The sequence below is a fragment of the Clostridium tertium genome (assembly GCF_902652255.1).
GTDB lineage: Bacteria > Bacillota > Clostridia > Clostridiales > Clostridiaceae > Clostridium > Clostridium tertium_A.
Genome location: NZ_CACRTO010000008.1, coordinates 115343 through 328211, shown reverse-complemented (window position 1 = coordinate 328211; position 212869 = coordinate 115343). Strand labels below are relative to the sequence as shown.

The window sequence follows — 212869 nt, the reverse complement described above, 5'->3', positions numbered from 1 at the left end:
TAACTCTTTTGAAAAGGCGAATAACCTAATTTACTTATTTATCTTTCACTATAACTTTATTAGACCACATGGATCATTAAATAACTGTACTCCAGCAGAAGTTGCCGGCTTCGCTAGCGATAGCTTTGCTAAAAATTCTTGGTTTTCAGCTGCTTAATTAAACTTAACACCTTTATTTAACCTGCAAAAATCAATTTTATTGCAGGCTTGTTTGACATGCAATAAAATATTCAAACTTATATAATTTTCAAAGAGCAAGCAATTCTATGAAAAATAAAGCTATCTTTTCATATCAGCTTAACAGATTCAAATTTCAATATAATTTTCCATAATAGCACAGTTAATTATAACAAATATAGTAAGCAATTGGCTAATAACTCCTAATTTATTATATTATCCTTGTATTAATTCCAAACATATGCTATGGTAGATATTACGCGTAAAAACATACTTGGCCATCGAAAAGAGGTATTTATAATGAATTTTATGGATACTAAGGTATCTTCAAAATTGCATACTATAATAAAATCGGAAATACTACCATGTACATTGTTGTTAATGGCAACAATCATATCTTTAATTATTGCAAACACACCATTTAAAGATTTATACAATTATTTATTTAATGATATTAATATATTTTTTAATATGAATCTAAATACATTCATTAATGATTTTTTAATGGCTGTATTTTTTTTAGTTGTTGGTTGTGAAATAGAAAAAGAAATTGTTAGTGGAAGCTTATCACAAATTAAAAAAGCAGCCTTCCCTATTGTAGCTGCCCTTGGTGGAATTGTAGTTCCTGCCACAATCTATTTCTTATTAAATAGAAATAGTGAATTTTTAAGTGGTTTAGGTATACCTATTTCTACTGATATTGCATTTTCACTTGGTGCTTTTATGATATTTAAGAATAAATTAAATGATTCATCAAAAATCTTCTTGCTTACTGTAGCAATTGTTGATGATTTAATTGCAATCATTATAATAGGACTTTTTTATTCTAATGGAATATCATTTTTACCATTATTAATTGCTACAGGTATATTTGTGCTATTACTAACATTAAATAAGGTTGATAAAACTCATAATCTAGTTCCATATTTTATTTTAGGATTATTTTTATGGTTTTTCATATATATTAGTGGAATAAACCCAACAATAAGTGGTGTATTATTAGCAATTGCTTTGCCAATTAATAGATCCACTATATCAAGGAAAAGGAGTGCATTAGAAAGAACTGAGAATGCACTTTCACCTTATGCAAATTTAATAATATTACCCTTATTTGCATTATCCAATACCGCCATAACTCTTAGTGTAAATGAATTTCCAAAAGGTTCCCTTGCTGTAGCACTAGGAATAATACTTGGCTTAGTTATTGGAAAACCATTAGGGATTATGTTATCCACATCAATAGGTACAAAATTAAACTTAATTGAAAAGCCAAATGATATTTCTTGGAGCAACTTGTATTCTGTTGGAATGCTCGCTGGTATTGGCTTCACTATGTCCATATTTGTTTCTGAAATTGCATTTGCATCAAATTTACAAATGTTGAACTTAGCTAAAGTTTCAATTTTACTATCTGCAATGATTACATGCTTAATAGCTGCCATAGCTATTAATTACAATATTAGCTTTTTTAGCATCCTAACCAAGGCAAAGAAATTAGTAAAAGTTTCTTAAATAAATTAGATAGATTATCTAAAAAAGAGTTAGCATTACACTAACTCTTTTTAGATTAATTGTACTATTTTTTATCTAATCCGCACATCAATCTTCTTAATAATATCACTTCATATTCTCAAAAGTTCTACCTGATTAATTTTCCATTTATTTCAACTTCATATGTAATATCTTTATTATTACAGGAGGATTTATTTTTATGAAGCAACCAAAAAGGGTTATTATTATAGTTTTATTACTCTCTATAGCAACAACACTATATTTCTATATTCCTACTAGAATTACTCCTAAACAGAAGTTATCCCTAGATGATATAAAAATTAAAGTTCATCTACAAGTAATAACAGGCCCTCTATATTATTTAAAGTATGATAAAGATAAACTTTGGAGCACCATAAAAGATTCTTACCCGGATGCTAATCCAAAATATATAAAAATTACAGGTAACACCCCTAACTTTGCTGTAAATGATCCTGTTTCACTAGGAGACTTCTATGTATATGGACATGTTATTGGAACCTATAATGACCCTACTGAAGGTGAAATTCCACTGTTTAATGTGAAGTATTCTGATGCACGTCTTGAACCAATATTTAGAGACGATACATTTATAGGTAAATCCTCAACACTTACTTTTCTTATTTTACTTCTTCCTATTGTAACTTTAGTTTTATTAATACTATTTATCCCTATCCTTTTCAAAGAATATAATCGAGTAGGAGGTAGATAATTATTTTTATCTACCGACCTCTCACACCACCGTGCATACCGGCCTGGTACACGGCGGTTCTTTAAGTTTAATGAATTTTAATATATTGACGCGTTAGGCTTTTCAAGCCTAGTTCGTTAAAGAATTGATTTGTTAGTATAGTATTTAATATAACAATATTTGCTACTCGCCAGTATCCTTTACGGGTATTGGCGAATTTTATTGCTTGATAGTGACTTAATCCTAATTTCTTAAAGTTTTTATATTTTGTTTTAACCTTTTTCCATTGTTTCCATATACACATTCTTAATCTTTGTCTTATCCATTTATCCAATTGCTGAACAATGCCTTTGCATTTTGCTATGCCGTAATAATTGATCCATCCAATATTAATTTGATTCAATTTAATTATTCTTTGTTCTAAAGTCATCGGCTTCGACCTAGATAGTATTTCTCTAATTTTATCCTTATATCGTTTTAATAATTGTTTAGATATAGTAGGGCAGGCTTTCCCAAAAGATAGTATTATTGTAAATCCTAGAAACTTTCTTTTCCACGGTCTCTCTACTGCACTTTTACTTCTATTTACTTTTAATTTCAATTTACCTTCTATGAAATTTGTTACATTCTCCATAACTCTTTCTCTAGCTCTCTTACTCTTAACGTAAATATTGCAATCGTCAGCGTAGCGACAGAATTTATGTCCTCTTTTTCCTAGTTCCTTATCTAATTCATCTAGCATTATATTAGATAGAAGTGGACTTAATGGACCACCTTGAGGGGTTCCTTCATCATTTGTAATTACTATTCCGTTAATCATTATTCCAGATTGAAGATATTTTCTTATTAGCATCAATACTCTCTTATCTTTTATATTCCTTGAAAGTTTATACATAAGTATATCGTGGTTAACTTTATCAAAGAATTTCTCTAGGTCTATATCTACGCCCCATCTATAACCTTCATTAATATAAGTTTCTACTTTTTGTATAGCATCTTTCGCCCTTCTTCGAGGACGGAAACCGAAACTATTTTCTAAAAAGTTCTCGTCATAAATATAATTTAACTCTTGAGCAATTGCTTGTTGAATAAACCTATCCAAAACTGTTGGTATTCCTAATAATCTGGTTCCACCACTAAGCTTTGGTACTTCAACTCTTCTAACTGGCATTGGTTTATACTCATTATATTAGAATACTTTCTTTTATTGATAACCAATTATCTTTAAGAAATTGTCTAAGTTCATAGACTATCATTCCATCGACTCCATGGCTACCTTTATTTGAAATTACTCTTTTCATTGCTAGAAGTAAGTTTCCTCTTGTTAATATTCTTGTTAATATTCTTTCTAATGATCCATATTCAAATTCACTTGTTTCTCTATTTGAAGTTGCCGAGAATCCTCCATGCACTCTTTGCTTATCTTCAAGTTCCACTCTATTTTTAGCACTAGAGCCTAAATATTTAGTTTTCTGCAATCTTTGATTATTCTGCGAAACTTTCAAATTTCAAAACCTACTTAAAGTTCAGTCCTTCATCCGCTATCGCGATTAGCGGAGTTACTATGACCTCTGCTGACTTCTGATAGTTCAGCTATATATCTCTATACAGGTTATTGCTTTAGAAATTCATCTTTATTAGCAATGTATCTATCAGCCCTCCCCAGGTAAGAACAACAACCTTCATCTCATATATCTGCCACGTTTACTCCTAAAGTTTTGGGTAGTGTTAGACTTTATTTTGATTTGCAAACTTGTCCGACCTTAGTAAGCCTTATATGTAGTTCGTATCCCTCAGACCAAGATTTTGCCTCCGAATTCCTTCAGATTTCACTTCACAATGGACACCCTTGTCATTGGCTAGTGGTTCCCACTACCAAGCCCACAATAGACTTTCACCGTCAAGTTGTTGCCCATGCTGGGCACACAAAAAAGATGACTCCTGTTCAATACAGAAATCATCTTCTTTGTGCATAACACTCTTTTTTTATAATGTCCTTGACATAGGTGTCAGAATAAAAAGCTTGTTCTTTTTATTCTAGATGCTTATCATTTACCTTATATAAAATAATATTTTATAAATATTTACATATATTTATACCTTTATCATCAGGAATAATTCTTATCCTTATACTTACACCACTATTAATAACTTTTTTAATATATCACATTCTTCAGTATATGCTGATATATTTTTGTATAAATGAGCCCAATCTTTTCTAGTGCTTATCCCCCCAATAATTATCTCTCCAAGCTTAATACTAAGTTCTATTAATTTATATATAGTAAATGGATTTTTAACTAAAATCATTAATCTCTTACTATCATCTATACATATGTATTCTATAGCTTCGCTTATATTACATCTATGAATTTTTATTCCTGTAGGAACTGCCGCCTTAAATATTACTTTAAGAAACTCATCTTTATAAACATTATCGTCTACTATTATTATTTCATTACACTTAGTGTGCTTAACCCAAGCTGTCATAACTTGTCCATGAATTAATCTATCATCAACTCTAGTTAACAAGATATGTTTCATATATATTACCTCTTTATTTTCTATTGCTCATTTCTTTAAAAAGCTCTTTTATACCATTTTTCCCTATATCCATAACATATTCTGAAAGATCTTCTAAATTCATATTATCTCTACAAGTTAATGCTTCAATTAACATAGGTAAATTCACTCCTGAAATTGATTTATAATCATGCCCTTTCAGCTCAGCATTATTTACTACTGTGGAGTTGAAAGGAGTAGCACAATATAAATCAGAAAATACTAAAACTCCGTCTCCGCCATCAAGTTCAATAATACAATCTAAAACCTTTTTATTAAAATCATCGATACTATCACCATGATATAAACCTAATGTAGTAAACTTTTCTAGCTTACCAACTATAAGTTCAGTGCTATTTTTTATACCCTCAGCAAAATCTCCATGTGTTACTAATAAAATTCCTATCATTATTTTCCCCTTTCTTTAATTCAAATAAATTATTTCAACTGCTATAAGGGAAAGCTGTCCATACAGACAGCTAAGCCTATGTTAAAATACAATTAACTAATTTTCTTCTTCACTATATATAGCCTTACAAATAGTAATTTCTCTACTATATATTTTATCAAATAGATCCTTTAAATTTTTTAATCCAGATTTATGAGTTATTAAATCTGCTACTTCTAATATTCCTTCATCAATCATATCTACAGTATATCTCCATTCATTAATTGGAGAATTTAAATAGTAAGAATTCCACACTCCTGTTAATACAATTTCTTTTCTTAAAATGTCACTATGGTTTGAAAGCTTTATATTTGTATCTTGATGAGGATTCCCTAATAAAGATATTCTTCCAAAAGTTTTAACACACTCGATAGCTGTATTTAATCCACCTGAACTACCAGTTCCTTCAATAACTAAATCAGCTCCACGCCCACCTGTAAGTTCTTTTACTATTTTAGGACAATCTTCTTTAATGGAGTTAATTACTTTAAACCCTCTATCCTTAGCAAAGTCAACTTTAATATCAGAGATATCTACTAAAACAACTTGTTTTGCACCAAATATCTTCGCCCATCTTCCCATCATAATGCCTATTGGTCCTGCACCAAGAATTACTATTGTTTCTCCTGCTTTTAAGTCACCTTTTCTAATAGCATGTTGGGCAACTGTTGCTGGTTCTACTAGAGATAATTCTTCTTTAGATACATCCGGATTATTTGAAAATATTAAATGCCATTTAGATGGAACTAAACAATATTCAGCAAACCCCCCATCACTTCTTGAACCTAAATAATTATAATTGCTACATTGTGCATAGTTTCCAGTTTTACAACTATCACATTCCATACAAGGTATTAAGGGAAATATAGCTGCTGTTTTTCCTAATAATTCTTTATTATCTTCCTTTCCAACTTCTACTACTGTTCCAGAAAACTCATGTCCAGTTATTACTGGATAAACTCTAGTTCCAAGCTCATAAACTCTAGGAATATCAGAACCACAAATTCCACAAGCTCCAACCTTTACTAATATTTCATCACCCTTTGGAATAGGTTTTTCTACATCATCGTAAGTAAACTTATTTATTTCATGTAATCTCATTGCTTTCATAAATATATACTCCTTATTCTACTACTATAACTTTCTTAAATTATGTTTTTTAGATCCACTACTCTTTCAGCTGGAATAATTTGAATTTTAACTTCTATACCTTTATTAATAAAATCTTTTAGTACATTACGTTCATCCTCTGTAGCTGATATATTTTTAAATAATGTCTTTCGACCATTATTCATTCCCATACCTCCTATATTAATTGAAGATAAAGGTATATTATTATCTACTAAAGTTTTGTATGCGTATGGGGATTTAGCAAGCATTATAGTTGGTACAGCTAATCCTTTATTAAGTGTTTCTACTGCTTTTTCTTCACTTAAAACTTCAACTTCTACTCCACTTGGTGCTGCTAATTCTAATACACTAATCATAAATTCATCCTTTGCAGCTTTATTATCTACAATTATTATTTTTTTTGCAGGCATAACCTTCATCCATGCAGTCATAACTTGTCCGTGTATAAGTCTATCATCTATTCTAGCTAATAATAAATTTTCCATTATAATCATCCCTTCACAATTCATAATTCCCCTATATTTCTACTTTTTCTATATTTTTAATGTATTTATAATACTCTTCTTCAAATGTATCTATCGATTTCATTATGCTTGATGTTCCAACTACAAAACCGTTTGCACCAGCCTTACGCATAATTTCACTATTTTCAAATGTAGTATTTCCATCTACAAAAACATCTATATTTCTTCCATTCACTAATTCAACTATTCTTCTGATTTTTTCTGGTGCATTAGGTACCATCTTTTGGCCTGCAAATCCAGGATTTACAGTCATAAGTGTTACATAATCAATAAGATCAATAGATTCTTCAATAAAGCTAATTGGAGTCCCTGGATTAATAACTAATCCTGCTAAGCAGCCCTTATCCTTTATTGATTGTAATAGTCTATATGGTTGAGCAGTTGTCTCTGGATGAAATGATATTCGATCCCCACTTTGAACATTATAATACTCGATGTAGTCTTCAGGATTATATGCCATAAAATGTAAATCAACTGGTAAGTTTGATAATCTCTTTATATCTTTATATACTGTAGTTCCCAACATAACATTTTTCACATAATGTCCATCCATAATATCAAAATGAATTGAGTCTAATTTTACTTTTTCAAAAAGCTCTATATAAGGTTTATACTCTTCAACCTTACAACACATAATTGATGGTGAAATCTTTATTTCCATTTCTATCATTCCTTTCAAATATAATTAGTACGATTAGTGTTCTTATTATTTAATGATTAAATTACTTTATATTAAGCTGGTACTGATAAAATTCCTAATAATGATGTTGCTATACCTACTACAAATAGAATTGCAATTATATAAGTAGGTTTCATTTTATTTGCTACAAGTTTCCAAACCCCTAGTGTTGCTACTAATGGTAATAGTCCTGGTAAAAGTGAATCTAAAACTGATTGCATATTTACTGCTACTTCACCAACTTTGAAGTTTATTGGAGTAAATATTCCTACTCTTGTTGCCGCCATATTACCTACAACCATTAATCCAATTATGCTAAATACCTCAGTAATCCTATTTAAGGTTCCAGCCCTTAAGAATTTTAATATTGCTGTTTTACCTTGCTTATATCCCATCATGTACATGTTATACCCCATAGTAAGCATAATTACTTTATAAAGGACTTCAAAAATTATAGGTCCCATTATATTTCCTGCTAAAGCTAAACTACAAGATATACCTGCTAATATAGGATAAACTATTCCTTGAGATACCGTATCTCCAATACCAGCCATTGGTCCCATTAATCCTGTTCTAACTGAATTAATGTCTTCTGCTGTAATCTCCTCTCCATTAGCTGCTTGTTCCTCCATAGATGCTGCAATCCCATGTATAACTGTCCCTATATATGATGGTTCAGTATTAAAAAACACCATATATTTTTTTAGTGCCTCAACTTGTTCTTCCTTTGTCTTATAAAGCCTACGAACAATAGGTACCATTGCATTTGTAGCTCCAAGGGCTTGTAATCTTTCGTAGTTGTAGCATGTTTCACTTGAATATCCTAAAAACCAATGTTTAACTAAATCTGATTTTCTTAATTTAACTTCTCTATTTTTTCCTTTAACAGCTTGTTTTTCTTGTACTTCTTGCATTATTTAAACCTCCCCTTCAGTCTCTATATTCTTATTTGTAAATAAGTACATTAATACTCCTATAGTAGCAGCAAATATTGTAATAGCCATTATGTCTAGCTTTAAATATATTGTTAAGAAATAACCGATAAAGAAAAATGCTATTAACTTTCTCTTTCCTAAGTAGCTTAATAGCATTGCTATTCCTAGAGCTGGCATCAATGCTCCAACTACCTTTAAAGCATCAATTAAGCTTTGTGGAATTGAAGATAACATGTTAGTAGCGAATTCTCCACCAAAGTAAACTAATATAAATGCTGGTACACCATATAAAATTGCACTTAAAATTCCAGATGGTACATAATTCATTACTCTTAATCCTGTTATATTTCCTTCTTCTAGGTATTTATCTGCCTTATGAATCCAAAAACTATTTAATGTCATATAAGCTTGATTGATTAAGATACCTAATAAGCTAAATGGTACTGCAAAAGTTGGTGCTAAACTTGGTTCAGCTCCTGAAATTAATGTTAATGCTGTTCCAAAAACTCCTGCTGCCATTAAGTTTCCTGGCATGGTTCCTCCTGCTGTAATCCATCCTAAGTAAGTAAGCTGAATATATGCAGCTGCTTGCATACCTTTTACAGGTTCTCCCATACATACCGCTACTAAAAACCCTACCCAAATTGGATATAACCAAGTTCTTGTAACGGTGTGGCTTACCCACCACTGACTTAATGTTGCAATAATTGCAACTAAAATTGCTGAAAATAACATAAAAAATTACACCCCTTTTATTTTTCTATTATTAAAAATTAAGTTAAAATATTAATTAATTCTTATACCATTTATATAAGCAATTATAATGCCAGAACCATATGAAAATGTGTGCTATAAAATGATAATTAAGTTTAAACATTTGTAAATGTACTGATTTACTTACTTTATAAAAATCAATTTATATATTCAATCTCTAAAACAATCCTCTTAAATCCAAGATTTTTGTAATTGTTTACAATCTGTGCTTTTTTATAATCTGTGCTTACTACTGTGCTATATATTCTGTGCTTTTACTATGCCAATAAAAATCCACTAGTTAAACTAGTGATTTTCCTTTTGCGGGCATAGCCTTGCTCCCAAAGCAACGTCCTCAAGACGTAAAACGGTCTGCCACGTGCACTATTCCATTAGTTACCCTTAAAAGGATCATCTATATCAAATGCTAATTGATCGCTTGCTTGATCTTCTTTTAACTGATTTGCTATATATTCTTTTATTATTTTTGTATTCTTTCCAACTGTATCAACATAATATCCTCTTCACCAAAAACTTCTGTTCCTATACTTAAATCTCGCATTTCCCCACTTTTCATATATCATCTGATTACTTTTTCCTTTTAAAAATCCCATAAATCCTGATACAGACATTTTCGGCGGTATTTCTATTAGCATATGTACATGATCTATGCATACCTCTGTTTCTAATATATTTATATCCTTCCATTCACATAAATTCCTCAATATTGCACCTATTTCAAGTCTTCTTGCACCATAAAAGGCATTTCTTCTATACTTCGGAGCAAATAACATGTGGTATTTGCAACACCATTTCGTATATGATAAACTATGTATGTCATTCATGACAATTCCTTCCTTGCATTTTTATTTGCAGTTGGCAGACCGCAATATAATTATACAATGGAGGCTTTTCATTATCTCTCCACTAAAGCTTATTGGGACCCTCGGACAATCCGAGGGTTTTTATTTAACAATAAAAAAAGGTTACCATTTAAGTAACCTTAGCAACTATTTCAAATAATTACGAATATCATATTCTTTTTCAGTAGAAACAATTTGAATTTTAACATCTATACCCCTCTTGATAAAATCTTTAAAAATTTCCACTTCCTCATCTGTAGCTGAAATATTTCTAAACAAGGTTTTTCTTCCATAATTCAAGCCCATACCCCCAACATTTACTTTATCAAATTCTAGTCCATTATTAATTAAATTATTTATGACAATTGGAGTTTTTACTAAAACAATTGTAGAAACTAAAAGTTCTTTTTTAAGTTCATTAACACCATCTTTCTCTGAGTAAATATCAATTTCTACGCCAGTTGGTGCCGCCATTTCTACAATTAATTTCATAAACATATCATGTACTAGTCTATCATCTATAATAATTATCCTTTTGGCTTTAGTCATTTTTACCCAACTCATAATAACTTGGCCATGAATAAACCGATCATCTATTCTCAATAGAGATAAATTTTTCATCTCTATCACCTCGCTTCTTCAATATGAATATCAAGTAACTCTACTATATATGTTAATTCGCTATCAGGTATAGTTATTCCAAATGAATTTTCGATATCTTGAAAAGAGCTTTTTACTAATTCAAATAAATTAGCTTTGCTATCTTTAACTTTTCTAAAATTTTTATACTCTAAAGCACCATTTTTTATAACTCTCTCAAGCATGCTTAAACAATGAAATAAAAACTTTACAGTTAGTCCATCATTTTGAATTATATTTAATTTGTCAGTAATATTATTTAATATTTCATTTAAAAGATTATATGCTTTTTTAGTATTTAAGAAAGTTGTTGTTTGTTCCAATGCATCTAAAAATTTATCTTCATTTACACATAATAAAGAGTTATAAGAATTATTCTTTTCTGTATTAAATTTAATTTCAATATCATCTTTTGAATTAGATACACTTTTACCTATATATTGACTCATACTATTAACTTCTTTTATCAATGTATTCAAATTCACATTAGGCATCATAGCCTTCCTAGTAGCCTCTATAACCATAGGAGTGCTAACCATCTTAACTACTCCTGTAATAATCCCAGTATTATCTGTTATCATTTGCGAAAAAGTAGTTAATGAACCCATATCTACAAGCAACAATACTCCTCTTCCATTGTCCATTTCTTTCACTTTATCAAGAACCCTTTCAAAAGTACTTTGAACACTTTCTTCTAATGACATATCTATAGCTTTAGCATGATTAACGCCTAAAAGTTCATTCGCTACATTGGCCATACTAGTTGCAGTGCTTTCTCCATGAGCTATAACTAATACCCCTATATAATCTTCCTTCTTAGTTTCTTTAACAGCTGCTAGAAAAATTGAAATTATTATAGCTTCTTCATTTGGAATAACTATATTTAGGCTTTCCTCTAGTCTCTCTTTTATTCTTTGAGAGATAATATATTCATTACTTTTTTTATCAAACTTTATATCAGAATTATATTTTTGAGTGCCACTTTTAAGCTTTCCAATTAAAGTTTCTACATGTAAAGCTAAACTATAAACAATCTTTTTATCTACTTCAAATTCTAAATACCCCTTAAACTCTTCAAATATATCTTCTATAGAGTCTAAAATATCTTTAGATACGATTTTAGCTATTAAATCTTCCTTGTGGTCACTATATTTATTTTTATTTCTATTTATATTTTTACTAAAATAATTCTCTATCTCTAAAGCAATTTCATTTTTTATTAAGTCTACAGATTTTCCTTGAACGAAATATTCTCTTGATTTTTTTAATATATTTTCATAGAAGTCTCCTTCTGTCTTATATGAACTATCTAAAAGAATATTTTCCAATTCATTATCATCATTCTCATTAATAGTAACTTCACTAATAGCATTAATAATAAAAATATTATTTAAATCATCTCTTTTACTATCTAAAGTGAATATTATATCTTTAAATCTGCTAGATATTTGAGGTAAATCTATAAATACATGATTCCCATTATTAATAACTGTTTCAGCAAAAGCATTGGCTGATATTAATTTAATATCATTTTTTAACTGACCAATATTCCCAGGACAATCATAAATTAAAAGTAACTTTATAACCTCAGCAGATATTGTTAATGGAAGTTTTATTTTTTTAGCTTCTACAGTAAAAAAATCTAATACAAGCTTTAATCTATCATTTAAACTTCTATCAACTAAGTTTGGTAAATTAATTACACAAGGTATTCTTCTTAAAAATGTGTTTAAAATACTTTTATTAACATCTTCTGTAGTAGCTGCTATTATTAATATATTTGCCTTATGGTTACTTTCTGACTCTCCAAGTCTTCTAAAACTTCCTCTATCTATTAATGAGAATAACATTTCTTGTCCCTCAGGAGGAAGTCTATGTACTTCATCTAAAAACAATATTCCTCCATTAGCAGAATCTACAAGTCCTTTTTTATCTTTATCTGCACCTGTAAAAGCTCCCTTAACGTGTCCAAATAAATGGGATAATAACAATTGTGGATTGCCAGCATAATCAGCACAATTAAAAAGTATATACGGTGAATTTTCTTTTAATGTTCCAACCTCTATAGAGTATTTATACATAATTTCTGCAAAAGTAGTTTTTCCTACTCCCGTTGGCCCTAAAAGTAATGTATGTAGCCCATTGGGAGGATATAATATTGCTGCCTTTGCTTGATTTACTTGCTTTTTTAAACTATCATCCCAACCTATAATTTCATTAAAAATCTCATCTCTATTATTTATAATACTGTGAGGTTCTTTACTTTCATCTATAATCTCCTTATTTAAATCCTCAATATTAGATTCTATTGAAGGTTTATTATCTAATAATTTTATTAAGCTATTACTATTTGGAAATATATTCTTATGTAAATTAATATTATACATTTCCTCTAGACCCCTTTTATCCAAATATAATACTGGCTTCCCCATTACTTTGATTATTCTATTATCTCTTACCAAATTATTCAATTCTCTACTTACTCCAGTTCTATGAATATTAAGAAAATCAGATATATACGTAGAATCAAATCCTAAAACACCTATATTAAAATTAATTGATTTAGTTAGATCTTTTAAGCAGAGATATACCCTTTCTTTTCTATTGCCCTCCTTAGTAATTCCATTCCTACTCATTTAATCTCTCCTCCATTTTTACCCAATATCAATATAAAAAGCAAGCAATATCTATACTCTAAATTATAATACAAATCTTTTATACCTAGTAGTAACAATATTCTATATTTGTTAAATTCCAACTAAATTACTAATTCATTGTAATCTCTTAAATAGTCCTTTAGCTTAATTAAAATTTGGTTTATTCCCTGTCTAATATTAACTTCCATATTTAAAACCAACAGTGGTTCATGTAAGGAAAGTCTTAAAAGTAACCAACCTTTTTCTTTCGTGCAATTGATTTTTATTCCATCATAATTGTTTTCATCTATTTCCCATCCATCAATTTCCATGGAAAATTTCTTAAGATTATCTATTACCTTACTACCATAACTTCTATAATCTTGATTTTTTATCTTTATCCTTACTTCTTTAGTTTCTACTGGATGCTCTAATTCTTTTATTAATAATGTAATGTCTTTTCCTTCCTTAAAAAGCTTTGCTACCTCAATTAGTATCTTAACTATTAAATAAGCACCATCATCTAAAAAATAGTTTTCTTTTAGGGCTGCATGTCCTGATGTCTCAATAGCTAAAGGGCAATTTTGCCCTAATTCATTTATTCTCTTTGCTTCATTTATTACATTCTTATATCCCCTTTTATATCTATGATGAACTCCCCCTAAGTCCTCTATAAACTTTTTTACCCCTGAAGATGTTATTGAATCTGTAACTATAACAGAACCTTTATTTTTCTCAAGAACTATTGCCGAAATCAACGCAATTAATGAATTCTTATTTATTTCATCTCCATTCTTACTAACTATTGCTGCTCTATCTACATCTGTATCAAATATTATTCCCATATCAGCTTTATAGTTTAACACTGCATTCTTTATTGAGTTCATTGCTTCATCATTTTCTGGATTAGGAATATGATTAGGGAAGCTTCCATCAGGATTTAGAAATTGACTTCCATCTATATTTGCTCCAAGATCTTTTAATACTTTATTAGCAAAAAAACCTCCTGATCCATTTCCTGCATCTACCAAAATTTTAATTCCTTCTAATGGTCTATAAAAATTTTCATTAGAATTCACTTCATTTCTTACTTTATTAATTAATATATTTGAATAATCCTCTAATAAATTTACTTTATTAACTCTCCCCTTATTTCTCTCTTCTTCTTTTTCTTTAAGAGATAAATTTATTATTTCCTCAATATCACTTTTTTCACAGCTTCCATCACAAGTAAAAAACTTAAATCCATTATAATAATATGGAAGGTGACTTGCAGTAATCATAATAGCTCCATTGCATTTATACTTATCTAAAATTGTTGTCATAAACATAGATGGCGTAGTAGCTATTCCACAATCATAAACTTCTACTCCATTATTAACTAAAGTATTTATTAATTCTGACTTTAAAGTAGGTCCTGAAACTCTTGAATCCATTCCAATAGCTATCTTTATACTCTTACTTTCATTTGTTTTACTTTTAAGCCAATTTAAAAATCCCTGCCCCAATAGTGAAGCTGTATCACAAGTTAAATTTTTCTTAAATTCATTAGTTTCAATTGATATACCTCTTATATCAGTCCCACTTACTAATTTATATAAAGATTTTTTTATATCTATTTTACTTATCATAAAAACTCCCCCTTATAACTAAATTATTTTATTACTCTAAATTAGCATGATATTTCCAAAGATTAGACATATTAATATTTTTTTCTCTAATTATCATAAGTGCTATTGTATCTCCTAAAAGTAATAAACTTTGTTCAAATAAACTAGTCATTGGCTGAATTGAGCTAACTTCATTATTTAAATTTAATTTTGTACTTACAGGGATTCTTACAAAATAATCTCTAAATTCTTTTATTGAACTATTAGGATTTGCTCCTATATGAACAACTGTAGCATTAAATTTTTTAGCTTTCTTTGCTATATTTAACGGAAAAATAGTTTCTCCACTTCCTGATCCAACTATTAATAAGTCTTTATCTGTAATAGCTGGCTCTGTAATTTGTCCAACAACAACAGTATTTATTCCTAAATGCGCCAATCTTTTAGCTATAGCTTCAAGTGATAAAAGAACCCTACCTACACCAACAAAAAAAATTTTATCAGCTTTTTTAATTTGATTTACTAACTCTTCTACCTCATTAGAATCTACCTTACTTAAGGTAACTCTTAATTCATTAATTATTTCCTTAGTTACATTGTTAAAATTACTCATATTTTAATCCTCCATATAATTAAACTTAATTTTATTCATAATCAATTATTAATATGTTGTACATTTGCTTATATAACCTTGTTTATGCCTATATAAATTATATTAATGCAAAAAAATAATAAAGTAAAGATTATTATTGCATGTTTAAGCATTTTATTAATTGATTTTACTTGCAAACACTTTCTGTTTTTTTCGAAGTGTGCTATCATATATTAGATATAAAATATTAGATTGGAATGATGATTAATGTTAAAAGAAGAACGTCAACAAGAAATTCTTAGAATTATAAATTCAGAACTGAAAGTAATAGCTAGTGATTTAAGTCAACGTCTATCTGTTTCAGAAGATACTATAAGAAGAGATCTAAAAGATTTAGATAATCAGGGACTTATAAGAAGAGTTCATAGTGGTGCCCTTAGAGTTGGGCCTCCTGTAGTTGACTTTTCTACTAGAGAAAATATTTATAATGAAATAAAAGTAAAGCTAGCTCAAAAAGCTTTGCCTTTTATAAAAGATAATCAAGTTTTATTAATAGATGGTGGTACTACAAATCTATGCCTAGTTAAGCTCCTACCAATAAATTTAAAAGCAACGATAATCACAAATAGTCCTCCAATTGCTATTGCCTTAGTTAATCATAAAGATGTGGACGTTATTATGTTAGGAGGGACTCTTTATAAAGAATCTATGATCAATCTTGGAATAGATACAGTGGACTCTCTTTCATCTATGCGAGTAGATTTATATATAATGGGAATACATAATATAGATTCACAAATTGGCGTAAGTGTTCCTACACTTTCAGAATGCCTAGTAAAAAGAAGGATGGTTGATATTTCCACAGAAATTATAGGATTAGTAACTTCTAATAAGTTAGGAACTGTTTCTAATCAAATTATTTGCCCACCACAAGATTTAAATTATATAATAACTAATTCCATAGAACCAGAAATTAAAAATATATATTTAGATCAAGGTGTTATAGTTATTGATTAATTATAAAGAATACCAGTAACTTAATAATATCAACGGGTTCGGTTTTGAGGTGCAAAACTTAAAATCACATCAAATTTCATATTAAAATTCACACAACTCTAAAGTTAATGTTTACCACACTTTAGAGTTGTTTTTTATGAAAAACACATATAAATTCACAAGCAAATTCGCACTGTTAATAAATTTATATGTGCTTTTACGTGTGAAAAAAGAAGTTTTACAAAGGATAAATGGATTTTTTTTGAAAATAGTGTTATTATAATATCAGATAAATATTTCGTAATTGTATTATAGAACTAATACGAACTAGAAAAGGTCGGGCTTATGATATGCTCCCTTTATGGTAGACAGTTAAAATAATAAAACTGTAACTATATAGGGAGCATTTTATTATGGGAAGAAAAACAAAAGTATCACCTGAAATAAAAATTAAAGTTGTTAAAGAGTTTTTGGCAGGAAGAACAACAATTTCAACTATAGCATATAATTTGCAAGTTGACACTTCCATGATCGAAAACTGGATTGGTAAGTATAAAAACTTTGGTAGTTATGGTTTAGCTATTAAAAATACAAATGTTAAATACTCTACCGATATTAAATTGCAAGCAGTAACTTCATACCTTTCAGGAGAAGGATCACTAAGAGAACTTTGTATAAAATATAATATTTCATCTATGAGTATTCTTAAAGGATGGATTAAACAGTATAATAGTCATAAGAAATTTAAATCTCAGAATAAAAAAGGAGATAAGATTATGACTAACGGAAGAAAAACAACTTATGAAGAAAGAATTGAAATAGTTTCATTTTGTATTACTAACGCTAACGACTATAATTTAACTGCTAATAAATATAAAGTTTCCTTTCAACAAGTTTATACTTGGATAAAAAAATACAATAAAGATGGATATAACGCGCTAGTCGATAGACGCGGTAAAAATAAATCCTTTGAGGAGTTAACTAAATCAGAAAAATTCTCTGCACAATTAAAGCTTTTAGAAGCAGAAAATAGACGTTTAAAAATGAAGAATGATTTCTTAAAAAAATTAGAAGAGATAGAAAGGAGGTAGATAAATACACTATTTCATCTACAAATAAGTATATTGCAATTAAAGAGTTACATAAATTAGGGTATTCAATATCTGAACTATGTAAATGTGCTGAAGTCGGACGTGCTTCTTATTATAAGTGGTTAAATCGTTCCGCAACTGAAAGAGATAAAGAAAATAAAGTTATTTTAGATGAAATTATTAAATTATACTCAGAAGTTAAAGGGATTTATGGCTATCGCCGTATAACGTTAAATATAAATAGCATACTAAATTCAAACTATAATCATAAGCGTATATACAGGCTTATGAAATCTGTAAAACTTACTGCTGTTATTAGGAGAAAAAAGAAAAGATATATTCAAAGTACTCCGCAAATTACAGCTGAAAATATATTAAATAGAGAGTTTGTAGCTGATAATCCAAATGAAAAATGGCTAACAGATGTTACTGAGTTTAAGTTAACTAACGGAAGCAAAGCTTATTTAAGTGCAATACTAGATTTCTGAGATAACAGTATTATTTCGTATGTATTAGGTAAGTCTAACAATAATAAATTAGTTTTTAACACCTTAGACAAAGCTGTTGAAGCGAATCCGACCGCAATGCCACTATTCCATAGTGATCGCGGATTCCAGGATACATGTAAAACATTCAAGAACAAACTAAATAAAATTAATGCAGTGCAAAGTATGTCTAGGGTAGGTAGATGTATTGATAATAGACCTATGGAGGCTTTTTGGGATACTTTAAAATCAAAAATGTACTATCTAAGAAAGTTTTCAACCTTTGAAGACCTTGAACAAGCTATTGATGGATATATAAAATTTTATAATACAAAAAGATTACAAAAGAAACTAAAAGGTATGGCTCCTATTGACTATAGAAGGCACACCTTAGTAGCATAATTTTATATTATTTACCCTATCTACTTGACAGGAGGCGGTTCATTATGCTCGACCTTTGTTTTTGTGATTTTACTGTGAATCCTGATGTAAAAGTGCCTGTGATTTTTATTGTGAAAAACTTTTTTGCACTTCAAAAGCGAACTCGTTGTAATAATATTCTCCCTTCAAAGTAGCCAGATTAAAAATAAAAATCTGATAATAGAAAGGGAGTATTTATATGTCTAAGATATCTAAATATACGACAGAAGAAAAGTATAAAATGTTAATTGATTACTATCATTTTAAATCTATTAATTAAAAGCAAATTTCTTCAAGCTAATTTTTACAGAAGTTAAAGCAGATTGTACTACCTTTAATATATTGTGTGAAAATAAAGAGACTATAAACACTACTCTACTTATAATAAATATATTATAATCAATAGCCTGTCCAAGATAAATTTGATATCCATGAATAGCTGAAATTGATATTACTGCTATTATTAATATCTTAGATGCAATCCATGCTATTAAATTAATAGCCTTAGAGTCTGTCAATATTTTTGTGTAAACTTTAGAAAATTTAGTTTTATTTTAAAGGTTGGAGAGGTTAATATAACACCCAACCTTTATTTTTCTTTAATTGATAAATTTTACATAATAATCTGTACTTTAATAAGAGTTAGACTAAATATTTTTTAGAATAACTGGTCGTCTAAACGACCTTCGAAGAAGATTGATAGTTGAGCTAAAATTTGAGCCCATCCTCATATTGATTGGGTCCATTTCTTTGTTATATCAACGGTAGCAAGATATAAAATCTTCATTAATGATTCATCATTCGGAAATATAGATTTAGTTTTAGTAACTTTTCTCAGTTGACGCTTATAACTTTCCATTGCGTTAGTTGTATATATTATTTTTCTAATCTCTGGTAGATATTTAAAGAATGTGGATAACTCATTCCAGTTATTTCTCCAAGACCTTACTGCTATTAAGTATTTTTCTCCCCATTTTTCTTCTAATCTATCTAATTCTGCTAATGCTACCTCCTCAGTAGAAGCGGTATAAACTAGCTTTAAATCTGCATTGAAAGCTTTTAAATCCTTATAAGATAAGTATTTACTTGAATTTCTTATTTGATGAATAATACATCTTTGAATTTCAGTGTTCGGATAAACAGCTCTAATGGCTTCATTAAACCTTACTAACCCATCAACTGAAGCAATTAGTATATCTTTTACTCCTCTATTTTTTAACTCATTCAGAACAAGCAACCAATATTTTGATGACTCTGATGCTCCTATCCATATACCAAGAACATCTTTTTTTCCTTCAATATTTACTCCAATCGCAGCGTAGGCTGCTTTCGAAACAACGGTGTTATCTTTTCTCACTTTAAAGTGAATAGCATCCATAAATACTATAGGATATACTGTTTCCAACGGACGGCTTTGCCATTCTCTAATCATTGGAATTACTTTATCTGTTATATTAGAAACTAATGTTGCTGATATGTCCATTACGTATATTTCATTTACTTGTGATGCTATATCTCTTGTAGTCATTCCCTTAGCATACATCCCAATTATTGAGCTTTCTAAATGTGAAACATCAGTTTGATGTTTTTTTACTATTTCAGGCTCAAAAGAACCTTCTCTATCTCTTGGAACATCTAAGTCGAAGTAGCCCTCCAAATAAGTCTTTTAAAACATTTTGAATATCTTCAGCTGTTTTAATATTGGGATCCTTTGCTAATATTTTTATTAATTCTTCCTTTGAAAATGACATAGTCTGTGTTCCCTCCATAATTGATAATTGATAATTTATTATATCATTTTCTTAAGTTTACACAGACTATTTTACACTCTCTAGTAAGAGTTTCTTAAATAAATTAGTAGATTAACCTAAAAACAGTTAGTATCACACTAACTCTTTTTAGGATTAATTATACTATTTTATTTGTCCAATCCATTATAAATTTATTACAAATCACAACTATTCAAACTTGTACCAACTCTCAATCATTTAACTTAATATTATTTCATAAATAAGACTATCATCCCATTGTCCATTTAGATATATATACTTATTATATATTCCAACCTTTCTAAATCCACTAGATTCTAATACTATTTGAGATGCTATGTTTTCTATAGCTGTCCCTGCTTCTATTCTATGAAGTTTGTGAATATTCAATGCTTCTCCTAAAACAAGTTCTACTGCCGTCTTCCCATAACCTCTTCCATTATGATCTTTCGCTATTCTATAACCCAACTCGGCCTTATTCATATTTCCCCTGATAATATCGACAAGATTTATTCTTCCTACAATTTCATCATTATTATCCTTTATTAAATACATATAATGTATTCCCTGCTCCTGCTCTTTAATTAATTCCTTTAGTATTTCTTTAAAGTTATTTTCATCATAATATTCATCGCCTCTAGGTATACAACTCTCTTCAAAAAAGCTTCTATTATCAATTTCAAACTTTAATAAATCCTGTCCATCCTTTTTATTAATTGGTATTATTCTTATACTCATATTATCAATAAGCCCCTTTTTAAATCTATTATATTTACTTAATTATATCAAAAAAGAGTTAGCAGCAACACTAACCCTTCCAAAATTTCACTATACAACTTTTGTAGTCCAATCCTCACAGTTCCATATTTCAGTTACAACATCTCTATAGAATTCTGGTTCATGGGATACTAGTAATATAGAACCCTTGTATTCTTTTAAGGCTCTCTTTAATTCATCTTTAGCATCTACATCTAAGTGGTTTGTAGGTTCGTCTAGGATTAGTATATTAGTTTCAGTGTTTAATATCTTACATAGTCTAACCTTTGCAGCTTCTCCACCTGATAAAACCATTATCTTTGATTCTAATTGTTTAGTTGTTAATCCACATTTAGCTAGAGCTGCTCTTATTTCGTATTGAGTTTTACTTGGGAACTCTTGCCATACTTCTTCTATACAAGTGTTAGTATTTTTATCTCTATCTTCTTGTTCAAAGTAACCTATATGTTGATAGTCTCCTAAATATACTTCTCCACTTAAAGGTTGTATCTTTCCAAGTAAGCTTTTTAATAATGTAGTTTTTCCAAGTCCATTAGCTCCAACTAAGGCTATCTTTTGTCCTCTTTCCATATAAAGATTTAGAGGTTTCGTAAGTGGTGAATCATATCCTATTACTAAATCCTTAGTTTCAAATATAGTTTTTCCTGAAGTTCTTGCTGGTTTAAAGTTAAACTCTGGTTTTGGTTTTTCCTTAGAAAGCTCAATAATATCCATCTTATCTAACTTCTTTTGTCTAGACTTAGCCATATTTGCAGTTGCTACATTAGCCTTATTTCTTGCAACGAAATCTTCTAATCTAGCTATTTCTTTTTGTTGCTTTTCATAAGCTGCTTCTAATCTCTTTTTATTTTCTTCATATAATCTCTTAAACTCATAATAGTCACCAACATATCTAGTTAGTTTTCTTTCCTCAACATGATATATTAAATTAACTACTGAATTTAAAAATGGTATATCGTGTGATATTAATATAAATGCATTTTCATAATTTTGAAGATATCTCTTAAGCCATACTATATGTTCTTCATCTAAATAGTTAGTAGGCTCATCTAAAAGTAATATATCTGGATTTTGAAGTAATAGCTTACCTAATAGTATCTTTGTTCTTTGTCCACCTGATAAATCATCAACATCTCTATCTAGTCCTAAATCTAAAAGACCTAGCCCCTTAGCTACTTCTTCAACCTTTGCATCTATTATATAAAAACCATTATGATCTAAAAGGTCTTGAATTACAGCAGTTCTTTCAAGCATCTTTTCTAATTCTTCTGGAGTACAATCACCCATTTTTTCATATAAAGAATTCATTTCAGTTTCTAAATCAAATAAATATTTAAAAGCATCTCTTAATGCATCTCTTATGCTTTGCCCTTTTTCTAAAGCAGCATGTTGATCCATATAACCAACTCTAACATTGTTAGACCATAGAACCTTACCTTCATCTGGCATGAGTTTATTAGTTACTATATTCATAAATGTTGATTTTCCTTCTCCATTAGCACCAATTAAACCAACATGTTCCCCCTTTAATAATCTAAAGGATACATCTTCAAATATTGCTCTATCTCCAAAGCCATGACTCATATCTTTAACTGTTAATACGCTCATTAATTATCCTCCCGTGTACATCTATTTAAAATAATTATTATCTTAATTAAAAGTTCTTAGTACATAAAAATAAGGCATGATTAATATCATACCTTAAATATTATAAACGATATTCATAGAAAATAAATAGATTTTTTAAACTATTTTAGTAATCATATTCCTTAGTATTTTCACATAATAAAATTTTTAATGAATTATCATCTAAAACCTTTTTATATGAACATAAGAAATCATTTAATTCAACATCAGTTAAATCTATTTTTCCTGCACTAGTTAAGATAACTTTGTTTTCATCTGTTAAAATATTTAAATTATTTTTTTCATTATTAATAAAATAAGTATTTGTAGTTGAAACCTTAATTCTATCTTTATACTTTTCTTGAAAACTCATGTTTTTTCTTATTTTTTCAATATCTTCGGCACCAGGAATTACATTATTTAAACCTAATGAATTAATTTGTTCTTCAATAGCTGAAGCATCAAAACCATATCTTTCCATAAGCTTAGTTTGCATTTTTAAAAACTTATCTTGAGATATATTGTTTTCTTCCATATACTCATTTACCTTCTTTGTGAAATCTGCCATATTTAATTTTCCAGAAGTCATGTCGTAATACAAGTTATACATATATGCTTCAAACTTATCTATATCTTTATCATTTACTCTATTTTTTAATTCATTAAAATCAATAATTCTATCCATAATATTACCAACTCCATATCTTAAAATAGTTGTTATTCATATTATACTATTATTATTACCTAGAATCTATTAACTTAATGTAATATTAATATTTTCTTAATGGAATTATTTATTAATCAGCATAAACATTCATCCATACTTCTTCATATAATTTTAACTTATCTTGTGGTAAGTATGTGTAAACTTCACATTTATCCATTACTTCCTTAGGCATATAAGCCCCTTTATTATTTCTTACTTCTTCAGGTTGTTCTTCCATAGCAAGTTTATTTGGAGTAGTATATCCTATTTCTTCAGCTATCTTATAAGCATTATCTTTTCCACTTACAAAGTTTATAAACTTTTCAGCAGTTTCTTTATCTTTAGCAGTTGTAGGAATAGCCCATGAATCTAACCAATAATCAGCACCTTCTTTAGGTATAATGTATTCTAAGTTATCATATTCATCAGCTAAGTTTAAGCCTTCTCCAGACCATATCATTGCAACTGCTGCTTCTCCGTTTCTCATAATGTCCATTACATTATCAGCACCTTTAGTTAATATTAATTCTTTTTGCTTTAATAATGCATTTTCAATCTCTTTTAATTCTTTTTCATCAGTAGTATTTAATGAATATCCTAAATACTTAGCAGCCGCTCCAATTGAATCTCTCATAGAATCTAGAATAAATATTTGTTTCTTATACTTTTCATTCCAAAGTATATCCCAGCTATCAACTTCTTCATCTACTAAATCTTTATTATAAACTATACCTATAGTTCCATTCATATAAGGAACTGTGTAATCATTATTTGGATCATAGGCTTTCCCCATATCATTTTCATTCATTTCTTTTAAGTTAGGTATATTGTCTTTATTAATCTTTTGAAGTAATCCCTCTTGAATCATTCTATCAGCCATATGATCTGCAACTAATACAGCATCCCAATCAGTTTTTCCTGAGGTTACTTCCATGTACATAGTTTCCATTTCATCAAAAGTCTTATAATTAACTTTTACATTGTACTCTTCTTCAAATTCTTTAATTAGTCCATCCGCAATATTTTCTCCATAGTTTAAAACATTTATAGTCTTCTTATCAGACTTGCCACATCCAGCAAATAAACTAACAGCTATAACTAAACATCCAAGCATAGCAAAAAGCTTAATTGATTTTTTCATTTATATCTTCCTTTCATGTGTAATTGTTATTATGCAATAATAATTATAAAGTGTATTTAATATATTGCAAGTAAAATATCCCCATATCATTATATATTTAAATACAGATTTATACAAAATAATTCCCCTAAATTATTTATAGTCTATAAACTCAAATTTAATAACAACTATAATAAAAAAGTTTGCTTTTAAATAATTAAAAAGAGACTGTATAGACAGCCTCTTTCTAAACCTCAACTAACTTAATAGTTACACCTTTTAAATTCTCTAATTCTTCTTTTAACTTATTAATTTCTTCTTTTTCATCATTCATTAAATTTAGTACTATTAATCCTGAGTTTGAACAAGAAGTTTTAGTAGCTTCATGTAACCCTAATCTAGTATGTATTATACATCCGTATTTTGTTAGTATTTCTTGTACTGTCGGTGCTGTCGAAACCCTTGGTTCTAATTTAATAATCATAATTTTGAACATAAACATTCCTCCGTAACCTTTTCCATACTTTACTATAATATACATCTTTTTTATTTTTAAATCAATATTTTATTTTTTTATTGTATTAAGAACATCTGTTCGGTATAATGTAATTAATATATAAAGAAGGTGATAATATGGATATAAAAGAAAAGCTTAATATTCTTTCTGCAGCTGCTAAATATGATGTTTCATGCTCTTCTTCTTCATCTAAAAGAAAAGCTATGAAAGGTGGACTTGGCAATGCAGAGAGCAGTGGTATTTGTCATAGTTTTGCAGCAGATGGAAGATGTATTTCTCTATTAAAAATTCTTCTAACTAATTATTGCATTTATAATTGCAAGTATTGTGTTAATGCTTCTAGTAAAGATGTTAAAAGGGCAGCCTTTACTCCAGAAGAAGTAGTTTCATTAACTATAAATTTTTATAAAAGAAATTACATTGAAGGCTTGTTTTTAAGCTCAGCTATATTTAAAAATCCTAATTACACTATGGAGTTGTTATTAAAGGTTGTAAAAAAATTAAGAATAGAAGAAAATTTTCATGGTTACATACATTTAAAAGCAATTCCAGGAGCTGATGAAAGTTTAATTAAAGAAGCTGGTAAGTATGTTGATAGAATGAGTGTAAATATTGAACTTCCTTCAGCTTCAAGCTTGAAACTTTTAGCCCCCCAAAAAACTAAAGAAAATATTTTAGCTCCAATGGGAATTATAAAAAATTCAATAATTGAGCATAAAGATTTAAAGAAAAATATAAAATCGACTCCTCTTTTTGTGCCTGGAGGTCAAAGCACGCAGCTAATAGTGGGTGCTACTCCTGAAAGTGATTTTAAAATCTTAAACCTTTCAGAAAACTTATATAATAAATATAACTTAAAAAGAGTTTACTATTCCGCTTATGTTCCAGTAGTTAAAAATGAAAAAGTTCTACCTGATATTACCCATCCCCCTTTAGTTAGGGAACATAGACTATATCAAGCAGATTGGCTTTTAAGATTTTATGGTTTTAAAGCTAAAGAATTATTAAAAAGTGAAGAAGATAACTTTGATTTAGATTTTGATCCTAAAACTTCTTGGGCATTAAATAATATAAATAACTTCCCTATGGAAGTTAATAGAGCATCTTATGATGAATTACTTAGAATACCTGGAATTGGAGTTCGTTCAGCTAGAAAAATAATGATGGCAAGAAGGGTCCACTCCCTTTCCTTTGAAGATTTAAAGAAAATAGGTGTTGTTTTAAAAAGAGCAAAATACTTCTTAACTTGCAGAGGAAAATATTATGGAGATGTAGACTTTGATGACGAGAAGATTAAAAATAGGCTCCTCTATATAGATAAACCTAAATTAGATAATGATACATCTCAGCAGTTATCTTTCTTTGATACAAACTATACAACTAATAAAAATAATATTCTTTTACCTGAAAGTAATAATAGAATATTACTTCCTGAAGCTAAAAACATTATTTTACCTAATGATAAATTTACATCTATTACAGGTGAGATATAAGGGGTGATTAAATGATAAAATTAATTTTCGATGATTCTTTTGAAGGATTTCTAACAGCTATTTATGATGCTTTTTATTCTAAAGAAGAAATTACTTATATCGGTGTTGAAGATAATAGTGATTTAGATATGCTTACTAGAAAAATATATATAGAAACTGATATAAATAAATATAGAAAAGTTAAAGATGCTATTGTATGTAAAATAGATCCTCTTGCTTTAAATAAAATTTATACACTGTACTTATCTAGCTACACCAATAAAGGTTTACTATGTTACAAATATTTGAAATTAGGATTTAAATATGGATCTGATATACATAAACACCTATATTTAAATGAAGTTAAAGATGTAAATTTAATAGAAAGAAGAGTTACTTATGAAGTCCATAGATTTACAGGGTTTGTACGTTTCTCAATTATAAATAAAAAATTTTTATATGCTTCAATTGAACCTGATCACAATATATTAGAGTTGCTTTCACCACATTTTGCAGATAGATTTAATAATGAATATTGGATCATACATGATGTAAAAAGAAATATTGCATCAATATATAATAAAGTTTCCTGGGAAATAACTGAAATGAATGATGACATGTATGCATACTTAAAAAGTCATAATGATGAATTTGAAGACTTATGGAGAAGTTATTTTAAATCTACTACTATTAAAGAACGTTTAAATCCAAAGCTTCAAAGAAAATCTATGCCAAAGCGCTATTGGAAGAATCTAACTGAAATGCAAGAATAAATATAAAATGCGAAGATAACTGCAAAAATAAATATAATATGCTTCATAATATAATGGCTGCAAAAAGAGACATTGAATGCTTAGTGAAGTTGATTAAAACGATAACTGAACTTAGTATAAAAGTTCATCTGCCTAATCTTGCCTTAAGTAGATGAACCTATTGAAAATTTATCACATTAATGATATGTATTAAATTTAGAATTATATTATAAAATATTTTAAAATCAGAAAGTTAATACATATCATTATGTTATTTTTACATTTTACTTAATAAATTCCATACTCCAATTGAAGTAGCCTGTTTCTTCATTTCTTTCATATTTAAAATATGCACTAAAAGTATTTCCCTTTTTACTTTTAAGATTTCTGAATCCTACTTTACCATTTTTAAGTAATAACTGCACCATCTCTTTAGATACTGATTTTCCAAAGGAAGCTATATACTTATCATCTTTCCAAATAGTATATTTACACCCATTTTTCCAGTTAGTACATCCAAAACTTTTTTCGCCTTCAACTACTGGATTACCACATATAGGGCATTTCCCTACTTCCTCTAAGCCTTCTGGCACTTCTACCTTAAACTTATGTAAAAGCGAGTCATCATTCTTTATTTTTTCTACAGAATTCTTAGTGAAATCGTAAATAAGATTTAAAAAGTCAACCTTTTGGTATTTACCTTTTTCTATATCTGATAATGTTTTTTCTAGTCTACCTGTATATTCTAAATCTAAAAGTTCCTTAGCCGGGAAGATTTCTACTATTGTTCTTCCCAGTTCAGTTGTAATTAAACTTTTACCTTTAGTTTGAATATATCCAATATCTTTAAGTCTTTTAATAGTTTCTGCCCTTGTTGCAGGAGTCCCTATACTAAACCCACTTAATATTGCATTCATCATTTCTTCAGTATTAGTTTCATCATCTGAATTTTCGTCTTTATCTTCTTTTTCTTTCTTAAAGTTTTTCCCACATGTTTCCATAACTCTTAAAAGAGTTTTTTCTGTATGATGTTTAGGTGGTTTCTTCGTAACTTTATTAACTTTGCTACCAGTAATCTCAATATTTTCACCTTTTTCTACTAATGGTAAAATAGTATCCTTAGTATCAATCTTTTCAACTACTCTCCAGCCTTTAATAATTTCAACTCTCCCCTTAGCTATAAATTCCCCTGGTACCTTCTCATCATTAACTTTTATTGTTATTTTAGTTTCTTCAAATTCAGCAACAGGCATAAATTGCATTATAAATCTATTCTTTATAGCATTATATACATTTTGCTCATCAATGCTTAGACCTTTTGGTATAACATATGTTGGGGTTATGGCACTATGGCTTTCTACCTTAGAATTATCAAAAACCCTTTTTGATTTTACAAACTTAATTTGATTTTCATAAGGTAATCCCTTTTTTATATTTTCTAATACTTTTCTTGCTTTACCCTCTAAACTTTCTTCTAATACAGTACTAGCAGTTCTCGGATAAGTAATGAATTTCTTTTCATAAAGACCTTGAGCAACTTTTAACACTTTATCTGAAGTCCAGCCTTTATATTTACTAGTAATGTATCCTTGTAAGTTAGATAAATTAAATAGAGGCTGCGGATATTCCCTTTTCTTTTCTATTTCCTTATCAACTACTACACCACTTTTGCCAGCTAAAAGTTTACTTATCGCATCTAGATATTCTTTTTTCTCAAACTTTTCACTAGAATTTTCGTAATAAAGGGTTTCAAATTCAATATTATCCTTAGTTTTAAAATTAGTTGATAGCTTATAATAAGAGCTAGCTTCGAAATTTTCTATTTCCTTATCTCTATCATAAATAATCTTTAATGTTGGTAATAATACTCTTCCAATATTAATAACTTTTCTATCTTTTCCAGTTCCACCATAACGTAATGTAGCAACTGAAGTTAAATTAATACCTATTACCCAATCTGCTAACTGCCTTCCAATACCAGCATCTTGCAAAGGCTTCATTTCAGAATTAAGTTTTAAATTTGCCATTCCCTTTTTTACTTCTTCTTCTGTCCATTCATTAAGAAGTATTCTATATATTGGTTTGCTTACATTAAAATGAATAAATAACTCATCTGAAATAACTTGCCCTTCTCTATCATAATCCGTTGCAGATATTATTCCATCCACATCTTCTCTATCTATAAGGCTCTTGATTAATTTGATTTGTTTTTCTGCACCTTTATCTACTATATTTCTATTGTAACCATCACATTTAATCTTATATTTAAATTCATTAGGTATAAATGGAAACTTTTCCATTCTCCAACCTACCATATTCTCATCGTAATCTTTTGCATCAAATAATTGTAATAGATGACCAAATGCCCAAGTAACTAGATATTCATCCCCATCATAATATCCATCTTTTCTATTTTTTATTTTAAGAGCATCTGCAATATTTTTAGCAACAGATGGCTTTTCAGCAATTATTACTTTTTTCATTTATATCTCCTACTTTTTTAAATAAAAAAGCTCTTGCACAAAAAAATTTAAGTCAATTTTGTACAACAGCCCTATTTTTACTTTCAATAACCATAGAATATTTATGGGCTTTAAAATTATAACATAATATAATTTCATAACAACCCTTACAATTATACTATACTTTTCTTTACATTTCATTATAAAACCATATAAAATAGTTTAAAAAGCTTATAAACACAATCCATGCTATATAAGGAATTAATAATGCAGAGGAAAGTTTATCCACCCTAAAAAACTTATAAAAAGTTATTAAAACCGCTACTAATAATATTATTAACCAAATAAATGATAACCCATATAATCTAAAAGTGAAAAAAAGAAATGGCCAAATAAAATTAATACATAGTTGTATAAAATAAGTAAAGTACGCTCCCTTATCATCTACACCACTTTTATTCCTTATATAAATTCTATACGCTGAAACACCCATTAAAATATATATAATTCCATATCCTATTGGGAAAATTATTACCATTTCTTTTACTAATATTCCCTTAAGAGATCTATATGTATCTAATGCATTCCTATTTATATATCCTATTAGTATTATTGCCAATATAGGAATCATTATATTTATTAGTAAAGGAATTATCTTATTAATTCTTTTGAATTCTTTCTTCACAGCATATTTTTTATTTTTTTTTAGCACTGATTTCATAACACTACTCCCTATTAAAATGATAATTAAGGATATTTTGCCTAGCAAAATTTAAGTTTAAAATAAAAAATGAATAAATAAAGAAATGAAAGAATTTAAATAGTTTTGCAAAGCAAAACTTCATCTATTAATAAAAATATTTTCTAAAAATCTTTAAAGATTTTATACAACATTTTCATTATTTAATCCCTTAATTCTTTCATTCTTTAATTACTGGAAAGGTAATTCTTATTTTAAAATCCCCAAGGATTTTTTCCTTAATTCTTACCTCTTCTCTCTTAACTCTTAACTTTATTCATTCCTAACTATTTTACTTTACAAAATCCACAACTTATTTATATGCTTAAAACTATAGTGTTATGTTAAAAATAAATATCTGAAAATTCTATATCTACCTTTTCTTCAAGAGGATTTATTTTTAAACCTACTGTTGGTATAATATCTTCATCTTCTATGCTTTCATCATAAGGAAATACTATTTTAAAAGTGTTTCCATATTTTACGCCTGTGCTAATACTTATTTCTCCATTATGGTTTTTAACTAGTCCTTTTGTTAAAAACAATCCAAGTCCACTACCTTCTGAAGGTCTATTTAATGAAGAGTTAACCTTAGTAAACTTCTCAAAGATATCTTTTCTCTTATCTTCTGGAATAGCTTCTGCATCATTAACTACTTTAATAACTATACTACTGTAATCTTTAATATTTACAGTTACATAAATATGTCCATTATCTTTACCATACTTTAATGAATTAGATAAAATATTTAACATTATCCTCTCGATTTGTCCCTTATCACATAAGAATTTTATTTCTTCTCTCTCAGGATCAAAAATCAAATTTATATTCCTAAGTTTCATATAATAATCACATGCTAAAACTATATTTTCAATTATTTCTACAACATTATAAATCTTCTTATCCACCTCTAAGAACCCTTCATTTAGCTTATTACTATCTATAAAATTACTTATAGTTCTTATGAGTCTTAGGCAGTTTTGCTTTATAATCTCATTGTTCTTATTGATTTTACTAATCTCATTGTTTTTTAAATATATATCATTTAGCTGTAGTGCTGAATAAATTACATTTATAGGTGTTCTAAGCTCATGAGAAATATTTGAGTAAAATTCTTCTTTTATATTTTCATCTTTAATCTTCTTTTCAATATTAACTATCTCTTTTCTCTTTTTAATAATATCTGTAATATCATTAAATACTAATAGCTTTTTATTGCCATAAATCTTTACTAAATATATTTCTAAGTTTCTTTTTTCACCATTTTCATCTGTAATAACAATTTCTGTTGTAAAGTCTTCTATTTCATCATCTTTAGAATGATATTCCCCTGTTATTCTACTAATTATTGTACTTAATTCCATTAACTCATTTCTTGGATACCTAGATGGATCTCGTTCATAATAACATTCATCATTATAATTAGAATAAGTTAAAAAATTATTTTCAAATAGTAAAAGTCCCTTAGAAAAAGCCTGCACTACATCATAATATCTTTTTTCACTTTTTTCTATAAGAAGGTTTAACTCTAATAATTCCTTTTCCCTTCTTTTTAAGGCTTTATTTAAATTTCTTTTAGTCTCTTTAGCCTTATTTAGACTTTCATAAGCATTTGAAAATGCATTATATAACAATATTTCTTCAAATTTATCATATATTAAGAAGTACATTATAATCTTTGATAATCCTATTAAATATGTTAAATCTATATTTAAAACTCTAGATAAATAAACAAATAAGCTACTAAGTACTATTAATAGTCCATTTATCAATATCCAAATTTTATCTTTCTTGTAATTATACTTATTATATAAGGCTATAATTATAACATATAATAGTATTATTATAACTTCACTAATGAATAATATAAAATAATCACTATATGCTTCAGATATAAGTACTAATGCTTTATTTCCCCCTTTTATCCCAAAATAAATAAAAGGTGTAGTGGATAAAAAGAAAATAGATTGCCATAAAGGTGATTTCCCTTTCTCATAAAAAAATATACTAAGCATTATATTCATAAGTTCTCTTATATTTATAACCTGACTATAGAATAATATTATTAAAATATCATTAATACCAGTATAGAATTCTATATCTATAAACCTAACTAAAGCTATGAAAACACTTCCAATCCCAATATGCTTTAATATTCCTAAATCTTTATTTCCAATCTTTATCATACTAATAATAAATATCATAACTGCTATAGCAAAACATATAATTTTTACTATAAACATATACTCACTTCTCAGTTTAAATACCATACTTAATATTGTTAATATGATAATCATAGGAACAAAAATATTAGAAACAGAACCCTTATATCTATAACTAACCTTCTCACTAGTCATCTTCAATTAAGCACCCTTCCCCTTATTAAAACTAATTCTAAAGGTAGTTCCTTTACCTTCTTCACTCTTAATTTCAACATTACCATTTTGCGCTTTTATTAAATTATATACTACATATAATCCAACTCCAGAGCCATTAGGATTATATGTTTTTGCTCTTTCTTCCATCTCATATTTATTAAATGCCTTCTTTACAAACTCTTCACTCATTCCTTCTCCATTATCCCCTATCTCAATTATTACTAAGTCTAATTCAGCCTTAATTCTTGTAAATATAGTTCCACCTTCTTTAGTAAATTTTATAGAATTTGAAACTAAATTCAGAATAACTCTTTGCATCATTTCTGTATCAAAATAAGTGTAAATCTCCTCTTCTTCTGTATCAAACAAAAGATTTATACCGCTATTTTTGATATATGTATTTAAAGAAATTAAGTAATCTTCTATAAATACAACAATATTGTCATATATTAAATTAGCTTCTAAATTTGAAGAATCTATCTTACTAATATCGATTAAGTTATTAGTAAACTTTGTTAAGATAAAACAATTTTCCTTACTTATTTCATTATAAAAACCTAGTTTATCTAAATCATTATTATCTATTAATATCCTTTCTAATTGGATAGCAGAGTAAATTATGTTAACTGGAATTTTCAAGTCATGAGATATATTTGATAGAAAGTTCTTCTTTATTTCTTCTTTCATTTTAATACTCTCTAACTCTTCTCTCATATCTCTTAACCTTATTTCCTCATTTAAATCCTTTAGTAATAATATAAATTCATTTTCTTCAGAATTTAGTCCTAAAAATCTTCCTTCAAATTGTTTACCATTTATTTTAATAGTGGTAGAATACGATACTTTTCTATTTTGGCTAAACTTTGATAATGTTTCCTTTGTACTTGAGCTAAGATCTATATAGCTATCAATTCTTCTGTTAACTACTCTTCTTAAATTCTTTTCTCCAATAGAATTTAAAAAGTTTAAATTACAATATGAAATTCTAAGATTTTGATTAACTATTACAATTGGATGAGGTAAGCTGCTAAGAAAGCTTTTATATAATAGTTGCTTGTCCTTTATTTTTTTATAAGCTACTTCCAATTTGTAATTATTTTTTATTATTTTATTATTTATTTCCTCTAAATACTTACTTGTATTTACAGTTTCCTTAAATATAAAGTTATAATTTTCTTTTGTAATATTAAAAATTATAGAAGCTAAAATAGCTATAAAAATTATTATCATTAAAATATCAATTAATTCTATAACAATATATATATTAAAAAAGTTTGAAAATAACCTAACAAAGAAGCTCAATGCAGCTAAATTCAAATTAAGCTTTAATAAATCTATCTTACCCTCAATTTCAACCCCAGATTTATATATATATTTATATGATTTAAAAATAAGTGCTAATGAAGACAATATATATATTATTTCCAAAGCTATATATTCATATTTATTATTAATACATACTAAAAAACTGAATATAACTAATAATAATACATATTCAAAATAAATAATTTTACTATTAGCTTCACTTACCCTATATTTTGCTATTATAAAATACATAATAATTAAGTTGTTGTATTTTAGGGTATTAAAACTTAAGAAACCAATCTCATTTATGAAAACTTTCAAATCTCTAAAATAATATTCTGGAGTAATAAAGATAATTATCACAACCATTGTAATAAATAATATCAGCTGTAATAAGCCATAAATCTCTTTCTTAGTAAGACTTTTTAAATGCATTGAGAACATGATTAATATCATACAAATTATCAAACTTAAAAGTCCAACAATATCATAAACTATTAATGTATATCTAAAGGACATAAGTTCAAATATGCAATAAGCAATTAAACTATATAAAACAGAAATTAATAATTTTTTTGGAGTCATATAATAAATTTCTTCCCTAAAAGTATTATAGTCCAACTTAATTCTCCTCACTCTTTATATTTACTACATAATTTTACATCATTTCCTATTATATGTGAATATGCAAAAAAATTTTATATTAATATAAAAAAGGGCTGTCTCACAAACAGCCCAAATTAAGAATTAAGAATTAAAAATTAAAAATGAAGAATTATTGATGTAATTCTTCATTCTTAATTTTTCATTGTGCACAGCACCCATAATATTTTATCTATTTATCCAGTTTAATATATCCTCTATTACTTCATCCTTATTCACTTCATTTAACATTTCATGTCTACCATCCTTATATAACTTATAATCTAAATCTTTAACTCCTAAGTTTTTATAAGTATTATATAAATTCTTAATTCCTTCTCCAAAATATCCTACTGGATCCCTATCACCAGCAAAAATATATATTGGAATATTAACTTTTTTTACCTTCTCCAAATTTTCGTATTTATGTATATCATGAATTCCTTTAATTAAGTAATAGTAAAACTCTGAAGGATATACAAAACCACAAAAATCATCTTCAATATACTTCATAACTTCCTTTTCATCGCTACAAAGCCAATCAAAGTCAGTATTAGAGTTTTTAACACTACTATTAAATCCTCCAAAAGAAAGCTTGTCCATTAAATTACTTCTATTTTCTCGTCCTCTTATTATATTTTCTAATTTTGATACTAAAATACCCGCTTTAGTATATGATTTCTGTTTACCATTAGTACCAGATAAAATTAAAGCATCTATAGTATCACCATATTCCTGTAAATATCTTTGACTTAAAAACGATCCCATACTATGTCCAAAAAGAACTATAGGTAACCCTTCATTTTCATTACTTATTATTTCATTAACTTTTCTTATATCATCTAACATTATATAGAAGCTATCACCTTCTTTAAAAAAGCCTAAACTAGATTTATCTAAAGAGCTATTTCCATGTCCACAATGATCATGACCATATACTATATATCCCTCTTCCACTAACTTTTCTGCAAAATAATCATATCTACCTACCCACTCAGACATTCCATGGACTATTTGCACAACTCCTTTAGGATTTTTTATATCTTTGCCCCATTTATAATATGAAATATCTGAGCCAATACTATTTTTAAAGATATATCTTTCCATATCACTCATCTCCTATAAATATCTTAAGTATAATTATTTTTATTATAATTATTACTTTTCTAATTAATCTTGTCAATTTTCATTTACTTCAGCATCTATTCTACATATGTAATGACCCTTCTATAATTAACCTTATCAATTTTCTATATTTAATAAATTCTTATAATATCATTATTCTTTCAAATAAAAAGTTATGATATACTATTCATAGTTAAAATCAAAAATTATTACAATACTTGTTTATATAATTAAATAATTGTAAATAATATTTGATAAGTATATTAAGGTGGTGAATGATATTAGTATTAAATCTATAATAAGCATATTAGCTTCAAAAATAACAATTTTTCTCACAAAAACAATACTAAAAGGGGGAACTACCTTCCCTGGAAAAGTAGCCTTAAAAATAGATAGAAATATTCTAAAGAGAGTATCTCAAGGCTATAAAGTTGTTTTAGTTACTGGTACTAATGGAAAGACAACAACAACAAGTATGATTTACAACATAGTAAAGGAGGATGGTAAAAAGGTAATTACAAATAATACAGGAGCAAATTTATTCCCTGGTATAGTTACTACTTTTATAGATAACTACAAATTCTTTAGTAAAACTGAAGATGCCTATGCCATCATAGAAGTAGACGAAGCAAACTTAAAATATATAACAAAATATATAACTCCAGAAATAATTACTGTAACTAATCTTTTTAGAGATCAGTTAGATAGATATGGAGAAGTATATACTACCTTAAATAAGATATTAGAAGGAATTACTTTAACTAAAGATACAACATTAGTCCTAAATGGTGATGAATCTTTATTAGGTAATTTAGAACTACCAAATAAAACTGTATTTTATGGTTTTAACGCAAAAATAAATAAAGATACTAAAATAGATGTTAATGCAGATGCTAAGTTCTGTAAATTCTGTAAGTCTCCATATGAATATAATCATATTACATATAACCATCTTGGAGATTTTTACTGTACAGGCTGTGGTTTTAAAAGAGCTGAATTAAAATATGCAGTAAATGAAATTTTAGATCTATCACCTGATAGTTCTACTGTAAAAATTAATAATCTAGATATACGAGTTAGTCAATCTGGTATTTATAACATCTATAATGCTCTTTGTGCTTTTTCAATTTCAAAAGAGCTTGGTATTAAAGATACATCAATAGTTAAATCTTTAGAAAACCAAGATTCTAGTTTTGGTAGACAAGAAGCCTTAAATATAGATGGAAAAGAAGTAAAGATAATCCTAGTTAAAAATCCAGCTGGATATAATCAAGCATTAGATACATTATGCTTAAATAAAGAAAATTTTTCTTGCGCATTTCTTTTAAATGATAATTATGCTGATGGTACTGATGTTTCATGGATTTGGGATGTAGACTTTGAAAAACTACATACCTTAAATATAGATGAAGTCTTTATTTCTGGACTTAGATGCTATGATATGGCAGTTAGACTTAAGATTGCAGGCTTAAAAGAAGATAAATTTATTATTGAAGAAGAATTTGAAAATTTAACATCTAAAATAAAAGATAGTAATAATAATAAAATATATATATTAGCTACTTATACTGCAATGATAAATTATAGAAAACACCTTTATTCTAAAGGATATATAAAGAAATTATGGTAAGAAAGGAGAAATAATTATGGAACTTAATATTTGTCACCTTTATCCTGACTTACTTAATGTATATGGTGATGTTGGAAATATATTAATATTAAAACATAGAGCTGAAGCAAGAGGTATAAAGGTAAATATAATTAACACTTCATTAAATGATGAGTTTGATGTAGAAAACACTGATATTCTTTTCTTTGGTGGTGGTCAAGACTATGAACAATCAATAGTCTCAGATGACTTAAAAAATAACAAAAAAGAGAAATTAAAAGAATATGTAGAATCTAATAAGGTAGTAATAGCTATTTGTGGTGGTTATCAGCTTTTAGGTAATTATTATATTGCTCCAAATGGTGAGAGAATTGAAGGTCTTGGTATATTAGATATACATACTGATGGTGGTGAAACTAGATTTATTGGAAATACAATAATTCATAATGAAGAATTCAATGAAACTTATGTAGGTTTTGAAAATCATTCTGGAAGAACTTATATAAATGGATTAAATCCACTTGGAAAATGTATAACTGGATATGGTAATAATGGTGAAGATGGATATGAAGGATGTATTTATAAAAACACTTTCTGCAGCTATTTCCATGGATCCCTTTTATCAAAAAATCCTGAACTAGCTGATAGATTCTTATCTATAGCTTTAAATAATAAATATGAAAATGTTGTTCTTGAACCTCTAGATGATACATTAGAGTTAAAGGCAAAAGATTCTATGATGAAAAGATTACAAAATAAATAATAGTATTTTAAGCAATATTAGGACTAATTACATAAAATTAATCCTAATATTGCTTTTCTATTTATTTAAAACATTTATACTTTTTAGATAATCTATTTCATAATCCTGTATTTCATTAAGTGATTTAAATTCATATCCTCTGTCCTTATATATATCTATTATTTCTTGAAGAGCTTCATATGTAGTACTCTTTCCACCTAAATCATGCATTAAAACTACTTCAACATCATATAAGCACCCTTCATCTCTTATTCTAGATACTAGGTAATCTTTTGATATATCATAGCTTTCAGAATCTCCAGAATCTATTGTCCAATCCAAGTAATTAATTTCTTTATTTAGAAGGTTGGTTTTAATCTTTTCTAATGTATCAATTTCACAATAAGTATTATCAGCACCACCTGGTAACCTTACAAAGTTCATTTTCTTATTTCCTATTACTTTTTGAATGCTTCTAGTGCAATTCTCTAAATCATTAAAATAAGAGTCTTCACTTTTGTATAGAGAACTATAATCATGATAATTACAGTGTGGCATTATAGCCATGTTATTGTCATCTAAATCTTTTAAAATATATGGATAGATACTTACATAATCTCCAACTACAAAGAATGTCCCCTTTATGTTATTGGCATTTAATATATTTATAATTTCTTTAGTAACTTTTACTGAAGGTCCATCGTCAAATGTTAAGTACACTGTTTTTTTAGTAGCTGTTGTATATAGTGCTGATACATGGATAGAATTAAAGCTAATAAAAATAAAAAAAGACACTAAGAAAATAATATTTTTTTTTATAGTAACCACCTCCTATGATATTTTAGTATGTACAATTAATAAAAATATATTAGATGTAATTTAAACCACTTAACAACTCATCTGTTTATTGTTATTATTAGATATAGATGTTATACTTTAAGATATGTAAAAAAATAAACCTTAAGAAATGGGGAGATGAACTTGAAAGTAAAAAAACTAATAAAAACGCTAGCACTTGCTCTTTCTGTTTCATTATTAGCACCCTTAGCTAATAACGTTAGTGCAATAGAGGCAACTACTACAGCACCAGAAATACTTGGTGAATCCGCTATTACAATGGATGCAAAGACTGGAGAAATTATTTACTCTAAGAACGCAGATGTTAAGCTTTCACCTGCTAGTACAACTAAATTAATGACAGCTTTACTGTTTGCAGAAAACAAATCAAAAGCAGACATGCTAACCTTTTCTGAAAATGTTCTAAAGGTTACAGAAACATCATTAAATAATTATACTAATATTAAACCTGGTGATAAAATCTCTGCTGAAGATACTATGAAAGCAGTACTAATATTCTCAGCTAATGATACAGCTTATTTAATGGCTGAATCTGTAGGTGGAACTGTAGATAATTTTGTTGCTATGATGAATAATAAAGCTAAGGAACTTGGACTTACAGATACTGTTTTTCAAAATCCATCTGGTTTAGAAATTGACCCTTTAAATCCTAGTAACACAGAAGTTAATGAAACTACTGCTTATGATTTAGCTAAAATAGCAGTTGCTGCCTTCCAAAATGAGTGGGTAAGAGAGATTATTTCTCCAAGCAATGCTAAGACTTCTATTAGTATAAATGGTGCACCTATTATACTAGAAACTAGAAATAAAAATCTAGGCAAGAATGGTAACATAGGTGGAAAAACAGGTACTGAGGATTTAGCTGGCCATTGCTTTGTAGGCTTTTATGAAAAAGATGGAAGAGATCTTGTAACAGTAGTATTAAAATCTGAATACGGTGCAACTGGGCTTCATGTATTTGAAGATACAGAAAAAATAGCTAATTACAGTTATGCAGCTGAAAAAGAAACCTTCAAAAAGGCCGGTGAAGAAGTAAGTTCAGTTGATTTACCTTATAAAACATTTAAATTCTTTGGTGCTGAAAAAGAAATCACTGCCCCAATTACATTAAATGAAGATGTTGAATATTATAAAAATGATTTTAATGATTCAAAGGCAACTATTACATATAATAATGATAATAAAGATGCTTGGAGTTTAAGTGGAAATAAAGAAGTAACATTAACTTATAGTACTCCTGGATATTCAATGGATGTTAAAGGTACAATAAATCTTTCTAAAATGGATATAATTAAAGCTAATCTTTCTTTATATATATTATCAATAGTAATTGTACTTGTAATAATAATTCTTCTAATACTAGTTATTAAATTAATTAATACTAATAAAAGAAGAAGGAGAAGAAGATATTATTAAACAATAAATAGTTTAATACTTAGGTGGATTATCAAAGGGACTGTATTATGGCAGTATCTTTGACTCCACCTCTTTTATATTAATTAGAACTGAGGTAATAAAATGAAAAAACAAAATTTTAAGGGAAGCGTAATGCTTAACCCAACTCCTGTAGTAGTAGTAACATGTAAAAACTCTGAAGATAAAATAAATGCTTTTACTGTTGGATGGATTAGTACTGTATGTACTAAGGAACCAATAATAGCTATGGGGGTAAGACCTGAAAGACTTTCTTATGACTATATAAAAGAGAGCCAAGAATGTGTAATTAACCTTCCATCTAGAGATATGGTTAAGTTTGTTGATTACTGTGGCGTAGTATCTGGTAGAAAAATAGATAAGATTAAACATTTTGGTTACAAGCTAAATGAAGGTGTTTCAATTTCTACTCCATCTATAGATTTAGCACCAGTAGCACTTGAATGTAAAGTGAAAAGTGTAACTCCACTTGGAACTCATGATTTATTTTTATTAGATGTTTTAAATGTTAAAGTATCTGAGGATATTATAGATGACAAAGGTAAAATATGTTTCAATAAAGCAAACTTAATTTGCTACAATCATGGAGAATATTTTGGTTTAAACGCAAAACCTCTAGGTTCTTTCGGATACTCAATCAAAAAGAAGAAAAAATCATATAATAAAAATAAGAAGTAATTTATTAACATTCATTCTTCCATTGGCTTCCTTGACATTAGAATGAAATGTTACTATACTCAATAATGTTAAAGTAAATTAATTCGGGGGATTATTCTATGTTTATATTAACTTATAATATTAAATTTAAAGAACTAGATTCAAAAATAGAATTATTAAATATTAATGATATTTATAATGTTTTTTATGAAAGTCCTTTAGAAATCACTACTGATGAATATGGTTATGGATATTTAGAAAAAGAAGTGAATGATATAGATATAAAAGTTGCCTATGATGAAGATAAGTCATCACTTAATATTTTTATAGAAAAAGTAAATTCTATCCTAGATTCTACTTGTATATCTATTGAAGAAGTAAATAATAGCTATGAGGAATATGATTTTCCAGATGTTCATATAAATGATGAATGGATGTTATCATCATCTACTGATGCTAAAAAAGATAAATCTAAAAACATTATTTCATTTCGTCCTCAAGGAGCTTTTGGTACTGGACTTCATGAAACTACACAAGATCTTTTAAATATTATTTTATCTAAAATTGATTTGACTAATAAAAAGGTATTAGATATAGGTACTGGTTCTGGCATATTGTCTATAGCTTCTTCTATTGCAGGTGCTTCAAAAGTAACAGCTATTGATATAAGGGATGTTAGAGATGAAGTTATGTTAAATTCTGAATTAAATGGCCTTTACAATATAGAGGTTTTAATAGGAAATGCATTAAATAATGAAGTTAATATTAATGATAAATTCCAATGGATATTTATTAATATCGGCGGAGAAGAAACCGAATTATTTATGAATTTTATAAAGGATCATCTAGATGAAGGCGGAAACTTACTAGTATCTGGTCTTGTTGAATGGAGCTTTAATAAAGTAAAAGATATTGTTGAAAATAACGGATTCACTTTACAAGATAAATATCAAAGCAATGAGTGGATTACTGCTATATTTCATCAATAATATAGATTATAAAATAACTAAAAATGGGTCTATCCTTACTGATAGACCCATTTAATATTAATAAAACATGGAGCTGTCGCACAAACAGTTCAAATTAAGAATTAAAAATTAAAAATGAAGAATTATTGATGTAAATCTTACAGAATTACTAAAGTAATTTTCTTTTCAAAACTCCGTCAGGAATTTTTTCATTAATTCTTCATTATTCATTCTTAATTTTCCATTGTGCTTCAGCACCCTCTACTTATTATATAAGTATTTGTAAATATTATAATTAGCTTTTACCTTATCTACATATTTTTTTGTTTCTGGAAATGGTATGTAACTTAAAGTTTCTCCATCCTCTGAATACTCTTCATGACTTAGCCATTTGTTCACATTTCCACTACCTCCATTATAGGCAGCAAGAACTAAATCTAAGTCTTCATCAAATTCATTTTCCAAATTCTCTAAATACCAGCATCCCATTTTAATGTTTAACTCAGGATCAAATAGCATAGATGGCATAAAATAATTAATTTCTAGTTCTTTAGCTATCCATTCACCTGTGTTATCCATAATTTGCATCAAACCTTTTGCATCCTTCTTAGACACTGCTTCTTTATTAAAATTACTTTCTGTTTTTATAACAGCTAAAACAAGATAAGGATCTAAATCATATTCCTCACTATACTTATTTATATATTCCTCATATGGGTAAGGGTATACGTACTTTTTCATTGCAAATATAAATGCAAAATAAGCTACAAGTAGTACAATTAAAACAGTTAATATACGCTTAAATTTCATTATTTTCTCCTTACTTACTTATAACATTTAAAAAATCCATTACCTTATCTACTTGACCTTTAGTTTTTAGTAGATCTCCATTATTGTCTATAATAATATGGGCATAATCTTTCTTTCTATCTAAGGAAATTTGTGAGTTTAACCTATTAATTGCTTCATCTCTAGTTAACCTATCTCTATTTCTTACTCTAATTATTTGAGTATTATTATCTACCCAAACAACTATTATATAGTCCATATTTAAATGAAGATTATTTTCTATTAAGGTTGGAGCATCAAGAACAATTAATTTTTCTCCTGCTTTTTCATGCTTTTCTATTTCTTTAAATATTTCATCTTTTATATATGGGATAATTATCTCCTCATACTTTTTCCTTTGCTTAGGAAACCTAAAAATGTGATTTCCAAATTCTCTTCTTCTAAATTCACCTCTCCAGTCGAAAAATCCAGAACCAAATTCAATTTTTATCTTATCTAATATCTCTGGATATTTTTTAAGAACCTCTCTTGATATAGTATCTGCATCAATGACAACAAACCCATTATCACAGAGCATTTTAGTTACTGTACTTTTTCCTGACCCTATTCCTCCTGTTAACCCTACTTTAATCATTAAGTTAAGCCCCCTTACTTAGCCTCATACCATGTTTTACCTAAATTAATATCAACTTCTAGAGGCACTGATACTTTTAAAACATTTTCCATTTCTTCCTTAACTAAAGCCTTTACCTCTTCTAACTCATCTTTTTTTACATTTAAGATTAATTCATCATGTACTTGTAAAATAATCTTACTTTTTAATGATTTTTCTTTTATCTTGTTATATACATTTACCATAGCTAGTTTAATAATATCTGCCGCACTTCCTTGAATTGGAGCATTCATAGCAAGTCTTTCCCCAAGAGCTTTTACAATCTTATTAGAAGCCTTAATTTCAGGTATAAATCTTCTTCTATTTAAAATAGTTAAAACATATCCCTTTTCTTTAGCTTCTTCAATTAAACTATCTAAGTATCCTTTAATCTTTGGATATCTATCAAAGTATATTTCCATATATTCTGATGCTTCTTTTTTAGTAATGTGTAAATCTTGTGATAAGCTAAAATCACTTATTCCATAAACTATACCAAAGTTAACAGCCTTTGCTCTACTTCTCATTAATGAAGTTACTTCTTCAACTGGAACTCTAAATACTTCTGAAGCTGTTTTCCTATGAATATCACTATGTTCCTTAAAAGCACTTATCATATTTTCATCTTTTGACATTTCAGCTAAAACTCTTAATTCTATTTGAGAATAGTCACAAGATAATAGTATATCTTCTTCATTATCAGGAATAAATACTTTTCTAATTTCTCTTCCCATTTCATACTTTATAGGTATATTTTGAAGATTTGGTTCTGTGCTTGATAATCTTCCTGTAGTTGTAACTGTTTGGTTGAATGTAGAATGAATCTTACCATCAACATCTATTACATTCTTTAATCCTTCTACGTAAGTAGAATTAAGCTTAGTTATTTGTCTGTAATAAGTAATTTTAGGTACTATCTCATGCTTATCTTGAAGCTTTTCTAATACTTCAGCATTAGTTGAATATCCTGTTTTAGTCTTTTTAATAACTGGCAAATCTAACTTTTCAAAAAGAATTTTCCCTAATTGCTTTGGAGAATTTATATTAAATTCCTCTTCAGCTAAGTCAAATATTTCTTTCTCTGTAGTTATAATTTCTTCCTTAAACTTAGCTGCTAATTCATCCAGCATTTCTTTATTAACTTTAAATCCTAAAGATTCCATAGAAGATAAAACATATATTAATGGATGCTCAACTTTGTAATACAATTCTTCCATATCTTCTTCTTCGATTTTTTCTTTAAAGTAACTATAAACATCTTTTAGCTTATAATTAAGCTTTCCTTCTAATGTTATATCTTCACCTTTTACATCTTCACATAAGTATTCATTCACTAATGTTAATAAGTCATAAGAACTTCTTGCTGAATTAATTAAATAAGCTGCAATTGCTGTATCAAATATAAAATCTTTAATTTCAATATTTAACTTATTTAAAATTGTAATCAATGATTTTCCATTATGGATAACTTTTTTCAAGTTTTCCTTTTCCATAATGTTTTTTAGTCCCTTAACTGCTTCTTCTCCCATAGATGATAACATATTATTAAAATCTATATAATATGTTAGATCCTTTGACGTAATATATAATTTATCTAATGTTATTTCAGAGTATCTTTCACCATTAGCAACTTCATATGTAATATAACATATGTCTTCTAACTTATTAGATAATTCTAAAAATGCATCTGCATCAGTAACACTTTCAAAGTTAAAATCTTCATCTTTTTCTGCTATTTCTTCACTTCCTTTACTCACTGGAAGCTTATCAATCATTGATTTCATTTGAAGCTTAAAGAAAAATCTCTTTAGTTCTTCATAATTATAATTATCTTGGCTCTTTATTTCATCTAAATCAAATTCTATAGGAGCTTCTGTAATTATAGTAGCTAGTTTTTTACTGAATATAGCTAATTCCCTATTATTCTCTAAGTTTTCTTTTAACTTCTTTCCACTAATATTATCTATATTATTTAATACTTCTTCAATAGAACCATAAGTTTGAATTAATTTATAAGCAGTTTTTTCTCCAACACCTGGTACTCCCGGAATATTGTCAGATTTATCCCCCATAAGACCTTTTACATCTATAAATTGAGTTGGTGTAACTCCAAATTCTTCAATAAAAGTATTATAATTATATACTGCTGTTTCAGTAACTCCTTTTTTAGTTATAACAACATTTATATTATTAGATGCTAATTGAAGCGCATCCCTATCTCCAGTTACTATAAATACTTCAATATCATTTTTTTCTGCAAATTTAGCTAAGGAACCAATAATATCATCTGCTTCATATCCATCCATTTCATATCTTGTAATAGATAATAAATTTAGAAGTTCCTTAGTTAGTGGAAATTGTTCTGCAAGCTCTTCAGGCATCTTCTTTCTACCTGCTTTATACTCTTCATACTCTTTATGTCTAAAAGTTGGTCCCTTTTTATCAAAAGCTGCAACTACGTAATCTGGTCTTAATTCTTCTTTCATTTTAAAAAGCATATTAGCAAATCCATAAACTGCATTTGTATGAACTCCATCTGTAGTAGTTAATTCTGGAATTGCGTAAAAAGCTCTATTTAAAAGAGAATTCGAATCTAAAATTAATAATCTTTCCATTTTTATCCTCCAAATTAAGGTGCTAGTTCCTTAAAGCTATTTTTATTATAAATTATACTATTAAAAACATAATAAATCATTACTTTTTAATTAATATACAGTTTAAAAAATGCTTAAGTCTAGTTCTTCAGATAGATCCTTTATAAGTTGCAGACCAGCAATACTATTGCCTTTCTCATCTAGTGAAGGTCCATAAATACCAATTCCATATTTTCTTGGAACAGTTGCTATAATACCTCCCCCTACTCCAGACTTTGCAGGTATTCCAACATTAACAGCAAATTCTCCTGATGCATCATACATTCCACATGTAACCATTATAGACTTTACTATTCTACATACTTCTTTAGGAATAACTTTTTCATTATTCCATGGTAATATTCCATCATTAGCAAGAACCACTCCAAATCTTGCTAAATCTCTTGCATCTAATTCGATTGAACACTGCTTAAAGTATAGGTCTAATATTTCTTCAACATCTCCATCTAGTACCCCTGTACTTTTCATAAAGTATGCTAAAGCTCTATTTCTACTTCCAGTTTCTTTCTCTGATAAATAAACTCTTTCATTTACACATATTTCACTATTATTAGTTACTATTTTTAAGAAGTCTAATATCTTTTTTAATCTTTCTTCTACATTCCTTCCATCAATCAAGGATGAAGTCATAATAGCTCCAGCATTTATCATAGGGTTATAAGGTTTTCCTGAATCACTAGCTTCTAAATTAACTATAGAGTTAAATCCCATTCCTGTAGGTTCAACATCTACCTTTTTAAAAACATTATGTCTTCCATTATCTTTAATCGCTAAAATTAAAGACACTACTTTAGAAATACTTTGTATAGTAAATTTTTTATTATAATCTCCAGAAAAATATTCATTCCCTCTAGTATCAACTATATATATTCCAAGATCATTAGGATCAGCTTCTAATAATGCAGGAATATATGCTGCTAATTTTCCTTCTTTTCCATATTTTTTGTTATTATCTACTAATGTATTAAGTAAATTAAACATAACTCACCTCTTATCCTTCGTTTTATGTACAATATATTATATTAATTATTATTCTTCTAAACAAGAATAAATAATCAATTAGTCTAGACTATTTTTCTATATTGTGCAAAAATAAACATATAGAAATTAAATTATATATATTCTTTCAATTTAGATAATTTACTTATAAAGTATTTTTAATCTATAATTTTATAAAACTATACATATAGATTATTGATTGAAAAATATATATGATAGCGTGGAGGTAATAATATGGACAATAAAATGTTAGATAAATACGCTTATCTTTCTGTTAAAAAGGGAGTTAATTTACAAAAAGGTCAGGTTCTTTTAATTAATTCTCCTGTGGAATGTACAGATTTTGCAAGAGCTATAGCTGAAGTGGCTTATAAAGAAGGTGCTAAAGATGTAGTTGTTCACTATGGTGATCAAAAGTTACAAAGGCTAAAATTAGAATATGCTTCTATAGAAACATTACAAGATGTACCTAACTGGGTTTCTGAGTCATATAATTCTTATGCAAGAGAAGGTTGCGCAGTTATATCAATATCAGCACAAGATCCTGATGCTTATAAAGGAATTCCAGCTGATAAAATATCAACTTTCCAAAAATACAGACAAATAGCTTTAAATGAATATTATAATTATTCTATGTCAAATAAAATTCGTTGGACTGTAGTATCAGTTCCTACAGATGCTTGGGCTTTAAAAGTATTTAATAATTCAAATTCTGAAGAAGCTGTAAAAAAATTATGGGATGTTATATTTAAAGTAGTAAGATTAGATAAAGAGGATCCAATTAAAGCTTGGGATGAACATAATTCTAATATAGATAAAACTTTAGAGTTTTTAAATACTAATAAATTCACTAAACTACACTATACTAATTCAATTGGAACAGATTTAACTATTGAATTACCAGAAGATCATATTTGGCTTGGTGGCGCTGAGAAATCTGTTGATGGATTAGAATTCAACGCTAATATGCCAACAGAAGAAGTCTTTACTCTTCCTAAGAGAAATGGAGTAAATGGTACTGTTTCATCTTCAAAGCCATTAATCTATGGTGGTAATTTAATAAATGACTTTACTCTAACATTTAAAGATGGTAAAGTAGTTGATTTTACTGCTAAAGAAGGATATGAAACATTAAAAGAATTATTATCTAGTGATGAAGGTGCTAGCTACTTAGGAGAAGTTGCATTAGTCCCTTATGATTCACCAATATCTAATTCTAATATAATTTTCTATAATACATTATTTGATGAAAATGCTGCATGCCATCTTGCTTTTGGTAAAGCATATCCTACTTGTATTGAAAATGGTGAAAAAATGCCTGCTAAAGAATTATTTGATAAGGGCGCAAATAATTCTATAATTCATGTAGATTTTATGATAGGCACTAAGGATTTAAATATTATCGGATTTAATAAAGATAATGAAGAAATTCAAATCTTTAAAGATGGTAACTTTACCTTTTAGTATCTTATAAAAATATTATTGCTTATAATAAAAAAGGGCTGTCACAGGCAACCCTTTTTATTATGTTCAATTTTATATATCCTAAGCTTAGTTTTCAGTTTCGACTTCTTCAACGGCCATTTCTTCTTCAGCATCAAGCTCTAAAGCTGATTTACCATCTCTTCTTTCTAATTCTGCTTCTAAAGCTTCTTTTATTCCGTTAGCTTTATTTTTAAGTTTCTTCTTAGCACCAAACTTTTCTAATATAAGTGTTATAGAAGATGAAAATCCCTTCATCTCTTGAATTTCAAAAATCTTCAATTCTGTAGAATTTGGTCCTAACTCAGTAAATTCATATCTTGATATATACTTATCTTCTTCAATAGTATTAGTAACTTCGTAAAGCTTGTTTTTCTCATATTCAGTTACTGTAGTAGTCATTTCTATTTTTTTCTTTGCTACATATTTTATAGTTCTTGTATAGCTTGTATCCTTCGGATTTTTATTATTGAATTTAGGGATTTCTCTCTTATTTAAATCTATAAAAACTTTAAAAACCCTCTCTATAGGATAATTTATACTTATACTTATGTTATAACTGCTCATCTAAAGTCCCCCTTGAAATTTATACTCTATTCTATTATTACATCTTTTGCTAAAAATATCTATACCTTTTCATTTGAATATTATGAAGTTATTTAAAATTTACAAAATAGTAAAAAAAGTTAATCTATAAAAGATTTCTATAAAAAAATAAAAGGATATAGAATCCTTTTATTTTTTTATTAATTATCTTCTTTTCTTGGTTTATTTTTCCCTAATTTTCTAGACTCTTTTGAATATCCTACTTCATCTGCTGTCTCAACTTGCATCTTTCTAACTTCTGCTCTAGTCTTTTGACCTGCTTTTTTATTTTTCTTTGAATTCTTGTTATTTTTATGAGCCATTAAAACACCTCCACATATAGTCTTAATATATAAGGTGCTTTTTATTCTAGGAAAAAAGTAGTTATAAACTACTTAATTATTATAAATTCTTTCTAATCTAACTCTAATTTGCTTAATAAAATCAGCAGAATTAGTTACTGTAATATTTTCTATGTTTGATAATAATGCTAAATCCTTTGTCATAAATCCTTCATTAATAGTTTGCAGAGAAGCTTTTTCTAAGTTATCAGCAAATTCTACTAAATCACTAATATTATCTAATTCTCCTCTTTTTCTTAATGCACCAGACCATGCAAAAATAGTAGCTATTGAATTAGTTGAAGTCTCTTTACCTTCTAAGTGATTATAATAATGCCTTTGCACTGTTCCATGAGCAGCTTCATATTCATAGTATCCATCAGGAGAAACTAAAACTGAAGTCATCATAGCTAATGATCCGAAAGCTGTTGCAATCATATCACTCATTACATCACCATCATAATTTTTGCAAGCCCAAATATATCCACCATTAGATTTTACTACTCTAGCTATAGCATCATCTATTAAAGTATAGAAGTATTCTATATTCAACTCTTCAAACTTATCCTTGTACTCATTATCGTATATTTCTTGGAATATATCCTTAAAAGTATGATCATACTTCTTAGAAATAGTATCCTTTGTTGAGAACCATAGATCTTGCTTTGTATCTACTGCAAAGTTAAAACAACTTCTTGCAAAGCTCTCAATAGATTTATTTAAATTATGCATTCCAAGAACTACTCCATCACCTTTAAAATCATGGATAAGTTCTCTTTGTTCTTCACCACTCTCACTAGTAAATACTAATTCAGCTTTTCCTTTGCCTTCAATTTTCATTTCAACGTCTTTATATACATCTCCATAGGCATGTCTAGCAATAGTTATTGGTTCTTCCCATGTTCTAACATAAGGTTTAATAGAATCTACTATAATTGGTGCTCTAAAAACAGTACCATCTAAAATTGATCTAATAGTTCCATTAGGACTTTTCCACATTTCTTTTAAGTTATATTCCTTAACTCTTGCTGCATTAGGCGTAATAGTTGCACACTTTACACCAACTCCATATTTCTTTATTGCTTCTGCTGCTAAAACAGTAACACTATCATCAGTTTCATTTCTATATTCTAAACCTAAGTCATAATATTCTGTTTTTAAATCAATAAATGGATTTAACAATTCATCCTTAATCATAACCCAAAGGATTCTTGTCATTTCATCTCCATCCATTTCAACTAATGGTGTATTCATTGTTATTTTTTTCATTCTTAGCCCCCCAATATATAAATTTTTACAAATTAATTATAACTTATAAATTAAGGTTTTACAATTATAGATGAAATTGACATATAAATATTTATTTAAAATGAATATTAAATTCAAATTAGAATAATATTGAAATCAAAATTATAGCAATTGTTATTTGGCATATACCAACTAATCCACCATAAAGCATACCTCTTGGTCCCTCTTTAACTAATTCTTCAAACTTAACTCTCATTCCAATGCCAGCTAAAGCAATAATCTCAAAATTACTACTTACCCATTTAAATGCTTTTGATACTACATCAGGTATAATTCCTATAGTATATAAGATACATACTGCAAAGAATCCATAAATAAACCATGGAATTTTTATTTTCTTTAGATTTTTTATGAATTTACTTTCTGCCTTGCCATCATTAGTTTTAATTTCTTTTCTTATGTCCTTAATTTCTTTATCATTATTAATCTTTTCGAAAATAATTACAACTGCAACAATCATTATTATTCTGATTATTTTAAAAATGGTTGCTAAATTAACTACATCTTCTGATATAAATTTAGCTGATCCTATAACTTGCCCAACTGATTGTAACGTACCCCCAATCATTGCTGAAGAGTGTAATACATCATTGTTATATAATGCCATTGTAATGAGAGGGAGTAGTATCATAAGAATAGTTCCAGTAACATTTACAATAGTAATTGACATTACCTTATCATCATCTTCTGCCTTTATAACTGGAGCTGTTGCACCAATAGCTGAAGATCCACAAACTGAATTTCCAGCTGCCATAAGTAGTGAAAATTTCCTATTAAACTTAAGCTTTTTCCCTATATAAATAGTTGCTATAATGGTTAAAGTCATTTGAATAATAATAAATATTAATCCATTAAATCCAAGACCTAAAATTTGCCCAAGATTTAAATTAGCTCCCATAAGAACAATTGAGTAATTCAGTAAATCTTTTTCTGCAAACTTAGTACCTTCATTATAACTTTTATCTTTAAAAAGAGTATTTCCAAGAAGTATTCCAATAAATATAGCAAAGGTTGCTGCCCCAACCTTTTCAAATATTCCTCCTAAGTACTCAGATAAAATTCCAATAATAAGACAAACCAATAGTCCTTTCCAAATGCTTTTTAAATTTTTCAAAGTCTCACCTCAATATCTATAATTTTGTCTAAACTTATTATAGATATTATGCATCAAAAAGCAAAATACTATTATTTTATAATAATAATAACCTATTACCTATATGTTATTATTTCGGGAATATTCTATAAACTTCTTCATATTATTAGAAATGAATTTATCCTTATGTATAATTAGATATAAATCTCTCTCAATTTTCCCTTCCTTTAATCTAAAGCTAAATAACTTACCTAGCTCTATTCTATCTTCTACAACCCTATAAGATAAACATCCGACTCCCAAATTAGCCTCCACTGTCTTTTTAATAGCTTCGGTACTTCCAAGCTCTAGAAATTTATTAAACTTAATCTTATTCTTTCTTAAAAAAAGTTCTGTATGCTCCCTTGTTCCACTTCCCTCTTCTCTCATAATAATCTTTTGATTTTCTAATTGTTCTCCTTTAATTGAATCATAGTTTTTAAGTTCATTGGCATCACCACATATAAAAACTAATTCATCTTTCCAGGCTGTTTCCTTAATTATTTCATCTGAAGAAATTTCACCTTCTACAAAAGCAAAGTCTACTTTATTTTCAAGTATCAATCTTTCAATAGTCTTAGTATTTTCAATAATTAAAGAAATATCTATATTTTTAAAACTTGCTGAAAACTCCTTAATTATTTCAGGCAATATATATATTCCAATTGTTGTACTAGCTCCTATTACAATTTTTCCTCCTGAATTTATAGAACAATCTTTTACTGTCTTTACTCCTTCATCATACAAGTTTAATATTCTTCTCGTATAATTTAGAAATATTTCCCCTTCATGAGTTAAGAATAACTTTTTACCTATTCTATCAAATAATTTTACATTTAATTCTTGCTCAAGCTCATTAATACTTTGACTAATGGATGGCTGACTTATATACATATTTTTTGCCACCTTCGTCATATTTAAATGTATTGCAGTTTCATAAAATATTTTTAGTTTTCTAAAGTTCATGCTTATCCCCTCTTACAAGAAAACTCAGCCTAGGCATATATATTAGGCCTAGGCTGAGTCTTTATATCAAATTTATTTATCAACATCTTCATAATCAACATCAATAACGTCACCAGCAGAATCATCAACACCATTTGTTATATCATTATTATATGATGTCTCGTATTCTTTTGTATAACTACCTGTTGAACTACTATTATCTTTTCTAAAATAATTTCTTATTTTGAAAAATAAATATAAAACTAGTAGTACCGGAAATAAAAGAAATAAAAGTTTAAAAGCTAAAGCTGCAACTATTCCTATTAAAAGTATTCCACCTACAATATACAACCAAGTTTTGATTTTATCACTCATATTTATACCTCTTTGTTTTAATAATATTATTGTACTCTGCCTTGAAATTATTATACCATAAGTAAAATTCCTTTTCAAGAAGAGATATTTATTATTTCTTTAAAAGGTTAAATATACTATTTAACACAAAACTCTTTAGATGCTTTACTTAAAATATTACACTCTTAAAATCATTACTATTACCAGAACAAATAAAATTTAAAGTTAATTAAAAAAATAGTTTTATAATTAAATTTTGATATAAAACAATCTAGCTTATTATTTTAAAAGCAATTATTAACCAATCTATAAATCCTCCATATAAGATAATTGTGATACTAACTACTATTAATACAATTCTATAGCTAAATACACTATACTTATCTTTCCACTGATCTATAAAGGATAATTCCTTCACGCCTCTTTTCTTTAATATTAAGAGAGCTCCCAAAATCATTCCTAATGCTCCAATTAGCAGTAAAGCACTTCTTACATTTTGTAACGATTGCCTCCAATTAACATTTGGTACTAATAATGAAATTATTCCAACTACTAAAATAATTCCTAAAGATATAATGCTTCCCCAAATAATGCATTTAATTAAATCTTTTATTACTTCAATAAATTTTTCCATACGTTTATCTCCTAAAATCTAATTAGTATAAATGACATGCCACAAAATGTCCTTTTTCTATTTCCTTAAATTCTGGTTCTTCAGTTTTACATATTTCCATACACTTACTGCATCTACCTTGGAATTTACATCCCTTAGGAGTATTTATTGGACTAGGTACATCTCCTTCTAACATAATCCTACTTCTGTTCTCTTCTATATCCGGATCTGCTATAGGAATAGCTGACATTAATGCTTCTGTATATGGATGTTTAGGATTATTAAATAATACTTCTGATTCAGCTAGTTCAACCATACTACCTAAATACATAACTGCTACTCTATCTGAAATATGCTTAACCATAGATAAGTCATGGGCAATAAAAAGGTAAGTCAACCCTAATTCATTTTGCAATTTAATTAATAAGTTAGCAATTTGCGCTTGAATTGATACATCTAGTGCTGATATAGGTTCATCACATAATATAAACTTTGGCTCTACAGCTAAGGCTCTAGCTATACCTATTCTCTGTCTTTGTCCACCTGAAAACTCATGAACAAATCTATTTGCATGTTCTTTGTTTAATCCTACATGCTCAAGCAACTCATAAACCCTTTTATCTTTATCTGCTTTTGATTTAGCTAACCCATGAATATCTATTCCTTCTGATATAATATCAGCAACAGTCATTCTTGGATTTAATGATGCATATGGATCTTGGAATATTATTTGGACTTCCTTATTAAACTGCTTTTTTTCTTTTCCCTTTAATCCGTCTATTGCCTTTCCATTATATAAGATTTCCCCATCTGTCTTATCATATAAACCAATAACAGTTCTTCCACAAGTAGTCTTACCACATCCTGATTCTCCAACTAAACCTAAAGTCTCTCCCTCTTTAATGGCAAAGGAAACATCATCTACTGCTTTTAGAATATCTTTATTTCCAATTTTGAAATATTTTTTTAAATTTTTTACTTCTAAAATTACATTATCTCCATTAGCCATTTTTTCTTTCCTCCATAATTTCTTCTAATATCTCCTCAGGTAGCTCTTCACTATATAACCAGCATTTCGCTTTATGTATATCCCCAAATGAATACTCCTTTGGCTCCTCCTCTAAACAAATATTCATGCAATACTTACAACGCGCTGCAAATGCACAGCCTTTTGGTGGTGCAATTAAGTCAGGAGGTGTCCCCTTTATTGTATCTAGTAATTGTTTCCCTTTCCAACCTAGTTTAGGAACTGAGTTCAAAAGTGCCCAAGTATATGGATGTTTAGGATTATAGAATATTTCTCTCTTTTCACCACTTTCTATAATCTGTCCAGCATACATTACTGCAATTTTATCTGCCATTCCTGCAACTACTCCAAAGTCATGGGTAATTAATATTACTGCTGTATTTAATCTATCTTTTAGCTCATTAATTAATTCAAGTATTTGAGCTTGAATTGTAACATCAAGTGCAGTTGTAGGTTCATCTGCTATTAAAATTTTAGGCTCACAAGCAACAGCAATAGCTATCATAACCCTTTGTCTCATTCCACCTGAAAATTGATGTGGATATTGATCTATTCTTTCTTTAGCATTTGGAATTCCTACAGATTCAAGTATTTTAATAGCTTCTTCTCGTGCAGACTTTTTATCCATACTTCTATGAGCTACTAAATTTTCTATTATTTGCTTACCAACCTTCATAGTTGGATTAAGAGATGTAAGCGCATCTTGGAATATCATTGCACATTCTCCACCTCTAAATTCTCTAATTCTTTTCTTATCATAGCCTAATATATCTTCACCATTAAAAAATATCTTACTACCATCTTTAATTTCACCTTGTGGTCCTAATATTAAAGACATAATAGCTCTAGCAGTTACACTTTTCCCGCATCCTGATTCTCCTACTATAGCTAGTACTTCTCCTCTTGCAACATCAAAAGATACTCCTCTAACTGATTGCACCTCTCCTGCATAAGTATGATAAGATACTTTTAAATCTTTAACATCTAAAATTGATTCATTATTATTAATTAACTTTTCCATACCTTATATACCTCCTATTGCCTTAATTTTGGATCTAGAGCATCCCTTAAACCATCACCTAAAACATTAAATGAAAGAATTAATAAACATAAAATTACTGTAGGGAATAATAATTGATAAGGATAAAAGGCCATAGCTTGTTGTCCTGCTGATAATAATGACCCTAAACTAAAGACTGGAATATTTAATCCAAGTCCTAAGAATGAAAGTATTGTCTCTGAAACAATTACACTTGGAATTGTTGATGCAACATCTAATATTATGAGTCCAATTGTATTTGGTAATAAATGCTTTAATATTATTCTAAGTGGAGATGCCCCTAAAGCTTCCGCTGCTAAAACATACTCACTTTCCCTTAACTGAAGAATTTGTCCTCTTATCATTCTAGCAGTACTTGTCCATGCAGTTAAACATAAAGCTAACATCAATTGGAAATATCCATTTCCTAAAACAACTAGGATTAATAATGTGATTATTAAATATGGAATACTGTTTAACACTTCAACAATTCTCATCATTACTTCATCTACTACTCCACCTATATATGCTGCTATACCACCATATAAACATCCAATTACTATAACTATTATAGTTGCAATAATAGCTATGCTAATAGAGATTCTTGTTCCTATCCAAACCCTTGTAAACAAATCTCTTCCCATAGCATCTGTTCCCCACCAAAATTCACCGCTTGGGGATAAGTTTTTCTTTTGAGTTACAACTGTTTGATAATCTAAATCTCTAACAATTGGAGCAAATATAGCTAATAAAATAATTGCTATTAATACAAATAAGGCTCCCATTGCAACAGGATTCTTCTTAAGTCTTCTCCAAGCATCCTTCCAATAACTAATATTGGGTCTTACAACTAAGTCACTATCTAATGTAGAAGAATCTACAAAATCAAATCTTTTATCTTTTAAAGTCTTCATAAATCCTCACCTCAACTTACTTCACTAATCTTATTCGTGGATCTACTATTGTATAAAGTATATCTGTAATAAATATTGTTATTAAATAAATTAATGCATATAACAATGTTAATCCCATAAGTATCGGAATATCCCTATCATTAGAAGCCTGAATAAAATATTGTCCAGCTCCTGGAATTGCAAAAACCCGCTCTATAAAGAAGGATCCAGAAATTACCCCTGATATTGCTACTGGCAATACTGTAATTATTGGAATTAAGGAGTTTCTAAGAACATGTCTTTTAACTATAGTAACTTCTGATAAACCTTTTGATCTTGCTGTAAGTGTATAATCTTGATTTATACTATCTAACATGCTAGTTTTCATTAATCTTGCATAATAGGCTAAATATGTTCCAGCCCCTGCTAAAGTTGGCAATATAGTGTACTTCCACCCTCCAAACCAAATATCTGCACCTTTTGGCCAACCTATTATAGGTAAATTAAATAATGTCCCCTTAGCTAAATACTTTTGCAATAGTAATGATAGTACCAGAGAAGGTACCGATGCAAGTATCATTGCTCCCACCAAAATGGTATAATCTATAATCTTCCCTCTTTTCATAGCAGCTACAATTCCTAAAAGAACTCCTAATGTTACTCCTACTGCTATTTGTTGTATTCCAAGCCTTGCTGATACTGGCATTTTCTTCTCAACAATACTTGAAATAGTATCTCCAGCATGAACTAATGACTCCCCGAACTCACCTTTTACAATATAATTTTTTAAAGTAATAAAGTATCTTTCAACTACTGGCTTATCATAGCCATATTTAGCAATAACTATTTGCTTTGTTTGCTCTGGTAGCTTTTGAATTTTCTTATCAATAGCTGTCCCTGGAACTGCAGCTAAAAGAAAAAATGTAGCTGTTCCAATTAGATATAATGTTATAATCATTTCAATAAATCTTCTTACAACATACTTTGCCATAATCCTCTCCCTTTCGAAATTCAATTAATGCACACCAACATTTGTTGATGTGCATTATACAGTGCCTTATAGTTTTATTTTAATTAGTTTTTCCCTTGTATATATGCATGCTTAAATTCGTAAACTGATCCAAATGAAGTAAATTGAATATCTTTAACATAGTTTTGATAGAATGAGTATTTATCAGTATAATAAACTGGTGAAATAACAGCATCTTCATTAACTAATTTAGTTTCTAACTCTTTATAAATCTCTGTTATCTTATCTTGATCTGTTTCCTTATATACAGATGCTAATAATTCATCGTATTTAGCATCAGCATAACCAGTATGGTTATTTCCACCATTTGATACCCAAATATCTAAGAAGCTCATTGGATCGTTGTAATCTGCTGACCATCCTGATAATGTAAAGTCGTATTCTAACTTGTCCATTATATCTAAATAAACTCCCCAGTCCGCTTGAGTTTCAACATTTATTTTAATACCTAAGTTTCCACTAATTTGTTGAGCCATCCATTCAGCTCTTTGTTTTTGTAATTCTGAACTACCTTGATTTAAGTAAGTTAACTCATATTTACTTAAATCATCTGTTTGAAGTCCTAATTCCTTTAATCCTTCTTTAAATAACTCTTGAAGTTTTTCTTTGTTATTTACATATGTTTTAGAATCAGCAACTAAAGGTCCTTCTACTTTATCTCTATATTTCTCATCACCAGAATTTATAGCAGTTGGAACTATTCCATAAGCAGATTCGAATCTACCAACTAAATCCTTAGTGTAAACATCTCTTTCTATTGATAATCCAATAGCTTTTCTTATTTTTGCATTCTTTAATATTCCATCAGCTGACTTACTAGTTTGGTTAAAGTATAAGTAGAATGATCCTGGATCTTCTCCAGTAAGCTTTTGGAATTCTCCTGCATCAGCTCTTTCAGTCCATTTTTCAATGTAATCTGTTTGAGCTCCTGATATATCTAATTCTTGTGATTCAAATAATTGAGCTTGAGTAGCAAACTCTTTAATATCAGTCATGTTAATCTTTTCAAGATATACATTTTCTGCATCCCAGTAAGTATCATTTTTCACTAATACCATTGAGTTACCATTGTCCCAACTCTCTATCTTAAAAGGTCCATTATATACTGTGTCTGTAATTTCACTTGCATATTTATCACCTAATTTTTCAATAACATCTAATCTAATTGGGTGGAATACTGTATAAGATACCTTAGATACAAAGTATGGTAGTGGATGCTTTAATTTAAATTCTAAAGTATAGTCATCAACAGCCTTTACTCCTACTGCATCTAATGAACCTTTTCCTGTATTATATTCTTCTGCACCTACTATATCATATGCTAAAAATGAATAAGCAAAACCATTATCTGGATTTAATATTCTTTGGAAAGAATCAACATAATGTTGTGCTATTACTGGTTTTCCATCTGACCAATCCATTTTTCTTAATTTGAATGTCCATGTTAACCCATCTTCTGATGTTTCCCAACTTTCTGCCCCAGCTGCAACTATCTCGTCACTTTCTCCATTATTCTCTATTCTTACTAAACCTTCTTGTACTGCGTTAAGAATAGATGAACTTTGGTTATCAGTAGTATCGTTAGCATCTAAAGTTGCAACGTCAAAATAAATAGTGTTTAATACTTGCTCGCTATCCTTTTCTGCTCCACTTCCTGATTCTCCAGAACCATTACTTCCACAGCCTACAAGTAGCATCATGCAACTTACGCCAGCTGCTAGTAAAGAAATTAACTTTTTTTTCATTACTTTTCCCCCTTTTTATATTTTTTAAATTTATATTATTTAATATTAATAATAATCAGTAAAACCCTATCAAAAACCTCCTTTTGATATTTTTCTATTATTTTCTATTTCCTTCTATTATTTTCTTCTCAAAATATTGTCTATTTTGCTTGTACATTTAATGTTAAAATAATATTCTTAAATTAGATTTAAGAATATTATTTAATTTATCAATAGAAATTTTAAACTTAAACCAATAATTAAATAAAATTTCAATTAACAATAACCAATTTTATCCTTTTTATTTGTACATATGATACCTTAGCAGTCATTTATTGTCAATATATTTTTTTCTAATTCTTCAATTTTTTATATATTATATTGCTATATAGTAATATAAATTCCTTATATAAATTAAAATTATCAATAAAGGTAAAATAATTCTTAACTTTCACTAATTATTACTCTTTATAACTTAATATATTTAACAATAATATTATTATGCTAAATCTTAAACATTCAAGATAACATTCTTCTAATTTAATAAAAAAAGCCCCATATGAAATTATTAAAATTTCATATGAGACTCTTTTATCTAAACTTTTTTATAATTCTTTTCGAAACTTTTTTATGTGTAAACAATACTTAATATTCTTATTTCATCGCTTCTTCAATAGCAACTGCAACAGCAACTGTAGCACCTACCATTGGGTTGTTACCCATTCCAATTAACCCCATCATTTCAACGTGAGCTGGAACTGAAGATGATCCTGCAAATTGTGCATCTGAGTGCATTCTTCCCATAGTATCTGTCATACCATAAGAAGCTGGACCTGCTGCCATGTTATCTGGGTGAAGAGTTCTTCCTGTACCACCACCTGATGCTACTGAGAAGTATTTCTTTCCTTGATCAACACATTCTTTCTTATATGTTCCTGCAACTGGATGTTGGAATCTTGTTGGGTTAGTTGAGTTACCAGTAATAGATACGTCAACTCCTTCGTGATGCATTATAGCAACACCTTCTCTAACATCGTTAGCTCCATAACATTTAACCTTAGCTCTTGGTCCATTTGAATATGGAACTTCTCTAACTATTTCTAATTTACTTGTGTAGAAATCGAAGTTAGTTTCAACATAAGTAAATCCATTTATTCTAGATATAATGTATGCTGCATCTTTTCCTAAACCATTTAATATAACTCTTAATGGTTCTTTTCTTACTTTGTTTGCTTTTTCAGCTATTTTAATAGCTCCTTCAGCAGCAGCAAAGCTTTCGTGTCCTGCTAAGAAAGCAAAACATTTAGTTTCTTCTCTTAAAAGCATAGCTCCTAAGTTACCATGTCCAAGACCAACTTTTCTATCATCTGCTACTGATCCTGGAATACAGAAAGCTTGAAGTCCTTCTCCAATAGCTTCTGCAGCTTCTGCAGCTTTAGTACATCCCTTTTTAATTGCAATTGCAGCACCTAAAGTGTAAGCCCACATTGCATTTTCAAAAGCGATTGGTTGTGTAGATTTTACGATTTCGTAAACATCTATACCTTTTTCATCGCAAACTGTCTTTGCATCTTCTATTTTACTCATTCCGTACTTTTCTAATACAGGAATGATTTGATTAATTCTTCTTTCATAACTTTCAAATAATGCCATTATACTGTTCCCCCTTCAAATTATTCGTGTCTTGGATCTATAACTTTTACAGCTTCATCAAATCTACCGTATTGTCCAGTAGCTTTTTCCATAGCTTCGTTTGCATCCATTCCCTTAGCAACCATTTCCATCATCTTTCCTAAGTGAACGAATTTATATCCGATTATTTCTCCATTTGCATCTAAAGCTACTTTAGTTACATATCCTTCTGCCATTTCAAGGTATCTAGATCCCTTAGCAACTGTTCCGTACATAGTACCAACTTGTGATCTAAGTCCTTTTCCTAAGTCTTCTAATCCAGCTCCTATTGGTAATCCACCTTCTGAGAAAGCAGTTTGGCTTCTTCCGTAAACTATTTGAAGGAATAATTCTCTCATAGCTGTGTTAATAGCATCACAAACTAAATCAGTATTTAATGCTTCTAATATAGTCTTTCCTGGTAATATTTCTGAAGCCATAGCAGCTGAGTGTGTCATTCCTGAACATCCAATTGTTTCAACTAATGCTTCTTCAATTATTCCATCCTTAACATTTAAAGTTAATTTACAAGCTCCTTGTTGAGGCGCACACCAGCCCACACCGTGTGTTAATCCTGAAATATCTTTTACTTCTTTAGCTTGTACCCATTTTCCTTCAACAGGAATTGGCGCAGGTCCATGATTAGGTCCCTTAGCAACAACGCACATTTCTTCCACTTCTCTTGAATACATCATATCTTATCTCCTCCCTAATTATAGACTGCTCTAGTCTCGTTGTTTATTTTTTAACACTTATCACTAGAGTAATCGGGACAAAAATAACCCATGTAGGTCAAATTTATCCTATAATCTATAATAACAGAAGTAAAAAGGTCTAACAACATAATATTACAAAAAAACTACACTTTTCTTATGAAAATTTTATCCCTTGCTATTTTATTTCTATTTTGCTATAATAACTATGCAGTAAGTCGGCATGGCGGAACTGGCAGACGCACATGACTCAAAATCATGCGGTTTTACCGTGAGGGTTCGATTCCCTCTGCCGGCACCAATAAATTAAAGAAATGGCTTTATCACTAGGTAAACACCTTTTGGATAAGGTCATTTTTCTTGTTTTTCCACTTCTTTTACCACTTTTGTTACAATTAAATTTGAATTCTTTCTCTTAAAATCAGAAGATATGGATCCGCTTGAATATCGGAGCCACACCTTAATAGCATAATTTTAATTTTTTACTCTGTCTACTTGACAGAACTCAGTTCATTTTTCCTATCTACTAGATTTTTAATTTAACTGCATTTTTCTCTCTTGAATTAAATTCTGTAATTCATCTAAATCTTCTAATGTTGCTTTATTTCTTATGAAACTTCTTGCACTAGTCCTATTCTTTAAATAATTTGCATACCATCTATTCTTTTCTCTCCATCTTTTATCTGCATTCCTTTGTGCTTCACTTGTTTTCCTCATTTTAACCCTCCTATTTTATAAAAAGATTAACTATTGTTTCTAACTAAAAAACTTTATTTTTAGTAATTTTTTATAAAAATTATTATATAATCTTAATCCAAGGTCAATATTACTTGCAATTATTTCACTGTGACAATTTTATTGATACGTATTTCAAAGTAATTTATATGCTGATATGCCTATAAAGATGGCTGTATTTCAATAAAAGTCATGTTATAAAATTAAGTATAGTATATGTCCCTTTATAGCTAAATAATTTCCTTATACTAAAAGAAATAGTACCTAGAATTGATTAGGTACTATTTCTTTTAATGTGATTTTTTAGGTTTATTTGTGAGCAAAAATACATAAGGGTAAATAGTAATAATAATTCGCTATAGATTTTGTGTATTTCTCTACTACACAAAATCCTATAAATGTATTTATAAATAAATTATATTTTCTATTACTAAAATTTTCAATCTTGCTTAATACTTTTTCACTGTGACAATTTTATGTAAATAAATAGCCTATAGAGAATAATCTCTAGGTACCCTGTAAAAGTTATACAATACTTGTTAATTGATATGTAAAATATAATATCTTTATATTAAATTTATTTGTTTGAATTAAATCTATACTTAATAAGTATTACTTTTTAAGTATATTTACCTCTATAGCGGTAGTAAAGAATTTATAACATAATAAAAGAATCCTATTTCTAGGATTCTAAAATCAAACTTTTTTACATTACATAACTCTTACAGGTACTACTGCATCTATTATTCCAATGACTACTGCAGATAGTATTGCTCCTATTATTGATACATTCATATTTGGTACAAAGAACTGTGTCAAATATATTATTATTGCTGCAACGGCAAAACCCTTTAAGCCTTTACCAAAGGGTGAAGCATCAACTTTCATAAATAATTCTATAAAATAATCTAATACTGTTATAACAACTGCAGCAATTAAATATGACCATATTCCTCTGATACTAAAACCTGGTGTAAAAAATGATGTTAATCCTAATACAATTGCAACTAATACCAATCTTCCTAATAGCCTTAACATACTACTTCCACTATTACTTTTATCACTATCTACCATATAAATTCCTCCTTAATAAAAATTTATTTGATATAAGTAGTATGCTCATAAATAAGAAATATATTAGTAATTCATAACTTTAATATAACTCCCTATTTTATATTCATTAACTCTTAATCTATTATATTTACTCGAATAAGATAATATGTAATACAAATAATATCTTTATTAATCAGATTACAAGCTTCTTTAAAAATCCTTGTAGTTTACTTAATAGTGCATTTTCTTCTATAGATTCTCCTAATCCTATAATTATTACTTTCAACTAACTTTATTAAGCTATTTAAACAATAAATGTAATCATATCATCAGAATTATTAAAACTTTTCTAAATTAACTAGAAAATTTTTAGTTCTAGAAATATCAGTGCTTAAAGATCTTATAACATTGGATAATATTAATGTTAGCAATCTTATAATGAAAGAAATTAAAAATAATAAAATAGCCACTGAAATATCAGTGGCCTTGTTAATTATTATTCAATTACATATTAAGCAGCTGGTCTAGCAGAATCTGTTTGTTCAGCTGGATTAGTATCCTGTATTGGATTCGGATCTGGCGTCGGCGTTGGATCCGGTGTCGGCGTTGGATCTGGCGTCGGCGTTGGATCTGGTGTCGGTGTTGGATCCGGTGTCGGTGTTGGGTCCGGTGTCGGCGTTGGATCTGGTGTCGGTGTTGGATCCGGTGTCGGCGTTGGATCCGGTGTCGGCGTTGGATCCGGCGTCGGCGTTGGATCCGGTGTCGGCGTTGGATCCGGTGTCGGATTCGGATTTGGCGTCGGATTCGGATTTGGTGTAACTACATTATTTCCTCCTCCAGTACTATTCCAATCCTCATTATATGTATTTTCATCATTATTACTTTCTTCTTTTGCTTCTACTAATTCATTATATAAATTTTCATAATAAATAATATCCTTATCAATATCTCCTTCTGTAATATTTATATCTGCATTTTCATCTAATTCTTTAATTTTATCCTTAATTTCTTGAAGCTTAGCTTTATTTTCTTCCTCTTTTTTCTTTTCTTCTTCTTCCTTCTTCTTTTTTTCCTCTTCTTCTTTTTTCTTATTTATATCTTTATCATCACTTTGAGTTACTACAAGGGAAAGATTCTTTTTATTTAAATAATTTGAATAAATACTTCCTGTTATTACTACTCCTGCTAAGATAAATACTAATAATACACATATAATTATTTTTAAAGCCGAATTTTTATTTATGTAATCTATTATTTTTTTTATCGCCTTAAATCTCCCCATTTTACCCTCCATTTGCATTTTTTTCTACTTACCCCTATATTTTAACAAAATTTCTCATCTAACACAAATAAAAATATTATACAATTTATTCTATTTATGGTAATATATATTTATAAAGCATTTTTATGGAGGTGGGTAATGGAAGTAATTGAAAAAGAAAAAATTTATGTAACCTCATACTATATTGACATAATACAAAATATTTTCTATACTCCTAGAATTTTTATCTCTCCAGACTATATAAGAAAAACACTAAAAACTATGAAGGTTACAGTTAAAAAAAATGAATTCAATGAAGAAGATAGAGATTTAATAAATTTAATTATTGCTCTTTGCTACTTTAATTTAAATGAGTATAAAACCTCATATGAATATTTTGAGGAATTACTATATAACAACAAAGATAATACAAATCCCTTTTTAAAAGGAAGTTTATATGTCATGCTTACTCTTTCTTCTCTAAAACTTAATGATATGGAAAAACATAATCATTACTTTAATTTAAGTATTAATTATTTAAATGAAAATAACTATAACGGACTGCTTCTATATATATATTTAAATGTTTCTTTTATCAAGTTAGAAACATTTAATATTGATGAATTTCTTTATAGTAATATAAATAATGCCTATAATATACTATTAGATTATGAAGGAAAATATACTTCACAAGCATATATTATGCTTGGCCAAATTTATTATAAATTTTTAGGTTTAAATACAATATCTTTAAATCTATTTGATAAAGCCTTATCTATTGCGAGAAAAGATAAAGACAGAGATATAGAAATGTTAGTTTACTATAATAAAGCTTCTACTTATTTTGCAATGGACAAGTTAGATGAAGGAATTAATCTTTTAAAAGGTATTCTAAATAATTATTCTAATAAAATTTCTAGCACTTTTAAAATAAATATCTATAGCAAGCTTTTAGAGTTATATTATATTTCTAATTCTAGATTAAATGAAGCAAAATATATATTACAGCTATATAAAGAAGAACTTTATAACTTAGATAAACTATATATTGATAATTATTTAGCTAGATATAACTTAATAAATGTACATTACAAATTAATTGAGGCTGATGGAAAAATTAGTAATCAATTATCTGATGAGCTTTTCTATTACTTAGAAACTGCATCTATTTTTTATAAAAACAATTTTTCAGATTTTACTTTTATGCAATACCAATATTGGATAGAAAAATCCTATGGAGATTTATATAAAGCACTGAAGGATTACACTAATGCACTACTCCATCATAAAAGAGCCCTTTTATTTTCTGAAAATATCAGAAATAAAAATAATATTGAATTATATAAAGCAATATCATCAGATTATGAAGCTTTAAAAGACTTCAAAACAGCTCTTAAATATTATAAAATCTCTATTAATACATTAGAAGCAATTAATACCTATGTTAGAGATGATTTATATAGTAAACTTTTCGAAGACTTTGAAAGTAAAACTATTTTAAACACAGTAAATAACAACTTTTTCTCTAACCTAAGTCATGAGTTAAAAACTCCTGTTAATATTATTTACTCATTAATTCAATTGATGGGATCTTTAAAAAATTCTAACGAGAATTGTATAAAAGAATGTTTTATAAAATATGAAAAAACTCTTAAACAAAATTGCTTAAGAATGTTAAAGCTTATAAATAATTTAATTGATATAACTAAAATAGATTCTGGAACTAGTCAGTTAGACTTAGTATTTATAGATATAGTTCCATTTATTGAAGATCTAACATTATCTATAATACCTTTTGCTAACCATAAAAATATAGATATAACTTTTGATACTAACATTGAAAAACTCTACTTAGAAGTAGATCCTTATGCCTTAGAGAGAATATTATTAAATTTATTATCTAATGCAGTCAAATTTAATAATAGGGATGGTGCTATCTTTGTTATAGTCAATTTCAAAAATGATACTGTTGATATATCAGTTCGTGATAACGGCATAGGTATTCCAGATATTTATGTTCCAAATCTATTTGATAGGTTTTATAAAGTTGATTCAACCCTTTCTAGAAAAAATGAAGGAAGCGGTGTAGGACTATCTATTACCAAATCTTTAGTAGAACTACATGGTGGAACTATTAGATTAAATGAAGAATATAAGGATGGTACTGAGTTTATTATTAATATGCCAATTCCTCCACAAATAGAAAGTAATATTATAAACAAGTACGAATATTTTATTGATGATGAAAAAATTCTCAGAGAGTTTTCTGATATATATGAATTGTTCTAGTTTATATAAACAAAACGAAAAATGATATCCTTAACCAAGGGATATCATTTTTCATTAAGGGGATAATTAACTAATTGTTAAGCACTAACAACTATATTTATATAATACTACTCTTTTATGTCAGTATTGTTACAAAATGAATTTTTCAAGTATTTTTATTACATATTATTTAGCCCATTTATATACAAAGAAAAATAAGTAAATAATTAAACCTCCTAGTAGCATCCATAGAATAGATGTAATTATATTATATTTCTTCATTATTATCTGTCTTTTTATAATGTTCAATTGCTGACTTTAAAAACTTTACTGTCTGAATAGGTACTTTTCCTATAGATGTTTCTCCAGCAAGTAAAAAACCATCTACACCTATATTAATAAAATTATAAATACTTTCTATCTCAGGTAATGTTGCTAAATGTCCATTCTTCATGCTATTTAATAAATGAGTAGCTATAATTACTTTTTTATTGTTTTCCTTTATTTTTTTTATGGCATCAATTTGAAGGCTCACTGCATCTAATATCCCTGCTTCAGGAACAAGATCCCCCCTTCCAATAATAACAGTATCTACTTCATTTAATATATCAACAATATTTTCTATTCCCTTAACTGTTTCTACTTTTGCCCATATCTTAAAATTATCTTTTTTATCTTTTATAATATTTTTTATAAGTATAATGTCATTACTACTCTCTACAAATGATTGACAAATAATATCTGCATTATTATCTATTGCAAAGCTTATATTCTCTACATCTCTTTTGCTTAAATAATTCTTTTCTTCAACTAAACCAGATAAATTACATCCTTTTCCTTCTCTAATAATTCCGCCTTTTATTACTCTTGCTTTAATTATTCCATCTTTAACAGAGATAATTTCAAAATTCATTGTATTATCCTTCATAGAAATAGAGCTAATATTACTTTTTTCAATTGTTCTGCTTTTAATATTTAAAGGAATATACTTTCTTTCTTTTAACTCTTTAAAACTAATACTATTATAAAAATCTTCACCACAGAAATATATTTCTTGGTTGTTATACACCTTATATATATACTTTAAACTTTTTGAAACTCTAACCTTTTTACCTGATAAATCTATTAAAATATGTAAATTACTTTTCAAATCCTTAGAATTTTTTATTACTTTTTCAAAATCGTCTTTATTGAAATGAGAGCAATTAAGCCTTATTATATCTACACCACTTTCAATAAGCTCTTTAAGTATCCATTTATCAATTGTTTTAGGTCCTATAGTTGCAATAATATTCATAGCCTTCTCCTTACAAGTATTGTTACTTATCTTTACTATAAATTTTTTATTTTTATTACAAATATTTAGATATAAAAAATGATACCTACTTATAATTAACTTTTATAAGATGATATCATTTTTATAAACTCACTTAACTTATTCATTTATAATTTTTATAATCTTTAATATTTCTTTTACAATATCTAGATCTACTTCCTCCATTATTTTTTTAGGAAATTTTAATACTATTCCTAATGTATTAATATTTTTTAGAACATAAAGGCTTTCTCCTTCTTTCATATTAATTCCAACAAATTTACTTGCTAAAACATTCCCTATACTATTGCCTATTCTTTTTGCTTTATCACCAGAACTAAAATAAATAAGTATTTCGCTAATTTCATCTAAAAATTCAATTTTGAAGTATAAATCTATCTTAGTTACATTAGCTTTTAAAACCTTTTTCCTTAGAACTTTTCCATAATTAATTTGCCTATTATAATTAATATCTTCTTCAGAAAGATTTACACTGAAGTCTCCTACTTCTTTTAAATACTCAATAATTTCATCTAAAATATTTTTATTGTTTATATCTATACCGTACTTCACATATTCTCCATAAAACCTGGTTCTATTTCATACTATTCTTACGATATTAAAATGTTCTAAAGTCTTTTTATAAAGAATAAGCTAATATAAGAATAATATAGGAGGGCTTTTTGCTTAAATGAAAAGAATATTTGCATTGATTGTTATAACATTTTTTACAAGCCTACTTATAGGTTGTACCTTTAATAGTGCTCAATACATAAGACCTGGAGATAAACCTAAGTCAAATTTTTATACTGAAGAAATAAAAGAAATGATTTCTAAGGATAATGATTATAAGCTTAAAGTCTTTGATATGAATATTTATAAATATTATGATGTTAATGAAAATGAATATAGCATAATCCCAGACTTTATAGACTCTTTAAGCGATAAAAATTATGAAGCAGAAATTCAAGAGGAAGATATACCTGATTATAAAATTATAATAGAGTTCTCAGATAAAAAGTATGTAATAAATGCTTACAGTGACACTCTTATATCTATTTACCCTTGGGATGGGGTTTATTCTGAAGATATAATTTCAATGGAAGGCGTATCCGATTACTATAATTTATATAAGTTTTGTGAGTATGTAAAAAAAGTAGCTAGTAATGAAATTAAAAAATAAAAAATCGGACATATGTAAGTTTCTTATGACTCATATTGTTTTAATCCATAAAAAACTTATATATGTCCATTATAGAACTAAGGAAAGAAAATTATAAAAAGTTATTTATCAGATAACTATTCTATAATTTTCTGTAAAATAAATACTAAGTATACATCTATTTATACATATTAGGTATACAAATATTTTTATTATATATCTTTCTGTAAATCTGATAACAGCCTAAAAATTCTTTCTTTTCTTAAAGGATGAATTAAATTAGGTGCTATCTCACATAATGGTTTTAAGACAAATTCTCTCTCTTCCATTCTAGGATGAGGTATTGTTACATAATCATCTGAAGTTACATAATCATCAAATAATACTATATCTAAATCTATTATTCTAGGACCCCATTTAATTATTCTTTCCCTCTTCATTTCTTTTTCTATATTAAGCAAATTTGTCATAAGCTCTTTTGGCTCTAAAAATGTCATTATTTCAATAGCAGCATTTTTGAAAATATCTTGATTTTCATATCCCCAAGGTTCTGTTTCTATAATTGAAGATACCTTCGTTACTTTAACTTCTTTAATCTCTTCTATTTTCCTTATTGAGGATTTTATATTTTCTTCTTTTTCACCAATATTACTTCCTATAGAAATATATGCTTTATGCCATTTCCTATATACTTCTACTGCTGCCGTATCTAAATGTCTACCTATAGGAGCCCATGGTTTCTTTAATAAAACCTTACAAGCTTTTACTAGTGGATAATTTAAAAGAACATATTCAGCAATCTTCTCTACTGCTGTTTCTATTAAATCATAGCTTTCCTTTTGGAACTCTTTCTCAATATTGTGGCATAACTCACCATAATGTACTGACTTAGTTAAATCATTTGTTATAGCAGCCTCTCTTAAATCAACTTCTAACTCTAATGAAATAATAAATTTTTGACCTAGAGATTTTTCTTCATTAAATACACCATGATTTGCAAATATCTCAACATCTTTTAAATATAACTTGTCCATAAGATCTCCTATTTACTTCTTAGTATTTTATCTGTCATTATACATGCCCTCTTATTTTCAAGGACATCATGAACTCTAACTATATTACAACCTTTCATTATTCCCATTACAGTGGTTGCAACTGTTCCTTCAACTCTTTCATTAGTAGGAAGCCCTAATGCTAAACCAATCATAGACTTTCTAGAAGTTCCAAGTAAAACTGGATAACCAATCTCAACTATTTTTTCTAAATTGTCCATAACTACTAAGTTTTCTTCATAAGTTTTTGCAAATCCTATACCTGGATCTAGTATTATATTTTCTCTTGAAACTCCAGCTTCTAATGCTATATTAATACTATCAACTAAGTCATATATGACCTCATGCATTAGTCTTTCATAAGGTTTTTCTTCTCTATTATGCATTAATATACAAGGTACATTATACTTTGCAGCTACCTTTGCAATATTTTCATCTTTTTTAAAACCCCATACATCATTTATAATATCAGCTCCAGCTAAAATAGCTGCTTCTGCTGTTTTGCTCTTATAAGTATCTATTGAAATTACTACATCTAGTTCCTTTTTTATAGCCTTTATTATAGGTATAACTCTATTAATTTCTTCTTCTTCTGATACATAATCAGCACCTGGTCTAGTAGATTCCCCTCCAATATCAATAATATCAGCACCTTCTTCTACCATTACCTTTGCTCTTTTAACAGCCTCTTCAACTTCATTATATTTTCCACCATCTGAAAAAGAATCAGGTGTCACATTTAATATCCCCATGACATATGTTCTTTCATTAAAGTTAATTTCCTTATTACCTATCTTCATAATAATCTCTTCCCCTCTAAAGTTTTATTATTTTATTTTTCTTTTCCTTATCCCAGTAACATTCTTCATAAGCTCTACAATTAAAACAATTTCTTGAAAGCTTATCGCTTTTATAAATAAGCTTTGAAAGCTCATCTTCAGCTTCTTTTCTATGATTGATTATAGCCCTTATAATATCTTCTTTATCTTCTTTAGTAAAGTTAGTTTCATCTAACAGTTCTTTAGCAATTTCTGCACTTGCCTTATGATGATCCATACCTTCTGTGTACTCTACTACCCTACCTATATCATGAAGTAATGCTATAGCATATATTACTTCTTTTTTAAAGCTTAATCCTACTTCCATCACTGTTATATAGGCTATTCTAGCAACATCTAAAAAATGTTCTAAATCATGTCCACAGAACCATCTATCTTTTTCTAATTCACCTAACTTTTTTAATAACTCTTTATATTTAGGATTACTTAAAATACTATTTACATTTTCCAATGTTTCACCTTCTTAAAAATAAACTTATTTAATAAAGTTCATTACTTCTTTTCTAAGTTCATAATCTTCCTTAAAGCAACCTCTATAAGTAGTAGTTACAGTCTTAGCTCCTGGCTTTTTAACGCCTCTCATAGTCATACACATATGCTCACCTTCAATTACTACCATTACTCCTTCTGCATCTAAATATTTCATTAAAGCATCGGCTATCTCAGTAGTTAGCCTTTCTTGAAGCTGTGGCTTTTTAGCATATACTTCTACACATCTAGCTAGTTTTGAAAGTCCAGCTACTTTTCCTTTAGGTATGTATGCAATATGTGCCTTACCATAAAAAGGTACAAAGTGATGCTCACACATTGAGAAGAATGTTATGTCCTTTTCAAGAACTAAATCATTACCTTCAACTGTAAAAGTCTTCGATAGTTCCTTTTCTGCTGTCTGTCCAATCCCAGAAAAAATTTCTTCATACATCCTTGCAATTCTATCAGGCGTTTCTAATAATCCTTCTCTATCAGTATCTTCACCTATTCCCTCTATAATAAGCTTAACACCCTCCATTATTTTCTCTCTATCTACCATTTCTAATCCTCCTAAACATCAATATCTGCTTCATACTCTTCTCTAATCTTTATTGTAACCTTATTATCTGAAAAAATCTTATCTTCAATTTTGCTTACCCCCATTATTCCAAGTAAGCTATTAGTTATAAATACTTCATCTGCACTCATTAAATCTTCTAAAGTTATTTTTTTCTCTATAATATCATATTTCTTTAAAAGATACTCTCTAATTACTCCTTGCAATAGTCCTTCTTCCACTCCAGGAGTATATATATTTCCAGATCTTACTATAAAAATATTACTACTACTTCCTTCAGCTATAAACCCCTTTTCATTAAAGAAAATCACTTCATCATAATCTTCCCTTATAGCCTTTTCTCTCTCTAATATGTTTTCTAAATAATTAATTGATTTAACATTATTTAGCTTAGATGTAGAATTCCTACTAACATCAGATATTTTTAAAGAAAAACCTCTTAAATAATCTCCACTAGTATAACTTATAGGCCTACTTTTAAAAATAATATTTTTTTCAGTCACTACTATCTTTAAAGCGCAATTTTTTAAGTTTAATCTATCTAATATACTTTCAACGTATCTTATATCTACGGTTTCTCCTATATTTAAAACTTTAATTCCTTTATTTAATCTTTCTATGTGCTCCTGTAAAAATATAGGATGATTTTTAATTAAAATAGTTTCAAAAACACCTCTCCCAAAGAAGTATCCATTATCAATTTGTATCTTCTCATTATTACAAATCAAATTTCTCATATGATTTACCCCGTATAGCTAATTTTCTTTGCAAATTAATTCTTTTTTAATTTATTTTATTAATTATTATATTAGGACCTTCATTAATGCCTTAGCCTTATCTATAGTTTCTATATATTCATCTTCTTCAATAGAGTCAAAAGTAATTCCTCCTCCTACTCCAAAGTAAGCCTTATTATCTTTCTTAACTATAGTTCTAATTGCTATATTAAAATCTGCATTTCCTCTAAAATCAAAATATCCTATTATTCCAGTATAAATATTTCTCTTTATACCTTCTAATTCCTCTATAATTTCCATTGATCTTATTTTAGGAGTCCCTGTAATAGATCCCCCTGGGAAACATTCTTTTATACATTTTACAGCTGAAATATTTTCTTTCAAAACACCTTCAATCGTTGAAACTAAATGAAATACAGTTGCATATTTTTCAAGCTTGAAAAGTTCAGTAACTTTTACCGAATGAGGCTTACATACCTTACTTAAATCATTTCTTTCTAAGTCAACTACCATTAGTAGTTCAGCTTTATCTTTTTCACTATTTATAAGCTCTAAGCTATTTTTTATATCTTCTTCTTTATTTCTTCCTCTTGGTCTTGTCCCTTTGATAGGTCTTGTAATAACCTTCCTATCCTTAACCTCAATAAATCTTTCTGGTGATGAACTTACTATTTCTATATCTTCAAAGTTTACATAGGCAGAAAATGGTGCCTTATTTATACTTCTAAGTTTCTTATATATATCAAAACCATTTTCATTATTTTCTATTGTGAATCTTTGAGTCATATTCGCAATATATACATCTCCACTAATTATATAATCCTTAAGTCGTCTTATAGCATTTTTATATTCATCTTTAGTAAAATTTGAGGAAAACCTTTTGTAATCATCATTACAAAGTTCATTTTTTATACTATCTTTATTATAATCTATTTTCTTAATATGTTTATTAATCTTATATAATATATCATCTATTTCTTCTTCTTTTCCATCTAAAGAAGTTATATACTGCTTATCATTTTTCAAGTCAAAAATAATAATATTCTTGTAGAAAGCAAAATTAATATCACTAGTATTGAAATCTTCTTTGCTCCTATTAGGTATTTCCTCAATGATTCTTGCAGCATCATAAGAAATATATCCTATAGCACCTGAAAGTAATGGTATTTCTTTATATTCATCCATAGTAAAACTATGTTTATTAACTAATTCCTCTAAAACTTTAAAGGGCTCCCCAGCAACCTCTTCTTTATTTATATAACTTTTATTACCTTTAGCCTCAAATAATAAATATGGATTTAATCCTATAAATGAGTACTTAGATAAATTTTCATCTTCTTTAGATGAATCTAATAATATAGTATTAATTTCCTTTTTAAAAACATCGTAAACTTCAACAGGATCGAATTTTATACTTACTTCTTTTACCTTAATCATTAGTCTTCTCCTTAAAAGTCTTAGTTATATCAATAAAGTTTTTTAAAATTTTATGCCCTTCTTCAGTCATCTCAGCCTCTGGATGAAACTGAAGTCCATATATAGGATAACTTCTATGCTTAACGCCCATTATTACATTGTCTTTTGTAAAACTAGTTATTTCAAGCTCATTACTTAAGGTATTTTTATCTACTACCAATGAATGATATCTAGTTACTCTAAGTGGATTTTTAACATCTTTAAACAACCCACTATTATCATGATTTATATAGCTTATTTTCCCATGCACTGGTGCTTTTCCTCTAACAATATAACTATTAAAATAATGACCAATACATTGGTGTCCAAGACAAATTCCTAAAATAGGTAGCTTATCTTTAAAATGGTGTATTACATCTAATGATATTCCAGCTTCATTAGGGGATTTAGGTCCTGGAGAAATTATTATCCCATCTATATCAAGTTCTTTAATCTCTTCTATTGTAATCTTATTGTTTCTATATATTATAACTTCTTCTCCTAATTCTTCAATATATCTAACTAAATTAAATACAAATGAATCATAGTTATCTATCATTAAAAGCATTATATCCTCCAAGTTGTGTACTAAAAGTTCAGTTTATGTGTTAAAATATTTTTAATGTATAAATTATATCATAATATATATGTTTCAATAAACTATATACATTTATAGTCCTATAAAATTATAGATTTAAAATACTTCTTAAGTAAGATATCTAAATTGAAAGCATATATATAATTTAATTTTTATATAAGTTGTTAATATATCTTTATATATGAAATATTTTTACAACTAAAATAACTCAATATAAATAGAATCTTTATTATAACTTATATATTTAATATTTTGAAAGGAGATACAATGATTAAGTGCGATTTACATACTCATTCAATTTGTTCAGATGGTAGATATAATCCAAGGGATATAGTGATTATGGCAAAAGATAGGAATTTAGATTATATATCATTAACTGACCATGATACATTAACTGGAATTAGTGAAGCTATTTTAGAAGCTGATAAATTAAAGGTTAATTTTATTCCTGGTATTGAATTATCTACAGAGCATAACGGTGAGTCTATTCATGTTCTAGGCTTTTTTACAAAAGAAAATTATAATAACGAAGAACTTAATAAAATCTTAGAAGGTTTTAAAGAAAAAAGAATAGAAAGAGCTTATAAAATTATTGATAACTTAAAGAAATTTCATAATATTGATATAGATATAAACAAAGTTTTAGCTAATGGAAAAGATACAATTGCAAGACCTCATATTGCAAAAGCCATTATTGATTCAGGATATCCTTATAATCATGATTATATTTTCCAAAATTTTATAGGCAATGATTGTAAGGCTTATATACCTTCAACTAAGGTTTCTACCTCTGAGGGTATCAAGTTACTAAAAAAATTTAAAGCTTTAGTTTTTTTAGCTCATCCAGTATTAGTTAAAAAGACGCCTATCGAAGAATTATTAGATTTTGGCTTTGATGGACTTGAAGCTATCTACTTTAAAAATAAACCTAAGGAGACTAAAAGATTCTTAAAGCTTGCAAAAGAAAGAAATTTATATATTTCTTGCGGATCTGACTGCCATGGAATACCTAACGATGTAGGTCATGGTAATGTTGGAGATGTAAATATTCCAGATAGTGAAGATGTAGCTCATATGCTAAGATGGTTAAAGTTACAAGGTTAATACTAATATCAAGACCTAAATTTATACACTAATTTGTAATTTTAAACAAATAAAAAAATATTTATATACCTAAAGAGGATTTATGAAAATATATTTTATTATCATAAATCCAAATTTTTAAATTATACTATTACTTTGAATGTAAATTTGAGTTACTCTCTGTATTATCCTTATTTTTATTTTTGTCATCAATATACCATTTGCAATTAGTTGTTGGATTATTCACTATACCTAAAGCAACAAGTATTGATAGCACTACATTCGTAATAGATTGATATTCATCAGCAACTACTTTAACTCCAAAAGCACTTAATATCATCGGTATAAGAGCAAGAATAGATACCCATAAACCATAATTTTTAAATCTTGACCACTCAAAATTCATACATATATCACCTTCCTCTTGCCTATGATACAGTATATTCACATATTAAAATTATGTGAATTAAATTATAGTTTATATTAATAACCATGATTCTTAATTCATAATTAAATATATTGTTTATCTTACATATAATTTTTAAAATACAATGAATAAAACACTTCCCATTGAATTTTAAATTAATTTATTCAATAAATATTAAAAGAGGCCACCTTCTGGTACCCTCTTTTAACCTAACCTTAGTAATTTGGAACAAATTACATCCTTAATTGTCAATTATTAATTATTAATAATTGACAAACATTATTCTATTTTGCTTCTAAAAAAGCCTTATATCCTCTCATTGTTTCATAAACATCAAGTTTACTTGATATTTCCCAAGGTGCATGCATATTTTGAAGAGCAACACCACAATCTATTACTTCCATATTGTACTCTGCTAAAATATATGCAATAGTACCGCCGCCCCCTTGGTCTACTTTACCAAGTTCAGCAGTTTGGAATACTACATCATTTTCATCCATTACTTTTCTAAGCCATGCAATATATTCAGGATTAGCATCATTACAACCTGCTTTTCCTTTTGCACCAGTATATTTATTAAAAACTAATCCTTTTCCAAAATAAGCTGAGTTTTTCTTTTCCATAACTGATGGGTAGTTTGGATCAAAAGCTGCTGAAACATCTGCAGATAACATCTTTGAATTTGATAATGCTCTTCTAAGCTTTAAGCTTGAATATTCTCCAAGTCTATCCATAACTTCAGAGACAGCATTTTCAAAGAATCTTGAATGCATACCTGTTGCTCCATTACTCCCTACTTCTTCTTTATCCACTAATAAAACCACACTAGTATAATCAACTTCATCAGTATCTAAAAGAGCCATTAATGATGTATAAGCACAAACTCTATCATCTTGACCATAAGCCATTATCATACTTCTATCAAGTCCGTATTCCCTAGCTCTACCTGCTGGAACTACTTCTATTTCAGCAGAAATAAAATCATCTTCCTCAAAGTCATATTTTTCATTAAGTAACTTTAAAATATTAGCTTTAACTGCATCCTTATCTTTATCTTCCAAAGGAATACTTCCTACTAATAAGTTCAAATCTTCTCCTTCAACAACTACATTTGCTTTCTTTTGAAGTTGATCAGCTGATAAATGAATTAAAAGGTCAGATACCCCTATAACTGGATCATTATCATCTTCTCCAATAACAACATCTATCTTACTTCCATCTTTTTTAACTACAACACCATGTAGAGCTAAAGGTAAAGTTACCCATTGATATTTCTTAACTCCACCATAATAATGCGTTTCCATCATTGCAAGACCTGTATCCTCATATAAAGGATTTTGCTTTAAATCAAGTCTAGGTGAATCAACATGAGAACCTATTATTCTTAAACCTTTTTCTATAGGTTCACTTCCAATTAAAAATAAAGCTAAGGCTTTATCTTTGTTATTTAAATATACTTTGTCTCCAGCTTTTAAAATTTTATTATTTTTAATTACTTCTTCTAAATTTTTATAGCCAAAGGATTCTGCCATATCAATACTTGTAAGTACGCATTCTCTTTCTGTTTTACAAATAGACATATATTCAATATATCCTCTGCAAAATTCAAATAACTCTTCTTTCTTTTCTCCAACGTATTTTTTCCATGAATTTTTATTTTTTTCTTCTCTAGTACTCATTATACCCTCCATAATCTTTAAGTTATTTATTCTATTATTTTATCCATTCTGCTCTCAATTATGTCTACTGGAGTTACTTCTGACATTAATGAATGTCTATAATTAACTGCAGCAGCTTCTATTATTACTGCAATATTTCTTCCTGGTCTTACTGGAACCCTAAGTTTTTTAACCTTTACTCCTAGGATATCTTGCCTATCATCATTAAGTCCTAATCTGTCATAATCTCCATCATCTTTCCAATGCTCAAAATGCATTAGAAGTTGTATATCTTTTTCTGGTAAAATAGAACTTAATCCATAAAGTGAAGCAACATCTATTATTCCAATACCTCTTACTTCAAGCATTCCAATAGTTATTCTTGGAGACTTACCTATAAGCTGACCATCAACTTCTTTTATATCAACAGCGTCATCTGTTACAAGTCTATGACCTCTTTTAATAAGTTCAAGAGCTGTTTCACTCTTGCCAATACCACTTTCGCCAGTTATTAATATACCTATTCCATATACATCTACTAATACTCCATGTATTCTAGTTTCTGGAGCTAATTTATCAGCAAGATAAATAGTTAACTTACTCATAAAGTTAGTAGTAGTCAAGTCAGTTCTAATTAGCCATATCTTATTTTTTTCAGCAGCTTTTACTAATTCCTCTTGTGGCTCTAAATCTCTAGTTATCATTAAGCATTTTAAGTTAAAACTAAAATACTTATCTATTCTCTTTTTTCTAAGCTCAATGCCCATGGTTTGTAAAAAGCTCCACTCAGCCTTACCTATTACTTGTATTCTCTCAGGTGCAAAATAATTGTAAAATCCTGCAAGCTGTAAACCAGGTCTGTTTATATCATTTACAAAAATCTCAGCACTTTTATCCCCTTCTACTAAAACTTCCATATCAAAATCTTTAATCAAATTTTCAACTTTAACTGACAACTCTATCACCCTTTAATTTTTTTTCTTTAACTCCACCGTCTCTAATTGAGCTCTGAAATTACTTTTTACGCTATCAATATATCTTCTTCTTAGAATTTGTTGTTCTTCTTTCTCACTCTCATTTAATCCTTCTTCTTTACTTTTTTTATATAGCTCATTAATTCTTTTTATAACATCATCCATTTTCATATTTTCGTAGTCCATCTTTAGTACTCCTTTTCTTAAAATAATTCTTTATTATATTTTACCTTCATTCTTTCTCAATATCAACTTTTATAATAAGAGTAATGTAATTATTTACATTGTTTGATTTCTTTTTAATTATATAATAATGCTCTTTTTTAAATCAACTTTAACATTACAATAAAAAAATTGTAGAATTCCGTCTAAAAGATTTATTTTACATTTTTATACTTTTTGGTATAATATTGTTATAAAGTATTGGATTTTGTAAATAGATGGGGGTGCTACAATGATCATAAGGAAATGTAGAAAAAAAATCAAAATTAAAAGAGCATTATTAAATTTCTTGTTAAACTATCTACCTGTTAACAACAAATTAATATTATTTATTTCTAAAGATTTAGATAAGATTATATCTCAATATCAAAATTATATCTATAAAAATCATATTAGAAAAAATATACGTAGCAACCAACTTAAAAAGGTTGCTTAATTAATCTTAAGTCACGTTACCATTCATAATTAAATTTGCAATAAAACAAATAAATATGGTAATAATATTTAACCCAAAAAATATTCTCGATAAAATTATTACCATATTTATACTAAAAAAAAAATACCTCAATTTGAGGTATTAATTACTTATTATTCCCAACATGCCGGTCACTTAAATATTCATACCTGCTCCTCGCAGGTGGGTTAAGCTCACTAACTCTTTGCTTTCTTCTGCCACATAAGTGAATTTCTGAAGCCTAGCATACCTTTAGATATTGCGAATCCCGAAAATTCAATGTAGGTTGAATATTTTAAGCTAAGCGCACATCTCAGGACTTATTTATGACTTAATTATATCATATATTTTTTCTTATGCAATAGAATAATTTTTCTTCATATGGAAGTCTTTAAAAGATAAATTCCTTTGCAACATCTTCAATGCTAATATCTTGATCCTCATCAGTAAATAAAGCCATAAATTGCATAGACTCATAATTACTAGAGTTCATTTGAAATGCCATAACCTCTCCAACTACATCTAGTTCTTCAACTATTTCTTCGATTATATCCACTACTTCATCATTAGCATAGTCATAAAGGTAAGGTATAAAGAACTCTTTGTACCACTCACTACTTTCCTCTTCATAATCACTTTCATCATTAGAATAACTTCTTGCAGCCGCTAGAATATCTTCATCAAAATCAAAAAAGAACTTTAGCAAGATTATGCCATCTTCATTTTTTAATTCTTCTATTTCTGTAAGTTCATTTTCATCAAGTATTCTTATTATTTCATTAATTTTCATCGTTTCCTCCTAAATTAATATAATAACTTTTTATATTCTTTTTTAACAGCTAAGAACTCTTTGTCATCTTCAACTAAGTTTAACTCTTCTTTTCCGTCAATATTATCAACTCTGAAAACATATATATCTTCTTCATCGCCTTCTAATGGTGATAACAATAAGTATTCTACTTCATCTAAGTAAATTCTTGCAACAGCTTCGAAATCTACTTTTTCACCATTTTCATTATAAAAGCTCATAATTACCTTTTCTTCTTCATTTATATTTAAATCTTTTTTATCCATTCTGTTCACTCCTATTTTAATTATCCATTATATTTTATATGTATATAATAAAAATTACTAGCTTTTTAATTATAAATCTTATAAGTCACATTTTGTAACTTTATATAATATCTATTCATAAGATAGACTAGTACTTTTTTTAGAGGTAATTTTATGTTTGAAACTTTAATATTGGTTTTATCTGTATCTATAGATTCATTCCTAGCAAGTATTTCTTATGGCACCAGTAAAATTAAAATACCTTTAAGATCTGCATTGGTAATAGATATAATTTCATCTGCTATGCTTGGAATCTCTTTATTAATTGGTAGCATTCTTCAAAATTATATTTCATTAAACATAGCAAAGGTTATAAGCTTTATAATTTTATTTTTTTTAGGTTTTTATCGATTATTTGAAAGTTTATTAAAATCTTATATAAATAAAAAATCAAAAGAGATTTCTTCATTGAAATTTAAGTTATTCGATTTTAATTTTGTACTTCAAGTTTATGCAAATGAAATTAAAGCTGATCTTGATAAATCAAAAATTTTATCTTCTAAGGAAGCTATTTATTTAGCTTTTGCCTTATCTTTAGATAGTTTAGCTGTAGGATTTGGTAGTAGCCTAATATCAATTAATTATATTGAAGTTTTTGTTTTCTCTATAATTATTGGATTTATTGTAATTTTACTTGGAGCTTATTTAGGAAAGAAATTTGTAGAGGCTACCAATTTGAACCTCTCTTGGCTATCAGGAATAATGCTAATTATTTTAGCCTTCTTAAGGGCATTTTAAATAATTATACACACATCTCTCTTTAAAATAAAATGAGGTGAAAGGTTCTGCAAACAGTAGAACCCTTCACCTTGTTTCTATTTATTAACTATATCTTTATTTCTTTTATTCACTAATAATGTTCCTCCAGCCCCTATAGCCATAATAGCAATTAATAATATGAATATAGGATTGTTACCACCTGTCTCAGGTAAATTGGTATTATTTTCGTTTCCTGATTCATTCTTATTATCACTTGGTTTAGTCTCATTTTGACTTGGGACATCTGGATCTTGGTTATCTGTATTTGGTTTTTCTGGTTTATTTTCACCAGGCTTTTCTGTATCCGGTTTATTTCCATCTGGCTTAGGAGTTTCAGATCCATTATCATCTGGCTTTTCCTCTTCTTTAACTTCATTTACAGTAACCTTAATTTCTAAAATAGTTGATTCTCCTTGACTATCCTTTACTTCATAAATAATTTTATAATCTCCAGTCTTATTTAATTCAACATTATTTTCAACAATCTTAATCCATCCAGTTATATCACCATCTTCATTATCTGTCGCTATAACTTCTTTTAATGGATTAAAGCTATCTCCTATATTTATGGTAATATCATTAGCACTTATGGTTGGTGCTGTATTCTTACCTACCTTAATTCTTCCTTGAACTGAATAATCTACTTCACCTATTTTTTTTATAAATGATTCTAAAGATTCTTCAAGTGACTTATATTCATTTATGGTAGGAATATTGGAGAAGTGTGGATATTCATCTCCTCCTACTGCCATAAAGTCATTAGTTGCAACTACATATAACTTATCCATTTCTATTGGCTTTCCATTTACAGTTATACCAACTATTCTATTTCCAGATTCTCTTGATTCATCGAATACAAAGTTAACTCCTGAAACATGAGGGAAATGTCCTGCTGTTGCTGGATAAGCCTTAATTCCATGTTCTAAGACTTCTTTAATTTGTGCTCCTGTTAATGCTTTAGTAACTATATAGTTTCCAAATGGAAGCACCTTAACTATTTCTCCTTTAGTAATTTCACCTTCATCTATACTATCACGGATTCCTCCACCATTGGTTATAGCTATTTCTGCTCCAGTTTCATATAACATTGCATCTGTAATTAAGTTTCCTAAATTAGTCTCTTGAGTTCTTGAAAACTCTCTTGCTCCTTGTAGATCTACCTTAGAATTTCCAATAACCTTTGATAAAAATTCGCTTTGTTCATCATCTATTTCTACTATCTTATCTGAAACTACTTTATTAGCTTCAATATTTATAGTATCAGCCTTAGATATTAAACTAGCCTTCTTAGTAACTACTTTCTTTGAATCAGGATCTATAGTAATTACTACTTTTCCTAAATTATTTTCATATTCTCCAGTACTAGCAATTAATGTACCATTTTTTGTAGTGATTCCTTCTTTTAACGTACTATGACTATGACCATCTACTATTATATCTATTCCATCAACTTGATCTGCAACCATTGTTGATACTACTTCACTAGACTCATCTATGCCAACATGAGCTAAAGCAACTATTACATCTGCACCTTTTGCTTTTAATTCTTCTACTTGCCTTCTCGCAGCTTCTATTGGATCAGCAAAAGTAATTCCATTAACGTTGTTAGGATTAGTCTTATAGGCAGTTTCTGGTGTTGTTAATCCAAATATACCAACCGTAACCCCTGAAATCTCCTTAATTGTATTGGAATTAAGCAGATTCTCATTCCCCTTCATCACATTTGATGAAATAATTGAGAATCCATCTTTACCTTCTCTAGCCATTTTAACTAATTCCAATAACCTTTCATATCCATAGTTGAAATCATGATTTCCTGGCGCCATAGCGTCATATCCTGCTAATTTCATTAATGAAACTATATCTTCACCCTTTTTTAAAGTTGCAAAAGGTAATCCATGAAGTGTATCTCCTGCATCTAATAATAGTGAATTTGGAGTATTATTTTTTATTGCTGATATTACATCTATTCCAATAATACTATTATCTTTCTTAACTCTTCCATGACTATCATTAGTATGGAATACTGTAATATCAATATCCTTAGCCTTTGTTTTTTCTATTTCTGCTGAATCTCTAACTCTTAATCTATGTCCTTCTGGATCTTCTGAAGCAAGGCCTATTGCAGATATATTATCTCCAATGTTAATTCTAGATTTCCATTCATCATCAACACCAGGATTTTTGCTACTTCTAACATATCCTTCTACATATACTCTTGATTCCCCAGAACCATCATTTACAAAAACACTTTGTCCTTCAATTCTAGTAACCTTTCCTTCTACCTTAACTAGAAGGCCTTCTTTTTCTTCTAACATACTATCCTTAGTCGTAAGTTTTATAGGTTCTACTAGATTTATAGTTTCATCAATTATTTTCACATCATCATATTCATTCTTTATGGCTATTTGAGCATCATTTAAATAAGATGAGACCTTTCCTTTAATTCTAACTTTTTGACCTAGCTTTATATTTAAGTTAGAAACACCAAAGACTGTTAATCCTGCTGTTTCATCTTGAACATAAATTACATCAAAGAATGAATTTCCTGGTGCTGATGCATTTGAAGCTGCTGTAACATATCCTTCTACAACAACAGTTTCACCAAATCTATCTGGATTATTATCCTCATTTTCATCTACTCTAACATTAGATATCTTACTTACTGGTATTTCTTTTAATGGAGCTAATTCTTTTAAAGCCTTTTCTGTAATTTGATAGTTTAAATAATCTAATCCATCCATTTCAAAATTTGAGAAGAATGTTGCTCCAGAAGCAAATACTTTTGAGCCACTACTTAAAGTTTCAACAGCTAATGCAGAAACTTCTCCTTTACCAACTGGAATATTATCACCTTGTTTGTCAGCATCATTTCCATAGGTAGTTTCATGACCTTTAACTAATACATCTATATTAGACATGTCATTAGGCATTATCAATGTTGAACCACTATAAAAACTATACTTTTTACTTGTGTCAATTCCAGTTAACCAAGGACTATCAGTATTATAATTATCGAAATATAATCTATACTCTTGTCCTCCATTATTATCCTTATCTGTGGCTTGATCATCATTAAACCTAATTTTTGCACCGATTGACTCAAGAACTACATTACCTTGAGCTGCATTTCCATACTCACCTTTTGCATCACCATAATCTGCCTTAGAAGTAATTATTAAATTACCACCATTATTAACAAACTTAGCTATAGCCTTTAACTCATTCTCACTATATTTTTGAGGTGATAAATCATAATCTTTCTTTTCAACACTTTGCGGATCTGAAAGTATTAATAAAGATGCTCCTTCTAATATCTTATCAGTAATTTCTTCTTTATTTATAATTGCTTTTATATTGTTTTGTCCCATTAATGCTGTTAAAGTAGTAACCTTATCTTTATAATCACCAGTAACATATTGATTTTGATGTGCTCCATCTATAACAACTTTTGATATTTCATTTTCACCTAATACTTCTATATCAATTGATGATTTAAATTCTTTTAGTACTCCATTTATAGTTGCTGATACTTTTACTATAAATGAATAATTGCCAGGTTTATCAAAACTATAAGGTAATTTCGAAATATAAGTTCCACCTGCATCTATTGATTCTATTACTTCAGAATTTGTAACTTCTTCTTCATTATTTTTAAAATATTCAACCTTAATATTATTTACAGCACTTCCTTCATTATTGTATATATTAGTTTCAATATTGAAGATTTCTCCTGATATAATAACATCACTGTCTTTATCAACTGTAGATATTCCAAAGTTTTCTCTTTCACCAACCCATACAGGAGCTGTTACAGCTATATCCTTATCAGCCTCTTCTACTCTTACATAATAGTAAGAGCTAGTAGATTTATCTAAATTAAATTTCCACTCCTTAATGGTAGAGTCAACATTATCTATAGAGTTTACTATTTTTCCCCCATCACCGATAATAGAAATTTTCTTTATATTATCTCCACTATCAATATCTTGGATATTAATATTAAAATCTAAAGTATCAGTTTTAGGTAAGATAGATCCCATTGTATTTCCGTTTACTTCATATGAGATTCTAAGATTTTCATCTTCAGTTGCGTAGGCTCTTCTATTTCTTATTGCATCATAAATCCCTTCTCTAGTAAGATCTGATGCCTCAATAACAGTTCTACCAGTATTGGCATTTCCCCATTTTCCTTTATGGTTATCTTGATTATTACTTGGTGCTAAGTGCCACCCCTTATCTAATGCCCTTGTATAATATTCATAAGACTTAAAATATCCTGAGCTTCTGATTTCTCCTTCTCCATTTCCAACTTCTATTAAATTAATTACATTATCTATGGACTCATCATAATATGCAAAATCTCCAAAATCACCAAAAGTCTTTCCTGGGTGATTAAACTGTGCTAATGATTGTTGTTGAGTTTTTAACACATTATAATAAGCTTGTAAATTCATCTTACTATTACTTCTAGTTTCAAATCCTTCAGTATTAAATGTATTAATGTGTCCATATCCTCCAGTTGAACCAGACCAAGTCATTTCATATCCATAAATGGCTACAAATTCTCCATTTTTATTATATGTGTTAGCAGCATCTCTTCCAGTTTTCCACTTTGTACTAGCTGAACCATCAGTTATATTAGCTTTAGTATCATTATCAAACCAGTTTGAGTGATCTGTTATAGCTAAAAAATCAACATCAGCAACATTTTCAGCATATTGATATGCCTCATCAACTGTTCCTGTTCCATCTGAAATATTAGTATGAGAATGCAATTGTCCAAAATATAGATTCTTCTTTACTTCTCCAATTATAAATCTCCACTCTTTTTCTGATAAATTTCCAAGGTTATCTTTTGCTTCAATTTTAACAATGTGTTGTCCTTCTTCTAAATCTTTATCTACTTGGTACTTAATTATATTATCCTTAATGAAAGCACTTACAGCCTTAGAGTCTAAATACATTTTAACTGAAGATAAGTCAATTCCTGATTCATCTTTAATTTCTGCCTTGATTTCAGGTTTTCTTAAACTTCCTATGTTAGAATTATCTATAGGATATACATTAGTTATTTCAGGTCCTATTTTATCTGAAGCTTTTTTAACACTTATTCTAGTTTCTGAATATATATTATCTTTTACTGTTGAGATTACTTTTATTGTAGTTTCCCCTTCTTTAATTCCAGTAATATTACCTTCCTTATCAACAGTAGCAATCTCTGAATTTAAGCTTTCAAATTTTATACCCTTCTCAGTAGTATTCTCAGGCTCATATACAACAGATAAATCCTTATTTTCTCCTACTTCAATACTAATATTTTTATCAACTTTTAAAGAAACTAACTCTACTATATCAACTGAATATTCTGAATTCCTAGGAGTCGGTTCTTTAGAATAGAAATCCTCTTCATTATTGTTGCTATCAAATCCACTAGTAACTCCATTAGTTGATCCATCATTATCTTTACGTTGAACACTATTAGTAGCACTCATTCCCTTAGCAGTTTTATTACCTTCGGACTCGTTAGCTACTCCAATCCCAACTAAATCTATTACAGTTCCATTGTTATCTATAATTCTTACCTTACAATCTGTACCACTCATTGCAATACTACCAATTGCATCAGCTATAGGTAAATCTGTATTTCCACTATTGCCCTTTGCTTCTTGAATTAAGAAATATCCATTTGCTTTAATTACTCCACTTAACTCAGTATTTAATTTATCTTCAAAACTCCCAGACTTAGAAGCATATTGAACTTTCCATCCACTTATATCTATATCTGTATTTGTTGGATTGTATAATTCTATAAAATCATTTTTGTAAGTTGCACCACTATTTCCGCCACCTCCATAAACTTCACTTATTACTATATAAGTAGCTACTTCAGCTTTTACCTTCTTAGCAGGAATAGTAACTAATCCTAGCATCATACTGAATGCTAAAAATAAACTTAACAATTTACTTTTTAAAAGCTTATTCATATTAATCCCCCTTAAAGATTAGTGTAAATATTACTATTATGTTTTATTCTTTTTTAATCTATATTTTCATGTACACACCTCCTGTTATTACTCTCTAATGATATTCTAGCAATAAAATCACTATTCATAAGTTATATTTAAGTTAATAATTGTTAGTTATGTTAAATTTACACTTTTACAATGTTAAGCTATATTTTTTAAGCTAAGCTTATATTTACTATTATTTAGTTGACTATACCCTTACTATTTATTTTATTAACACTTATCAATATTTATACTAATGTGGATACCTTAATCTCAATTACCTTTTATTGAAAATATTCATTGACAAATATATATTTTCGTTGCTAAAATATAATAGTTAGTATAGTTTAACTTTAAGTTTACTATTGCTAAACTTTTCGATATTTTTTTAAGGAGGACTTATGAGTGACTCATTTTTACTAGTTAAGTATCTATCTATTGGATAACTTAGAATTTTTATATTAAATGGAGGGATTATTATGAAAATTGAACAACTAGGAAGACATATTTTAGTTGAATATTATAATTGTGATAAGGAAATTTTAAAAGATCATGCTATTATCGAAGAACATATGAAAGAAGCTGCTATTGTATCTAATGCTACTATAGTGACAAGCTGTTTTCATAAATTTAATCCCTGGGGAGTTAGCGGTGCTGTTATAATCCAGGAATCTCATCTTACTATCCATACATGGCCTGAATATGGTTATGCTTCTGTAGACTTATTTACTTGTGGTGATACTGTAAATCCATGGCTTGCTTTTAAGTACTTAGAAGATGCGTTAAAAGCAGAGAGAAGTGAATCTACTGAAGTAGCTAGAGGCTTAGTTGATAAAGTTAAAACTTTTTCAAATGGATCCTATGACAATATTCAAGTTAAATACAAAATGGAGGTATAAGAATGGATATGGAATTATGGTATACTGAAAACCAAACTGAAAATGTAAATTTTTCTATGAAAGTAAAGAAACACTTATATTCTGAAAAGAGTCCTTTTCAAAAAATTGATATAATAGATACCTATGAATTCGGAAGAGTTCTTGTTATAGATAATTGGACTATGATTACTGAAAAAGATGAGTTTATTTATCATGAAATGATAACTCATGTTTCTATGGCTACTAATAAAGATATAAAAAATGTATTAGTAATAGGTGCTGGTGATGGTGGAACTGTTAGAGAGTTAAGTCGCTATAATACAATAGAAAAAATTGATATGGTAGAAATAGATGAAGCTGTAGTTAAAGCTTCAATGGAATTCTTACCTTTCACAGCAAATAAATTAAAAGATGAAAGAGTTAATTTATATTTTGAAGATGGTATAAAATTTGTTAAAGGAAAAGAAAACCTTTATGATTTAATTATAGTTGATTCTACTGATCCTATTGGTCCTGGAGAGGGTTTATTCACTATGGACTTCTATAATGATTGTTTTAATGCATTAACTAGTAAAGGTATATTGATTAACCAATGTGAAAGTCCTTATTATCCAAACAATGCAAAAGAAATGAAAAGATCATTTAGTAAGCTTAAATCTTTATTTAATGTTTGTGAAGCATATCAATATCATATGCCTACTTATGCATCTGGACATTGGATGTTCTGCTTTGCATCTAAAGAATTACACCCAATAAAAGATTTAAAGGAAGATTATTGGAATTCTCTTGGATTAAAAACTAAGTATTATAATACAAATCTTCATAAAGGTTCTTTTATGTTGCCTAACTATGTTAAAGATATTCTAGAGTAAAAAATACGCTGCTATGGCAACTCATTTTTTACAAAGAATTTTAGTATAAAATAAAAGTACCCTGTTTTTAAACAGGGTACTTTCATTTTATATACTTTAGAAATTCTTAATTTAAGATAAGCCTTTTATATTTCTACAACTGTATTTTCTTCTATACTTCTCTTTATATCTATAACTCTTTGATTAGATGATCCTCTATATTTAAGTGAAATATTTCTTTTTTCTATTTGAAATCTACCATCTATTAATACATCAGCATAGGATAATATATTTCTTTTATTAATATCTTCAATAATATCTTCATATATGTAACCTGACCAAAGCCATATGCTTTTATTGGTTTCAACTTTAATTCTCTTTAATAAATTAGGTAAATCCTCATCCATTACTTGATCCATTGGCTCTCCACCTAAAATATTAACTCCTACTACATTATCATTTTTAACAAAAGATAAAAATTCATCTTCTTTTTCTTTCGTCCATTTCTCACCATAATTAAAATCTTGTAAATCTTTATTAAAGCATCCTTCACAATTATTAGTGCATCCACTTACAAATAATGTAGTTCTAATACCTGGTCCATTACTTACATCAAATTTTCTTATTTTAGCACAATTCATACTAAATCATCCTTATAAATGTAATACTCTATCGCCAATTTCTGCAGTTCTACCTTTATTCCAGAAATTAGTTCCAATATATCCACAAGTTCTTCTCATAACTTGCATTTCTGCTTCATCCCTATTTCCACAAGAAGGACAATACCATGTTAAATCTTCATCAAGCTTAATTTCACCAGTATATCCACATTTATAACATACATCTGGTTTAGTATTGATTTCTGCATATTGAATATTGTGATATATAAAATTAATAATTTGCTCAACAGCTTCTAAATTCTTACTCATATCAGGAACTTCTACATAAGAAATACAGCCACCTAAGCTTATTCCATGGAATTGAGATTCAAACTTAAGTTTGCTAAATGCATCTATTTCTTCACAAACATGAACATGATAAGAATTAGTATAATATAATTTATCTGTTACATTTGGAATTATCCCAAATTTACTTCTATCTAATCTACAGAATCTGTATATTAAGTTTTCAGCTGGCGTTCCATATAAACTAAAACCTAATCCTGTTTCTTCTTTCCATTTTTGACAAGCTTCATTCATATGTTTCATAACAGCAAGTGCAAACTCTTCACCTTTTTCTGTTGTATGACTTTCTCCAAGCATAGCTTGAACCATTTCATGTATACCAACATACCCTAATGATAAAGTTGAATATCCATCTTTTAATAGACTGTCTATACTTTCATCTTTATCTAATCTAGCTATAGCTCCATGTTGCCAATGAATTGGAGAAACATCTGACTTCGTTCCAAGTAGCATTCTATGTCTTGTTAATAGAGATTCTTTACATAACTCTAATCTTTGATCAAGCATATCCCAGAATAATTCCATATCCTTATCAGCTATAATTGCTATTTGTGGAAGATTAAGACTTACTACACCCTGATTAAATCTACCATACCACTTGTAGTTATCATCCTTATCCTTCCAAGGTGATAAATGAGATCTACAGCCCATTGGTGGGAAGGTATTTCCTTCATAATTTTCTCTCATAATTTTTGCTGATTGATAATCAGGAACTAATCTTCTTGCAGTACATTTTGCTGCTAATTTAGTTATATAATCATATTTTCCACCTTCAAGACAATTATGCTCATCTAAAAGATAAATAAGCTTTGGAAAAGCTTCTCCGATTTCCTGACCTTTATAATTTTTCATTCCCTCTAATCTTTGTTTTATCATTTCTTCACAGATTAAAGCCATTTCCTCTTCATAAGGATGACCTTCTTCTATTTCTAAATAAATAGTGCTAAATGGTGCTTGACCATTAGTTGTCTGTAAAGTAGATAGTTGGTACCTTATTGTTTGAACACCATCTTTAAGTTCTTTCATCTTAGTATCTAAAGCTAATTTTTTAGCAAGATCTTCATCTCCTAGAAGCTCCATATAATGCTTAAATGCTTTTTCTTCTGTAATTTTCAAATATTTAGCTAAGTGTTTTACCGTAATACTTTGACCACCATATTGATTGCTTGATACTTGTGCCATAATTTGTGTAGTTACAGTACATGCAGTACCAAAAGACTTAGGTGTCTCAACTAATTTATCATTTATTACAGTACCATTTTCAAGCATATCCTCTAAATTAATTAAGCAACAATTAAAAATAGGAGATAAACTGTAATCCATATCATGCCAATGAATAACTCCTTCATCATGAGCTTGAACTATATGTGCTGGAATTAATCGCCTTCTTGATATATCCTTTGATACTTCTCCTGCTATTAAATCTCTTTGAGTTGCAGCTATTACTGAATTCTTATTAGAATTTTCTTTGATTACATCTTCATTAGTTTTATTTAAAAGAGATAAAATACTTTCGTCTGTTGTATTAGTATTTCTTTTGAATTCTTGTACAGCTCTATATCCTTCATAAGATTTTGCTGTTACTATTTGCCCGTAATGTACAAGTCTATCATATACGTAAGACTCTATTTTATGTATTGTTGGAGTTTCACCACTTTTGTAAAAGTATTTTTCAGCATCGCTAGCTATAATTTTAGCTATATCCCCTAAATAGATTCCACTTCCGTTTTTCATAGCCTTACTAATGGCTTCTCTTATTTTTCTTTTGTCGAAATCTACTATACTACCATCTCTTTTTATTACCTTCATCCAATTATCCACTCCCCTTAATATATATACTAATCAATTATAACATCTCTAATATTTATTTAATAATAACAAAAGCTTCATTATCTTAAAAAAGGGATATATATTTGAAAGTTTTCTTCATAAACTTAACTTTCTCTTTAATTATTATTTTTATATATTTTATTCTTTCCTGTTATAACTTGTTGAATCTTTTAATTATTATAATAATTATGTCTTTTCAATAATGTTTTAATTATACTTCTCTATACCCTTGGGATAATTATCGTATTGATAATATTTTTCATTATGAAGTTAAAATTTAATTTATTAGAATTGAAAAAATTAATAATTATCTAATAATTTAGTAAATTTCATTTGAGATTTTGTTAAAAAATTGCTAATATATAATAAATACAATTTATAAGGGGGCTATAAAATTGAATACAGTTGTTACAAAATTTGGGGGAAGTTCTTTAGCTGATGCTGATCAGTTTAAGAAGGTAAAAAATATTATCTTATCTAATTCTAATAGAAAGGTAGTTGTTCCTTCCGCACCAGGAAAGAGAAATCCTAAAGATTTTAAAGTTACTGATTTACTTTATCTTTGTCAAAGTCATATTGAATCTAGTATTCCACTAGATGATGTTTTTAACTTGATAGCTAATAGATATAAAAAAATAGTATCAAAATTAGACTTATCATTAGACATAGATATTTACTTAGACAAAATTAAAGAAGATATTGAAAATGGTGCATCAAAAGATTATGCTGCAAGTAGGGGCGAATATCTAAATGGTATTATTCTTGCAAATTATCTTGATTTTGATTTTATTGATGCTAAAGATGTAATTTTCTTTAATAAATATGGAAGTATTGATAGTGAGTTAACTTATACTTCATTAAGAAAAGCACTTGAAAATGGCAGAAAAGCTGTTATTCCAGGATTTTATGGTGCTGATATGGACGGCAACATAGTAACTTTTTCAAGAGGCGGTTCTGATATAACTGGAGCTTTAGTATCAGCAAGTATTAATGCTGATTTATATGAAAATTGGACAGACGTTTCTGGATTCTTAATGACAGATCCAAGAATTGTTGATAATCCAAAGCAAATAAGTAAAATTACTTATAGAGAACTACGAGAGCTTTCATATATGGGAGCATCTGTTTTACATGAAGAATCTGTTTTTCCTGTAAGAGATGCTGGTATTCCTATTAACATTAAGAACACTAATCGACCAGAAGATCCAGGAACACTTATAGTTAAAGATATGGAGCCTGATTTTAATAATCCTATTAAAGGTATTGCAGGTAAGAAAGATTTCACTGTAATATCTATTGAAAAAGCTATGATGAATTCAGAACTTGGTTTCTGTAGAAAGGTGTTATCTATATTAGAACAAAACTGTATTTCTTATGAAAACATGCCATCAGGTATAGATACAGTTTGTGTTGTAATTTCAGATTCACAACTTAAGAATAAAACTGAAATATTAGTTGATGAAATTAAGAGGACATGCAATCCTGATTCTATTTTAGTTCATCCTAATATGGCATTAATTGCAACTGTTGGTAACGGTATGTCTTCAAACAAGGGAATTGCTGCTAAAATATTCACTTCACTAAGTGAAGCTAATGTTAATATCAGAATGATCGACCAAGGTTCAAGTGAAATAAATATTCTTATAGGTATAGAAAATGATGATTTTGAAAAAGGTATTAATTCAATTTATAAAGCATTTGTCTAAAAGAAATTAATTAAAGGAGCTGCCACAGACAGCTCCTTTAAATTTATAAACTATATATAGAAAATATACCTATGTAATTTTCTATCTCATTATGACATAAATAAAAACTATCTATTTTCTCTTGTTAATTTAATAATTATATCTCTATAATCAGGATAAAGATCTAAAAGTTCTTTTCTAGTAAATAGCTCAAATTCATCATATTCAAATGCTGGTGATACCATACATCCAACCAAGGCGTATCCATTATTATTCATTGCTGAACCAAAAATGCATCCTTTTGGAACTAATACTTGAGGTTCTTCTCCACATTCAATATTTTTCCCAAGTTGTTTTGTTATTAATTTACCTTCTTCTGTTATCATATATATTGTTAATGCTTCACCATCATGATAATACCATAGTTCATCAGATTTTAATCTATGAAAATTTGATACTTCACCAGTCATTAATAGAAAGTAAATACTACTCCATAACTTCTTATCCGTCCTAATATTATCAGTAGATACAAAAGACTCTTTAAAATATCCTCCTTCAATATGTGGTTCCATGCTTAGATTTTCTATATAATATTCTGCACTCTTCATAATGCTCCCCCCTTTTATTTAGCTAAATAAATCAATCTTATCTTTAATACATCTATAGAAATTTTAGTCCTCTCTTACTAAGTATTGATTTCCATCCTCATCAAAGAAATTAAACATCGAACCATATGGCATTTTCATTATTTCTCCTACTTTTACACCATTATTCTTAATTTCTTCATAAGTTTTATCTATATTATCAGTACTTAAAATTATTGAAGGGTGCTCAACATTTGTATTTGGATTTTGTTTTTTCATCATTTCCTTATTATATAAAACAAAAGTTGTAAATTCATCTTCACTTGGACCTACTTCTATCCATTTCATATTAGGGCCCATTGCTTGCTCAAACTTTACTACAAAGTTTAATTTTTCAGTCCAAAACTCCTTTGCTTTTTCTTGATCGCTTACGTATAATGTTATTTTCCCTATTTTTCTAATCATTTGATTTCCTCCTAATTCTTTCTCTCTATATAATGATTCCGAACAATTCCACCCATAATATTTTTACTTTCTATTAATTTTCATCTCCTATTATCTCCTTTAAAAAGAGTTATTAATCCTCCTAAAATCCAATGAATAGTTGTAATAATAAAATTATGAAAGTATTAAAATTATGAAAGTAATTATATTATATAATTTGAATAAATAAATTCAATACTAATTTTCAATTTCATTAACTTCTTAAGAAATTAATTTATTATTATACTTTTAGCTTTAATGAAATCTTTAGGCGCAAACTTGGTATACTTCTTAAAAACTGAACAAAAATGTTTATATTCCCCGAAGCCAACCATATCAGCAATCTCATAAACCCTATACTTACCTCTTTCTTTTGACATCAATTCTATAGCTTTTTGTATCCTATATTTATTAAGCATATCCAAAAAGGTATATGATGTTTCTTCCTTAAACCTTCTGCTTAAATAACTTGGACTTACTCCAAGCTCATCTACTAGCATCTCTATACTAAGTTTTTCACTATACTCTTCTTTAATTTTATTAATTGCATACTTTACATAAGTATTTATTTGCTTAGAATCAATATATATTTTAAGATTAGCAAATTCCATATCTTCTTTATTAATTGTATAATTTCTTATATTTTCATAAGCTTTTCTTTCATCTATCTTTTTTTAATTTTTGATACTATTTTAAATAGTTCTTCCTCATTTATAGGCTTTAATAATAGTCGCTTACTCCTATTGATATTGCCATTTTTGCATAATCAAATTCACCATAGCTAGTTAAAATTATACTTTCGAAGTTTTCATTATTATTAAATGAAGACAACATTTCCAATCCGTTTATAAATGGCATATTGATATCAGTTATTATTTATGATATTGACACCTCCATTTTGTATGTGATAAGCTTTCTATGTCGTTACCCATACGACACACCTCCTATGATTAATTTGTTTTACGATTGTCAGTCGTTGCAATTATATCATAGGAGTTTTTTCTGTTCAGAGCTTAAGCCATTTTATCCACTGGCTATGCCAGTGGTTTTCAATACAACAAAAAAGATGATAAATAGAATTAATTATTTATCATCTTTGATTTCTAGATATAGTTCGCAATAAAAGCTATAATATGTGCAGCTGGTACAAATAACGCTAAAGCAGCAAAGGTTCCAACTACTTTACTTCCAACCATAGCTACAACGCAGCCTCTAAAGTCTTCTTCACTACATTTACCATCAACTACATCATCTGTCATAATAGATAGATGAGGATCAATAAAAATAGAGGTAAGTATTGTTGCTGTTCCATTAATAATTGGTGAAAGAGAAAGACAAGTAGCCCTTAACTCTGGTGCTATACTTCCAGCATAAATAGGTGCAAAGGCTCCAGCAGTAATTATTGCCACGGAAATAAAATTATAAAATAAAATTCTTTTAGGTAGGTTTTTAAAATTAATACTTGTAACACTTTCCTTAACAGGTATTGCTATACTATCCTTCATATATTTAATACCGGTCTTTGAAAAGCTATGAATAATTAGTTTAGGTATTGATCTTTCAATAGAAAAATGGTCTACAGCTTTACTAAACATCTTTTGAAATGTTGGTATTAAAAAAGCTCCAACAATAGATGCTATTCCCGAAATTATTATTATATAATTAAACACCATTACTAATTCATTACTACTTGTGTTGCTTTCTACAAACTTTGTTAATAATGGACTTTGAAATGTAACTGCTGTTCTTGACAATAACATTAAGACATTAAATACTGCAAAGGTAACTGCTATTTTCCCTGTTCTAACTCCAACTAATCTTACAGAGTAGGCTAAGGTTCCAATTATAGAAATTAAAAAATTCAAAACTAATACAATTATTATCTGAGTATCCATATATTATCTCCTCAATTTTTCATATTATTGAAAATTATAGTTATAATAAATTATACTCATTCAAATTCATTATTAAAATAGCATTTTAAAATTGTAATATTTTTGCAATAATTGCATTATTAATGTAGATAGTATTTATATACAAAAAGGGAGGCTTATACAACACTCCCCTAATTTAAATATATAATTATTAAAATAATATTATTTTATTATACTATAGTTAATTCTGTTTCTTTATCAAATATATGAATTGTTTCTTTGTCTATAGCAAGCTTTATAGTATCTCCAGGCTTAACATTGAAATTACCATCAAACTTAGCAGTAATAGATGAATCTCCAGCTTTTAAATAACAATAAACTTCAGAACCCATTAATTCATTAAAATCTACTAAAGCTTCAAAAGCAGCATCTTCATTATTATTTATAAATAAATCATCATTTTTAATATGTTCAGGTCTTATTCCAAGGATTACTTCTTTATTAATATATCCTTTTTCAGTAAGAACTGCGCAAGCTTTCTTAGTTAAAGCTACATGCATTTCAGAGTTTACTGCGTATAATTGTCCATTATCTTCTTTAATAGTAACATTTATAAAGTTCATTTGAGGTGAACCTATAAACCCTGCAACGAACATATTGCTTGGATTATCATAAATTTCTTTAGGTGTTGCCATTTGTTGAACTTCACCATCTCTAAGAACAACTATTTTATCAGCCATAGTCATAGCTTCTACTTGGTCATGTGTGACATATATAAATGTACTATTAAGTGTTTTATGAAGTTTACTTATTTCAGCTCTCATAGAAGTTCTAAGCTTTGCATCTAAGTTACTTAAAGGTTCATCCATTAAGAATACTTTAGGATTTCTTACTATAGCACGTCCAAGGGCTACCCTTTGTCTTTGCCCACCTGATAAAGCCTTAGGTTTTCTATCTAGTACCTTTTCTAAATCAAGTATTTTTGCTGCTTCTCTTACTTTCTTATCTATTTCATCTTTTGGAGTTTTTCTAATCTTTAATGCAAATGCCATATTCTCATAAACTGTTAAATGAGGATATAATGCATAGTTTTGGAAAACCATAGCTATATCTCTATCTTTAGGATGAATATCATTTACTAATTTATCTCCTATATATAGTTCACCTGAAGTTATTTCTTCAAGCCCAGCTATCATTCTAAGTGTAGTAGACTTACCACATCCAGATGGTCCTACTAAAACTATAAATTCTTTATCTTTAATATCAATATTAACATTTTTTACAGTCTGAACATTCTTATTATAAGATTTACAAATATTTTTTAACGTTACGCTAGACATATTATTCTCCTTAGTTTTTAATAATTGTTTATCCCATCGCTACCATTGCTAACACTCCCCCTTCTACAAGTGGGAGCTAAGCACTGCTACGCGCCTGGATTAGTTCTTCTAACCTTCAGGTGGAGTAGGCATCCTGTACTCTGTGAAAGTGATTCACACAAAATGCAAGATTTGGGTTCTCTAATTTTTAAGAAAACTCCACCTGAAGATAAGAATCACTTTATAACTTCATTAAATATTCACCAATTTCATAGCTTAGCCTTAAAGCTGCTGGTAAAAGTTCATCTGGAAGTCTATTTGCATAGTTATGTGCTTCAAATGAGAAGTCTCCCTTATAATTAATTTCTCTAAGAGTTCTCATAACTTCTTTCCACTCCACAGTTCCAAATAAAGGCATCACGTGCATAAGATCTGTATCTGTAGAGCTATGTGTATCTGATACATGAGTTGCTTTAAGTCTATCCCCCATATATAGAAGAGATTTTCTTTGGTCTTGCTTCATAATATCAGCATGCTCAAAATCCCAACAAATCCCTATTCTAGAATCATTAAATTCATCTACAAAGTCTACTAACTCTTCTGGCGTTGCACAATATTTACGTTTTGGAGCTATGCTAAAATCACACATATTTTCTAATGCAAGATCCATATTAAATAATGATGCATATTCTAATAATCCCTTAAAATACTCAATATTTTTAGCCTTTGAGCTTTTAACTAAATCCATCGCTTGAAAGTCTGTGTCTGGATGAGTTACACATAATTTTGATCCTAATATGCTACAACATTCTAAAGATCTCTTTGTAAGCATTTGATGATAATTATATTCTTCTTCAGATAAATTAGGATTTAAAAAGTTAAATGTATAACTATGGCACTGTCCAAATTCTACTCCTAATTTCGCTGCTGAATTAGCCACCTCATGAATCCACTTCTCCCATTCATCAGTTAAAAATGGAGAATGGGGAAGGGCCCAATCCCAGAAGTTCATATCAAATCTTTTAAATCCAGCTTCACTTGCTAATTCTAAAGTTTTAGATAATGGAAATACACTTCCATCCGGTCTATCACATACTATATTTGTAGATGTCGCTAACTTCATTTGTTAAATATCCTTTCAATTAAAATTTCTATAAAACTATCTAAATCTAATTCATATGCTGCATATATATTTGCTTTATCTTCATTTGAGTTAAATTCAATTATATCGCAATCTATTTTATCTTTATATTTCATAGTAACTTTACCTAATTTAAACTTAGCTATAGAGTTATCTATAATATAAGCTATAGGTAATGAGTCAACTAATAAACTTTTAGGAGTTAAGTTCCTGCTTAAATAGAAATTTTTAGCATGAATTAAATACTCTATTTTCTCACTTTTATTGCCCTTTTCTATAATTTCATCTATATATTCATTTTTTAAAGTAGAACTAACATCAAGGCCTAGGCTATACATAGGAATACCTGAGTTACATACTATTTCAAAAGCTTCTGGATCTACTAGTACATTCCATTCACTACGCTTAGCATTAACACTGCTATTTACTTTGTAATATCCAGCCATAGTTATTATTTCTATATTCATCTCCTTAAGATTAGGATACTTAATTAAAGCTTTTGCTATATTACTCATAGGAGCTATTGATATAATAGTAAGTTTTTCTTCCTTAAGGGCACTATCATATATAAAATCAATAGCATTTACTCTCTCTACTAATTTGTCACTTTTTCTAAACTCATATTCACATACACCATTTTTACCACAGTATTCATCTGTAAATTCAATATCTCTTTTTATTGGCTTATCTTCACCAGCAAAAACAGGAATATTTTTTTTATTACAAGAGTTTATTATGTTTAAAGCATTTTGAGTACAAATCTCAAGAGGGGAATTACCACTTACTGTAGTAATTCCTAAAACCTCTATCTCCTCAGAGTTTAATGCTAGCATTATTGCTAATGCGTCATCAGCACCAGGATCACAATCTATAATTACTTTATTCTTTCCTAACTTAGTCATTTCTACCTACCGGGTTAGCACGATAATAGACTTCAATGGATTTCGCTATTCCCTCCACTATTTCATCGTACGCTTCTTCCTTAGTTATTAACTCTGAACCAAAAGCCCTCATTGCATCCTTAATAATAATTCCTATTGCATTAGAATTTGGAGTAAATGATGGAACTACAGTATTTGGTGTATTACTTAAATTATTCATAGCATTTTGTAATCTTGGCTCTACTTCTACTGCCTTTTCGTACTCATCTAACTCTTGTACGTGTATATTAACCGGAGTATAACCCGTTCTTCCTACCCACTTTACTTGTGCTTCTTTAGATGCCATATAAGAAACAAATTCCCATGCAGCTTTCTTTTTAGCTTCACTTTCTCTATCCATTATATATAATCCTGAACCACTAGGGTATGCTCCTACTACATCTCCCTCATTTACTGTTGGAATTGAAGTAACACCCCATTCAAATGAATCTCCAACTAACTTTGCTATTGTTGGAATACGAGAGCTTGTCATTATTGTCATAGCATGAAGACCTTTTGAAAACTCTTCATTTATACTATCTGTTACTGGTTTATATACTCCAGTTCCTATAACTTTCTCCCACTCTTGTAAAAAGTTTTTAAGAGCTTCTTTACCTTCCTCAGAGAATTCAGTCATATGCTTATTATGACCACTTTCATTATTTCCGAAATATGTTCCATTTTCACCTTGAATTGATATAAAGCTTTCTAATTCATATTGATTAATAGCCACATTAAGACCATTTTCCGCTTCTGTTTTTTCTGATATCTTTATCATCATATCAGCCATTTCAGCTATAGTTTTTGGTGGCTCACTAAATTCAGCTTCCTTTAAATAATCCATATTATAATAAAGCATTAATGATGATGCTGTATAAGGTACACCTATCATCTTTCCATCAATTGATTGAGCAGTAACTGTATTTGCTATTAAATCTTCTTTCTTTATTGTAGATGATTCATTATTTATAAAGTCTTCTGCCCAAACTGTACGTTCATAATCACGTATCATATCTACATTTTCACCATATAACTGAATTACATCTGGCATATTTTTAATATCATCTGCTGACATAGCTGTCATTAAAGATGTTGTTCCAGGCCAGCTTTGGAAAACTCCAGTTACTTTTATGCCTTTTTCTTTTCCTATGGTATTGTTAAATTCATCAATTTGTTCCTTAACTATATCTCCAAAAACACCATCCATTGAATGCCAAAATGTTATTTCAGTAATACCATCAGAATCAGTCTCACTTTGTTTTGAACTAATCGAACATCCTGTTAATAATATTGATATTAACAGAATGAAACTTACTAATTTTTTCATTTTTTGTTCTACGTCCTCTCAAATCAATAGTTTTATTCTTTAACAGCACCTGACATCATTCCAGAAACAATTTTTCTTTGGAATAATATAAATATAATCACTGTTGGAATTAATGCTATTACTGCCCCTGCCATTACTGGACCAAATATAGATGATTCTCTATCCTTTAACATCGTTATACCTACTTGAATAGTACGCATTTCATTTTGATTTGTAACTAACATTGGCCATACATATTGATTCCACATGTTAACAAATGAAGAAATGAATATTGTAACTGAAATAGGTTTAGTTATTGGAATTAACACCTGAGTAAAAAACTTAATATTTCCACATCCATCTATAGCTGCTGCCTCTCTTAAACTCTTAGAAAAAGTTAAGAAATTTTGTCTAAATAAAAATATATTAGCAGCTGAAACTAAGAATATTGATGACATACCTAAGTATGTATTTACAAGACCTAACTTAGAAATAGTTTGGAAGTTAGAACCTATAAGAACATCAGGTGGAATCATAAGTGTTGTCATAGTTAGCATAAATAATACTTTCTTAAATTTAAATTCAAAAAATGAAAAACCAAAGGCTGCCATCATACCTATGATTACTCTTGAAATACTAACTATTAACGCTACTACAAATGAGTTAAACATATATCTAATTAAATCAGTTCTCATAAATGCTGTTATGTAGTTCTCAAATGTCACAGTATTAGGTAATAAATTAGGTGGATTTGATAATATATCCTCCGCTTCCATAAACGAAACAGAAATTGCATATAGTATTGGAAAAAGTATAATTAATGCTACAATTATACAAATAATTTGAATAAAGTAATCGTTCAATTGTTTTCTTTTCATTAATATTTTACCCCTTTCTTTTCCCAAGCAAATCCTATCATTGTGAATATAAACGTAATAATAAAGGCTATTATCGCTGCTGGATTAGCATCAGTAAAGTTTCCTATTCCTGTTATTTGATTATATATGTATTGTATTACTGTTTGTGTTGAACCATAAGGCCCACCATTAGTTAATATACTCATTAAACTCATCATCATCATTCCATATGCTAAATCTGTTATTATCAAATAGAACATTGTTGGTGATGTTATTGGTAAATATATTTTTATAATTTTTTGTAATGCAGAAGCACCTTCTAAATCAGCACTTTCTATTAATTCTTCTGGTACACTTCTTACAGCTGATAGCATAAAGATAAATGCATATCCTGTAGATAACCAAATTTGAATTATAGCTAGAGCTATCATTGCTACTTTAGGATCATTTAGCCATTGTACATCTATTCCAAAAAATCCATTTATAAATCCAAGAGATGGAACATATAAAAGTTGGAATATCATAGCTGTTACTGAAGAAGCCATAGCCATTGGTATTGCAAAGCTTGTCTCATAAAATACAGATGTTTTTCTCTTTTTATTAGCTAATAATGCTAGTAAAAGACCAAATACCTTAGAAATAGGTACTGTTAATATTACAAACCAAATTGTATTACCAATTGACTTTATAAAGTTTTCATCTTTTAATACATACTTGTAATTATTAAATCCTACGTACTCATGTAAATTTCCAAATCTATCTACTATAAAAAAACTATTTACAAGTGTTTTTATAAATGGATAAAATACAAATACCACGAATAGTAAAAAAGCAGGTGTTAACCATAAATATGGTTCTATCTTTTTTATAAAAGTCTTATTTTTGTTCATTCTACTTTTGTCACACTCCATTTTATAACTTATAGAATTTCTTAATTGCTTGTAGCACACCACCTGCATTAGGATAATCACATACATAGTCTGCTACTTCTTTTAGCTTTGGATCTGCATTTGATACTGCAACTCCAACACCAACCATATTTATCATCTCTATATCATTTTTCGCATCTCCTATAGCCATAATATTATTTAAATCTATATTTAAAATTCTTGCTATATTAAGTACACCTTCAGCTTTATTGGTAGATGCAGGCATAATATCTACAGATCTGTCATTATATTTAACGATATTTAACATATCTTTATATGGTTCTAATTTTTCTAATACGGAATCGATACGTCCCTCTGGCAATGGATCTATTATTAAGAGCTTTTGTATACTTGCAATATCCCATTCTTCCCCTTCAGGCTTATATATCTCCTCATATCTTCCAAACTTCTTAATTTGATTTCTTATGTAATCATTATGTCTGTATGATTTGTTTGATATACCATCACTAGTTACAATTACCATTTCAAGCTCATCAGCATATTCTATAGCTTGTCTTAAAATACTAGCCTTCATTGTAGTCTCCCATAAGAAATCACCATCTTTTACAGCTCCTGCTCCATTATTTACAACTATAGGTAAATCCACTTCAAATTCATTAATGAAATCATGAACCTCGTCATAACATCTCCCAGTAGCTAATGTAAAAGGTATATTATTTTCTTTTACAAAGTTCTTAAGCTTATTAAACTCTTCTTTTAACTCTTCATTTGTATCTATTAAAGTTCCATCAATATCGCTTACTATAAGCTTAATATCCATACTATTACCTCCTCTTCTATGATGTAAAAGTTCTTACTTTAAGCCCTTTAATATCAGAGCACTCATAGTCCTCACAATATTCCATCACTATATTTTCTTCTGTATACGTAACTCTTTTAATAAATAATATTGGTTCACCTTCTTCAATTGGTAGTTTTCCCTCAATCTCCTTTGGACAAGAAATTGCTCGTATTTCTTCATCAGAATACTTTGGAATTAAATTAGACTTCACTTTCAACAATTCAAATAAAGATCTATTATTTAAATTCTCAAATTTAAAATCTATCTCAGGAACTAACTCACAATTAATATAACTAGTTTGGTAGTTTTCTGCTATTCCATCCACCTTTCGTATTCTTTGTATTCTTACTATTTCATCACCTACATTTATTTGTAGTTGTTTTGCAATTTTACGGTCTGCCTTTTGATAAACTAGGGTATCAACCACCGTTTCAAATTTATGAGTTTTTCTACGTGGTGACTCACTAAATGACAGCTTTCTTCTTTCACGATCTTTATTATTACGCATTTTACTTACAAAGGTTCCCTTACCTTTTTCAGTATAAAGTACTTGCTTTTCTACTAAGTCATCAATAGCTTTTCTAACAGTTGCCCTACTTACATTAAACTTTTTTGCATAATAGTCTTGTCCATTAATCATGTCCCCACTCTCATAAACTCCACTATGAATATCCTGTATTATGCTTTCTCTAATAATTTTATATACTGCTATACTTTTAGACATTAACTCAAATCCCCTCTTAAACTAATATAGAATACCTTACCAGTTTAAAAACTGTTTTGTTTATAACATGGCGTGCCATGTTATAGCAAAAAACATTCTAATATGTACAGCCATATTCCGATAAAAATTTTATCAGATGGCGTGCCATGTTGTTATTGAAATAACCCCCTTAAATGTGAATCATTTATTTCGTTAAGTTACTATAATATAATACCATCCTTTTTTACAAAGTACATTAATTCTATGTAAATTTTTTAATTTATTTTAATAAAGTTATCATTACAAGTAAAATCAAATTGAACTAAATCTTTTTTATTCAACATAAAAGAAAATTTAGTTCAATTTGATATTGTAATTTATAAAATTAATATTCATTTTTATTCTATAGTTCCAAATTTATCTAAAGGAGCTATTCTAAGTAAAGCTCTTCCTTCAACTTGATTTATTTTAATCACTCCAAAACTTCTACTATCTTCACTAACTTCCCTATTATCACCTAATACGAATAATTCATTTTCATTTACTTTTAATGGAAGAGAGAGGTTTTTATTATAAGTTTCACCTTTTGCATAGGCTTCATCTAATTTTTCACCATTTACATATACATAACCATTCCTTATATCAACTTCATCTCCTGCCACTCCAATTACCCTTTTCACATATCTTACTCTTGTATCTGTAATCTGTTTTAATGAAGCAACTTCTTTCATAAATATATAGCTTTCTTCTAGAACATTTCCTTTTTCCCCATTGTTAATAAAAACTATTATATCTCCCCTTTGTGGATTTTCAAAATTATAACTAAGCTTATCTAACAATAGTCTTTCATCACTATAAAGGGTATTTTCCATAGATTCATGTTCTACTCTAGCCATAGCAAAAACCTTAGTATTTATTAATGATGCTACTATTAAACTTCCTACTACAGTAATAGCAATACCTCTAGATTCTTTTATTAATGTTTTAAATTTCAATTATCATCCCTCCATAAATTCTTTCTTTAAAATAGACATTATATATACATTATGAAATTCATTATTCATATATAATGCCTCTCTCTTTATTCCCTCTTCTTTAAACCCAGCTTTTTCATACATTGCTTTAGCTCTTGGATTGTAATCAAAAACTTCTAGCTCTACCCTATGTAAATTCATTTCATTAAATGCAACTTTTAAAGCTTCCTTTGTAGCTTTATAACCAATTCCCTTATTAAAATTTTCTTTATTAAATATGGCAATTCTAAAGCCTCAACTTCTATATTCATCATCTATATCCATAAGAACTACTTCACCTAATATATTATTTTCCTTACTAAAAATAAGAAAATGCCTTCTTTCATCATCGCTAGCACTTTTCTCTATAAAAGTTGTTATTTCTTCTTTAGTTGGATAGTGTGTAGTCCCTGTATAATAGAACATATCTTTATCTGGTTTTTTAAATCCAACTTCCCAATATTCATCTGTATCTTCTATTCTTAATAGCCTTAAGTTTATATCCATCTTTACTCTCCTATTTTAAACTCTCTTTCATTTAAAACTGTTTTTATTGACTTCTTTATGCTATTTTCTACATCTTCCATACTTTCTTTTATTGCATTTTTCACTGCAAATTTAATTATAAAATATAATGTAATAGCTGGTATTGTATAAACTAATATCATTGCAATTATTCCCATATATTATTCCTCCTTAATCTCAACTCCACCCTTAATATCATTTATTAATTCATTTATATTTGTTTCTTCTACAATTTTATAAATTGTAGTTTTGTACCTTCCATTTTCACTACCATAAAACTTTAAATATTTATTATCAAAAATTGTGAAGCCTAACTTTTCTGAAAAGTTTTCTGAATACATTCTAACTTCAGTTTCACTTTTTATATCTTCTCTAATTTTACCTTCTTTTATTTTTATATTTTTTAGTTTATCTATAAAAATATTTATTTCGTTTTTATCCTTGAATTTATATTCTTTGTTATTAACACTTATATTTATAATTGAAAATTCTGCATTATTATATTTATCAAGAACTAACTCGTAAATAGTCCCACTTCTAGGGAATATAGCATAAATGTATAACCCTACAGAAATAATCAATACTGATATTATAAAATATTTAATTTTAAACTTCATATTACTCTCCTTTCTTCTTAATGATTATTATACACTATTATTTATACTTTTTAGATTTTCCTTTATTTGTTTTTGGTAATTTTTATAAATTTATGATAAAATTGTATTGATAATTTATAATTGGGAGGATACTTATGGATAATGTTTTAAGTACTATTATGGAGTATTTACCTTATATTGTTATTGCTTTAGTAGTAATAATATTATTCTTATCTTTCTGGAAGAGGGTTCCAGCAGATAAGGCTATGGTAATTACGGGATTAAGAAAAAGAGTTCTATTAGGAAGAGGAGGATTAATGATTCCCCTATTAGAAACATCTTCAACTATTTCATTAGAAAATATATCTATGACTACCGATGTAAGTGAGGCACCTGCTAAACAAGGTATATTTGTTAATATCGTTGGTACTGCTGTTGTTAAGGTTAGAAACGACGCTGAAAATGTTTTAAAAGCAGTTGAGCAGTTTTCTAATGGAGGTGAAAAAAATACTGTTAATGTTATTAGAACTATAGTTGAACAAATATTAGAAGGTAAACTTAGGGGGATAGTATCTACTTTAACAGTAGAACAAATTAATGAAGACAGATCATCTTTTGAACAAAGAATTGAAGATGATATTAGAAATGAACTTGGTTCCATGGGATTAATGCTAATTTCTTATACAATATTAAAAATTAGTACTCAAGGAGGATACTTAGAAAATAGAGCTAAGCCTCAAATTGCAGCTGCTAAGTCCGAAGCAGATATAGCAGAAGCTGAAAGAAAAAGAGATACTGAAATAAAAACTGCCGTAGCTACTAGAGAAGGACAAAAGGCAAAGCTTGAATCTGAAACAGAAATAGCTCAAAGTGAAAGAGATAAAAAAATCAAGCTGGAATCTTTTAGAGCAGAGCAAGATAAAGCAAAGGCTAATGCTGACGTAGCTTATAAATTACAAGAAGCTGAAAATAATGCATTATTAGCTGAACAACAAGCTTCTCTTGCAGAAAAGGAAGCTATAGTTGTAGAAAAGAAATTAATTGCTGAGGTTAAGAAGCCTGCAGATGCTAAGAAATATGAAGTAGAAGTTGCTGCTGAAGCTCATAAGATTCAAGCAATTAGAGAGGCAGAGGCTGAAGCTGAAGCTATAAGAGTAAAGGCAAAAGCTGAAGCTGATGCTAAAAAATTACAAGCCCTTGCTGAAGCTGATGCTATAAGAGCAAAAGGACTTGCTGAAGCTGAAGCTATCAAAGCTAAGGGGCTTGCTGAAGCTGAAGCTAAAGATAAATTAGCTGAAGCTATGGCTAAATACGGTGAGGCTGCTATTGTAGAGATGGTAGTAAATAGATTGCCAGATGTAATGAAGGAAGTTGCAAGTCCTCTAGAACAAATTGATAAATTAACTGTTATAGATAATGGTGGAAATCAAGGGGCTTCAAAGGTTTCAAAAATTGTAACTGATGTAGCAGCTAATGGCTTTGAAGTATTAAAGGATTTAACAGGTATAGACTTATCAAGTACTTTAAAAGACTTTCTTAATAAGGATAAACTAAATATAAATCCTTCTTCCATAATAAATGAAGTTTCATCTAATTTATCAGAAAATAAAACAAACTATAAAGCTACTTCTCTAAATGATGAAGATGCTATAGATATAACTAATATGGATAAAATAGATGATTAAAATTTTATAAAAGCTAATAATAAGAAGTTTTAAAACCTTACAAAAACTATTAATTAGAGGATTCATCTGAATCCTCTAATTAATTTAATTCCAAAACTCTCCAAGGAGCTTTTTCTCCCCCTTCCCCCTTCTCCCTTATCTCTTACCTATTATTTTTTCACTCTTTCATTTTTTCATTACTTAATTCTTTTATTGTGCGTCAGCACACATCTAGTTTACTAAAATTTTCTTTTCTTCCTTTCCAGTCTTGTATGCTCCTACAACAAAGAATGCTACTGCAAATAATATAATAATTAATAAATAATTATATATTTCATTAACTTGAGCTCCTTGCTGCAAAGCATTTATAGATTCCATGGCCCACCTTACCGGTGTAAAATAAGATATTTTTTCTATTAATGGTGGTATTATTTCTAAAGGTACAAAAGCTCCTCCAACCATTAAGAAAAACATATTAGCAAAGTTAAATATATTAGAGGCTTCTGTTCTATTCTTTGCAAAGGCACTACAACATAAAGCTAAGCTTACTGAAACTAATCCTACTAAAGCTAATATTACAAATAATTGAATATTACTTAGCCCTGTTTCAACATTAAGAATATTTATACTTACAATCCCTAAAACTACTTGTATAAGTATAGAAATATATCCACTTATAATATCAGCCAAGTAGTACTCTGATGATTTGACTGGAGCCATAAATATTCTCATATATATATTTTCACTTTTTTCATCAAATATTCTATAAGCAGTTTTCATTCCTCTAATAAGCATAAACATAATTAAAAAGCCTATAAACATTTGACTAGAAGAATATTCTTTATATAAATCATTTAAACTTTCTTTAGTAATATTTACGTAAGTACTATTACTATAATTAATTAACCCTCTATAATAAACTTCTTTATCTTTATTACTAGCTAAAGAAATATCTCTTATATTCAACATTTCTCTATTAAGAAGTTCCTTTATCAAGTTTCCTACTCCATCATTTTCAACTGATGTAACATTAATTTCATCTTTTCCACTAAGTATAATATTATTTTCAAAACCTTTATTAAATACAATAGCCACATCTATGGCCTTTTCAGAAAATAAATTATCAATACTATCCTCATTTATATCATTAACATTATAACCATTCTGCTCTTTTAAAAAATCAACTATTACTTTAGTAGTTTTGCTACTATCATTATCTACTATTCCTATATTTAAGTATCCTGAATTACCACTTATTATTTTTAACATAAGAAACAATATTAAAATAGGAGCAAACAATGAAACTAAAAAACTAAATGGATTTTTTAATATATCTATTTTCAAATTATTTTTAATTAACACTAATATATTTTTCATTGTTACTCTCCTCTCTCTTTGAAATAAAGAAAATTAATATAATTAATATAACCAATACTACAATTCCAAAAATCATCCAATTAACTAACAAACTGTTATCATTTGAATATATACTTCTAAAAATACTTCTATTAAACCATCTCAATGGAGATATCTCTGTTATTAAGTTGAAAAGTCCATCAATTTCTCCATATATAGCAATATAACCTCCTCCTAGAAATGTTAAAGCAGGAATAATTATATTTTGTACAAGAGTATTTGCAACTTTATCATCTTTCAAGATTATTTCTATTAACACCCCTATTCCATTTACAATTATTAAGAAAGGTATCATGGCTAATGGCATTATTAATAAATTATCACCATAATTTATATCAAATAAAATATTACTTAATATATAGTTAATTAAAGCTACACAATATGAGAAAATGAAGAATCCTATAAATGATGATAAATAATATTTATTTAAAGATAGTCCTGATAACTTTATTCTATCTTTAATATTATTTAATTTATCTTCCTTTAAGAAATATAAAGGATAACTTATAAAGTAAAACATCATAAGCCCTATTTCTGCAACTCCATAATAATCCATAGAATTCGGGGTTTTTTCATAAGGTATATCATCCGATTTAATAAAGCTTGTATCTTCATTACTGTTAATTATTTCTCCTGCCTTCATAGGGTTAATTTCATAGACTTCAGTTACTGCATTGTATCTATCTGTAATGCTCTCTAATATACCGTAAACTAAAGAATTCTTAATAAATGATTCATCATTAGAATAAACCTCTATAGTATCACCCTTTAAGTGTAATAATACAGCTCGATTAACTCTTACTTCTTTTTTTCCCTCATCAATATTATCTATTTTTTTTATACTTATATCTTCTATATCCTTACTTTCCTCTACTACATTTTTAAAAGTATCAAAAACCTCATTTATTTTTTCATCACCTTCATTAAGGTAGTATATATTAAAATCTCCTACAAATACCGACTTATTCATACTATCAAAGTAAGATGATAAAGTACCCCCAACAATGAAAATTAGAAATAGAGGGAAGAGTATCATAAAAAATAGATTTTTTCTATCTCTAATGCAATTTAAAATTATTGCCTTAATTACTGCTATCATACCATTCCTCCTAATTTCTTAATTTTTTACCTGTTAATGATAGGAACACTGTTTCTAAGGTTATTTCTTTAAACCCTAAGTCATTTATTTTTAAGTCTTCTTCTGAAATTTCTTTTACTATCTTACTTAAATTATTTACATCCTTCGAAGAAGTAATTATTACATTATTATCATCAATTGAGATATCCACTACTCCTTCTACATTCCTTAATTTTTCTATATTAACTCTATAAATATCATCTACTCCAATATTTAAAATTTTCTTATCACTTACTATATCTTTAAGTTCCTCTTTAGTGCCTTCAACTATAATTTTCCCCTTATCTATAATTGCTATTTTAGTACATAAACATTCTGCCTCTTCCATATAGTGAGTTGTATAAATTATAGTTACTCCCTTTTTATTTAATTTTTTTACTGCTTGCATAATATTATTTCTTGATTGAGGATCTATACCTACTGTAGGCTCATCCATAATTAATATCTTAGGACTATGCACTATGGCGCAAGCTATATTTAGCCTTCTAAGCATTCCCCCTGAATACTCCTTAGCTTTTTTCTTTTTTACATCTAATAATCCTGTAAATTCTAAGGCTTCATCTATTGCATCTTCAAGTGCCTTTCCTCTTAATCCATAAAGTTCACCAAAAAATTTAACATTTTCATATGCCGTAAAATCCTTATATACAGCTATATTTTGTGGTACAAGTCCTATATGTCTCTTTACTTTTAAAGATTTCTTTTTAATATCTTCTCCTAAAATTTTAATTTCTCCTAAACTTGGATGTAGTAAAGAGCAAATTAAACTTATAGTAGTACTTTTACCAGCTCCATTTGGTCCTAATATTCCATAGATTTCCCCCTCTTCAATACATAAATTAATATTATCAACAGCTATAGTGTCATCATATTTTTTTACTAAATCTTTAATTTCTATAACATTCATTATTTACCCCTCCATCCTTATGATTTTATTATATAAAAAAGACCTTGCTAATTAATCTAGCAAAGGTCATCTCTTATTCATGACGAAAGTCATATTATTTTATAAAGCCTTTTATATAATAAATAGCAATTTGAGTTCTATGAGTTAAATTTGTTTTCTGTAATATTGAAGTTATATAATTTTTTACTGTACCTTCAGAAATGTAAATTTTTTTAGATATTTCCTTATTACTTAATCCTTCTGATATTGCCTCCATTACCTCAAGTTCTCTCTCAGTAAATAAAGATTTATCTATTTTCTCTCTTCTATTATCATTGTCCATAATATTACTACTAAGTTTACTTAAAATTTCTTTCTGTATTACTGCTATTCCATTATTAACAATCTTTATAGTTTCAATTATTTTATCAGGCTTAGTATTCTTTAGTAAATATCCCATAGCCCCATTTTTTATACCTTCCCTAATATACTCATCTTCGTCGAAGGTGGTTAATATTATGACCTTCGTTTTAGTGCTTTTCACTATCTCAGAAGTTGCTTTTACACCATTTAAAATAGGCATTCTAACATCTACTAATGCAATATCTACTGCATTTTTTAATAAAAAGTCAACAAGTTCTTTTCCGTTTTCAAAAGTATCTACTACTTCTATTTCATTATCATAAGACAATATAATTTTTAGACTTTCTCTAATTAAAACATCATCATCTGCAATTACTAACTTTATACTCATACTTTCCCCCTAGCATGGAATTAAAATAATAATACCAAATCCCTCTTCACTATTTATTACTAATTTACCATTTAATTTACTTATACTTTCCTCTATATTCCTTAGTCCAATACCTTTCTTAATATTAGTACAACCTTTGCCATTATCTTTAACTTCCAACTTGATAATTTTATTCAACACTTCTATATTAACTAAAATTAAATTACCTTTAGAATATTTTATAGAGTTTGTTGTTAACTCTTGAATAATTTGAATAAAGACTATCCATATATTAGCACTTATTTTATCTAAATCACCACTATAAGATACCTTTCCTTTAATATCAGTATCCTTTATCTTTTCATCTAATGTTTTTCTTATTCTATTTATACCAAGCTCCTCTTCTGCTGGTTTTATATTTCTTAAAGTCATCCTTATCTCTTCCATACCGTTTCTTAGATTTTCAATACAAGTATCTAACATTGAAAATCCTTTTTCTTTATCATTATTCAATATGTACTTACTAGCTTCTAATTGAAGTAATGTACCCGAAATAGTATGTCCAATCTTATCATGAAGTCTAGAAGAAATTTTATTTCTTTCTTCTAATCTTGCTGTGCTTAATATTTGTTCTTGAAGATTACGTTCATCTGACATTTTCTTTTGTAAATTATAAATTAACTTTCTTTGTTCCTCTTGTATTCTATCTAAATCCATGATTTTTTTTATATTTAGTTCATAGCTTATAACTAATACTAATATAATAATTAAAATCATAATTATATTTTTTATATTACTATCATTTATAACAAGAATTAATGGTGCTATATATAAAATAATTCCAATATATATTCTCTTTTTTTCTTTTATAAAATATTCAGCAATTAAAATACAAATCATTAATATAGCTGAACTTATATATCTAGTAGTAAAGAAAATTGCTAGAAGAGCTTCTATAATAAATAAACTTTTATATAGAACATCATATTTAATTACCATCCCTTTTATAAATATAACTATTATATAAATTAGTATAAATAATACTACTAAGATATTAATCTCATTATTTTCTATACTTGTCCAAGCCACATACAAACTTAATACTAATTTAATTAGAATATAAATATCATAACTATGAATAAACAACACCCCCTTTGTCAATTAACAGTTAACAATTAATAATAATTATTGGAGTAATTTGTTCCAAATTAATAAAAAGATCATTGCAAAACTTTTCTATATATTATAATTGCAATGATCTCTTTTATATCTATTACTTCTTACATCTCTAAGTAAATTAATAAAAATAATCTATTAAACTATGTAAGAATTTTATCCTAATTGTTCATTATTTATTTTTAGTTTTTTTATTGTGCGCTAGCATTGCCGTATCTTTTTACTATATTAACTATCACTTCTACAGCTTTTTCTAAAGATTCAACTGGTACATACTCATACTTACCGTGGAAGTTTTCTCCGCCTGCAAATATATTAGGAGTTGGAAGTCCCATAAATGATAATCTTGCTCCATCTGTACCTCCTCTTATTGGTCTAATATTAGGAGTTATATTTGCTTCAATCATTGCTTCTTTTGCATTTTCAACTATATGCATTAAAGGTTCTATTTTTTCTTTCATATTATTATATTGATCTTTTATCTCAGCAACTACTGTACCTGCTCCATACTTTTCATTTAATTCTTTTTCAATTTCTCTTATCTTATTTTTTCTTGCTTCAAAAGTATCTGTAAAGAAATCTCTAATAATATAACTTAATGTAGTATTTTCAACAGTTGCTTCTATATCTGTTAAGTGATAGAATCCTTCATATTTTTCTGTTTTTTCAGGAACTTCATTTAATGGAAGACTATTTATAAATTCATTAGCTACCATGATAGAATTTAACATCTTATCTTTAGCATAACCTGGATGAACATTAACTCCTTTGATTTTAACCTTTAATCCTGCAGCATTAAAGTTTTCAAATTCAAGTTCTCCTATTCTTCCTCCATCCATAGTATAAGCAAAGTCAGCTCCAAATCCTTGAACATCGAAATGATCTGCTCCTTCACCTATCTCTTCATCAGGAGTAAATCCTACTTTTATATCTCCATGCTCTATTTCAGGATGATTAATTAAGTACTCAACTGCTGTCATTATTTCAGCAAGACCAGCCTTATCATCTGCACCTAAAAGTGTAGTTCCATCTGTAGTAATTAATCTTTGTCCTACATATTGCTTTAATTCTGGTGAAAACTTAGGGGATAATACAACTGAATCATTTAGTTTAATATCTCCTCCATCATAATTTTCTACTATTTGAGGCTTTACATTTTCTCCACTATAATCTGGAGCTGTATCCATATGAGCTATAAAACCTATAGTAGGTATATCTTTATTGCAGTTCTTTTCTAATGTAGCATAAACATATCCATATTCACTTATTCTTGCATCCTTTAACCCTAATTCTTTTAATTCATTATATAACTTCTCAGCTAATACTAATTGTCCCTTAGTACTTGGAGTTACTCTAGTTGTTTCATCTGATTTTGTATTCATTTTTACATATTCTAAAAATCTTTCTTCTACCTTTTTCATAATGTCACTCTCCATTCTTATATTGTTTTATTACTTTTATACAAATAATATACTTATACAGTAATAATACTTACATATCTTATCTTATACACTATATTTTAACACATTAATATGAAAAATTTGTATAAATAATTATTAAATACATAAAATATATATTAAGTTGATCCATTTAAGAAAAGCCTAGTGGTGTAACACTAAGCTTTTCTTGTTCATTTTATTTAAAATTTTTATAAACATATTATTTTTTATTATTTAATAATTTGTTTATCTTATCTATCAATTCATATTTTCTAAAAGAAATTTAAATATATAAATTATATGAACTTTTTATGATAAATATCTACATAGTCACTTAGATATCCTGGACTTAATCTACATTGCAGTTAATCCACCATCTACAATGAATTCAGCTCCTGTTGAATATCTTGATTCATCTGAAGCAAGATAAAGGACTATATTAGAAACCTCTTCAGGCTTAGCTATCCTTCTCATTGGAATTTGTTTAGCAAGTTCCTTAATTACTTCATATGAATCTCCCTTAGTAACCATTGGTGTTTCTATTACACCTGGATGCACTGAGTTAACTCTTATTCCAAATGGTGATAATTGAAGTGCTGCTGCCTTTGTCATTCCACGAACTGCAAACTTCGTATCTGTATAACCAATTGCTCCACCTACTATTCCATTTATAGATGAAATATTTATTATTGAAGCTGTTCCTGTTTTTTTCATAGAAGGAGCTACTGCTTTAATTCCAAGAAAAACAGATATCTGATTTATATCTACAATTTTTCTGTATTCTGCTTCAGTAATTTCTAAAATAGATTTATTCATAGATATACCAGCATTATTCACTAAAATATTAACTGATCCAAATATTTCTTCAGTTTCTTCTATAACTTTATCCCATCCTTCAGCATCGGTAACATCATGTTTAATAAATCTTGCATTACCACCTATTTCTTGTTCTAATGTTCTACCTGCCTCTTCATTTAAATCTGTAAAGACAACTTTCGCACCTTCACTTACAAATAATCTTACATGAGATGCACCCATACCTTGTGCTCCTCCTGTAATAATAGCCACTTTATTTTCTAAACGTTTCATTAATAAATCCTCCTTATTTAAATCTAAAATTGTAACTTAATAATTATTATGCAATAATTATTATCCATTAGTTTTTATAGAAAAAGTTGTCTCACTAAAATAGTAGTTCAACAACCCCTTTTTTTACATTTTATATACTTAGGACTGTCGCACAAACAGCCCAAATTAAGAATTAAAAATTATTGATGTAATTCTTACAGAATTACTAAAATTAGTTTATTTTCAAAACTCCTTCGGGAGTTTTTTCGTTGATTTTCCATTATGAATTCTTAATTTTTCATTGTGCGACAACACCTTAAGCACTTTATATTTAATTAAAATTATACTTAGTTACTATTGGTTCTCTTCCAGTTGACATATCATTATAATATTCATAGTAAGATAAACCTAAGAAACTTCCTGTTATATTATGAACATTTGTATATCCAAGATTTTGAAGTACTAATGTAGCATTATAACTTCTTTGCCCTGTTCTACAATGTAAGTAAACTGGAATATCTTTTGGTATTTCATTTACTCTTTCTCTCAATTGACTTAATGGAATATTCTTAGCTCCCTTAATATGTCCGTTTTCAAATTCTCTAACTTCTCTTACATCTACTATATAAGCATTGTTTTCAACTAATTCTCTTACTTTGTCTACATTAACTTGTTTAAAGTCTCCATTTAAAATATTGGAAGCTATATAGCCAGCATAATTTACAACATCCTTTGCTGTACTATATGGTGGAGCGTAACATAATTCTAAGTCCTTTAAGTCTTCTACTGTTCCACCTAGTTTAATAAGTGTAGCTATTATATCTACTCTCTTAGATGCATCACCCTTACCTATAGCTTGGGCCCCTAAAACTTTTCCTGTTGGAACTTCATAAACTAGTTTAAAGTGAAGTGGCTTTGCATCTGGCATAATACCTACTTTATCATTAGTAATTAATCTTACGACATCATAGTTTATATTCATATTTAAGGCTTTAATTAATCCTTCATTTAAACCAGTTGATGCTGCATTAAAATCGAAAACCTTTATTGCAGAAGAACCTATATATCCTTTATTTATTCCCTTTTTACCATTAATATGGTCTGCTATAGATCTTGCTTGCTTTAAAGCTGGTCCAGCTAATGATAGTTTTGTCATAGAGTGAGTTAATGCATTATATACCTCAATTGCATCTCCAACTGCATAAATATCATTATCACTAGTTTTATAATTACTATCTACCTTTATGGCACCAGTTGAACCTATTTCAAGACCTGCATCTTTAGCTAAAGTTATTTCTGGTGAAACTCCTATAGCCATAACTACAGCCTTAGCTGTAACTTTCTTACCTGAATTTAATACTACTTTATTTTCTTCAAAGTTTTCTACCTTGTCTCTAACTATCAGATTAATTCCTTTATCATACATTTCCTTATGTAAGATTTGAACCATATCATAATCAAAAGGCTTTAATATTTGATCCATTGCTTCAATTAATGCTACATTATATCCAGCTTCTCTTAAGTTTTCCGCAGCTTCGACTCCTATAAATCCACCACCTATTACAGCAATATCTTTAGCATCAAGATCTTTTACAAATCTATTTAACTTATCTATATCCACAACATTTCTAATAGTAAATACATTAACCTTATCCATCCCTGGAATATTAGGTACTATTGGTTTTGCTCCTGGAGATAAAATTAACTTATCATAGCTTTCTCTATAAATGTCTCCAGTTAAATAGTTTTTAACTTCTATTTCCTTATTCTCTCTGTCTATTGAAACAACTTCACTACTTACTCTTGCTTCAATATTATATTGTGATTTAAACTTTTCAGGACTCATAAGAACTAATTTATCAGCTTCCTCTATTATTCCGCTTAAGTGATATGGAAGTGAACAGTTTGAAAATGATACATGAGGCCCCTTTTCAAACATTATTATATTGTCTTCTTCACTTAGCCTTCTTAATCTAGCTGCAGCTGAAGCTCCGCCTGCTACTCCACCAACTATTAATATTTTTTTCATAAAATAACCTCCCATTAGTTGCCTTTAAAGCAACCTAATTAATAATTAACAATTAATAATAAATAATTGTTGATGTAATTTGTTCCAAATTACTAAAAAATAAAAATTTAATACTTCTAAGGAATTTTCCCTTTATCCCTTATATAATGTCGTCTAAAGTTTAAAAATATTAATTTCAAAAACTTTTATAAGAGTTTTATCCTTAACTTTTCATTCTTCATTAAAATTATTACTTTAGTTATCTTTTTCTGCTATTTTCTCTTGCTTCCTACATAAGATCCAACTCCACCAGCAACATTTACTACATCAAATCCTAAACCTGTTAATTTGCTACAAGCTCTTTGGCTTCTACCACCTGATTGACAAACAATATGATATTCCTTGTTCTTTTCTAAATACTTTTCTGGTTCTTCTAAAAGATCTCCCATTGGAACATTCTTAGCTGTTTTTATACTACCTGACTTATATTCAAATGGCTCTCTTATATCTATTAAATCAATCTTTCCTATTAAATTATCAATGTCATTTACATTTATAACCTTTCCTGAATTCTTATTAAATAAACCAAACATCTCATCATCTCCTAAATTATTTTTAACTTTAAATTAATTGTACTCTATATCTAAAATTATTTATGTGACATAATCACAAGAGTGAAAGAATAATGAAACTTTTAAATTAATACTTAAAGAAAAAAGACAGAAGTTCACTATTTAGAACATCTGCCTTTATATTATTATATTTAAAAATTGTCTTTAATTAAATAGGAATTCATCTATGAGTTTTTCAGTATCTTTTGGATCCCATTTTCTTTCTATCAAATTAAATCCTTGGCTTAGTACAGGATGAAGTTCATCATAACTTTTCTTTGTTGTATCTTCATATATGATACCAATAGGAATACCTTCATCACCAAACTCTTCTGCTTTTTCTAAAGCATTAAATTTACTACTTGAATCGTAGCTATCATCTAATTTATATATTCTATCTTTATACCATTTAAATGTGTTAATTTTATTAAAAACTATACAAGGTTGCATTATATCAAGCAAGGCATATCCCTTATGATTTATTGCAGCTTTTATCATTTCTTTTAGATGTACCTTATCTGCTGAAAAACTTCTTGCAACAAAGGTAGCACCAGCACTAATTGCAAGAGCTATAGGATTTAATGGTTCTACATATACTCCTTCAAACTGCATTGAAGTAACATGGCCTTTTCCAGTTGTCGGAGAACCTTGCCCTTTAGTTAATCCATAAATTTGATTGTTATGAACCATATGAAGCATGTCTACATTTCTTCTTATATTATGAATAAAATGATTTCCACCTTCTCCATAAGAATCTCCATCTCCACTAGTTACTATCACATTTAAATTTTTATTTACCATTTTTATTGCTTGTGCAGGTGGCAATGCCCTTCCGTGCAATCCATTAAAACCATTTGCCTTAATATAATGTGGAGTTTTAGCAGCCTGACCTATTCCTGATACTAAAACAAGTTCTTCAGGTTTTATTGAAAGTTCTGCTAATGCTTCTTTAAGAGCAATCAATATTCCAAAATTGCCGCACCCTGGGCACCAAGCATTTTCATCATTGCTTTTATATAAACTTAAATCTAGCATTAAATCCCCTCCTTTTCTAAGGCCTCTATAATATCCTCACCATTTAATTGTCTTCCATCATATTTCAAAACGCTGTTGCTCATTAATATTCCAGTTTCTTGTGTTATTAATTTTCCAAGCTGTCCTAGATAGTTTTGTTCAACATTTATTATCTTCTTAGCCTTTGAATAGTATTTTCTTAAATTCTTTTCAGGTAATGGATATAAATCTCCAAAACTTAAAGCTGATACTTTTTTAGAATTTTTATTTAACTCTTCAATAGCATCTTTCAGTGCCCCATAAGTGGAACCAAAACCTACTAATAAAATTTCAAAATCTTCATTTCCAATAAGTTCAGGTTCTTCCATTTCTTCTTTAAGTAAATTTAATTTTTTCATTCTCTTTTCCATTTGGGCATTTCTTACTTCAGCTTCCTCAGTGATATGTGCTTCCTCTGTATGCTCATCACTATCTACTAATACTGTTTGTCCCTTATTATTTCCTGGTATCATTCTTTTAGAAATTCCATTGCTAGTAATTTTATATCTCTTATACTCTTCTCCATCTAATAAATCATTACCATCATCTATATAACTTTCTATTTTAACCTTACTTAAATCATACTTAGGTATGATAACAGTAGAATCAGCTAAATATTGATCAGTCAATAAAATTACTAGTGTTTGATATTTATCTGCCAAATTCAAGGCCTTAACAGTTTTATAAAAAGCATCTTCTGCATTTCTAACACTTATTACAGCCCTTGGGAATTCACCTTGTGCAGCAGTTAAAAGAAAGCTTAAATCACTTTGTTCAGTTCTAGTTGGAAGGCCTGTTGCAGGTCCTGGTCTTTGTGAGTCAACAACTACAACTGGTGTTTCTGTTATTCCAGCAAGTCCAAAAGCTTCAACCATTAAGGATATTCCTCCACCTGAACTTCCTGTCATAGCCCTGGCTCCTGCATATGATGCTCCAATTGCAAAGTTTATAGCCGCTATTTCATCTTCTGCTTGATCTACTACTATATTAGTATCAACTTGTTTTTTCGCTAGATAAGTCATTATGCTAGTTGCAGGTGTCATTGGATATGCGGAATAGAAGTTTAGTCCTCCTGCAAGAGCTCCCAAAGCAATTGCATTATTTCCATCTATTAATAGGTGATTAGATAAATCTTTGCCTTTTAAACTATATTTAGAATCAATTAAATCATATCCTAACTTAACTGCCTCTATATTTTTATTTCTAATATCTTCTGAAAGTTTACTACTAAAGTAATTAAAAGTTTCCTTTATATCAACGGAAAAATATTTTAATACTACACCAGCAGCAACTGATGTAAAAGCCTTAGATAATCCTAAAGACTTTGCAGTATCTAGAAGACCTAGCTTTATCAATTTTTTATCATCATTTTTTATACTATTATCAGCAATTATTATTCCATCATCCTTTAATCTATCTTTATGATAAATTATAGTATTTTCATCTAATGCTAATATTAAATCTAATTTATTTTTATGAGAGTATATTAACTTTTCTCCAAACCTAATTTGAATGAAGTTATGTCCTCCTCTAACCCTTGACATATAATCTTTATTAGAGAAAGTATATAATCCAGCTTTTTTTATTGATTTTTCTATAAAATTACTTACAGTATCAAGTCCTTGTCCAGCACTTCCTCCAATAAGTATATTGAATTCCATTTATATTACCTCCCTGTTTAATTAATTTCTATAAATGATTTGTGGTAATATTATAAACTCCTTCTTTGAATACCTCCTCAACAATTAATCTTAATTCTAAGGCATCCTCCAAGACATATGTTTCCATAGTCTCACCCCTATTATATAAATATATTTTTCTTATATTTTCCCCATTAATATTTTTATAGATAACAGGCTTAGAAAACCCCTTTATTTCATCTATAAAAAAAGCACTGTATAAATTGTTATTACTGATCCAAAATGCAAAAATTACTCCATGCTCTTCCCTTAATATACAGGATTTTATATCGCTCCCTTTAAACAATATATACTCTTTGCAATAATACTTTTCATCCTTATAATAAAAAACCTTATAATTAATTGTCCTTAATTCATCATATTCTTTTAGGAATAAAAAATGACATTTTTGATTCATAGGTAAAAAACTCATATCATCATATTCATAGTGTTCTATAGTAATGTCCTTTGTATAAGTTGAACTCTCATTTTCACTGTCTATTTGTCTTATTATTAACTTTTTGTCATTAGACTCTATTGCTGAAATAAGTATAAAATCACTTTCTTTATTTGAGAAAAACTTATAATCTAAAGATTTAATATTTTTTTCTCTAAATATGATTTTGTTAAAATCATATTCTAAGTACTTATTGAAACATATCGAAACCACATCACCTTGTCCATAATTTGAATCACTATATAAAAACTTTAGCTCTTTATTATTTTCATATCCATAAAAATTAATAGGAGATATCTTATTGTACTTCATATAAAGCAAGGCTTTGAAAGACCACTTACCTTTTCTTAATTTGTACAAAATAATATCTCCACATATATCTTGGCATATTAAATTTATAGATAAATCCTTAGAATAAAATATATTGAAATGCCTAAAAGCATTCTTATGAATTATCTTTCCTTCTAACCTTTTACCATCCTTTATAAGCTCATAATATATACCTATACTTTCTTTATATGAAAATTTCAATAAAATACTAGGGTTATATCTAACTAAATAATAATTATTAAATCTATTTTCCATTAGTATACTCTCCTTTATATCTTATTGGTTCCTCATATACAGGAACGTTAATAAGTTCCTCTGTAGTAGCATAAACTGATATTAAAGTACTTACATCTAATTTTATATAGCTGTCTACAATATTAGGGGATTTTAACAAGCTAGTAGATGATTTCACTGTTATTTGTATATCTTCACTACTAAATTTATTAGAAATATATAAAACAGCCTTTAACCTTCCACTTATTCCCCCTTTAAATACAACCCTTTCCCCACCTTCTGCTATAGCTTTAATGTAATAAGGAATGTTAAAATCGAATTTAAAAGTAGTATAATCCTCTCTATTTTCTATTACTTCAAACACTTTAGTACTATCCTTTATCTTACAATTTTCAAAAGTTGCTTCTTGAATATTTAAACCTTTATATCTGTTACCATCTACTTCAACTAGTACTTTTTGAAAAATAATCTTTTCATTATATGTTGATAAAAGTTTCTTAGCTAATATAGTACAACCTTCTTCTCCTTTCCATTTTTCCTCTATTGTAGGTATTAAAATATCTTCATTAGTTATGCCCTCTGTAACTATTCCAATATCATATGGTATAGTATTATTTTCATCTATATTAAATGTTTTAATAATCTCTCCTTTATTTAGGTCAACTATATCTAAAGCACCTTGTCCATTAAAATTTTTACTAGTTATTAAAAGAAGATCTTTATCTCTGGAAAGCTTAACTCTTTGTGGTGTTCCACCAGAAGGTTTAATTGAATTTATAATTTTCTTATTTATAGTATCAATAAATTCAATAGTGTTAAGTCCAATATTTACTGCGTATAAGATATTTGAATACCCTTCCAAATAAGATATTACTGATCCATCTTTAAAACTTATATTGGATATATTTTCATCTTCCACATCTAAAATTGATATGCTACCTTTATTACCGCTTCTACTTAATCCTTTATTTGCTATATAAATATATTTTCCAGAATCACTAACAAAAATATGATTTGGAGTATCTCCAATATCTCTATATATATTTAAAAGCTTAAGATTTTCAGTATCATATACATTAATATTGTTTTTAAAAATATCTAAAGCATATAATCTTTTTCTTCTTTTATCTATATCTATACTATCTACTGCCATAAACCCTTCAATATTATCTATAAAATCACCTGTAATTAAATTATAAATACATATAGCCTCTGTATTACAGACATATATCTTTTTTGAGGAGAAATCCACTTTTATATTCCCGTTATTAGGCATATAAAGTTTTCTATTTTGTTTAGTATTATAATCTATAACTGTTATAGTTCCATTTCTATCCGTTGCAATATATACATTATTTTTTTCATCTACTACTATTTCATGAGGTCTTGATCCAACATTAATTTCACTTATTATAGACATACTGTCCCCATCAATTACAAGGACTTTCTCTAGCCCTATACTAGATAAATAATATATATTTTTATTAATTGAATTAATCATGGATTCTCCTCTCCTCCTGTATTATTCTATCAATTCATAATCTTCACCTTTACTAGTTCTTATTATTTTAAAAACTGCTGTTGGATAAATATTATTTCTGTCTAGCTCTAGTTTAACTAAGTCTTCATCCTCTTCTTTAATTTTTAAAGCTTGAGTGCAGCTAATATTAACCTTATTTGGCGCTGTTACTAGCTTACTTTTAATATTTTTCAATCTTAGCCTATCATAAATATATAAAGCTCTATGATGAGAGGTAAAAACTATTATATAATCAAAATTATCTTTTATCATAATTATTCTCCAATCCATCTTTAGATTTCATAATTATTTTATGTTTTTAATCATAAAGGTTTCCCTTATGAATTGTTTTCTAAGATCTTCTTTTTAAAATCCTTTCCATTACAGATTGATTTTTTTCTATTTCAAGCTCAGTATTCAATCTTCTATTTTCTTCTAGCAACAATGATATTTCTTTTTTTACTACAGAATTTTCTTCCTTTAATTCACTTATTGCTTTATTAAGGTTATCTATATAGTCATTACTTTCCTCTTCTCTCCTTTTAAAATTAATAATTTCTCTAGTTAGTCCTTCATTTTCTTCCTTAAAAATATTTATTTCTTCTCTAAGATCATTAATATTTTCATTAAGATCAATTATATCTTGACGAAGAGATGATTCTTGTACTTCGTATTTCTTTATCTTGCTCTTCAATAAACTTAAATCATTATTATACTTATCCAGGGAGCTCTTTATATTAATATTTTCATGATCTTTTATTTTCAAAATTTCATTTACTTCTTCATAATCTGCTTGTAATTTTTTTTGTAATTCTACGTATATATTAGAGTTCTCTTCAGCTTTTCTTTTTTGATCAAGTGCTCTTGAAAGCTGACTTTGATACTTTTCTATATTTTCTTTATTTTTTTTATCTAAAGAGACTAAATACTCAATTCTTTCTTCTAATACTCTATTTTCTTCTTTAATCTTATTTATCTCTCGTTTAAACGCCTTAGTTTCTTTACTATTTAAACCAATCTCTGCTTTTTCTTTATAGGAGCCTTCTTTAACTGTATATAAAAAATCTAATGGATCATACAAAAACAAATCTAATCCTTTTGTACCGTAGATACTTCTAGAATTAATATGACTTGAATCTCTATCATCAAAAAATATGTTATATCTTTCTATTTCCTCTTCGCTATTTTTTATTGCAACAGTGGGAACATCCCACTTTTCTTCTGAAAAAGTAGAATAATAGATTGTATTATCTTGTAGCCACGTTGCAAAAATTCTTTCATCCTTGTTAAATATTAGTGCTTCTCTTATATCTTCATTTCCTGAAAAAATATTAAAATCTTTCAAATTTTGATATGCGTCTATAATTACATAATCTAAATGACAAATAGAATTTTCTCTAGATTTATTAATAATATGAATACTATTCTTTTCAAGCTTAACATCAAAATAAATCCCTTCTCCCTGTACTCCATATAATCTTTTAGATTCTCTCCATCTATTATTTTGAAAAATTGAATAATTTAAAGAAACTTCATCACCATCATCAGATAAATAGAATAAACATATATCATTTCTATAAGTAGTTTTTATAGTATAATAATCATCAATACCATCTCTCAAAATTATATCTTCTATATCAGTAACATTCGTTTTATAGCCATCCCATAGACAGTGAAGTATTATTCCATGATCACTTCCATCTCTACTAGCTGCAGTATAGAAGATATGCATACTCGAGCCAATTATTATTATTTTTATATTCTCTATTTCATAGTCTTTATTATCTAAAGTATATATGGTCTTTCCAAGCCACTTATTATCTTTCATTGTACAATATCTAAGCTCTCCTTTAGTATTACCATATACTAAATGAATACTACCCTCATCGTCTATGAATATACTATATGATGTAGCTTTACTATCTATAATACTACTTTTAGTCCATTTTCCTTCATTGTACATAACTGCATAACTTAATTCACCATTGGCATTTATCGAAAACTTCCATAAATTACTCTTATAATCAACATAAATCCATGGATATACCCCTTTCATGGTATCCTCTCCTTTAAAAGTTCTATTACATAAAAAAATCGCATAAATTCCTTATAAAATTATATTATTTCTTAGTTGCTATTATGCAACTTTCCTATTATAAATAAATTCCAATTTACTGTATCTTTCATATCACCACTTTTTCATTATTTCATATCATATATTGTAAGCTATAGAACGCTTATTTTATTATTTTATAAAGGAGGATATATATGTCCATTAACTTTAAGAAATTCGTCCCACGCCCTGGACTAGTAAACAAGCAAGGTAGATTACCTGATCCTGCTGAATTAGTATGCATTGAAGTTCCTAAGGTGTTCGATCAATGTTTAATTAAAAGATGTTTAGTTTATGATGAAGGACCTGATACTGAAACTACAGATCGCGAATTAAGAAGTGATCCACTTAAGAATCCAAAGAGATATATTTCAAGCAAAGATTTTAAAATAAAATTAGTTTCTTTAGAAGAAATCCCTCTAAAAAAATCTCCAGGCTACAAAAAAGTTATAATCACTTATACAATCTCTTTCTACTCTGATTATATTGATTGTGATGGAAAAACAAAAACTGAATTCTTTGAAATTAATAGAACTGATATTATAGGAAAATTCTATTGCCCAGATTCAATATCAGAAACAACAAATACATCTGATGAATATCCTAAGGACTCTAATATAATTAAACTTGAAATGGTAGCTGAAGCCTTAAATGGAGAAATAATTAAAGATGAAGATTGTAATGAAGTTCTAGATATTACACTAGGCTATTATATAGTAGTAAAATGCGAACTTATTGTTCAATTATTAATTCCAGCATATGATTATTGCCCAGTACCAAAGGAACCTTGTGATGATGTTCCAGAAGAAGATCCTTGTGAAATATTTGAAAAGGCACCTATTCCTAAATTCTATCCAGATCAACATTTAGAACCTCTATTCCAAGATCAAGATCCACACTGTGATGACGATTTAGATTAAAAATTACTTTTCTACTTAATTAAGTAGTGTTGAACTTATAATCTTTAAATAATAAAGTACTTAACTAAGAAAAAAAGGAACTATTATAAATCTAAAAACTTTAGTTTTATATTAGTTCCTTTAATTTTATATATAATTTATTTTAACTTATATATCTTTATAATATTTTTGATTAATTCCTCAATATCTTTTGATGTATTAAAACACCCAGGACTTATTCTAACTGTTCCTATATACTCTGTACCTATTGATTTATGAATTAGTGCTGCACAATGATAACCAGTTCTAACTGCAATTTCTGCCTCATTTAACTTTTCTCCTACTACTGATGAATCTACTCCTTCAACATTAAAGGAAACAACAGCCACTCTGCTCTCTAAGGACTTATTTCCATATATCTTGACAAAAGGCAAATTACCTAACTCTTCTAATAATTGTTTTGTTAGTTTAATTTCTTCATTATATATATTTTTGATTCCAATCTTTTTTATAAAATTCACTCCTGCACAAAGGCCTGCGATTCCTGGAGTATTACTAGTTCCACTTTCAATTATATCTGGCATTTCCTTTGGTTGAACCATAAGATTAGAACTACTGCCAGTACCTCCTTCTTTAAGAGGTTTAATATCTATTCCGTCTCTTATATACAATCCTCCTGTACCTTGTGGTCCAAGCAATCCCTTATGCCCTGGAAATGCAAGAATATCTATATTATCTTTTTCAACATCAATATTTATGCTACCAGCACTTTGAGATGCATCTAAAATAAAGATTAACCCATACCTTTTAGATATTTCTCCAATAGTCCTAATATCCTGAATACTTCCTAGTACATTGGATGCATGATTAATAATTATTGCCTTTGTATTTAATTTAATTTCATCTTTAATATCTGTTGGATTAATAAATCCCCCTTTATCACATTGCACTAACGTTACATCAACGCCTCGTTTCGCCATAGTATTTAAAGGTCTTAATACTGAGTTATGTTCAATGGTAGTGCTTATTACATGATCGCCTTTTTTCAATACTCCTTTAATAGCTATGTTTAAAGCTTCTGTTGCATTGCTTGTAAAAGCAATATTTAATGGATTCTTAATTTTAAATAGATTGCTAATTAAATTCCTTCCTTCCATTATTTTAAGAGCAGATTTAATCGCCATATCATGTGATCCTCTACCTGGATTAGCGCAATAATTTTTCATACAATTTATCACTTCTTCATATACCTTTGAAGGCTTTGGAAATGAAGTTGCTGCATTGTCTAAATATATCATTTTACCACCTTTTTCTAATACTCTAATATATTATATTAAGGCATTTAAATTTTAGTTCTTATTATAAATATTAACCTTATCTAATTATAAAAATAAATCCCAAGGTGAATAATTCACCTTGGGATAAACCTCGAGACTTATTTAAATTTATTTTATAAATTTATTATCCTATTATTAATCGTTGTCTTTTCTGCACTTATGACAATCATTTTTACAAGTAGATATTGCTCCAAGTATAGCATTATTAAAAGTAACAATACCTGAATTTGCTCCACTTGCTGTAATTGTTGCTTCTACTCTATAAGTGCAACAATTATTATCACAAGAATCAGAATCACATAAAAAGAATGATAACGGTACTGTAGTATTTGCAGCAACATTTAAAGTCCATACAGATCCAATTTGAACTGGAGTAAGTTGATTTCTACATTGTTTTAATACTCTCAAGATTATTGTACCTGCAAATCCATTAGCTGCAGTAGAAATAATAGTTGCAAATTCTAGTTTAGTAATTGGATCACATATGCAAGAATTATCTATATTAATTGTTGCAACTACTCCAGTTGCTGTTGGAGCTGCAACAGTTGCAAGAATTGAGCTTGAACTTGGACATCCACATTTTATTATAGTTGGACATTCTTCTTCTCTCTTTCTATCTCTTCCACAAGAATCATTATATCCTTTTGACATTGAGTTCATAAATTTATTCCTCCATTTTATTTTAAAGATTTTTTCTAATTTAACATTTTAACTTTTCTTAATTCTTACTTCTATGATTATCTTGTTTTCTTGAAATTCTAAATCTATTTAATTTTTTTTGAAATAATATTTAATATTTTACTATATTATATATTATGTAAAAACTCTAAAGATGTTCTTCTAATTTCTACATAATAAATATTCTATTAAATACAATTAAGAATCAACTTGATATGAAGTTATAGCTCTTTACATTGCAATTTAATCTATAATATGTTTTTTATGTACAACTTATATTTCTTAATAAAAGTCATATATAAAATATTCTTTATATACGTAAAAAAGGAGCTGTCGTACAAACAGCTCCTTTTTATTGACTAAAATCAAATTAACTTTGATATAGCCTAAGATATATTTTTATTATTTCATTTAGCTTATTAGATTTACTAATTTATATTTATATTTTAATTTATTTTAGTAATGTTCTTCTTTTCTACATTTTTTACAAGAATTTCTACAAGTTGCTACTGCTCCAAGTGTAGCATTATTAACGAAAACATTTGTACTAGGACTTCCAGATCCACCCAAAGCTACTTGTGCTCCCAAAGAAGTAGGTGTTGCAACTACAGTATAAGTGCAGCACTCATCATCACAATTATCTGAGTCACAAACAAAGAATGAGAAAGTTGATGAAATATTTTCATCTTCTGTAAGGAAAGTCCATACACCTCCAACAGGAATTTTATTTTTTTGATTCTTACATTGTTTAAATACTCTAAAGTCTAAACTAAGCTTATTAGGTGTAGAGCCACCTCCACCTCCACCGCCTTGCCCAGGCTTATCCCCCCAAGGTGGTCCTTGAACTCCATTATTATTTGTAACAACAATATTGCTTGCAAACTCTAACTTAATACTTGGATCGCATATACAAGAAGTATCTAAAGTTAAAGATGCAACTATAAAACCATGCTGCCCTATACCTGAATTATTAATAGGAGTAGAACTAGGACAACTACATTTTACTATTGTTGGACATTTTTCTTCTTCTTTTTTTCTTTCTTTTCCACAGTTATCATTATAGCCCCTTGACATTGAATTCATAAATTGAATCCTCCCTTTTATTTATAAAATCTTTATAAAATCATTTATTAATTTAGTATTAATAGTTTTTATCTTCTTTAATTTTAATAATAATTAACTATCTTATAATTAGTATTTAAGCTTTAATTATCTATCAGTATCTTCTAACTCTGGGAATAGAAGGTCTAAGTTTTGATCTGGATAGAACTTAGGCACTGGTGCCCTTTCAAATCTTTCACATGGATCTTCTTCTGGTTCTTCTTCACAAGCTTCTCTTGGAACTGGGCAATAATCATATGCTGGAATTAATAATTGAACTATAAGCTGACATTTAACAACGATGAAGTATCCTAAAGTTATATCTAATACTTCATTGCAAGCTTCATCTTCAACTATTTGGCCATCTAAAGCCTCTGCTACCATTTCAAGCTTTATAATGTTTGTATCTTCATTGTCGCATTCCTCTGCCTCAGTACTTGCAGTGATTTGTGCAATTGATTCTGGACAATAGAATCTTCCTATAACATCTGTTCTATGAATTTCAAAAAATTCGCTTTTAGTAACTCCACTTTCATCAATGTAATCTGAATAGAAAGATATTACATAATTAAGAATTACTTTTTTAAAGTTAGGGTCTCCTTTAACTGGTATCTTATCTACTGCTGTTAATCTTACTGCAAAGTCTCTACTACTAAGATATCTCTTAGGATTGACAAGTGGATCACTTCTCAATTCTGAATCTGTAGTAGGTGTATCAGGTCCTTCAGCGTATACAAGACATCGTTTAATTAAACATTGGTCGAATACCTTAGGAACTTCAACGCAAACTAACTCAGAAGGATCCGGTAAACGCCCTTGTTTATTTACAAGGCCTGGGCGTGGCACAAACTTCTTAAAGTTAATGGACATATAATCTCCTTTCTTTAAAACTATAATACTCTAAATTAATTTTTAAATTATAGTACATATTATGTTGAAATATAAAAGAGGTGATATAAAAACCTCTTGCATTTTAAGTTTTTTTAAGTTTTTTTATATAAGTATTTCGAAAATATTTTTTATCCTGTTACTACTTAAAAATGCTTATTAGTTGATATTTATAATACTCTTTATAATAAAAAAAGTTGTATCATATTGATTTTAAAAAACCAATATAATACAACTCTAAATACTTTCTATTTATTTAGAGCATCTAATAAATCATTAAGATTTAATCCGTGAACCATGGCAGCCTCTGCAATAGTTTCAGCTTGAGCTGATGGACATCCTACGCATCCCATGCCAAAACTCATTAATATTTGAGCTGCACCATCCTTCATCTTAACTACTTCTCCAATTGTCATGTCCTTAGTAATCATATATCTCACCTATCCTTACATTATAAATTATAAAAAATTTATTTAAAATATTTTAATTTTAGCTCATTTAATATATCTAAATTTTCATCTTTTATTTCTTTATTTTCATCTTCGAAGATAACACATTCACTATCAATACTCTTTATTGTTTCTTCCTTAAGTTCTCTTTCAGCAAATTTATAAATAACATTGTCCTCTTTATGAATATGTCTATCTAAAAGGTTACAATATGAAATTGCATTTGCTATAATATCTAATTTGGAGTTATTATTTCCTTCCTCGTAGGACTTTAAAGCTTCTTCTAAATTAGATACATACAGTCTTCCAAGATCATGCTCAACTAGCATTCCATACTTTACTACTTTTTCTGCAGTTTCTCCAATTTCTTCTACCATCCTGTTAAAAAGCATAATTTCTTCTTTTTTATGATGATGAGAATCTGCATAATTTCTTATAAATTTTATTACTTTATAAAAATCTTCTACATTAACCTTATTTTCTTCTAATATTAATAGAGAAGCATTTCTAACTACCTTAAGCATTTCCTTTATATTTTTATGTTCTTCCATCATTAATTCAATTGCATTCATATTATACCCCTACCTTTTCAATAGAAAATTCATTATTTCCTAGGAAAACATATTTGTAATCATTATTTAATTTATTAACAAAACTATTAATCCATTTATCTCTTAAAGAATAGAATGTATCAACATTTCCTCCAAGATCTTCCCAAATCTTTTTATGAACACAAATCCTTCTCTTCCAAACTACCTTGTCTTCTTCTTGAGATAATACTTCATTTACTCTATCACAAGGCATTCCATCTAAAATATAATCATTCATTGCATTGAAAATATCTATGGAATTTAAGTCTTTTGTTTCATTTCTTAAAATCTCTATAGCTGCATCTTCTCCTTGAGCAACAAATAAATTTTCTAGCTTAGATATATTTATATCTTTTTCTAATAATAGTATTATCCAACTAGCAACTCTACTTTCTGCTGAAATTATTCTATCTTGAAGCCATCCATGAATATTAGAAGTATCAATTATCTCTTCTAATGGAAGGTTTGGAGTTTTCTCACCAAACTTGCTAATTATTTCTTTATTAATAATCTCTATATCTAATCCTTCGCTTTTTGCTAATGAAATTATATCTTCCTCAAGGTTTTCAAACCAAGTAATTTTATTAAATAACCAATAATGTATCTTTCCTAAAAATAAGCTCATTTCTCTACCTCCATAACTAATTTCTAAGGGTAGTTTATCATATGTATATTGAAAATTCCGTAACATCTGTTACATATGTATTATGTTTCTATCTTTTTTATATTTAAATTCTATCTATAAGTTCCAATTCTAAAGATTTTGCAAATTCTTCACCTAAATGTCTATTTCTTAAATTCTCAGGAGTATGAGCATCAACCCCTAGAATTCTTTTTACATTATATTCTTTAGATAATTCCCAAAAATCTTTTATAGGATAAAAATATCTTTCACCAAGATTGTATTTAGTTTTACCTCTATTGAAACCATTTATGTTTATTTCTAATGGTATGTTTAACCTTTCTGCAGCTTCTAAAATCCTTCTTGATGCTTTTATTGCTGCTTCATCCCAATTTCTATATTTTACTCCAAATAAATCTGGATGAGCTATATATGCAAAATATCCACTTTCCATTGTCTTTATAACAAAATCAATATATTTTTCTAATATTTCTTCTGTAATTTCAATATCACCTATATATTCATATTTACCTTTGTAAGGGAAAAAATGAACACCAGCTATTAAATAATCTGCTTTATTCTTGTTATATAATTCTTCGTATAACCAATGATACTCTTCAAAGTATTCACACTCTATTGCTGATTTTATAGAAATTTCATTACCATATTTTCTTTTTACTTCTTCTATTTCATAAAAATATTCTTCTAAATTCTCGTATCTCATCCTATTAAAATTGTCTATATTCTTTCCTGGATGTGGCATGTGATCAGAAATTCCAATTTCATCATAACCTTCTTCAATCGCTACCTTAATATAGTCTTCAATTGTACCATCTGCATGATTACATCTGTAATTATGTGTATGATAATTAGTCTTCATTAATTTCACCTATCCTTATTATCTAATTTAAAACAAAATTTCTACTAATATACATCATATCATATATAAAAGCTATATTCTAATCTAAAAATAGTGTGAAAATGTTATCAAAGAAATTTTTTTAAATAAAATTTTCTATTCTTCCCTGAACCTTAATAACTCTTTTGGTAATTGAACTATGAATTATAACTACATTCTCCATTTCACTTATATAACAATAGTCTAATACCTTAAAAGTAATTTCTTCTTTTTTTTCATAGTTAGTAACATACACCTTAAATAAAGGTCTTCTACTGTTCTTCCCATGAGTAGTTTCAACTATTCCTGTGCAAATTCCTTCACTAGTTGTATATAATCCAAATATTGCTTCAAATATATATATAATTTCTGGCACCAATAATATTATGAATAAATATTTAATTATATCATCACCCATGGAAAGAAAAATTACTACAAAAACTAAATTGACCAATTTAATTCTTTCAAATCTATCCTCTATCCTTACCTTCGCATGTGGGAAAAATCTTATTTTCATTCTCCAAAATATATTACTTTCCTCTTCTAAAGTACCTGGATTATCGTAATCTCTTCTCCACCTTAATCTATAATCTGTAAGCCTTGCTTCTTGTATTTTTCTTTCATTTATATAAACTAAAAATAAATTAATCATTATTAATATTTGAAATCTAAGTAATATAATATCTTTAAGTAAAATTACACTTGCTATTCCATAGACAGCAAATAATATCATTATTAACTTTAAAACTAAGGTTTTTCTTTTTACTTCAAAAAGAACTTCTTCTTTACAGTTAAGATGTATATTTTGAATAGAGAATATACCTAATATAAATGTTGAAAACATCATCATAAAACTAAATCCATTAAAGTCTATACTCCATAAAAACTCATTATGTATACCTAATTTAATAAAAATAATAGCAATATTACTAATAATTCCCCAAGCAAGTGAAAAGGCAAAAAATACTCTTAGTTGTTCTAAATTTCTTCTTTCTGATCCCATAACTCCTCCATTAAAAATTATATTTCAAAATTCTTCATATACTTGCACTATTATATTATAATTGAATTAATTGTATTTATATAGTAAGGGGGCCAATTTAATGAAATATATTGATTTAAGAAGTGATACTGTAACAGAACAACCAGATTTTATGAAGGAGGCTATGTTCAATGCAGAAGTTGGAGATGATGTTTATGGTGATGATCCAACAGTACATAAGTTAGAAATTTTAGCTGCGGATATTGTAGGTAAAGAAGCAGCATTATTTGTGCCTAGTGGTGCCTTTGGTAATCAATTATCTTTATTTACTCATTGCAAAAGAGGAAGTGAAGTAATTATTGCTGATTCAAACCATATTATTGCTCACGAAGTAGGGGCAAGCTCTGTTATAGCTGGAGTTCAACTTAGGGCTATCGATTCACCAAATGGAGTTATTAATGCAAAAGATATAGAAAAGAGAATTAGATTTGAAGATGAGGATATTCATTTTCCTTCTACATCATTAATTTGCATAGAAAATGCTCATTCAAGTGGTAATGTTCTTACCCTAGAAGAGATGGAAGAAGTATATAATGTTGCAAAAAAATATTCTCTTCCTGTTCATTTAGACGGTGCTAGAATATTTAATGCTGCCGCATCATTAAATGTTGATGTAAAAGAACTAACTAAATACTGTGATTCAGTGATGTTCTGCTTATCAAAAGGTTTATGTGCACCAGTTGGTTCAATTGTTGCTGGAAGTAAAGAATTTATAGCTAAGTCTAGGAAGAAAAGAAAACTTCTAGGTGGTGGATTAAGACAATCTGGATATTTAGCTGCTGCAGGAATAGTTGCCTTAGAAAAAATGTCAACAAGATTAAATGAAGATCATAATAATGCTAAACTACTTGCAGAAGAATTAAATAAACTTCCTGAAGTAAAAGTTGATTTTGATAATTTAAAGATAAATATGGTATTCTTTAGCTTTGAATCTGATAATATAAACACTAAAGCTTTAGTTAAATACTTCCTAGAAAATAATATTAAAATAAATGATATGGAAAATGGTCTAATGAGATTTGTAACTCACTATTGGGTTACAAAAGAAGATGTGTTAAAAGTAGTAAACAAATTAAAAGAGTTTTTAAAAAATTAAGTAATTAATAATGAAAAATTTAATTAAGTAATTTTTTTAAATTACTATAAACAAGAAAAAAGAAACTCAAGGCACACCTTGAGTTTCCTCATTAATCCTTTCACTATTTCATTTTTTCATTTTTTAATTTCTTCATTGTGCGACAGCACCCTCTACTCTGTTCTTAATGCTTCAACTGGATCTTTCTTAGATGCCATTTTAGCTGGAATAAATCCACCTAACATTGTAAGTAATACACTTATAATTATTAGAATTATAGCATGAACTGGATTTAATACTGCAACTCCTTCTAAATCAGTCACCTTATATAGTATAGCATTTGTTGGGAAGGTTAATAGGTACGCAATAATTATTCCTAAAATACCTGAACAACTACCAACTATAAATGTTTCAGCATTAAATACTCTTGTAATATCCTTCTTTCTAGCTCCTAAGGATCTTAAAACTCCAATTTCCTTTGTTCTTTCTAGAACAGAAATATAAGTAATAATTCCAACCATTATTAATGAAACAACTAAAGATATTGCAGCAAATGCTATTAGCACCATAGTTATAGCATCCATTATACTACCTGATAATGTTGCAAAAGTTTTAGCCATATCATTATATAAGATTACATCATCCTTAGCCTTATCTTCATTCCAATCATCAAGATAACTTACCACTGCTTCCTTACTAGCAAAATCCTTAGGATATAAAGTTATCATATAAGGAATTTCTGTTCCTCCAATAGAAGCTAAAATATTTTCCTTAGTATTTTCAGAACTTCCACCTTGATTTTGAGCTTTAAAGCTTTCTCCTGTAAACACATTAAAATCTGAAGCTTCTTGGTCTTTTACTACTTCAGAGTTCTTTGCATTTTCAATAAAGAATTTACTTAATTCATCTGAGAAAGCTACACCTGGTGATAATACTGGAATCTTTACATCTTCTTTTAATCTTAATATTCCTGCTATTTTTAGAGAAATAGATTTTTCACTATTATAAAGTTCACTCATATCTTTTGGATTTCCAGCTAAAGTATAAAAATTTCCTACCTTTTTATAATAATCATCATTTTGAATAGCTTTAATTTCATTTCCAATAATATCATCGAAAGATATTTCTTCTTTGCTTGAATCTATACCTAATGCTTTTAAGACTTCTGTATCTACATTATTATATTCATCAACTACTAAAACTAGATCATTCATTGTTTCTGGATAACTTCCTGCTAGTAAATCATATGAACTTTCTAAATATCCTGCTTTATCATTATCTAATGAAATAGGATAAGACGATAATCTTAAATCAGCTGAGTTAATAGGTGTAGCGACGCTACCATCACTCTTTAAAAGATTCATATTAACTAAACGAGTGTAGGAAACACCTGATAGACTATTTGAATCTATCTTCTCAATATAATCTAAATACTCTTGTGTTATTTTATTATTATGGATAAAAGTATTTTCCTTACTGTTATATGGATAAATAAATTTATCTTCTGGATATTTGGTATTATCCTCTTCTTCTTTACCAAGCATTTCTTTTCTCATTTCCTTACTATGTTCCATCATTTCATTCATATCTACTTCAGCAGCCTGCTGAGATATCATAATAGGAAATCCTGATAAAGTATCACTTTCGAATATATCTATTTGCTTATCAAAACCATTTGATAAAGATAATATTAGAGCAATACCTATAATACCTATGCTAGATGCAAAAGCTGTTAGGAATGTTCTCCACTTCTTAGTTCTAATATTCATAGCTGATAACTTTAATGCTGTAAAGAAACTCATACTTGTCTTTTTAAGATTATAATTATCATTTTTATCTAATTCATTAATAGGACTTGAATCTGAAATTACACTTCCATCTCTAAATTCTATAATTCTATCAGCATACTTTTCAGCTAACTCTGGATTATGAGTAACCATAATAACAAGTTTATCCTTAGCTATATTTTTAATAATCTCCATTATTTGAACACTAGTTTTAGTATCCAAAGCCCCTGTTGGCTCATCAGCTAAAATAATATCTGGATCATTTGCTAAAGCTCTAGCTATAGCAACTCTTTGCATTTGTCCACCTGATAATTGATTAGGTTTTTTATGCATATGATCTTTTAGTCCAACTGTTTCTAAAACTTCTTTAGCCTTTTTGTGCTTTTCATTTGATGATATTCCGCTTAAAGTCATTCCCATTTCAACATTATCTAATATGTTTAGATGTCCAATTAAATTATAACTTTGAAATATAAATCCAATACTATTATTACGATAAGCATCCCAATCAGAATCCTTAAATTGTTTAGTGGACTTACCATTAATAATTAAATCTCCACTATCATATTTATCTAATCCACCTATAATATTTAAGCATGTAGTTTTACCAGAACCACTAGGCCCTAATATTGCTACAAATTCGCCTTTTCTAAAATTCAAATTTACATCATTTAGTGCAACCTGCGTATAATCACCAGTTACATAAGATTTTTTAATATTTCTTAGTGATAACATATACCTACTCCCTTTATACTTTATTTACTCTAGTAATTCTTAACTTATATTCCGATGTTATACCTATCATTATAACTAATATATGAATTATTTGCTATTTTTTAATATAGAGCAAAAAGACTGTTATAAAAATAACTTAATAAGTTATTTTTATAACAGTCTGAATTAAACTATTGCTTTATTCTTTTTAATGCAGCTGAATTTAATATTCCCCAAGGTTTATTAAAGTGAGGTTGGAAGAAGAAATCTGTCATAGCTAGTTCTTCCACAGTCATATTATTTTGAATTACTACAGATAAAGTATTCATAAATTCAGTCATATCTACTTTAGATGCGATTTGACCACCAACTATTCTTCTACTTTCTTCTTCATATACAATTTTTAATTGCACATCTTCAAAGGTTGGCATAAATTCAGGTCTATTATTTTCATGAATAGTTACACTATCTACCTTTAAATTAGTAGTATTATTCGCTGCTTCTACTGTTAACCCTGTAGAAGCTATACATTCATCATAAACCTTTATACCAGAAGTTCCTTGAGTCCCCATATACTTTAATGTTGGTTTCTCAATATTTCTAGCAATTAACATTCCCATTCTTACAGCATTCGTGGCAAGAGGGATATATCTATTATCATTTGCAGGATTATATCTAACCATGCAACAATCCCCAGCTGCAAAAACGTCTTCCTTGTTTGTTCTCATATATTCATCTATAATAATCGCACCATTTTTTAAGGTATCTACTTTTCCTTCAATTAATTTTGTATTTGGCCTAAACCCAATACATAATACTACTAAGTCACCTTCATACTCACCCTTATCAGTAATTACCTTTGAGACTTTATTATTATTATCTCCTTCAAATTTAACTACCTTTTCACCTAGAACTAACTTTATCCCTCTACTAGTAAATTCTTTTTCTGCAATATCAGAAAATTCCTTATCTAAATACTTAGACATAATCCTATTTTCTGCATCTATTAAAGTTACTCTTTTTCCTAATACCTCAAAGGCTTCTGCTAATTCAACCCCTATATATCCTGCTCCTATAATAATTACATTATTGGATAAGTCTTTCTTTTCATCAATAATTTTTGCATGATGATAGTTTTTGCATAATAATATATTCTCTAAACCTATACCTTCTATATTAGGTATAATAGGCCACGATCCTAAAGTTAAAATTAACTTATCATAATTATCTTCAAACTCTTCATTATTAACTAAGTTTTTTACCGTTAATTTTTTATTATCAAAATCTATATTTAAAACTTCATGCTTCATCCTAGTTATAATTCCACTTTCTGCTAAGTTTTCTGGAGAATTATAAAAAAGCTTTTCTGGTTCTTTTACTACATCCCCCACGCTTAAAGCAATTCCGCAGGATAAAAAGGATATATTATCATTTTTTTCATATACAGTTACTTCAGCATCTGGATGCAATAACTTTAAATTTACTACAGATGAAGTTCCTGCATGGGTACATCCTATAACTACTACTTTCATTTGTATCCTCCTTTTTAAAATAAATTATATATTCTTTCAATTTTTTATTTTACTTAAATAATTCTATTTACTTTTAATTTTATAAGACCTTATTAATGTAAATAATTAATTGAAATCTATACTAGTAATATAATTTGCTAAAAAGTTAATATTATTCTATTTGTTATATATTTTGAATTATAAACTGAAGCATCTTTAATCCAACCTTCATAATTTCTTCCATGTTAAACTCTGAAAAATCATGTGTTGCACCTTCTAGTGCTATTATCTTAACTTTATTATTTTTACTTTCCAATTCATCATATAATCTTTCTGCATTTTCATAAGGAACTGTTGTATCCTTTCTACTGTGGATTATTAATGTTTTTGGTTCATTTTCATTTACATAATTGATTGGACTATATTTACTTAAAATTTCTTCTTTATTACTTCCTACTGAGTTAATTATTTGTTCTAAATCCCAATTAACATTATCCATATCTAATGTAGTTAAATCTGTTGGTCCAAAAAAATCAATTAAATATTTTACATCCGAAGGATAATCTTTAAGATCTTCTTCATCAATAAATTCATTATTATTACTATATGCAGCCATTAATGATAAGTGAGCACCTGAAGAAGCTCCAAGCAAGCCTATATCATCAGTTTTAAAATTATATTTTTCTTTATTTTTATAAATCCATCTAACAGTATCTTTTACATCAGAAATTTGCTTATAGAAATTCTCCTCTTCTCTCATTAGTTGATAACTTGTGCTTATTATAGTAAATCCTTCTTCTCTAAAGGCATCTAATAGTGGAGAAATAGCTTCTGGTATATCTTTACTACCATAAACCCAACTTCCTCCATGAACATATAGTAAAACTGGAGAACCTCCTTTGAGTTCCTTCTTAGGTCCATATATATCTAATGTTTGAGATATACCATTAGTATTTTTATATTCTACATCTTTATAATCAATATCTTTAACAGCTTCTAAAGATAAATCATTCTCAGTAATAGTACTTGGATTTTCAATTATATTAGAATATTTTTTAACAATATTTATTGTTAGACTTATTTTATCTCTTATAATAAAAGCAAAAACTCCTAAACTTATAATTAATAGAAGTATTATTACTCCTAATATTTTAAAAAACTTTTTCATAATCCTCTCCTTCTTTTTTCTTTTATTATTAATAGTTTAACACTATTTTATATTATATTTGTCAATAATGACTAATTAATTAAATACAATATATAAAATATGTATTTAGGAAGTGCGCTATGAAAAAAAAGATCTTTTTATTACTTTTTTCATTATTTTTTTCATTTATACTAATTAGCTGTAATAAATCAAAAGAAGAACCACCTTCAACCTCTTCAAATCTTCCAAAAGAGAATGTTCAAGAAGAAAATAATAACACTGATGATAAAAAAGAGAATTCAGATGATAACAAAACTGTCTCTAAAAAAGCAGTTCGATTATTTTACTTTGATACAGTAAAATATGATCTTTATTATATAGATAAAGAGATTGAAATTACTGACAATGCAATAATTAAATCACTAACTGAAGAACTTCAAAACTATTCTCCAAATGATAACTTTTTAAATTTAACTGATAAAGTTGATATAACTTCATCAAAACTAGATGAATCAACTGGAGTATTAAAAGTTGTCTTTTCATCCTCTTATGTAGATAAAATGCTTTTAGGCTCTTCAACAGAAGGAGGTCTTTTAGCTTCATTAATTTCAACTTATGGATATAATTTAAATGTAGATAAAGTAGCAATTTATTTTGGTGATGAATTATATACTTCTTTACGTGGAGATCTCCCAAAAGGATATTTTGATGTTAACTATAATTCAGCTACTCAATATTCTAAAGAAAATTATAATATTGATGATTCTTCTACATCATCAAATATAAAAAATATGAATTGTAGAATATATTATTATAATGTAGGTGATGATATATATTATTATCAAGATAAATCTATTGAAGTTGTAGATAGTGCCCTAGTAACATCATTAACAAAAGAAATAAGAAATACACCTAATAATACCGACTTTTTAAAATTTGACAATAACTTGAATATTAAATCAGCAAAATTAAATAATGATATTTTAACTGTTGATTTATCCTCATCCTATTATAATATGCTAAAAAGTCTTGGTTCTGGTCCTGAAAGCTCTGCTCTTAAGATATTAGCCTTAACTTATAGCTATAATTATGGAATTGATAAAGTAATAATTTTAGTTGATGGAAAGCCTTATTCAGGTAGTCATCTTGTTTTTAATGATAATGAATATATAAATATTAATGTTAGTAATATAAAAGAATACAAACAGTAATAAAATACGAAGTATTTAAAATAAAAAATGAAGGTAATTAATGAATTAAGGAAGAGGCTTTGCTATGCAAAACCTCCTTTATTTTAAAGAAATCATTATAAAAACCTGCAAAGATTTTTATAATAATTTTTTCATTTTTTAATTTTTCATTCTTTAATTACACAATAGGATATTAATTATTTTATTTATTATTAAAAATATTTTTTTGTAAGAATTTCTCTTTACTCTTAATTACATCTTCAGTGATAATTAAGTTAATTTCTTTGTTATTAATTCTTGTATCACATATTCTTATACTTTGTTCTCTAATTAGAATATCTAAATATTGTTTTACCATTAGAGCATTTCTTAAAGTTAATTTTTCATTATCATATAATTCATTTAACCCATTAGATAATTCCTTAGTTGAAGTAATATCCAATATATAACCTTTGCTTTCTAAGATGCCTATTGCCATATAAACTAATTCTTCTTTACTATAGTCTTTAAAGTTTAGCATGGAAGAAAATCTATAATTAAGTTCAGGATTTAAATGAATTAATTTTCTAATATCCTCTTCTTTGCCTGATAAAGTTAGTACCGAATTATTACTATTCTTATCCATAAATTTAATTAAATCTTTTATTATCTTATTAGCATAGGGCTTCAGTAAGAACTCCGCTCTATCAATGTATATTACTTTTCCAATTTGCTTATTTAATACTTCTTCAAAAGAGGTATTATTATTTATACAATCTATAGCTTCATCCTTATTTATCTCTACTATATTTTTAGCTTTTACTATCCCCATACTATATAATACTTCTGAGAAAATATTTAATACTGTTCTCTTTCCAGTACCTACTTCTCCAGTAAATATAATATTCATATATCTATTAATATCTGTTGATAGTCCTAACTTCTTTCTTTTTTCTTTAACTCTAATAAGTTTATATTGATCTCTTAAAAACTCCTTAGCTTCTTCATTACCAACTAAACTATTTAAACGCTTTTCTAAATCAAACTCATTATCATATTGAGAAGTATTTAATTTTTCTATATCTTTTGCTGTAATTAAGTTAATTTCATATGCACTAGTATCTTCTTCAACTATTCTAATACTTTGCTCTCTTATTAAGTTTTCTACATAATTTCTTACCATTCTTCCATTTCCAGATTGTGAATCTGAATTTTCATATATCTCAACAAAACTCTTTTTTAGAGAGTTATATCCATTCTTAGATAGCTTAAATCCCTTACCTTCAATTAATCTAATAGCCATCTCTAGAAGTTCATTTGGATTATAGTCTTTAAAATTAGTCCATAAAGGAAATCTAGATCTAAGACCTATGTTTACATCAAAGAAATTTTCCATTTCTTCTTCATAGCCAGCTAATATTACTATCACATCTCTCGAATTATCTTCAACAAGCTTTAATAAAGTTTCTATTGCCTCTCTTCCTAAGCTATCGTTAGCTAAAGTGTATGCTTCATCAATAAATAGAACTCCACCTAAAGCTTCTTTAAATTTCTCTTCAGTTTTCTTAGCAGTCTCTCCTGGAATATTCGAAACAAAACTTGATCTATCACATTCAACTAATTGACCAATTTTTAATAAACCCATACTATTTAGCATCTCTGCAACTAATCTTGCTATACTAGTTTTTCCTGTACCTGGATTGCCCGCAAAAACCATATTTAAATTTTGCTCTATTTCTGTATTTACTCCAACAGATTTTCTCTTTTCTTGAGCTATTAATAACTTATATTGGCTTCTTAAGAGGTTTTTAACATCTTCAAGACCTATAATATTTTTTAATCTTTTTTCTAAGTCAAATTTAGCATTAGCTTTAAAGTTAAAATCTTCTCTCTCTAAGAGATCTATTTCACTTCTATTGTTATTTAAATATTTTCTTGAAGAATAAATAATTGCATTTTCAATTATATTTCTAACAAACCTCGCATTACCTAAATCACTTTTTCCAGTAAGTTGATTTCTAGTAAATAAATCTATTAAATCATTTTTAACATTTTTAGAAATCCTATACCCCTTAGACTTAGCTATTTGAAGAGCTATTTCATACATCTCACTAGGAGTATAGTCTTCAAAATTAATAATATTAGGGAATCTAGATTTAAGACCTTGATTTATTCCCAAAAACTCTTCCATATCCTTTTCATAGCCAGCTAAAATAACTATTAGATTGTTTCTATTATCTTCTATTCCTTTTATTAAAGCATCTACTATTTCTTTGCCGACCTTATCATCTTCGCCTTCATATAAAGAATATGCTTCATCAATAAATAATACGCCTCCTAAGGCTGACTTTATAATATCATTAGTTCTTTTTGCTGTTTCATTAACATTATCTGTTATAAAATCAGCCTTACTAACTTCCACTAAAGTTCCTTTAGACAATAATCCTAAAGCATTTAAATAATCATAAGTTATTCTTGCAGCATTAGTTTTTCCAGTACCAGCATTCCCTGCAAAAATCATATTTAAAGAAATATATGAAGTTCTAAGCCCAAGCTTTTCTCTTATTTTTTGTACCTTATTATTATTTTCTATGTTTAATAAAAATTCTTTTAATTCCTTAACTCCAATCATTGATTCAAGTTTATATTTAACCTCTTCTAATGTAGGTACTGAATACTTAAATAATTTGTAAACCCTATTATCTACATTACACCTTAAATTATTATTCTCCACATAAACTAAAACTTTATCTCCTTGTCTTAAATTCTCCTTATTTATCAGGTTTATAATAGGACTGCTGAAGGTGTAATTTATGTATTCGCTAATATCGAAACTTCCTTTTTTACTAAATGAATTTTGTAGATACTCATACACTCCATATCTCTCTTTATCTAAAGCCGCATCCTTAAATCCAAATACTATTTGAATTCCAAAATTACTCTTTATCTTTTCAATTTCATTATTTAACTTTTTTCTTATAATATAATTCTTTTCTCTTTCTGTAAGCTCTTTTGTAAATAAAACTTTATCTACACTTATTAGATTATCCTGAAGAACCTCATCCATCTCATTTTTGTCTTCATAATTATAAACAAAAATAAAGAATTTATTATGGCAAAGAAATTGATTTATTGTATTTTTCTCTTCTTTTTCAGCTTCAACTAAAAATTTATTCTTTATAGTATAATTATTTTTTAACTTTATGCATGAATTAGGCTGGATCTTTGATAAAATATTTATAATTTCCTTTGATGCCTTTTCTGTATTTTTAAACATTATTCCTTCTGATTTATCACTATTAAGCATCTCATATAAATCACTCAAAAAAGCATTATATCCTAAGTTAAAGTTATATGAAGATAGATCTATTTCCTCAATCTTTTTCTTATTAATTATTTTTTCTTTATATAATTCCTCAAATACATATCTTATACTTACTTTTTTAAAGGTATTTCTTTGTCCTGCTACTAGTAAGATTCCCTTTTCACCCTTTTCAACCTTTGAAATAAAGTAATTTGTTACTTCATTAAAAAACTCTTTTTGTCCGATAAATTCTTTATTCAGCTTATTTTCTATCTTAGTTTTTAATTGATTTTTTTCCATAGTAATCCCTCTCTTTCTTCTATTTTATATTATAGTTATCATTCTTTTAGTAACTTTGTCACTAATATAAAATGCTGCACCTTAAATAAAGTACAGCACTGCAAGTTATATTAATTTATCATTCTTAAGTAAATTTAATAATGTTGGATTGAAATTAAATTCCTTTATTAAATTATCAACTTCTTTTAAAGCTTTTTCTTTCTTTTCTACTGAAATATTAGACTTAGATGCTCTTATTAAAATATTCTTAGGTGAATGAGCTATATCTATAAATTCTAAAAGCTGAGTCTTATATCCTGAAGCTTCAAGAAGGTTCCCTCTTACTGCATCTGTCATTAATGCAGAAACTCTTTCTTGAATTATACCATATTTTGAAAGTATTGATAAGGATTCTGGTTTCATTTGGGCATTGAACTCATGCTGACAACATGGTACTGAAAAAATCATTTTAGCCTTCCACTTAATAGCATTATACAGAGCATAATCTGTAGCGGTATCACAAGCATGTAACGTTATTACCATATCAACATTATTTTCATACTTATATCCATTAATATCTCCTAGTTCAAAATGTAAATTATCATATTTATATCTCTTTGCAATTTCATTACATTTCTTAATAACATCTTCTTTTAAATCTAAACCTATCATTTTAACTTTAATATTTTTTATTTCTACAAAGTAATAATATAAAACAAAGGTTAAATAAGATTTACCACATCCAAAATCTAATATAGTAAGCTCTTTATAATTATTTTTTCTTATTTCATCATCTATTATTTCTATAAACCTATTTATTTGCTTATACTTATCATATTTAGAGTTAACAACCTTGCCTTCTTTAGTGAAAACTCCTAAATCTATTAAGGGCTCAATTATCATACCTTCTTTTAAGATATAATTTTTCTCTTTATTATGACTTTTATTAGATAAATTCTTGTTATCTGATTTCTTTTTACCTAAAAATACTTTACCTTTTTTAGAAATCTTTAAGTCAAAAGTAGTATTATCAGACCAAGCAGCTAATTGTTTATAATTATTATGTATTAATTCAATTAGTTTCTTTTCTAATTCCTTAACTTCAATATTTTCATGAAAAACTTGCTTATCAGTAAAACTCTCTATTTGATAATATTTCTTACCTTTTTTATTACTCTTTAATTCAATATTTATTTTATTATATTTCACATCTTTATTTAATTTGTTACTAATAACAACCTTTATTACTTCTTCTAATGCAACTTCTCTAATTGCCTTTATTAACTCTTCCATTAAAAACACACCTTTCTAAATATCAATTATAATCTAAAGATATGTAATCTATCAAGATAATAAAAAAGTGGCTATATGTAAGTTTGCTTATTATACTCATTTGCTACAAGTTAACGTAAACCTACATATGTCCACTAAATAGTTTTAATTAAGAAATTATTCTTGATATCTACTTCTTAATAGTTCTATTTCCTTTGCATAACCATCTAACTCATTAGGTGTTTCTAAGAAGAATGGTAAGTGCTTAAGTTTTGGATGATTAATTATATTAGTTATCGCATCTAATCCAACAAAGCCTTCTCCTATTTTTTCATGTCTATCCTTATGACTTTTAAATGGGTTTTTACTATCATTTAAGTGAATTGCCTTTAATCTATCTAAACCAATTACTCTATCGAATTCTTCTAAAACTCCATCTAGATTATTAACAATATCATATCCAGCATCATACACATGACAAGTATCTAAACATACTCCCATTTTATCTTTTAATTCAACTCTAGAGATTATTTCAGCTATTTCTTCAAAAGTTCTTCCTACTTCTGAACCTTTTCCAGCCATAGTTTCTAATAAAACTGTTGTTGTTTGATCTTCTCTTAAAACATTGTTTAACAATTCTACTATATAGTTTATTCCAACCTCTACCCCTTGCTTAACATGGCTTCCTGGATGAAAATTATATAAATTATTTGGCATAAGTTCCATTCTATTTAAATCATCTTCCATCATTTCTCTTGCAAATTCTCTAGTTCTTTCATCAGCAGAACATGCATTTAATGTATATGGTGCATGAGCTAAAATAGTTGCAAAATTATTTTCCCTAGCTATTTTTAAAAGCCCCTCCATATCCTTCATATCTATATCTTTAGCTTTTCCACCCCTAGGGTTTCTAGTAAAGAATTGAAAAGTATTAGCTCCAATTTCTAATGCTTCTTTTCCCATATTTTCAAAACCTTTTGTGGTTGATAAATGACATCCTATATTTAACATTATTTCCTCCGTAATTACCTTGTCTATATTTGTTTTTCCTATTTTAATTAACTCAATGATACTATAAGCCTTAGCATTATGGCAATAGCTAATTAATATAAATTATTATTTAACAATGAAATAACATAGAACACTATATACTAATTAAAAATTAAGAGTTAAAAGTTAAAAAATGCAAATTAGAATTTAATAAAAAAACTCCTTACGGAGTTTACAATTAATATTAGTTTATATGACTTTCATATTATGAAAGTTACTAAAGATGCTATTAATCCACCTATAAATAAGGAAAATGAGCTTAAAGCAAAAGTTATATTTATTTCGTTTCTATATGTTCTCATTCCACCAGTTAAAAAAAGTGCTATTGAATCTGCTGAAATTGAAGAAAAAAGCCCTATAAAAATTAATACTAATCCCTCTATAAATAATACATCCTCAAAGCTTTTATATGATGTGATATTTGTAATAAACAAAGCAACTATTGATAATACTATTAACCAAATAAAAGCAAAAACTAGAGATTTAATAAATAATTTTATTCTACTATTCTTCATAAATACTCCCCTTTTTATTAAAATTATTTTTTATATAATTAAGGAACCTAATATCTATAATTAAGTTTCTTATTTTATCACAATTTAAATTTCTACTTATATTATAAAGGTTATAGCAACTGATAGAATTCCACCTATTACTAGTGAGAATGTGCTAAGTTCAAATCCTATATTTATTTTTCCACTAACCTTTTCCCTACTCATCTTTGACACTTCTAAATTTGCATTTGCTATATATTGAGCATTACTTTGACCTAAGCCTTGCAATGAAAGTCCCAATGGATCTCCTGAAATCGAAGCAAATATCCCAACAAAAATTAGTATTAATCCTTCGATAAATAGTACGCTTTCGAAGTCTTTATAAGATGTTACCTTAGTTATTATTAAACCTATTAATGCAGCTAATCCAAGCCAAACTATACCCCAAATTATGGATTTAATAAGTAATGATACTCTTTCATCTTTCATAATTACTCCCCCTTTTATATATTGTAACATATTTTACCTAAATTGTATATTTTCCCTTATTATTTTCTTATTGAATCCCCAATGTGGTGTTGGTAATCCAAAACCTCCAGCTACTTCTAATAAATTACCTGTTATATAAGATGAATCATCACTTGCATAAAATACTGCAGCATTTTCAATATTCTCAGATTCACCGACTCTATTTAATAGTACATATTTTAAAAAAACATTTAATAATTAGTTACTTTTTCTACTTTATAACCTTCTCTTGTCAATCTATCTAACATTCCATTCTCACTAGATAGTTGCACCTCTGAAAATACTACAAAGTAGTTTTTATCTGAGTTCATATATTCTTTTATTTTTCCCATATAAATATCTTCTTGGCCATTTATATATTTATTAAATACTTCTTGTATAACATCATTAAGCTTTTTATACTCTTCTTTCTTACTATCATCTAAGCTTTCGTATATATAATCATAATTATTATAAGCTTCAATATCTCCACTCTTCCATAAATCTACATACTTAACTAGACTTTCTTCTTTTATATATTTATTATATTCCATTAATTTAATAAGTTCGTCGCCAACTCCTTCTACAGAATTTATAGTTTTCTTTACTACATCCATTGAATTATCTAAAGTAATTATTTCTTTATTATATTCAGATCCTAATGTTAGTATATAACCGTGTTGTGAGTAACTAGTAGAAACACTTTCTTTTTCTAAACTAGTTAACTTAAATACTCCATTTATCATATATGGTTTTAGAGTTCTTACATTTTCAAACTCCAATCCATTCTCTTCCAAGATATCTTTTAAAATGCTTATTGCTTCTTTTGATACATGATTTTCTATTGAATCTTCTAAATTATATCTAGTTAAATTAATAACTTCTTCATTAGTCCCATCAACTTCACCATATTCAATTGCTATAGCATCACTGTTTTTTATAGCATCTTGTACTACTGTATTCAAAGGATACATCTCTTTATTTCCTAATAAACTTGTTTGATAAATATATATGCTACTATTATCATCACTAACTTTATATAAAGGCCCAACTACATCTGTTGGTTCTCCATCTAAATTAAATACTTCTTTAGGATTATATGCACTTTGACTATTTCTATTTGAATTATTAATAAATAGAAATACTAAAGATAGGACTAAGAATAAAGTTAGTAAAACTCTTTCTTTTTTTACATTAACCGCCTGTACTTTTACTTTCTTAATAGCTACTAGATATGAAATAAATATTGAAACTAGCGTTACTATTAAGAACATCATCATTGTACTACTAGTTCCAATATAAATCATTAAAACTATCATTATAGTTTCATGAATACAATATACCCAAAGGCTCATTTCTCTTAGTATATTAGATGTTCTTTCACTTATTTCTACCTTCATATTTAGAAGCCATACAAATATTGATGGTACTAATAGTATTAAAGAAATATACATATTAGTATCAATTGGTATCTTATTTGAATTTAATAAATAAGCTTCAGCTATAAATAATACTGATGATCCTAATACTAATAATTTCACATGCTTTTTGTTTATTTTTAAATATCCTAGTGCAATTAAGGCTCCAATTGCTACAAAAGGAATACTAAATGTTATTCCATTTCTAGTATTTATAAAAATACTATTATAAAAATTTACTATACCTACTAAAGGTGTATTTTTAATTAATCCAAAATAACTATCACCTAAAAGTCCTATAATATATAATACTGCACTGATTCCTATTAAAGGCTTAATCCAATTTTTTCTTATAAAAAGACTTATAATTATTGCTGCAAAGATTATAGCTGGAATATACCATAAACTTTCTGTAATACCACCTATAAAAACGTATTTAATATTATCTATAAATCCACCTTTTAACCTATTTTGTACATAAGGCATAATAAGTAATAAATCAATCGCAGATACGCCTATATATATTAGTCCCAGCTTTTTAACAAACTTCTTAACATATCCTTCTTTATTAACATTTCTTACCATGAAGTACCCCGTTGAAACAAAGAAGAAAGGCACAGCTATTCTTGAAATACCTTTTGCAACTATATCGTTAAGTCCTATACTTATACTTGCAAAAATTGATGAATGAAGAGCTATAACTAATAGTGCACTTACCATTCTCATAATATTAATTGAATCATACCTTTTAGCATTTTGTTCCATTATTATCTCCCCCTTTTATATAATAATTATAAATGTATTATATCATAATAAATATCTCTTTACATAAATTGTTTTTATATGTAAAAATAGGATTTAAGCCTATTAGCTTAAATCCTATCCTTAAATTAACATTTTACTTTATTTCTCTTCTACTTTCTTTCTCTTCATAATAAATATAGCTCCAGCTACTATAGCACCTATTGCTATAACTATAAGGTAATAATAACTTTCACTTCCTGTCTTAGGTAAATCTCCTTTTCCTATCTCTAAAGTATTATTTGTATTAGTATTTGATTCATCAACACCATTTTCATCATTTACCTTATCATTTCCTGGATTAGGATTAGGTTTTGGATCTGGCTTTGGTGTTGGAGTTGGTGTTGGATTTGGCTTATTAATATTTGAATCTGATAATTTAATACTAAATGTTCTAGTTAATTCTGAAGTATTTCCTGCTAAATCTTTAGCAACTACTTTAATATTATATTCACCATCTTCTATGAGAACTTCTCCATTATAAGGATTATCATTTATAGTAGTTATTATTTCTCCTTCTTCACTACTCTTGATTGTTGCCTTCACTTCCTTATCATATTTCATTCCGTTTATTATTCCTTCTATAGTAATCACAGGTGCTGTCTTATCTATTGTAAATTTATATTCTAATACAGATTCATTTCCTGCTTTATCTACAGCTCTAGCTTTAAGAATATAATTTCCCTCATCTACTAAAGTTTCACTATTATAACCTTCTTGATTTAATTCTAGATAAATAGTTGCATCTTCGTTAGATGTTACTTTAGGAGAAATATTAGTATTGTAGTACTTTCCATTTTCAACTCCAGCTATTTGTATTATAGGAGCTGTTTTATCAATGACAAAGCTTATAGTTTTCTTAACTTCAACTCCATTTTCTCCCACTACAACTACTTCTAAAATGTAATTTCCTTCAGCAGTAATTTCTTCAAAGTTGTATGGTTTACCGTTTAGAGTAGCAGTAACCTTAGCATTTTTAGATTTTACAGTTACACTTGGTTTAACGTTTTTGTTATAAACCTTAGTGTTTTGAACATCTTTTATCTCAACTTCAGGAATACTCTTATCAACTATTACAGTCATTTTCTTAGAAGTTTCATTTCCAAGTAAATCAATAGCTCTCACAGTAATAACATCTCCATTTTTTACTGGAATATCATATTCAAATTTTCTAAGAGTATCTTCCTTACCTTTAGCTCCATCTAATGAAACACTAAATTTGTACTCACCATTAACAAATAGTTTATATCCTTCAGTATTATCACTTACTTCTCCCTTAAGCTTTATGCTATCCTTAGAAGTTATCACTTCTCCATTATCATTAACTATTGGTTCAAAAATATTAATTTCAGGTGCTACAGTATCACAAAATGTCTTATAGACTTTATCAAAGAATACCTCTCCAGTGCTAGTTCTAGCTTGTACCTTCACATTATTATATCCTTCATTTAATATAATTTTCTTAGCAAAATATCCATCTTTCATAATTTCTGGTGCTTCACCGTTAATAAATATTTCTTTTACATCACCTTTGTATTCACCCTTAACTAATAATTCTTTATTATTAAGAGCCTCTCCTGTAGGGAACCCTATTACTTTTACTTCGGATTTAATATCTGCAGTTACTATTTCATATTTATCATAAGAAATATTTCCAGCATTATCTATAGTTGTTACTTCAACAGTATTTACTGAATCCTTATTTATATTTAATTTAGTTGTTAATGTATCTTCATTTAAACTATAATCATTAGCTTCCTCACCATTAATAAATAATACTAATGCTTTAACATTTTTAGATTTAAGCTCTCCATTAAAGGCAATTTTAAGTTCATAATCCCCTTCCTTAGGGTTTGCACTAGATTCTAATGTAGTCTTAATTGGTGAAATATCTACTTTAACAGGAATAATAAAATCTTGGAAAGTATCTGTTCCATCTACTTTAGTTTTATAATTTAAATAGTATTGTCCTTCCTTAGCTACTTCATTATTTCCTGTTGAATTATTATAAATCTTTCCGTCCCAAGATAAATTAGCAAATAATGAAGGGAAATCTCCTCCCTCATTAGAAAGTATCTTCTTTCTTAATTCAATATCTCCATTAATATTTCCTTGAATAACATTCTTATTTTCATCTAGTAAATCTACATTAACTTCTTTTGCATTTCTTAATAAATATAATGCAGGTGTTAATGAATCAAACACTTCATCATCATTTGGAGATATTGCTATCTTTTCAGGATTTATTATAACTCCTGATGGAGAACTTCCTTCAAAACCTAGATAATTATATTCACCTAATACTGAAGTAGCTGCAAAGCTAGGAACCATATATACATTATCATTATCCCATGCTGCTCCATCTATTATTTGTTCTTCTGACCAATCTCCATAATAGCCCATGTATGGAACTACTAAAGATGGTGTACCTTCATTTACTGCTTCAAAATTTATAAATCCTTCTACAAAATTGTTTGTAACTCCTTCCTTTGGAACATTTAAAGTTACTTTTACATTAGCTTCACCATTAGCTGGTACTATCACATTATCAGTATTGAAATTAATACTAGCTCCATCTAAAGTAACATCAAAATCAGTATATCCACCTAAAATTGCTTCATCAATCATGCTTGGTTCAAAAGCTGTTAATACCTCTCCTAGAGATTTAACTTCATACTTTTCTTCTTTATTTGAATAATTCTTTAATATTATTTCAAATTCAGTTTTTTCACCTATTTCCTTTAAAGCAATAGTTGCTTCATTATCTTTTCCTAAAGCAATTACTCTATTATCTATAGCTGATTTAGCTTGAAGCATTCCTGCCCCCTGCCTTCTTGGAGAATATGGAATTTCTTCCCCAAAAGGTGTAACTTCATATAAAGGTTTTGCGGTATTTATTATAGACTTCTTAACAAATTCAATTAACTCTCTACCTTCTAAATTTATCCCCTTATCCTTAAGCCCTTCGATTATAAGTGCTGTGGCACCAGCTACATGTGGTGCTGCCATTGATGTTCCACTCATACTACCATATCTATCATTATTTAAAGTAGAATAAATATTTCCACCTGGTCCTGTTATTTGAGGTGCAAATTCTAAATTTGGCGCTGGACCAAAAGAAGTAAAGTCAGACATCGTTGCACCCGCCTTATTTTCTCTAACAACAACCTTCCCATTAAAGTTAATATAAACTTTATTTGCATTTTCTTTTAATAAATTACCATCTTTTCCATTAACAAAGATTGATGGTATAGTTACTGATGGATCAGTAGCCATATTTATATATTCATCTGGAGATGTATTAAATATTATGGCTGCAACAGCACCAGCATTTTGAGCATAAAGTTGTTTTTCAACAAAGCTTATATCTCCTCTTTCTATTAAAGCTACCTTCCCCTTAAGATCTTTTCCAGAATAATCACTTTCTTTACCCTTATCCACAAAAGTTAATGATAAATTTTCATCTACTTTAAAAGTATCTAAAGGCTCCACATCAGCTTGAGTATATCCAACTAAAATCTCTTTTCCATTTATATTAGCAGTGAATGCCGGGAGGGTAATAGTTGAATTTTCAGAACTTGCTACTTGCAGTGCATCTTTAGCAAGTCCTGGTGAACCAACTACTCCTACATCACTAATTCCATCTATAATATATGGAGCAGTTGATGTTGTAGAGTTACCAGCTGACACAACGCATATTACACCATCATCTGTAGCATTTTTTATAGCTACTTGCTCAGGTGCTAATTCATTCCTATATCCTGCTGAAGATCCTAATGACATATTAATAATATCAGTATTAAGCTCAACTGATTTTTCTATTGCTGCTATAATATCATCAGAATAAGCTCCTTTAACTTCACTATTATTACTAAATACCTTCATGGCCAAAAGCTGTGCTTCAGGAGCAACCCCTTGAATTCCATTGCTTCCTTTAACTTCTTCATCATTAGCATTAGCAGCTACAATACCTGCAACATGCATTCCATGCATACTTCCTGAAGAATCTATTACCTTATTATCTTCATCAGCAAAATTATATCCATATGGTACTTTATCTGTGAAGAAATTTCCTAAATCTTCATTAACATCTTCTTTCCTGATTTTAGACTTAGATGAATCTGTTAACTTCATATCTTTATGTGTATAATCTATTCCTGTATCAATTATTGAAACTACAAGACCTTCACCTTTGTATCCATAATCACTCCATACACTAGTAGCTTGAGTAAATTCTTTTGCTGTCGACATATCTGGATAATAAATCCTGGCCTCACTAACAGACTTTACTCCTTCTATTTCCTCCACCTTTTCTATATCTTTACGTTTTAAATCTATAGAAAATCCATTAATTAAATTACCATAAGTATGCCTTACTTCTTCTCCTGTTTTACTTTCAACTTCTTCTTGAATAGGTTTTTGCGCTTCTTTAACCTCATCAACTAATTTTTCTTCTGGTTGAATACCATCTTCCAATTTTAAAGTAGCTGGCTTATCTTCAAGCTCTACAATAACCCTTATCCTTTCCTCTGGATTACCTTCTTTATTTATACCTAAGTTTTCAGAACTTTTTTCTAGTTTATTAATTTCATTATAAGTATCACTAGAATCAACTTTTTTCTCAAGTTTTTTCAGTAATGAGTTTTTGATATCTTCACTACCTCTATTGTTTGCAAATGCCAATGAAGGTTTTATCCCTAATAATAATGAAAATAACATTATTATTGCTACAGCAGTGGATATTACTCTTCTCTTAAAATTAGTCATTATTAAGCCCCCTCTTGTAATTTTATAAAAAAATAATTGATAAGATTACTTATCAATTATTTACATATAATATATTATTTAACTTCATTTTTTTTTAGAACTTTTTTAAAAAATTTATATTTTTAAATTTTTTAAATTCTATTCCTTATAGCAAATCACTGGTGTTCCTGCATCAATATTTTCATAAATCTTTTTAGCTAGAGATAAAGTCGCGTTTACACACCCATGTGTTCCATCATTTAAATATATTTGTCCACCAAAATTATATCTCCAATTAGCATCATGTATCCCTATATTCCCATTAAAAGGCATCCAATAATTAACCTTAGCTTCATAATTAGCACCTCTTAGAACTGCTTCTTTTTGTTTATAATTGATCATATATGTTCCTGTATCTGTTGAGTTTCCTTTTCTAGGATCACCAGTAACTACACTTCCTTGTGCTATTATTTTTCCTTCTTTATAAAACCACATATATTGTTTACTTATGTTTATTTCAATATAAGTATCCCCAATATCATTTTCACCTCTAAATAATGCTTTTTGACTATAGGAGGGTTCCTTTTCTATTACTGCTCCATTTTTTATGTTCTCTAATAATAGACTAGTTTCAGCAACGGAATTTATTTTATATCCATAATATCCACCCTCTACTTCAACTGTATTTCCTGTGGAAGTTTTAAACTTTCTTGTTATTCCAATTGTATTATATTTATCACTTAACTCTTTAATATATTTTTTAATTTCTTCTTTACTTAATTCAATATCTAAATCATTATTTATATTTATAAATGTACTTATTCTATCTCCAGATAGTACCTCTTTATCTTCATCAAACAAATAACTTATGTTAGTAGAAACATATTTATCTAACTCTTTTTGTATTTCTTTGGCTTTGTCTGAATTAATAGTATATTTAGGACTTTCATAGCATCCTTCTTCATCTAGATTAATATGCTTTTTCCCATTTAATAAAGCCATCTTTATAGTCTCATATACTTTTTCCTTATTAGCTTCATTTCCATATACCTCTTCTATCATTTCATATTTACCATTGTTATATATAAATTTTACATTTTCAGGAGAAATAATTTCCTCCTTAAAGATATCTAGATCATCTACTATTACTGAAAGTTTTTTTTCATTAATAGTATATACATCATCAACACTATATTTGTTTTCTTTAAATAAATATAGAAGCCATCCAAATGACTTTTGTTTACTTTTTATATTATTATATAAAAACTCTTCATTTTCTAAGGCTTTTCCCTTTTCTAAAATATCCCCTTTAATTATTTGACTTTGTCCACTTCTATCTATTATCTCAAGACTATATTCATCTATAAAAGAATTAAATTTAGAATTAATAGCGTTATGATTTTTAAGTGATAAATCTACTCCATTTACTATAGTATTAAAGAAAAAATGCTTCGTAAAATATAAAGATATACTTATGTATATAAGAATTATTGAGCATATCACTATAACTATATTACCTATTAACTTATTTTTTAAAAATTTTTTATAAAACCCACTTAACATATTTTCTCCTATATATATTAATAAAATAACTATATAATAATATGTTTATCAATCTAAATTATACCTTAAAATAAAAAGTGTACTCATTTAGTTAATACTAATTGAGTACACTTTCTTTACTAGCTTTATAATTTAGTTTTCATTTATTCTATCAATATATTTCTTCATTAAGTTAGCTGAAGTAACAAACTTTTCTTTTTCTTCTTCAGAAAGTTCTATTGATAATACTCTTTCAACACCATTTTTACCCACTATTGTTGGAACACTTAAATAAGTTTCGTTAACTCCATAATAGTCAGTTAATAAAGTTGAAACTGATAGAACTGTTTTTTCATCCTTTAAGAATGCTTCAACTATTCTAGTAAGTACTGCTGCTACTGAAAATGCAGTTGCACCTTTTCTATTAATAACTTCATAAGCTGCATTCTTTACATCATCAGCAATAACTTTTTCTGTTGCTTCATCCCATTCAATAGAAAGTTGCTTTGAAAAATCTTTTATTGGAATATTTCCTATAGTTGATGATGACCAAGGAACGAATTCACTATCACCATGCTCACCTAATACAAAGCCTTGAACTACTCTTCCATCTATACCAAAATATTTTCCAAGTAAGCTTCTTAATCTAGTTGTATCTAATACTGTTCCAGAACCTATTACTCTTTCCTTAGGGAATCCTGATAACTTATAAGTCATATAAGCTAGTATATCTACTGGATTAGATACTACTAATAAAATTGCATTTGGACTTAACTTTGCAATAGTTGGTACAAAGCTTTTAAAAATTTTGTAATTCTTATCAACTAAATCTAATCTAGTTTCACCTGGCTTTTGTGCAACACCTGCAGTAATAATGATTATATCTGAGTCCTTAGTATCCTCTAAAGCCCCTAAAGTAACAGTACAAGGACTATTTAATGCACTACCGTGAATTAAATCTAAAACCTCTCCTAATGCTTTTTCTTGATTAATATCATTTATGACTATTTCCCTTGCAACTTGTTTTTGTTGTAAGGCAAAGGCTGTTGTTGCTCCAATTGCTCCTGCTCCGATAATTGATATTTTACTCATAATATCCACCTTCATCCTTTATTTTTTCTATTATATACCATTTTTCTATTTTTATCAATTTTCATATATTATTTTGCCCTAATCACTTCAATTTTATATCCATCTGGATCAGTAACAAAATAATATGACGGTTTAGTTCCTGGTAATCCCTTAAATGGAGTTACTTCATACCCTAAATCCATATGTTTTTCTCTCATAGCTTCTAAGTCTTCAGCTTCTACAGCCATATGACTATATCCATTTCCTAGTTCATAAGGTTTTTCCATATCATAATTATAAGTAAGCTCTATTTCATAGCCACCTAACTCATTTGATAAATATACTAAACTAAATTTATGCTCTGGGAAATCTTTTCTTCTAGTTTCAATAAGTCCTAAAGCTTCTTTGTAAAATTTTAATGACTTCTCTAAATCCATAACTCTTATACAAGTATGCAACATTTTAACCGACATAATTTTTCCTCCTAAATGTAAATATTATATACCTATTATATTAATAAAATGTAAATTAATCAACTTTTACATAAAATATGAAATTAACTCCTTATTAATTTACTTTTGAATTGTTTTATTTTACAATTATTTTGAACTAAGATTTGGAAGGAGTATTTATGAAGAAAAAAATATTATTAGGACTTATTATTTTGTCATTATCATTTAACTTAAGCTCTTGTTCATTATTTAAGATTAATTCTGAAAACAAAACTACAACTGAAGATGAACAATTGCTAGATGAAACTACCAAAGATGATGAACCTGTTAAAACAACTAATTTTGAAGCATTAAATAAAACATACTCTGCTAATGGTGACATATCTTCCATTAAAGTTGGAACTAATATATATGATGATCAACAAGGATTAAATTATACCGAAGGTGAATATAAAGAATTAGATTTTGCAAAAGATTTATTATATTTATATTTAAACGAAGATTCTTCTGTATATAATTACTTAGTTTCTATTGATAGTAATACTGAAAAGGGATATGTATCAATTACAAATGAAGATAAGGAAAAGCTTATTAAAGATTTAAATTCATTAAGAAATCAAATGGAATTAAATCCAGGTGAAGAAATGGTTGTAAGACTTGATAGAGTTACGTATGAAGGTCCAAACTCTGAAACTAATACTGGTTCAAGTTTTAAAATAAGAGTTGCTATTTCAAGAGTGGGAGCAACTGTAGTTCCATGGAATTATTTTAACGTTACAGTTTTTGAGGATGGCAATAAACTTTATGCACATTTATTTTAAATTGCGAAGATAACAGAAAAGATAAATATAATATGCTCCACAATCTAATGGCTACAAAAAGAAGTTCTAGGCTTGCAAAAGCTACTAGCCCAAGAGTTTTAGTAGAACTCGCATTCGCTCAGACAAACCAACAACTCTAAGGACTAGTAGTTTTTACTTCGCCAAGTACTTCTAATTTTTCGCCATATGATTATTTCACATATTATATTTATCTTTTCAAGTAATTCAGCATTAGAAATTTAAATGATCAATCTATTATAATAATGATATATGTTAGTAATTCTTGCTAATGTTCTCATTTATTTAAAATTCCGTCAGGAGTTTTTTCCTTTAGTCCCATTATATTCATAAAATTATATTGTTATTGAAATCTCTAACATATTATGCGTAAGTCGACTTGGAGCTTGCGACGGAGACAGAGCATAATATGTTAGAGATTTGTTCACAATATATTACAATGTATATATTCTTCAACTTTCTCCCAAGGTACTACAAAACCTTGTCCTTTTGAGCAGAATACTGAGCTCGATGAATATTCTATATCTACATTTTTATTATATCCTAATCTTTCTATTACCGCTTCTGTATTATGGCATACATCATATCCATCAAAAATTAAATTTATACTTCCTTTTCCCTTTGTAAAAGTAAGAATTTCAGCACTATAATCCATAAAAGTAGATACCGGTCCTCTTCCAGTAATCGTAACTTTATTTAATTTTGTCTCTGGTGGATTAAAACTTCCATTTAATTTTTGAATATCTGAAATCACTCTCCCCATATAATCTAATTCAACATCTATTTTGAATTTATAATATGGTTCTAAAAGAATGTTATTTACTTTTTCTAACCCTTGCCTAATAGCTCTAAAGGTTGCTTCTCTAAAATCCCCACCCTCAGTATGCTTATTATGTGCTCTTCCAGTTAGCAAAGTAAACTTTATATCTGTAATAGGTGATCCTGTTAAAAGTCCATGGTGATTTCTTTCAAATATATGTGTCTTTATTAAATTCTGATGTCCAGTAGTTAGATCATCTGCATGGCATTTATTTTCAAAGGTTATTCCTTCTCCTCTATTATTAGGTTCCAATTTCAAATGAACTTCAGCATAGTGTTTTAATGGTTCAAAATGTCCATATCCATATGTATCATTATTAATAGTTTCTTTATACATAATTTCACATGGTCCGAAATCTACTTTTAAATTAAACCTTTCTTCTAAAACTTCTTTTAATACTTCTAATTGAATTTTTCCCATAATAGATACTTGAATTTCTTGTAGTACCTCATTCCAATTTACATTTAAAGCCGGGTCTTCACTTTCTAAAATTCTAAAATATCTCAAAACATCTTTTACATTATAGGAATTATCATAAATAACTTTTGACATTAAAGTTGGTACCATATTAAAGTTGAAAAAATCCTTCAATTCTCCAACTCCGCAGCCTGATTCAGCCATAGTTAATCCAGTAACTGCAAAAACATCACCAGCTACTACCTTATCTGCAGTAGTAAATTTACTTCCATTATATATCCTTATACTACTTATTTTTTCTATTATTTTCTCTTCCTTGCAGTATGATACCTCATCTCTAACTTTTAAGCTTCCACTTAAAGCTTTTATAAAAGTAAGCCTTGTACCATTCTCATCATATTTCACTTTATAAACTCTACCAGAAAAATTTCCATTTTCATTGTAGTTACTGATAGTTAATTCATTAAAAATATTTAAGAAATTATCTATTCCTTCATCTTGTAGTGCACTTCCAGAAAGGCAAGGAAAAACTTTATTATCTTTAATAAGGCCCTTTAAATGTATAATCCATTCCTCTTCATTATAGTCACCATTTAAATATCTTTCTAAAAGAACATCATCTCTTTCAGAAATAACCTCTATTACATCTTCATCTAAACCATTTAATTTGCTTAAATAACAAATATCAGTTGTAAAATTTTCTTTTACCTCTTCTATTACTTTTTCTAAATCAGCACCTACTCTATCAATTTTATTTATAAAAAAGAAGGTTGGAACATTATATTTTCTTAGTAGATTCCAAATAGTTTCAGTATGTCCTTGTATTCCTTCTACTGCACTAATTATTAATATTGCATAATCTAAAATGCTTAATGTCCTTTCCATCTCAGAACTAAAATCAATATGTCCAGGTGCATCAAGTAGGTAGTAGGTGGATCCATCCATTTCAAAAACAGCTTGATCAGTAAATATAGTAATTCCTCTTTCTTTTTCTATACTATGAATATCTAAAAATGAATTTTTGTGATCCACTCTTCCTCTATTTCTAATACTATTTGTATGATAAAGTAATTGTTCTGAAAATGTTGTTTTACCTGCATCTACATGGGCAAGTATTCCTATTGTTTTCTTCATTTATTCACCTTCTAAAATAATTAGTATTTATATAATTAGTATTTATATAAGAAACTACTAATTAATATTTATTTAAATATCTTTTCTTATATTTAATTCTTGCATATTTGCTTACCTTAGTTAAATATTGATAGTTAGTTATTCCTCCAAATACCCCAACAATAGGAAGTCCTTGAATAAACTTAGCTATTAATAAACTACTAGATAATACTCTAGATGTCTCTCTAATCTCGTCATCTAGTACATTATCTAAGTCTTCTCCTAAAGCTATTTTTCTTTCTATCTCATTTATTTTTTCGCTATAAGTTCGTTTTTCCTCTTCACTAGATAGTGCAACATTAATTAAATTTAAAATATATATTTTTTCATTATCTTCTTCATAACTAAATCCGTAACTTAAAGCAATTTCATATACAGTTTTTAATATCATTGAAATAAATAATGGAATATCAGGTATTCCTATTCCTAAAACTCCTAAACCTACTCCCTCTATAGTTGAAATAGTTGAATTAATTAGATTACTTTTCTTTCCTTGAGAATCAATTAATTTTAGGCTTTTTCTTGTCATCCTCTTATTTAAGGAATAATTATTTATATCGTGATCTACTTTTAATTTTTCCTTATCATATAGCTTTTCTATATATTTACTACCCTTTTGAAAAACTATCTTAAAGGCATTATAAAATGCACTTTCTAGAGTTCCCTTTAATTTTTCTGGAATCTTATCTTCTATTTTTTCTGATATAGGATCTAATTTATCTTTAATTATTTTGCTTCTTTTCTTATTAATTATCTTATTTTCTTTTTTAATTAACTTATTAATTTCTTTTTTAATAATTTTACTCATAATCCCTACTTCCTTTTAAATGATTAATATTAATTATATCATTAAGAATTAAAATCTAAAATTACTTCATATTTTAAAAATTCTAAAATTTTCTCTACCTAAATATTAGAATATTATATATAATATATTTGAAGATACTTTCTTCAAAATAAAACTAACTATACGAAAGGAAAAGGTAATTTCAACAATGAGAATATAATCTACTTTAATTAATTTTAGTGCATATAAAAAAGTCTTAGGCTTATTTCTTGTGCACAAATTTGTGGAGAGTAGATTATGACTAAAGGTTTAATTGTGTTGCCTTTTTATAAGTCTATAACTCTCTCCTAAAATAAGGAGGGATTTTTTTATGCAATTAGCATTATTAAACAATGTAAAAAAATATTATGGTGATAGGTTAATATTAGATATTAAAAAACTCGAAATACTATCTGGAGATAGAATAGGATTGGTAGGTGCAAATGGCGCTGGTAAAAGTACCTTACTAAAAATCTTAATTGGAGATGAAGATGTAGATTTAGGAAGTGTATATTTAACTAAAAGCTTCTCTTATATTAGCCAAATGGATAATTTAGATGAAAGCTTTTCTACAAGTAAGATTAAAAACTTACTTAATGCACCTAATGAATATAAAGACCATCTATCTGGTGGAGAAAAAGTGAAGCTTAAAATTTCTAATGCATTAAGCGAAAATAAAGAGCTTATTATTGCTGATGAACCTACTTCTAATTTAGATAGCAGTAGTATTGAAATATTAGAAGAAATGTTTAAAAGTCATAGTGGTACTTTACTTCTAGTATCCCATGATAGAAAGTTTCTAGATTCTTTATGTAATACAATATTTGAAATCGACAATGGAAAAATTAATGTATATAAAGGTAATTATTCAAAATATTTAGAGCTTAAGAATTTAGAAAAAGAAAGACAAAATACAGAATATATTAATTACAAAGCAGAAAAAAAGAGGCTTGAGCAAGCAATATCCAATAAGGAAAGTAAACGGGACAGTATTAGAAAAACTCCAAAAAGAATGGGAAACTCTGAAGCAAGACTTCATAAAATGGGTGATCAAAAATCAAAGCAACATTTAGAAAATAATATAAAAGCTATTAAAAGCAGAATTGAACATTTAGAAGTAAAGGAAAAGCCAAAGGAAGAAAAATTAATAAAAATAAGTGTAATAGAAAATTTAGAACTTACTTCTAAAAATCCAATTGAAGTTAAGAGTTTAAATCTCAGTATTAATAATAGAACTTTATTATCAGATGTTAGCTTTAAAATAAAAAAAGGTAAGAAAGTAGCTTTAATAGGTAAGAATGGTACTGGAAAAAGTACTTTATTAAAAGAATTAATTAAAAATGATAATGAAAGTATTAAAATAGCTAATAATGTTGTTTTAGGTTTTCTAGATCAGGAACAAAATATATTAAACCCTAATAAAAGTATTTTAGAAAATATTCAAGTTGATTCTTCTTACCTAGAAAGTTTTATTAGAATAAACCTAGATGGATTTGGATTTAAAGGAGATACTGTTTATAAAACAGTTTCTCAATTAAGTGGTGGTGAAAAAGTTAAGGTTGCAATTTGCAAACTTTTGCTTTCAGATAATAATATTATTATCCTTGATGAACCTACAAATTATTTAGATATTAAGTGTATGGAAGCTCTTGAAAACTCTCTTAAAAATACTAATAAAACATTATTAATAGTATCTCACGATAGAAAGTTTATCTCTAATATTTGTGATTATATACTAGAAATTAATAATAATAAAATTACACAATTTGATGGAAGCTATAGTGAGTATATTAATTTTAAAAATAAACCTAAAATTGATAAATATGAAAAATTGCTTCAAGAAAATAAATTAATCCTCGAAACTAAACTTTCAGAATTAATATCCTTATTATCTTTTGAAAGTAATATAGATAAAAAAGCTGTCTTAGAGAAGGAATATTTAGAAATATTGAATAAACTTAAAGCATTAAAATAAAGCAAATAGGAGCATGTTGTATTAGAAAATAAAGTCTCTATTAACAACAGCTCCTATTTATTTTTAATCATTTATTAATTATTCAAAAAATGCTTTAGAATATTCAACTATTCCACTAACCCCATTTAAACCACCTGGTACTAATTCTAAAATCATATAAGCTTCATCTGGAACCTCAAAAGGTGCTTTCACTCCATATTTGCTAGCTTTTTCAAATCCAAACTTAGGATAATAACTTTCATGACCTAGTACAACTATTGATTTATATCCTAATTCCTTTGCTCTTTCTATTCCTCTATTCATAAGTTTTTTCCCAATTCCAGACTTCTGATATTCAGGTAAAACTGATAATGGAGCTAATGCTAAAGTTTCATATGATTTATTTTCTCCATTAATTAATGCTTTTGTTATAAGTACATGTCCAATTATTCTATTTTTATCTTCTGCTATTAAAGACAACTCTTTGATAAATTCTTTGCTCTTTCTTAATCTATTCACTAGATTATGCTCATCATTATCTGTAAATTCAGCTGTTTTAAAACTTTCTTCTACTACTTTCTCAACTTCTTTATAATCTTTCATTTCTTCTTCTCTTATATTTATCATTTTATACCTCTAATTTCATTACTAGTTCACCATTTCTATCAAATTCACCAGTAAAATCAAATCCAAATTTTTTATATAAATCTATTGCAAAAGTATTATTTCCATAAATACTTAAATATATTTCATTACAATCATATTCTTTATGAATTAAGTCTAAAATAACCTTTAATGATTCTTTTCCATACCCCTTTCCTTGAAAATCATCACCTATCATAAACCTATCTAGCCATACTTGTCCATGAGAGTCTTTTTTCTCCCATCTACCATACATAGCAAAACCTATAATTTCACTATTATCATATATACCTACAGGTCTCCATAATGATAGTTCTTTTGCTTCTTCCAAAGATTCTTCAACAGTTTCAATAAAACTTTCTTGACCACTTTTCACTCTTAAGCTTATAGCCTCATTATAATTGTAGTCATCAACATTTTTTATTTTTAAATTCATTCTTCCCCTCTTTTCTTTAAATATATAACACTAGTATATCAAATAAAATTAAATAATATATTAACTTTATAAAAATCTTATTTATTCATTATAAATAATTCTAAATGAACACTCTTTACCTTCCAAAACCATTCCATTGTAATACATTTTATCTATATTAATTTATATCCCATAATCTAAATCATTTAATCTATCATTTATATTTTCATCATACTTCATCACCTAACAACTATATAAATAACAAAAAGCATGTAGTTTGCTAAAGTGAACTTACTCTTAACTTGCAAACTACATGCTGATCTTAAATATATTTTAAACTAATTCCTCTAAAGTCTTAAAAGCTATCTTCCCACAAACTTTTCTTACTTATCTTAATATATTTGTAAATAGATTAATTTTTGTAATTAATACTAATTAAAATAATAGCTATTAAGGTTATTATAAAACATGTAAATATACCAATATCTAATGAAGTATTTGAAGCAGTACCTATTATTGGATTTAAAACAGCAGAAACTACACTTCCAATTATGGAGTAAATTGATAATATAGTAGCTCTATCTGCAATCTTTATAGATTTATTTTGTATATCCATAAAAATAGGATCGATAAATCCCATACTTGTTGATATTATAGCTATTGCAATAAAGGCTAGAATTGGATTATTTATAAATACTAAAGAAAATGAACTAATCAATATACATATCATAAATAATAGTATTGATTTTCTTTGTCCAATCCTATTTGTTATTTTATAAGATTTTATAGATATTAGCCCTATAATTTCAATTCCAGCTAACATAATTCCAAAATACCTAATATCTACACCACTTCTTATATATATTCCTTGATTCAAAAATACTGTTATACTTTGGACAACCTCTGCAACTAAAGCAATACCTAGAATTAAAATTATGATTTCCTTATTACTAATTGCCTCCTTAATATTAAAGAGTATTCCATTACTTTTCTTACTTTCTCCCTTAACATCTAAAATAAAAAGAGAAATAATAAAGGCTAAACCATAAGGTATTATAGTGTAATAAGCTGAAAGCTCTATTGAAATATTAATGATAAATGTTGATATAACTGAACCTAATAAAAAGCCGGCATTTGAAAAAAATCCATAAGTTGCAAAAGCTTTTTCACTATTATCATTCTTATCTAAGGATAAATATAATACTGTAGAATCACAGCCTGATAATCCTGCTATAGCAGTTGCTAGCAAAAATCTTTCTAATAAAAACATAGAAAAGGAATCTGCCTTAAAGAATATAATTTTAGATATAAAGAAAATAAAGTTTGAAAGTATTAAGGTCTTCTTATAGCCATACTTATCTGCAAATATTCCCCAAGGTACCTCAAACAATATTATTAATATCATATATATAGATTCAATTAAGAAAATTTGAGAAATTGATATTCCTCTATTCTCTCTATAAATGGTTGCTACTGGAGCATAAAATACTAGTCCTTGTAAAAAAACTATTATATTTAATAAATATATATTTACTTTTTTATTCAATTTAACAAACCTCCTAAAGGCATAACAAATAGGGACCTATCTCAAAGACAGATCAATTAATTGTGCAACATCCTATTTTATTACATTAGGTTTTTGTTAAATTGGTCTAAACATATATATACCTCCAATGATTATACTAATATTATATTATATTACAATAAAAAAAGAAAGTAACTATACTGTCACTTTCTACTTTAATATATCTACTGTATTTGAATTTGCAGCTTTTCTTGCTGGGATGATACTTGAAGCAATTCCAATAATAATTGATATTCCAATGGCTAAAATACTTGTAAATAAATTTGGTACAACAACTAGCTTGAAATATATTGAAATAATATTAGCTATTATTATCCCTAATATATATCCAACAATTCCTCCAATTGTGGTTATTACTATACCTTCTATTAAGAATTCTCTTCTTATATCTTTCTTTCTAGCTCCTAATGCTCTTTTTATTCCTATCTCTCTAGTTCTTTCTGAAACAGATGTGTACATCATATTCATAAGACCTATTCCTGCAATAAATAAAGATATACCAGCTACTGCTGCTATAAACATAGTTATAGTATTAAGTACTCCGCCTAGTAAATTTACAATTCCACTTGTATCAATTATTTGATATTCGCCTTCTACTTTTTTACCTTCAACAGAATTTAATACATTTTCAATTTCTTTTATGCTATCTTTAACATTTTTATCTTTCTTTAATGTAATATTTAATCCCTCAATCCTCTTTATAGTTGAGAAATATTTATCATATGACTCTTTAGGAATTTTCACTTCTCCACCCATGTCAAAAAAGCTTATCTCTTCTTCTACTGGCGCCTTTTTTATTCCTACAATCTCAAAAGATATATCATTAATATTAGCAATTCCACCTACTAGTTCTTCAACATCATCAAAATTACTATCTAAGGTTTGTTGTGCTACTGTAATTACTCTCCTTTTTAAGGTATTATCATTTTCACTTAAGTTTCTACCATACACATCATCACTAATATTAAAATTCTCTATAGGTTTCACTAAAGTATTTATAGTCTTTCCTCTAATATCTAATTGCATATATTCACCCATAGTATTGTTACTATACTGAAATTCAACTGATTCTACTGATTCAAGAGCCTCTACTTTATCCTTATGTTTTTCAGTAAAAAACTCTAGTGCTGTTGAATTTTCATTGAAATTCTCTGGTGCAAAAGTAGCCATTAATACTACAGCTCCATCTGTTTCTCCAGTAAACTCTTTTATGGTTTTATTTTTATAAGCTTGTCCAAGAGCAACAATAGTTATTACAGATGCTATACCTATTATTATTCCTATCATTGTTAATATAGATCTTTTTTTGTTTCTATTTAAATTTCTTAAGGCAGTAAAAATTAAAACTCTAAACTTCATTTTTATCCTCCTTAAGCTGTCCATCAAATATCTTAACTATTCTCTTTGCATGTCTAGCAATATTAATATCATGGGTTATTAAAATTATTGTTATACCTTCTTTATTTAATTCATTAAATATATCAATAATTTCTTCAGATGTCTTACTATCAAGTGCTCCTGTCGGCTCATCAGCTATTATTATTTCCGGATTATTTACTAAGGACCTAACTATAGATATTCTTTGTTGTTGCCCCCCAGATAATTGTTTTGGATACTTATTTATTTTATCAATAAGCTTAACTTTCTCTAAAAGCTCAACTACCTTATTTTTAGTTTCTTTAATCCCTTTTCCACTATATAGCATTGGTAATTCAATATTTTCTTTAATAGTTAATCTATCTATTAAATTGAAATCTTGAAAAACAAATCCTATCTTTTCATTTCTTAAATTACTAAGTAAGTCGTCACTTAAACTTTTAACTTCCTTATCATTAAGAAAATAATTTCCTTGAAACTTTTTATCTAATAATCCTAATATTTTTATCATAGTTGATTTTCCTGAACCAGAAGGTCCCATAATGGCTAAAAACTCACCCTTATCTATTTCTAAATCAACATCTATTAAGGCATGTAACTTCTCTTCCCCGGAGGTATAATATTTATTTATCCCCTGAAGTTTAATCATATTATACTGCCTCCTTACCATCTTCTAAAGGATTTAAAAGAATTTTATCCCCTACTTTTAAATTACTACTACTTATTATGTAGTTATCATCCTTTAGAGTTCCTGTAACTTCGATTTTGTTTTGTGATTCTCCATCTGATATAATAACATATTGCTTACCATCCTCTTCTATTACTGAGCTCTTAGGAACAGGTAACCCCTCTTGATTTACACTTAACTCAACACTAAATCCTATTTTTATTCCTTCATCAGGCTTCACATAAAATTTATAAGAAACAGACTTTTGATCTAAAGAAGTTGTTGGAATTTCGTCTATCTTTGTAATCTTTCCAGTTACAGTTTTATTGTTACTAATCACTTTAATATTCACTTTATCATCAACTTTAATTTTATCTACATCAAATTCAGTTGCATCTGATTCTATTAAGTAATCCTCTGATATTACTCTCATGTATTCCTTAGTTGCGTCTTCATTATTTATATATACTTTTCCATTAATCTCTGCTTTCACAGGCTTTATTACTTTTTCCCTTAATGAATCTCTTTTAGAAATTAAATCATTTAAACTATAATTAAGCTCTTCAACAGCACTATTATCAACTTGCTGAATTTGTTGATTACCTATAGTAGCAGTACTAGCTCCACCGTCTTTATTATTTTCTATATTAGATTGATTTAGGGCTTGTAATTTCTTTACTCTTTCTTTCTCACTATCTATTTTCGAATTTAATGATGATATTTGCCTATTTAAATCATCTACTTGTTCTTGCATAGTTTCATTATAATAATTAAATAGAATAGTATCTTTTTCTACAGCTTGACCATCTTCAACAAAAACTTCATTCAGTTTTCCACTAGTAACATCTAACATAATTTTTTGTTCTTTACTTATTATGCTAGTTCCCTTAAACTTTAAACCACTATTTTCTTCAACAGTAAAATACTTATCTTCAGTAACTGTAGACACTTTTGCCTTTGACTGATTTTTAACATACAATCCTGCAGCTACTGTTAAAACAATAGCTATAGCAAATATTACTCCACCTATTATAAGTTTTTTATTCTTCAACTAATACCACCTCTTATATCATAAATAAAAATAAGTTTGATAAAAACTGACTTTAAAATAAATTAGTCTTTATCAAACTAGATAATTAATATGTTAAATTTTATAATTTTAAATTTGAAAAATATATTTCCTTCTTTTTATATAAGAAGAAAATCATTAATCCTGGGAATATTAACGCGACTAAGGAGAATACTGTAAATCCTCCACTTATAATTGAATAAATAAAAGATAAAATCTCTATTCCAATAAATATATATGCTCCTATTGGTTTTTTAAATAAAATTAATATAACCGCTAAAGTTATAATTAATGATATAGCTAATGCAATTACTATTTGCATAGTGGTAACTTGCACACCTACTCCTGACTCCGCTAATATACTACTAATTTCATCCTTAGCTACAAGATTAATTATTAATCCAAATATAGTAAATACTTGTCCTAAAAGATATAATACGGACATTGTAATAATACCAGCACCTACTTTTTGATTATTTTCAACTGCTTCCATTTTCCCTCTCCTTTTTATTAAAATTTAATTTAATAATACCATTCCCATAAATTAAAATCAATTCAATTTATACTTATTTTTGTATTTTTTTTACTTTAAATACACCTGTATATTAATTATTATTAATAACCTCTATCCACTTTTCAGTTTCCTTTTGTATATCATTCCTACCTAGAATAGCAGAAATAACTGAATAGCCATCTATATTGTATTCCTTAAACCTATCAAGATTATCTAAAGTAATTCCACCTATTACTACTATAGGCAGATCTACATTTTTCTTAATATTATTTAACTCCTTAAAAGAAACAACTACAGCATCTGATTTAGTTGATGTAGTAAACATTGCTCCTACACCTAGGTAATCTGCTCCCATTTCCTTTGCTTTTATTGCCTCTTCTATATTTCTAGCTGAAACACCTAATATTTTATCTTTACCTATTAATTCTCTTACTTTATCTGCTGGTAAATCATCTTGTCCAACATGAACTCCATCAGCATCACATAATAAAGCTATATCAACCCTATCGTTTATAATAAATTTTACATTATATTTTTTTGTTAACTCTCTAAGCTTAATTGCCTTCTCTAGAAATTCTTTTCCTAGGGCATCTTTCTCTCTTAATTGAAGCATAGTAACTCCACCTTTAAGAGCATTTTCTATTTCATTATAAAAGTCTCTACCTTTTAAAATATCTGAGTCAGTTATTAAATAAAGCTTTAACTCTTCCATAATTTTCACCTCACACTTTCGAATTTACAACTATTACCGAACTACTTTATAGTTATCCTAGATAATTTTTTTAATTTCTTTGAATCTAGATTGAATACATTATTCATAAGTTCAACTTTAAAACTCCCTATTCCATTACAATTTTCAGCTGCAAGCTCACCTGCTACTCCCATAGAAAGTGCTCCCATTGCTACAGCTTCAATATTAACTCCAACAGCTCCCAAATATGAGGCAATAAGACTCCCTGTCATACATCCAGTCCCTGTTACCTTCTTAAGAAGTTCACTTCCATTTTCTATTTTTATTGTCTTTATTCCATCACTAATAAAATCTATTTTCCCAGTAGCTACTATTATAGTTTTCATTTTTTCAGCTATTTCTCTAATTATATTAGAAATATCTTCATTGCTTTCCTTGGCATCTACCCCTTGTCCATTACCTTCATAACCACCAATAAATTTAATTTCAGCAACATTTCCCTTTATTACGTCAAAACTTACTTCATTTATTAATTTATCTGTCAAATTTTTCCTTTCTTCTGTTGCAAAAACTCCAACAGGATCTAATAAAACTGGCTTATTATATTTATTTGCCATCTTACCAGCTTGTAAAAATAAATCTAAGTTAGCTGACTTCATAGTTCCTATATTGATTACTACAGAGCTTGCCTTACTTATAATTTCTTCTAACTCCTCATAGCTATAACTCATTAAAGGACTAGCTCCTATAGCAAGGGTTATATTAGCACAATCATTAATAGTTACTTCATTTGTATAATGAAGTACTAGTGGGTTAATTTCTTTAACTTTTTCTATTAATTCAAACATCTTAACTACCTTCCTTATTCCATAAAATTATAAAAATGATTTACAGGACCTACTCCCTTCCCTATATCAAAACTATTTTTAATAGCATTAGTAATATAATCCTTTCCTAACTCTACGGCTTTTTCTATATCATTACCTAAAGCTAAATATGAAGTTATGGCTGATGATAATGTACATCCAGTTCCATGAGTGTTTTTATTATTGAGTCTTTCTGACTTTAGTTCCTTATAGACATCTTTACCAATTAATATATCAATTGCTTCACCTTCTAAATGTCCACCCTTCATTAATACATACTTAGGTCCAAGTTCTAATATCTTTTCTCCAGCTTCTTTCATATCTTCTAAAGTATTTATTTTTACTCCACTTATTTCTTCAGCTTCTAAAGTATTCGGTGTTAAAATATATGCTTTTGGAATAAGCTTCTTTATCAAAGTATCTTTTGCTTCAGGCTTTAATAAGTCAAATCCACTTTTTGATATCATTACTGGATCTACTACTAAGTATTCAATGTCATATTTGCTTAAGGTATCAACAATTTCATTTATTATTTCAGGATTAGAAACCATACCTACTTTTATAGCTTTAGGCCTTATATCCTCTATAACTACTTCTATTTGCTTTCTAATAATCTCCTTACTTAAGTCTTCTACCATAAATACTCCTTCTGTATTTTGAGCAGTTATAGCAGTAATTACACTCATTCCATAAGTTCCAATAGCACTAAAAGTCTTTAAGTCAGCTTGAATTCCAGCTCCTCCTGAAGAATCTGATCCTGCTATTGTTAATGTTGGTATTTTATATTTTTTCATTTGAAAACCTCCTAAAAATATCAAAAATAAAAAGCTATACTCCTAAACGGAATATAGCCAGTAGTTACTAAAATATGGTGTTTTAATTTATACACTAATTCAAGCTTTCCTACGCTGGCATTATCCAGTTCAGGTAATTAGGGTTAATAAATATCATTTTATTTCTCAGCCTTATGGGCACCCCTAGCTATTTATTTAAATTTTATTTAATTTTACCATAATAATCAATAAATGTATATAACATCATCAGTTTTAAATAGTTTTCAATTTATATCTTTAAATGGATTATTATCTTCTTATTTTATAATGTTTTTTCTTGATATTTGGAAAAGCTATTATAGAGAAATGTCTTGGAGGTAATTAAAATGGATAACAATAAAAATAGACAAAAAGATAGACCTAAATCTAATGCTGAACTAAGAAAGATGTATTCAGAATCAGGCTCTGAAATTGGAATTGAAAATGGAGTAAAAAAAGGCGCTCATTCAAACGGAAAAAAATTTACTAAGAGATCAAAGTTATCTCACAACAAGTAAGATTAAGTTTAAAGAGTTATATATTATCACACTAAATTATTTGTTCAATAGATACAAAAAAGATGACTCCTGCCTATTATAGGAATCATCTTTTTTAATTATATTTAACAACTTTTATAAATAATAATATATTTTTAATATTAACTTTTTTATCTTACTCCAATATATAATTCAACAAAATTTAATAATTAACTATTCATTAAAAGCATAATTACAATGCCTCCAACTATTATCATTACTATGGTACTGCAAATAGATATAAAGTTTTTAATTTTTTTGTCTTCCTTTAATAATCTTTTAAGTAATAAATATATATTTATCCCAAGTATTCCACCTATAGTATTAGTAATAATATCAGTAATGTCTGTTGCACCTATTGCAAATACATATTGACTAACTTCAAATATTAATGATATCCCGCATAATATAATTATATTATTAAGCATATTAGAATTTTTAAAGAATGTTTTAATATAAATTCCTAAAGGAATAAATAAAATCACGTTTCCCCAAATATCTAATTGATTATAATTGTTATTGATTATATCATTAAAAGGTATCAAATTAATATTTCTATAAAAATATCTGCTGCTACTAAATAACTCCATAGGAGAAACATATTTAAAAAGAATATTCCATATCAAAAATGAAACATAAAATATAAAGCTTGTTACAAATAAAATATTTATTATCTTCTTTTTCATTTAATATCACCTCATATGATCATGATATCAAAAGCATCTTAGAGTAATCTGATTAATTCCTTAAAATTTCTTAATATTATACTAAAAATAAATGATATAAACATTCTCTTAATAAGCTATTTTAAAGTGTCTTTAATATTAATATATTATAATTTATTTCTTCTAATTACTAGCTAACTTAACAAACTTTTTCTTTCCTATTTTTAATACATCTTTATCTTTAATCTTAGTATCTAATGAATTAATTTTTTCTCCATTTAATTGGACTCCACCTTGATTTATTAATCTTGAGAACTCTTTTTTACTTGGTATGAACTTTTCTTTTATTAATATATCTTGTATATCTCGTAGTACTTCTCCATTACATAACAATTCTGGGATATTATCTGGTATTTCTTTTTTAGAAAAAGCTGTATTATAAAAATCTATTGCTTCTATGCACTCTTCATCTGAATGATATAGAGTTGTTATTATTTTTGCTAATTCAAGTTTAATATCTCTTGGGTTCTCTCCTGATTTGAGCCTTTCTTTTATTTTCTCTATTTCATCAGGATGTTCATCTGTTGCTAATTCAAAGTATTTAATAATTAAACTATCTGGAACTTCCATAACCTTTTTAAACATTATATTAGCTGGCTCATTTACTCCAATGTAATTTCCTAAACTCTTACTCATTTTTTCGATTCCATCTAATCCTTCTAATATAGGCATAAACATAGCAATTTGTTGTTCTTGGCCTACTGCCTTTTGAAGAGTTCTTCCCATTAATATATTAAAGGTTTGATCTGTTCCTCCAAGCTCTATATCAGCCTCTAATGCAATGGAATCATATGCTTGCATTAATGGGTAAAAAAATTCATGAATCCCTATTGGTACATTATTCTTGTATCTTTTTTGAAAATCATCTCTTTCCATCATTCTAGCTACTGTAGTAGTTGCAGCTAACTTTAATACATCATCAAAGTTCAATTTTGAAAGCCATTCACTATTAAATTTAACTTCAGTTTTATCTTTATCTAAAACTTTAAATATTTGATTTTTGTATGTTTCAGCATTTTTTAACACTTCTTCATCTGTTAGTGCCTTTCTACCTTTAGCCTTCCCTGTTGGATCTCCAATCTTTCCAGTAAAATCTCCTATAACTATTACTGCCTTATGACCTAAGTCTTGCATTTGCTTTATCTTTCTTAAAACTACAGCATGACCTAAATGTATATCTGGTGCACTTGGATCAAGTCCCAACTTAATAATTAATGGTTTATCATCCCTTAATGACTTTTCAAGCTTTAGCTTAAGTTCTTCTTCATTAACTATTAAACTTGCCCCCTTATTAATAATTTTTAGTTGTTCTTCTACTGATTTTTTCATTTTTAACACTCCTCTTATATTTAAAAATATAAGCAAGCTCTATAAGAATAATGTACAAAAGCTTTTTTGATAATTTAGAACTTAATTGATTTTTGAAAATAAAAAAAACTCTCGCCCCTTATTTCTAAAGGACGAGAGATAAATTCTTCGTGTTACCACCTTAAGTTCATAGACAACTCACATTGCCTACCTTTTCGAGTACTCTAGCTTAAACTAGGTAATACTCTAGCACTATAACGTGTGCAAGGAATACGTCACAGCCTACTAGGTTACCCATTTGGTGTGAAGCTCAAAGATGTATTCATAATTAGCTTATCTTGCACCTCTCATCATCCGGTAACTTTCTGTAAGCTTACTAATTACTACTTGTTCTTATCATAGCTTGTATTATCTTATACTCCGAATTATTGCTAACTCTTAGTTATGCTTATTTATTAATATGGATTATAAAGGTTATTTTTATTATTGTCAATATTTTTATAATATTCTATAAACTAATAATCTATTTTTACTTTAATAGTTCTATCTTTTTTACTAATATCTAATGCCTTATTATTAGAAATAAATATCTTTTTATTTTCATCCATATTTACTTGCGTTCTTAAAAAAGTGAATTTTTTATAGTCATCTCCTAAATAATCTTTTATATTACTTTGATGAGTTGAAACTTCATGAGAAAAGTATCCATCATAAGGTAGTATTTCGTAAGGTAAATATTTATCAAACCATTTTTTCTCATATTTACTCCAGTATGCTATATCTACTATTTCTTTTTCTTTATTATAATTTAATTCTTCTATAAATATATAATCATTTATCCAGGTGTCCTTTATAGTACTATTAATATCAATATCTAAATCTTCACTAAATCTTGCTCTTTCAATCACTATATTTGCTTTATTAAATTTATCTATTGCTAAATCCTTAAATGCAAAATTTTCAACTATTCTAATTCCATTCTCTAAGACTTCCTTCTCATCATAAGCTACTAATCCTAACCTATCTATATTTCTTCCTTCTATATTAGGTGAAAAATAAATTCCTTCATTAAAGAAATTTCCATTATTCGATTGAATAGCTTTAATTTTATCTTCATTATCTGAAACCACGGAATAGTCTAAGTTTATTGCAAGAGGACTAACTCTTAAATTATTCACTATAAACTTAACACCATCTATTTCTATTTCATTATTTTTAGGCTTAATATTTTTTACTTCTACAGTTTTTGAATCATCTATATTAATAGTAACCTCTTTAGATTCCCCATTTTCTATAATTTCTAAAGTGAACTTATCTTTATTTTCTCCTATTTTAAAAATCCAAGCACTTAATGTATCTCCATTTTTATCTTTTTCACTATAAGCACCTGAGCCTGCTGCTCCCACTCCATCTAAAACTCTTATATCAGATTTAGGCTTTGAAGGGTCATATTCTTTAGGTGGTTCATCAGTTGGCAAAAAATCATCAGCATAAGTTATACTTCCTCTTAAAAATACAGTAATATATTTATTATCATAAACAATTGCTTCAACAATTATTTCTTTACCGTTACTAAAAGTTATTTTCTGATTAACCTCTTGAAGTTCTCCCCTTTGATTTAACTTTTTAACATAACTATAATAAGAAAAATAATCATTATAGCCCATTAATTTTTTTATCATAGCAGACACTGTACTAATATTTAAAATGAAAAAAAATGATAAAAATATTAAAGCTACCTTTAAATACTTATTATTAAAATTTAACTTCTTCTTTCTTTCTATTCTTTCATTTCCTATATTACTTTTATTTAATGCTCCCCTCATTAATTCTTCAAAATTATCAGGTGCCTTTATTTCCTCTTCCTTTAAATTCTTTAACTCCTTATCTAAGTCCATCATTTATATCACCACCTATATCTTTTCTTATTTTATTAAGGCCTTTGTTAATTCTAGACTTAACTGTTCCAAGTGGAATATCCATTATTTGAGATATTTCATCATAAGAATAATCTAAGTAGTATCTAAGCTTTATTACTTCTTTTTGATCTTCATTTAAGCTTTCAATAAGTGATTTCAAATAAATTTTATTTTCTGATTCTTTAAAGCCTTTTTCTTCTATAGGATAGAATAAATCTAATTCTTCATTTGTCTTCTTTGATAATTCCTTTTTACATAGATTCACTAATATTTTCTTGCTCCAGCTGTAAAATGAATTTAATTTTCTTAAGTTTGGAATTTCCTTATACAGGACTATTATCATTTCTTGAAGAATATCTAAAGCATCATGTTCATTTTTCATATAAATATAAGCAAGCTTATAATAATTATCTTTTTCCTTCATAATTAATGATAATAATGCCTCTTTATCACCATTTCTAGCCTTCTTAACTTCTAGCTCCAAATCCGTCCCCCCTTAACCTTATCTCTATCCTTACATATGTAAGAGTAGCATATAAAAGAAAAAGTTCCCTATTACTTAAATTTATTTTAAAGAATTTATATAATCTAGAGGTCTATAAATTACACTATCATTAGTTATATTAAGATTACCTTCTTTTACTCCTCCAATTGGATATATATATTTGTTATAGGCATTAATTATTTTTCCTTTTCCCTTATATAAAACCACATGGCCTGGAGTATAAATTAAATCTCCTGGCTGTAATTCTTCTTCACTAACTTCATACCCTTGTAATTCATCTTCTTGATCATAAGTAGAGTACCCTATTTCTACACCAGTAACTTCTCTATAAACCCAGTATGTTAATCCTGAACAATCAAAAGCTTGTTCCCCAACATAAGTTTCTTCACTTAAAGGATAGTAACTATCTCCATAATAAGTAATGAGTTCATTAAGTCTTTCCTCTGTCATTATTTCTCCTTTACCACCCCAAACATATTGAAGACCTATCTTTGATTCTGCTATTTCAATAACCTCACTTACTATTTTCTTTTCTTCCTCAGTCATATTAATTCCTTCATTTTTATACTTATCTCTTTTAATAAAACTGCTAAATATTAATATTACAGCACCTATACACACTAATATAGTAAAAGTTCTTTTATAATTTTTAAACCTTTTCATTTTCATATAAATATCTCCTTTACATCGTTCCTTACTATAATTTTACATTACATACTCACTTTTCTAATTACTTTTTGATTAAGAAATTATTAAAAAGCTTATAATATTTATTTACTCACTTCTCCACATCTCTAATATTTAATTGCTACTAATCTATCTTAAATTAAGAACTATCTTACTTTCATATAAAAAAGCTGTGTCAAATTGAATTAGAAACCCAATTTAACACAGCTTTTTACTAATATCTATCCATGAAAATATCCTGTTCTACTTGATACCACAACATAAGGTACTTCTTTACCTTCTTTTTCAATATAAGCTTGATACAGGTCATTTCCCAAAGGTTCTACTTTAACTAAATTTTCACCATACTTTTCATACAAATCTTTTTTTAACATCTCTTCCCAATCACTCGGTATTGGAGCATTCTCAGTAATATAAATTGCTAATCCTTCTATATCCTCAGCAGTGCCTCCACTTGATAAATACTCACTATATAATGAATTAATATCAATATTATCTAAGAAGGTTTTGCTCCATTCTAACTTTTCTGCCTCTGATTTATTACCTTGTCCATTTATTATATAATTCTTAACTTCATAACTTATATTTTCTATATTATCAATGTCATATAGCTCTTCATTATTTTCAAATTCTCTATATTTATTTTGATATTTCTTACTAACTTGTATATCTCTATTGATAAAAATTAGAATTTAAGATTTATTTAAGGTTAGCTTTATATAATTACCTCAGAAACTAAATTAAAAGGAGGTATTTCATGGCTATAAAGTCCTTTCAAAGATATGAAAAGAAGTTTATTTTAAATGAAACTCAATATAAAAAACTTCTTCCAATTCTTTATGAATATATGAATGAAGATAAATTCTGTAAAAATGGAGAGAACTATAGTATTTATAGTATTTATTATGATACTTTAGATAATCAAGTAATTAGACATTCAATTAATAAACCTTATTACAAGGAAAAACTTAGATTAAGAAGTTATAAATCTCCTATAGGAGAAAATGATAAAGTTTTCTTGGAACTTAAGAAAAAAATTAATGGAATAGTAAATAAAAGAAGAGCAACTTTAACCTTAAAAGAAGCCTATATGTTTTTAGAATATAATATTAGACCTAAGTCAATAGATTATCTAAACAATCAAGTTTTAGATGAAATAGAATACTATTTAGATAACAATAAGGTTTCTCCAAAGGTTTATATAAGTTATAGTAGAAAAGCCTTTTTCGGAAAAAATGATAAGGATTTTAGAATAACTTTTGATTCTAATATTATAAGTAGACGTGATAATTTATCAATGCAACTTGGAGTATATGGTGAAAGAATTCTTCCTAATAAATCTTATCTTATGGAAGTAAAAATATTAGGAGCTATCCCAATATGGCTAAGTAAGATCATGTCTGAATTAGAAATATATAATACTCATTTTTCAAAGTATGGTAATGAATATATAAAATATTGTTTAAATAATAATTGTAACGCAAGGAGGAAAAGCATATGCTAGAGACAATAATATCATCAACTAACGGGGAATCATTTACTTTAATTAATGCTTTACTGATCATTTCATCTTCAATAATACTTGGTTTAATTATAAGCCTTGCATATATAAAAACTCATAAACGAGAGGGCTATGCACCAAGTTTTACTGTAACATTAATTATGTTGCCTGTAATTATTTCAATAATAATACTATTAGTGGGTAATAATGTTGCAAGAGCCTTTAGTTTAGCTGGAGCCTTTTCAATAATTCGTTTTAGAAGTGCACCTGGAGATCCAAAGGATATAACGTATGTATTCTTTACTTTAGCTGTAGGACTTACTTGTGGTATGGGCTATATTGGATATGCCTTTATATTTACTATAGTTCTTTGTGCATTAACATTAATACTAGATATAACTAAGTTTTCTATGCCTAAAACAAAGACTTCTAAGCTTAAAATAACAATTCCAGAAGACTTAAATTATGATGGAATATTTGATGAGATTTTAAATAAATATACTGACTCTTGGTATATTGAAACTATTAAAACTAGAGACTTTGGTTCACTTTTTGAAATTCAATACATTATTCAAATGAAGTTTGATGTAAATCAAAAGAAATTTATAGATGAATTAAGATGTAAAAATGGAAACTTAAATATTTCATTAAACTTTGCAGGATTTGAAGAGAAGGTTTATAGCTAAAAAATAGTCTAATTCAAATAAATATATAAGAACTCAAAATTTTAATAAGAGTATTAGACATGTCATAAAAGAATATTATAATAAGTAAAAAGAAGATATACTGAAAATATATCTCCTTTTTACTACCTATTTAAATAACTTTTCGTATACAATGCTAATTAATTCATCCTCGCCTATTTCTTCAAGAGTTGATATTTCAACCATTTTATAGTCTGAGATAAATATATATTTATCTCCTCTTTCATTTATATATACTTTTATATCCTTAGGTAAGTTAGTTTCTTTCTCTATATAATCTATACCAATTTCTCTTACGAAATTTATTCTTTTATTGAAATTATATTTAACTGCCCATTTATAATCACTTTCAAAAATATCATAATTCAAATAGTTCTTTTTACCTGCACCACCATAATATAAATATGATGCTATTGGTGATTTCTCCATTCTATAATATATAAAGTCATCCTTAGAAGTATCATTGAAATCTTCAAGAGTTAAATAGAATGCCTCCTTTGATATCTCTGTACTATTATTAGAATTCGTATTAATGTTAGAAAAAAGTATAGGAATCATAAGTATAGCTAGTATTAACGGCAATATTAAATAAATAATTGGAATTATTATTTTTCTATTTTTATAATTCTTATTTCTTATAAAGTTAACTATATATTCTATTAATATTGCAAACAGCAAAAATAATATTAATATTTTTAATAAGTTTATATCAGATTTAATACTAATAATAATTGTTATAATTATTACTAGTGATAATGAAATTCTATGAATTAATCTTTTTATCTTTGCAATTTTTTTAAAATTATAGGTAATTTTCTTCCCCTTATCTATAGCTATTTTCCCCCTAATAGCAAATATCATATAGGTAATCAATCCTATTACTTCATTAATAGCAAATAAATTTGCAAATAATAAGCTTCCTAATATTAAATTACTTGCTAAGAAATCTCCATCACTGCTTCCTATTGTAATCATATATTGAGTATATAAAAGCATAATTGCAGTTAGCATTTTTAATAATATATATTTAAATGATGCTTTCTTAATAATATTAAATTTTTCTCTTTCATCAGTATGAATTTCTATTCTTTCCACATTTTCTTCGCTAGAATAAATTTGAATTTTATCACTTTCACATACAAAATCCCATCCTGCTTTTTTGCAATATTCTCTATATTCTAAAGCCTTCTCGCTATTTTTTCCATCCAAAAATGAAATACTATCCATAATATCAACTGCATACTTTACTTTCTTAGGGTTAGCTTTTCTAAATTTCAGGATATATCCTTTTATGTATTGTAAAACCCATCCCTTAGAAGCCATATTTTCTAAATACTCTTCTAAACTTTTATATTCGTAAGGTAAAAAATCAAATATTACCCACTTACTATCTCTAAATATCATCCGTATCCCCTCCTAAAAAAGACTTACCATCCTCAACTAAAGTATTTAACCTTTTGTATTCATCTTGAAGTATTTCGAAACCTTTCTCAGTAATTATATAACTTCGTTTTCTACCTACTACTTCTGTTTCTCTAATCATATTTTCTTTTTCAAACCTTCCAAGTAATGCATACAATGTTCCCGGGCCTACCTTAACCCTTCCTTTAGATATTTCTTCAACTTCAGCCATAATATCTACTCCACATCTCTCTTTTATTAATGAAATTAATATGTAGTACATTGGCTCAGTTAAATTTTGAAATTGCTCTCTTGGCAAAATTAATCACCTCCAAATATCGAATATCGAATATCGAATATCGATATTAAATGAATAAAAAAAGAAATTCTATATATTAACTTTAATATCGAGTATCAATATTGTCAATATAAAAAATGAAGAAATTTAAAACTTCTCCATTTTTATCAAATTTTATAATATATCTTTTAAACTTACTCCACAGTAATCCATTACTAATTCACAATACATTGAATTAGCCCATGAAAACCACTCTCTTGTAAAAATAGTTGGATCATTAGGATCGAAAGATTCATGCATAAAATGTGTATCCCCATCAGTATTTTTCATCATCATAATTTTTTCTAGCTTTTCTTCTTTACTATCTGATGTTAAAGCTTCTATTGCTAGTGCTATATGCCATATATATCCCTCTGGAGTATGTGGACTTCCTATACCCTTGGCGTATTTACCTTCATAGTAATATTTATTATCTTTACTTAATATATAATTTCTAGTATTAATATATTTAGCATCTTTATTATCTTTATATCCTATTAAAGGAATAGATAAAAGACTTGGAACATTAGCATCATCTACTAAGAAGCTATTCCCAAAGCCATCCACTTCATAAGCATACATATCTCCATACTTTTCGTTATGTACAATACCATAGGTTTCAATTCCATTTTCTATTTCTTCTTTTAACTTTAGGGCTCTCTTTTCTAAATCTTTATCCTTTAAGACTTCCATTGAAACTTCAGCTAAGTATCTTAAAACTGCTACTGCAAACATATTTGATGGAACTAAATATCCATAAGCACAAGCATCATCACTAGGTCTAAAACCTGACCATGTCATCCCAGTGTGTTTTGTCTTAGTACCTAGTCCATTTCTTTCTAAGTTATTTCTTGCTCTTGAATTTAATCTATTAAATCTATACTTAGAATTATCCTCATGATTTTGTTCTAATTCCCATAAATCTAGGATTATATTGATTACTTCTATAAATTCTTTATCTATATGGCTACTATCACCTGTTATCTTCCAATATAAATAAACTAATTGAATAGTAAAACATAGAGAATCTAATTCATATTTACGCTCCCATACCTCTGGTTGCATTTCAGTAATATCTTCTTGATGCCCCATTCCATTTGCACTTTCATTAAAGGCATTTGCATAAGGATCTATTTTTATTAGTTTATAATGCTTTCTTATTAGTCCCTTTATCATATTGCTAATATCTTTATTATCCTTTGCAAATAAAAGATAGGGTCTTATTTGACATACAGAGTCTCTAAGCCACATTGCAGGTATATCACCTGTAATTATAAAAACTGTTCCATCTTCATGAAATTTTATTGTAGTATCTAATGTATTATTCATACACTTTTCAAATATATCAGCTACTTTTTCATCTTTTATCTTATCTATAATTATTTCTCTAGCTTTTGAAATAAATTCTCTATTGATTTCCAAAACCTTTCCTCCTATTATCCTTAGTTAACGTCTTGCGAAATCTACAAACTTAAATTTATCTGTTCTATGTCTAGATTCAGTATATTGGAAAAGGCTTCTATCTTCTAGATATGTGTAACTCTTAACTACAACAACCATGTTATCTCTTCCTAAATCTAAATACTTCTTATCTTCTTCTGTTGCTTGTTGTACAGTTATTTCTTTCTTAGCATAAGATATTTTCAGCCCTAGTTCTCCTTCAATGTAGTTATATATAGAATCCTTACATACTTCTAAAGTTAGTGTAGGAACAAATTTTGCGTTAAAATAATCCTTATCTAAAATTATCCTTTCTCCGTCAATTTTTCTTACCCTTACTATTTTCCATACATAATCTTCACTACTTAACTCTAACTTAGCTGAGGTTTTCTTACTAGGTGCTCTAAGGCTCAACTCTTCCACTGAGGTAATTACTTCCTTACCCATACTTTCAATTAATTCTTTAAAACTTCTTATTCCAGAAACAGGAAAGTTAAATTTGTTAATATCTAGTACAAAAGACCCCTTACCTTTTGACTTTTGTATATATCCATTTTGCTCTAATAAATTCAATGATTTTCTTATAGTATCTCTCGATACACTGTACTTTTCCATCAGTTGTGCTTCAGAAGGAAGCTTAGAATCTACTTCTAGATTTCCATTTTCAATATCGCTAACTATTTCATTATATATTTCAATATATTTACTCATCTTCTCTCCTACTTCTTTCCTATAAATTTTACTTATAACTATATTATATTACATATATTGTTTCATTTTAAGGTATTAAGTAGGTTTTTATATATAAGTTGTAATAAGGAATTTACTTTTTATTAAGGCATATTTGATATTAAAAATATTTAAGTTATGCTATTATCTTAACAACTTATATATAAATTAAAGAATATATATGCTTTCAATTTAGATAATTTACTTAAAAAGTATTTTTAACCTATAAATTTATAAGGATATAGATGTAGATTGTTTATTGAAACATATATATTAAAGTTAATTTACTTTAGTTTAAAGTTTTAGATTTAAGAAAAAACCCCCTTAGGAGTTTTTTCTTAAACTATTATCAGAAACCTTATCCAAGTTACATCATTTATCTTTTAATTATTAATTAATCTATAAACTACTGATTCATACGGTCTTAATTTAAGATTATTAAGATCTACTAAGCTATCTTTATAATTAGATAATAATATCTCAATTTTCTTATTATCCAAATCAACTTCTTTAGATAAATTAATTTCTACTTCTTCCTTATAGAAGTTATTTACAACTATTACTGAAGTATTATCTAAACTTCTTTCATAAGCATAAACTTTTTCATTATCCTTATCTAATATTCTATAATCACCATAAGCTATTGCATCTTCTTCTTTTCTAACAGCAATTAGCTTTTTATAATGATACAGTATTGAATCTTCATCTTTTATATTATTTTCAGCATTAATCTCTTTATATCTTCTTGATACATTTATCCAAGGCGTTCCCTTAGTAAAACCAGAATTTATACTGTTATCCCATTGCATTGGAGTTCTAGAATTATCTCTAGACTTACTTTTCAGTATTTCTAAAATTTCTTCTTTTTTAATTCCTTTTTCTTTTAATATATTATAGTAATTTATAGATTCAACATCTCTATACTCTTCTATATTTTCAAATTCAGGATTAGTCATTCCTATTTCTTCACCTTGATAAATATAAGGAGTTCCTTTCATCAAATGAACTGCTGTTGCAAGCATCTTTGATGATTCTTTAAGGTATTCATTAACATCACCAAATCTTGAATTTATTCTTGGCTGATCATGGTTACACCAAAATAGTGCATTCCAACCATCACCTTCGATCAATCCTCTTTGCCATGAGTTAAACAAATCCTTTAGAGCTTTGAAATCAAAATCCATTAATGACCATTTTTCACCATCTTTATAATCAACTTTTAAATGATGAAAATTAAATACCATTGATAATTCTTTTTCTTCACTATTAGAGTACTTAATACAGTTATCAATTGAAGTTGATGACATTTCTCCAACAGTGATAATATCTTCATGTTTTCCAAAAGTATTTTCATTTAATTCTTTTAGATATCTATGAATATTAGGTCCATCTGTATAGAATCTTCTTCCATCACCTTCATAATCATCTTCATATACTTCTGGCTTAGAAATAAGGTTTATTACATCTAATCTAAATCCCTTAACCCCTTTATCTATCCAAAAATTAACTACTTTATAAATTTCTTTTCTTAGCTCTTCATTATCCCAATTTAAATCAGCTTGAGTTACGTCAAACAAGTGAAGATAATATTCATCAAGCTTTTCTACATACTCCCAGGCACTACCACCGAATTTAGAGATCCAATTAGTTGGAGCCTCTCCATTTTTGCCTTTCTTAAAAATATAATAATTTTTATATTTTTCATCACCATTAATAGCTTTTTTAAACCATTCATGTTCAGTGGATGTATGATTAAATACCATATCTAGCATTAGATATATATCTCTATTTTTTGCTTCTTTAACTAATTCTTCAAACTCCTCCATAGTCCCATAACGTGGATCTATGCTGCAATAATCTGCTACATCATAGCCATTATCTTTTTGTGGGGAGATATACACTGGGGTTAACCAAATATAATCAACCCCTAATGATTTAAGGTAGTCTAGTTTCCCTATTATCCCTTTTATATCTCCAATACCATCATTATTACTATCACTAAAAGACTTAGGATATATTTGATAAACTACACTTTTCTTAAAATCTTTCATTATTTATACACTCCATATTTTTTTATTACTTTGCTGCGATTTTATTTAATTTAGTCTTTGAAAATATTACTGTTAGTATAAATGGAACTACTACTGCAATTGCCATACATAAAAGGTATGGTAACATGCTGCTTCCTTGCATTGAAAGGATTGCTGGTAATCCTCCAACACCTACTGAGTTAGCTGTTGCTACAAATAACATTGAAGCTATACCTGCTATACCTGAACCAATTAATGCTGCTAAGAATGGATAGAAGTTCTTTAAGTTAACTCCAAAAATTGCAGGTTCAGTAACACCTAAATAAGCTGAAATACATGCTGGTACAGCGATTTGCTTTTCTTCTGCATTCTTTCTCATTAAGAAAATATATCCTAAAACAGCTGATCCTTGAGCTATATTAGCAATAGCTGTTATAGGCCACATATATGTACCTCCAGTTGTTGCTATTAATTGTAAATCTATTGGTAATAAAGTGTGGTGTAATCCTGTAATAACTAATATTGGATATGCAAATCCATAAACTCCAGCAAATAACCATCCAAAGGATGACTCAAATCCTGCTTGAACTACAGTTGAAATAAAATCTCCAATTGTCCAACCAATAGGTCCAAGTACTGTATGCGCTAAAAGTACAGTTGGCACCAATGAAAAGAATGGTACAACAATCATTTGAATAGCATCAGGTGAAAATTTCTTTGCAAATTTCTCTAAATATACATATGTAAATCCTACTAAAATAGCTGGTATAATTTGAGCTTGGTATCCTATCATTTCAACTTGTGCAAATCCAAAATCCCAATAAGGAATACTTTCTGCACCTGTAACTGCATATGCATTTAATAATTGTGGTGAAACAAGAGTAATACCGATTACTATACCCACCATTTGGTTAGCTCCCATTTTCTTAGCTACTGACCAAACAACACCTACAGGTAAGAAGTGGAATACAGCTTCACATATTAACCATAAGAAACTATTAACTCCATTCCAGAATACTGAAATTTCTACTAAAGCTTTAGTTCCATCTTCAAAAAGCTTCATATCACCAATAATATTTCTAAATCCTAGTAATAAACCTCCAACAATAATTGCTGGTATTAGTGGTGAGAATATTTCTGCTAAATTTGCTACTATTCTTTGTAAAACAGTCATGTTTTGTTTTGCAGCTTCTTTTACAGAGTCTTTACTTTCTCCTGTAAGTCCACTTTCTGCAATGAACTCATTATAAAAAGTTGATACTTGAGGTCCTATAATAACTTGAAATTGTCCAGCTTGTGTAAATGTTCCTTTTACAGATGGCAAGCTTTCTATGCTTTTTACATCAGTATGTTTTGGATCTTTTAAAACAAATCTCATTCTTGTAACACAATGAGTAACTGCTGAAATATTTTCTACTCCCCCTAAATAATCTATTAGTAACTTCACATCTTTATTAAATTTTCCCATTTTTTATTTCCCCTCCATAATATTTGTTACAACTTGTACTTACATCTTATGTATTAAATTTATCATATACGTACATGTTTGTCAAACGTTTTCATAATTTTTTTTAAAATTTTTATAAAAAAATAAGAAGTATATTATTTTTAGCCTTCGAATGACCTTTTTAATATACTTCTTTTTATATTTTGAATTAAGTTACTATATTTATTTCAATCAATATCCATATTATACTTATATTCTAAACATTATAGCTTCATATGGCCTTAATTTTAAACTCTTAATATCTATGCTAGAATCTCCATAATTACTTATAAGAATAATTGGTTCATTATCAAATTCTTCTCTATAATTAAATTCTATATTTTCACCATAGAAATTACATACAACTAATATCTTATCACCATTTAATTCTCTAGTATAAGCGTAGATATTCTTATCTTCTGGATCTAGAAGAGTATAGTCACCATAAATTATAACCTCATTGTCTTTTCTTAATTCTATAAGCTTTTTATAATGATAAAAAATAGAGTTCTTATCACTTAAAGCTTTGTCTACATTAATTTCTTTATAATTTTCATTAATAGTAAGCCATGGTCTGCCAGTAGTAAATCCAGCATTAGCCTCTTCTGACCATTGCATTGGAGTTCTTGCATTATCTCTTCCCTTAGCATATATAGACTCCATTATCTCCTCATGCTTAAAGCCTCTAGATATTCTATCTTTATACATATTTCTTATTTCAATATCATTATATTCTTCTATTGTTTCAAATTTGATATTTGTCATACCAATTTCTTCACCTTGGTAAATATATGGGGTACCTTTTAATCCATGCAATAAAGTAGCAAGCATTTTTGCACTTTCAACTCTATATTCCTTATCATTTCCCCATCTTGAAACTATTCTTGGAAGGTCATGGTTATTCCAGAATAAACTATTCCACCCTTCTCCTTCAAGTTCTGTTTGCCACTTGGAAAATACTCTCTTTAAATCCCTAAGATCTAGAGGTTTTAAATCCCACTTATTTTTTCCTGGAATCTTATCTAAGCTAATATGTTCAAATTGGAAAACCATACTTAATTCATTTCTACTAGGATTTGAATAAAGCTTAGCCACTTCTGGAGTTGCTCCCCAAGTTTCACCAACTGTTAGTAAATCATGTTTTCCAAAAGAGTTTTTATTCATTTCTTGAAGATATTCATGAAGCATTGGTCCATTTTCTTTAATCATTTCATCTGGAACCTTACCAACTAAGTCGATAACATCCATTCTGAAACCGCCGATTCCTTTATCTATCCAGAAGTTCATCATCTTCCAAACTTCTTCTCTTACCTTTTCATTTTCCCAGTTAAGGTCAGGTTGCTTCTTACTAAATAAATGTAAATAATATTCTCCTGAAGCTTCATCGTACTCCCATGCACTACCACTGAAAGTAGATATTAATTCATTAGGTTCCTTTCCATCAACAGGTTTTCTCCATATATAATAATCTCTATATTCATTATCCTTAGACTTTTTAGCTTCTATAAACCACTTATGTTCATCTGAAGTATGATTTACAACTAAGTCCATAAGAATTTTTATTCCTCTTTTATTGCTTTCTTTTAGGAGTATATCCATATCCTCCATAGTTCCAAACTCATCCATAATATCATAATAATCGCTAATATCATAACCATTATCATCATTTGGAGATTTATAAACAGGACTTAACCAAATAACATCTATTCCAAGTTCTTTTAGGTAATCAAGCTTTTCAATTATACCTTGAATATCACCTATTCCATCACCATTGCTATCTTTAAAGCTTCTTGGATAAATTTGATATACTACTGAACTATGCCACCATTTTCTTTCCATAAACTACACTCCTTTATACTTGTACGTATATGTTAATCAATTACATAATAAACCTTTACATAATCATTGTCAACATTAAAGTAATATGAGTCTTCCACACATTTGAAAATTAAAAATGTATAATTAAGAATTAATTGAGCTGCCTAAAAGGCAGCCCATAATATAATTAATAGGATTAGTAAATATTTAGTGATTAAGGATATGATTATTACTAATTACTACTAGTATTTTATTTAAGGTCTTTCAGGAACTTCTCCTTCCATACCTGCTGGAGGCATATCCTGCATTCCTTCTTCTCCACGCATTCCTCCTTGTCCTGGCATTCTTCCTCCCCCTGGATTACCAAATACACCAGTACTTTGACCAACATTAGTTAATATACTTGAAACAGTAAAGCTATCTCCTTCTGTTCCACCAGAATAGTTTCCTTCAGTATATAGTCCATCTTCTAATGTCCCAGTTGATTCCCCACCTGTATAAATTTTATAACTAGATCCTGTTTTTATATTAGATGAAGATACAACTAAGGATCCTATGGATTTACTTGGTACGAAAGTTATTACTTCACTTCCATTTTCATCCTCAATATGAATAATACTATTTGCTTCAAAGTTCTTAAATATATTAATTGAGTTTTGAGTTGAGGATTCACTTGGTGATTGAGCCATTCCTGATGATCCTGTTGCAATTAATAATCCACCACTTACCTCAAATTTACCATCATAATCTAATGCTCCATTTCCATTATTTTCAGGGCCATTTACTATAACTACTCCATCCTTCATATAAATTGAGCCATTTGCATCTAGTCCATCTCCACTTGCATCAACAATTACCCTTCCTCCATTTATATTTATTGATGCATTTCCTGATGAAGCAAAGTTATTTTGTCCTGGTCTACCATTAATGGAAGAACCATCATTACCTCCTGCAGAATTTATTCCATCATCACTAGCCATCACTTTTATATTTCCATCATTAATATTTATTATTTCAGCTTCAATTCCTTCATAAGACTTAGTAATATTAATTTCACCTGAATTGATATCTACTGTTGAGTCTCCATGAATACCGTCATCTCCTGAAGTTATATTTATTACTCCTCCATTTATTTCAACATTACTATTTGAGTGTATTGAATCATCTGCAGAGTCTATGTTTATATTTCCTCCATCTATTTTAACTAGTGCACTTCCTTTTATTCCTTTTGCACTTGGAGTATCTTCTTCAGTAGTAGTACTAGAATTATTCTTATTGTCCATTGGTCTTCCAAAGTCTCCCCAAGTTTCACTTTCCTTACTACTATTTTCACTACCTCCACCAGAATTTATAGTTAAATCTCCTCCTGTTACAGTAGCATTAGTTTCAGCTTGAATTCCATCTTCTAATGAAGTTATATTTATAGTTCCACCTTCAATTAATACATATCCTTTTTCTGTATCTTCAGCATTATTAGATTTTATCCCATCTCCTGATGCATTAATATTAATATTGCCACTAGAAATTGTAACTGAATCTTTTCCTCTAAGGCCATCTGCTATTGAAGTAATATTAATATCTGCTTCTGATATTTTTAAATCATCCTTGCTAGTTATAGCATTATTAAAGTTAGAATTAACAGTTAATTTTCCTGTTCCACTTATAAATAAGTCATCCTTACTAAATATAGTAGCATTAGGCTCATCAGTGCTTTCATCTTCATAAACGTAATTTGCTCCATCAGTTACTATATTTTCACTTCCCTCTTGAAGTACTAAATAAGTGTTTTTTGAGCTAATACTATAAATTGGCGCACTATTAGATGAAGTTATATCAACACCATTTAAAACAATTCTTACATTATCCTCTTTACCAGCATTAACTACTATTTGACCATCTTTTAAAGTTCCAGTAAACCCATAGGTTCCAGCTGAGTTTATAACTACCTTGCTTCCATCCACAGTAGCTCCATTTCCATCAATTGATATAGTATCTCCTAAAGTAATATTTGTATCTACTTCTATAGTTTCTCCACTTATTGCAGAATTTCCACTCACATTTTTACTACATCCTACACCAAATACAAGTATTGATGCTATAGATAAAATTGCTATAATTCTTTTACTCATAATAAATCCTCCTAGATTTTCTTTGAGTAAATAATAGCATTCTTACCTTAAATTAATCTTAAAGAAAAAAAGGTTAATAGAAATGTCTAAAACACCCTATTCACCTTACTATTTATTATATATATACATTCAATTTTAAAAGCACTTCATCATTGTTTATTAGGAATTATAGGATGTACATAAACCTTATTCTTATCCTTAATGATACTATTATCTTTTTCATTTATAACTTCATTTAATTCTACATATGAATTATTAATAACAGATGAGTATTCATCACTTATTATATCTTCATTGCTAACATCATCATTTATTCTAAGCTTCTCTAAGTCTTTATTCATTCCTAATACAGTATTATCATTAAATTTTTCTTCTGACAAATTTTCAAAGTTTTTAAGTTCTAATTTGTCTAATATATCCTTTTTCAAAATAACACCTCCTTATACTTTATAGAAGTATTATTTGCAATTCTAAGATTTTTATTATTTTAAACTATAAAGATTCATTATGAAGCCTTTTAAATACAAATGCTATCCATAGCCAAATTATCAACATTCCAATTGCAATAATTGTTTCAATTCCTTGATTTAAAAATATATATGTTAGATTATAAATAATAATTAAGGCTGAAAAAATACATATATAAAAGCTTGTCCTCTTATTACAGTATAAAGATATTTCTTTATCTTTATTAAAGACTTCAGAACTCCCTTTTAATAGCAATGTCATAGTAATTAAATCAAGTACAAAATTAATATTAATAATTATTTGACTAATAATATTTTTGCTATTTATAACTTCATTTAGCGGAGTAAAATCCAAGACAAATAACAAAATTGTAATTACAACTCTAATATTGTTAAAAATCAGTGCTTTCTTAAAATTCTCTTCATTACTTTCTTCTATTAATAATTTGATACCTGATGCTATTATTAATAAAGCAACAAATGTTGGTAATATCTTAATTCCGAATAGATTAATATTAAATAAAGTAAATAATATTCCCCAAAATATTTTGTTATATCCACTACTCATTACAATTCTCCTTGACTCTTTAAATATCTAAAAATATCTTTAAAATTAAAATAAGGCTTATAATCTATATTATTCACTTTTTTTGTATAATCTTTGCCATTTTTATCTTTAAAATATATAGTCGGTTTAATTTCATAGGTGTTTAATTTCTTAGAAGGATCTTCTATATTGTAAAACTGAGATGTAAAATATAAATGCTCTAATTTATTATAGATAAGCTCTTTCTCTTCTAAATAACCTAATTTATCAATATTGAAATTAAATATATCCCTAGTATATTCAAATATCGGAGAATATACCTTTGATACTAAAATATCATCTGTTACATAAAATATACTTTGTGCTCTTCCATCACTTGAACCATTCATCCCAACAAAATCTAATGGATTTTCATTTTCATTAGATTTAGTGAGAATTATTTTACCTAAGTCTACATTCATACTTTCACCATCATTAAAGAATATCGTTGCTTTATCTAAATTAATAACCTTTTCTAATTCCTTATTTCTCTTTGGCATATTTAAATTAATAAAAACTGTATGAATATCATATGGTCCATAAGATTCAACATTGCTATTAACCCCATTATAAAAAGTCATAAAGCCACCACCATCATTTTCACTTACAAATAAGTCTAAATAAGAAGCCTCATCAAATATTACTGATGTTACTTGTCTTTTATCGCCTTTATTAGTTATATATTTTAATTCTAAATTATATCCCGAAAATGAGTACATATCTTCATACTCATAATAATCTACATCTATATAATTTTTTAAAAATACTGGCTTATCTATCTTTAGTGAAAGTTTTATTCCTATTGAAATAATAAGTGAAACTATAATTAATGAAATTGATATTATTAAAGACTTTTTTACATTCTTCATTATATACCCCCAAAGCATTGATAATTAAATTATAGAGTATCTGAAAAGTTATTTCCATAAGGAATTCTCTTAATTGTTACATACTAAAAAAATAGGCTGTATCAAAATATTTTGATACAGCCTAAAATAAACTTATTTTTGTAATTTGGAACAAATTACTTAATCAATTATTCATTCTCTACAATTAATTCTTCATTTTAATGTCTGTTACAGTCCATTAAGCTATTTCTTCTATTTTATCTTCTTGTACTATATCATTGTTCTCTTCTTTCTCTTCTTTAAGTACAAGATTTAATATTAGTGCAGTAATAGTACCTGTTGATATACCTGATGTAAATATCATTTTTAATCCTTCAGGTAATTGTGAAATAAATTCAGGTCTGAAAGTTACTCCAAGACCTAACCCAATTGCTGTTGCAATAATTAATAAATTACGTTCATTTATTTTAACCTTACTTAATGTTTTAATTCCTGCTGCTGCAACTGTACCAAACATAACTATTCCAACTCCACCTAATACTGGTTGAGGAATAATATTTACTATAGCAGCAAGTTTAGGTAAAAATCCTAATAAAACTAATATAATACCAGCCATTACAGCAACATGCTTACTAGCAACCTTAGTTAATGGAATTAATCCAACATTTTGGCTAAAAGTAGTATTTGGTAATGTACCAACAACTCCTCCTAGCATAGAGCCTACACCATCAGCTAAAACTCCTGCTCCAATACGTTTTTCATCCATTTCTACCTCTGAAACTTCTCCAACAGCTTTTAAGCATCCAACAGTTTCAATAGCTGTAACAAAATAAGCTGGAATAAATGCTAAAAGTGCCTTTAAATCAAAAGTAACTCCATATTCAAATATCTTAGGGAATGATATCCAGCTAGCTTCTCTTACTGATGAAAAATCTACTAATCCTAATGGAATGCAGGCAATATATCCTACTACCATTCCAATTAGGATTGAAGCACTACTAAGCATTCCTTTACCATATCTATTTAATAATAAAGTTCCAATTAAAACTAACATTGCAATAGAAATATTCTTAATACTACCATAATCTGCTGAACCTGCACCACCTGCTGCCCAATCTATTGAAACTGGAAGTAAAGTTAATCCTATTAAACATACAACTGTTCCAGTAACTAATGGTGGAAATAACTTCATTAATGGTTTTATAAAAAAGCTTAAAACTACTTCAAAAATTGCTCCTAATATAGTTGCACCGATTATTCCAGGTAATCCTAAAGTAGAACCAACTGTAATAGAAGGTGACACAAATGTAAAGTCTGTCCCCATTATACATGCAACTTTTGAACCTATTTTACCAATTCCCCTAGCTTGAATTATCGTTGCAAGTCCAGCTGCTAAAATTGAAGCACTTATTAAAGCAGTACTTGTCTTAGCATCAAAACCTAAAGCACTAGATAAAACTAGAGGTACTACTATAATCCCCCCAAAAGCAGCAAATATATGCTGAATTCCAAATAAAATTTTCTCAGATAAAGATGGATTGTCATCTACACCATAAGTAAGTCTAATTCCATCATTTGATTTTAAATTACTCATCTTTTTCCTCCATTTATGTAAAATAAAAAACACCCCGCCATCGAGGTGCTTGTCTTAATCAAAAAAAGAAACAGTAATTAAAATTCCATAAATCTGTTACACAATTAAGTCAAATCCCTCGTAGTCTGCAAATTTACGGTTAGCAGGTAGAAACTTTCGATCCATATTATCGATGATATACGAGCCGTTTTAAATGTATTATACACGAACATTAAAATTATTTCAATAAATTTTATTTGCATAAAATATAATTGTACTATTTAAATCTATTCTCATCAATAGTATAAATTATTTTAGATAATACCAATAATAAAGAGCATAACCATACTGATTTTACACCTATAAAAAATGTTAATCCCCCACCAATTGCTGCTCCAATTAGAAAGGCTAAAATTATAAGTGAATATCTTATTGCCCTAGTAGATGCTTCTGTATCTTTTTTTACTATAGCTAAATATGCTGATTGTGATGCAGTTCTTAAATTTCCAGTACACATAGTAGTACTATAAGGTGAATCTACTAATCTTCTAAAAGAGGAAATTTGAACTGAAGACACAAATGCTATAGTACTTGTCACAAAAATATCTGGGACAGATTCTGGAATAAATCCAATTATAAATAAAACAGTAGCTTCAATAATTAATATTAATTTTTCTGCTTTTTCATATCCCTTATATTTTTTCATAGAAAAGTCCCTAATTCCTTCAGTAACTAAAACCCCTATTATAAAAAATAATATTTGAATAGCTGCCATTAATGCATTTTTATAATTTCCATTAGTAATTCCTAATGCTAATAGAACCATATTACCAGTTTCAGCATTAGCAAATACTCCACCTCTACTTATAAATGTGTATGCATCTAAGAATCCTCCAATTATTGCAAGAATCATTCCAAGTCTTAAAGATTCTGAAGTTATCTTATGACTTGGCACCTTATTCCTAAAGGATTTAATTAACCCTTGCCTATATGCCACTTCTTCCTTCGTAACAGTTTCATTCATTTAAAGGCCCCCTTACTCTAAATGTGCTTCTATTTAAGCCTCAATTATATTTTTTAGCCATTTCTTTTGCTTATATCTTCTTACTCCTAAAATAAATTTATATACTTCTTCAATTGTTATCATAGCATAAACATAATATATTGGCAGTCCAAGTACTATTCCACCTAAAAATGCAAATGGTATTCCAACACACCATACTCCTGTTATATCTAGTAAAAGGGATGCTTTTGTATCTCCTCCACTTCTTAAAACTCCTACTATATTAATTAGATTAAACATTCTAAAAGGAAGATAACAAACAAATACCGTTAAACATCTAGTAATATCAATTGCTATATTGTCTGGAACTGAGAATAAGTTAATTAATGGAGTTCTTATTAATAAACATATTAATCCCATTACAATGGTTAACATAAATTGAAGTACAAAAAAGCTTTTTGAATGCCTTTCTGCATCTTTAATTTTATTAGCCCCAAGCTCATTTCCTAATATAACAGCTGTTGCCGAACTTAACCCTTGGAATATAACAATACAAATCTGCTCAACATTTTGAGTTATTGTAATAGCTGCTACAGCCTCATCTCCCATTCTTCCATAAACTAAAGAATACATAGTTACTCCAAGTCCCCACATAAACTCATTAGCTATTACAGGAGATACTGTTATAAAGTATTTTTTTATAAATTCTTTGTCAAAAGTAACTAACTCTTTAATCTTAGCTGCAGCAGGACCTTTACTAATATATACAACTGCTAAAATAGAAAGACACTCAACTAATCTTGCAATTACTGTAGCAATAGCTGCACCTTGAACTCCAAGCCTTGGAGCTCCAAAGTTACCATAAATAAGTGTATAGTTTAATACCACATTAACTAAAATAGAAACTACACTAATAAAAACAGGTGCCTTCACTTGATTAGTAGCTCTTAGAAGGGAAATATAACAGTTTGTAATTGCTGTTAATGGATAGCTTATAGCAACAATTGCTAAATAAGATGCACCTATTGAAATAGTACCTTCACTAGGTGTAAATATACTCATAACAGTCTTTGGAATAAATAAGCCGGCAAGCATAAAAATAAATGCTCCTGAAAGTCCTATAATTAATGATATTCCAAGAACTCTTCTTATATTTTTAACATCCCTCTTTCCCCAATATTGCGCTGTTAAAATAGATGATCCACTTACAATTCCAAAAAGTAATAATGTAAATACAAAAAACACCTTATTAGCAAGCCCAACGGCAGCTATAGTGCTTTCCCCTAAAGTACCTATCATCATAGTATCAACCAAATTTAATGTTGTATTTAATAGTGCTTGTACTGCAATAGGAATTCCAATAGCTATTGTCTTTTTTAAAAACTTCTTATCTTCAAAAATGCTCTTTAAATATGTAGTCTGCATGTAAACCTCCTATGTCACCTATATGTATTAATAAAAATCAACTATTTCGTTACTAAATAATAACATAATTTATATAAAATAGTGAACATATATAAATTATCTTATATTATTTTAACTCCCAATAAATAAGAATAATACTTTTTAATCTAATAGTCTATACTAGATTTTTATATAATTTATATATCTAGTATAGATATATTGACTCTATATATTAACTATGACTTTTCTAACTATTAGAAATAAAAAAGACATTCAACTCTAAAGTTAAATGCTTTTTTGTATATAATTAATTCTTACACAAAAATTTCATATAATTATAATCCAACTATTTAGGTAGTTTAACATAAATTTTAAACAATCTATCAGAGCATTCAGCATAAATATCTCCATTATGAAGATCTACTATACTTTTAGCTATTGCAAGGCCAAGACCAGATCCAGATACCTCAGAATTTCTAGATTCATTACTTCTATAAAATCTATTAAATATTTTATCTATATCCTCTAAAGATTCTTGCTCTATTTCATTTTCAAAACTTATTAGTACCTCATCTTTTTCTTCAAGGATATCTATTAAAACGCTACTATCTTCTAATCCATATTTCACAGAGTTTGATAGAATATTTTCAAATACTCTGCCTATCTTCATTGAATCTATATAGAAGCTTATATTAGTATATTCATATTTTTTATCAAAAGTTATATGTTTTTTTGCAGCTTCAATATATAATTCCCCTATACTTTGTTCTATTATTTCTATTATATTTACATTGCACTTATTCATAGAAACTGAATTTGACTGAAGCTTAGAATATTCAAACAAATCTCCTATAAGTTCTTTTAACTTATAAGATTTATTTAATGCAGTTTTAGTATATCTTTTTTTATCTTCCTCTAAAGTATTCTCATTATCTATAAGTTGTAAATATCCAATTATAGATGTTAATGGAGTTCTTAAATCATGAGAAACATTGGTAATCAATTCTGATTTTAATTTTTCTTGATTACGCTCTGACTCTATACTCTCCTTTAAGTTTCTAGCCATAGAGTTCATTCCCTTTGCTAAGAATCCTAATTCATCATTTCCTTTTTCAATGATTCTATAATCTAAGTTACCAGATGAAAATTCATTTATTCCTTTACTTAAGCTTCCTATATATTTAGCCTTTCTAAATGAATAAATATATATAATTACTATAGCTGCTATAAAGCTAAGAGAAATAGATAATATCATTTTTATTATTACATCACCACTACCTTGCTCTTTCCATAATAACAAATCGTATTCCTCATTATCTAATCTTATATCATATTTTTGATATAAATTTCTATCATCAACTCTATTGCTAAATATATCTTTTAGTAAATTAATATCAATTCTATCTTGATATACCTCCTTAGATTTCATATATATATTTCCATAGTCATCTATGATAGCTGCATTTATATTATTTAAATCACATACTTTTTTTAAGTACTCCTCATTACTACTATCATTTCTATTGACAAATCTCTCTATTTCGACATAGGATTTATTAAGGGTATTAATAATGATTCCAGTATTATTATTTTTTGCTAAATTAGCACTATATGCTATCCCCATAGCAATTATAAGGAAACTAACTATACTTAATAATAGAAATTCTCTTTTTAAACTTCCTTTAAATATATTTTTTATCCTATCACTTTTCAATTTTATATCCAACTCCCCATACAAGTTTTATAAACCTTGGCTCCTTAGGGTTAATCTCTATTTTTTCTCTTATATTTCTAATATGTACAGCTACTGTATTATCTGAATTATAAAAAGGTTCATTCCATACTTTTTGATATATTTGTTCTGTACTTAATACCCTCCCCCTATTTGTAGCTAACATTTCTAAAATATCAAATTCCCTAGGAGTCAATCTTACATATTTATCATCTACATAAACTTCTCTATTTGCTTTATTAATTCTTAATCCATCAATATAAATTTCTTCACTGCTTATATCTTTTGACTCACTAAAACTAGTAATCCTTCTTAATTGCGATTTTACCCTTGCCACTAATTCTAATGGGTTAAAAGGCTTTATTATATAATCATCTGCCCCTATATTTAATCCTAATATTTTATCAGCATCTTCACTTTTTGCTGATAGCATTATAATTGGCATCTTTTTTTCTTCTCTTATTTTAATACAAGTTCTAATACCATCAAGCTTTGGCATCATTATGTCTAGTATTATTAAATCTATATCTTCTGTCTTTAATTTTTCTAAAGCTTCTATACCATCGCAAGCTAAAACTATATTAAATCCTTCATTTATTAAATAAATTTCTATTATTTCTCTTATATCCTTTTCATCATCAACTACTAAAATAGTCTTTTTATCTTCCATCACAAAACAACCTTTCTTTAATTAAAAAGCTTTATTTCTCTTCACTTTATTTTCATTTATTAAATTATAAATTGAATACCCAGAAAAATAGAAAGCAATGACACTAAAGTGACATAATTATACAAAACACTATTAAAACCATACTAGCATATTTAGTCATCTCCTTCAATTTGTACTCTTTTTCTAATATCAATATTAATAGTATTATTGCTAAACAGGCTGCAATTATAGGTCCCCAAAAAAGAATTCACTACTCCATATTACAGCTAATTGAACCATCATTTATAACTAAAATATCTGCCCATGGTATATTAAATTTAATTAAAGAAACAACATTATAAATACTCTTTTCTTCGTTATAGGCTGAAACAATAATTAAAGTCTTCATTTTGTTAACCTCATTATATAATTATTTATCTATAATCTAATTCTATATTTTAAAATTAAATATTTAGCTTTTAAATTCGAAAGAAGTATTAAAGAAATTATGAAGAATTTATGAAGTATCTACTAACACCTTATAAAATAAAAAAAGCAGATTAACTCCTTGAATAATACAGATAATATTTATATTCATAATAAAGTTACAACTTGATAATTAAAAAATGTTATAATATTTTTATAACACTGAAAGGAGTAATTGATTTGAAAAATACGCTTATTCTTATAGCATCATTTATAATTTTTAGTTTAATATTTAACGGAATAATAAGATATTTAATTACTAAAAACAAACTTAATGTTAAAGCCCCTAAGGAGACAAAAGGAAAAGTTATATGGGTTGTACTTTGTTGTACAATTTACATAATAGGCTATGTTTTAATTGACTTCTTAGGTCTTGGTATTGTTGGCTTTAATATAGCTAGAGGATTCCTACTTGCTATATTAATTTCACTATTAATGCTAAGTACTTATAAAAAGAAGTAATTTTATAAGTACTGCTTAACAATAAAAAAACAAATAATTTTAACTGGGTTGTCTTTTGGACAATCCTTTTTTATTAAATTATATTTCACAAAAAATTTACCTATTATATATTAGTTTCTTATTATATAATAAAGTGATATTTAAATACTTAAGTATACATAGAAAGGAAATCTAATGGAAAAATATATATCAAATATTGTGACTCCTAAAGTTAGTATTGCACCTATGGTTGATAAAACTCATAGGCATTTTAGATATTTTGCAAGAATTCTAACTAAAGAAGCTCTTTTATATACAGAAATGGTAACTGCTCAGTCTATAATAAAAGGAGATAGGAATAAAATCCTATACTTCAGGGAGGAAGAAGGCCCTGTTGCTCTTCAGATTGCTGCTTCAAATCCAGAAGATGCATATAAAGCTGTAAAATTAGCTGAAGAATTTAATTATAGTGAAATAAATTTAAACTGTGGCTGTCCATCTGATAGGGTTTCAGGTAATTTAATGGGGGCAGCATTAATGTCTTCTAAAAATTTAGTTTATGAAATATTATCAGCAATGAAGGAAGCAACAAATAAACCAGTTACTATAAAACATAGGATTGGAATTGATGGGACAGGTATCTTAGAAGATACAAGTAATAAAATTATTCTGGAAGGCTATAATGACCTTTTAGAATTTTTAGATACTGTATCAAAGGCTAAGCCAGACAGATATACAATTCATGCTCGTTCTGCAATTCTTAAGGGATTAAGTCCTAAGGATAATAGAGAAATCCCACCTTTAGACTATAATATGGTTTATAAACTTAAAAATGAGTTTGCTTATTTAAACATAGAAATTAATGGTGGCTTTAAAACTATTGAAGATATAAAGTCAGCATTAACTAAAGTTGATGGAGTAATGATTGGAAGATCTGCTTATGAGGACTGCTATCTTTTAGCAAACTTTTTTAAACTTTATGATTACTCTGAAGGTAAAAAACCTATTTCTAGAGGAGAAGCTATAAAATCATATATACCTTACATAATTGAAGAACTTGAAAAAGGAAGTAGTGTTCATGCATTAGTTTCACCTTTACATAGCTTATTTCAAGGAGTAAAAGGCAGCAAAAAATATAAACAACTTTTATCTTCTTCAAATGTAAAAAAAGATACAATAGTCGATATATTAAATACGATTTTAGAAGAAATTCCTGAAACCATTTTATGGGGAAGGACTAACAATTAACTATCGGTAATTAAAGAGAATACTTCATAAAGTAATGTATTTCAAATTACGAAAAACAAATTACTAACAAGCTCTTTTAATTTTATTTAAATTATTAATTAAATATTACTCAAAGCTCTAAATATGATAGCTTCTAATAATATAAGTAAATCTACTTTTGCTTAAGTGAATTCTAATACTTATAATATTGGAAGCTTTATTAGATTATATATTTAATAATAATAACTTTAACTCACATTTAATAAGAAATTAACTATTTTATGATAGTATAGTAATATATCATGACTTAAGGAGGATATAAATGAAAAAACTTAATATATGTATTGATATCGATGGAACAATAACAGATCCATACTATTGGTTAGATTGTTGCAATAAACATTTTAAGACTAATATTACTGAAAAACATGTAACTAAATATTCTATTTCTGAAGTACTAGGAGTAAGTGAAGAAAGTTACTTAATATTTTACGAAAAATATAAGTATGAAATTCATTCAAATCAAAAAATAAGAGCCGATGTAAGAATGATAATAGATAAATTAAAGTTATTCTCAAACCTTTACTTTGTAACTGCTAGAGAAAAAGACTTAACTCTTTTAACTCATGAGTACTTAAGAAAGAACTCAATTCACTATGATAATTTATTTTTACTAGGAAGCCATCATAAGGTCAGTAAAGCAAAAGAGTTATACTGTGATGTGTTTATAGAAGATAATTATGATAATGCAATTGAACTTTCAGAAGCTGGATTCTTTGTTCTTCTATTAGATACAAATTATAATCAAAAGCCACTAAATAATAACATTAAACGAGTATATAACTGGACAGAAATTTATAAGATTATAAGAAATTTATTATTAAATACAGAAGCAATATAATTTCTATTTTCTGATTCCCTAGAGTTCAAAGTATAAAAAAAGAATCCTACTCTCTTCTAGGATTCTTATATAGGGGTAAATAATAAAAATTAATGAGAAAAATGATTAAATTAAACACATTCCTATTAATCAATTGATAATAATTATCAATTTCTTATATTTATAATACATTCTTATTTTAATCATGTCAATATATTTTTTGTAAATTTTCCAAATTTTCATTTAAGTATTAAATTATTTTACCACTTGCTTTTCTTATGAATAAATTTAATCACAAAAACCAGTTGTAGGTATTATTATAAATATAAATGCTATAACTACTACCCTTTCTAAAATTGAATTTAGTTTTTAACACATTATACTACATTCGCTTAAAGTTTTGCTTCTATAAAAATAAACCTATGAGTAAAAATCTATAATTATTGTAAACATAATTACAAATTTTTGCTCATAGCTAATGCTCTTAATTTTAACACTTTATAAAAACAAATAATAAAATAAGTAATATTTATTTATAATAAAAAAATCTTCCTAGCTAACCTAGGAAGACTATCTTTATATTAAAAGGCCTTAACCATTTTTATTACTCTTTCACCTAAAAGGACTCTATCAAAAATCTTATTATAATTCAGTTTTTCATAGAATTTTGATACTTTTTCATTTTTAGCAAGTAATGATATTCCTTCAAATTCTTCTCTTTTAGCAACTTTTTCTGCATGCATCATAAGCAATTTTCCTATTCCATGCCCTCTTGCACTTTCACTAGTGGCAATATTAGCAATATATAAATTTCCTCTTCTACACTCTCTAAATATCATATACTTTAATGAATTTATTACATAATATAATTTTCCAGAAATTCCTTCTATCTTATTAAACTGTTTTAAATAAGTTTCAATACTTAATTTATCTAATTCATCATAAGGAATTAGTATGATTGCACCAAGTACTTTATTATCTAATTCGGCAACAGTTATATAGTCTGTACTATATCTTGATCCTTTAGTTTCTATTAAGGTTTTCAAATTATCTAAAGTTTCTTCTTTAGATTCTCCCCCTCATACATCTCCAGGGTTTACTTCAGTGAAATAAATTAGATTTGCTATTGCATCTATATCCCTGTAATTGCTTTTCCTAATCTTAATATTTCTGTTATTCATAATTTCAACCTCCCATACAGAATTTTTCATCTGTATGTATTAATTATACGAGAATATATATTATTTTTCATTGATATTTGTACCCTCTTATTAGTATTATTATGCTATAAATGAATTATTAATAATTTTGAAAACATTACGAAAATACTAAAAAAGCCATATATAAATATTTTCCATTATTATATATAGCTTTTCTATATTATTATGTTGATATTTCTTAATTGCTTATTTCTTCTTGAATATTTCTTTTAATCCCAATATCCTTTTCTTTCAAAAGTTTAATTATTAATCCTATAACTATTCCAAATATAGCTGGAACTATCCAAGCTAATCCTTCATTATAAAGAGGAAAATGTGAAATTAGTTCTAGTAAACTATCTTTAGCTATACCTACTTGCCCCATAGCATCAATTACACTTACTACTCCAGTAAATAAAATTGTTAGACCATATACATACTTATTACTTTTAAATATAAAATTGAGCATTGAAAGTACAATAAGCATTATTGCTATTGGGTAAATAGCATTTAATATAGGAACTGATATACTAAGTATTTTAGTTAATCCCATATTAGCAATTAACATACTAAAAACAGTTAATAATCTTACCCAATTTTTATAAGATATTTTATTAGTAAATGTTGAAAAATATTGGCTACATGAAGTTATAAGTCCAACTGAAGTAGTTAAGCATGCTAATGTAAATATTGAAGCTAACAATACAGCTCCAGGTTTACCAAATATGTATGTAGTTATATTAGTTAATGTTTGAGCACCATTTTCTGTTAATCCAAATCTAGCACCACTTGTAGCCCCTAAGTGTGCTAACATTGCATATATAATAGTAAGTAAAGTACCCGCAATTAAACCTGCTTTTATAGATAATGAAACTACTGTTTTATCATCACTTACCCCTCTTGACTTTATAGCTAATGCTATTACTATACCAAAATTTAAAGCTGCTATAGTATCCATTGTTAAATATCCATCTATAAATCCTTTAAAAAATGATGATACTTCATATCCATTAACAGCCACCCCATATCCTCCTAATGGCTTAATAAAGGATCCAATTACCATAACTAAAATTAAAAGTAATAAAGTCGGAGTCAACACTTTCCCCATACGATCTACTAACTTACTAGGTGACAATGATAACCAGTATGCTATAGAAAAGAATATAAGAGTATATATAAATAACGCTATTTTCAGCGAAAAATTTTCAGGTAAATATGGTGCAACAGCCATCTCAAATGGTAGACTTCCGGCTCTTGGAATACCTAAACCTGGCCCAATAGATAAATATATTAAAATAGTAAATATTGTTGCAAACATTGGATTAACTCTTTTAGCTAAATTAGTAAGCCCTCCTGATTTAGCTACCGCTATAACACCTAATACCGGAAATCCAACTGCTGTAATTAAAAATCCAAGCAATACTATCCAAGTTTTTTCTCCAGCTGCTTCTCCCATAAAAGGCGGAAATATTAAGTTTCCTGCTCCAAAAAATAGTGAAAATAGCATAAGGCCAATAAATAATAAATCTTTTTTCGATAAGTTTTTCATATTAGTTCCCCCTAGTGTATTTTTATTAATAAAAAATAGAAATAAACTCACCCTAAATATCTAATATAATTTTAAGCACAAAAAAACCGCCCCTTAAAAACAAGGGACGGAAATATCCGCGTTACCACCCTAATTCTATAACTAGTATAAAAACTAACTTATAGCACTTAGTTACATATCTAACAATATGCTTATCTTTTAACGGTGAAAGACTCCGTCAATGCTTACTAAAATTTCTGCATTGCTTCTCAGAGATGATTTTCAATTAATTTTTGAACATCGGCTTCCAGCAAACACCAACTCTCTGTTGAACAAAATACTAATCTACTTTTTCTCTTCTTAGAATTTTTATTTCCATTATTTACTCATATTCTACAACCAAAACATAAAATTGTCAAATATTATATCTTTTTAACAAACTCGGATTTTAACTTCATAGCTCCAAAACCATCTATCTTACAATCTATATTATGGTCACCTTCTACTAAACGTATATTTTTAACCTTTGTTCCTTGTTTTAATGGTGACGAACTACCTTTAACTTTAAGATCCTTAATTATAGTAACAGAATCTCCATCATTTAATATGTTGCCATTAGAATCTTTTACAACTAATCCTTCTTCTTCTACAGTCTCAGAATTTAAAGTCCATTCATATCCGCATTCAGGACAAATTAAAAGACTTCCATCTTCATAAGTATATTCCGAATTACATTTAGGACAATTTGGTAAGTTTATCATTAATTCATTTCCTCCATAAGTTTAATATTAAAAATTTTAAAATATATAATTATTACATTATATATTTTTATACTTTCATATACTATCATATACATTCTATATTTACAAATATTCTACTAATTTATTCTTAGATAGATACTCTTTATATAATTAATATCTTAATTGGTAAACCTCCACATCATATGCGTATATTTAAATTCCTACTGAAGAAACTATAATAAGAATTAAAAAAAAGGAGATTATTCAAATGAAAAAATTATTAAGAAATTCATTATTAACTTTATTCTTATCAACATTAATCTTTTCCCCATTAAAGGTTAATGCAATAGAAAATAAATATTTCGGAGAGGATTCTATAAATAAAACTAAATGTGATCTAAAATGAAAGAACGTCAGTTATGGATTGAACATGTCTTATGGACTAGAAGTTACATTGTAAGTGCTATTGCAGATTTAGAGGATAAAGATCCTGTTCTACAAAGACTACTTAAAAATCAAGATGATATTGGAAATTCCATAAAACCATACTATGGTGAGGAAGCTGGAAATAAACTAGCTAAGCTTTTAAGAGAACATATAGAATTAGCTGGAAAAGTTCTAGATTCAGCAAAAAATAATGATCCACAATCATTAGAAAAATATAATAAACTTTGGTATAAAAATGCTGATGAAATAGCAGATTTTTTAAGTGCGGCTAATCCTAATTACTCAAATAAAGTTTTAAAAGATATGTTACATAAACACTTAGGATTTATAACTGATCAAGTTACAGCTAGACTTAAAAAGGATTGGAAATCTGACATAAATTCATATGATAAAGGGCAAGAACATATGATTCATTTTGCTGATATTCTCTCTGAAGGAATAATGAAGCAATTTCCTGACAAGTTTAAATAATTAATTAGAGCTGTTTAAATCCAGCTCTTTTTTGCATAGTTACTCCTTACTCCATTTTCTGTATACAACTCTCAGAACAAATTTGAAACATTAAAAAGGTATTTAAAGGAGATTCCTTTAAATACCTTTTATATCTATGCAAAAGCTTTATTTTTGCTGTAAATTCTAAATCCTACATCCTCAATTAAATTAAATAAACCTGAAGTTATAAAATATATTCCTATTCCTACTGGTGCTTTTACAGTAACAAGTATTCCAAATATAATCATTGGTAAAATAGATTTAATAGTTACAGGAGTTTCATTATTACCGAAAATCCTTAAGTATGACATAATACTTGGAGCAACAGTTATTAGTGTATATATTAATGGAACTACAAATTTATTATCTATGCTACCTATATTAGCTACCCATGGTATTAACATTGTTATAGTTTCAACTTTCAATCTATTAATCGACATATATAATCCTGAAATTACTGGTAATTGCAGAAATGGTATTAAACATCCTACAAGCCCTTTAGAGTTCTCCCTATATATCTTATTTAATTCAACTTCTTGCTTCTTTTTATTATTCTTATACTTGTCTTTAATAATTTCTATTTTCTTATTCACTACCAATTGTTTTTTCATTGCTATTCTTTGCTTAATTGAAAATGGAAGCAAAATAAGCTTAACAACTAAAGTTAATAAAACAATAGCAATACCTATATCTCCAGTAAATCCATATAAAAATTCAATTCCATTTTTAAAAATATTAATAATGATGTCCATAAATCCTCCCTATATTTTATATAATTTTCATAAACATCATCATTATTAAAACAAGGTACAATATCGCCAAATATCTATTTTTTCATAAGTATTATATTTATCTAAAGATAAGTTTATAAAGTAATTAAATATTTCTTTATTTATGTAGCTTAAAATAACTTTATTAAAACTTTTCTTACCATTAGAAAAATAACCTTTAAAGTATATAAACAAAAATGTTGTAATACTAAATATAAATATTAAATTCATTAAATATATTGCATCAAATTTCATATATACCTCCTTAAAAGTTATTATTTAACTTATTATAAGATATATTTTATTCTATGTCAATATATGGATTTCGTATTATATTTATTGCTAATTAACATATTTATTTAAGAATGAAAATACTTTTTCATAATAAGTTTCTGGATCTACATCAGGTGCAGCACCGTGATCTGCTCCATCAATAACTAGTATATCTTTTTCACAGTTAGCTGCTTCATATAATCTATATACCATTTCAGTTGGTACATATGTATCATTTCCTCCATGAGTAAATAACATAGGAGTTGTAGATTTTTTTACTTGCTCTAGTGCTGAAGCTTCTTCAAAATTATATTTAGCCCTTATATCAGTAACTATTTCTGCAGCATTTAAAATTGGAAATGGAGGTAATCCAAATCTATTATATAATTCAGCTTCAAACATTTCTTGTACTGAAGTATATCCACAATCTTCTATTATTGCTTTAACATTACTAGGTAAATCCTCTCCTGAAGTCATCATAACCGTAGCTCCTCCCATAGATTCCCCATAAAGAACAACTTGCGAATTACTATCTAAGGATACTATGTAATCTATCCAACGTAACATATCTATTCTATCTAACCATCCCATACCAATATACTTTCCTTCACTATTACCATGAGCCCTCATATCTGGAGTTAATACATTATATCCCTTATTATAAAAGTTTAAAGCTATAGGCTGTATATCTTCATGACTTGATGTATAACCATGGGCTATTATAACCCACTTATCAGTTTTTTCTTCTTGAAAATAAAGTTTCCCCCAAAGATTCAATCCATCCTCTGATAAGATTGTAGTTTCTTCAGTTTTAACTTCTTCTAACCACTTTGAAACATCTTCTTTAGACTTCTCCTTATTAACTACTTCTGCATATGTTTCAACAGATTGAGGTGCATTAGGATCTATATTAGCCTCAGTAATTATCCCTTCTTGTCTTACTAGTGCATAATTAAAGAAATAATTGCCTATATAAGCTAGTCCGACAAACATCACTAGCAATACTCCAACTATTATTGAAATTATTATATTTTTCTTCTTCATAAGTTTCCTCTCTTGTTATCTTTTTTTATCTAATTTTAAACACAAATATTTTGACTGTCAAGATATTTGCAAATCACAACTCATTATAACAGCTACCTCTATTTGAGTTTTCAATTTAATATCAGAATAATTCCTAAGTTATATTTATTAAAAACTTCACCATATACATAAACCACTTGTGATAAGTTACATATATTTAAAATCTCATTGCTTTCAATTGTTTTAGGGCTCTTACCATCTTCAATTAGACTTATCTTGAAATCTTCAATTATTTTACACATCATCTTTACTCCTCTCAATTTTCTTAAATTGAAAAGAGTTAATGCTCCTTGATCAGAAACATTAACTCTATTTTCAGATTTATAATATATATTTATCATCTATCTTAAATTCAGCTGATTTAGCCTTTATTTACAGCTTTTTAGTCTTACTGCCACTCTTATTCACACTTTCTGAAATCTCTCTTTTCTGATGTACTATCGTTGCTTTTTGACATATCTGTCTCAATTGATATATTGCATTTTTCAGCTCTCTGTTCCAGTAGATGATTTTATTATTTATTATCTTTCTTCATTACTTATTACTTTACCAATTATTTATTACTTAATTATCTATTCTTTATTCTTTGATACTCACTTATTATTTCTTATTAATCAATTCTCTCTTATTAATTCTTTACTCTTATTAGTCATTACTTATCTCTTCTTCAATTCTTAGCTTTCAGCTTATGGCTTTAGTGTAATGCTTGTTATCTTGACTATTAAAAATATTGGTATTATTATCTACATTACTATTACCAAGGTAATTGAATGTAAAAAAATATCGACACTATTATAGTATCGACATTTCAGTTGCAACGATATTTTCTTATACTTTAGGTTGAAAGGGGGATAGGTGGTAAAGATTTTAGAAAGTATTTTTAGTTTCATCAACTA

General features: G+C 27.8%; 192 protein-coding genes, 1 tRNA gene, 6 pseudogenes, 2 riboswitches and 2 other annotated features. Of the genes and pseudogenes, 36 read left to right on the top strand and 163 right to left on the bottom strand.

What is annotated here, in order from left to right; genetic code table 11:
• From GPX08_RS04215 to GPX08_RS04205, 3 genes are all read left to right on the top strand, one after another.
• Positions 1-157 (top strand): transposase (locus GPX08_RS04215; protein ID WP_156625597.1); only part of this gene is annotated, 157 nt, incomplete at its 5' end.
• A gap of 320 nt (positions 158-477) precedes the next feature.
• On the top strand, positions 478-1689 hold the full coding sequence (nhaA, locus tag GPX08_RS04210; RefSeq protein ID WP_156625596.1) for a Na+/H+ antiporter NhaA: 1212 nt from the start codon (positions 478-480) through the stop codon (positions 1687-1689).
• Between the two features lie 199 nt (positions 1690-1888).
• Positions 1889-2419, top strand: coding sequence for a hypothetical protein (locus GPX08_RS04205; RefSeq protein WP_156625595.1), 531 nt, complete (start codon positions 1889-1891; stop codon positions 2417-2419).
• 67 nt (positions 2420-2486) lie between these two features.
• Here GPX08_RS04205 and ltrA read toward each other — a convergent pair.
• The 13 genes and pseudogenes from ltrA to GPX08_RS04140 all read right to left on the bottom strand — a co-directional run bounded on the left by ltrA (position 2487) and on the right by GPX08_RS04140 (position 15791).
• Positions 2487-3699: pseudogene (gene ltrA / locus GPX08_RS04200) on the bottom strand (group II intron reverse transcriptase/maturase).
• Positions 3700-4531: 832 nt separating this feature from the next.
• Positions 4532-4942: a PTS mannose/fructose/sorbose transporter subunit IIB gene (locus GPX08_RS04195; protein ID WP_156625594.1), complete on the bottom strand. Its 411-nt coding sequence runs from the start codon at positions 4940-4942 to the stop codon at positions 4532-4534.
• Positions 4943-4955: 13 nt separating this feature from the next.
• Complete coding sequence (locus tag GPX08_RS04190; RefSeq protein WP_156625593.1) at positions 4956-5369, bottom strand: PTS mannose transporter subunit IIAB; 414 nt, start codon at positions 5367-5369, stop codon at positions 4956-4958.
• Positions 5370-5465: 96 nt separating this feature from the next.
• On the bottom strand, positions 5466-6518 hold the full coding sequence (locus GPX08_RS04185) for an alcohol dehydrogenase catalytic domain-containing protein (RefSeq protein ID WP_156625592.1): 1053 nt from the start codon (positions 6516-6518) through the stop codon (positions 5466-5468).
• Between the two features lie 35 nt (positions 6519-6553).
• Positions 6554-7024 carry a PTS mannose/fructose/sorbose transporter subunit IIB gene (locus tag GPX08_RS04180; protein ID WP_156625591.1) on the bottom strand — a complete coding sequence of 157 codons (471 nt, stop codon included), beginning with the start codon at positions 7022-7024 and terminating at the stop codon, positions 6554-6556.
• A gap of 31 nt (positions 7025-7055) precedes the next feature.
• Positions 7056-7724, bottom strand: coding sequence for a ribulose-phosphate 3-epimerase (locus GPX08_RS04175; protein WP_156625590.1), 669 nt, complete (start codon positions 7722-7724; stop codon positions 7056-7058).
• Between the two features lie 71 nt (positions 7725-7795).
• Positions 7796-8656, bottom strand: coding sequence for a PTS system mannose/fructose/sorbose family transporter subunit IID (locus GPX08_RS04170; RefSeq protein ID WP_156625589.1), 861 nt, complete (start codon positions 8654-8656; stop codon positions 7796-7798).
• Between the two features lie 3 nt (positions 8657-8659).
• Entirely contained in the window at positions 8660-9412 is a 753-nt protein-coding gene (locus GPX08_RS04165; protein WP_156625588.1) for a PTS sugar transporter subunit IIC, read from the bottom strand.
• A 410-nt stretch (positions 9413-9822) separates the two neighbouring features.
• Positions 9823-10275, bottom strand: a pseudogene (tnpA, locus tag GPX08_RS04160) (IS200/IS605 family transposase).
• A gap of 165 nt (positions 10276-10440) precedes the next feature.
• On the bottom strand, positions 10441-10923 hold the full coding sequence (locus GPX08_RS04155; protein WP_156625587.1) for a PTS mannose/fructose/sorbose transporter subunit IIB: 483 nt from the start codon (positions 10921-10923) through the stop codon (positions 10441-10443).
• Positions 10920-13568 (bottom strand): PRD domain-containing protein, encoded by a 2649-nt coding sequence (locus GPX08_RS04150; protein WP_156625586.1) that lies wholly within the window; start codon positions 13566-13568, stop codon positions 10920-10922. Before GPX08_RS04150 ends, GPX08_RS04155 begins: the two co-directional genes overlap by 4 nt.
• A 122-nt stretch (positions 13569-13690) precedes the next feature.
• Positions 13691-15199 carry a phosphomannomutase/phosphoglucomutase gene (locus GPX08_RS04145; protein WP_156625585.1) on the bottom strand — a complete coding sequence of 503 codons (1509 nt, stop codon included), beginning with the start codon at positions 15197-15199 and terminating at the stop codon, positions 13691-13693.
• A gap of 31 nt (positions 15200-15230) precedes the next feature.
• Positions 15231-15791: an SIS domain-containing protein gene (locus GPX08_RS04140; RefSeq protein ID WP_156625584.1), complete on the bottom strand. Its 561-nt coding sequence runs from the start codon at positions 15789-15791 to the stop codon at positions 15231-15233.
• Positions 15792-16037: 246 nt separating this feature from the next.
• On the opposite strand from GPX08_RS04140, the gene GPX08_RS04135 reads away from it, so the two are divergent.
• The 4 genes from GPX08_RS04135 to GPX08_RS04120 all read left to right on the top strand — a co-directional run bounded on the left by GPX08_RS04135 (position 16038) and on the right by GPX08_RS04120 (position 18744).
• Positions 16038-16787 (top strand): DeoR family transcriptional regulator, encoded by a 750-nt coding sequence (locus GPX08_RS04135; protein WP_156625583.1) that lies wholly within the window; start codon positions 16038-16040, stop codon positions 16785-16787.
• 392 nt (positions 16788-17179) lie between these two features.
• Positions 17180-17857 carry a helix-turn-helix domain-containing protein gene (locus tag GPX08_RS04130; protein ID WP_156625582.1) on the top strand — a complete coding sequence of 226 codons (678 nt, stop codon included), beginning with the start codon at positions 17180-17182 and terminating at the stop codon, positions 17855-17857.
• A complete protein-coding gene (locus tag GPX08_RS04125; RefSeq protein WP_156625581.1) occupies positions 17833-18345 on the top strand; it encodes an IS3 family transposase in 513 nt (170 codons plus the stop codon). Before GPX08_RS04130 ends, GPX08_RS04125 begins: the two co-directional genes overlap by 25 nt.
• A gap of 9 nt (positions 18346-18354) precedes the next feature.
• Entirely contained in the window at positions 18355-18744 is a 390-nt protein-coding gene (locus GPX08_RS04120; RefSeq protein WP_156625580.1) for an IS3 family transposase, read from the top strand.
• Between the two features lie 290 nt (positions 18745-19034).
• Here the strand turns inward: GPX08_RS04120 and GPX08_RS04115 are convergent, their stop codons facing one another.
• The 7 genes and pseudogenes from GPX08_RS04115 to GPX08_RS04085 all read right to left on the bottom strand — a co-directional run bounded on the left by GPX08_RS04115 (position 19035) and on the right by GPX08_RS04085 (position 25256).
• Entirely contained in the window at positions 19035-19280 is a 246-nt protein-coding gene (locus tag GPX08_RS04115) for a hypothetical protein (RefSeq protein ID WP_156625579.1), read from the bottom strand.
• Positions 19281-19489: 209 nt separating this feature from the next.
• Positions 19490-20513 (bottom strand): annotated as a pseudogene (locus tag GPX08_RS04110) (IS256 family transposase).
• Positions 20514-20750: 237 nt separating this feature from the next.
• On the bottom strand, positions 20751-21269 hold the full coding sequence (locus GPX08_RS04105) for a GNAT family N-acetyltransferase (protein WP_156625578.1): 519 nt from the start codon (positions 21267-21269) through the stop codon (positions 20751-20753).
• Positions 21270-21359: 90 nt separating this feature from the next.
• Positions 21360-22916 (bottom strand): ATP-binding cassette domain-containing protein, encoded by a 1557-nt coding sequence (locus GPX08_RS04100; protein ID WP_156625577.1) that lies wholly within the window; start codon positions 22914-22916, stop codon positions 21360-21362.
• Between the two features lie 145 nt (positions 22917-23061).
• The gene (locus GPX08_RS04095) at positions 23062-23622 is read right to left on the bottom strand and encodes a DUF3867 domain-containing protein (RefSeq protein ID WP_156625576.1); all 561 of its coding nucleotides are present in this window, start codon (positions 23620-23622) and stop codon (positions 23062-23064) included.
• A gap of 109 nt (positions 23623-23731) precedes the next feature.
• Complete coding sequence (locus tag GPX08_RS04090; RefSeq protein ID WP_156625575.1) at positions 23732-24781, bottom strand: extracellular solute-binding protein; 1050 nt, start codon at positions 24779-24781, stop codon at positions 23732-23734.
• Positions 24782-25007: 226 nt separating this feature from the next.
• On the bottom strand, positions 25008-25256 hold the full coding sequence (locus GPX08_RS04085) for a hypothetical protein (RefSeq protein WP_156625574.1): 249 nt from the start codon (positions 25254-25256) through the stop codon (positions 25008-25010).
• Between the two features lie 137 nt (positions 25257-25393).
• Between GPX08_RS04085 and GPX08_RS04080 the strand changes: the two genes are divergently transcribed.
• Positions 25394-26770, top strand: a complete 1377-nt coding sequence (locus GPX08_RS04080; RefSeq protein ID WP_156625573.1) for a putative DNA modification/repair radical SAM protein — start codon at positions 25394-25396, stop codon at positions 26768-26770.
• Between the two features lie 11 nt (positions 26771-26781).
• A complete protein-coding gene (locus GPX08_RS04075) occupies positions 26782-27522 on the top strand; it encodes a DUF4130 domain-containing protein (protein WP_156625572.1) in 741 nt (246 codons plus the stop codon).
• A 263-nt stretch (positions 27523-27785) separates the two neighbouring features.
• Here the strand turns inward: GPX08_RS04075 and GPX08_RS04070 are convergent, their stop codons facing one another.
• The 5 genes from GPX08_RS04070 to GPX08_RS04050 form a co-directional block, all read right to left on the bottom strand.
• Entirely contained in the window at positions 27786-29984 is a 2199-nt protein-coding gene (locus tag GPX08_RS04070) for a type IA DNA topoisomerase (protein WP_156625571.1), read from the bottom strand.
• Positions 29985-30153: 169 nt separating this feature from the next.
• Positions 30154-30684 (bottom strand): tryptophan-rich sensory protein, encoded by a 531-nt coding sequence (locus tag GPX08_RS04065; RefSeq protein ID WP_156625570.1) that lies wholly within the window; start codon positions 30682-30684, stop codon positions 30154-30156.
• 362 nt (positions 30685-31046) lie between these two features.
• Positions 31047-33059, bottom strand: a complete 2013-nt coding sequence (locus tag GPX08_RS04060) for a sensor histidine kinase (protein WP_156625604.1) — start codon at positions 33057-33059, stop codon at positions 31047-31049.
• Between the two features lie 6 nt (positions 33060-33065).
• Positions 33066-35006, bottom strand: coding sequence for a hypothetical protein (locus GPX08_RS04055; protein WP_156625569.1), 1941 nt, complete (start codon positions 35004-35006; stop codon positions 33066-33068).
• 210 nt (positions 35007-35216) lie between these two features.
• Positions 35217-36134: an alpha/beta fold hydrolase gene (locus GPX08_RS04050; RefSeq protein ID WP_156625568.1), complete on the bottom strand. Its 918-nt coding sequence runs from the start codon at positions 36132-36134 to the stop codon at positions 35217-35219.
• 289 nt (positions 36135-36423) lie between these two features.
• Between GPX08_RS04050 and GPX08_RS04045 the strand changes: the two genes are divergently transcribed.
• Both GPX08_RS04045 and GPX08_RS04040 read left to right on the top strand, forming a co-directional pair.
• Positions 36424-37782, top strand: coding sequence for a DUF1727 domain-containing protein (locus GPX08_RS04045; protein WP_156625567.1), 1359 nt, complete (start codon positions 36424-36426; stop codon positions 37780-37782).
• 16 nt (positions 37783-37798) lie between these two features.
• Positions 37799-38524: a glutamine amidotransferase gene (locus GPX08_RS04040; protein ID WP_156625566.1), complete on the top strand. Its 726-nt coding sequence runs from the start codon at positions 37799-37801 to the stop codon at positions 38522-38524.
• 57 nt (positions 38525-38581) lie between these two features.
• On the opposite strand, the gene GPX08_RS04035 is transcribed toward GPX08_RS04040, so the two are convergent.
• Positions 38582-39331: a polysaccharide deacetylase family protein gene (locus tag GPX08_RS04035; protein WP_156625565.1), complete on the bottom strand. Its 750-nt coding sequence runs from the start codon at positions 39329-39331 to the stop codon at positions 38582-38584.
• A gap of 153 nt (positions 39332-39484) precedes the next feature.
• Between GPX08_RS04035 and GPX08_RS04030 the strand changes: the two genes are divergently transcribed.
• The 3 genes from GPX08_RS04030 to GPX08_RS04020 all read left to right on the top strand — a co-directional run bounded on the left by GPX08_RS04030 (position 39485) and on the right by GPX08_RS04020 (position 42441).
• Entirely contained in the window at positions 39485-40777 is a 1293-nt protein-coding gene (locus GPX08_RS04030) for a D-alanyl-D-alanine carboxypeptidase (RefSeq protein WP_156625564.1), read from the top strand.
• A 102-nt stretch (positions 40778-40879) separates the two neighbouring features.
• Positions 40880-41473 (top strand): flavin reductase family protein, encoded by a 594-nt coding sequence (locus GPX08_RS04025; RefSeq protein ID WP_156625563.1) that lies wholly within the window; start codon positions 40880-40882, stop codon positions 41471-41473.
• Between the two features lie 98 nt (positions 41474-41571).
• Complete coding sequence (locus tag GPX08_RS04020; RefSeq protein WP_156625562.1) at positions 41572-42441, top strand: hypothetical protein; 870 nt, start codon at positions 41572-41574, stop codon at positions 42439-42441.
• A 240-nt stretch (positions 42442-42681) separates the two neighbouring features.
• On the opposite strand, the gene GPX08_RS04015 is transcribed toward GPX08_RS04020, so the two are convergent.
• The 4 genes from GPX08_RS04015 to glsA form a co-directional block, all read right to left on the bottom strand.
• Positions 42682-43230, bottom strand: a complete 549-nt coding sequence (locus GPX08_RS04015; RefSeq protein ID WP_156625561.1) for a transglycosylase SLT domain-containing protein — start codon at positions 43228-43230, stop codon at positions 42682-42684.
• A 10-nt stretch (positions 43231-43240) separates the two neighbouring features.
• On the bottom strand, positions 43241-43843 hold the full coding sequence (locus GPX08_RS04010; protein WP_156625560.1) for a dephospho-CoA kinase: 603 nt from the start codon (positions 43841-43843) through the stop codon (positions 43241-43243).
• Positions 43844-43857: 14 nt separating this feature from the next.
• Positions 43858-46476: a DNA polymerase I gene (polA, locus tag GPX08_RS04005; RefSeq protein WP_156625559.1), complete on the bottom strand. Its 2619-nt coding sequence runs from the start codon at positions 46474-46476 to the stop codon at positions 43858-43860.
• A gap of 102 nt (positions 46477-46578) precedes the next feature.
• On the bottom strand, positions 46579-47496 hold the full coding sequence (gene glsA, locus GPX08_RS04000) for a glutaminase A (protein WP_156625558.1): 918 nt from the start codon (positions 47494-47496) through the stop codon (positions 46579-46581).
• Between the two features lie 252 nt (positions 47497-47748).
• Between glsA and GPX08_RS03995 the strand changes: the two genes are divergently transcribed.
• Positions 47749-48978: an aminopeptidase gene (locus tag GPX08_RS03995; RefSeq protein ID WP_156625557.1), complete on the top strand. Its 1230-nt coding sequence runs from the start codon at positions 47749-47751 to the stop codon at positions 48976-48978.
• Between the two features lie 87 nt (positions 48979-49065).
• Here GPX08_RS03995 and GPX08_RS03990 read toward each other — a convergent pair whose 3' ends face one another.
• The 14 genes from GPX08_RS03990 to GPX08_RS03925 form a co-directional block, all read right to left on the bottom strand.
• Positions 49066-49563: a DUF3284 domain-containing protein gene (locus GPX08_RS03990; protein WP_156625556.1), complete on the bottom strand. Its 498-nt coding sequence runs from the start codon at positions 49561-49563 to the stop codon at positions 49066-49068.
• Positions 49564-49742: 179 nt separating this feature from the next.
• Entirely contained in the window at positions 49743-49904 is a 162-nt protein-coding gene (locus tag GPX08_RS03985; protein ID WP_156625555.1) for a small, acid-soluble spore protein, alpha/beta type, read from the bottom strand.
• A 72-nt stretch (positions 49905-49976) separates the two neighbouring features.
• Positions 49977-51191, bottom strand: coding sequence for an NADP-dependent isocitrate dehydrogenase (locus GPX08_RS03980; RefSeq protein WP_156625554.1), 1215 nt, complete (start codon positions 51189-51191; stop codon positions 49977-49979).
• A gap of 118 nt (positions 51192-51309) precedes the next feature.
• Positions 51310-52344: a putative sulfate exporter family transporter gene (locus GPX08_RS03975; protein WP_156625553.1), complete on the bottom strand. Its 1035-nt coding sequence runs from the start codon at positions 52342-52344 to the stop codon at positions 51310-51312.
• A gap of 99 nt (positions 52345-52443) precedes the next feature.
• Positions 52444-53328: a LysR family transcriptional regulator gene (locus GPX08_RS03970; RefSeq protein ID WP_156625552.1), complete on the bottom strand. Its 885-nt coding sequence runs from the start codon at positions 53326-53328 to the stop codon at positions 52444-52446.
• A 72-nt stretch (positions 53329-53400) separates the two neighbouring features.
• A complete protein-coding gene (locus GPX08_RS03965) occupies positions 53401-53682 on the bottom strand; it encodes a hypothetical protein (RefSeq protein WP_156625551.1) in 282 nt (93 codons plus the stop codon).
• 250 nt (positions 53683-53932) lie between these two features.
• Entirely contained in the window at positions 53933-54295 is a 363-nt protein-coding gene (locus tag GPX08_RS03960; protein WP_156625550.1) for a hypothetical protein, read from the bottom strand.
• A gap of 22 nt (positions 54296-54317) precedes the next feature.
• Positions 54318-55283 (bottom strand): ATP-binding cassette domain-containing protein, encoded by a 966-nt coding sequence (locus GPX08_RS03955; RefSeq protein ID WP_156625549.1) that lies wholly within the window; start codon positions 55281-55283, stop codon positions 54318-54320.
• A complete protein-coding gene (locus tag GPX08_RS03950) occupies positions 55276-56322 on the bottom strand; it encodes an ATP-binding cassette domain-containing protein (protein WP_156625548.1) in 1047 nt (348 codons plus the stop codon). The genes GPX08_RS03955 and GPX08_RS03950 overlap by 8 nt, the downstream gene beginning before the upstream one ends.
• 14 nt (positions 56323-56336) lie before the next feature.
• The gene (locus GPX08_RS03945; protein WP_156625547.1) at positions 56337-57254 is read right to left on the bottom strand and encodes an ABC transporter permease subunit; all 918 of its coding nucleotides are present in this window, start codon (positions 57252-57254) and stop codon (positions 56337-56339) included.
• 16 nt (positions 57255-57270) lie between these two features.
• A complete protein-coding gene (locus tag GPX08_RS03940) occupies positions 57271-58224 on the bottom strand; it encodes an ABC transporter permease subunit (RefSeq protein WP_156625546.1) in 954 nt (317 codons plus the stop codon).
• Between the two features lie 83 nt (positions 58225-58307).
• Complete coding sequence (locus tag GPX08_RS03935; RefSeq protein ID WP_156625545.1) at positions 58308-60008, bottom strand: peptide ABC transporter substrate-binding protein; 1701 nt, start codon at positions 60006-60008, stop codon at positions 58308-58310.
• Between the two features lie 633 nt (positions 60009-60641).
• Positions 60642-61640 (bottom strand): GGGtGRT protein, encoded by a 999-nt coding sequence (locus GPX08_RS03930; protein WP_156625544.1) that lies wholly within the window; start codon positions 61638-61640, stop codon positions 60642-60644.
• Positions 61641-61660: 20 nt separating this feature from the next.
• Positions 61661-62353 carry a hypothetical protein gene (locus tag GPX08_RS03925; RefSeq protein WP_156625543.1) on the bottom strand — a complete coding sequence of 231 codons (693 nt, stop codon included), beginning with the start codon at positions 62351-62353 and terminating at the stop codon, positions 61661-61663.
• A gap of 235 nt (positions 62354-62588) precedes the next feature.
• On the opposite strand from GPX08_RS03925, the gene GPX08_RS03920 reads away from it, so the two are divergent.
• Positions 62589-62672 (top strand) — tRNA-Leu (locus GPX08_RS03920).
• Positions 62673-62905: 233 nt separating this feature from the next.
• On the opposite strand, the gene GPX08_RS03915 is transcribed toward GPX08_RS03920, so the two are convergent.
• The 3 genes and pseudogenes from GPX08_RS03915 to GPX08_RS03905 form a co-directional block, all read right to left on the bottom strand.
• Positions 62906-63088, bottom strand: coding sequence for a hypothetical protein (locus tag GPX08_RS03915; RefSeq protein ID WP_156625542.1), 183 nt, complete (start codon positions 63086-63088; stop codon positions 62906-62908).
• A gap of 729 nt (positions 63089-63817) precedes the next feature.
• Positions 63818-64180 carry a phage holin family protein gene (locus GPX08_RS03910; RefSeq protein WP_156625541.1) on the bottom strand — a complete coding sequence of 121 codons (363 nt, stop codon included), beginning with the start codon at positions 64178-64180 and terminating at the stop codon, positions 63818-63820.
• Positions 64181-64724: 544 nt separating this feature from the next.
• Positions 64725-64976 (bottom strand): annotated as a pseudogene (locus GPX08_RS03905) (peptidase); the annotation flags it as partial.
• A 561-nt stretch (positions 64977-65537) separates the two neighbouring features.
• On the opposite strand from GPX08_RS03905, the gene GPX08_RS03900 reads away from it, so the two are divergent.
• Positions 65538-67709, top strand: a complete 2172-nt coding sequence (locus GPX08_RS03900) for a hypothetical protein (protein ID WP_156625540.1) — start codon at positions 65538-65540, stop codon at positions 67707-67709.
• A 165-nt stretch (positions 67710-67874) separates the two neighbouring features.
• On the opposite strand, the gene GPX08_RS03895 is transcribed toward GPX08_RS03900, so the two are convergent.
• The 3 genes from GPX08_RS03895 to GPX08_RS03885 form a co-directional block, all read right to left on the bottom strand.
• Positions 67875-67970, bottom strand: coding sequence for a hypothetical protein (locus GPX08_RS03895; protein WP_156625539.1), 96 nt, complete (start codon positions 67968-67970; stop codon positions 67875-67877).
• A complete protein-coding gene (locus tag GPX08_RS03890) occupies positions 67957-68985 on the bottom strand; it encodes a pyruvate kinase (RefSeq protein ID WP_156625538.1) in 1029 nt (342 codons plus the stop codon). The genes GPX08_RS03895 and GPX08_RS03890 overlap by 14 nt, the downstream gene beginning before the upstream one ends.
• A 138-nt stretch (positions 68986-69123) precedes the next feature.
• Positions 69124-69576: a hypothetical protein gene (locus GPX08_RS03885; protein WP_156625537.1), complete on the bottom strand. Its 453-nt coding sequence runs from the start codon at positions 69574-69576 to the stop codon at positions 69124-69126.
• 118 nt (positions 69577-69694) lie between these two features.
• Here GPX08_RS03885 and GPX08_RS03880 point away from each other — a divergent pair, with 118 nt between their 5' ends.
• Complete coding sequence (locus GPX08_RS03880) at positions 69695-70186, top strand: hypothetical protein (RefSeq protein WP_156625536.1); 492 nt, start codon at positions 69695-69697, stop codon at positions 70184-70186.
• Between the two features lie 191 nt (positions 70187-70377).
• Here the strand turns inward: GPX08_RS03880 and folK are convergent, their stop codons facing one another.
• From folK to GPX08_RS03845, 7 genes are all read right to left on the bottom strand, one after another.
• A complete protein-coding gene (gene folK / locus GPX08_RS03875) occupies positions 70378-71199 on the bottom strand; it encodes a 2-amino-4-hydroxy-6-hydroxymethyldihydropteridine diphosphokinase (RefSeq protein ID WP_156625535.1) in 822 nt (273 codons plus the stop codon).
• A gap of 8 nt (positions 71200-71207) precedes the next feature.
• Entirely contained in the window at positions 71208-72017 is an 810-nt protein-coding gene (folP, locus tag GPX08_RS03870) for a dihydropteroate synthase (RefSeq protein WP_156625534.1), read from the bottom strand.
• Between the two features lie 16 nt (positions 72018-72033).
• Positions 72034-72507, bottom strand: a complete 474-nt coding sequence (locus GPX08_RS03865) for an HD domain-containing protein (protein ID WP_156625533.1) — start codon at positions 72505-72507, stop codon at positions 72034-72036.
• Positions 72508-72531: 24 nt separating this feature from the next.
• Positions 72532-73086 (bottom strand): GTP cyclohydrolase I FolE, encoded by a 555-nt coding sequence (folE, locus tag GPX08_RS03860; protein WP_156625532.1) that lies wholly within the window; start codon positions 73084-73086, stop codon positions 72532-72534.
• A gap of 11 nt (positions 73087-73097) precedes the next feature.
• A complete protein-coding gene (locus GPX08_RS03855) occupies positions 73098-73841 on the bottom strand; it encodes a 4-amino-4-deoxychorismate lyase (RefSeq protein WP_156625531.1) in 744 nt (247 codons plus the stop codon).
• Between the two features lie 66 nt (positions 73842-73907).
• Positions 73908-75278, bottom strand: coding sequence for an aminodeoxychorismate synthase component I (gene pabB / locus GPX08_RS03850; protein ID WP_156625530.1), 1371 nt, complete (start codon positions 75276-75278; stop codon positions 73908-73910).
• Positions 75271-75864 (bottom strand): aminodeoxychorismate/anthranilate synthase component II, encoded by a 594-nt coding sequence (locus GPX08_RS03845; protein ID WP_156625529.1) that lies wholly within the window; start codon positions 75862-75864, stop codon positions 75271-75273. Before GPX08_RS03845 ends, pabB begins: the two co-directional genes overlap by 8 nt.
• 297 nt (positions 75865-76161) lie before the next feature.
• Here GPX08_RS03845 and GPX08_RS03840 point away from each other — a divergent pair, with 297 nt between their 5' ends.
• Positions 76162-76998, top strand: coding sequence for a PHP domain-containing protein (locus GPX08_RS03840; RefSeq protein WP_156625528.1), 837 nt, complete (start codon positions 76162-76164; stop codon positions 76996-76998).
• A gap of 130 nt (positions 76999-77128) precedes the next feature.
• Here the strand turns inward: GPX08_RS03840 and GPX08_RS03835 are convergent, their stop codons facing one another.
• The 6 genes from GPX08_RS03835 to GPX08_RS03810 form a co-directional block, all read right to left on the bottom strand.
• The gene (locus GPX08_RS03835) at positions 77129-77383 is read right to left on the bottom strand and encodes a holin (protein ID WP_156625527.1); all 255 of its coding nucleotides are present in this window, start codon (positions 77381-77383) and stop codon (positions 77129-77131) included.
• A 305-nt stretch (positions 77384-77688) separates the two neighbouring features.
• Positions 77689-79083, bottom strand: coding sequence for an aminopeptidase (locus GPX08_RS03830; RefSeq protein WP_156625526.1), 1395 nt, complete (start codon positions 79081-79083; stop codon positions 77689-77691).
• 26 nt (positions 79084-79109) lie between these two features.
• Positions 79110-80018 (bottom strand): HPr kinase/phosphorylase, encoded by a 909-nt coding sequence (locus GPX08_RS03825; protein ID WP_156625525.1) that lies wholly within the window; start codon positions 80016-80018, stop codon positions 79110-79112.
• Positions 80019-80030: 12 nt separating this feature from the next.
• Positions 80031-80222: a DUF896 domain-containing protein gene (locus GPX08_RS03820; protein WP_156625524.1), complete on the bottom strand. Its 192-nt coding sequence runs from the start codon at positions 80220-80222 to the stop codon at positions 80031-80033.
• 881 nt (positions 80223-81103) lie between these two features.
• Complete coding sequence (locus GPX08_RS03815; protein WP_156625523.1) at positions 81104-81502, bottom strand: hypothetical protein; 399 nt, start codon at positions 81500-81502, stop codon at positions 81104-81106.
• A 14-nt stretch (positions 81503-81516) separates the two neighbouring features.
• On the bottom strand, positions 81517-81786 hold the full coding sequence (locus tag GPX08_RS03810; RefSeq protein ID WP_156625522.1) for a DUF1292 domain-containing protein: 270 nt from the start codon (positions 81784-81786) through the stop codon (positions 81517-81519).
• A 153-nt stretch (positions 81787-81939) separates the two neighbouring features.
• Here GPX08_RS03810 and ytaF point away from each other — a divergent pair, with 153 nt between their 5' ends.
• On the top strand, positions 81940-82563 hold the full coding sequence (gene ytaF / locus GPX08_RS03805) for a sporulation membrane protein YtaF (RefSeq protein WP_156625521.1): 624 nt from the start codon (positions 81940-81942) through the stop codon (positions 82561-82563).
• A gap of 77 nt (positions 82564-82640) precedes the next feature.
• On the opposite strand, the gene GPX08_RS03800 is transcribed toward ytaF, so the two are convergent.
• Positions 82641-88571: a DUF5011 domain-containing protein gene (locus GPX08_RS03800; protein WP_156625520.1), complete on the bottom strand. Its 5931-nt coding sequence runs from the start codon at positions 88569-88571 to the stop codon at positions 82641-82643.
• A 503-nt stretch (positions 88572-89074) separates the two neighbouring features.
• Between GPX08_RS03800 and GPX08_RS03795 the strand changes: the two genes are divergently transcribed.
• Positions 89075-89494: an S-adenosylmethionine decarboxylase proenzyme gene (locus GPX08_RS03795; RefSeq protein ID WP_156625519.1), complete on the top strand. Its 420-nt coding sequence runs from the start codon at positions 89075-89077 to the stop codon at positions 89492-89494.
• Positions 89495-89502: 8 nt separating this feature from the next.
• Complete coding sequence (speE, locus tag GPX08_RS03790; protein WP_156625603.1) at positions 89503-90345, top strand: polyamine aminopropyltransferase; 843 nt, start codon at positions 89503-89505, stop codon at positions 90343-90345.
• 125 nt (positions 90346-90470) lie between these two features.
• Here speE and nrdG read toward each other — a convergent pair whose 3' ends face one another.
• Positions 90471-90965 carry an anaerobic ribonucleoside-triphosphate reductase activating protein gene (gene nrdG / locus GPX08_RS03785; RefSeq protein WP_156625518.1) on the bottom strand — a complete coding sequence of 165 codons (495 nt, stop codon included), beginning with the start codon at positions 90963-90965 and terminating at the stop codon, positions 90471-90473.
• A gap of 12 nt (positions 90966-90977) precedes the next feature.
• Positions 90978-93098 (bottom strand): anaerobic ribonucleoside-triphosphate reductase, encoded by a 2121-nt coding sequence (gene nrdD, locus GPX08_RS03780; RefSeq protein ID WP_156625517.1) that lies wholly within the window; start codon positions 93096-93098, stop codon positions 90978-90980.
• A 416-nt stretch (positions 93099-93514) separates the two neighbouring features.
• On the opposite strand from nrdD, the gene GPX08_RS03775 reads away from it, so the two are divergent.
• Positions 93515-94825, top strand: coding sequence for an aspartate kinase (locus GPX08_RS03775; protein ID WP_156625516.1), 1311 nt, complete (start codon positions 93515-93517; stop codon positions 94823-94825).
• 107 nt (positions 94826-94932) lie between these two features.
• Here the strand turns inward: GPX08_RS03775 and GPX08_RS03770 are convergent, their stop codons facing one another.
• The 17 genes from GPX08_RS03770 to GPX08_RS03690 all read right to left on the bottom strand — a co-directional run bounded on the left by GPX08_RS03770 (position 94933) and on the right by GPX08_RS03690 (position 107877).
• On the bottom strand, positions 94933-95412 hold the full coding sequence (locus GPX08_RS03770) for a cupin (RefSeq protein WP_156625515.1): 480 nt from the start codon (positions 95410-95412) through the stop codon (positions 94933-94935).
• Positions 95413-95475: 63 nt separating this feature from the next.
• Positions 95476-95853 (bottom strand): VOC family protein, encoded by a 378-nt coding sequence (locus tag GPX08_RS03765; protein ID WP_156625514.1) that lies wholly within the window; start codon positions 95851-95853, stop codon positions 95476-95478.
• A 248-nt stretch (positions 95854-96101) separates the two neighbouring features.
• Positions 96102-96482 (bottom strand): AraC family transcriptional regulator, encoded by a 381-nt coding sequence (locus tag GPX08_RS03760; RefSeq protein ID WP_156625513.1) that lies wholly within the window; start codon positions 96480-96482, stop codon positions 96102-96104.
• Between the two features lie 109 nt (positions 96483-96591).
• Entirely contained in the window at positions 96592-96729 is a 138-nt protein-coding gene (locus GPX08_RS03755) for a hypothetical protein (RefSeq protein ID WP_156625512.1), read from the bottom strand.
• A gap of 245 nt (positions 96730-96974) precedes the next feature.
• Entirely contained in the window at positions 96975-97766 is a 792-nt protein-coding gene (locus tag GPX08_RS03750; protein WP_156625511.1) for a DUF2837 family protein, read from the bottom strand.
• A gap of 209 nt (positions 97767-97975) precedes the next feature.
• The gene (ugpC, locus tag GPX08_RS03745; protein WP_156625510.1) at positions 97976-99085 is read right to left on the bottom strand and encodes a sn-glycerol-3-phosphate ABC transporter ATP-binding protein UgpC; all 1110 of its coding nucleotides are present in this window, start codon (positions 99083-99085) and stop codon (positions 97976-97978) included.
• Between the two features lie 220 nt (positions 99086-99305).
• On the bottom strand, positions 99306-100187 hold the full coding sequence (locus tag GPX08_RS03740; protein WP_156625509.1) for a TIM barrel protein: 882 nt from the start codon (positions 100185-100187) through the stop codon (positions 99306-99308).
• Complete coding sequence (locus GPX08_RS03735) at positions 100184-101107, bottom strand: hypothetical protein (RefSeq protein ID WP_156625508.1); 924 nt, start codon at positions 101105-101107, stop codon at positions 100184-100186. Before GPX08_RS03735 ends, GPX08_RS03740 begins: the two co-directional genes overlap by 4 nt.
• Positions 101100-102452 carry an extracellular solute-binding protein gene (locus tag GPX08_RS03730; protein WP_156625507.1) on the bottom strand — a complete coding sequence of 451 codons (1353 nt, stop codon included), beginning with the start codon at positions 102450-102452 and terminating at the stop codon, positions 101100-101102. Before GPX08_RS03730 ends, GPX08_RS03735 begins: the two co-directional genes overlap by 8 nt.
• Positions 102453-102484: 32 nt before the next feature.
• Entirely contained in the window at positions 102485-103309 is an 825-nt protein-coding gene (locus GPX08_RS03725) for an ABC transporter permease subunit (protein WP_156625506.1), read from the bottom strand.
• Positions 103309-104157 carry an ABC transporter permease subunit gene (locus GPX08_RS03720; protein WP_156625602.1) on the bottom strand — a complete coding sequence of 283 codons (849 nt, stop codon included), beginning with the start codon at positions 104155-104157 and terminating at the stop codon, positions 103309-103311. The genes GPX08_RS03725 and GPX08_RS03720 overlap by 1 nt, the downstream gene beginning before the upstream one ends.
• Before the next feature lie 43 nt (positions 104158-104200).
• Positions 104201-104998, bottom strand: coding sequence for a Cof-type HAD-IIB family hydrolase (locus tag GPX08_RS03715; RefSeq protein WP_156625505.1), 798 nt, complete (start codon positions 104996-104998; stop codon positions 104201-104203).
• A gap of 16 nt (positions 104999-105014) precedes the next feature.
• Complete coding sequence (locus tag GPX08_RS03710) at positions 105015-105743, bottom strand: UTRA domain-containing protein (RefSeq protein ID WP_156625504.1); 729 nt, start codon at positions 105741-105743, stop codon at positions 105015-105017.
• A 377-nt stretch (positions 105744-106120) separates the two neighbouring features.
• Entirely contained in the window at positions 106121-106717 is a 597-nt protein-coding gene (gene lepB, locus GPX08_RS03705) for a signal peptidase I (protein ID WP_156625503.1), read from the bottom strand.
• A gap of 3 nt (positions 106718-106720) precedes the next feature.
• Complete coding sequence (locus GPX08_RS03700) at positions 106721-106981, bottom strand: GNAT family N-acetyltransferase (protein WP_156625502.1); 261 nt, start codon at positions 106979-106981, stop codon at positions 106721-106723.
• A 9-nt stretch (positions 106982-106990) separates the two neighbouring features.
• Positions 106991-107242 (bottom strand): hypothetical protein, encoded by a 252-nt coding sequence (locus GPX08_RS03695; protein WP_156625501.1) that lies wholly within the window; start codon positions 107240-107242, stop codon positions 106991-106993.
• Positions 107243-107421: 179 nt separating this feature from the next.
• Positions 107422-107877, bottom strand: coding sequence for a hypothetical protein (locus GPX08_RS03690; protein WP_156625500.1), 456 nt, complete (start codon positions 107875-107877; stop codon positions 107422-107424).
• A 134-nt stretch (positions 107878-108011) separates the two neighbouring features.
• Between GPX08_RS03690 and GPX08_RS03685 the strand changes: the two genes are divergently transcribed.
• Entirely contained in the window at positions 108012-109541 is a 1530-nt protein-coding gene (locus GPX08_RS03685; RefSeq protein WP_156625499.1) for a flotillin, read from the top strand.
• A gap of 210 nt (positions 109542-109751) precedes the next feature.
• Here GPX08_RS03685 and GPX08_RS03680 read toward each other — a convergent pair whose 3' ends face one another.
• From GPX08_RS03680 to GPX08_RS03610, 15 genes are all read right to left on the bottom strand, one after another.
• Positions 109752-110897 (bottom strand): ABC transporter permease, encoded by a 1146-nt coding sequence (locus GPX08_RS03680; protein WP_156625498.1) that lies wholly within the window; start codon positions 110895-110897, stop codon positions 109752-109754.
• The gene (locus tag GPX08_RS03675; RefSeq protein WP_156625497.1) at positions 110872-112035 is read right to left on the bottom strand and encodes an ABC transporter permease; all 1164 of its coding nucleotides are present in this window, start codon (positions 112033-112035) and stop codon (positions 110872-110874) included. Before GPX08_RS03675 ends, GPX08_RS03680 begins: the two co-directional genes overlap by 26 nt.
• Positions 112036-112045: 10 nt before the next feature.
• Positions 112046-112981 carry an ATP-binding cassette domain-containing protein gene (locus GPX08_RS03670; RefSeq protein ID WP_156625496.1) on the bottom strand — a complete coding sequence of 312 codons (936 nt, stop codon included), beginning with the start codon at positions 112979-112981 and terminating at the stop codon, positions 112046-112048.
• A 94-nt stretch (positions 112982-113075) separates the two neighbouring features.
• Entirely contained in the window at positions 113076-113714 is a 639-nt protein-coding gene (locus GPX08_RS03665) for a response regulator (RefSeq protein WP_156625494.1), read from the bottom strand.
• A gap of 9 nt (positions 113715-113723) precedes the next feature.
• Entirely contained in the window at positions 113724-114839 is a 1116-nt protein-coding gene (locus tag GPX08_RS03660; RefSeq protein WP_156625492.1) for a hypothetical protein, read from the bottom strand.
• Between the two features lie 221 nt (positions 114840-115060).
• Entirely contained in the window at positions 115061-116290 is a 1230-nt protein-coding gene (pepT, locus tag GPX08_RS03655; RefSeq protein WP_156625490.1) for a peptidase T, read from the bottom strand.
• 372 nt (positions 116291-116662) lie between these two features.
• Entirely contained in the window at positions 116663-117397 is a 735-nt protein-coding gene (locus GPX08_RS03650) for a glucose 1-dehydrogenase (RefSeq protein WP_156625489.1), read from the bottom strand.
• Positions 117398-117707: 310 nt separating this feature from the next.
• A complete protein-coding gene (locus GPX08_RS03645; RefSeq protein WP_156625487.1) occupies positions 117708-119405 on the bottom strand; it encodes a pyridine nucleotide-disulfide oxidoreductase in 1698 nt (565 codons plus the stop codon).
• Positions 119406-119656: 251 nt separating this feature from the next.
• On the bottom strand, positions 119657-119977 hold the full coding sequence (locus GPX08_RS03640; RefSeq protein WP_156625486.1) for a rhodanese-like domain-containing protein: 321 nt from the start codon (positions 119975-119977) through the stop codon (positions 119657-119659).
• Positions 119978-120160: 183 nt separating this feature from the next.
• Positions 120161-121030 (bottom strand): 2-oxoacid ferredoxin oxidoreductase, encoded by an 870-nt coding sequence (locus GPX08_RS03635; protein ID WP_156625484.1) that lies wholly within the window; start codon positions 121028-121030, stop codon positions 120161-120163.
• Positions 121030-122709, bottom strand: coding sequence for a 2-oxoacid:acceptor oxidoreductase subunit alpha (locus GPX08_RS03630; RefSeq protein ID WP_156625482.1), 1680 nt, complete (start codon positions 122707-122709; stop codon positions 121030-121032). Before GPX08_RS03630 ends, GPX08_RS03635 begins: the two co-directional genes overlap by 1 nt.
• A gap of 28 nt (positions 122710-122737) precedes the next feature.
• The gene (locus GPX08_RS03625; RefSeq protein WP_156625480.1) at positions 122738-123769 is read right to left on the bottom strand and encodes a hypothetical protein; all 1032 of its coding nucleotides are present in this window, start codon (positions 123767-123769) and stop codon (positions 122738-122740) included.
• On the bottom strand, positions 123759-125249 hold the full coding sequence (locus GPX08_RS03620) for a hypothetical protein (RefSeq protein ID WP_156625479.1): 1491 nt from the start codon (positions 125247-125249) through the stop codon (positions 123759-123761). Before GPX08_RS03620 ends, GPX08_RS03625 begins: the two co-directional genes overlap by 11 nt.
• A 21-nt stretch (positions 125250-125270) precedes the next feature.
• Positions 125271-125540 (bottom strand): DUF3343 domain-containing protein, encoded by a 270-nt coding sequence (locus GPX08_RS03615; RefSeq protein WP_156625477.1) that lies wholly within the window; start codon positions 125538-125540, stop codon positions 125271-125273.
• A gap of 79 nt (positions 125541-125619) precedes the next feature.
• Positions 125620-127323, bottom strand: coding sequence for a hypothetical protein (locus GPX08_RS03610; protein WP_156625476.1), 1704 nt, complete (start codon positions 127321-127323; stop codon positions 125620-125622).
• 212 nt (positions 127324-127535) lie between these two features.
• Here GPX08_RS03610 and GPX08_RS03605 point away from each other — a divergent pair, with 212 nt between their 5' ends.
• Positions 127536-128300: a hypothetical protein gene (locus GPX08_RS03605; protein ID WP_156625474.1), complete on the top strand. Its 765-nt coding sequence runs from the start codon at positions 127536-127538 to the stop codon at positions 128298-128300.
• 137 nt (positions 128301-128437) lie between these two features.
• On the opposite strand, the gene GPX08_RS03600 is transcribed toward GPX08_RS03605, so the two are convergent.
• The 9 genes from GPX08_RS03600 to GPX08_RS03560 all read right to left on the bottom strand — a co-directional run bounded on the left by GPX08_RS03600 (position 128438) and on the right by GPX08_RS03560 (position 135845).
• On the bottom strand, positions 128438-129577 hold the full coding sequence (locus GPX08_RS03600; RefSeq protein WP_156625473.1) for an aminotransferase class V-fold PLP-dependent enzyme: 1140 nt from the start codon (positions 129575-129577) through the stop codon (positions 128438-128440).
• Positions 129578-129751: 174 nt separating this feature from the next.
• Positions 129752-130276: a DUF4489 domain-containing protein gene (locus GPX08_RS03595; protein WP_156625472.1), complete on the bottom strand. Its 525-nt coding sequence runs from the start codon at positions 130274-130276 to the stop codon at positions 129752-129754.
• Positions 130277-130750: 474 nt separating this feature from the next.
• The gene (locus tag GPX08_RS03590) at positions 130751-131377 is read right to left on the bottom strand and encodes a DUF4489 domain-containing protein (protein ID WP_156625470.1); all 627 of its coding nucleotides are present in this window, start codon (positions 131375-131377) and stop codon (positions 130751-130753) included.
• Positions 131378-131503: 126 nt separating this feature from the next.
• Positions 131504-132265, bottom strand: coding sequence for a hypothetical protein (locus tag GPX08_RS03585; protein WP_156625469.1), 762 nt, complete (start codon positions 132263-132265; stop codon positions 131504-131506).
• Between the two features lie 266 nt (positions 132266-132531).
• On the bottom strand, positions 132532-132714 hold the full coding sequence (locus GPX08_RS03580; RefSeq protein WP_156625467.1) for a DUF1858 domain-containing protein: 183 nt from the start codon (positions 132712-132714) through the stop codon (positions 132532-132534).
• Between the two features lie 38 nt (positions 132715-132752).
• Positions 132753-133304, bottom strand: a complete 552-nt coding sequence (locus GPX08_RS03575; protein WP_156625466.1) for a hemerythrin domain-containing protein — start codon at positions 133302-133304, stop codon at positions 132753-132755.
• 1 nt (position 133305) lies between these two features.
• A complete protein-coding gene (locus GPX08_RS03570; protein ID WP_156625464.1) occupies positions 133306-133947 on the bottom strand; it encodes a hypothetical protein in 642 nt (213 codons plus the stop codon).
• A gap of 103 nt (positions 133948-134050) precedes the next feature.
• Positions 134051-134824, bottom strand: coding sequence for a histidinol-phosphatase HisJ family protein (locus GPX08_RS03565; protein ID WP_156625463.1), 774 nt, complete (start codon positions 134822-134824; stop codon positions 134051-134053).
• Between the two features lie 121 nt (positions 134825-134945).
• Complete coding sequence (locus tag GPX08_RS03560; RefSeq protein ID WP_156625461.1) at positions 134946-135845, bottom strand: hypothetical protein; 900 nt, start codon at positions 135843-135845, stop codon at positions 134946-134948.
• Positions 135846-135945: 100 nt separating this feature from the next.
• On the opposite strand from GPX08_RS03560, the gene ltaE reads away from it, so the two are divergent.
• Positions 135946-136980 carry a low-specificity L-threonine aldolase gene (gene ltaE / locus GPX08_RS03555; RefSeq protein ID WP_156625460.1) on the top strand — a complete coding sequence of 345 codons (1035 nt, stop codon included), beginning with the start codon at positions 135946-135948 and terminating at the stop codon, positions 136978-136980.
• Between the two features lie 152 nt (positions 136981-137132).
• Here ltaE and GPX08_RS03550 read toward each other — a convergent pair whose 3' ends face one another.
• From GPX08_RS03550 to GPX08_RS03540, 3 genes are all read right to left on the bottom strand, one after another.
• Complete coding sequence (locus GPX08_RS03550; protein ID WP_156625458.1) at positions 137133-139481, bottom strand: ATP-binding cassette domain-containing protein; 2349 nt, start codon at positions 139479-139481, stop codon at positions 137133-137135.
• A gap of 170 nt (positions 139482-139651) precedes the next feature.
• Positions 139652-140992 (bottom strand): NADH oxidase, encoded by a 1341-nt coding sequence (locus tag GPX08_RS03545; RefSeq protein WP_156625457.1) that lies wholly within the window; start codon positions 140990-140992, stop codon positions 139652-139654.
• 163 nt (positions 140993-141155) lie between these two features.
• Positions 141156-142139: an alpha/beta hydrolase fold domain-containing protein gene (locus GPX08_RS03540; RefSeq protein WP_156625455.1), complete on the bottom strand. Its 984-nt coding sequence runs from the start codon at positions 142137-142139 to the stop codon at positions 141156-141158.
• Between the two features lie 119 nt (positions 142140-142258).
• Here GPX08_RS03540 and GPX08_RS03535 point away from each other — a divergent pair, with 119 nt between their 5' ends.
• Positions 142259-143329 (top strand): hypothetical protein, encoded by a 1071-nt coding sequence (locus GPX08_RS03535; protein ID WP_156625454.1) that lies wholly within the window; start codon positions 142259-142261, stop codon positions 143327-143329.
• 181 nt (positions 143330-143510) lie between these two features.
• On the opposite strand, the gene GPX08_RS03530 is transcribed toward GPX08_RS03535, so the two are convergent.
• The 11 genes from GPX08_RS03530 to GPX08_RS03480 all read right to left on the bottom strand — a co-directional run bounded on the left by GPX08_RS03530 (position 143511) and on the right by GPX08_RS03480 (position 160244).
• Positions 143511-146891, bottom strand: coding sequence for an AAA family ATPase (locus tag GPX08_RS03530; RefSeq protein ID WP_156625452.1), 3381 nt, complete (start codon positions 146889-146891; stop codon positions 143511-143513).
• Positions 146892-146996: 105 nt separating this feature from the next.
• On the bottom strand, positions 146997-148163 hold the full coding sequence (locus GPX08_RS03525; RefSeq protein ID WP_156625451.1) for a methyltransferase: 1167 nt from the start codon (positions 148161-148163) through the stop codon (positions 146997-146999).
• A gap of 156 nt (positions 148164-148319) precedes the next feature.
• Positions 148320-149153, bottom strand: a complete 834-nt coding sequence (locus GPX08_RS03520; protein ID WP_156625450.1) for a deoxyribonuclease IV — start codon at positions 149151-149153, stop codon at positions 148320-148322.
• A gap of 239 nt (positions 149154-149392) precedes the next feature.
• Positions 149393-149707 (bottom strand): hypothetical protein, encoded by a 315-nt coding sequence (locus GPX08_RS03515; protein ID WP_156625448.1) that lies wholly within the window; start codon positions 149705-149707, stop codon positions 149393-149395.
• A gap of 96 nt (positions 149708-149803) precedes the next feature.
• A complete protein-coding gene (locus GPX08_RS03510; protein WP_156625446.1) occupies positions 149804-150175 on the bottom strand; it encodes a hypothetical protein in 372 nt (123 codons plus the stop codon).
• 33 nt (positions 150176-150208) lie between these two features.
• On the bottom strand, positions 150209-150355 hold the full coding sequence (locus GPX08_RS03505; protein WP_156625601.1) for a hypothetical protein: 147 nt from the start codon (positions 150353-150355) through the stop codon (positions 150209-150211).
• Positions 150356-150405: 50 nt separating this feature from the next.
• Entirely contained in the window at positions 150406-152376 is a 1971-nt protein-coding gene (locus tag GPX08_RS03500; protein WP_156625444.1) for an acyltransferase family protein, read from the bottom strand.
• Between the two features lie 138 nt (positions 152377-152514).
• Entirely contained in the window at positions 152515-157179 is a 4665-nt protein-coding gene (locus tag GPX08_RS03495) for a S8 family serine peptidase (RefSeq protein ID WP_156625443.1), read from the bottom strand.
• A gap of 138 nt (positions 157180-157317) precedes the next feature.
• A complete protein-coding gene (locus GPX08_RS03490) occupies positions 157318-158721 on the bottom strand; it encodes a L,D-transpeptidase family protein (protein ID WP_156625441.1) in 1404 nt (467 codons plus the stop codon).
• Between the two features lie 132 nt (positions 158722-158853).
• Positions 158854-159792: an L-lactate dehydrogenase gene (locus GPX08_RS03485; protein ID WP_156625440.1), complete on the bottom strand. Its 939-nt coding sequence runs from the start codon at positions 159790-159792 to the stop codon at positions 158854-158856.
• 68 nt (positions 159793-159860) lie between these two features.
• Positions 159861-160244 carry a lactoylglutathione lyase gene (locus GPX08_RS03480; protein WP_156625438.1) on the bottom strand — a complete coding sequence of 128 codons (384 nt, stop codon included), beginning with the start codon at positions 160242-160244 and terminating at the stop codon, positions 159861-159863.
• Positions 160245-160402: 158 nt separating this feature from the next.
• On the opposite strand from GPX08_RS03480, the gene GPX08_RS03475 reads away from it, so the two are divergent.
• Positions 160403-161044 (top strand): hypothetical protein, encoded by a 642-nt coding sequence (locus GPX08_RS03475; RefSeq protein ID WP_156625437.1) that lies wholly within the window; start codon positions 160403-160405, stop codon positions 161042-161044.
• Between the two features lie 442 nt (positions 161045-161486).
• Here the strand turns inward: GPX08_RS03475 and GPX08_RS03470 are convergent, their stop codons facing one another.
• Both GPX08_RS03470 and GPX08_RS03465 read right to left on the bottom strand, forming a co-directional pair.
• Complete coding sequence (locus GPX08_RS03470) at positions 161487-163433, bottom strand: GTP-binding protein (RefSeq protein ID WP_156625435.1); 1947 nt, start codon at positions 163431-163433, stop codon at positions 161487-161489.
• Between the two features lie 61 nt (positions 163434-163494).
• Positions 163495-164280, bottom strand: a complete 786-nt coding sequence (locus tag GPX08_RS03465) for an EcsC family protein (RefSeq protein WP_156625433.1) — start codon at positions 164278-164280, stop codon at positions 163495-163497.
• A gap of 349 nt (positions 164281-164629) precedes the next feature.
• Between GPX08_RS03465 and abc-f the strand changes: the two genes are divergently transcribed.
• Complete coding sequence (gene abc-f, locus GPX08_RS03460) at positions 164630-166273, top strand: ABC-F type ribosomal protection protein (RefSeq protein WP_156625431.1); 1644 nt, start codon at positions 164630-164632, stop codon at positions 166271-166273.
• A 78-nt stretch (positions 166274-166351) separates the two neighbouring features.
• Here the strand turns inward: abc-f and GPX08_RS03455 are convergent, their stop codons facing one another.
• The 10 genes from GPX08_RS03455 to thiD form a co-directional block, all read right to left on the bottom strand.
• Positions 166352-166879, bottom strand: coding sequence for a GNAT family N-acetyltransferase (locus tag GPX08_RS03455; RefSeq protein WP_156625429.1), 528 nt, complete (start codon positions 166877-166879; stop codon positions 166352-166354).
• A gap of 1 nt (position 166880) precedes the next feature.
• Entirely contained in the window at positions 166881-167330 is a 450-nt protein-coding gene (locus tag GPX08_RS03450) for a GNAT family N-acetyltransferase (RefSeq protein ID WP_156625427.1), read from the bottom strand.
• A 391-nt stretch (positions 167331-167721) separates the two neighbouring features.
• On the bottom strand, positions 167722-168855 hold the full coding sequence (locus tag GPX08_RS03445) for an MFS transporter (RefSeq protein ID WP_156625426.1): 1134 nt from the start codon (positions 168853-168855) through the stop codon (positions 167722-167724).
• A gap of 189 nt (positions 168856-169044) precedes the next feature.
• Positions 169045-170277: an FtsX-like permease family protein gene (locus GPX08_RS03440; protein ID WP_156625424.1), complete on the bottom strand. Its 1233-nt coding sequence runs from the start codon at positions 170275-170277 to the stop codon at positions 169045-169047.
• On the bottom strand, positions 170243-170920 hold the full coding sequence (locus GPX08_RS03435) for an ATP-binding cassette domain-containing protein (protein WP_156625423.1): 678 nt from the start codon (positions 170918-170920) through the stop codon (positions 170243-170245). The genes GPX08_RS03440 and GPX08_RS03435 overlap by 35 nt, the downstream gene beginning before the upstream one ends.
• Before the next feature lies 1 nt (position 170921).
• Entirely contained in the window at positions 170922-171989 is a 1068-nt protein-coding gene (locus tag GPX08_RS03430) for an HlyD family efflux transporter periplasmic adaptor subunit (RefSeq protein ID WP_156625421.1), read from the bottom strand.
• 100 nt (positions 171990-172089) lie between these two features.
• On the bottom strand, positions 172090-172500 hold the full coding sequence (locus GPX08_RS03425) for a hypothetical protein (RefSeq protein ID WP_156625419.1): 411 nt from the start codon (positions 172498-172500) through the stop codon (positions 172090-172092).
• 112 nt (positions 172501-172612) lie between these two features.
• Positions 172613-173233, bottom strand: a complete 621-nt coding sequence (thiE, locus tag GPX08_RS03420; protein ID WP_156625418.1) for a thiamine phosphate synthase — start codon at positions 173231-173233, stop codon at positions 172613-172615.
• Between the two features lie 41 nt (positions 173234-173274).
• A complete protein-coding gene (gene thiM / locus GPX08_RS03415; RefSeq protein ID WP_156625416.1) occupies positions 173275-174060 on the bottom strand; it encodes a hydroxyethylthiazole kinase in 786 nt (261 codons plus the stop codon).
• A 14-nt stretch (positions 174061-174074) separates the two neighbouring features.
• Positions 174075-174872 carry a bifunctional hydroxymethylpyrimidine kinase/phosphomethylpyrimidine kinase gene (gene thiD / locus GPX08_RS03410; protein ID WP_156625414.1) on the bottom strand — a complete coding sequence of 266 codons (798 nt, stop codon included), beginning with the start codon at positions 174870-174872 and terminating at the stop codon, positions 174075-174077.
• A gap of 89 nt (positions 174873-174961) precedes the next feature.
• A riboswitch (TPP riboswitch) is annotated at positions 174962-175067 on the bottom strand.
• A 170-nt stretch (positions 175068-175237) separates the two neighbouring features.
• Here thiD and GPX08_RS03405 point away from each other — a divergent pair.
• Positions 175238-175408, top strand: a complete 171-nt coding sequence (locus GPX08_RS03405) for a hypothetical protein (protein WP_156625412.1) — start codon at positions 175238-175240, stop codon at positions 175406-175408.
• Positions 175409-175596: 188 nt separating this feature from the next.
• Here the strand turns inward: GPX08_RS03405 and GPX08_RS03400 are convergent, their stop codons facing one another.
• The 6 genes from GPX08_RS03400 to GPX08_RS03375 all read right to left on the bottom strand — a co-directional run bounded on the left by GPX08_RS03400 (position 175597) and on the right by GPX08_RS03375 (position 180944).
• Complete coding sequence (locus GPX08_RS03400) at positions 175597-176112, bottom strand: VanZ family protein (RefSeq protein ID WP_156625411.1); 516 nt, start codon at positions 176110-176112, stop codon at positions 175597-175599.
• Positions 176113-176274: 162 nt separating this feature from the next.
• Positions 176275-177480 (bottom strand): tyrosine--tRNA ligase, encoded by a 1206-nt coding sequence (locus GPX08_RS03395; protein ID WP_156625410.1) that lies wholly within the window; start codon positions 177478-177480, stop codon positions 176275-176277.
• A 124-nt stretch (positions 177481-177604) separates the two neighbouring features.
• Positions 177605-177868: a binding site (T-box leader), on the bottom strand.
• 106 nt (positions 177869-177974) lie between these two features.
• Complete coding sequence (locus tag GPX08_RS03390; protein WP_156625408.1) at positions 177975-179360, bottom strand: hypothetical protein; 1386 nt, start codon at positions 179358-179360, stop codon at positions 177975-177977.
• Positions 179344-179862: a sigma-70 family RNA polymerase sigma factor gene (locus GPX08_RS03385; RefSeq protein ID WP_156625407.1), complete on the bottom strand. Its 519-nt coding sequence runs from the start codon at positions 179860-179862 to the stop codon at positions 179344-179346. The genes GPX08_RS03390 and GPX08_RS03385 overlap by 17 nt, the downstream gene beginning before the upstream one ends.
• An 81-nt stretch (positions 179863-179943) precedes the next feature.
• Complete coding sequence (locus tag GPX08_RS03380) at positions 179944-180552, bottom strand: peptidoglycan endopeptidase (RefSeq protein WP_156625405.1); 609 nt, start codon at positions 180550-180552, stop codon at positions 179944-179946.
• A gap of 239 nt (positions 180553-180791) precedes the next feature.
• Positions 180792-180944 carry a hypothetical protein gene (locus GPX08_RS03375; protein ID WP_156625403.1) on the bottom strand — a complete coding sequence of 51 codons (153 nt, stop codon included), beginning with the start codon at positions 180942-180944 and terminating at the stop codon, positions 180792-180794.
• A 383-nt stretch (positions 180945-181327) separates the two neighbouring features.
• On the opposite strand from GPX08_RS03375, the gene GPX08_RS03370 reads away from it, so the two are divergent.
• Together GPX08_RS03370 and GPX08_RS03365 are read left to right on the top strand one after the other, a co-directional pair.
• Entirely contained in the window at positions 181328-182074 is a 747-nt protein-coding gene (locus GPX08_RS03370; protein ID WP_156625402.1) for a VTC domain-containing protein, read from the top strand.
• A complete protein-coding gene (locus tag GPX08_RS03365; protein ID WP_156625400.1) occupies positions 182068-182757 on the top strand; it encodes a DUF4956 domain-containing protein in 690 nt (229 codons plus the stop codon). The genes GPX08_RS03370 and GPX08_RS03365 overlap by 7 nt, the downstream gene beginning before the upstream one ends.
• 126 nt (positions 182758-182883) lie before the next feature.
• Here the strand turns inward: GPX08_RS03365 and GPX08_RS03360 are convergent, their stop codons facing one another.
• The 17 genes and pseudogenes from GPX08_RS03360 to GPX08_RS03280 form a co-directional block, all read right to left on the bottom strand.
• Positions 182884-184179 (bottom strand): DUF2812 domain-containing protein, encoded by a 1296-nt coding sequence (locus tag GPX08_RS03360; protein WP_156625399.1) that lies wholly within the window; start codon positions 184177-184179, stop codon positions 182884-182886.
• Positions 184169-184495: a PadR family transcriptional regulator gene (locus tag GPX08_RS03355; protein ID WP_156625397.1), complete on the bottom strand. Its 327-nt coding sequence runs from the start codon at positions 184493-184495 to the stop codon at positions 184169-184171. The genes GPX08_RS03360 and GPX08_RS03355 overlap by 11 nt, the downstream gene beginning before the upstream one ends.
• A gap of 153 nt (positions 184496-184648) precedes the next feature.
• A complete protein-coding gene (locus tag GPX08_RS03350) occupies positions 184649-185950 on the bottom strand; it encodes a glycoside hydrolase family 125 protein (protein WP_156625396.1) in 1302 nt (433 codons plus the stop codon).
• A gap of 9 nt (positions 185951-185959) precedes the next feature.
• On the bottom strand, positions 185960-186664 hold the full coding sequence (treR, locus tag GPX08_RS03345) for a trehalose operon repressor (protein WP_156625394.1): 705 nt from the start codon (positions 186662-186664) through the stop codon (positions 185960-185962).
• A gap of 401 nt (positions 186665-187065) precedes the next feature.
• Positions 187066-188733 carry an alpha,alpha-phosphotrehalase gene (gene treC / locus GPX08_RS03340; RefSeq protein ID WP_156625392.1) on the bottom strand — a complete coding sequence of 556 codons (1668 nt, stop codon included), beginning with the start codon at positions 188731-188733 and terminating at the stop codon, positions 187066-187068.
• Between the two features lie 25 nt (positions 188734-188758).
• Positions 188759-190180 (bottom strand): PTS system trehalose-specific EIIBC component, encoded by a 1422-nt coding sequence (gene treP / locus GPX08_RS03335; protein WP_156625391.1) that lies wholly within the window; start codon positions 190178-190180, stop codon positions 188759-188761.
• A gap of 228 nt (positions 190181-190408) precedes the next feature.
• Complete coding sequence (locus GPX08_RS03330) at positions 190409-192037, bottom strand: alpha,alpha-phosphotrehalase (RefSeq protein ID WP_156625389.1); 1629 nt, start codon at positions 192035-192037, stop codon at positions 190409-190411.
• A gap of 233 nt (positions 192038-192270) precedes the next feature.
• On the bottom strand, positions 192271-194145 hold the full coding sequence (locus GPX08_RS03325; RefSeq protein WP_156625388.1) for a carbohydrate-binding domain-containing protein: 1875 nt from the start codon (positions 194143-194145) through the stop codon (positions 192271-192273).
• 149 nt (positions 194146-194294) lie between these two features.
• Complete coding sequence (locus GPX08_RS03320) at positions 194295-194573, bottom strand: hypothetical protein (protein WP_156625386.1); 279 nt, start codon at positions 194571-194573, stop codon at positions 194295-194297.
• 64 nt (positions 194574-194637) lie between these two features.
• Positions 194638-195180 (bottom strand): hypothetical protein, encoded by a 543-nt coding sequence (locus GPX08_RS03315; protein ID WP_156625384.1) that lies wholly within the window; start codon positions 195178-195180, stop codon positions 194638-194640.
• A complete protein-coding gene (locus GPX08_RS03310) occupies positions 195180-196067 on the bottom strand; it encodes a hypothetical protein (protein WP_156625382.1) in 888 nt (295 codons plus the stop codon). Before GPX08_RS03310 ends, GPX08_RS03315 begins: the two co-directional genes overlap by 1 nt.
• Positions 196068-196284: 217 nt before the next feature.
• Positions 196285-197640 (bottom strand): purine permease, encoded by a 1356-nt coding sequence (locus GPX08_RS03305; RefSeq protein ID WP_156625380.1) that lies wholly within the window; start codon positions 197638-197640, stop codon positions 196285-196287.
• A gap of 101 nt (positions 197641-197741) precedes the next feature.
• Positions 197742-197843, bottom strand: a riboswitch (purine riboswitch).
• A gap of 53 nt (positions 197844-197896) precedes the next feature.
• Positions 197897-198643, bottom strand: a complete 747-nt coding sequence (locus GPX08_RS03300) for a DUF1275 domain-containing protein (RefSeq protein WP_156625378.1) — start codon at positions 198641-198643, stop codon at positions 197897-197899.
• Positions 198644-198676: 33 nt separating this feature from the next.
• Positions 198677-200047, bottom strand: a complete 1371-nt coding sequence (locus tag GPX08_RS03295; RefSeq protein WP_156625376.1) for an MATE family efflux transporter — start codon at positions 200045-200047, stop codon at positions 198677-198679.
• A gap of 325 nt (positions 200048-200372) precedes the next feature.
• Positions 200373-201740 carry a HAMP domain-containing protein gene (locus GPX08_RS03290; protein WP_156625374.1) on the bottom strand — a complete coding sequence of 456 codons (1368 nt, stop codon included), beginning with the start codon at positions 201738-201740 and terminating at the stop codon, positions 200373-200375.
• Entirely contained in the window at positions 201730-202428 is a 699-nt protein-coding gene (locus tag GPX08_RS03285; protein ID WP_156625372.1) for a response regulator, read from the bottom strand. Before GPX08_RS03285 ends, GPX08_RS03290 begins: the two co-directional genes overlap by 11 nt.
• 271 nt (positions 202429-202699) lie before the next feature.
• Positions 202700-202816, bottom strand: a pseudogene (locus tag GPX08_RS03280) (glycosyltransferase family 2 protein); the annotation flags it as partial.
• Positions 202817-203073: 257 nt separating this feature from the next.
• Between GPX08_RS03280 and GPX08_RS03275 the strand changes: the two are divergent.
• The 3 genes from GPX08_RS03275 to GPX08_RS03265 all read left to right on the top strand — a co-directional run bounded on the left by GPX08_RS03275 (position 203074) and on the right by GPX08_RS03265 (position 205462).
• Positions 203074-203355: a hypothetical protein gene (locus GPX08_RS03275; protein WP_156625371.1), complete on the top strand. Its 282-nt coding sequence runs from the start codon at positions 203074-203076 to the stop codon at positions 203353-203355.
• Positions 203356-203529: 174 nt separating this feature from the next.
• Entirely contained in the window at positions 203530-204582 is a 1053-nt protein-coding gene (gene dusA / locus GPX08_RS03270) for a tRNA dihydrouridine(20/20a) synthase DusA (RefSeq protein WP_156625369.1), read from the top strand.
• Positions 204583-204883: 301 nt separating this feature from the next.
• The gene (locus GPX08_RS03265; RefSeq protein ID WP_156625368.1) at positions 204884-205462 is read left to right on the top strand and encodes a hypothetical protein; all 579 of its coding nucleotides are present in this window, start codon (positions 204884-204886) and stop codon (positions 205460-205462) included.
• 560 nt (positions 205463-206022) lie between these two features.
• On the opposite strand, the gene GPX08_RS03260 is transcribed toward GPX08_RS03265, so the two are convergent.
• The 3 genes from GPX08_RS03260 to GPX08_RS03250 all read right to left on the bottom strand — a co-directional run bounded on the left by GPX08_RS03260 (position 206023) and on the right by GPX08_RS03250 (position 208929).
• On the bottom strand, positions 206023-206487 hold the full coding sequence (locus tag GPX08_RS03260; RefSeq protein ID WP_156625366.1) for a GNAT family N-acetyltransferase: 465 nt from the start codon (positions 206485-206487) through the stop codon (positions 206023-206025).
• Positions 206488-206839: 352 nt separating this feature from the next.
• On the bottom strand, positions 206840-208189 hold the full coding sequence (gene brnQ, locus GPX08_RS03255) for a branched-chain amino acid transport system II carrier protein (protein ID WP_156625364.1): 1350 nt from the start codon (positions 208187-208189) through the stop codon (positions 206840-206842).
• 99 nt (positions 208190-208288) lie between these two features.
• Positions 208289-208539: a binding site (T-box leader), on the bottom strand.
• A 51-nt stretch (positions 208540-208590) separates the two neighbouring features.
• Positions 208591-208929 (bottom strand): alkylphosphonate utilization protein, encoded by a 339-nt coding sequence (locus GPX08_RS03250; protein ID WP_156625362.1) that lies wholly within the window; start codon positions 208927-208929, stop codon positions 208591-208593.
• Between the two features lie 247 nt (positions 208930-209176).
• On the opposite strand from GPX08_RS03250, the pseudogene GPX08_RS03245 reads away from it, so the two are divergent.
• Positions 209177-209826 (top strand): annotated as a pseudogene (locus GPX08_RS03245) (glycosyltransferase).
• A gap of 134 nt (positions 209827-209960) precedes the next feature.
• Here GPX08_RS03245 and yidC read toward each other — a convergent pair.
• From yidC to GPX08_RS03225, 4 genes are all read right to left on the bottom strand, one after another.
• The gene (gene yidC / locus GPX08_RS03240; protein WP_156625360.1) at positions 209961-210599 is read right to left on the bottom strand and encodes a membrane protein insertase YidC; all 639 of its coding nucleotides are present in this window, start codon (positions 210597-210599) and stop codon (positions 209961-209963) included.
• A gap of 45 nt (positions 210600-210644) precedes the next feature.
• The gene (locus tag GPX08_RS03235; RefSeq protein ID WP_156625358.1) at positions 210645-210872 is read right to left on the bottom strand and encodes a hypothetical protein; all 228 of its coding nucleotides are present in this window, start codon (positions 210870-210872) and stop codon (positions 210645-210647) included.
• Between the two features lie 87 nt (positions 210873-210959).
• Complete coding sequence (locus tag GPX08_RS03230) at positions 210960-211934, bottom strand: alpha/beta fold hydrolase (RefSeq protein ID WP_156625356.1); 975 nt, start codon at positions 211932-211934, stop codon at positions 210960-210962.
• 110 nt (positions 211935-212044) lie between these two features.
• On the bottom strand, positions 212045-212218 hold the full coding sequence (locus GPX08_RS03225) for a hypothetical protein (protein ID WP_156625354.1): 174 nt from the start codon (positions 212216-212218) through the stop codon (positions 212045-212047).
• Positions 212219-212869 lie beyond the last annotated feature (651 nt).

Coding starts and splice junctions, on each gene's coding strand:
- GPX08_RS04105 (WP_156625578.1), bottom strand. CDS start 21,269: ATGAGTATAAGAATAATACCAATTAATAAAAAGGATGGACAGGATTTA.
- GPX08_RS03490 (WP_156625441.1), bottom strand. CDS start 158,721: ATGTTAAGTGGGTTTTATAAAAAATTTTTAAAAAATAAGTTAATAGGT.
- GPX08_RS04195 (WP_156625594.1), bottom strand. CDS start 4,942: ATGAAACATATCTTGTTAACTAGAGTTGATGATAGATTAATTCATGGA.
- GPX08_RS03890 (WP_156625538.1), bottom strand. CDS start 68,985: ATGAATATTATTGCAACTATAGGACCTAAAACAATTGATAAATGGATA.
- GPX08_RS03880 (WP_156625536.1), top strand. CDS start 69,695: ATGAAAAGAATATTTGCATTGATTGTTATAACATTTTTTACAAGCCTA.
- GPX08_RS03630 (WP_156625482.1), bottom strand. CDS start 122,709: ATGGAATTCAATATACTTATTGGAGGAAGTGCTGGACAAGGACTTGAT.
- folK (WP_156625535.1), bottom strand. CDS start 71,199: ATGGACAAGTTATATTTAAAAGATGTTGAGATATTTGCAAATCATGGT.
- GPX08_RS04085 (WP_156625574.1), bottom strand. CDS start 25,256: ATGTTCAAAATTATGATTATTAAATTAGAACCAAGGGTTTCGACAGCA.
- folE (WP_156625532.1), bottom strand. CDS start 73,086: ATGGTAGATAGAGAGAAAATAATGGAGGGTGTTAAGCTTATTATAGAG.
- GPX08_RS03475 (WP_156625437.1), top strand. CDS start 160,403: ATGAAGAAAAAAATATTATTAGGACTTATTATTTTGTCATTATCATTT.
- GPX08_RS03945 (WP_156625547.1), bottom strand. CDS start 57,254: ATGAAGACTTTAAAAGATAAAAGATTTGATTTTGTAGATTCTTCTACA.
- GPX08_RS03545 (WP_156625457.1), bottom strand. CDS start 140,992: ATGAAAGTAGTAGTTATAGGATGTACCCATGCAGGAACTTCATCTGTA.
- GPX08_RS04175 (WP_156625590.1), bottom strand. CDS start 7,724: ATGGAAATAAAGATTTCACCATCAATTATGTGTTGTAAGGTTGAAGAG.
- GPX08_RS03315 (WP_156625384.1), bottom strand. CDS start 195,180: ATGAGTAGTGGATATAACAAAATATTTTGGGGAATATTATTTACTTTA.
- GPX08_RS03470 (WP_156625435.1), bottom strand. CDS start 163,433: ATGAAGAAAACAATAGGAATACTTGCCCATGTAGATGCAGGTAAAACA.
- brnQ (WP_156625364.1), bottom strand. CDS start 208,189: ATGAAAAACTTATCGAAAAAAGATTTATTATTTATTGGCCTTATGCTA.
- GPX08_RS04015 (WP_156625561.1), bottom strand. CDS start 43,230: ATGAAATTTAAGCGTATATTAACTGTTTTAATTGTACTACTTGTAGCT.
- GPX08_RS03580 (WP_156625467.1), bottom strand. CDS start 132,714: ATGATTACTAAGGACATGACAATTGGAGAAGTAGTTAAGATGAAGGAT.
- polA (WP_156625559.1), bottom strand. CDS start 46,476: ATGGAAAGATTATTAATTTTAGATTCGAATTCTCTTTTAAATAGAGCT.
- GPX08_RS03735 (WP_156625508.1), bottom strand. CDS start 101,107: ATGACTAAGTTAGGAAAGAATAAAGTAATTATAGATTGTGATCCTGGT.
- GPX08_RS03565 (WP_156625463.1), bottom strand. CDS start 134,824: ATGAAGACTAATTATCATACACATAATTACAGATGTAATCATGCAGAT.
- GPX08_RS03590 (WP_156625470.1), bottom strand. CDS start 131,377: ATGAATTCAATGTCAAGGGGCTATAATGATAACTGTGGAAAAGAAAGA.
- GPX08_RS03980 (WP_156625554.1), bottom strand. CDS start 51,191: ATGAAAAAAATAACAATGAATACACCATTAGTTGAAATGGATGGAGAT.
- GPX08_RS03525 (WP_156625451.1), bottom strand. CDS start 148,163: ATGGAAGAGTTAATAAAGGCAATTAGAGAAGTTGCATTAGAAGAAGTA.
- GPX08_RS03600 (WP_156625473.1), bottom strand. CDS start 129,577: ATGATATATTTAGACAATGCAGCAACTTCATTTCCAAAGCCTTCAAAG.
- GPX08_RS03895 (WP_156625539.1), bottom strand. CDS start 67,970: ATGAAGAAATATAATATAATTACATCTATTCTATGGATGCTACTAGGA.
- GPX08_RS03375 (WP_156625403.1), bottom strand. CDS start 180,944: ATGTTAAAAAAAGATTTGTATGAAAAGTATGGTGAAAATTTAGTTAAA.
- treC (WP_156625392.1), bottom strand. CDS start 188,733: ATGAAAGATTTTAAGAAAAGTGTAGTTTATCAAATATATCCTAAGTCT.
- GPX08_RS04075 (WP_156625572.1), top strand. CDS start 26,782: ATGATAAAATTAATTTTCGATGATTCTTTTGAAGGATTTCTAACAGCT.
- GPX08_RS04060 (WP_156625604.1), bottom strand. CDS start 33,059: ATGACTAGTGAGAAGGTTAGTTATAGATATAAGGGTTCTGTTTCTAAT.
- thiE (WP_156625418.1), bottom strand. CDS start 173,233: ATGGAAGAGTTAAAGCTTTATTTAATAACTGACTCAGATATTTTAAAA.
- GPX08_RS03405 (WP_156625412.1), top strand. CDS start 175,238: ATGGATAACAATAAAAATAGACAAAAAGATAGACCTAAATCTAATGCT.
- GPX08_RS03510 (WP_156625446.1), bottom strand. CDS start 150,175: ATGAAAGATGAAAGAGTATCATTACTTATTAAATCCATAATTTGGGGT.
- GPX08_RS03755 (WP_156625512.1), bottom strand. CDS start 96,729: ATGCCATTTATAAACGGATTGGAAATGTTGTCTTCATTTAATAATAAT.
- GPX08_RS03235 (WP_156625358.1), bottom strand. CDS start 210,872: ATGAAATTTGATGCAATATATTTAATGAATTTAATATTTATATTTAGT.
- thiD (WP_156625414.1), bottom strand. CDS start 174,872: ATGAAAAAATATAAAATACCAACATTAACAATAGCAGGATCAGATTCT.
- folP (WP_156625534.1), bottom strand. CDS start 72,017: ATGAAGATAGGTAATAAGGAAATTAACTTTAATGAAAGAACATATGTC.
- GPX08_RS03615 (WP_156625477.1), bottom strand. CDS start 125,540: ATGATAAAAGATAATTTTGATTATATAATAGTTTTTACCTCTCATCAT.
- GPX08_RS04100 (WP_156625577.1), bottom strand. CDS start 22,916: ATGAGCGTATTAACAGTTAAAGATATGAGTCATGGCTTTGGAGATAGA.
- GPX08_RS04165 (WP_156625588.1), bottom strand. CDS start 9,412: ATGTTATTTTCAGCAATTTTAGTTGCAATTATTGCAACATTAAGTCAG.
- GPX08_RS03485 (WP_156625440.1), bottom strand. CDS start 159,792: ATGAGTAAAATATCAATTATCGGAGCAGGAGCAATTGGAGCAACAACA.
- GPX08_RS03715 (WP_156625505.1), bottom strand. CDS start 104,998: ATGGATATTAAGCTTATAGTAAGCGATATTGATGGAACTTTAATAGAT.
- GPX08_RS03930 (WP_156625544.1), bottom strand. CDS start 61,640: ATGGCATTATTTGAAAGTTATGAAAGAAGAATTAATCAAATCATTCCT.
- GPX08_RS03645 (WP_156625487.1), bottom strand. CDS start 119,405: ATGAAAAAAATATTAATAGTTGGTGGAGTAGCAGGCGGAGCTTCAGCT.
- GPX08_RS03740 (WP_156625509.1), bottom strand. CDS start 100,187: ATGAAGTTAGCGACATCTACAAATATAGTATGTGATAGACCGGATGGA.
- yidC (WP_156625360.1), bottom strand. CDS start 210,599: ATGGACATCATTATTAATATTTTTAAAAATGGAATTGAATTTTTATAT.
- GPX08_RS03575 (WP_156625466.1), bottom strand. CDS start 133,304: ATGAATGCAATTGAATTAATGATGGAAGAACATAAAAATATAAAGGAA.
- GPX08_RS03680 (WP_156625498.1), bottom strand. CDS start 110,897: ATGAAAAATATATTAGTGTTAATTAAAAATAATTTGAAAATAGATATA.
- dusA (WP_156625369.1), top strand. CDS start 203,530: ATGGAAAAATATATATCAAATATTGTGACTCCTAAAGTTAGTATTGCA.
- GPX08_RS03390 (WP_156625408.1), bottom strand. CDS start 179,360: ATGATGGACTTAGATAAGGAGTTAAAGAATTTAAAGGAAGAGGAAATA.
- GPX08_RS03560 (WP_156625461.1), bottom strand. CDS start 135,845: ATGGGATCAGAAAGAAGAAATTTAGAACAACTAAGAGTATTTTTTGCC.
- GPX08_RS04205 (WP_156625595.1), top strand. CDS start 1,889: ATGAAGCAACCAAAAAGGGTTATTATTATAGTTTTATTACTCTCTATA.
- GPX08_RS03625 (WP_156625480.1), bottom strand. CDS start 123,769: ATGGAAAATAGATTTAATAATTATTATTTAGTTAGATATAACCCTAGT.
- GPX08_RS04145 (WP_156625585.1), bottom strand. CDS start 15,199: ATGATAAGTAAAATAGATATAAAAAAATCTTTATATAAATTAGTAAGT.
- abc-f (WP_156625431.1), top strand. CDS start 164,630: ATGCAATTAGCATTATTAAACAATGTAAAAAAATATTATGGTGATAGG.
- treP (WP_156625391.1), bottom strand. CDS start 190,180: ATGGGAAAATTTAATAAAGATGTGAAGTTACTAATAGATTATTTAGGG.
- GPX08_RS03540 (WP_156625455.1), bottom strand. CDS start 142,139: ATGAAAAAGTTTTTTAAAATATTAGGAGTAATAATACTTCTATTAATT.
- GPX08_RS03815 (WP_156625523.1), bottom strand. CDS start 81,502: ATGAAAATTAATGAAATAATAAGAATACTTGATGAAAATGAACTTACA.
- GPX08_RS03500 (WP_156625444.1), bottom strand. CDS start 152,376: ATGGAACAAAATGCTAAAAGGTATGATTCAATTAATATTATGAGAATG.
- thiM (WP_156625416.1), bottom strand. CDS start 174,060: ATGTTTGAATTAATAGAAAAAGTTAAAGAAATTAACCCACTAGTACTT.
- nrdD (WP_156625517.1), bottom strand. CDS start 93,098: ATGAAGGTAATAAAAAGAGATGGTAGTATAGTAGATTTCGACAAAAGA.
- GPX08_RS03675 (WP_156625497.1), bottom strand. CDS start 112,035: ATGATAGCAGTAATTAAGGCAATAATTTTAAATTGCATTAGAGATAGA.
- GPX08_RS03950 (WP_156625548.1), bottom strand. CDS start 56,322: ATGGAAAAGTTAATTAATAATAATGAATCAATTTTAGATGTTAAAGAT.
- GPX08_RS03650 (WP_156625489.1), bottom strand. CDS start 117,397: ATGAAACGTTTAGAAAATAAAGTGGCTATTATTACAGGAGGAGCACAA.
- GPX08_RS04020 (WP_156625562.1), top strand. CDS start 41,572: ATGTTTATATTAACTTATAATATTAAATTTAAAGAACTAGATTCAAAA.
- GPX08_RS03250 (WP_156625362.1), bottom strand. CDS start 208,929: ATGATAAACTTACCAAATTGTCCTAAATGTAATTCGGAATATACTTAT.
- GPX08_RS03310 (WP_156625382.1), bottom strand. CDS start 196,067: ATGAAGAATGTAAAAAAGTCTTTAATAATATCAATTTCATTAATTATA.
- nhaA (WP_156625596.1), top strand. CDS start 478: ATGAATTTTATGGATACTAAGGTATCTTCAAAATTGCATACTATAATA.
- GPX08_RS03795 (WP_156625519.1), top strand. CDS start 89,075: ATGAAAATTGAACAACTAGGAAGACATATTTTAGTTGAATATTATAAT.
- GPX08_RS03515 (WP_156625448.1), bottom strand. CDS start 149,707: ATGAAGAATAGTAGAATAAAATTATTTATTAAATCTCTAGTTTTTGCT.
- GPX08_RS04070 (WP_156625571.1), bottom strand. CDS start 29,984: ATGAAAAAAGTAATAATTGCTGAAAAGCCATCTGTTGCTAAAAATATT.
- GPX08_RS04090 (WP_156625575.1), bottom strand. CDS start 24,781: ATGAAAAAATCAATTAAGCTTTTTGCTATGCTTGGATGTTTAGTTATA.
- GPX08_RS03820 (WP_156625524.1), bottom strand. CDS start 80,222: ATGGACTACGAAAATATGAAAATGGATGATGTTATAAAAAGAATTAAT.
- GPX08_RS03620 (WP_156625479.1), bottom strand. CDS start 125,249: ATGATTAATTCAATTAATAAAAATATATATTATTTATCTAGTATAGGG.
- speE (WP_156625603.1), top strand. CDS start 89,503: ATGGAATTATGGTATACTGAAAACCAAACTGAAAATGTAAATTTTTCT.
- GPX08_RS03300 (WP_156625378.1), bottom strand. CDS start 198,643: ATGAATGAAACTGTTACGAAGGAAGAAGTGGCATATAGGCAAGGGTTA.
- pepT (WP_156625490.1), bottom strand. CDS start 116,290: ATGAAAAAGGTAGAAGAAAGATTTTTAGAATATGTAAAAATGAATACA.
- GPX08_RS03695 (WP_156625501.1), bottom strand. CDS start 107,242: ATGGATATAAACTTAAGGCTATTAAGAATAGAAGATACAGATGAATAT.
- GPX08_RS03330 (WP_156625389.1), bottom strand. CDS start 192,037: ATGGAAAGAAAATGGTGGCATAGTTCAGTAGTATATCAAATTTATCCA.
- GPX08_RS04150 (WP_156625586.1), bottom strand. CDS start 13,568: ATGAGTAGGAATGGAATTACTAAGGAGGGCAATAGAAAAGAAAGGGTA.
- GPX08_RS03750 (WP_156625511.1), bottom strand. CDS start 97,766: ATGGATACTCAGATAATAATTGTATTAGTTTTGAATTTTTTAATTTCT.
- GPX08_RS03295 (WP_156625376.1), bottom strand. CDS start 200,047: ATGCAGACTACATATTTAAAGAGCATTTTTGAAGATAAGAAGTTTTTA.
- GPX08_RS03800 (WP_156625520.1), bottom strand. CDS start 88,571: ATGAATAAGCTTTTAAAAAGTAAATTGTTAAGTTTATTTTTAGCATTC.
- GPX08_RS03265 (WP_156625368.1), top strand. CDS start 204,884: ATGAAAAAACTTAATATATGTATTGATATCGATGGAACAATAACAGAT.
- GPX08_RS03440 (WP_156625424.1), bottom strand. CDS start 170,277: ATGGACAGCTTAAGGAGGATAAAAATGAAGTTTAGAGTTTTAATTTTT.
- GPX08_RS03940 (WP_156625546.1), bottom strand. CDS start 58,224: ATGGCAAAGTATGTTGTAAGAAGATTTATTGAAATGATTATAACATTA.
- GPX08_RS03730 (WP_156625507.1), bottom strand. CDS start 102,452: ATGAAAAAATTAGTAAGTTTCATTCTGTTAATATCAATATTATTAACA.
- GPX08_RS04185 (WP_156625592.1), bottom strand. CDS start 6,518: ATGAAAGCAATGAGATTACATGAAATAAATAAGTTTACTTACGATGAT.
- GPX08_RS04065 (WP_156625570.1), bottom strand. CDS start 30,684: ATGAAATCAGTGCTAAAAAAAAATAAAAAATATGCTGTGAAGAAAGAA.
- GPX08_RS03450 (WP_156625427.1), bottom strand. CDS start 167,330: ATGAATTTAAAAATAAAAAATGTTGATGACTACAATTATAATGAGGCT.
- GPX08_RS03230 (WP_156625356.1), bottom strand. CDS start 211,934: ATGAAGAAGAAAAATATAATAATTTCAATAATAGTTGGAGTATTGCTA.
- GPX08_RS03380 (WP_156625405.1), bottom strand. CDS start 180,552: ATGAAAATGAAAAGGTTTAAAAATTATAAAAGAACTTTTACTATATTA.
- GPX08_RS03530 (WP_156625452.1), bottom strand. CDS start 146,891: ATGGAAAAAAATCAATTAAAAACTAAGATAGAAAATAAGCTGAATAAA.
- GPX08_RS03970 (WP_156625552.1), bottom strand. CDS start 53,328: ATGAACTTTAGAAAACTAAAAATATTTTATGAAACTGCAATACATTTA.
- GPX08_RS03670 (WP_156625496.1), bottom strand. CDS start 112,981: ATGAATGTTATAGAAATTAAAGATTTAGTAAAAAAATATGATGACACT.
- GPX08_RS03725 (WP_156625506.1), bottom strand. CDS start 103,309: ATGAAAAGAAAACAATTGAACGATTACTTTATTCAAATTATTTGTATA.
- nrdG (WP_156625518.1), bottom strand. CDS start 90,965: ATGAATTGTGCTAAAATAAGAAAATTTGATGTAAGTAATGGACCAGGT.
- GPX08_RS03365 (WP_156625400.1), top strand. CDS start 182,068: ATGCTAGAGACAATAATATCATCAACTAACGGGGAATCATTTACTTTA.
- GPX08_RS03840 (WP_156625528.1), top strand. CDS start 76,162: ATGATTAAGTGCGATTTACATACTCATTCAATTTGTTCAGATGGTAGA.
- GPX08_RS03370 (WP_156625402.1), top strand. CDS start 181,328: ATGGCTATAAAGTCCTTTCAAAGATATGAAAAGAAGTTTATTTTAAAT.
- GPX08_RS03960 (WP_156625550.1), bottom strand. CDS start 54,295: ATGGAAAAATTTATTGAAGTAATAAAAGATTTAATTAAATGCATTATT.
- GPX08_RS03765 (WP_156625514.1), bottom strand. CDS start 95,853: ATGATTAGAAAAATAGGGAAAATAACATTATACGTAAGCGATCAAGAA.
- GPX08_RS03595 (WP_156625472.1), bottom strand. CDS start 130,276: ATGAACTCAATGTCAAAAGGATATAATGATTCTTGTGGAAGAGATAGA.
- GPX08_RS04025 (WP_156625563.1), top strand. CDS start 40,880: ATGAAAAAACAAAATTTTAAGGGAAGCGTAATGCTTAACCCAACTCCT.
- GPX08_RS03465 (WP_156625433.1), bottom strand. CDS start 164,280: ATGAGTAAAATTATTAAAAAAGAAATTAATAAGTTAATTAAAAAAGAA.
- GPX08_RS03395 (WP_156625410.1), bottom strand. CDS start 177,480: ATGAAAAAATCAGTAGAAGAACAACTAAAAATTATTAATAAGGGGGCA.
- GPX08_RS03990 (WP_156625556.1), bottom strand. CDS start 49,563: ATGAGCAGTTATAACATAAGTATAAGTATAAATTATCCTATAGAGAGG.
- ltaE (WP_156625460.1), top strand. CDS start 135,946: ATGAAATATATTGATTTAAGAAGTGATACTGTAACAGAACAACCAGAT.
- GPX08_RS03480 (WP_156625438.1), bottom strand. CDS start 160,244: ATGTCGGTTAAAATGTTGCATACTTGTATAAGAGTTATGGATTTAGAG.
- GPX08_RS03830 (WP_156625526.1), bottom strand. CDS start 79,083: ATGAGTACTAGAGAAGAAAAAAATAAAAATTCATGGAAAAAATACGTT.
- GPX08_RS03810 (WP_156625522.1), bottom strand. CDS start 81,786: ATGGATAAAAAAGATTTAAATATAAATGAAGAAGAAAAGGTAATTATG.
- pabB (WP_156625530.1), bottom strand. CDS start 75,278: ATGATTAAGGTAAAAGAAGTAAGTATAAAATTCGATCCTGTTGAAGTT.
- GPX08_RS03915 (WP_156625542.1), bottom strand. CDS start 63,088: ATGAGGAAAACAAGTGAAGCACAAAGGAATGCAGATAAAAGATGGAGA.
- glsA (WP_156625558.1), bottom strand. CDS start 47,496: ATGTTTAATTTACTTAATACATTAGTAGATAATAACAAAAAATATGGA.
- GPX08_RS04040 (WP_156625566.1), top strand. CDS start 37,799: ATGGAACTTAATATTTGTCACCTTTATCCTGACTTACTTAATGTATAT.
- GPX08_RS03520 (WP_156625450.1), bottom strand. CDS start 149,153: ATGTTAAATATAGGATGTCATTTATCAACCACAAAAGGTTTTGAAAAT.
- GPX08_RS03685 (WP_156625499.1), top strand. CDS start 108,012: ATGGATAATGTTTTAAGTACTATTATGGAGTATTTACCTTATATTGTT.
- GPX08_RS04170 (WP_156625589.1), bottom strand. CDS start 8,656: ATGCAAGAAGTACAAGAAAAACAAGCTGTTAAAGGAAAAAATAGAGAA.
- GPX08_RS03935 (WP_156625545.1), bottom strand. CDS start 60,008: ATGAAAAAAAAGTTAATTTCTTTACTAGCAGCTGGCGTAAGTTGCATG.
- treR (WP_156625394.1), bottom strand. CDS start 186,664: ATGAGTAAATATATTGAAATATATAATGAAATAGTTAGCGATATTGAA.
- GPX08_RS04130 (WP_156625582.1), top strand. CDS start 17,180: ATGGGAAGAAAAACAAAAGTATCACCTGAAATAAAAATTAAAGTTGTT.
- GPX08_RS03305 (WP_156625380.1), bottom strand. CDS start 197,640: ATGAGTAATTTAAAATCAAATGATGGAATTAGACTTACTTATGGTGTA.
- GPX08_RS03495 (WP_156625443.1), bottom strand. CDS start 157,179: ATGACTAATTTTAAGAGAAGAGTAATATCCACTGCTGTAGCAATAATA.
- GPX08_RS04135 (WP_156625583.1), top strand. CDS start 16,038: ATGTTAAAAGAAGAACGTCAACAAGAAATTCTTAGAATTATAAATTCA.
- GPX08_RS03400 (WP_156625411.1), bottom strand. CDS start 176,112: ATGAAAAAGAAGATAATAAATATTTTATTTGTAACAAGCTTTATATTT.
- GPX08_RS03285 (WP_156625372.1), bottom strand. CDS start 202,428: ATGGAAGATAAAAAGACTATTTTAGTAGTTGATGATGAAAAGGATATA.
- GPX08_RS03925 (WP_156625543.1), bottom strand. CDS start 62,353: ATGATGTATTCAAGAGAAGTGGAAGAAATGTGCGTTGTTGCTAAGGGA.
- GPX08_RS03965 (WP_156625551.1), bottom strand. CDS start 53,682: ATGAGTGATAAAATCAAAACTTGGTTGTATATTGTAGGTGGAATACTT.
- ytaF (WP_156625521.1), top strand. CDS start 81,940: ATGTTTGAAACTTTAATATTGGTTTTATCTGTATCTATAGATTCATTC.
- GPX08_RS03550 (WP_156625458.1), bottom strand. CDS start 139,481: ATGTTATCACTAAGAAATATTAAAAAATCTTATGTAACTGGTGATTAT.
- GPX08_RS04190 (WP_156625593.1), bottom strand. CDS start 5,369: ATGATAGGAATTTTATTAGTAACACATGGAGATTTTGCTGAGGGTATA.
- GPX08_RS03855 (WP_156625531.1), bottom strand. CDS start 73,841: ATGAGAAATTTGATTTGTAATAATGAGAAGATACAAATTGATAATGGA.
- GPX08_RS03690 (WP_156625500.1), bottom strand. CDS start 107,877: ATGAAGTTTAAAATTAAATATTTTATAATATCAGTATTGATTATTTCT.
- GPX08_RS03360 (WP_156625399.1), bottom strand. CDS start 184,179: ATGATATTTAGAGATAGTAAGTGGGTAATATTTGATTTTTTACCTTAC.
- GPX08_RS03455 (WP_156625429.1), bottom strand. CDS start 166,879: ATGATAAATATAAGAGAAGAAGAAATGAAAGATTATAAAGAAGTTGAG.
- GPX08_RS03425 (WP_156625419.1), bottom strand. CDS start 172,500: ATGGAAGCAGTTGAAAATAATCAAAAAGTAGGTGCTGGTATTATTACA.
- GPX08_RS03635 (WP_156625484.1), bottom strand. CDS start 121,030: ATGCTAGATTTAAGTTTATATAAAAGCAATGATGAAAATGCTTGGTGC.
- GPX08_RS03435 (WP_156625423.1), bottom strand. CDS start 170,920: ATGATTAAACTTCAGGGGATAAATAAATATTATACCTCCGGGGAAGAG.
- GPX08_RS03570 (WP_156625464.1), bottom strand. CDS start 133,947: ATGAGCTTATTTTTAGGAAAGATACATTATTGGTTATTTAATAAAATT.
- GPX08_RS03770 (WP_156625515.1), bottom strand. CDS start 95,412: ATGAAGAGTGCAGAATATTATATAGAAAATCTAAGCATGGAACCACAT.
- GPX08_RS03845 (WP_156625529.1), bottom strand. CDS start 75,864: ATGCTTTTAATGATAGATAACTATGATTCATTTGTATTTAATTTAGTT.
- ugpC (WP_156625510.1), bottom strand. CDS start 99,085: ATGTCTAGCGTAACGTTAAAAAATATTTGTAAATCTTATAATAAGAAT.
- GPX08_RS04050 (WP_156625568.1), bottom strand. CDS start 36,134: ATGGAAAGATATATCTTTAAAAATAGTATTGGCTCAGATATTTCATAT.
- GPX08_RS03640 (WP_156625486.1), bottom strand. CDS start 119,977: ATGTTTGGTTTATTTAATAAGAATTCAGGAAAGGTTATAAATGTAAAT.
- GPX08_RS03835 (WP_156625527.1), bottom strand. CDS start 77,383: ATGAATTTTGAGTGGTCAAGATTTAAAAATTATGGTTTATGGGTATCT.
- GPX08_RS03995 (WP_156625557.1), top strand. CDS start 47,749: ATGGACAATAAAATGTTAGATAAATACGCTTATCTTTCTGTTAAAAAG.
- GPX08_RS03760 (WP_156625513.1), bottom strand. CDS start 96,482: ATGGAATTTGCTAATCTTAAAATATATATTGATTCTAAGCAAATAAAT.
- GPX08_RS03900 (WP_156625540.1), top strand. CDS start 65,538: ATGGTAATATATATTTATAAAGCATTTTTATGGAGGTGGGTAATGGAA.
- GPX08_RS04140 (WP_156625584.1), bottom strand. CDS start 15,791: ATGAGTAATTTTAACAATGTAACTAAGGAAATAATTAATGAATTAAGA.
- GPX08_RS03325 (WP_156625388.1), bottom strand. CDS start 194,145: ATGAGTAAAAGAATTATAGCAATTTTATCTATAGCATCAATACTTGTA.
- GPX08_RS04010 (WP_156625560.1), bottom strand. CDS start 43,843: ATGATTAAAGTAGGGTTAACAGGAGGAATAGGGTCAGGAAAAAGTACA.
- GPX08_RS03585 (WP_156625469.1), bottom strand. CDS start 132,265: ATGTCCATTAACTTTAAGAAGTTTGTGCCACGCCCAGGCCTTGTAAAT.
- GPX08_RS03225 (WP_156625354.1), bottom strand. CDS start 212,218: ATGATGTGTAAAATAATTGAAGATTTCAAGATAAGTCTAATTGAAGAT.
- GPX08_RS03955 (WP_156625549.1), bottom strand. CDS start 55,283: ATGGCTAATGGAGATAATGTAATTTTAGAAGTAAAAAATTTAAAAAAA.
- GPX08_RS03535 (WP_156625454.1), top strand. CDS start 142,259: ATGAAAAAAAAGATCTTTTTATTACTTTTTTCATTATTTTTTTCATTT.
- GPX08_RS04180 (WP_156625591.1), bottom strand. CDS start 7,024: ATGGAAAATTTATTATTAGCTAGAATAGATGATAGACTTATACACGGA.
- GPX08_RS04080 (WP_156625573.1), top strand. CDS start 25,394: ATGGATATAAAAGAAAAGCTTAATATTCTTTCTGCAGCTGCTAAATAT.
- GPX08_RS03985 (WP_156625555.1), bottom strand. CDS start 49,904: ATGGCTCATAAAAATAACAAGAATTCAAAGAAAAATAAAAAAGCAGGT.
- GPX08_RS03910 (WP_156625541.1), bottom strand. CDS start 64,180: ATGGTAGATAGTGATAAAAGTAATAGTGGAAGTAGTATGTTAAGGCTA.
- GPX08_RS03610 (WP_156625476.1), bottom strand. CDS start 127,323: ATGAAAGGGGTATATCCATGGATTTATGTTGATTATAAGAGTAATTTA.
- GPX08_RS03710 (WP_156625504.1), bottom strand. CDS start 105,743: ATGTCTAAAAGTATAGCAGTATATAAAATTATTAGAGAAAGCATAATA.
- GPX08_RS03605 (WP_156625474.1), top strand. CDS start 127,536: ATGTCCATTAACTTTAAGAAATTCGTCCCACGCCCTGGACTAGTAAAC.
- GPX08_RS03665 (WP_156625494.1), bottom strand. CDS start 113,714: ATGAGTATAAAGTTAGTAATTGCAGATGATGATGTTTTAATTAGAGAA.